The organism is Arthrobacter sp. StoSoilA2, from assembly GCF_019977195.1.
In the GTDB taxonomy this organism is placed as follows: Bacteria; Actinomycetota; Actinomycetes; order Actinomycetales; family Micrococcaceae; genus Arthrobacter.
Genome location: NZ_AP024643.1, coordinates 1,895,390 through 2,126,075, shown reverse-complemented (window position 1 = coordinate 2,126,075; position 230,686 = coordinate 1,895,390). Strand labels below are relative to the sequence as shown.

The following is a 230,686-nucleotide window of genomic DNA, read 5'->3' as shown; positions in this document are numbered from 1 at the left end:
CTTCGAAGCGCTCACCGGACAGACCGTGGCTGCCTTCCAAGCCCGATTTTCCTGGCTGGTTCACGACGGCGACGTGTTCCTATCGCCGCGTGCGGCGCTGGCTCGAGAAAAATCCAAACAGGGCGGAACAATTGAAAACTGGGAAACCCGAGAACCGTTAACGACTTCAGCCGAGTTTGAATACGACTATTACCTGCGCCGCCAAAAGCCCGTTCATGAGATCCTCCGCCAATGGTGCGGTTACGGCTCGGTGACGGCCCATGAACGGCTCTTGGCTGCAGAAGCGGAAGTCAATCGCCTCGACGTCCTCCTGACATGGGCTGTGGACCACATCCGCACGACTGACAAGGGCACCGCAGAAATGATCGAGAGGGAGCACGAGGAGGACCGCATTACCCCTTACACCATCCGCCCGGTTCCCCAACGTCCGCTGAAACCGCACGAAATCCCGCGGATAGAAGTACCCACCCGCCGCGGCTGGTACCGCTGACACCTACCCACCGGCTCAAGACCTCAGGTCCAACGCCTCCGCGACATAAGCCACCTCTCGCACACTGTCACGCATACTCGGTTAACGACATACCCCCGGCACTGGAGCGTTGTCTGGGAGAGCTTCTCCAGTTTCGCCGGATTGCGGAGCAGGATCTCCGCCGGACGCCAGGGGTCGAACTTGCCGTCCAACGCCTCCAGCCTGACGATCAGCCGATCGGGACCTCCATCACTTGACTAGCTCTGGCACACCTCCCCGAAGGTCCCACAACATCGGACATGCAGCCGTGCTACGCGGAGGAGCATGTCGCTGATCGTCGCCTAGCTCGACGGCAGGCCGAGCCTATCGAAGAACGCCCTGTTCCGCTCTGTGGCCGCATTGACGAGACCGTCGAAGCTGATGACTTCGACGTAGGCCTTGTAGGGCTCGATGTAGCCGAAGTACCCGAGCCCGTCATGTGTTTTGGTCAGGGTCGACAGCTTGCACATGCGCTCCATCGTCGGCGTCAGGTCGGCGATGACGTAGCAGAAAGCCGGCGGCTCCTGCGCGCTCGACGGGATCGGTCGCCCAGTTGCAGTCGCCGCCTTGCCCTCACGGACGCGCGCGACGTAGTCGAGGCACTGTGCGATGGGGTTCTTATCCTCCGTCGTCGCATCATTGCGCATGGGTCGCTTGAGCTCGACGACGACGATCGACTGTAGCGGCAGCTTCTGCCCTTCGGACGCGAGCACGGGCAAGTCCGGCTCGAGCACGCGGGTTGCCAGAATGTCTGGTCTGTTCGTCGAGGCATCGTCCGTGACGGGCATATTCTTGAACGTCTTGTCGGACGCGAGGTAGTCGTGGAAGACGAGCCGCTCGTCGAGGATCCACAGGTTTGACGCGTCGACCCCGACCTCGTTCGAGTCCTGCCGCATCGGGAACAGCAGCTCATGGATACGGTCCTCGCGGGCGTACTTGCCGTTGCCGTCCGACTCGATGAGTTTCGCGAGGATGTCGAGGGTCGTTCGTCGTCGGGCGACGTAGTTCGCCAGGTCGGACTGGTTGAAATCCTTCACTGTCACGAGGTACTTGGCGAGGCGCTCGTCGTAATCTTCGGGCTTGTCGCCGCTCGAATCCGCGAATACGGCCTGGCCCTCTGCCAGTAAATCGGTTTCGATCCTCTGGGCATGCTTGTGCAGCTCCATTTCGAGGTCGGTGTCCTTCATCGACGGGTCCACGACGATCCCGGCTGATTCGATGCGCTTTATGAGCGGGCGGTACTTCGGCCCCTTGGTGCTCACGTATTGGTGGATCCGCTCCTTGCTCGCGACCCGCGCCGATGCCAGCGGCTCGGTCAGCGCCTTCGAGACCTCCTGCAGGACGCCTGTACGGATGTCGTCGAGCGTCGGCTCGTCGATCAGGGCGTCGCCCGCCATGCGCTCCGGCAGGTCGAAGTCCGTGCGGTCGGCCCTGACGTGGTCGTTGAGGTAGGTCGAGGACAGGTAGCAGACGTAGGTGAACTCGGTTGAGGTGCCGTCTTTCATGCGCGCGTAGAGGCCCGGCAGCTTCCCCGCGATGCTCTCGTCTTTGACGACCCGGTTCGCGGCGCACCAGTGCAGGCGCGGCGTCGCGTTGCGGGCCGAGGTCTTGAGGCGCAGGTTGAGCATCTCGAACGTCTGGCCCTTGACCTCGAACGACGCTGCAGTCTCGGAGTGCCCGAGCTCTTCGACAAAGTCCTTGAGCGAGAACGTCTCATCGTCGTCAGACACGAACACGTCGGGAGCGCCGCCGTCTCGGAGGAAGTACCAGATACAGTGCTCGAAGATTTCGCGCGCGATGGCCTCAACCGTCTTCGCCGCGCTCTGCTGGTACGGCTTTTTGAAGCCTTCCAGACACACAGAGCTGCCCGCATCGGTCAGTCCGTCGGGCGCGTCGTCGCGCACGACGTCCTGACTGACCGAGAACCTGAACTGACGTCCCGCAAGGGTCCCACCCTCGTAGTAGGCGCTGCGCACCTCGACGCGATCGAACGCCACCAGCCAGAGCAGCCGGCCCACGCCGCGGCAACCCATACCGGCCTTGTAGTCGCTGTCGAGCGTCTCGAAGGACGTCATGTTGTCGGGCGTGAACCCGATGCCGTTGTCCTCGACGCTGAAGCCGGTGATGATCTTGAGCGGTGCGCGGCCAGGAGAGCCCGCGCTAAGGTCGAACGCGCCCTGCCGCTCCCGGTGAATCCGGACAGTGAGACGCCCTCGGCCAGCGGCATCGTCGGGGAACCGCGCGTCGATCGCCTGGATGCCGTTGACGACCGCCTCGTGCAGCGGGAGCAGCGCATGGGTTTTCGGCAGTGTCGTGTTCCGCACCCGCCCTGCCAGCGACGTCTTCAGCGCCATGGCACCTCCTCCATTCGTTCAATGTTATGGACATTAGCCGCGACCACTGACGTTGAAACTGATCATGCCTCGTTCCAGTCTGACTCAACCACTCGGCCGGCAAAATATGAATGTCAATGGGAAGAGCAGTCGAGCACGGCCACGTCCGCATCCCCAACGTGACTGGTCGCGCGCCCTTGGATCACCATATGCTCATCGGTCTCCGCTGACGCTCAAGCTAGCGATTTCGCTGGCAAACCGGGCAAAAGTGGCTGGAGCGGTTCATGAACTTTTCGCGTACGATCGGCCTTTCACATCGCTTGCAGGGGTGCCCAGCGAGCCCATAGACACTTAGACTTCGGGAAAACCAAACCCAACTTCCCACGTTAAGGGGGCAGCGCTGGCGCGATGAGCACCATGTGCGAGTGGAGGAAATTCCTGTCATTACAGGGAACACATCACGCGCATACTTAAGGACATGTCCCCGGGGGTCTATGTAAGGTGCATGTTTTACGCTTATAGACGAGGAGAAAAGATCCCTGCTAAATCAGCACAAACAGGCCCATCTCGGTGCGATTACCACATACACACTGGTTGGCGAGCTCAGTTCCCGCGATGGAAAACGAGAGGAGATGCCTGACGCCTTTGGCATCTCCTCTCGTACGGAAAGGGCGCCAGATGGGCATGGACAGACTTACCGCACCCGTCTGCGGCGGCCGCGCGGCCACAACCAGAACAAGCGGCACGCCGAAATCGCCAGCGCAGTCGACGGCACGCTTCCATCGCCAGCGCCAGCCGCAGGGGCTGCAATCGCAGCCGTTTTCCACAAACACCACGGCTCCCCTATGGGCAGCCGGGCCGCCGATGATGCACTGGAGCCATGCTCAGCTACGAAGACATCATCCTGCTCGGAGAGGAACGAGTCCTCGTCAACCAGGAACACCAGGACGGCCGCTGCTGGTGCGGCCAGAGCTGGGATTGACCAGTACCGGTAGAGGCGCCGGCAAGCTCGACATCGTAGAGTGATACGTGCAATGGTCGCGGCCGGGTGACGGCGTTGTCCTGGATCGCGAACCTCTCCCCCGCGATGCATGGGCTGCCTTGCCCCAGGTCGGCACAGCCGGAAACTCAGCGTGACAGAAGCAGGGCCTCGCCCTGGCCGCCTCCGCCGCACAGGGCAACTGCGGCTTTTCCTGTGCCACGGCGCATGAGTTCGTAAACGGCCGAGACGACAACGCGTGCGCCGGAGGCACCGATGGGGTGGCCAAGGGCAATCGCTCCCCCGTTGACATTGACTTTATCCATGCTGATGCCGAGTTGGGCCGCCGAATGCAGGGCCACTGAAGCGAACGCCTCATTGATCTCCACGAAATCTAGGTCCCTTGCAGTCCAGCCAGCTGTCTTGAGAGCCTTTGCGATGGCGCGGGCGGGCTTGTCCGGCAGCGACGTATCCGGACCAGCCACCTGCCCGGGAGCACCTAGGACGGCCAGGACCTTGAGGCCATGGGCCTTCGCATAACTGCGGGTAGTCAGGACGACTGCCGCAGCGCCGTCGTTCAGCGGGGAAGCGTTTCCAGCAGTAACGGTGCCGGCCGGAGAGAAGGCTGGCCTGAGCCTTCCGAGCGTCTCCTCGGTGCTGTCCTGACGCACGCCCTCATCGGTTCCGATGATGTCGGCCTCGCCGCGGCGCCGCGGGGCCTTGACGGGGACAATCTCGGCGTCGAAGAGTCCGGCGGCTTGGGCGTCCGCGGCACGCCGATGGGAGTCGGCAGCGGCTTTGTCCTGATCGGCGCGAAGGATGCCCAGGGTATCGTTGGCTCGGTCTGTCGCCAGTCCCATGGTCTCTTGGTGGAAGGCGTCGGTCAGGCCATCGTGGGCGGCGGAGTCAGTCAGCGCAGCGTCACCGTAGAGGTGCCCGGCCCGGGAACCCTGCAGAAGATGCGGGGCGTTGCTCATGGATTCCTGTCCGCCGGCGACCACCACCGTGGCTTCTCCCAGCCGCAGCAGGCGGCTTGCTTCGATGATTGCGGTGAGTCCGGACAGGCAAACCTTGTTGACGGTGGCGGCGTGAGCGCTCAGCGGGATGCCTCCGGCAACGGCAGCCTGCCGGGCAGGATTCTGTCCCGACCCAGCCTGGAGGACGTGTCCCATGATGACGGCCTCCACAGCATCAGGCTGGATCTTCGCCCTGTCCAGCGCCCCGGCAATCGCCGAACCACCCAGCTCAACGGCGGACAAGGGAGCAAGTTGGCCCATCAATCTGCCCTGCGGTGTACGTGCGGCTCCCACAATGACGATATCTCCACTGGTATTCATTTTTCTCCTTGGAGGCTGACGGGACGGAACCTTGTAGGCCGCGTGGTGTTGGCAGAGCTGGGGCGGTCGGAAGGTGGCAAGGAATACATGCAGTTTCAGCTGGAATGCGATATCTGCTTTGTGTCCAGCAATGGCGGAAGACCGCCTGTTTGGAAGGGTTAGTAGACAACTCACGGCTAAGTCCTCGTAAGGAACAGGCAGAAGATGCCACCGGGCGTGCAAGAGGATGACGGGGTGAGCTACTTAGCGTCGCCCATCGCGTAAACCCTGCCCCTTGCCGGCTCTGACCGCTACCACTTGGTTTATCCGGGCCTCCAGCATCGTCGTTGCGGGCGTCACCGCCTGTCTACCTTCCGGAGGAAAACGCGAACGACTTCGTTGAATTCGCGGGGGTTTTCTATCATCGGATAGTGTCCGGTGCCCGCCAATCGTGCGATCTGGCTGCCGGCAATGCGGGAGCGGGTCTGCTCGACCTGCTCGTCGGTGACGAGCCAGTCGTCCTCACCGCGCAGGAGGAGTACCGGCGCTGTGATGTTGCCCATCGCTGCTCGTTCGTCGAACGTGCCGTAGGCGGTGAGGTCGGCCTTCATCACGTCGGTGGTGCTGCGGCTGATCTGCCAGACCACCTCGCTGAGCCGGGTTTCGGGAGTACGCTGACCCGACAGGGATCGCGCCCAGCCGTTTAGCAGCTGGTGCCCGTCGGTGGCGAACATGTCCAGTATGAAATCGGGGAAACGGGGTGTGTAGTCGGCGCCTTCGGCCGAGACGATCGCGGGATACGCTCCGGGGTTGCGTGCGGCGAGGAGGAGCACCTCGTTGCCTGCGAATGAGCAACCGAGCAGTGCCGGCGCCTCGAGCCCGAGGGTGCGGATGAACGCCTCGGTGAAATCGGCCTGCTGGTTGGTGTTGGTGAATAGCCCCTCCGCCGGCGGTGATGACTTGCCATGCCCTGGGGCATCGAAGGCGATCACCCGGAATTCGTCGGAGAGTTCGTTGAGAACATGCCGATACATCAGGGTGTCCTGGGCAGCTGCGTGCAGGCACAGGAGTATGGGCCCGTCACCGGCTTCCTCGTAGTAGGTGCGGATGCCGTTGACTACTGCGTAGCGGCCGACGATGTCCGCCGTCATCTCGAGGGGTTCGGGAGATCGCGGCGCGTCGTCACTCCGCGAGCCGCGTGGCGCCTCGCTCAATGCCTCGAACAGTAGCCAGAAGGTGTTCGAGTTGCGCATCGCCGTCACCACATCGCCTGAGATGACGAGCTCGCCTAACCCCGGAGTGGTCGCCCTGAACCAGTCTGTGCGACCGTCGATGAGCGCCTCCCATTCCGATCGCGGGCCCGCGACGGTCACAGTGTCGCCGCGCGGACCCGCAGAGCCGACCGTAACGATCCGACCGCCGCGAGCTTCGAAGACGATGGCCTCGGTCTCCCATTCGAACCGGATGCGCCCGTCGAAGTACCTTGAGGCCAGACGCCAGCGGGGGTCGGCATTAACGCGGTCGGCGAGTGCCGCCCACCACTCGTCACTAAGCGGGACTGCTGGCGGTGTGGATGTTGCGATCATCGCGGATCCAGGAACTGCAGCACCAGCGGAACGACCAGCTCGGGCAGCTCGAGGATGGGGCTGTGGCCGTGCTTGTGACGCAGCAGGCGTGCATCCGGAATCCCGTCGAAAAGCTCGTCGGACCATGCCGGGGGGCGCCCGAGATCTTCGGTGCCGGACACGATGAGTGCTGGGGCCTTGATCGACGGCAGCAGATCGACGCAGCCCTCTCGCTCGAACACGCCGCGTACAGCATGCACAAGATCAGGCGAGAGCTCGGCGATCCTGCTTCGCCATGTTTCGCGGATGTCGAGACGGTCGCTGTCCGCGAGCGTGCTGGTGCCAAACATGATGGTCATCACGATGTCGACGATTTCGGGTGTGAACCCCTCGCGCTGGATTCTGTCCGGAAGCGTTGCGAACTCGCCGAGGTCCTCCTGCGACTGCGCCCGGGCCGAGGAGCCAAGGAGCACGATCTTCTCGACCGCCGCGGGGCGGCGGGCAGCGATGCGAATGGCCACGTCACCGCCCATCGACTGGCCGACCAGAGAAAAGCGCTCGAGCCCGAGCTCATCGATCGCCCCGAGGACGTCATCAGTCACCTGGTCCATCGTCACCGTCTGGCTCACATCGTGCACCCGTGACACCTGGCCGAGCAGCTCGGGGGCGATTACTTCGATACGCCCCTCGCCAGCTGAGGCGAGGCCGTCGAACATACGCGGGTCGAGAAAGAGCGAGTGGAGACAGACAACAGGTGCAGGCGTGGGGTTTGTCATCGAAAAACGTCCTTGTCATTCGTAGTTGTGAGTCCCGGACGGGGCTGCGATTCGACAGTAGTCACTGAAATCATCAATGTCAATATTTGACTTTCCTTTCAAATAATGAACTGCATACGGTACCTGCGGCACGCATGGGGAGATAAGTTGCGGATCCCCTGAAGTTCGCCCTCGCGCCTGAAACCCGGCTGCTTAGGTGTATTGACCACGGACGTTGATGACGCTCGGCGTGGTTTGGTGACATGAAGAAGACCTCCGGGTGGAGTGGGGCTTGTCTAGAGTCCAATTCCACGCACGGAGGTCTTCATGTCCCACCCTAACGCTCTTCTGACGCCTCGTGGCAGGCTGCGGCTCGCGCAATGTGTCGTTGATCAGTGCTGGAGTCTGCGCCGGGCCGCGGAACGGTTCCAGGTCTCGGTTCCGACCGCCGCGCGGTGGGCGCGGCGCTACCGCGAGCACGGCCCGGCTGGGATGGAGGACCGCTCCAGCCGCCCGCATTCTTCTCCACGGCGGACGGCAACGCGTATCGAGCGGCGGATCATCGCCCTGCGCGTCAACCGCCGGTGGGGGCCTGCCAGGATCGGTTATCTGCTGGGCATCCACCCGTCCACTGTGCACCGCGTGCTGTCCCGTTACCGGCTGGCGAAGCTGGCCTGGCTCGACCGCGGCACCGGAAGGGTGATCCGCCGCTACGAACACGACAGGCCCGGGGACCTGGTCCATGTCGACATCAAGAAACTCGGCCGGATCCCGGACGGCGGTGGACACCGGGTTCTGAGCAGGGCCGCCGGACGCCGAAACAAAGCCGGGACGCCGTCCAACCGCCGGCCCGGCTACCACTACCTCCACAACGCAGTCGATGACCACTCCCGCCTGGCCTACGCCGAAATCCTCGCGGACGAGACAAAGGAAACAGCAGCAGCCTTTTGGCAGCGGGCCAATGTCTGGTTCCAAGCCCAAGGGATCACTATCCAGCGGGTCCTGACGGACAACGGGAACTGCTACCGGTCCAAGGCCTTCGCTCAGGCCCTGGGCCCGGACATCAAGCACAAACGCACCCGCCCCTATCGCCCGCAGACCAACGGCAAGGTCGAACGGTTCAACCGCACGATGCTGGAGGAATGGGCCTACATCCGGCCCTACCGCTCCGAGGCCGAGCGTGTCGCAGCTTTCCCCGAGTGGCTCCATGCCTACAATCACCACCGAGCCCACACTGCCCTCAAGGGTCAGACACCGGCCAGCCGCGTCACCAACCTCTCAGGTCAATACACTTAGGCCGCCGAACGCCACGGCGGATTCGCTCGGTCAACGGACGTGGGCGAACACGACAAAAAGACGCTTTACCGTCGGGCTCCATTGAGGCATCCAGCATCCGGGGGCGGCATGGGACAGTAATCGATGAGCTACAGGGGCCGGTCCGGTGACCGGAATGCCACCGTGAACCAGCGTCGGCATCCGATCCGCGCTCCACGGGGATCGATGACCTGAATGAAGTTCAGCACCCCGGTTGGCAAGCCCGCCACCGGGATGGCAGCGATGGCCGGGAGATCGATGGGGTGAGCTTCGCTCGCTCCAGTGCTTGCAGCCGGCAGCAACCACAGGGACAATGTTGCGGGTCGCAATCGCCAGCGAGTTCGCCTGCCCCTGACCAGGAATTCGAAGGCGGTCCGTGAAGAGCAGCGACCACTTCCTCCGGCCGCAGGGACCATGGTCTCCTGTTTCGCGGGGTCGCGCACGGCGAAGCTTGCATCCACGAGGACGCTCGCCGGCTCCCAACGATGAATAGCCCGGTCTCTATTGCTCGAGCGGGCCGGCGGGACGACTCGGTATCAGGTTGTCGGAGCGGTGGTAAGGAGAGCGGTCGCATCAGCTGCTACAGCCCGCACGCACTCAACGTAGTGGTCCTGCAGTCGCTCCATGCGTGTCGTCGGGGTCACGACCCCAATCGCTCCGTAGATTCGCCCTCGGGAATCGAAGATCGGGCCGCCGATGCTTGAGATCCCGATGTCCGATCCCTGTTCATCCATGGACCAGCCGCGCTTGCGGGTTTGGTCGAGCTCGTGGCCGAGGCGATCCAGCAGCGATTCCGTCTCCGAGGCTGACATGCCGTCGACAACGTCCGCCAGCATCGCCGCTCGAGCTTCGTCGTCCAAATGGGCGAGCACTGCCTTGCCCGATGAGCGAAGATGCTCGTTGCCGGACTGCCCGACGAACAGCCCGCTCACCCGCAGTTGCTGTGACCCCTCGACGAGCACTTTTAGGACGACGCGGTTGCCGTCCAGCACCGAAAGGTACGCGGTCTCAGAGGTCTTCGACGCCAGTGTGTCCACCATTCCCTTCAGACTCTCGTCGATGTCCATCTTTTGCTGATAAGTGCGAAAGAGCACCCCCACTTGCTCGCCTAGCGAGAGGGTGAGGTTGTCATGGCGCTTGATGTAGCCACGCGCGACCAGGGTGCGAAGCAGGTGATAGCAGGTGGTGATGTTCAGGTCCAGCGCATCCGCCACCCTCTGCACTGTGGGCGGCTCGGGGCTCGACGCGACGAACTCGAGAAACGAGAGCGAGCGCTCCACCGTTTGAAGGGTAGGTTGCTTTGAGGAGTTCGAAACAGGTTTCACAGTTTGAAATTACCATGAGAGCCCGGCATTGGTGAGATTTGGAGGTTGACGGGTCGGCGCCTTCGCCCCAAGCCTTCATCGCAGCGCAAATCTTTCAGGCAAGCAAGATGCGCCTGGCCCGCCTCGACACTCCCATGAATAGGACTGGTCGAGCCCTGAGGCTTCCGGGGCGGCGGCCATGGAGCCGCGAAGAGTGTGGTCCTATGGCGTTCTAGGCGGTGACCACACAGATCCCTACGACACTGGAAGACTGTCAACCGTCAGCCGGACGCGCTCTCGATGGCTTAAGCCTGGCGGACTCCGATCCGCTTACCACCAGCATCAGCGCCCTCGCGGAGGGTCACACTCATGCCAGACCTGATGCTGTCGGGCCTCCGGATTTGAGCGAGCAGCCGGACCTCCGCCGCGAACTCCGCTGCTTGCGTCGATCCCGGCTTACCGAAATTAGATCAATTATTGAAATGCATTGCAGTATTTGATACCTTGATCACCTAGCGAGCCACGGGCGCCTTTCTTGCCGCAGTGATCTGCATCGCTAATCTGCACACTCACAGGAGGCAACAAAGATGTTTTCTCGAAAGAAGCTCGTGGCAGCCGCGGTAGTCGCCGGTGCCCTGGCCCTCGCCGGCTGTAGCAGCAGCTCTCCGGCTAATGAAGCCTCGAAAGATGGCGCGTATTCGATCGGGTTGGTCTCTTTCTCGCAGGCCAACTCGACGAGCAACAACATTTTGGTGGGTTTCCAGGAAGTCGCCGATAAAAAGGGTTGGAAGACGACACTGGTCGACGCGCAGGGTGCCCCGGACAAGGCCATCGCGGCCATTCAGAACCTTGTCGCGAAGAAGGTCGATGCCATCTTCTACACAGTGTTCCCGGCCAATGCGATGGCGGCCGGCGTCTTGTCGGCTAAGGCTGCGGGCATCCCGGTCCTGACGGCGGGCGGAGGACTCTCGGGTGGAGTACAGGCGACCTGGGACTTCGGCTACGCCGAGGGAGTGGCCAGCGCTAAGGAAGTTCTGAAGGATCTGCAGTCGGGAGGCAACCTGCTCGCGCTCGGCTACGACCTGGGCGGACCATGCGGCGGCCGCGATCAGGCAATGAAGGAGGCGACAGCAAACACGGACGTCGATGTAACTTTCCAACAGGTCACGATTCCGGGCCAGGTACAGAGCGGCCAGCAATATGCCCAGGCTTGGTTGGCGGCACACCCGGCCAACTCGGGACCGAATGTCATCTGGTCTTGTTTTGATGAGCCTGCACAAGGAGTGATCGCGGCTGTGAAAGCGGCGGGCCGCACAGATGTCACGATTCACGGCCTTGACGGTCCAGCGGTGAATCTGAGGGCAGTGCAGGACGGCAGCCAGACCAGCACCGTTTGGATTGACGCAACCGGGGCGGGACGAATCGCTGCAGAGGCGATTCCCGAGGCTCTGGAGAACGGGGTCGACGGCGTCAAGACCATAGATAAAGTCGCACCGTTCACCGTGGTCACCAAGGACAACATCAAGGCGTTCCTGTCCCAGCATCCGGAAGCCCTTAAGGACTAAACACGAGCGGCGGCGCCGCCTCAGCCCCCGGCACATCTTGGCGGCGTCGCTGGATCTTCAACAGATCCAGTGTCTGACCGATGTCATCCTGCCCGGCGCCGGGGCCAGGAAATCGAATGTCCCCGATCTGGGGCGAACTCCGAGCACGGCGATTGCAGCACCGGAAGGTATGCCCGTCGCGGTGCAGACCCACGCGCATTGGAGAGGCCGGACCCCCATGCAGTTCGGGCGTTCCCAGCACGGGTTTTGAACCGGTGATCGTCGACTTGCACCCAACGATGAAGGCTTGCGGAGTATGGGCCCTGCTGAATGAAAAGGTTGAAATGGAACTTGCACTTAGAACCGCGCGTGGCGTCCCTGCTACGCTCCCCGTCATCGCGGCGAGGGGAATTGCGAAAAGTTATGCAGGTGTGCCCGCACTAAGCGGAGCAAGCCTGGAACTGCAGGCTGGCACTGTGCATGCACTTGTTGGCGCGAATGGCGCGGGAAAGTCCACCTTCGTCAAAATCCTCGCAGGCCTTGTGCATCCTGACGCCGGTGAGATTCAAATTGATGGCGACGTGGTTTCCATTGATTCACCGTCAGTGTCCACAAGTCTCGGCCTCAGCTTTATCCACCAGGAGCTCAATCTTGTACCGGGCTTCACCGTCCTGCAGAACATGGCGATGGGTTATTCCTTGCCGACGACTGCGGGGCTCGTTCGCTGGTCCTCCGTACGTCGGCGGGCGACCGAAGTGCTGGACCGCTTCGGGGCCCGTCTTCCGATGGACACCGACGTTAGCCAACTCTCTGTCAGCGATCGGTGGATGGTCTCGCTGGGACGTTCGCTGATGCGGGACGCCAGGGTTATCGCAATGGACGAACCCACCGCATCGTTCACGGCCGCCGAGGCAGAAAAACTGTATGAGGTTATCCACGCGCTGACCGGCAGCGGAGTCGCAGTCCTCTATATCTCGCATCGACTGGATGAAGTGCTCGCGCTATCGGACGAGATAACGGTCTTCCGCAACGGAAGTGTCGTTGGCAGACACGAGAAGGGGGATGTGAACCGCGCCGAGCTTACTGAATCCATCGTCGGCCGCGAGGTGCTCGCTATGCACACCTTCCGACGTCCGTCGGCCGCTCCAGAGGACGTGTCCGTGCCTGTCCTCGCGCTTCACGACCTTAAGGTTGGAAGCCGGGTTGCGGGTGCCTCCCTGGAGATTCGTCAGGGCGAGATCCTCGGTCTCGCCGGGCTTGTTGGTTCCGGCCGGACAGAGCTGGCTCGCGCAATCGCGGGAGCTGACGGGATTTCCGGGGGAAATATGGAGCTGGACGGGCATCCATACTCGCCTCGATCACCTCGCCACTCCATCCAGCAAGGGGTTGTGCTCGTTCCTGAAGAGCGACGGTCCGAGGCGCTCTTTCTCGAGGAATCCATCGACTTCAACATTAATCTCGCAACCCTCGACGAGAACAGACTGGTGCCCTGGCTTCCGATTCTTAGCGCTTCCCGGGCCCGCGATGCGGCGAACACATATACACAGGACCTGTCGATCAAAAGCTCCTCCACCCGCCAGAACGTAGCCCACCTGAGCGGCGGAAACCAGCAAAAAGTAATCCTCGCAAGATTCCTGCGCACCAGGCCCCGCCTTCTCATCCTCGACGAACCGACCGTTGGCGTCGACGTCGGAGCCCGGGCTGAGATTTACGAACTAGTCCGCGTCCTCACTCAAAACGGAACGTCCGTCCTGATGATTTCAAGTGACTTCGAAGAACTCGAGATCTGCGACCGCGTGGCCGTCATGCGTGAAGGTCGAATAGTGACCGTCGTCGACGGCGAAAAAGCCACCGTCGATACCCTAACAACACTTTGCTACAGCCCGGAGGAATGACATGACCACCGCCACAACATCGAACAAAGAGTTTGCCGTGACCAAACTCGATATATGGCAAATTTTTGCAAGATACGGCGCGATCGCGCTCCTGATCGTCCTTATCATCGCGTTCTCGTTGACGCTGCCTGCGTTCGCGACATGGAGTAACGCGATCAATGTGCTGGACCAGATCGCGCTTCCGGCCATTGTCGCCATGGGGCTGACAGTCGTTCTCGCAGCCGGAGAATTCGATCTCAGCATCGGATACCAGACCAGTCTTGCCGGCGTTCTCTGCGTTGGACTCATGCAGAAACAGGGGCTCGGCATCCCGCTCGCATTCCTGATCACGGTCGCGGCAATTGCGACTATCGGCCTCTTGAACGGCGTTCTTGTCGCACACTTCAAGATCAATTCCCTGGTCGCCACCTTGGGCGTAGGGACGATCGTAGTTGGGTTAAACTTTGCCTACACCAAAGGGATACCGATCAATCTCAGCGACCCCACCGCCTTCGTCGGGCTCTCCCTGGGCCGCTTTCTCGGTCTACCGATCCCGATATACCTGATGGTCGGCGTCGGCGTTGCGCTTTGGATTGTCCTCAACAGAACCCCTGTCGGGCATGCAATCCAGGCTGTCGGTGGAAATGCGGAGGCGGCCCGGCTCTCCGGTATCCGAGTCAAGGGGATCCGGCTCTTCGTCTTTGTCATTGCTTCTGTCAGTTGTGCAATTGCCGGCTTTTACCTCGCATCACGAACAGGCGGCGGCTCCACCAATGCCGGCGATGGTTTCCTCCTGAGCGCATTTGCGGCGGCATTCTTCGGGTCCGCAGTTCTAAGGGACGGCAAGTTCCACATTGTCGGCACCCTCATCGGAGTGCTCACCGTCGGCGTGGCCTTCAACGCCATGTCCATCGCGGGCTCAGACACCTCCCTCCAGTACCTGTTTCAAGGTGTGCTGCTCATCGTCGGCGTCGGCGTCGGGGTCCTCGCCCGACGGCGAAGCGTCACCCGCTAACGCCGACTGCCCAGCACGCAACAACATTCCCTTGTGGTGCAGGCATGAAACAGAACATCCTCACCACGAAATACCAGGCTTCTGAATAAGGAAAACCATGGCTAGAATTTCGACCGCCGCAGGTGAGGCAGACACCTCCTCCCTCGGACGCACACTCGTGCATGAACACATCTTCGTCCTCGGGGAAGAATACCGTGAGAACTACCAGCGGGACTGGGACGAAAACGCGATGATCGCCAAGGCCGTTGCTGACCTCACCGAACTTAAAGGCCTCGGCATCGACACCATCATGGACCCCACAGTCCTCGGTCTTGGACGTTACCTGCCTCGGATCAAAACAATCGCCCAGCAGGTAGAACTGAACATCATTGTTGCGACAGGTCTCTACACCTTCAACGAAGTGCCCATGCAGTTTCACTACACCGGACCGGGCCTTCTGTTTGATGTACCTGAACCGCTCACAGAGCTCTTTGTCCGAGACATTACCGACGGGATCGCGGACACAGGAGTTCGTGCAGCATTCCTCAAATGTGCCATCGATGAGCAGGGGCTCACCCCTGGCGTGGAAAGAGTCATGCGGGCAACAGCGCGGGCCGGCGTTCAAACGGGCGCGCCAATCACCGTTCATACGAACGCCTCCACCCGATCCGGCTTGATTGCGCAGCGCGTATTGAGGGAAGAAGGCGTAGACCTCTCCAAAGTCATCATCGGCCATTCAGGCGATTCAAAAGATATCGAGTACCTCACCCGTCTCGCAGACTCCGGGTCTCTCCTTGGGATGGACCGGTTCGGCCTCGATAGTTTCCTGTCATTCGAAGACCGCGTCGACACTGTTGTCGAATTAATCAACCGCGGCTACGTGAATAACATCGTCCTTTCGCACGATGCATCATGCTTCATCGACTTCTTCGACCCTCAGCTCAAGCAACAGCTCGTCCCTAACTGGAACTACCGACACATCAGTGAGGACGTGATCCCGGCGCTACTGACAAAGGGAGTCCCCGCATCCGATATCGACCTGATGCTGGTTGCGAATCCGCGCCGGTACTTCGAATGACCGTATACCGCAACAGCCACAGACGGCCGGGGAGGCGCCACCTGCATCAAACTTTCAGGACATACCGCTGCTCCCGCACCGCCATATCAGGGAAGGCCGACAGTGAACTCCGTAAGGTTCGACCGGCTTCCAACGATTTACTCGCAATCTGTGGGCCAAACCCCGGGCGCCCCCTGCCCGGTGGACCTGCATGCAGACCCCGAGACTAAAGGAACGGACCTCCGTGATGTCTGAACAGGATGCGCGCCAACATCCTGAAAACCACAAGCGACACTCTCAGGATCGCCCCGTTGCGGTCGTGACCGGAGGACGACAGGGCCTGGGACTCGCAGCCGCCCAGGCATTGGCCGTCGAAGGTTTTGACCTGGTGATCATCGACCTGCAGCCTGACGATGATGGCGTGACGGACCTCCGGCATCGGCTGAGTAAAGCCGGAGCGGCGACCGCCTATGTGCAGGCAGATATTTCCGACATCGACTCGTTCAAGGAACTGGTCGACGTGATCTGGCAAGCGTTCGGCCGAGTCGACTGCCTCGTGGACAAAGCCGGTATCGCCGCGCGACCCCTCACCGATGTTCTCGACCTGACTGCCGAGGCCTTCGACCGCGTGATGCAAATTAATCTGCGCGGGACCTTTTTCCTAACCCAGGCAATCGCTAACCGGATGATCTCCGTGCCGGACGCCGGCAACTATCGCTCCATCATTGTAGTTACGTCCATCTCGGCAGAACTTGCCTCCCTCGAGCGCGCGCAATATTGCATTTCGAAGGCTGCGTTGTCGATGATGTCGAAGCTCTTCGCGGTGCGCCTTGCCAGCGAGAACATCTTCGTACACGAAGTCCGGCCCGGGTTCATAGAGACAGCAATGACAGCCTCTGCGGGCGCACCGGCTCTTGACCAGTGGATCACATCAGGCCGGGTTCCGGTGCCTCGCTGGGGCCAGCCCAGCGACGTGGGCCAGGCTATCGCCACGCTCGCATCCGGGCGGTTGCCTTATCTCACCGGCCAGCCGATATGGGTTTCAGGCGGCTTGAACATTCCCCTGTCCCCGTAGTTGCAGCGATCATCAAAGAAGGAAGAAACATGTCTAGTCAGCTGCCCCCCATTCCGAACGTCCCGCCCGATGAGCGCGGGCGCGAACTCATTCAACTGTGCTTCGTCGTGAAAGATTTAGCCGAGGCGATGACCTTCTTCTCCTCAACCTTTGGCGCTGGACCGTGGTTCCTGGGGCCCGAACCTTCTGATCAGCCGGAGCATTTTGTGTATAGGGGCAAACCGACGCCTCTCGGTGCGCGCATCGCCCTGGGCTATGCAGGAGAAATGATGTACGAACTCGTCTGCCCTCAGCCCGGTTCCCGGTCGATCTTTGCAGAATGGGCCGCCGAGCGTGGGTATGGACTGCACCACTTTGGATTCGCGGCACGCGACTTTGATGCCACAGTCCAAGCGCTCCACAAAGCAGGACGGGAAGTGCTGTTCAGCGGAGAAACTCCCCGCGGCGCCCGAATACTCATGGTGGGCGGCACGGAGCCGCTCGGTGCGCTCGAGGAGTTCATCGAAATCACTCCGGCCGGCGAGTTCTTCTATTCCTTCATGAAAAGCCAGGCCGCTTCCTGGAACCACTCAGAACTTGTATACACCGGCCCCCTTCCATTGCAGGGGAACGAATCGGCCACAGCCCATACAGTACACACCAACAAAGGAGTTGTGATGGACCTCGAACCGCTCTTCAACACTACCGAGAGCCGTGCCCGATGAACGGCCTCGCGGACCTTCTTCCGGCGCTCGCTCTCCGGTTTCCGGACAAGCTCGCGCTAGTCACTAAGACCAGGGAGCTCTCTTTCCGGGAACTCGATACAGCATCGACCAATCTGGCGGCCGCCCTGCGTGATGGCGGAGTTGCCGCGGGAGACCGGGTAATGCTGTTCTCGGAGAATCGCTGGGAATGGGTGGTGTCCTACCACGCAATCCTCAAAGCGGGGGCTGTTGTCAACCCGGTCAGCGTGATGCTGACGCGCTCGGAGGTGGCATTCATCATGAGGGACGCCGGCGTCAGTGCGCTGGTAGCCTCGGGAGACCGTCTTCTGTCGCTCGGCGATCTGCCGGACTCAATCCCGTCTCTGGGACTGGTGCTGTCCTTCGACGGCGAAAACGACAACGCGGCAAGTTTTCACGAACTAATCGAACAACCTGCAAAGCATTTCGAACAGGCTACGGTCGACCCTGAGAGCCTTGCCTGCATTGCTTATACCTCCGGCACCACCGGCCATCCCAAGGGCGCCATGCAGTCTCAGCGTTCCCTCTTGCTGAACTGTTCATACACGGCTTCGATGCACGTACGCTCAAGCGCCGACACAGTCGTCACTGCTCTGCCCTGCCCGCATGTCTATGGCAATGTCGCCATCAATGCGACCTTGCTGGCCGGCGGTACCGTCGTGCTCATGGAACGCTTCGATGCTGCCGAGGCGCTACGGCTCATCGGCACGTGGAACGCCACCATGTTTGAGGGTGTTCCGACGGTGTACGCGATGTTCCTGACTACACCCGAGCTCCCTGCAGCCGACCTCAGTTCACTGACCCGCTGCACGGTCGGAGGACAGACCATATCCACCGCGGTGATCGATACCTGGGAAGCATTGAGCGGCGCTCCTCTGATCGAGTTGTGGGGGATGACGGAAATCGCAGGACTAGGTACCACACACGCACTTTACGCACCCAATGAGCGAGGCTCGATCGGGGTAGCGCTGCCCGGCACGGAGCTAAGGGTTGCGAACCTGGAGGATCCAAGTGTGACGGTGCCGGACGGGCAGGCGGGCGAACTGATGATCAGGGGACCTCTTCTCATGCAGGGATACTTCAACAATCCCAAAGCCACCGCCGAGGCGATCGACGCCGACGGCTGGCTGCATACAGGGGACGTTGCCACCCGCAACGCGGTCGGTCACTTCTTCGTGATCGACCGGCTGAAGGATATGATCCTCACCGGCGGCTACAACGTCTACCCTGCCGAGATCGAGCGCGTCATGATCGAACACGACTCCGTGGGTCTGGTCGCGGTCGGCAGCGTACCCGATGCGATCAAGGGCGAAGTAGCACACGCCTACATCGTTCTCGCCCCAGGTCACAGGGGTGATGCCCAGCAACTTCTTGACTTCGCAAGGGGACGACTCGCAGCGTACAAAGTGCCGCGGGCAATTCATTTCGTTGATACGCTACCAACGACATCAAGCGGCAAGCTTACGCGCCGCAATCTCCGTGAGCTCCGGCCAAACGAATCCTCGCCGGCCGGCGCTTGATGCTGTGCAGTGGGATGACAAGCATGAGGTCCTCCGGGACCCTATTGCACAGTCCTGGCGGCGAGCCTCACAAAACGGACTGAATCCGGGCTCGGTCATTAACGAAGGACCGCAAACGCCGATCGACCCGCACAGCAGGCTGGTCCGCGCCGCCCGCCCGGTGCTCGACGCGGTAACCGATCAGCTCCTAGGAGAGCGATTCAGCATCCTTTTGGCGAACCGGGATTCGGTGATAGTCGATCGACGGCTCGGGCAATCTCAACTCGGGGCCAGGCTGGACACGATCTTTGCTGTGCCAGGGTTCAGGTATGACGAAGACCGGACTGGAACGAACTCCCTTGCCACCGTGTTCGAGATCGGTCAGGGCATCGCCGTTGATGGACGTGAACACTTCCTTGAGATTTTGAAGGATTTGAGCTGTTACGGGCACCCGATCATCCATCCCGTCACCAAGCGCCTTGAAGGTGTGCTGGACATAACCTGCTTTGCAAGCGATTCAACCTCCCTAATGATGCCCTTGCTTGCACGCGCGGCGCACGACGTCGAGCTGCGGCTGCTTGCTGGCAGCCCGACCTCGCAGCAGCGAATCCTTGCAGCCTTCCAGGCCAGGTCGGCGCGGGTGCGAGCCCCCCTCATCGCTCTGGGCAACGGACTTACCCTCGCTAACGATGCCGCGACCCAGCTCTTTACCCCCGAGCTCCAGCGGACAGTACGCGAGCTGCATGCTGAACACGGAGCCTCAATCGAGACGGAGCTGCGACTGGAAAGTGGCGAGCAACGGGAACTGAAAGTCCACTGCACTGTGGTGCCCGGTACGGATGGCGCACTGCTGGTCGAAGTAAGAGACGGGGACCGGACGCGGCCTGCCATACCTCGGCGGGGCGCTCCTGGATTGGTCATGGAAAAGACCGTGGAACGCCTTCGCGCCCTCCAATCGCCGGTTCTGATCCGAGGCGAGCAAGGCTCCGGACGGAGCCATCTGGCGAAGCGTCTGGCCGGTGACCGGCCGACGCGCATTCTCGACCCGAGGGAGTTGAGCGATTCCGAGACCAGCGGATTTCACAAAGGGTTCAGGTCCGTATCCGATGAACTCATAATCATCGAGGACATCGATCTATTGGACTCGTGGACGGCCAGACGGCTCGGTCGCCACCTGGACGAGGCGGAAGGCTGGTTCGTGATGACCTGCGGTCCCGATGACAATTTGGGGCGTGAGCATCTCGGCATTTCGTCAAGATGCCTCGAACGCATTGACCTGCCACCGCTGCGTCATCGTCGAGACGAGATCGGCGTCATCGCCCGGGAGGTTGTACGCGATCTCCAGCCTCAGGCGTGGCTGAGCTCGGAGACTCTGCATGTCCTGGAACGGCACCGCTGGCCAGGCAACGTGGCCGAGCTAGTATCCGTGCTCCGGCACGCAGTCGCCCAGTGCGCAAAAGGAGCCATCGGGGTGCAGGCCCTACCTCAGAGATATCGGACCGCCCCCAGCCGAAGACGGTTCACCCCCATGGAACAGGCCGAAATCGATACGATTATGCGCGCTCTTGCCGATTGTCTCGGCAACAAGGTGCACGCGGCTGCCGCACTGGGCATTGGCCGTACCACGCTGTACCGCAGGATGAATGCCCTCGGTATCCAAGGCTAGCGCCAGTGCATCAAGCCGAAGGCAAGCTATGACAGCGGCCTGAAAAACAGTGGCCCAACTCATTCAGCTGAGGTGAAGCTGAGGCTATCCAGGCTGCGGCGGGTTATGGGGCGTCGAAGCCGAAGCTGTCTGAATTTCAGGATGGCGTTGTTTTGCTTTCATCGAATCCTGGCGCGTGAATTGGTCCGCACCGATCTGCGTAGCATTCGCCGTAGGTGAGCATATGCGAAACCGCAGTGAGGATGGACGTGTTCGAGGGCGGCGATTGCTTCATCGGACCCTGCCGGGCGGAAATGCGCCGCTACTTGGCTCCCAGATGCTGCCCCTGCCCTGGGACGCGGAGAGGCCACGGCGCCCGGGGATTCCTTTGGGGTTGAGTGCAGGATGCGCAAGCTCCGATCCCACCACGGGACAGGCCCCGGACCAGGACACGAGCCGGCCCCGGGTTTCGAACACAGCCATGTCGGCGCCGGTTTCAGACGTCATCACCTGGGCGACTTTGAGGGATTCTTCGGGGATAGCCGGCCAGCACTTCCTTCTCGACACGAAAGGGCGTTCACCGTTCCTCCATTCGCACTGGTGAGAGTCGCGCGGACGGCCGTGTGGGCGTCGATCTGGTCAGGTGCAGGCGGGCCGTGAACGCTTGGTGGCCCCTCAGCCGGCCGGCAGAGGGTCTGTGAGTGGCGGCATCGTGGCGCGGCGTTCCTTGGCGAAGCCGGCCAGGGCTTCCGGGTTGCGTTTCCTGCCGATGGCTAAGACTGAACGCGAGGAGGGAACAAACTGTCTCACAATTTCGCTCGGCGGCTTTGAGCCGCTAGCCCCGTCGATGAGCCAATCTCAGCGGTCGCGACATCCGGATCAACAGTTCGCCGTTGCGGTTGTTCCGATCTGAAACAGTTGGCCTTTTGACGGCGAACTACTGTGAAGAGACCCACGCTGTGGGTTTCATCGAACATGACAACCAATGGAGGTTGATATGAACTCTGTCGTCTCAGAGTTGAGCCCGGGCCTGCTGGACAGTAGCTACGCAATGACAATCAACGGTAAGTCGGCGGTGTCGCAACTGACCCTGCCCGTCTACAACCCGGCAAAACGCGAAGCGTTTGCGGAGGTCCCCGTGGCAACACGAGCCCAGCTCGACGAGGCCATCAGTGCCGGACGTGCGGCATTCCCGGCGTGGTCGAATTCACCGGTCGAGGTACGCCAGGCTGCTGTTACGGCACTGGCTGACCGTCTTGAGGAGCGCGCTGAAGAGTTCATGGCGCTCCTGACGCGCGAGCAGGGGAAGCCGCGTGCCGGCGCCGAGTGGGAAGTCGGAGGGTCGATCCATTGGCTGCGGGAAATCGCCAAGCAGCGACTTCCCGAAGAGGTCATCGAGGACACTAAGCTTCGCCGCGTCGTCACCCGGTACACACCGCTCGGTGTTGTCGGCGCGATCACGCCCTGGAACTTCCCCATCCTGCTGGCCATCTGGAAGATCGCGCCCGCACTGATGGCCGGCAACACTATCGTAGTCAAGCCGTCGCCGTTTACTCCCCTGACAACTCTGCGGCTGGGTGAACTTGCTCAGGGCATTTTGCCGGACGGCGTGCTCAACGTCGTGTCCGGCGACGACGACTTGGGTCGCTGGATGACCTCGCACCCGGGACTCGACAAGATCTCGTTTACCGGCAGCACAGAAACGGGTCGTCACGTCATGCGTTCTGCCGCGGACAACATCAAGCGGATCACGCTGGAGCTTGGCGGAAACGACCCTGCGATCGTTCTGCCGGACGTCGACCCCGAGACGGTGGCGCCGCAGTTGTTCTGGGCCGCATTCCAGAACAACGCACAGTTCTGCCAGGCCACCAAGCGGCTGTTCATCCATGAGGATGTCTACGACTCCGTCCGGGATGCGCTGGTTGCCTACGCCCGTACCGTCAAAGTGGGTGACGGGGCCGAGGAAGATACCCAGATCGGCCCGATCCAGAACCTGCAGCAGTACGAAAAGGTCAAGGAGTTCTTCGAGGATTCACGCGTACAAGGTCACACCTTCGCACTCGGGGGACAGATTGATGAGAACGCCTCAGGCTGGATCGTTCCCGTGACCTTGGTCGACAACCCGCCGGAATCCTCGAAGCTGGTGGTCGAGGAGCCATTCGGCCCGATCCTGCCGCTGTTGAAATGGAAAGACGAGGCGGACGTGATCGCCCGGGCCAACGACACGATCTGGGGCCTCGGCGCGACCGTCTGGAGCAAAGACCTTGAGGCCGCCCAACGTATCGGCAGCCAGATCGAGGCGGGCACTGTCTGGATCAACGAGGTGCATCAGTACTCGCCGGACCAGGCCTTTGGAGGCCACAAGCAGTCCGGTATCGGCTGCGAGAACTCCCTGCACGGACTGATGGAATACACAAACTGGCAGACCATCACCCTCAATAAGGTTCCCAACGCCGTCTGATAAGAATTGGGGCGTCCCGCCGTTGGAGCTCAAGGCCCTGCGGCGGGACGCAACATTCTTTTGCTGGGTGCGCTTTGCAAAAAATGTTCCAACCCGCCCACTTGTGCTGAAGTTGCCAGTCGAGAGCATGACCTGCCCACTTTCCCTCGTTGACAAGTCCATTCCCTCGCACAGTTCCAGAGAACCGAAGCGTGACCGTCGGCCACTTCGCGGTAGGTGCGGCCGCCCCGTGCCGCTCAACCGCCGTCGCTCATGCCACGGTCGGATGCACAAACCTGAAGCGACCATCTGCCCGGAACATTGCAATATCGCGTGCCGGGATTCCGACTGGAGCGCAGGCTTGGCAAGTCCCAAAGCCTCTATGCAGTCAGGAGAGTCCAGGCGGCGGGTGATCCATCCCATGCCGGAGGGTAGAGTGACGTTCCGCCGAAGGATACGTAGCTGTGTTGCCGCCGGCATTTGTTCGGCCCGCGAAGACCACCTCCGGGATGAATGTTCGTGGGAAAACATGGCGCCGCATCGCCCCAGTTTGGGCTGTAAGGAATGATGATCAGGCATGGACTACAGATGGCGGACCGCAAGCCTGGAATCATCGGGGTAAAGCCCAGCCTTGGACTTCCTGTTATCGACAGCATTCATTCAGTGAGTTTCCGAATGATCGGATGAACGCATCAGTCCCGAGTTCTCGAATCCGTCCACGACGGTCTCCTCACAAACGCAGCGTGTTCACCCCCAGCTTTCTTCTCTCAAAATCCTCCGGTAGAGGTCTTGATCCTCGTATACGAGAAGTTTCTTGGGTGCCGGCCGTGTTGACAGTCGGTTCCGAGGTTCCGGAACCTTTCAACGCTGTTGTAGTTGGCGAGGGCGCCACATATTGTCGCCCCGTTACATTATCTTGAGCTTCGCCAGGTCCGCTTCCAAATACTCGCCGCCAACGTTGAGGAAGGAAAACTCGATGCCGTCAGGAGCGGCGGCCCGGAACTGCTCCCCGGCAGGGTCGACTCTTAGATAAGGGCCTCATCGAAACCCTGCGCCCTCTCAATAGCCCTGTTTTGGCTGCGGAAGCGGCCACGCCAATAGCCCGTAGAGGTCCTTTCTTGGCGAGCGATATGCCCCCAGCAGTACCAGCGTGGACTCGAGTACCGTGACGCCTTTGATACCGGTAAATCCGCTGGAGGCCGGCAGAGGCCGCGTTTGTCATCCCCAAGATACCCAGATACAGCTATAGTCAGCAGCCGGTATCGCAGGCACTATTGCGAGGGCAGAGCCATCGCAATGGGCAACATGCGAGCCATAGTCATGGCACACCAAGTCACCCCGTTACCCAGTGGTCGGAAGATGCCACCCAGGTTCGAATGGGTCGATCACACATTTGACACCATTCATCTGACCGCACATACAGGGGTTTACGGATAGAACTCGCGAGCAGAACCTCCTCCGTGCCCAGGATTGGAAGCATCTTCGCAAAATGCGGAACTCCTTGCCGGCCCATCCTTCGGAGGACGTGCAAGCTGGATTTTGCGCTGGTGTCGATATGTGTGCCGGGGATTGCCTTGCCGGTTCTGGCGGCTCCCCGCTGCATGGCGTCACCCCTGTTTTTGATACTCTTCCAAGTCAGCTCGTGGTGGTAATGGCACTCGAAGGCCAGAGTGGAAGGCGGTATTGCAGCTCCGGTCCAGCATGGGCGTGAGACCGCCCGTGTGGAAGGGATAGTTTCCCCCGAGGATCATGCACAGGTCGATTTGTTCCGGGCCTGCAACCACTCCCTCACGGAGCATATGCTCAACCTCTTCAGCCAGTCCCCCTAGAATTTGGCCGCGGACCAGCTCAGGATCAGCGTGACGCGCCGGGGGGAGAAGGGCGGCTGCGTCCGGCGATATTCCTCCGTTCTCATCCAGGAAGCCCGGAAGGCCCGCCTTGACGACGGCGGTGAGTGTCCCCATATGAGGGAATCGGTCCGGATACACCGACCTCAAGCGTTCGCATATATGTAGCTGGACGGTTGGTCCGATGAACTGGAGTAGCTGCAAGGGTGTCATGGGCAGGCCAAGGGGGTCCAGTGCATGATCTATGACGGCAGGGTCCATGCCGGTGTCGATGCGGGTGAGGACTTCGCATAGGAGGCGTGTCAGGACACGGTTGACCACGAAGCCGGCAGAGTCAGTGGTTAGTACGGGGATCTTACTGAGTCGTTTCGCCAGTTCAAACGCGGTGGACAGCGCTGAGTCTCTGGTCTGCGGCGTTGTGACGATTTCAACAAGTGGCAGGACGGCGACAGGGTTGAAGAAATGGAAGCCTACGAGTCGCTCGGGATGGGCGAGCCTGGAGCCGATCTGTTCGACCGAGAGTGCGGACGTGTTCGTCAGGAGCAGCGTGTCGGACCGAACGATCGACTCGAGTTCGCCGAACACCGCACGCTTCAGTGCCAGTTCTTCGAACACGGCCTCTATGACGACATCGCACCCGCTGAAATCCGCTTTGTTCGTTGTCCCCGTGATCAAACTGCGGGTAGTCTCGGCCAGTTTGGGGTCCAATCGTCCGGACTGAACTTTTCTGTTCAGTTCGGATCCGATGGATTCAAGTGCCCTGTCCACCCGTTCCTGTGAAATGTCCGTCATCAGGACAGGGACGCCGAGCTGTTGAGCGAAGACCGACGCCAATTGACTGGCCATCAGCCCGGCGCCAATGACACCGACGGATTGGACCGGCAGGGGCGGGTCCTCCGGGCGTCCCGCGGGCCTCTTGCCCAGCGATTGTGTTAGCTGCAGGGCATATATGCTTGCTCGTGCTTCATCCGAAATTAGGAGTTCGCCGAAAGTCTTCGCAGTCGTCTCTCGCATGTCGGTGTACCGGGCCCCCGTACCGTCGACGCTGTCGGGGCGCTGTGCCTGAAGCAGATCCAAGGCCCGGTAGGGTGCTGGCGCAGATCCTTGGAGTCTGGTGTGGAGCTTCTCCCGGACTCCGTTCAGAGAGTCCCAACCATCGTTGTTGCGCTGTTCGCGGACTGGAGCGATGTCTCCTGCGAGTACAGACGCGGCAAAATTCAAGGACGAGGCCAGGAAGTCGTGGGCAGGAAGTATCGCGTCCACCAGTCCAAGCTTGTGCGCTGAGCTGGCCGAAAGGTTCTTTCCGGCGAATGAGTCAGAAATTACAATCTGTGCTGCGGCTTGCGGGCCGAGAAGTTCCAGGGTCCGGGCGAGGCCTCCCCACCCGGGAATAAGCCCTAGACGCACCTCGGGGAGCCCGATGGGGCCGGCCGTGGCGGACGCTGTGCGGTAGTCCGCATGGAGGGCGAGTTCCAGTCCACCGCCGAGTGCGAGTCCGTTGAGGAATGCAAACGTCGGGATGGGCAGTGCCGCGATTTCGGCGAAAGCTTCCGTACCCTGCCGGGCAAGGTCCGCGCCCTGCTCAGCGGTAGTTGCTTCTGTCATCTTCTTGAGGTCCGCGCCAGCGCAGAAGGCCGGCCCTGCACCGATGATGGCGAGTGCGTCGATGGTTTGGGTGTGGACCGCTCGAACGGCGCCGGTGAGTTTGGCCAGTGAAGCGGGTCCCAATGTGGGTGGCCGCCGTCCTCCCCCATCGAGAGCCAGTATGGCGAACCTGAATCGCGCATGCTCAGTGTAAGTGGTTCGTACTTCCGTCATTTGCTCGTTAGTCATTGGAGTCTCCGCGGTCTGGCTGGGAATTATTCCCGGCAGTTGGTGCGCTATCAGGAGGTTGGAGTCCGGTACCAGCTGGCCCAACCCGCGGCACCTCCCCTCGTGATCAGAGAGAAGCGTCGCCTGACAAGGATGGCTGCGAACAAATCGCTTCGAATCATGTCACCACCGGAACGGTACGCCACAGATTTGCCGCTCCCAACACTTCGTTCGCAGGTACCACAGTCGCTGGCTCTGGTGTCGGCAAGGGAGTCGGTGTGACGAGACGCCAGGCCGTCAGCTATGGCCGTCGTGAGGCGAGCAGGAGCCTGCGGCAGACGGCCTAACTGGCCTCTGTGCTGCCGCTCCTCGGAGGTCGGCGCAGGCAGTAACCGTCGTCCGAAAGGAGCATGACGCGACCATGCCCGCCGTTCATCCATATCCAAACTGTCGATCCGTCAGACATGAATGCGTCGACCGTACCGCCGCCGGTGAACTTGCCGTTGTGCATTATTTCGACCCGTTCTCCTTCGAACAGGGAATCCCACGCCAAGCATTGCAACTGCTGCCCGCCGCCGTGGAGGGATGCCGCATCCCGGCGATTGGTCTGCAGGTGAAAGTGAAGCCCGTTGAGGACTTGTGCCGGAGAAAGCCTGATGGTCATAAGGTACTGGGTCCTAACACGTGGGTGATCCATCTACGGAATCCTGTCAGTTGCCTGTGGGGCGGATATGCGGCTCGCTGGCAACTTGATCGCGTGTTCCACCGCCGCTTCATTCTGGCTCGTAGCGATCCCACATGAACGGCGCCTCCCTATGAGGATCACGCGGTCTCAAGCGCTTTGCCGAGCCTACAGCCGCTCCGCGGCTTGTGTCAATATATGCAAGTCGTTTCAAATACAGTAATCTACCTTCAGCAAAGCAATGTCAGTATTTGACATACAGTACATATAGTGAAATCGTCTTGAAGCACCAAGCAACGAATCTGGAGGAATTATGAGCACCACTGTCGCTGACATAATTGCCGCGGCCCTGCACCGGCACGGAGTAACGATGATTTTCGGGCAGAGCAACCCCACGGCCCTCATGCTCGCTGCCGAGAAGATCGGCATCAGACAAGTTTTCTACCGCACCGAGAACGCAGCGGGCGTGATGGCGGACGGCTACTCACGAATCTCCAATCAGATTGCTGTCGTCGCGGCCCAAAACGGTCCCGCTGCGACGCTCCTTGTGGCGCCGATGGCCGAAGCAATGAAAGCTTCAATTCCGATGCTGGTACTGGTGCAGGAAGTCCCGGCCTCGAATCGGGATCGCAATGCCTTCCAGGAGCTCGACCACTTCGCTTTGTTTGCGGGAGTCTCGAAATGGACTCGACGCATAGACGACCCGGCACGCGCCGAAGATAATGTCGACCTCGCCATCACCGTGGCTAACAGTGGGCGTCCCGGGCCGGTCGTGCTACTGCTCCCTAAAGATGTTCTCGACCTTGACGCGCAGCCCAGCCGCTTTCATCGATCGCGAAATCTGGGTGGATTTCCTCTGGACCGTCCACGACCGGAGGCTAGTGCCGTGGCCCATGCCGCGGAACTTCTTGCGAATGCGCGCTCCCCTCTGGTCATTGCCGGCGGCGGCGTCCATATATCTCAAGCCATCAACGAACTGACAGCCCTTCAAACCCGAGCTCACCTCCCCGTCGCAACGACAAACATGGGCAAGGGCGCCGTCGATGAAACAGCCCCGTTGTCGCTTGGTGTCGCCGCAAACGTGACGGGCGAACACGGGCCAGCATATTTTCACTTGCCCCTTATCTCACAGGCGGACGTGGTGCTCCTTGTCGGGACGCGGACCAACGAGAACGGCACGGATGGCTGGAGCCTCACTTCACCGGACGCAACGTATATCCATATCGATGTCGATGGTCTCGAAGTTGGCCGGAACTATGAGGCCATACGTCTTGTAGGAGACGCCCGTTCGGCGTTGGCCGATCTGACCGCAGCCTTTGACCACGTTGACCTGACCAAAAGAGAGTCGGCGTCGACAGAGCTAACAGCAACCATCGCGGACGGCCGACGGAAGCATGCCTCTGCCGTGGAGACTCTAGTAACCTCCGACAGCACACCGATCGCACCGGAGCGCCTCCTCGCCGAGCTTGACACCCTTCTGAACCCCGAAGACATCGTCGTCGCCGACGCCAGTTACGCCTCGATCTGGGTGACCAGTTACCTCACGGCAAAACGAGCAGGCCAGCGTTTCCTCGTTCCCCGGGGCCTCGCCGGCCTCGGATGGGGCTATCCACTCGGAATCGGCGCGAAGCTGGCAAATCCCGAGGCACGGGTCGTGTCCATCGTCGGGGACGGCGGCTTCGCCCACGTCTGGTCAGAGGTGGAAACGGCCGTCCGAGAAAATATCCCGGTCGTCGTCATCATCCTGAACAACAAGGTGCTGGCTTACCAGCGCCATGCCGAGAACTACTTCTTCGGCAAAACCACGACAGCCATCGAATTCGCCCCGGTAGACCACGCCGCCATGGCCCGCACGGTCGGCGCACACGGCGTCACCGTACAGCATGCGGACGACATCGGCCCGGCCTTGAAATCTGCGCTCGAGTCAGACACAACTACGGTCATCGACGTAATCACCGACCCGGATGCATATGCGCCCGTACGCGCCTGGGATGAGAAACCAGGTCGAATCAACGCGGATTAGCGCAACAAACCGACTGCGGCGCGCGGACGACTTCGCGCTGGCTCATAACAAACTTCGCCCAAATGAGAGGCCGACAGATGTACAAAGAACGTGAGGCAGGGCTACTGGCAACGGTCCCGACAGGCCTGCTGATCAACGGCGAGTGGCGTCCCGCCGCGTCCGGGAAGACCTTCGAGATCGAGGACCCGGCCACGGGCAAGATCCTGTTGAGTATTGCTGACGCGGGTCCCGAGGACGGCGTTGCAGCCCTGGATGCCGCCGCTGCAGCGCAGGAGTCCTGGGCGAAGGTCCCGGCCCGGGAACGCGGGGAAATCCTGCGCCGGGCGTTCGACCTGGTGACGGAGCGGGCCGAGGATTTCGCTCTGCTGATGACCCTGGAGATGGGCAAGCCGCTGGCCGAGGCCCGCGGCGAGGTCACCTACGGCGCCGAGTTCCTGCGCTGGTTCTCCGAGGAAGCCGTCCGTGCCTTTGGCCGCTACTCCGTCTCCCCGGACGGTAAGTCCCGGCTGCTGGTGACGAAGAAGCCAGTGGGTCCGTGCCTGCTGATCACCCCGTGGAACTTCCCACTCGCCATGGCCACCCGCAAGATCGCCCCCGCCGTTGCAGCCGGCTGCACCATGGTGCTGAAGTCCGCCAACCTGACCCCGCTGACCTCGCAACTGTTCGCCGCCGTCATGCAGGAAGCCGGCTTACCCGCCGGTGTCCTGAACGTCATCCCCACCTCCACGGCCGGCGCCACCACCGGCCCGCTGATCAAGGACTCCCGGCTACGGAAACTCTCCTTCACCGGCTCCACCGAAGTGGGCCGCCGGCTCCTCTCGGACGCCTCCGAAACGGTGCTCCGGACCTCGATGGAGCTCGGCGGCAACGCTCCCTTCCTCGTCTTCGAGGACGCCGACATTGACGCTGCCGTCGCCGGGGCGATGCTGGCAAAGCTGAGGAACATGGGCGAGGCCTGCACCGCGGCAAACCGGTTCATCGTCCACGAGGCAGTCGCGGACGAATTCGCGGAAAAGTTCGCCGTGAAGATGGCGGATATGACCACCGGCCGCGGCACCGAGGCACACTCCAAGGTCGGTCCGCTGATCGACGCGAAGAGCCGGGACAAAGTCCACGAACTCGTCACCGACGCCGTGGCATCAGGGGCCGTTGCAGTGGCCGGTGGCGGACCGGTGGACGGTCCGGGCTACTTCTACCAGCCCACCATCCTCACCGGCGTCACCGAGAGCAGCCGGATCCTGTCCGAGGAAATCTTCGGACCCGTCGCACCGATCACCACCTTCTCCACCGAGGACGACGCCATCCGCCTGGCCAATAACACCGAATACGGGCTGGCCGCGTACGTCTTCACCAAGGACCTGAACCGCGGCATCCGGATGGGCGAACGCCTCGAGACCGGCATGCTCGGCCTGAACGCCGGAGTGATCTCCAACGCCGCGGCACCGTTCGGGGGCGTTAAGCAGTCCGGCCTGGGCCGTGAAGGCGGCCTCGAAGGCATCGAAGAATACCTCTACGCCCAATACATCGGCATCGCCGACCCCACACACACAGGAGGCAACAAATGATGTTTTCTAGGAAGAATCTACTAACAGCCACCGTGGTCGCCGCGGCACTGGCCCTCGCCGGCTGTAGCAACAGCACTCCGACAAAGGAACCCACTAACGAAGGAGCAAAAATGCCCGTAACTTTTGTAAACCCCGAAGGACTGGTTAACATCGACGTCTACCGGCAAGTGTCAGTCGCTACCGGCTCGAAGACGGTCTCGATCGCAGGCCAAGTCGCCTGGGACCGCGATGGGAACACGATTGGCAAAGGCGACCTCGCCGCTCAAGTCGAGCAGTGCTACCTCAATATCGGCACCGCCCTGTCCGGCGTCGGCGGGTCATTCGACGATGTCAGCAAAATTACTATCTACGTCGTCGACTGGACTCCGGACAAGATGGACAAATTCCTGGAAGGACGCTCCCGCGCAATAGCAAAGCTGGGCGTAGAAGCGGTTCCACCAGCCACGCTGATAGGCGTCGCGGCACTTGATGAACCTGACCACCTTGTGGAGATCGAAGCGACTGCAGTGCTCCCCTGACGGCGCTTGGAGTGCCCTGCGCATCCGGTCCTCTGTGTTTTCGCCTCGGCTCAGGCATCCAATTGTGGGGTGTTCGAGCGATGGCTGCTGGGCTCTGTCTCAGCACGATTGGCAATGCAGCTGCCCGGTTCGGCCCAGAGAGATCTGGACGCCCACATGCCGAAACGGGCGGCCGCCGTCTGCCGACGTGCAGGCCTGCAACGGAAAAAGGTTCAGACTCCTTCATTCCACCCAACGAGGGCGCCGATGCTGAAAACTTCGCTCGGACAATGGGGTGCGCCGGCCGCCAAACCCCGTCTCATCAATGACGGGCGTTGAATCAGAAGAAGCCTCCGCGAGGGTGCGGCCTCTGGCGTCCGATGTCAAGCGAGAGTAGCGTCGGCTAGAGAATTAGCGGTGACGGCAGCCGCACGGCTTCAGGCCTGGCCCGCTGTTGCCGCCTCCGAGGAGGTTGGGATGGCTGGATGGAATGCCGACACCGCGGCCGGACCGCTCGGCGCCGGGGCCGTCACTCTTGTCGAGGGGTCGTCATTCTGCATCTCTTTGCCGAACGGGGACATCCGCGCCGAACATCCGCACGGTCTGTTCGTCGGGGATACCCGCATCCTTTCAGGTTGGAGTCTCGCCATAAATGGCGAGCTACTTGAGCCGCTGGCGGCGGAGACGCAGGAACCATATAGGGCACTTTTTGCCGGTCGCGTTTCCCGCTCGGATGGATACGCCGACAGCCCCCTGATAGTGCAACGACTGCGTGAAGTGGGGGCAGGCATCCACGAGCGGATAACCGTCCGAAACTTTTCGTTGGAACCTGTCGAATGCGTGGTTTCCGTGAGGATCGAGGCAGACTTCGCCGACGTTTTTGAGGTGAAGGAGGCACGGATCCGGCGTCGCTGGGAAGAGAGCCGCCAGGCGGACCGCAGAACGCTGACCATTCAGGCTGTCTGGAACGACATCAGGAAGGGTGTTGTAATCGAGGCATCCGGGGCGGACGTTACGCCCGAAGCCCTGACATACCGTGTGTCAATCGCGCCGCGTGGCAAGTGGAGCACGGTCGTCACAGTCATGCCCGCGACTGAGGTAGCCGATGCCGCGTCATTTGTCCACGCCGACGGAGGCGGCTTGTCCCCTCGGGACCGGCGCTGGCAGGACTGGGTGGCCAAGATTCCGATTCTCCAAATGGGCAACAAATCCATCGAACGGACTTTGCGGCGCAGCTACGACGACCTGGGTGCACTTCGCATCGAGGACCCGGACCATCCGGAGCGTGTGGTGGTGGCCGCGGGGGCGCCATGGTTCATGACCCTGTTCGGAAGGGACTCACTGTGGGCCTCACTCATGGCCCTGCCAGTGGATCCGTCCCTCGCCCTCGGAACGCTGCAGACCTTGGCAGACCGGCAAGGCAAGGTCGTGGATCCGATGAGTGAGGAGGAGCCGGGGAAGATCCTGCACGAAGTAAGGCTCGATGTCTCCAGCGGACTTTCCCTGGGCGGCAAGTCCACTTACTACGGAAGCGTCGACGCCACGCCGCTCTTCGTGGCGATAATTGGATCGGTCAGCCGCTGGGGGTTCGACAAGGACACGATTACCGCGCTGCTTCCCCATGCGGACCGTGCCCTGGGGTGGATCCGGGACTACGGGGACAAGGATGGCGACGGGTTCGTCGAGTACGAACGCCTCAACCCCAAGGGCCTGATCAACCAAGGTTGGAAGGACTCCTGGGACGGCATCAACTTCGCGGACGGAACCTTGGCCGAACCGCCGATCGCGCTGTGCGAGGTGCAGGCTTACGTCTACATCGCCTATCTATCGCGGGCATGGATGGCATACGACGCCGGTGACACGGCTTTCGGGGACGAACTCACTGACCGCGCTGCGCAGCTTAAAAAACGATTCAACGAACAGTTCTGGATCCCCGAGCGCGGCTACTACGCCATCGCCCTCGACGGCAAGAAGCGCCAGGTCGACGCCTGCGCATCCAACATGGGCCACTGCCTATGGTTCGGGCTTGTGGATGAGGACAAGGCCCCACAGGTCGCTGAACGCTTGATGTCTCCCGAGATGTTCAGCGGCTGGGGCGTGCGCACTCTGGCTAGCGACATGGGCGCCTACAACCCGGCCAGCTACCACAACGGCTCAGTATGGCCGCACGACAACGCGATCATCGTCGCCGGCCTGCTGCGGTACGGCTTCGTGGCGGAGGCACAACGGATCTCCACCGCCCTCCTGGAGGCGGCCGAGTACTCCGACGGCCGCCTCCCGGAACTGTTCTGCGGCTTCGGCCGGGACGAGTTCGCCAGACCCGTTCCCTACCCCACGGCCTGTTCACCGCAGGCCTGGGCAGCGACCACACCGATCCATCTCGTAACGAGCCTGATGCAGTATGACACCCACGTGTCCCGCGGAGGGTTCTGGATGAATCCCGTACTCCCGGAATCCTACGGCGATCTACACATCACCAACGCGCCCATGGCCGGCGGCCGAATCACCATCGACATCGCAAATTCAGTCCCAACCATCCAGGGACTGCCCGAAGGATTGGTGTTCCATCAGGGCCACCGGCCGTGGATGACAGAACTCGTGGACGAAGCCAGCCAGCGTCGAAAGACTTGACGTCCCGGACCGCGCACCCCAAAAAGCCAGCCACACCCGGGAGTAGTGCCAAACCAGTGCCGGCTCATTCTTCGTCATGCCCCGAGCCCATGCTGCTCATGGTGTTGGGCGTTCACGCTTCGCCGGGAGCATCAGCCAACACGAGCCAGCGGATGCAGCTCGGAGTCCGACTCAACATTCGGCCGGGTATGCACCATCTTGAAGAATGTGTCTGACTGGGCTGCCGTCAGATACTGGAAGCTCTGTGGGGGGCGAAGGGTCGTGCCGAGTTCCGACAGGGGGACGGGTTCAGGGAATCGGCCGGCTGTCTCGACCAGGATCCCTGTTCCGTGCTCCCGCTGGTCGTAGTACTCAAAGAACCTGCTCTTTGAAATACCACCAACTGCACGGAATGTGGACCAGAGCCTCTTCGGGGACATGGTCTTCTGCCCGCGGACGGCAAACCAACCAAGAAGGGAGCCAACAGGCATCGTGGCATATATCAGAACGTGGCTGACGTCATCGGCGACGCCGCTTACGGAACTCAACAACCTTCTCGCCGGAGAGAATCGCATTGGCAAACTCCGGCCTGATAGACATCAGTGCTACCCTTCCTGGAGCGTTCTTGCCCACTGAATTCCTTCCTCTGATTTGATTTGGGCGATGGATTGCGGGGACTCTTCCATGACTCCCAGCATTTTGAGGTTTTCGCGGGACACTGGCGCCTCCAGCACTTGGTCAAGCCTGAATTTGACCGCCAGCACTTCCTTGGCGCACATCTTCTGGAGTTCCTCGGCACGGTATACAGTGCGTGCTCCGGCGAAACTCAGCACGTCGGCCAGGACGCTGGTGCGCCGCGTTACCTCAACGACGCCGACAGCCTGCACAGCCCGCCTTTCGTGCGTCCGGAGGAAGAACAGAGTGTCGCCCGGCTCCAACGCTTTAATACCCGAGTGGCAGATGTACACCTTACGGATCGCGTTTCCATAGGTCGAAATCAAAGAAAGACTGCTGTGGTTCGGACGCAGGGAAGAGCATGCTGTGGAATACCGGAATGAAAGGGACGAGGAATGCCCTGTTCACACGCCGCTTTCCAGGGCCGTAGGGCCTGTTGTACTCAAGGGGGTGCTCAGGCGGCTCTTGGTCACCGGTGGGCTCCAGGATCTTGCCGAGCACAATTTGGCCGGACGGCCCCGGTTTGGGACCCAAATCGAAGAAGCCGAATTCCCTCAGCATCGCGAGCAAGGGCTCTTTGTCCAAGGAAGCCTCGATGAAGCAGGTGTCAGCCCGCATCGACCGGATGCGGGCTATGACAGCTTCCAGCAGTGTCTCTCCCAGTTTCTTACCCTGGTTGGCTTCGGCAATCTTGAAGGTACAGATCTTCACGCTGTTCGCGGTCAATCCGGACACTTCCGGTTCCTGACGATCGAGGACCGCCAGGCCACGGATATCCCTGCCGCCCCCTATGACCAGACAGGTCCGTCTTTCGGCAACCACTTTCTTCCACCAGCTGGAAAAGTCCCCATAATCAGCTCGAAGTGAATCAAAGAACGGTTGGACCGGATCTATGGTGTGAGGCTGGACGTCATCGACCGAATAATGAACTGGCAGCTGCCCCGACAGTGCCGTCAAAACCCTGGAGCTTCCGGTCCTCAGTTATCAGCCAGGTGGCGGCGTTACGCTGCAGTGTAAGAAGCAGCGCGGCGTCCACACCATCGTTACTGTGAGCCCCCAGATCCGCCGCATAACCTGCCTCATTCAGGAACCCTTTGGTGAGTTCAACACGTCCCAACCGCGGATACTTCTCCAACTGACGGCGCCGGCGGTCCCTTAGCTGACGATCCTGAATCCGCGAGATGTCATCAAATTGATTCTCCACGATGGAGATCTTGCCGCCGGCGTCCAGAACAAGGCGATAAACATTCGACGCCGACTGGCGGTTGACGTGATCTGCATCCTCATCACCCTCGATGGCGAGAACAATATTTGTGTCCATCAGGACGCGCAGGTCCCCCATCTGCCCCGTGCGGCTTCCCATTTTCTCCCCAAGCTCTCGAATGCGGCAGACCATCCGCGTTGTCCTTGCTGCCTACGCTACCGAGCTGACCTCACACTTGCCCTTTGCCACGGCGGCGGGGCAGAAAGTGACTGTAGAAGGGCCGACGGCCAGCGGGGCCGCCTTAGTGCCGAAGACAAGACCTACCCCCAGCCGAGCGCGACGTTCGTCTTCGAGAACTGTGTGCTGCATGGCAGGCGGTCCCAAGACCACTAATGAGCATCCAGACTCCGAGGGGAACGGCCGCTGATCACTCGGTTCCAGCACGTCCGTAGACAGCGCCAGCGCGGCGACGTTTGACGGCTACCGTGCAGGCGCTGGAACTCTGCAGGGCCGCGGGCATGGTCTCGTCGAGCCGGGTCGCGCTGGACGGGACGAAGGTGCGGGCCAACGCATCCCCGCCGCAAGGTGATGAGCTATGCCCGGTTGACCGAGAAGGAGAGGATCCTCGCAGCGGAAGTCTCCGATCTGCTCGCCGACTCCGGGGCCGGGGACAGGGCAGAGGACGCCCGGTTCGGGGCCGACAGCCGACCGGCAGTCACGGCTGGTAAAGATGGCTGCGGCCCGCAACAGCTCGAAGACGCAGCAGCCAAAGCACGCAAAGGCGGAGCAGAAAGCCCGGGATCGCGGCGATGGCGACGGGACTGCTGTGGCCAAAGGCAACGAAGCCGCGGCCAAAGCTGAACCCAATCCCACTGCCCAGCGAAACTTCACCGACCCGGACTCCCGGATCATGAAGACCGCCGACGGGTCCTACCACTACTGCCACAACGCCCAGGCCGTGGTCGACGCCGACCACCAGGTCATCGTCGCCACCCGCGCTGAACAACATCGCAGTGGACGCGCAGCAGCTGGTCCCGAAGACCGAACGCACCGCCGAGACCCTGGGCCGGATGCCCGCCCAATGTACCATCGACGCCGGATGCTGCTCGGCGGAAAACCTCGAATACATCCGGCAGATCGAGGCCTCCAGCGAGGGCGGGACGAAGTCCTTCATCGCGACCGGCCCGCAAACACGGCGAAAAGGTTCCCGACGCACCTCGGGGCAGGATTCCGGCCAACGCCACACTACGGGAACGGATGGCGAGGAAACTGAAAACCAAGAAGGGCCGGGCCGCCCGGCGCAAAGCGATCATCGAACCGGTCGTCGGCCAGATCCGTACCATCAAGGCAAACACGTCCTCCTGCTCGGGCTTGAGCAAGCCGCCCCCGAATGGGAGCTCCTGACCGGTTGCCACAACCTGCTCAAACTCTTCAAACACGGGAAAACACGGGAAAACACCCGGATCCTAGCCACCGCAGGAGCCTAAAGGAACGACGGCGGAGCCCCGGAGGCACTGACAGGACCCACGACCACCAACCAAGCTGACCGGTCCCCGCGTTCACACCGAAAACCGTCAGGAACCAAGGCCGGCACCAGCAAGCAAGGTCACGAACTGTCAAGCCACCAAACCACTACAGACCCGCGCTCCTAGCCGGCTTCATGTCCATGGCCACTTTATGAATCAAGGTTCACTAAGGCGAATCTTGGACGGCCTTCCGGAGATTTTGGCGGAATCCAAACGATCCGCAAGTGACGGCTGTGCCTCCCGATGGAACACGATGCTGTCGGGCAACCCAGTGACCGTAATCTCGTTGCCCACTACGTCGATAGTGACCCGCGATCGGCCAACAGGCACGTTCTCAGCGTGGAGGTCCCCCCAGGTGTCTGGCAGGACTGGGTCTATCCAGATGCCGCCCTGGGATAAGTGCGCATCGTAGCGGCCCAGATACCGGAGCAACATCACCGGGGCGGCTGAAGACCAAGCCTGCGGAGAGCAGGCCGTCGGGTAGGGTATCGGTTTCGGGTAGCCCGAGCGGCTGTATCCGCAGAACAGTTCGGGCAGCCGGTTCTCCGTGTACGCGGCTGCTTCCATCAGCGCTGAGGAGAGCCGCTGCGCCTCCTTTACGAAGCCGTACCGCATAAGCCCTGCAACTATGAGCGCGTTGTCGTGCGGCCAGACGGACCCGTTGTGGTAGCTGACCGGGTTGTAGGCGCCCATGTCCGTTGCCAATGTCCGCACTCCCCAGCCGCTGAACATCTCCGGCGACATGAGACGCTCGACAACCTGGGGCGCCTTGTCCTCATCCACGATGCCGGACCACAGGCAGTGCCCCATGTTGGACGCGCACGCGTCGACCGGCCGTTTGTCCCTGTCGAGCGCAATCGCGTAGTAGCCGCGGTCCGGCAACCAGAACTGCTCATTGAACTGTTTCTTCAGCCGCCGGGCACGTTCCCGGAGATCAACTGCGAGAGCCCTGTCTCCGGCGTCGTACGCCATCCACGCCCGGGCGACGTATGCGCTGTAGACATAACCTTGTACCTCGCACAATGCGATGGGTGGCTCTGCGAGGTGGCCGTCGGCAAAATTGATTCCATCCCAGGAGTCCTTCCAGCCCTGGTTGATGAGACCGTGGTCGTTGAGGCGCTCATACTCGACGAACCCGTCCCCGTCACGATCCCCGTAATCCCGGATCCAGTCCAGCGCCCGGTCCGCGTGAGGTACCAGCGCCGCGACATCATCCGCGGCGAGTACCCAACGGCTGACTTCCCCAAGCAGGGTCACGAACAAGGGAGTGGCGTCAGCAGTACCGTAGTAGGCGGATTTGCCGCCGAGTGCCAGACCCGTGCCGACCCCGAGGCGGACCTCATGGAGAATCCTTCCGGGCTGTTCCTCTGTCAGAGGATCCACCACGTTGCCTTGGCGGTCGGCCAAAGTCTGCAGTGTGCCGAGGGCCAGTGACGAGTCAAGTGTAAGAATCATGAAGGAGCTCAGCAGCGAGTCCCGCCCAAACAGCGCCATGAACCACGGCGCTCCGGCGGCAACGACCATCCGGTCCGGATGCTGCGGATCAGTTATCCGAAGGGCTCCGATGTCACCGAAACTGCGCTGTATGGTTCGTTCGACGGACCGGTTCCCCATCCGAAGTAATGGGGTCGCGGCTTCCCAGGCCTGCTGTCGGAGGTTCTGGGGTGAGATGGTATCCCTAGAAGGGGCGAGGGTCGGATGCTCCGCCAATCCGGCGAGCTCCATCCTCGGCGTCACGGTCACGCGCATGCTCCATTCCCCATGTGCGGGGATAACAGTGCGGAAGCTGAGTCCATCGGTTCCGATGTCGGCTCCAGATGCGGCCACCATGATGCCCTTCCGCACGCCCTCCCAAATCCCCTCGATGGACAGCGACCCGTTCTTGGGCCGCCGCGTCCCACTGCCGATGGATCCGCCCGTCTTTGACTTCAAATAGGTCTGCGAAGTCGACATCCACCGAGAGCGCTACTTCGCAGTCGGTTTGCTGAGGGGCATAGTTGCGGATGGTGATGTCCTCGACAATGCCGGCGTGCACCTCGCGGCTGCGCTCCACCGTCAGTGGACTATCGGCCCGGCCGTTGGCAGACGGGATCGTTCCTATGTAGGTCCCCTCATACGGTGCACCAGCCCATGCGGCCAGCGGCTCCAGCGACCGGCCGTTAACAGTCAGGCACCAGCGGGACAGGATTCTTGTGTCCTCGTGAAAAACGCCATGGGGGTGATGTGGAAAAATGTCCCCGTTCTGGAGCGAAATACAGAAGGACGAGCCTTCCACCAGAGTTAGGACCCCTGCCCCAGTCGACCCCGCCGCGTTCTCTGCATTCCATCCGGTCATCGTTGACTCCTTCGAAGGTTTCACTCAGAGCCGAATCTACGCCGTCCTACGGAGTTCCGGCCAGCGAAACCACGCCCTTCCCTGGGGCCAGAACAATCTCCGGATCACTGCGGGAGGTGGACGTATCCAGGGGCGCATTGTGGGCGATCCTGGTTGCTATCCAGTCTGCAACGAGCCGGGCGATTTCGTCAGAGTTGGCTTCAAAGATCAGTCCGTGGCCGTTCCCCTCTATCCCTTGTTCAGGCAGATGGATCCATTCCACGGAAGCGCCTGCGGTTTGGAGAAAGTCGACGACTTGCGGGGCGAAGGCTGCGAAGACAGATGCGCCCCCTGTGAGGACCGCAACGGGCGTCCCTCTCAAAGCCGGGATCTTAAGTGTTCCGGCTGCGGCGTTGAAGGCTTCCTCGGCACTTTCACGATCGGGTTCGTAGGTCATGGGGGCGGCCGTCAGTCCCCAGTCCAGCCGGCCAATTCCAGGGAACTCGGCAAAGGCCGGCCCTATCGGTTCCACCGCGACGATCGCCTTGACGAGGTCCGGGCGTTCGTTGGCAGTGAGCCAGCCCGCGGGTGCGCCGGCGGAATGCGTGACCAGGACGGCGGGGCCGGTCAGGTCCAGGAGGCGGCCCAGACGCTCGGCATCCATTCTCTGGGACTCCGCGAGGTCCTCTGGCAGGGGGCCCATCGCGGCGACCAACTGATCAACTTCGTCCGATTCACTGGTGCGGGAGTATGACCATTGGGTTTGCTCGGTGGCTGCGTCGTCGGGATAGAAGAGCGACTTGGCGACTTCGTAAGGGAACGGCGCCCCCATCTCGCCAACCACACCGGGATGATAGGGGGATCGTCCGTGGCCAGGGCGGTCAACCACGTACACAACGAAACCGGCCTCGACAAACCTGGTCGCCCAGCCTGGCCGTCCATCGGGCGTGCCGGTCCAGTCCGTTCCCTGCCCACCCCCTCCGTGGATGAGGACCAGCGGGCAGGGATGGATTACCGTCTCGGGCGCCTCCCACGATGCAAAGAGCGGCGCGCGTTGAAGGGTGCCGTATGTACCGGAGATTTTTTCGCCGGCAATCCAAATCTGACCCCGTCTTGAGGTGATGAGCGGGTTGGCGGCACGATGGGGAGCAGTTGTAGGTCCCATGGGGAAACTTCCTTAGGTCGGGTTGCTTCTAGGCGCCTTTGGGGGCAAGGACGATGTCGAAGCGCGTACGGGCCCAGGTCTGGTTGCCGAGGCCGCGGCCGTCGGGAGTGGGACTGCCGGGCGCCTGCTGTTCGAACTTCTTGATGAGGGATTCCTTTACGCCGAACACGGAGTCGCCAATCTCAATCTGGGGGTCTCCGTCCACGAAGATGTGCGTCACGATGGTCCGCAGGCCGGGGGCGGTGACCATGAAATGCAGATGGGATGCGCGCATAGGGGACCTGCCCACGGCCTCGAGCATTTTCCCCACCGGTCCGTCGTGCGGGATCGGGTAGGGGGTCGGGGTGAGTCCCCAGAACGCGTACTTGCCGTTCTCGTCGGCGAAAAGGTGGGCCCGTCCGGCGACCCTTCCGTCGGTGTACTGGACGTCGTAGAAGCCGTCGTCGTCCGCTTCCCACACTTCGATGCGCGCCCGTGGAACCGGGTTCCCGTCGGTGTCGGTGACGGTTCCCTCGACCCAGCAGGGCTGGCCTGCCGCACCGCCGGCTATGTCGCCACCAGGCGGGATTTCGGGTGCGTCGTCCACAAAGAAGGGCCCGAAAACTGTGGCTTCGGTGGCGGCGGCGACGCCGGTGTGCATGGTGTTGTTGATGGCGATGGTCTGCATCGACAGGCCCAGCACGTCCGAGAGCAGGATGAATTCCTGGCGTTTGGCATCGGTGATGTGGCCCGAGGCGGTAAGGAATTCGATCCCGGTGTTCCACTCGTCTTCGGTAAGGCGTACTTCACGGACGAAGTTATGCAGGTGCCGGGTCAGGGACTGCATGATCTCTTTGAGGCGAGGATCTTCAGTCTTGTGGAAAGAAGCGACGACGGTGTCCACGAGTTGTAGCTCGACGGCGGCCTGCTCGGAGGAGATCGGTTGTGCTGATGAGGGTGCGGTCATAGCGGGTCCTTAGAGTCCAGGTGTGGTGCCGGACCAGGCAGCGGTCAGGAGCGCTTCGAGGTTCTCGACGGTGACGGTCCGCGGGTTCGAAGCGGGTATGAAGGGCAGGATGAGTTGTGCGGCTTCGGGGATGTTCTCCTCGGCCAAGCCGTAGTCTTTCAGCGCGGTGGGCGCATCGAGAGCCGCGCGCAGGGCGCTGAGCCCCTCAACGGCGGTGTCAGAGCCGAACGCCGCTGCGATCCGCCGCTCGGCCTCCGGTGCGAAGGGTGCGTTGAAGGCGAGCACGTAGGGAAGCACGGCGGCGTGGGTGTGGGCGTGGGGCATGTTGTATGCCCCGCCCACGACGTGGCAGATCTTGTGGTGTATCCCCGATCCTGCCGAGGCGAAGGCCACGGCGGAGAGGTACGCGCCATAGAGCGTCTCCTCCCGCCCGTCGCGGTCGTGTAGATCTCGCTTGATTGTGCGCAGCCCACGGTTCAGGGCCCGGATGCCCTCCGCGGCCAGCGTCTGGTTGATGGGGTCGGCCCGGGGGGCCCACATCGAGTCAACGCAGTGCGCGAGTGCGTTCAGGCCCGAAGCCACCGACAACCCCACGGGCAGTGCCAGCGTGAGGCGAGCGTCGTAAATGACGGTGACCGGTAGAACCTTATCGTCGACGCCGGTGGTCTTCCGGGCGTCCATGGTCAGACCCCAGACGTTGGTCGCTTCGGAACCCGCATAAGTAGTTGGCACCGCGACGATGGGCAGGCCCGAGGTCATCGCGATGGCCTTGGCCAGGCCGATGGTGGATCCGCCGCCGACGCAGACCAACAGGTCGATGCCAAGCTCGGCTGCGGCGGCGCGGCCCTTCTGCGCCTTCTCAAGCGGGACATGCGGGGCCACGTCGGCGTAGTTCAGGGCAACGTCGACGTCCTTCGTGATGCTTTCCGCAACCGCGGACTGGGATGTAGATGCAATGACCATGACCCTTTGCGCCCCCAACCGCGCGATCTCGGAGGCCAGATTCTCCCCGGCCTGCCCGGTCCCGAACAGCACACGCTGCCCGAGGGTGGTGTGCTCGAACGTCAGACTCATTTCCGCTTCCTACCCAACGACCGAGGCTTCGCTCAGCGAATGCCAGGCGCGATTGTGGTAGACGAGCGGGCGGGTGCTTTCCGCATCGTGTTCGATCTGGTCCGGAACGCTAACCTGAAGCACCCGGGCGGTCACGACGGTGGAGTCCCCGGCCTCCATCCGGTTGACGATCCTGCCGCGCAGCCACGCGTTGGCGCTGTGAAGTATCGGTTCTCCCGTGACAAGTCGGGACCAGGTCGATGTGTCGGCGAAGCGGTCGATGCCGCTGGTCGCGAACGTCTGGGCCAGTTCGAGCTGCCCGGCTCCCATGAGATGGACGACGATGGTCTCCGCATCGCGGATGGCTGGTGTGGACGAGGAAAGCGTGGAGAGCGAAAAAACCAGCAAAGGGGGGTTCGCCGAAACGGAGAACACCGAGCTCGCGGTGAGCCCGACCGGCCCGTTGACGCTCTGGGTGGTGATGACCGACACGCCGGCCGGATGGTTGCGGAAGGCGGCCTTGAAGTCGTCGGCGCTGACCGTTTCCGCGAATGCCGAGGCGGGACCGGCTGCGGGCCGGACTTGGTGTGCGGATTGAGATGTCATGGTCGCTCCTGGAAAGTGTGGGGTCGGTGCGGTGTGTAGGCTCTGCGTGGGCAGGCTGGTGGCTACTTCTTGACCAGGTTGAAGTAGCTCCACTGGGAATCCTCGGCCAGGCCGGTCAAGACCTTGCCGCAGTTCTGCAGGACGACCGGACCAGATGTGACGTGCTGCGTCCCGGCGTGCATGTCCCGGAAAAAGCGCTGCAGGTCTCCCGAACGCAGGGCAGCGGTGGCCGCCCACTTGTAGACGGTCATGCAGACATCGTGCGCGGACCAGGTGGCGTTGTTCAGCGCCAGCCGCGTGAGTGTTTCCTGCTCGCGGGTGAGTTTTTCGCCGCGGCCGAGAGTGACCTCGTTGCCGGACCAGACCTCGAAAACGAACGCCCGGGCGGAGCGGAGCTTCGCCTCGGCCTGGGCATACTCCGCGTAGTACTGCTCAGTGTCCACGCCGGCGCCGGGGCTGCCGGTTTTCTTCTGCGCCAGTTCACGCATCTCATCGAGCAGGCGGCGTGCGACGCCCAGGGCCCACCCGGCGTGGTTGATGCCGGACATGTTCGCCAGCCCCATTTTGTAGAGCGCTCCGCCGTTGAGAGGTTCCATAGTGGTAGCTGTGTAGGTGAACGCCGTCGGGACGAAGACGTCCTCGCAGACGTAATCGATGCTGCCGGTGGCCTTCAATCCCATGACATCCCAGTTGTCGATGAGCGTGGCCTGCTCCTTGGGGAGGGTAAAGATGAGGGCCCCACCCGTTTCCTCCACGATTGCGGCCGTGTGGATCCAGGAGGCCTCGGGCATGCCGGAGGCGAAGCTCCACGACCCGGTGAGCCTGTAGCCGCCCTCTACCTCGGTGGCCTTGCCCATGCGAGTGCCCTGCCCGGCTATCAGCGAGTAGCCGCCGTCGGGAAAGATCGTCCCGATAGCCTCGGCGCCCAGGTACGCGGCCGTGGTTCCTGTGATCATCTGCAGCGCCATGACGACCCAGCCCGCGGAGGCGTCGGCGTAGGCCACGGTTTCAATGGCCTCGATCACCTGCCGGGGCGAGGCCTCGTAACCGCCCACGGACCGCGGGATTCCCAGCCGGAAGATGCCAGATTCGTGGAGGGCCGCGGTCACTTCGTCCGTAAGCTGGCGCCCGGCCTCGTTGGCCTCACCGTTGGCCTTGAGCACCGGGGAGATGGCGTGGAGCCGTTCGAGCAGATCGGAAAAATCGCTCATTTCGTGCAGCTGGTTTGTCTCTTCGACGAGTTCCTGCGTCATGGTATTTTCCTCACATCTGTGTGTATGGGGCGCTTCAATGAGTGTTGCAGCTCACAGTCTCGGCTGACCTGGCATGGCGCGAACCGGCAAAGTACATGGCAGAACGAGACAAGGCGGGCCGAAAACCGGGGGGCGTGCGGTCCCCCCGCGGGGGCTACGGCTGGCGTGCCCGGCCCCGCTCCCTGGCCTCGCGTGCGGTGAATCCGAACTTGTTCCTGAAGGCCCTGGAGAAATGCGCCGCCGAAACGAATCCCACGGAGGCGGCAATGTCGCCGACCTGCACGTGCCCGGAACCCGTCTCGGTCAGGAGCTGATACGCCCGCTCCAGGCGGGTGTCCATGACGAACCGGGCGACGGAGGATTCCTCCACTGCGAACACCCGGGCGAGGTGCCTGTCGCTGATGCCCACGGCGCGGGCGATGCTCGAGGTGGTGAGGTCCGGGCGGTGGAGGTTTCTGCGGATAAAGCCCTTGGCCGTCAAGAGGTAAGCCTCCTGACTCGCGGGCCCGGCGTTCGACCCGACAAGGAGCCCGAAGAGATCAAGGGCTTCATCTTCCAGCAACGGTTCGGGGGCTGACGTGGACCGAAGGGTGCCTTGAATGACCCGGGCCAATGTGCGCACGTGCTCATCGGCCGCGGCGCTCTCCCTGCCCCTGAGCACGCGGGGCCTACCCGGGCTGCTGCCTCCGGTGTTTGCCCGGAAGACCTCGCGGGGCATTTCAAGGATGAGCTGCCTCATGGGCGTGTGGAACCCATACATGAAAGGCCGGTCGGCGTCATACAGAATCGCGTCACCGGCCCCCAGGGTCTCGAACCCGTCCTGATGGTAGTAGAAGGCGTTTCCCTCGAGGAGCAGGCACAACAGGACCGAGTCCGCGGGAAGCTGCCTGATCTTGGAGGCAGCACGTTCGATGATGTGGTCGTTGCCGTAGATCTCGGTGAACCTTAGCCGGCTCAGGCTGAGGTTGTACATGGTGCTGACCACACTGTCCTTGGCCAGTGTCGACACATTCAGGCCGATCAGCGACCGCTCGTTGCGTTCCTCCCACAACCCCACCCGGTGACTCACGGGAGCCTTCCTAGTGGAGAACACACTCACCGCAGGCGGCGTTCTCGTTTTAGCTCCGGTTTCAGATGCACCGCTTTCGATCGCGAGTTTAGACATCATTGTCGGACTCCTGGAATGCTCATTAAAAATCCGAATCTAGGTCAACGTGGTTCAGTTGGTGGGATGCTTGTTGGCCCAACCTGAAGCGACCGAAGCTCGGGCCCATACTTTCGTTTATCGTTTAGGTCTCATACCACCATCCGAACCAGGCAGCTGAGAGGAGGAGACGACCTTCTGGCCCCTCCCTCTCGGCAGATAGCGGTGGGAGCAGGGGGTGCCCTGTAGTCTGCCGTCCTCGTTCGGTATGTCCGACTCCAGTTGTCTGGTCCGGTACAGGCTGGAGGGAACACGCGGCGTCTTTCATCCTGCGGGCACTAAAGGTGGAGTGATGGCACAGTCGTCCGTCAAAATCACCGGGCATCTCTGGCCCCAGTTGCAGCCAGATAGCGCGAAGCCACCTGGGGGATGAGCGCCGTGGCCTCAGCGTCATAGGGGCCAAACATTTCAAGCTCGGCCGGAATGCGCTGTTGGTTCGCTTGCGAACGCATGGCGCCGCGGGTGTTGCCTCCTCTTGAGGCATTGATTATCCGCCGAGACTTCATGGCGGTTCCTTCTTTCTTATGAGTGCTGCCTTGAGCGATGACTCAAAGGAGGCGGAATGCCTCTGTCCTTAACCGTAGGAGGAGGCCGTAGCGCGAGATGTCCTAAGATCGCAGATAGCTGTCCGGTCCTCGCCGGGTCCGTGCCTACGCGCCCATGATCGTATTTCAACTCAGGTAGACATGATCGATGGGCGGGTAGTCGTACGGCGCATCGGGGGGAATCCACGCTGTGTAACCGCATTCCTTTTGAAAGAGTGCCCTCGGTTCGACCCATCCCCGTCGTAACCACAGCATGTCGCCGGCAGGCGTGACTGCCTCGACCAATCCGATGCGAACAGGTCGGCCGTTCCTTCGAATACAAATGATGCGGCCCGCTAAACAAGTCCAGTCTTCGATGTATGCGCTCATAATTTCGGCACCCTCTGATGTTCCCCACTCTCGGGGCTCTCTCGTTGTGATGGTTTCGTTTCGTCAGCGACCGGAAAGCGCCTCGGCCGTACTCACATTGCTGTCTGCTTCTGGACGGGTGCCCGAGCGTTCCGCGCGGGCGAGGACCTTTCGGACATGCCGCAAGATTGGTTCGTCCACCATGCGTCCTTCAAAAGCGAACACGCCGCCGGTCTTCTCTGCGGCGGCAAGGATCCGCCGGGCCTGCATAACCTCACTCTGCGTGGGAAGGAACGAGCTGCGGATGATCGGCATCTGTGCGGGGTGGATTGATACTTTCGCGGCAAATCCGCTTGCCTGTGCGTCGTCGGACTCCGTCTTCAATCCCGCAAGGTCAGCGAAATTTGTGTAGACCGAGTCAAGTGCGGGCTTTCCAGCCGAACCTGCCGCTAAGAGCACCTGGGAACGGGCGTGCAGGGCAATATCGCGATACTGTCCATTAGCCATTCGGCTGGTTACGCCGCCCAGCGAAGCCACCAAGTCTTCCGCTCCCCACATGAGGGCTACGACGTTGCCTTCCTCCGCAATGCTTGGCGCATTAAGGATCCCCTTGGCTGTCTCGCACAGAGCGATCACGGAGTAGCCTGCCAGCTTGACCAGGGAGTCCGCTGTCTCGGTCTTGGCCAGCATGATGTATCGGTAGCCGGTTTGTCTAAGCGCCCGCAGATCCAGCTCGAAGTCGCCTGTGTCCACTGGATTGACCCTGACGATGGTTCTGTTGGGATCCACGGGATTGTCGATGAGACTTTGTCTGGCGCTCTGCCGTTCGAGGGGAGCCACGGCGTCTTCGAGGTCCAGGATAATCGCGTCAGCACTGTCCATTGCCTTGGCGTACCGATCTGGCCTGTTAGCGGGGCAGAAGAGGATAGCTGGGCCCATGTCAAAAGCGGTCAAGGTTCCTTCCTTTCTGCCGGCCCAGACGCTTCGTGTGCTTCCCGGGTCCACATCAGGCAGGTGCGTGTCGCTTCGGCCACGACGACGGCGTCCTGGTTGCGTCCGGTGTGCTTCATGCTGGCTATCCCCTGACCTGGCCGGGAGGAGGACATTCGGACCTCCGTGATTTCGGTTTCGGTATAGAGGGTGTCGCCATGGAACATCGGGTGGGGAAATCGGACGTCGGTCAAGCCGAGCTGGGCGACGATCGTTCCCTCAGTCAGCTGGGACACTGATTGGCCGATCATAGTTCCGAGGGTAAAGAGCGAGTTCATCAGCCTTTGCCCGAAGGGCTGGGTGGCGCTCCAGGCGGCATCCAGGTGAAGGCCCTGATTGTTCATGGTCAAGGTGGTGAAGAGGACGTTGTCGGCTTCGGTCAGGGTGCGCCCGGGGCGGTGAACGTAAACGGTCCCCTCCTTCAGTTCATCCAGGTAAAGACCGCGCTGCTCTATGCGCTGGGTGTCAGTGATGTTCATGGAGTTATGCCTTCGCTTCAGCCATGTCCTTGGACTCTTCTTCCGTGTCGTTGCCAGTCGTCTCCGCTGGGAGGGGCTCGATGGTTGCCACGATCTGTTGGGCCTTGACCGGATCGCCGACTTTTAGGTTCAGCCTGACGATCCCGGTCATCGTGGCGTTGAGTTGGTGCTCCATTTTCATTGCCTCAATGGAGAGCAACGGCTGTCCCTCCTCGACGAAATCCAGGTCTGCCACGGATACGGCCATGGTAGTGCCTGGCATCGGCGAACGGACTTCCGGACAAGCCGCTCCGGGTTCCCGCTCGAGGGAGTTCAGGCGGCGTTTCACCAGTTCTCCACGGTCGACCTTCCTGGCAACCCCGTCCCAACCGTCGGTTCCAAGCCACACCGCCCCTTCGTCCGAGACCGCCGCCGACATCCGTCGGCGGATCCCGTTCACCGAGATCAAGCCGTCGCCAATGGTCCTGACGCGGAAGAGTTCCCCGTTGACCTCAAATGATTGACCATCCGATTCCTGCCTGATGGTGATCATGTGCGTTCCGCCGTCGGCGTCCAAATGGATCACGGTCCTGGCGTTGCCGCCTACCCTCCATGCGTCCTTACTTTTCCAAGGGTCGCCAACGAGTCCTTGTCGGCTCATGAGGGCGTGGGCAGCAATGGCCAGTTCCTCGCCGCCGAACGTCCTGAATTGCATCGATGAGATCTTGCGGTCAATCATCGTGGTGTCGAGGCGCCCGGCGGTGACATCCTCGTCACCGATGAGCAGCCGCAGGTACTCGATGTTCGTCTTGACACCCAGCAGCAGCGTTTCTGACAGGGCGCGGTCGAGTCTGCGGAGCGCTGTTCGCCTGTCACCGCCCCAGCTGATGATTTTGGCGATCATCGGATCGTAGTGCGGCGATACTTCCAGACCGTCGATGAGGGAGCTGTCTACCCGGATACCGGGGCCGGAGGGCTCCCGGATTTCAAGAAAACGGCCGATGGACGGTATGAAGCCTTGGCTGGGGTCTTCCGCGTAGACGCGCGCCTCGACCGCGTGTCCCTCCAGGGTCACGTTTGATTGGGCGATATCGAGGGTCTCCCCCGCCGCGATGCGCACCTGCCATTCGACCAGATCCAACCGTGCGCCGTGAACGCGCGCCACCTCCTCTGTCACCGGGTGTTCCACCTGAAGACGGGTGTTCATTTCCATGAAGAAGAACTCATCCGGGGCTTCATCGGAGACCAGGAACTCAACAGTTCCGGCACCCACATAGCTCACGGACCGGGCCGCTTCGACGGCAGCGGCACCTATGCGTTCTCGGATCTCGGTGCCGTTTGACAGGTTCTGGAGCAGCGGGGCGGGCGCCTCTTCGATGACCTTTTGGTGGCGGCGCTGAAGGGAGCACTCGCGTTCGCCCAGGTGGATGGTGTGGCCGTAGCGGTCAGCCAGGATCTGCACTTCGATGTGCCGCGGGGATCGCACCAGCCGCTCGAGGAAGAGGGTATCGTCGCCGAAGGAACTGCGCGCCACCCGACGGGCCGTTTCCAAGGCAGAGGGCAGGTCCTCGATTCGTTCGACGACATGCATGCCCTTGCCCCCGCCGCCGGCCGAGGGCTTGATCAGAAGGGGGAAACCGACCTTTTCAGCGGCAGCCATCAGCTGTTCATTGCTCAGGCCAGGCTCCGCGATCCCCGGCACTACGGGAACGCCATGGGTAATGACATGATTCTTCGAGCGAATCTTGTCGCCCATCATGTTGATCGAGTGGACGTCCGGTCCTATGAATGTAATGCCCTCGTCCTGCAACGCCCGCGCGAATGCGACGTTCTCGGAGAGAAAGCCGTAGCCGGGATGCACGGCCTGCGCGCCGGTTCGCCGGCAGGCATCGATGATGGCTTCAATGTTCAGGTAACTCTCGGCCGCGGGCGCGGAGCCTATGCAGACAGCGAGGTCGGCCTCCCGCACATGGCGCGCGTCGGCGTCCGCTTCGGAAAACACGGCGGCGGACCTGATTCCGAGCCGCCGCAGGGTGCGAATGACACGGCAGGCGATTTCACCGCGGTTGGCGACAAGGACGGTGTGGAACGTCCTTGGCATCTCGTTGTTGCTGATTCCTGAGGGTTGATTCATCGTCGTTCTCACATCCGAAAGAGGCCGAAGGAGGTTTCCGGCAATGGCTGGCGGGAAACAATATCGAGGGCCATCCCGAGGACACGCCGAGTGTCGGCCGGGTCGATTATTCCGTCGTCCCAGAGTCGGGCGGTTGAGTAGTAGGGGCTTCCCTGGTCTTCGAATTGCTGCTTGATGGGGGCCTTGAAGGCTTCCTCCTCCTCAATGGTCCACACGTCGCCCGCGGCCTCGAATTGCTCGCGTTTGAGGGTGGCCAGGACGCTTGAGGCCTGGTTGCCTCCCATGACCGAGATCCTGGCTGCCGGCCACATCCAGAGGAACCGCGGGGAATAGGCGCGCCCGCACATGGAGTAGTTTCCCGCACCGAAGGAGCCACCGATGACCACGGTCAGTTTGGGGACACGGGCAGTGGCGACCGCGGTGACCATCTTGGCACCGTTCTTTGCTATGCCACCGTGTTCGTAGTCTTTTCCAACCATGAATCCGGACAGGTTCTGCAGGAATAGAAGGGGAATACCGCGCTGATCGCACAGTTCGATGAAGTGCGCCCCTTTGAGCGCCGATTCGCTAAAGAGCACGCCGTTGTTCGCGACGACGCCCACAGGGTGCCCGTGAATGTGGGCGAAGCCCGTGACCAGCGTCGCGCCGTAATTGGCCTTAAACTCGTGGAATTCACTGCCGTCGACTAAGCCGGCGATAACCTCCCGAACATCATAGGAGGCATTGACGTCCACAGGGACCACCCCGTACAGGTCCTCCGGTTCGGTCAACGGCGGAAGGACAGCTTCTGACACCTGCCAGGCGGGGGACGCCGACGCTGGCAGGGTCGCGACAATATCCCGAACAATTTCCAAGGCGTGTTCATCGTTTTCGGCTAAGTGGTCAGCGACCCCGGAGATTTTGGTGTGGACCTCGCCCCCGCCAAGTTCCTCTGCCGTCACCACTTCGCCGATAGCCGCCTTCACGAGCGGTGGCCCGCCCAGGAAGATAGTGCCCTGGTTACGCACAATCACTGTTTCGTCGCTCATCGCCGGCATGTAGGCTCCGCCGGCGGTGCAGGAACCCATCACCGCGGCTATCTGCGGGATTTTACTCGCGGACATTTTGGCCTGATTGAAGAAAATGCGGCCAAAGTGATCCCTATCAGGGAAAACCTCATCCTGCCTGGGAAGGTAGGCCCCGCCCGAGTCCACAAGATAGATGCATGGCAGCCCATTCTCCAGTGCAATCTCTTGGGCACGAAGGTGCTTTTTTACCGTCATCGGGTAGTAGGTTCCGCCCTTGACCGTGGCGTCATTACAGACCACCATCACGTGCCGCCCATGGACCAGGCCGATGCCCGAGACCAAACCGGCACCGGGAGCATCACCGTCATACATTCCATTGCCGGCAAGAGGCGCTATCTCCAAGAATGGGCTTCCTTCATCCAGGAGCCGGTCAACACGTTCTCGCGGCAACAGCTTCCCCCGGCTGGCATGCCGCTGCCGGGAGCTCTCCGAACCGCCCAACGCTGCCTCCGCCAAACGCCCCTTTAGATCCTCGGCTAGCAACATCTGCCCGTTAGTGGCGACTGTGAAATTTCCTTGCGGCGATTCCACGCCACTGCTCAATGCATGCACCTGTTGTCTTCTCCAATTCTCAGGCATCGAGCCCGAACGAAATGAACCGCTGGCTGCGAAGCGGTAGCGCCGCCTGCAGATTGGGGGTTCGTGGTCAACGGATCAGACCGTACTGACGGAGCGCCCACGCTTGCCCGTGGGAGATCCAAATCCGTCAGGCTGCGTATCACCGCAGTTCTGATACCTGCGCAAAGGATGGGGAACCAATCTCCTCAACGCTCTGGGGGACGGCGATTAGTTTGCGCCGCATGATCTTGCCGCTGGAGGTCTTAGGGAGGTCTTCGACGAACCGAATCATTCGGGGGCGCTTATAGGGTGCCAGATGGGCGGCACAAAATTCGATGAGGTCTTTCTCACCGACCGTCCCGCCGTTTGTTCGCACAACATACGCGCAGGCCAGCTCCCCTTTCACCGTGTCGGGTACGGGGCCCACGCCCACCAGAGCAACTTCCGGATGTGCGCTCAGTACTCGTTCAATTTCGGCTGGATAGACGTTGTAGCCGCCAGTGATGATCATGTCCTTAAGGCGGTCCACAATGAACAGGTTCCCCTGCTCGTCCATACGGGCAACGTCGCCAGTGCGTAACCAGCCCGCTTCGTCCAGTACCTCGGCAGTAGCCTCAGGTTTTCCGTGATATCCCAGCATCACAATGGAACCACGGATCAGAAGTTCTCCAGCCTCGCCCCGGGCTGCTTCCCGGGCAGGGTCGGCGAGGTCCCTGACAGTGGCCTCCATACCAGGCAATGGGACACCAATTGATCCTCGGGGCCCTTGCGTATGAAGGGCGTGCGTGGTTCCCAGACCTGCCAGTTCGGTCATGCCCCACAGCTCAATCAATGGTGCCCCGGAGCGGTTTTCCCACCGTTCAATCGTCACGATTGGCATAGTTTGACCACCGACAGTACAACGAGTTAAGGAAGTCAGATCACTTTTTTCAATAGCCGGATCGGCAAGCATCGTAGCGTACATCGCCGGCACTCCCTCGAACATCGTCGCCTTGTGCTCGCCGATTAGTTCCAAGGCGTCCGCTGGTCGGAATCGCTCCATCAGCACCACCGTGCCTCCCACGAGCCACGTCGAATTTATCGCGACGTTCCCATACACATGGGGCGCCGGTAACGCCGTCACGACAACGTCACGGTCTTCACGTCCGTGCATCGTGGCCGTGAGTCCGAAATTGGTTGCAACCGCGCGGTTACTCTGTATAGCACCTTTCGGATGCCCCGTGGTGCCTGAGGTGTATCCGATCGTGCAGGGCATCTCTGGCTCGGGGGTGAAGACCGGAACTGCATAATCTCCTGATAAAAGCTCCGAGAACGACTCTGCCCCCTCGATACTCCCTCCAAAGGAGACGATTAGGCACTCGTGGGGGAGGTTCTGCGACGCCGCGATTACTTTGGCTGCGTCATCCTCGCCGACGAAGATCATCGCGGACTCGCAGTCCTCGAGAACGAACTCCACCTCTCGGGCTGTCAGCATGACGTTGATGGGATTGACCACGGCGCCTGCTTTGAGCGCACCGTGATACGCCACAAGCCATTCCCAACGGTTTTGGGAGTACAGCGAAACTACGCGCCCTGGTTGGATTCCACGCGCTGCAATGCCGGCCGCGACCTGGTTACTTGCCTCGTGGAGGTCGTTGAAGGTCATGGTGCGTGCCGCTGTGACCAGAGCGGCCTTGTCGCCGAACCGGCCTGCCACATATGGGAGGAGTTGGCCTGGACCATTGATCATTGTCGTACTTCTCTTCCTTGGCTTGGGTTGTCGGTAGGCCGGCTCTCGGGATGCAATAACTCCCCTTGTCCACTGAGCCTTCTTCTGTTCCTTGTAGAAGGACCGGACGGCTTGCTGCTGCGACAGGCAACTGCTTGGCGACAGGTCCACGGTTGGTGCAGCCCTGCTGGTAATAAGTGCAGGGGTTCAAAACGTTCACCCGCCCACGGCCGCCATCAGGCCCAGTCGTTCCGCAACCCAAGATCCTGCTTCTGCGATCGACAGGTCCGCTGCCGAAGAGCGTCCAGCCATGAACTGAAAGACATGCTGCTGGCCAGGAACAGTGTGCAGCTCTACTTCCACGCCTGCTTCCCGGGCCCGGTATGCAAACCGCTCCGCATTGTCGAGGAGCGCCTCGTCGAGGCTCGCGGTAAGGAAGACCGGAGGGAATCCGGCAAGATCAGCATGAAGCGGATTTACCAGCGGGTCCGTTCTGGAAGTGTCCGCACTGAGGTATGCCATCACCATCTGCTGGACCAACGGTCCCCTGACGAGGACGTCCTTTGCCGCATTGGTTTCCAACGACTTGCCGTTGCATTCAAGGTCAAACCACGGCGAGAAACCAATGATGGCCGCCGGCAGCGGCAGCCCCTTGTCCCGGAGGCGTACGACGGAGGAGACTGCCAGGCAGACACCGGCTGAGTCGCCAGCGAACGCGATGCCATCAGGGTCGACACCTTGGCTGCGAAGCCAGCCGTAAGCACCCTCGACGTCGTCGATCTGCGAAGGATATTGGTGCTCGGGAGCTTGACGATAGTCCAGCAGGAGGACCCGGCATCCCGCTGCTGCGGCCAGATGTCCGGCCAGCTTTCGATGACTGTTCACACTCTGAACGACGAACCCTCCACCGTGGAAGTACAGAATCACATGCCTCTGGTCCGCACCGGCAGGAATGCACCAGATACCTGGCCTGCCTCCGGCGTCCACCTCTTCATACGTCACGTTTTTCGGCTCGGCCGAAACACGGTGGATCTGGTCCAGAAGGGCCCTGTTAAAAACCAGGTCAATGTCCGGGGCCGCTGTCAACGCTGCGCCGCTGGACTGGTAGAACTCTTTCAATGTGTCACGTTCAATAGTCATTAGTGCTCCTAGGTGGTGATGAGATGAATGGGCTGGAATTGGGCTCGAATGTCTGAAGTTTGGGCCCCAAGCGGCCCGGGATCCGAGCAGGCATCGGCCGGGATCGGCCAGGGTCGCGGGCGATGCCCCAGAATCGGCGCGTTGTCTCTTCGCTCTCCGTTCTTCCCAAGGCGGATGACGTTTCTCCTCTGCCAGATCGGATCGTGCGCGACCTGCGTAATTTCCCGGACTTCTTGGACGCCTATGTCTTCTGCTGCCAAAACGCTTGCCCAAGTGGCACATGTGCGCTGTCGGAGCGCCACTGCCAGGGCTTGGGCGAATGGTCCGTCAGCATCCCCAGCTGTCTTGGTGCTGGGACAGTCAGGGATGCCAACAGCCCTTATCAGGTCTTCTACCTGGGCAGAGTCTGCACCAAGGAACAGCCAACCGTCGGCTGCCTGATACAAACGTTGCAGTGCAGACCAGCCAACAGCATCAGTGCCCGTAGGCTCGCTCATCCGACCCGCCTCCGTTCCGTCGAACAGATAGACACCCTGGTGAATTGTCGCGGTCTGCACAAGGGACGTGCTGATGTGCTGTCCCAGCCCGGACTGCCCCAGCTCAAACAAACCCAGGGCCGCCGCCAAGGCACCCAGGATGCCCGTCCCGACGTCGGAGATCAGGTATGGCTGGTAGATGGGCCAGTCATCGGTCCCACCGTAGCGAACCGATAGTCCGGTGGCCGCCACGGCTTGGTTTTCATGGCCGCGCCGGTTCTTCCAGGGACCCTGTCGGGAGTACGCGCTCAACGAGACGTAGACGAGATCCGGTCGCTGCTCGCTCAAGGTTTCAAAGCCGAGGCCGTACCGTTCCACCGCGCCAAAGGCGTAGTTTTGCAGAAGAACGTCCGCCCCTTTAATTGCCTCCTGCAAGATGTTCAGGTCCTGGCCGCTTTGAACATTCAAGAACGCTGTGTGTTTGCCACGGTTAGTGAAGGAACCGTGGAACCCGTTGTTCCCGGAGGGGTCCGGGTTCGCTACCTTAATGACGTGGGCCCCATAGTCCGCGAGTAACCTTCCGGCGATCGGTCCGGCCACCACCTGGGACAACTCGACGACTGAGATACCTGTTAGGGGCGCTTCAGCAGGCAGCTTGTTCTGTTGACCTGAAGCGCGCCTGCCCTGGAGTCGTCCACTCACAGCTACTTCGCTGTCGCCACCTGGCAGAGACCGCCGCGATATACGCTCCGAAGTCCTGCTGAAATGGATGGCAGCACCGGCCATAGTGATTGGACCATACTCTGGATCGTCAACTGAGGTTACCGCTCCAGACTCCTGCGCGTGCTCGTTGACGAGCCATTCAGCGGGGGTCCGAACCCGGGCAAACGGTGTACCAATATCGATTGCAATCGCTTCCCATTCCGTAGAGGGGCGCGACCGCATCAACTCGGCAAATCGCAGCTCGGCATCACCGCGCCGAGCGGGGTCTGCAAACATCTCTCCCATATCTGCCAAACCCGCGGAGACCCATTCCTCCCACACACCTGCAGCGCGAAGCAGCCGTTCCACAAAACGCGGGTAGGGCACCTGGTCGACGTAGCCTCCGTCCGCACACCGAAATGAACCCAAGAAAGGCCTAGGTGCAGTATCTCCTGCCCCGACAAACCCAGGAAATTCCAGATGAAATCCGACTACCTCCAACAAGGCTTCAGACAACGGGACTTCAAGGCGGGCGCCGCGGCCGGTTTTATCCCGATCTATCAGTGCGACCACTACCTCCAAAGCACCCAGAAACGCTGCCGTGTTAGAGGCGATGGGGATTGCCGTGAACAAGGGCTTGCCGGGATCAGCGACATCAACGTGCGCACGTGCTTTCCAGTCCCAGTGCTCCTTCAGACGTCGATACCCGGCCGTGGCGCTCATCACCACTCCCTCCCAACCCGGCATGGAGGCCCGGGGATCATCGGTGGCGAATCCAGGCAGGGAACAGTAGATAAGGCGAGGGTTGGAGGAACACATCGCGTCTGGCCCAAGACCCAGCCTGCCCATGACGCCCGGACGGAAATTCTCCACCACGACATCGGCCCACGCAATCAGGTCCTGCGCCCTACGCCGGTCGCGGTCATTGTGAAGGTCAAGCGTGACCCTGCTCTTTCCGCGGTTAAGGAAGGCATCGGGCTTTCCCGAGAGCCGCGGCCCACCAGGAGGGTCGACGTGCACCACCTCGGCACCATTCTGAGCAAGCAGTTCTGCGAGCAGGGGGCCCGCAATGAAGTGGCCGAAGTCCACGACCTTGATTCCGTTTAAAGCTCCAGACACAACTGCCTCTCTTCTGCATTGAATGAGACCTAGCTCATGTGACGTGCTGTTCCAGTTACTTCAGGCCATGTCCTGGTTGAGAGGACCTTCAGTGATGAAGAGTGATCCACCAAACAAGACCAGTGTTTGATCGCTGCGGCGGTTATCTGGTCCACTCGTTTGTCATTGCCGTGTCGAGCGCATTGACGTGGTTCGCCGAATCGAGCGTCATCCGCAGCACGTTACCGGTCCACTCGGTAAGAACGTGGGCGCCGATCATTTTCCGAACCCAGCCTCTTCATATTCACCCGCCATGGAGCGGTCGAACTTACGGACACCGAAATACAGGAGTGGCGTCAAGAGCACCATGCCTAGAGCTGCCAGGACGACCACGGACACACCCGATGCGGCGCTACCGGTAACTACTTCACTCAGACCGAAAAAGTATGGGCCGACGAATCCACCGGCGAGCCCAACTGTGTTCAGGAACGCGAAGCCAGCTGCTGCTGTGCGTCCAGTAAGTCGCTTCATGATAATTGGCCAGTAAACCGGCACTGAGCCGATAACGAAGATACCGATCAAAGCCAGGAAAATGAGTTTGAAAATATTCTTGTCAACGATGCCGAAAAGGAGTGCAAAAATCAGGACCGCGCTCGAGTAGATGGCGACCATTGGGATCTCCCCCAACCGCTTGAGGATGGACGGCGTAACGAGCAGGCCCGTGACCCCTCCGAGTCCAACGAGGCCCGTGATAAGACCAATGATTTGAATGTTGGGCCCGATCATGCCCGCCACAATCGCCGGCGTGAAGAAGATGATGCCGAAGTTCGCAACCTGGCTGAAAAAGTAGATCGCAGCAAGCGCGAGAATGAACGGAGTGGATACGATCGCTGCAAGTGTACGGCGTACAGTCGGCTGGGGTTCCACTTCGCCGACGGCGCGTTCCGTGAGGACGGCAGCTTCATCGCCCGACAGCCATCTCGCGTCGGCCGGGCTGTTCGGCAGCCGAAAGAAGATCACTAGGCCAATCAGAACGGCTGGGATTCCCTCGAGCAGGAACATCCACTGCCAACCATCCAGCCACGGCCACGCTGCGGTTCCCGCGATGATCGCGCCGCCAAGCGGGTTTGCCACGACGCCGCCAATCGCAGCCGATAGTGCCACAAGAGACACAGCTCGCGATCGGTCTGAGTGCGCGAACCACGTCGCGACGACATACATGAGGGCGGGGTAAATTCCTGCCTCAGCAGCGCCGAGAAGCATGCGAAGGATGTAGAACACAGCAGGTGAGTCGACCATCAGCATCGCCGAGGAGATTATTCCCCACGTGATTGCAATCCGGCTGATCCATATCCTCGGGCCAACCCGATAGAGAACGAGGTTGCTCGGTATTTCAAGCAGGGCGTATGTGACGAAGAACAGCCCGGCCCCCAGTCCGTACGCAGCGGCGTCGATGCCGGCGGAGATCTCGAGGGAATTTTTAGCGAGCGAAACGTTCGTCCGATCAACGAAAGCTATGAAGAAGACCGCCATCAAAAGCGGTAGCAGGTGCCTGAAGGCCTTCTTCGTAGCTATCGCCTGCAAAGTGTCGTCTGGCATCGCGTCAGTGCGTGCAAGCATCGTCTACTCCTTCGTAGAGGGCTGCGCGGACCAGCCGTGCAGTTTCTAAAGCGTGTAAAAAGACGTTCTAAAGCTTTCGTCGCAGAAACTTTGGATCTCTGCCCGGTCTGAACGAGACCGACGTTGGCCCGACGACCAACGGGAGGCACCTGCCGATCGGCTTCAGTCGAGGAGAGCGACTGCTCGTGCTGTCGATTCGCCCCGCGCTAACCGGCCCATAGCTTCCCCAATGTCTTCGAACGCGATGGTCTCCACCTTCGACTTCACATCACCCGCAGCGATCATGCGAAGCACGTCCTCAACGTCCGCTGGGGTTCCGGCCAGGGATCCAAGATAAGTAAGCTGTTTCAGAACCATGGCCTGCGTGGAGATCGTGGCATGTTCGCGAGCCCCACCGACCTGAACGACGGTTCCGCCTGCACCTATGGTGTCGATAGCCTCTGCTGTGGTGGTGCCGAATCCGGCGTAGTCGACGATTACTTCGAGGTCTTTGTCGGCGTATTTCGTAATTGATGACGCAACCTGAACGTCTCCATACTCACGGACAGCGGCACGAACCTTTTCGTTGATTTCGGCAACAAATACTTTTGCACCCATTCCCAGCGCGAACTGAATGGCAAGCGAGCCGAGGCCGCCCGCACCGATGATCCCCAGGCGGGTGCCCTCCGTGACTCCTGCCTTCTTGAGGGCGCGAAGCGCCGTCATTCCCGCATCCGTTGCCGGCGATGCTTGTTCCCAGGGGACGTCATCTGGAATCGGGACAAGGAGTTCGGTTTGAACCATGACCTGCGGTGCGTACCCGCCATGAAAGCGTGTGCCAGGGCCATCGGTGTGCGCGGCGACCGCAACACGCTGGCCCGGGGTAAACTTCGAAACACCCTCGCCGACGCTTCTGATCACGCCAGCGATTTCATGACCGAGCGTGATGGGTTTGTAGCCCAGAAGGTGAGTGAGGGTACCGTCAAGGAAGCTGACGTCGGTGTGACATAGTCCGGCGGCCTTTACATCGATCACAACCTCACCAGGGCCGGCGGTTGGTGAGTCGACATCTTGGAGAGTCAGCGGCTGATGCGCATCAACCAGTTGCCATGCTTTCATCTAAAAACCGTCCTCAAGTCTGCCCAAATGAGACGCAGCTCATATCATCGGGTCTCAGCCAGTTACTCTAGGCGCGATCGAGCATCACGGATGTCCTTTCCTCGCACACGCCTATCCACTTGTCGCAAGCGGTCGCGGGGACCGGGACGTCGTCGGAAGCCTTGGTGTCGCGAGTGAATTGCCAACGCATTAGACCTTTTTAGGTATCAAGCAGTCAGTGATCAGAGACTTCGTGGAACACCTGGCCGGCGCCCCAACCCCTGACTGTCGAGATCTAAAGGCCCGGACACGCGCCCGTGGCCGGTTTGAAATAGCCCTTGCCCGCAGGGCGGCTAATGGTCCATCTGCGATGGGTGTCGCAGCTCAGGTTCCGGCAACGGACACAGTCTGTTAGCCGAGTATCGAGCTTCGTTGCTCGGCGAACGTGACCATCGCCGGATAGACCAAGCCACATCACGTCCGGCCCGTCGGGACCGGACGTGATGTGGCTTCGGTCATTGGGCTGCCTTCAGTTGCGCGGCGGACCCAATCGCGCATTCCGTAGCCGGCGATCTAGTCTTTCTTATGGGGGTTTGCAACCCCAGGTATCGCGAATTCGACGTGGGCGAAAAGGCCAGTCTCGTCATTCGTGAGCCACCCCTTGCTGCGCGCGTACGCGATCATCTTCTCCCAGCCGGCATCCCAGTCCGGGCCCCTTGCGGCCGAGGACGCCTTGGCCCGTAGGGCCGACACCTTCAACACGGCGTGATCGTCCTCGTAGGACGCCCCGATTCCTGATTTCCGGAGTGCATCACCGATGCCCTCCGCGGTCAGGCCAGTGGAAACGTGAAGTCGGCGGAAGTCATCGGCCTCCAGGATCTTTGCCTCGTGTCGGTTCAGCAGAACAATCATGCGCATCTCCCTCGTCTGACTCGCCTGGCTGGCGTTCATGGAACGGTATCCAGTGACCCGGCGGCGATCAATGGGAATGGTCAGTGGCGGTGGCGTCGTGCGTCTAGCGGATATGGTCCTGCGATTTTGGGACAACCGCGGGGATATGACGACGGTTACTTTTGTGGGGATGACACACAACACGTGTTCAACGACGAAGACGAAAGGAACGTCATGATTGAGTTTTCCTGCCTCCACAACGGCGGAACTGATTTGCCGATGACTACTAGCGCCGGGGACCGGAATGTCACTTTCCCCAGCGCGGACATGGCCGCGATCCACCGGTCCTACCAACGCGTAGCCGTCCAGCAGATCGAACAAGCCGTCCTCGCAGAAGAATTGGGATTCCACTACTTCTGGCTCACCGAGCACCATTTTCAGCCCGAGGGCGCCGAGTTCTCGCCAAATCCGCTCCAGGCCGGTGCCGCGATCGCGATGAAAACATCGAAGATCCGCATCGGACAGATGGCCAATATCCTGCAGCGGCATCACCCACTGCGCCTCGCTGAGCAAGCGGGCTACCTGGACGTACTTTCTGGAGGACGGCTGGAATTCGGCGTCGGAAGGGGAGGCGGAACCCGGGAAACAGAACCGTTCAGCCAGGCATACGGCTCCTCAGACGTGGACCGGTACCGCAGCGACGCGCTCTTCGATGAGGCCATGGAAATCATCCTCAAGGCCTGGACCGAACCGTCCTTCTCCTACCACGGGTCCTTCCTGTCGGTGCCGCCCAAGTGGCTGACATGGCCTTCACGCATCACCGAAGCCTACTTCTCCCAGCCCGGCCTGGAACGAAGCCTGGAAGACGTCATCGAAGTGCGGGATGGCCAGGCCTACCTGAAGGAACTGTCCGTTTACCCGCAGCCCCTGCAGACCCCGTACCCCCAAGTCTGGCAGACGGCATTGAGCACCGCTTCCGTGCGTTCGGCCGCGAGGCGAGGCTATAACGTATGTCACCTCGGCGCCGGAGGCGACCAGGTCAAAGAAGTGCTCGACGCCTACCACACTGAATCCGAACAGGCCGGCTGGCCTGACCGGAACAACGGTGGCGAATTCAAATTCGGCTGGGACTCGGCCAGGAAACGCGGCGTCTCCTTCCTGCGGTTCATTCACGTAGGCGATCCCACCCCCGAGAAACGTGCTGGGCTTTACCACTTCCCGAACTACATTGCCGAGTCCCTTATCAGCGGCGTCCACATCCCGGCCGGAGCGCGGATGACCGGCGAGTTCTTCGACCAGAACGGGCTGATGCTGCACGGCAGCGTGCAACAGGTTATCGATGGATTGATGGCCGATTACCAGGCCGGCTTTGAGGACTACCTCGTCCTGCCGATCTTCGAAACCCCAGGCCTGACCGGAGACGAAGTAAAAGAACAGATGCACATCTTCGCCGAAGAAATCATGCCCGTCCTCGCAAAAGAATGCGGCGGCACCGCCAACCTCGAACCCCTCATCGACATCCCCGCAACCTGACCGCCCAAACCCCTGCCCCAGCTGAATCTAATAACTCCTAATCAGAAAGTTTGGTGAGCCAGTCATGAATACAGCATTAGAGGAACGGAGTATTGACCCTCGTGCATTTCGCGACACCTTGGGGCATTACGCCTCTGGGATCACGATCATTAGCAGTATGGATGAGGCGGGGCCAGTCGGGTTCACTTGCCAGTCCTTCTATAGCGTCTCCACTGAACCGCCGCTGATTTCCTTCAGTGTGATGAAGACGTCCACCACGTACCCTCGGATTCGGGAGACCGGAAAGTTTGTCGTAAACGTACTCTCACACAGCCAGCATGCAGTATCGAACCAGTTCGCTAAGAAGGGCACCGACAAGTGGGCAGGCGTGCCGTGGAAGGCAACCGAGGCCGGCACCCCGATCATCGAAGAGACGCTGATGTGGCTCGAATGCGACATCTGGGCAGAACACGACGCCGGTGACCACCTTATCGTCTTAGGCAAGGTCAAAGAGATGAGCCCTGCGGACTGGCACATCCACGAACCCCTCCTGTTTTTCAAAGGAAAGTACCGTACTTTGCGTCCGGAAGAGGAAGTAGCCTGACGGATGTCCGGACCAGCTGTGTCCGGCCCTGAATAGGTGGGCGGCGGAGAAGGGGGCAGGGGACGCGCGGAGCATTTCTAAGGACACGAGAATGACCACTATCAATGCATCTTCCGGGCCCGGCTTCACGCCGACCGCTGCTATCGACATCCCCGCCGGCAACACAGTTATTGCCGCCGTCATCGAATGGCGAGGCAAAATCGCCCTGTTCAGAAGAAGCCGACGTCTTGGTCACGACAGCGGACTCTGGCACTGCATCACCGGGTTTGTCGAAGCGGGGGCAACGCCCGAACAGCAAGCCTTTGCAGAATTATCAGAAGAAGCCGGACTTCAAGCCAAAGACCTGGACAGCCTCCTGCAAGGACCTGCTCTCGTGATCACAGACAGCATCGGAGGCCCATGGCTCGTTTACACCTTCACCGCCATGATCTCCCGCCCCCGGCTGAGGATCGACTGGGAGCATGACACCTACCGATGGACCCCTGCGTCCAAGGCCAAGCGCTTCACCAATCGAGTCGACTGGCTGGACAAGGTGCTTGTCGCCACCGGTCACTTCCCCGCCATCGTCCCGATCCCCGATACAGTATGAACAAAATGCGACGCCAAGGCCGCTTTGTCCTGCTCAGGTGCAGCCAAATGGCAGACCGCTGGTCATGGTAGACAACACGCCCAGATATTTTGGGCCCCAACTTACCCAGCACCCTAATCGTGGAGACAAGCCCACCATTGACCGGTTTACCCTGCCCGACGCCTGCAGCCATGATGGCGATCAATGGGAATGGTCAGTGGCGGTGGCGTCGTGCGTCTAGCGGATATGGTCCTGCGATTTTGGGACAACCGCGGGGATATGACGACGGTTACTTTTGTGGGGATGACACACAACACGTGTTCAACGACGAAGACGAAAGGAACGTCATGATTGAGTTTTCCTGCCTCCACAACGGCGGAACTGATTTGCCGATGACTACTAGCGCCGGGGACCGGAATGTCACTTTCCCCAGCGCGGACATGGCCGCGATCCACCGGTCCTACCAACGCGTAGCCGTCCAGCAGATCGAACAAGCCGTCCTCGCAGAAGAATTGGGATTCCACTACTTCTGGCTCACCGAGCACCATTTTCAGCCCGAGGGCGCCGAGTTCTCGCCAAATCCGCTCCAGGCCGGTGCCGCGATCGCGATGAAAACATCGAAGATCCGCATCGGACAGATGGCCAATATCCTGCAGCGGCATCACCCACTGCGCCTCGCTGAGCAAGCGGGCTACCTGGACGTACTTTCTGGAGGACGGCTGGAATTCGGCGTCGGAAGGGGAGGCGGAACCCGGGAAACAGAACCGTTCAGCCAGGCATACGGCTCCTCAGACGTGGACCGGTACCGCAGCGACGCGCTCTTCGATGAGGCCATGGAAATCATCCTCAAGGCCTGGACCGAACCGTCCTTCTCCTACCACGGGTCCTTCCTGTCGGTGCCGCCCAAGTGGCTGACATGGCCTTCACGCATCACCGAAGCCTACTTCTCCCAGCCCGGCCTGGAACGAAGCCTGGAAGACGTCATCGAAGTGCGGGATGGCCAGGCCTACCTGAAGGAACTGTCCGTTTACCCGCAGCCCCTGCAGACCCCGTACCCCCAAGTCTGGCAGACGGCATTGAGCACCGCTTCCGTGCGTTCGGCCGCGAGGCGAGGCTATAACGTATGTCACCTCGGCGCCGGAGGCGACCAGGTCAAAGAAGTGCTCGACGCCTACCACACTGAATCCGAACAGGCCGGCTGGCCTGACCGGAACAACGGTGGCGAATTCAAATTCGGCTGGGACTCGGCCAGGAAACGCGGCGTCTCCTTCCTGCGGTTCATTCACGTAGGCGATCCCACCCCCGAGAAACGTGCTGGGCTTTACCACTTCCCGAACTACATTGCCGAGTCCCTTATCAGCGGCGTCCACATCCCGGCCGGAGCGCGGATGACCGGCGAGTTCTTCGACCAGAACGGGCTGATGCTGCACGGCAGCGTGCAACAGGTTATCGATGGATTGATGGCCGATTACCAGGCCGGCTTTGAGGACTACCTCGTCCTGCCGATCTTCGAAACCCCAGGCCTGACCGGAGACGAAGTAAAAGAACAGATGCACATCTTCGCCGAAGAAATCATGCCCGTCCTCGCAAAAGAATGCGGCGGCACCGCCAACCTCGAACCCCTCATCGACATCCCCGCAACCTGACCGCCCAAACCCCTGCCCCAGCTGAATCCAAAATGCGAATGTCCGGCTTTGAAAGCTCCCGATCCGGCAGGCTGTCCATACTCCGCTGGCTGATGGTGGCTGCAGTAGATCGTGTGGTGCCGGTGGAGGCGACCAGTCACGCATTCTTGTTTGATCTGATTTGACTAGTTCTGAGGCTGGTGACCCGGGGGCCTCGACAATTGTTGGACCGTGATTCACGGGAAGTGGTTACTGGTTCACCTCCAGCGCGGGCTTAGAACTTTTCGGCTTGGCATATTCTGCTGCGATGGTCCGGTTACCGGACCATCGTGGTATTATCCGGCCAAAGGGCGGTGGACGGGGCTCCACGCATGCTCTTGACTGTATCGGAAGGGCAAGGCAAGTGGAGGATATATCCCAGCAGCCCGGCTTGAGCTGGCTTCACCGTACGGGAGGTCGATTTTATAGCACTGTCAATCCGGACGAGGCCCAACAAGCCATCGAGAGAACCTATGCGCGTTCAACTTTGGTCGTTAAAAAGGGCCTGGTTGATTTCTCCTTCAAGCTCCGCGTGGCTGAATTACCGGGCATCAATCTGGGCCGGATCCGCTTCGGCAGCGACGTGAGCGTGACCGCACCACCGCCGTCGATATATGTCGTTTGCTTCGCACCGCATGGCGCCCTTGAGATCCGATCGGGCCGTAGTAGCCAGATTGTCACCAGCCTGAGAGGCGCCGTCATCGACCCGGAACAGATCTCGTATTTTGAGAACTGGAGTCCGGACGCTGAGTTGGTGTCGTTGCGAGTGGACCGCGCCCTGCTTGACCGAATGCTCACACAATTGACCGGTAAGGCACCGTCAACTGGGATTCGATTTCAACTAGACTTGGACCCGACTCGGACGCGAAGCTCCTCTCTAATTCGTGCTCTCCAGATGCTGCAGGCGGAGTCCCGTGACCCCGCCGGTTTGGCTGCGGAGCCGAAGACTGCATCCGTTCTGTCTGAACTTTTGGCGACTTCGCTTCTGGTATCCCAGCCCCACAACTACTCGGACGCCATCACTGACCGCGGAAAACCTGCCCCACCCACAGCGATCAGTGTAGTCAGAGAGCTCATTGACAGCGATCCTATGGCAGTCAATACCGTTGGCGACCTGGCTGCTCGCGCCCATGTCAGCGTGCGCTCCCTCGAGGACGGTTTTCAGCGGTACCTGGACATCGCACCGATGGCCTACCTGCGGAACGTGCGGCTCGCCAGGGTTCGCGCAGACCTACTAATCACGAATCCGCATGAACATACTGTGGCATCAATTGCCCGCCGATGGGGATTTCAGCACCTTGGACGCTTCGCTAACGTCTACCGACAACAATTCGGAGAACTTCCTGGTGAAACTCTCTGGAAGAACGTCCGCTCCGGCAGAGTTTGAAATGGGTCAGATCGAGACGAACTCCCGTGGCGCGTAGGCGCCGGAGCGCAACTCGGCTCGCAGGACGTTTTTCCAACTCGCTGCCTAAGAGACCAAGCGGGCCCTCCGTCTTAAGCCTGACATTGAAAGACGAACGGCAGCAGCAAGAAATGTGGCATTACTCCCCGGAGGCCTGCCAGCTCAGCCACCATAAGGGTCCACATCGGCTGCCCGCTCATCGGTTGAGCAGCACGCTGGCCATCCCCGCCCATCTGCAGAAAGCGAGACGTTGGACTGCACGAAGCGCCTCCGACCGGTTCCAGGCCCAGCACCACATCGGCACCGCTGGTGCCCAGGTAGAAGTTCAGCGCCTCGACAGCAGGAGCCGGCACGGTGTCTCGACCTTCCGCACGGCTTTCGGACGGAACGCCGGGATCGCTGTACCGGTAGGGGCCGACGGCATTCGCGACGTCGTAGGCAGACACCTGGTATAGCCTCGACCTGGTGACCCGCTGGGACTGGGGTCGTCAACCCATCTCGCCCGTGATGCATAGGCACGGCCTGAAGATCGCCAGAGCTCGCACCAACTCTCAAGTCCGGGAAGGGTGGAGACAGTTCCGTCTGAACGGCCGCTGCTAAGGCATGCGGCGCGGCAGGTCCATGACACCCATCCCCTAACTTTCGCCAGGGACACGGCGGTGGGATGCGTGTCGCTTATGTCACTCGAAGGAAAGAGCACATCGCGTCTGACCTTGAACTGGCACGGTTTCGGCCTAGCCTATTTCACTAAAAGGTCGAAATAGGCCGTACCCGGATTCCAGTCGATCGGATGCAACAAGGTTCCCGCTGAAGGGTTGAGTGCGCTGTACATCATCCCGTCACCCGCGTAGATGCCTACATGCCCCCAGTTGTAGGGACCCTGAGGGTTCTGCACTACAAGGTCCCCGATTTGTGGCCTGGCCGTCATTCGTCCAACTCGCCACTGCTCTACTCGTGGCAGTTCGATTCCAACTTGACGATAAATCCATTGCACAAAGCCGGAACAGTCCCAGGCTTTGAAAGCCGTACCACCCCAGATATAGGTGCCGCCTACACCAGCTTGGGTGAAGCGCAGAATGTCCTGTCGGATTTGAGGCAGACCCTCTGCAGAGACCGAATCTGGCCGGCCGCTCTCCACTGCCTCGCACGTCGGGGCGGGGGCAACACCCTGAAGCAGATCCACGATGGCCGCCGCCTGTGGTTCCCATCGAGCATAGAGCTCTGGGAACGCTGAGACTTGGACGGCTTGGGCAGCTTGCCCTTTGCTCATGGCCGACCAGCCTGGCACATCCAGCAAACCTCGAGGACTACCGTGATTCGGTCCAGACGGCCCTCCATAGAATGCTCGTGCGTTGTAAGAAAGATCCATCAGCTCCGCAACGGTTCCCCATCCGGCCGCTGGCCGCTGCTGTGCCGAGCCTACTGAGTCGTGGTCGCTCCCGACCCCGTCATGAGGAAACTGAAACGACGCAGGGACATTCGCGTTGGCGAGCATCCTGAGGGTCGACTCCTGAAGAGACATCATTATTGCGATCACCATCGCCCCACGAGGAAGGCCAAGTTTCTTCCCGACGGAAATGTACCCCTGGGCCACAGCAATCTGTCCTGCGGAGAGTCCAACGGCTTGGCCATCCGGCCTAGAGCCACTGTTCTCGAGGACGCTTTGTGTGACAACGCCGCCGCTTGAGACGCACCCGACAGGTGATTCCGGCTTGTCGCCCGCAAGGGCTAAAGCGACAGCACTGACGACAACACCCAGAGAAAGCACGATGACGAGAACGACGGCGGTTGCAGTCCGAACGAGCGTTCGGCGCCTGGCTACGGCCATCACCAAAGCCGGATGCGCCATCAGTAGACGATCCTGCTAGTCGATGCGTAGAAACCGACCATTTGGCATCGATCAGGCGGCGCGGTCGCTGCCGGCGGGCAATTGGCCATGACACTGACCGGCGCTGTGTATGAATTGCTGCTACTGACTGTCTGGTCAACGACCTTGAGTCGAACCGTGCAGACATGAAGCCCCAGCCACGGAGCCGGACGTTCACGAACTTTTACGAGTTCGTTGTCGCATGCGATGGATTCGAACGTTGCTACCCTGTAGGCACCTTGGCCCGCAAGCGAAGCGAAGGACCCCGCGTTTATGCCCGTTGCCTCAAACTCCTGGACCAGGACCGCCAGTGGATTTGATCCGTCAGGGAGGACGAACCACCAACCCCGAATTCGAGCGTACACATCCGAATAGGACGAACTTCGGGTGTCCCAGCTATAGATAGCCACGGCGGCCGCGGAAGCAAGCGCGCGATAATCGGCCGTGACAGGCGGAACGGACGCCGGCGCCTTAGAGAGTGGAACTGACGTCGTTGGTTTCGGCGCATTCGTCGGGGAAATGCTCGGCCGAGACGTATGCGTTTGAGGCTCTGCCGATGGGGCACCCGTCCCTTTCGTTGACGGCGACTCTCGCGGTCCAACTAGGAGAAGAAGGAGTGCGCCGAGGATTATCGCCAATGCTAGGCAAAAGATCCATCGACGAGTTGCTCGCCCTCGCAATGCAGATTCAGCCATGTTCGCCTCCTAGGCCTGTTCATGGCTCGGCATACAAATGGGCAACATGACTCAAACTGTCGAGGTCATAGAGCTGCGAATGACTCGCCATGCCGTTTGATATAGGCGACGGGCAGTACCGACTTGAACTGCCACATATCGATCAGTCACTTTGAACTCCTGGGCAACCGCGGCTATGGCAACCTGCCGTTCGACGCCGTGATGTTCGGGCAGAACGATTGCTTCTGCCACTCCCCGCAGCAGCGGACTCGGCAGACAACCAACGGCGTGCCGGCAGAGACCGGGCATGTCGTGCACAGCTTCAGGATCTACATCCAACGCTTGGCTTATTGTCTTTGCAGTCTGCCGAACCGCGGTGACCGCATTCCAGCGGCGACGGTCTTGCGGCGACGGAGGGGCGTATCGTCGCGGCTCGGTAAGGCTGCCCACTGCGAGGCGCCACACCGTAGCTGACACAGCGGCCCGAGTCAGTCCCAGAACCATGTGCGCCCATTCTTGATCGATGATCTCCTCGGCTTCTCGGCAATCACGGGACACAACCAGCACCGTTAGCTGCTGGAGAATGTCCGAGCTCTCACCGTTGCCCGGATCCAAAAGCAGCGGCAGCGTCTTGTGGCCGAGTTCCCGGCGGACGTGCGCGGCGCAGACATTCCCAGTGACGCCTTGCACCCAGGCCTCGAACGGAACTCCAGCGATCTGTCGGTAGTTTCCGCGTGTCACCCCATCCCACACGGCCACCCTGATGTCTTGCATGACATCGTCTACGTCGCATGAGCGGCCGATCCGAGCCAGGTGCGAGACGACGTACCGTCGCACGCCTTCGACTGCTCCCATCATTTGGTCGATGGGTACTGTCAGGGTGGGTGTCACCGGACTCAGCAGCGAAATGTCCACTGGGGATGGGTTTGAGTTCTTTATGTCAGCGTTGCCCGCCAGGTGTTCCAGGCTCATGGCTCTCACCGCTTCGACTAACGGATTCGAATATCTTCAGCGTCACCAGATGGGGCGACTCGACGTGGCTAGTAGCGATCTGACCACAACACAAGCTTCTAACAAATATTGTCAAAGATAATTAAAGTATCGTCAAGACTCCAGTTCTTACTTTTTCCATGTTGTTCAGCAAGAATGGAGGCATGCCACGGATCACGCAGCCTCACGACGACGCCTGGTCACCCGACGTCGAAGACGCCGTGGCGACGTTCGGAAACCGCTCGCGGAACGAGATTCTGAGGTTCTTGACGGCAAACGGTCCTGCGTCCAGGGGGGACATTGTCGCAGCTGTCAGCGCCGGCGAGCCCAGCGTCGCCAAACATCTCATCGCACTGGAGCAGGTCGGGGCGATTGAGGTCGATGTGGAAGCCGGACGGCGCCATGGCCGCTCCCCCCGTTACTCGGCCAATCCTGCCCGCATCAAGGAGTTACTGGACGCCCATCTTCGGTATGTCCTGGAGGAGTAGCTGCCGCCCGCTCGCCATTCGGATGCAAGCCGATGTCCTTATTTAGATACTCGGAGATCGCGCGCAGCGTTTCCGGTGAGACATCACCGAGCGTCCTAGCGGCGAATGACTTCACCCGCGCGGCCCTCAAAGACTTCACAAACTCCAACTGCGAATCGATGCGTTCTGGGATGTCGCCTTCGACGCCGTTCAGCAGATAGGAGGGATCGACGTCGAACATCTCGCAAATAGCGGCGAGCAGCTCCGGGTCACTAACCAGGCGCCCTGTCCCATCCTTCATGTAGAACCATCTGGCTCTGGAGATCTTGACTCCTCGAGCTCTGAGGCCGGCCTCAATCTCCCTGAAAGTGACGGGCGAACCCCTCTCGGCCACGACGACATCGAGCAGCAGGTTTAGTCGGCGGGCGAGAGTGGCCTGCGGTGACAATTCGCCGTTGCGGCTCGCGTCTCGTGCCGGCATGCTCCACCTTCCCGGCTGCCTCGTTCGATGAAAATGCTGATGCATTGCCATCAGTATTCCGCGAGCGCAGTGACTAAACAATCGACTGCGCATTGAATCTGTTCCTCTGCCTGCATGAGGCGTATCCTGATGCTGTAGACCCGTCTACAGCAAGCATCCTCCACAATCCTGAGCCGTGGTTTGAATGTCGACATCCATCTTGATGAACCGAACACGGAGCCAGATCCTTCGCTTCCTTATCAGAAGCGGACCATCCTCCCCTGGCGTGTTGGCGTCAGGACTTCAGGCTTCGCGAGCAACGGTTCGGCGTCATCTCCTCGTCCTTGAGTCGGCCGGTTACGTTCAGGCTTTGGCCGACCAGAGTTACTCCGCTGATGTCTCACTCGTCGAGTGCCAGCTCATGGACCTAGCGGCCCAGTACTCAGTACAAGTACCCCCTACGATTGCTCTGCCGCTTATTCAGGACTAGCGCAGGCCAACGGGAGACTGTGGAACCACTCCTCGACCGATCGCTCCCATTTTTCGGGGTCGACATTCCACTCCAAAGAGTGCCCGTCAGCTTCAAACTCCACCAACCTGATGAGGTCTGGCCTCAGGCTGGCAGCTTTCTTGGATGCTTCGAAGGGTGTTGTGTCGTCTTTCTCCCCATGAAGGACCAATATCGGCTTTTTCAGTTCGGCTGCTCGCGTCAGCCAGTCCAGGGAATCGAGACAGATGGGTTCACCAAGGCCGGTCACCCATCGGAGGGCCTTGGATCGAAGAATGCTGAAGCCCAAATGCACGAGCGGCCGAGGCAACCCTGCAGCCTTGGCATTCGCAGCCAGTGTGGTTCGCCAGTCGAAGACGGGCGCGTCGAGAACCATCCCGGCTATTCGTGACGAGCTCTGCGACAGGGCCGTTGCTTGAAGGGCGATGGCCGCGCCAAGTGACCATCCAAAAAGGATAATGCGTTCAGCGCCTTTGCTAATGGCGTAGTTGATGGCGGCCTCGACGTCGCGCCACTCGCCTTGGCCGAGGCTGTAGCGGCCATCGTAAGACGGCGGGGCGTCGCCGTCGTTGCGGAACGAGACTACCAGCGACGTCAGTCCCAGGCGTCTTGCGACCGGGATGCCGCGAAGAGTGCCTGCCCGCTTACCGCCCATGCCGTGGATATGGATAGCCCAGGTCGTTTGCGCCTCGTCACCGGCGGGCAGGTCAAATCTCCATGCTGGGGCGACACCGTTGTCGACTGGAATCTCAACGTCTTGGTACGGCATACCAAGTTGCTCCGGTTTCGAGTAAACGTACCCACTCCAAATACCTGCCTTGGCTTGTTTGAGGTCCACCGATTCCACTCGCTCAACCACCCGGACCACTGTGTTTCGGTCGGGGTGGGAGTCAACGACCGGTCCGAGGCAAGCGTGGCCTGTCCCCTGCTCAAACCAAAAGCTGTATCGTCCCGGTGCCCTCGTTTGTTCCGTATCGGGAAGTTCGATTTCTAGAGATCCGTCTCCGTCGGTGTGCACGGACCGAACTTGCAAACTCTCACGACGGCTGTATTTTGGCACGACGACTTGACGAGCGAAGTACGCTGCACCGGCGACGCCTGCAAGCAAAACCCCGAATACAGCAAGACCTCCTACCTCCAAAGCCCTACGACTGGTTGCTGTCGGCATCGCCGACCCCCTTGGCCCTCTTGCGTTCGTCGATCACTTGGCGGAGCTTCACCAGGGTTTCCGGAGAGATCCCCTGCAACTGACGAGCGGCGAAGTTCCGCACACGTGACTCACGCAGGGCACGAAGAAGTTCCAGCTGAGCGTCTACAACCCTTGGTATCTCACTGGCATCGTCCAAGAGGTAATCACGGTCCACTCCAAAGAACTCTGCAAGGTTACGCAGCAGCTGGGGATCGGTCGCCAATGAGCTATCCCCGCTGCGCATGTAGGCCCAGCGGGAGCGGGAAAGCGGCGTCCCACGCTGACTCATATGCCGATTGATCTCTGGGTAGGTCAACGCCTCTGACCCCGCGGCCTCATAGAGGTCAAGAAGGAGGTTGAGCTTTCGCGCCAATCTGGTCTGAGGAGTTTCGGAGGAAGTGGCATCATCCGTCATGTCGCCCGCTCCCCCTTCCGTCGACGAACTGGAACTTGGCGCACGATCGGTCCCGCCAGGTAATTCTCAGCAGCGTTCAAGACATTGAGGTCATGGATGTCCAAGGAGCTGCCTAGACCCGGCTCGACCAACAGTGCGTCCTGTACTTCAACAAGCATTCTATGGAGTCTTTGGGCCCGGTCCTGTTGGCTGATCACTTCGGTGTCTCGCACGAGCCGAACGTCTTGCCGCTTCTTTGTTGTCTTGTCCCAGATTTTCGTCAGGCCTTTTACTAGCTCCTCCTCGGTCGCGGATTGCCTGTGGCGGAGAACTCGACGTGCCACAGGCGGGATAGCGAGACCGACGCAGAGGAATGCCATTGCGGCAACGACCGCTGCATCGTAAATAGGCGAGACCGCACGCATAGCATCCAGGCGCCCTTGCAAATGCAGAATGTCCATTACCAGCACTAGCAATACAAGGAGAACGGCAAAACTACAGCCAACCCCAATGCACGTAAATGCCGTGCGAAAGTAGGGCCTTAACATGTCGCCACGAAATCGGAAACACGTAACACCGGTGACGCTAACCACGTAGCCGATATATACGAACTGGATGGACGAGTAGAGGGCGGCAGACCACTGATCACCGAAATCCAGCATGAAACGAGTCGAACTGCCCTGGGTGACGATGGCACTGAAGCTGGCTACAAGGCCCATTGTCACCACGACCAAGAGAACCATGCCAGCACTGTCTCGTTTCTCGACCGTCTCGTCCGGCGTCGCCGCGCGAATGATTGCTCTCGAGAGAAAGTAGATCCCAACGACCATCGAGACATTGGCCAAAAGGTCAACGAAATTACGACCGTCCACGAGAGAATCGATGCCAAGGTAGACCGAATCGATGTTCAGCGTCAGTGCTACCGAAATCGTGATGGCCGCCGTTAGCACGCTGTGATCACGTCGTCGCCACATTCCTGGCAGGAGGCAAACGACGAGTAACCAAATCAGTGCTGCGGCCACAATCTGGATCATTCGAAAACCCTCTCGAACGATCTTGGCTCCCTGGCGCTGTTCCTGATGGCTGCTGCGAACAGATCCGCAAGCGATTCCGCGGCCGCTTCCAAGTCATCAGTGAAGCTGCTCCGGGCCAACACACGAGACACCAGTCCCACCGGAAGGTTCGGGAACAGGACTCCTATGTAGTCCGCTGGGACGACTATTTCGTCGTGAAGACCATGTGCCCGAGTTCGTGCAGAACGAACTGTTGCCGGTGCAGCCCAGAAGGACTAATAGCATGCAAGATGATTTCAACTTCGTCCGTGGACAGCCACAAGCCGCAAATCGAACCGCCATTCAGAGCTCCGGCAGCTTCAATCTGTATCGGCCGATGTCTGACACCTTCGACCACTTCTACGAGTCGTTCCAGGTTCAGGTGGGTCGGAAGCGCCAAAGAATAGAAGGCGTTCGCGGCGCGTTCGGCCGGCGATTGTCGTGAGGGATATGGGTTGTTGTTCATGAGCATCCCCAGTGATGCGTCTCTTTCGATTCGCTGGAAGCCCAATGCAGATCAATCTTTGCTGAGCCGCTGCGAACCCTCAAAACCATTGAACTCTCATGCTCTGGACATGTCCAGAGGCGTGATCAGTTCGCGGGCCCAGATTGGAGTGAAGGCTGTAGCGCCCGTACGGGAGCACTTCGATCCCGGCCACAGCGTCGGAGAACGTGTCCGTCCCTGAACGCCCCCAGCGGCCCTCCGGAGGATTGCGTCATCACCTCAGGCCAAACCACTAAGACCGGCGGATGATTGGCCCAGCCAATTCTCGAACCACTGGCGGCTTCGATCGTGTCCCCCGCAGTGAGGCAATCCCCGGTGTCTGTGCGAATGGCGCCAAGTGCGGAGGGACACAGCCGATCTCCGTCGATCACCGTGTGTGCGCATGATTGAGTCGATGGGTGCTGAACAATGAAGCAATGATTGCTTTACGCGCTTACCAGAATCAGGCTCCACCAATTGGAGGCCTTTTTGACGACAGTGTCGCTCGTCACCTTCTCGTGGTCTTGGACGTAGACACAGTGGATCTTGGCGCGGACGACTCGGCTCTGCTGGCCGGACTCTTGGGGCATGAAGCCATCGAGGTCTATCGCTTCTCCGACGAAGGAGTGCCTGCGTCGGCGCAGACCTTAGACTCGAATTTCTGGGGCTCGGCTCCCGTGGGATGGCTGAAGGTGACCCGAGACGAGGAAACCAGCCCTTTTCGCTCGCATGGTGTTCTCCGGAGCAACGGCAAGTCCGTTCGTTCCTCTGCACTAAGCGGCGACATCGTAGCCGCCATTGCACGCGGGATTGCGGAGATGCGCAACGAGGGCCTCGCCATGGAGTACACGCCAGAAGCACTTATGGTTGCTGCAGCGGAGGAAATAGGTGCCGACATCCTTATCACCCGCCGTCAGGGGCTGCACTCACTGCGCTCTACCTTCGTGCGCGGGCTCACGATTGTCGACGTGGCGGACGCTATATCGATAGGGGGACTGTTCCTCCGCTCCCGCGGCGAGTACTCGCGGGCGATCTTTCCGCAGATCACAGTCGATTCCAACAAGACGATGTTCTACGAGTCTTCTGTCTCTCTGTTCCTTCCTCACCAAATAGAGATTCTCCGCCGGAGTCAACTCCTGGCAGCTGACCGCAAAGAGCCGGAAGCGGTTCGTCTCGCCGCTGCTGCATTTCGCCGAATGAGCCGCAGCATCGAGCGGCGAGATCAGATCTGGCAGCTGATATGCCGCCCACAGGACATTGACACTGCTGAAGACATGCTTGCACTTTACGAAGCACTTCTCACGTCACTAATGGGTGCTATCGACGCAACGGCGCGGCTCGCGAACACGATCTATCAGCTGCCTGTACCCATGTACCTGGTCGCTTGGCAAAGGAAGGACTGGGCGAAAGAGCTAAAACTCCGCGCATCCCAACTTTGGAGTGCATACTACGAACATCCCGAGCACGAGTTTGTATTGACCACGCTGCGTCTTCTCAGAAATACGATCCATGCTGAAGGTCTGGAATCCATAGCTGTGAGCGAGAGGCACCGAGTCGTAGCCACTTGGATCGAAATCCCACCTAGCGAAGGAAAGGAAATCGCAGAAACTGCCTCGCAAACAGCGGATCCAGACGAATGGTCTATTCAGACCACAGACGGTGGCCGCTTCTATGCTGACCCCGGTCCCATGATGGACCGACTGATTCTGTCCATATTGACGCTCCTAGCCGATGTGCAGTTAGTTCTTGTCGCGGATCTACGTGATCTCACAGTGACGCCTCCTTTGAAGAACGATACATTTTTGGACGCTGAAGCCGTCGACCAAGCCCACCGTTATCTCTTAGGACTTGGGCCTGTGTGAGGGCCTATTTGCCAACTTTCCCTTTCATACGTCTGAACATGATCTTCGCTAGAGGTGGCCTTTCTTCCTGGTCGGCTGCTGAACATGGAATGGGGGGTGTGGTGACCTCGGAGGGGGCCACAGTCACCGCGCAAAACATATTTTTCCGTTCCATCATGTCCGATGCCAAGAACTCTGAAATGAACTGTCACGGCCGGCAAACCGAATGGGCGGACTCACATGGACTTGGAATTCTTCGAACCTGCGGAAGCTGCAGCACTCATGCGCTGCAGCGAAGGATGGCTGCGGGACGGCGCTGCTGCTGGACGGTTCCCGCACGCTTGTTGGGGCAAGGGCAAGATTGTCTTCACATCTGAGCACATCGCAGAGATAGCAAGACTGAGCGAAATCTTGCCCAGTGGAAACCCAGCGACGGCTGCAGGCGGCGGCGCAACCGGCACCCGACTAATCGGCACAAGAGCCCGAAATCGCCTCGTCTCGTGAGCGAGCAAAAGGACCGACAGTCTTACTGCATGAACGCCGACACCGACCGCTCTGTGGCATCCGCCCCAGCCTGGAGAGCCTCCGGCATCAGGTGACCGTAAACGCCCTCTGTAGTCCGAGTCGACGCATGCCCCAACCGACGTGAAATCGTGAAGATAGGGACACCATCCTGGATCAGCCACGAAGCATGTGTGTGCCGTAAGTCGTGAATACGTGGATTCTTCCGCATGCCCCGGTTCTGGGCTGCTTTCACTGCAGGCACCCAGTAGTGGTGCCAGAACAACTTGTGCACGATCCGTTCCCCCTTCGGCGTCGTGAAAAGCAGTTCACTGCTCGGGCGCCCGGCCACCAACGGAATCAGCAGGTCAACCAGCGCGGGATTCAGCCCGATAGTCCTCTTACCGGCCCCAGTCTTTGTCGGGCCGATGTAAAACTGGTTCTGCCCATCCCGCTTCCACGCCTTGTTGATCCGAGCCGTGGCCGGTTTTCCTAACAAGTCAATGTCAGCGACAGTCAGCGCCGTGGCCTCCCCAAAGCGGGTGCCGGTCATCACCAGGAAGTTGGTGAAGTCCTTGTACCGCTCCCCCATGCCGTCCATGATCAATCCGAACTCGGCGTGGGTGAGGAACATCATCTCGTCCTCGGCCTTTTCGACGCTCGGCAGCTGCACGCCGCGGCAAGGATTGCGAGCGATGTAACCCAGCATCTCTGCTGTGTTCATCGACGCAGAGATCAGCCCATGCACATTCTTGATCGTCTTCGGTGAGCGCCCTTTGGCCATCATCGATTTCACCCAATAGGCGATCATCCGATAATCCAGCTTGTCGACGGGCACGTGGCCAATGACCTTCTTCACGTGGAGATCAAGCATCGTCTGATAGGTCTTCACGGTCCCGCTCGACGGCCGGATCAGAAGGTCGATGTGCTCCTGAATGACTTCGCCAACCGTCGGTATCTTCGCCCTGTTGTCCAGGAGGGCCTGCTGGGCGATTTCGAAAGACTGACCGTTCGCATCGAGCAAGCGTTTCAGGGTTTCAGCCTCATGCGCGGAGTCGACGGTGATGCCCTGCTGCTTCCGGACTTTGGGGTCGCGCCAGACCACCATGAAGGACGAAGTGCCGTCCTTTTTGACGCGTTTCCGGATACTAGCCACATAACAATGCTAGATCCGTGTCAACAGATTTGGGGGTTTTGTCAACAGTCAGGGGCCATATAGGCCCCTGACCTGCGACAATACAGTGCCCGAGGTGGGACTCGAACCCACACACCTTTCGATACCGCATTTTGAGTGCGGCGCGTCTGCCAATTCCGCCACTCGGGCGCGGATTACCGGGAAGTTAATTCTCGCTGACTGCCCTCATTCCTGTGAGCAACGCGATCCTTTCCCAGCACGCGAAACTACTCTACATGCAGATAGGCTAAATCAAAGAACCGGGCGCGCGAGTGCAACAAAATCATGTGCCGCAGCGGTCCACACTAAGATGGACATGAACCCGCCGAACCTTTTCAAGGAGATCCCGTGACCGAACAGACGGAGTCCACACCCGCAGCCCAGCCGGCCCGACGCGTCGTCGTAGCCGAGGATGAGACCCTCATCCGCTTGGACATTATCGAGATCCTGAAGGGCGAAGGGTACGACGTCGTCGGCGAGGCAGACAACGGCGAGAAGGCCGTGCAGCTGGCCGAAGAACTGAAGCCGGACCTCGTCCTCATGGATGTGAAGATGCCCGTCATGGATGGCATCTCTGCGGCAGAGAAGATCGTCAAGGCCCGCATCGCCCCCGTTGTCCTGTTGACTGCTTTCAGCCAGAAGGAACTCGTGGAGCGCGCCCGCGACGCCGGTGCCATGGCCTACGTTGTGAAGCCGTTTACGCCAGCTGACCTCATCCCGGCCATTGAGATCGCACTCTCCCGCCACGAGGAGATCAAGGCCCTCGAAAACGAGGTGTCCGACCTCCAGGAGCAGTTCGCCACACGCAAGCTCGTGGAGCGCGCCAAGAGCCTTCTCACCACCAAGATGGGCCTCACCGAGCCGGAGGCCTTCCGCTGGATTCAGAAGACGTCCATGGACCGTCGACTGAGCATGCGTGAGGTTGCTGAAACGATCATCAACCAGGTCAACTAGCACCAAGCAGCAAACGACGGCGGCCGGTCACCTACGCGAAAGGTGACCGGCCGCCGTCGTACCCTCTCTAAAGACAAAACAAAGTGGGCCCCGCCAACCGGCGGGGCCCACTTTCAAAACGAGGGGACTATGCCCTGGTCTTGCTCTTCTTTTCAGGCCACGGGCCCACAGGTTCCTTGCGCGACGCGTCAACCTTGGACGTGTCGGCGAGGTCGCCCACCTTGTGGACCTTCAGCGAGTTCGTGGAACCGGCCTGTCCGGGAGGGGAACCGGCAGCGATGACAACCAGGTCGCCTTCATCGACGATCTTCATGTCCAGGAGGCTGCGGTCAACCTGTGCGGTCATTTCGTCTGTGTGGCCCACGGAGGGAACCAGAACCGGCTGGATACCCCAAGTGAGGGCCAGCTGGTTCCACACGTGCTCAACCGGCGTGAACGCGAAGACCGGCTTGACCGGACGCAGACGCGACAAACGGCGTGCCGAGTCACCGGACTGGGTGAAGGTACAGATGTACTTTGCGTCCAGCTGGTCGGCGATTTCGACGGCGGCACGGGTGATGGCGCCACCACGGGTCTTGGGCTTGGTGCCCAGCGGGGGGACGCGCTCGAGGCCGTGTTCTTCGGTGGACTCGATGATCCGGGCCATGACCTTGACGGTTTCGATGGGGTACTGACCAACTGAGGTTTCGCCGGACAGCATGACAGCGTCGGCGCCGTCGAGAACAGCGTTTGCGCAGTCAGAAGCCTCGGCACGCGTCGGACGCGGGTTGTCGATCATGGATTCCAGGACCTGCGTTGCCACGATAACGGGCTTGGCCCAGCGGCGTGCCAGTTCAATGGCGCGCTTCTGGACGATCGGGACTTCTTCGAGCGGGAGCTCAACGCCGAGGTCGCCACGGGCAACCATGATGGCGTCGAACGCATCGATGATTTCGTGGAGCTGGTCCACGGCCTGGGGCTTTTCGATCTTGGCGATCACCGGAACGCGGCGGCCATCTTCGTCCATGATTTCGTGGACGCGCTTGATGTCGGAGGCGTCACGGACGAAGGACAAGGCAACCAGGTCCACGCCACGCTTGAGGGCCCAACGGAGGTCATCCTCGTCCTTTTCGCTCAGAGCGGGGACGTTGACGGCAACACCGGGCAGGTTGATGCCCTTGTTGTTGGACACCCAGCCACCGACGGTCACCGTGGCGACAACCTTGACGTCGTCAACCTCGATGGCGCGAAGGGCAACCTTGCCATCGTCGATCAGGAGGGCGTCGCCCACGTTGACGTCTTCGGTGAGGCTCTTCAGGGTGGTGGAGCAGATGTCCTTGGTGCCCGGGACGTCTTCGGTGGTGATGGTGAAGGTATCGCCGACAGACAGCTCGTGCGGACCATCGACAAAGCGGCCGAGGCGGATCTTGGGACCCTGGAGGTCAGCCATGATGGCTACGGGCTTGTGCAGTTGCGCCGCAGCCTTGCGGACATTCTCGTAGGTGTTGTCGTGCACGGAGTAGTCGCCGTGGCTCATGTTCATGCGGGCAACGTCAACGCCGGCTTCCAGCACTGCGAGAGTGTTGTCGTAGCTGGAGATTGCCGGGCCGAAAGTTGCCACAATTTTCGCGCGTCTCATATACCTACCCTAAGTAGTGTGCTGCTGATTGAGTTAAAGATCATTCCTGCCGGCGCTATAAGACCGCGATTGCCCGGTCGGTGGGGGCGACCGGTGCCGGAAGGATTGTGCTTCCCATGAGGAACTTGTCCACTGCCGCCGCGCATGCACGGCCTTCGGCGATGGCCCACACAATCAGGGACTGGCCACGTCCGGCATCACCGGCAACAAACACACCCTCGGTGTTCGTCATGTAGTAGCCGTCGCGGGCTACGTTGCCCCGACCGTCGAATTCTGCACTGACCTGCTCGGTGATACCGGACGGCTCAGCACCGGTGAAGCCGAGGCTCAGGAAGACGAGGTCAGCGGGAATGATCCGCTCGGTCCCGGCCTTCGGTAGACGCTTTCCGTCCACGAACTCCGTCTCGGCAACCTTGACGCCGGTGAGCTTGCCATTCTCGCCAACAAACTCCACGGTAGACGCCAAGTATGTACGTTCGCCACCTTCTTCGTGGGCGCTGGCGACCTCGAAGAGCGTGGGGAACGTCGGCCAGGGCTGGTGCCCTGCACGCTCAAGAGGCGGCTGCTTGCCGATCGCGAGCGTCGTAACTGAAGCAGCCTGGTGACGGTGCGCTGTACCGATGCAGTCCGCCCCGGTGTCGCCACCACCCAGAATGACCACATGCTTGCCACGGGCGTCGATGTGATTTTCCGGGCTCTCCCCCGCTACTACGCGGTTGGACGGAACCAGGTAGTCCATGGCGAAGTGGACACCTTCAAGGTCACGGCCCGGAATGGGCAGGTCGCGCGGAACCGTTGCACCGGTGGCGATCACAACGGCGTCGTAACGGCGGCGCAGCTGTTCCCAGGTCACGTCCGTACCGACTGCGACGCCGGTACGGAAGCGTGTGCCTTCGGCCTTCATCTGCTCCAGGCGGCGGTCAACCTGTTCCTTCTCCATTTTGAAGTCGGGGATGCCGTAGCGGAGCAAGCCGCCGATCTTGTCGTCACGCTCGTACACGGCAACCGTGTGACCAACGCGGGTCAGCTGCTGTGCAACGGCCAAACCTGCAGGACCGGACCCCACCACGGCAACCGTCTTGCCTGTGAGGCGCGTCGGAGGGAGGGGGTGGACCCAGTCGTTGTCGAAGGCTTCATCGATGATGGAAACCTCAACCTGCTTGATAGTCACGGCAGGCTGGTTGATGCCCAACACGCAGGACGCTTCACAGGGTGCCGGGCACAGACGGCCGGTGAACTCCGGGAAGTTGTTCGTGGCGTGGAGGCGTTCAATCGCTTCCTCACCCTTGTCCCGCCACACGAGGTCGTTCCACTCGGGAATGAGGTTGCCCAGCGGGCAGCCCTGATGGCAGAACGGTACGCCGCAGTCCATGCAGCGGCCGGCCTGGCTCTTCAGGACGCCCTTTTCCTGGGCCTCGTACACTTCCTTCCAGTCCATGATGCGGACCGGAACGGGACGGCGTGGCTGCGTTTCGCGCTGCCGGACTTTCAGAAATCCGCGTGGATCAGCCACCGGTTACCTCCAGGATTCGAGACCATACTTCTTCGCCGTCGGGGTCAAGGCCCTCTTCGATGGCGTCGAGACGGGTTTGCAGGACTGCGGCGTAGTCGCGTGGCAGTACTTTGGTGATGCGGGCGGCGGTGTCGTCGAAGTTCTCGAGCAGACGGCCGGCCAGGACGGATTCGGTTTCCTCGGCGTGCTTGGTGAGCAGGCCGTGGACGATGTCGCGGTCCTCGGCGTCAAGCTCCAGGAGCTGAAGTTCGCCGGAGTCCAGGGCATCCTTGTTGACGCGCTCATGCTGAAGGTCCAGCACGTAGGCGGTACCACCGGACATGCCTGCACCGAAGTTACGGCCGGTACGGCCAATGATCAGCGTTTGGCCACCGGTCATGTACTCGCATCCGTGATCGCCAATACCTTCGACGACGGCGGTGGCACCCGAGTTACGCACCAGGAAGCGTTCACCAACCTGGCCACGCAGGAACATCTCGCCGCTTGTTGCGCCGTAACCGATGACGTTGCCGGCAATGACGTTGCGCTCTGCCTGGAACACGTTGGTGCGGTCCGGGCGGACGATGATGCGTCCACCGGAAAGGCCCTTGCCGACGTAGTCGTTGGAGTCACCGTACATGCGCAGCGTGATGCCGGCAGGCAGGAAGGCGCCAAGTGACTGGCCGGCGGTCCCGTTGAGCGTGATGTCGATCGTGTCCGTCGCCAGCACATCGGTCCCGAACGTCTTGGTCACTACGTGGCCGAGCATCGTGCCCACGGAACGGTCCGTGTTGATGACGTCCAAGGTGATCTTGACGGGCATGCGGTCGCTGAGCGCTTCGGCGGCCATGGTGATGAGCCGCTGGTCGAAGTGCTTGTCCAGCTCGTGGTTCTGGGTGGTCATATTGCGCAGCGGCACGTCGTCGTCAAACTCGAGGCCGTGCAGGATCGGGTCCAGATCAAGGCCTTCGGCCTTCCAGTGGTCGATCGCTTCGCGGGTGTCCAGTACCTCGGCGTGGCCGATCGCCTCTTCGAGGCTGCGGAAGCCAAGCTCGGCAAGGATTTCGCGGACTTCTTCTGCGAGGAACTCGAAGAAGTTGACCACGAACTCGGGCTTGCCGTTGAACCGTGAACGCAGTTCCGGGTTCTGGGTAGCAACACCAACGGGGCAGGTGTCCAAGTGGCAGACGCGCATCATGATGCAGCCGGAAACAACCAGCGGAGCCGTTGCGAAACCGAACTCTTCGCCACCCAGGAGGGCGGCAATGACCACGTCACGGCCGGTCTTGAGCTGGCCATCCACCTGAACCACCACGCGGTCGCGGAGACCGTTGAGCATGAGGGTCTGCTGAGTCTCGGCCAGGCCGAGTTCCCACGGCACACCCGCGTGCTTCAGCGAGTTCAGCGGCGAGGCGCCGGTACCGCCGTCGTGACCTGAAACAAGCACGACGTCGGCCTTCGCCTTGGTCACGCCGGAGGCCACCGTGCCGATCCCGACCTCCGAAACCAGCTTCACATGTACACGGGCCGAAGGGTTGGCGCGCTTGGCATCGTAGATGAGCTGCGCGAGGTCTTCGATCGAGTAGATGTCGTGGTGCGGGGGCGGGGAAATGAGTCCGACGCCGGGCGTGGAGTGGCGGGTCCGGGCTACCCACGGGTAGACCTTCTGGGCCATCAACTGGCCGCCCTCGCCGGGCTTTGCGCCCTGGGCCATCTTGATTTGGATGTCGTCGGCGTTGGTCAGGTACAGGCTGGTGACACCGAAGCGGCCGGAAGCGATCTGCTTGATGGCAGAGCGGCGCTCCGGATCCAACAGACGGTCAACGTCTTCGCCGCCTTCACCCGTATTGGACTTGGCGCCCAACCGGTTCATGGCGATGGCGAGGGTCTCGTGGGCTTCCTTGGAGATGGAGCCGTAGCTCATGGCGCCGGTCGAGAAACGCTTGACGATGCTGGAGACGGGCTCCACTTCCTCCAGCGGCACGGCCGGACGGACGTCGCTCTTGAACTTGAGCAACCCACGCAGGGTCATCAGGTTCTCGGACTGATCGTCAACGCCCTTGGTGTAGGCCTTGAAGATGTCGTAGCGACGCTCACGGGTAGCGTGCTGCAGGCGGAACACGGTCTCCGGGTTGAAGAGATGCGGTTCACCGTCACGGCGCCACTGGTACTCGCCGCCACCCAGGAGCGGACGGTGCGGGTGCTCGATGCCGCCTTCGGGGTACGCCATCTGGTGCCGTGCCGAAACTTCCGCCGCAATAACGTCCAGGCCCACGCCACCTAGCTGGGAGTGCGTGCCCGAGAAGAATTCGTCAACGAGTTCCTGCGAAAGGCCCAGTGCCTCGAAAGTCTGGGCGCCGGTGTAGGAAGCAACAGTGGAGATGCCCATCTTGGACATGATCTTCAGGACACCCTTGCCGAGGCCCTTGATGAGGTTGTAAACGCCGTCTTCCGGAGTCACGCCCTCGACGTCGCCGTTGGAGATCAGCTGTTCAACCGATTCCATGGCGAGGTAGGGGTTGACTGCCGATGCGCCATAGCCAATGAGCACGGCAACATGGTGCGTCTCGCGGACGTCGCCGGCCTCAACCACGAGTGCCGTCTTGGTGCGGTTGGCACTGCGAAGCAAGTGGTGGTGGACGGCGCTGACCAGCAGGAGCGACGGAATGGGTGCCCATTGCGCGTTCGAGTCACGGTCGGACAACACAACGTACTGCACGCCACGGTTGATCGCGCCGGAAACCTGCTCACAGATCTCCGTCAGGCGGGCACGCAGTGCCGCTTCCCCACCCTCCGGACGGTAAAGGCCGCGTACCTTCATGGCGATGCGGTCGCCGTCGGCGTTTTCGATGTTCGAGATCTTGGCCAGTTGATCGTTGTTGATCACGGGGAACGGCAGGGAGATCTGCGGTTGGCGGACCTGCTTGCCATCCAAGAGGTTGCCGTTGGGGCCGATGGCGCACTTAAGTGACGTCACCAGCTCTTCGCGGATGGCGTCCAGCGGCGGGTTGGTGACCTGGGCGAAGGACTGCACGAAGTAGTCAAACAGCAGGCGCGGACGCTTGGACAGCACGGCGACCGGGGTATCGGAACCCATGGCGCCCAAGGGCTCGGCGCCTGTACGCGCCATGGGGCCGAGCAGAATCTTCAGTTCTTCGGTGGTGTAGCCGAAGGTCCGCTGCCGGATGTTCACCGATGCAGCGGTGTGGCGTACGTGCTCACGCTCGGGGAGCTCGTTGATGTCGATCAGGTTGTCCTTGAGCCATTCGGCCCACGGGTTGGCTGCTGCGACCTCGGCCTTGACCTCGGCGTCGTCGATGATGCGGCCGGCTTCGGTGTCAACCAGGAACATCTTGCCCGGGGCAACGCGACCCTTCTTGACCACGTTGGAAGGCTCGACCTCGATGACCCCCACTTCCGAGGCAAAAACAATCAAGCCGTCTTCAGTGATCCAGTAGCGTCCCGGGCGCAGGCCATTGCGGTCCAGCGTTGCGCCAACGAGGTTGCCGTCAGTGAAGGAGACAGCGGCGGGACCATCCCACGGCTCCATGAGCAGCGAGTGGTACTCGTAGAAGGCGCGGCGTGCAGGATCCATGGTGGCGTGGTTCTCCCACGCCTCCGGGATCATCATCATGATCGAGTGCGTGATCGGCCGGCCGGAGAGCCAAAGGAGCTCGGCTACTTCATCGAAGGAGGCAGAGTCCGAGGCACCCGGGGTGCAGATCGGGTACAGCTCTTCAGGGGTGTCGCCAAGCAGCGGGCTGGCCAGCTGCGACTGGCGTGCACGCATCCAGTTGCGGTTGCCCTTGACCGTGTTGATTTCGCCGTTGTGGGCGATGGTCCGGAAGGGCTGTGCCAGGGGCCACGACGGGAAGGTGTTCGTGGAAAAGCGTGAGTGGACGATGGCAAGCTTGGTCTTGAAGCGCTTGTCCGACAGGTCCGGGTAGAACGGCTCCAACTGTGCCGTCGTCAGCATGCCCTTGTACACAATGGTGCGCGAGGACAGCGACGGGAAGTACACGCCGTACTTGTTCTGGGCGCGCTTGCGGATCCGCCAGGCGCGGGAGTCAAGTTCGTTGCGCTCAAGCTGCTCGCCGGTAGCGGATGCAAAGAAGGGCTGCGAGAAGTACGGCATACATGCACGCGCCATGGCACCCACGAGGTCTGCGACCACGGGAACCTCGCGCCAGCCAAGGACCGTGAGGCCCTCGTCCGCCGCCAGCGCTTCGATACCGGCCTTGGCCGTAGCTGCTTCGCGCGATTCAGCAGGAAGGAAGGCCGTGCCCACCACGTACTGGCCCGGAGCGGGCAATTCGAATTCGGTGACGGCCCGAAAGAACTCGTCCGGAACCTGCATCAGCAGGCCCGCACCGTCGCCCGTACCTTCATCGGCGCCCACGGCGCCGCGGTGTTCGAGATTGCGGAGGGCAGTCAGAGCCGCTTCCACGATGTCGTATCCCGGTTCCCCGCGGAGCGTGGCAATAATTGCCAGGCCGCAGGCGTCCTTCTCCTTGTCCGGGTTGTAAAGACCCCGGGCCTCCGGAAGCGCAGCAAAGCGCTTGAATGGAGACATGGCACCCTGCGGTTCGATATTTTCGGACCAACCGGGGTTATGAAGATGGGTCATGGGAGACGTCCTTCCTCGTGATCGTGCGTATGGAAGGGACAACGTTGGCCCCACCTTGCATGCCCTTGTGATGGGCACAACAAAGCGCTAGTTATTGGAATTGTAGGCCAGCCAATCAAGCGCAACTAACAGTTACGCAGACCACTGGCCCCGGCTTGACCAGTGAACATCGGTATGCTGCGATCCGGTTTCCGGGGTGCCACGACGCTGTGGACTGGGCCCTACGAGCGGTGACTCTGTTGCCCCTTTGCCGGAAACGACTACTTGGTGTCGTCAGCTTCCAGCGAGGATCCGGGGGCCTTCCTTGCGGCAGTCGCAGCAGATTCGGACTCCGCCTTGGACGTGCCGTCCGTAAGGGAATCCCCTGCTGCATCCTGCGGCTCGTCAACGTGGCCCGGATCGCTTTGGTTATCTGGGAGATTACCACGGGAACCACTATCCGAGACAGATGGGTCCACATCATGACTGGTGACTCTCGTCACGGATGCCTCATCTTTGGCAGGTGTGGATTCCGGGTCGCGACCCGGCAAATAAGGGGTGTCCGGCTGTGGCCGGCCTCCCCTGCCGAGAACAACGAAGATAACCAGCGCCGCAACAAAGACGAAGATACTCGTCCATACATTCAGCCTGGTGGTGATTCCGAAGAGGCTGATTTGCTCGGCATCGTCAATCCGGAGGGCTTCGATCCACACCCGGCCAAGTGTGTAATACATCGCGTACAGCCAGAACAGGCGTCCCCGGCGGAAGTGGAACTTCCGGTCCAGCAGAAGAAGTATGGCAACGCCCAGGATGTTCCACAGGAATTCATAGAGGAACGTCGGGTGGAAAAGCGTATCCGCCGGCATGCCAGCTGGGAAGTTGGCGTTGGCGGGGTCGATCTGGAGTCCCCACGGCAACGTGGTGGGGGCGCCGAAGAGTTCCTGGTTGAACCAGTTGCCCCAACGTCCGATCGCCTGGGCAAGCAGCAGACCGGGAGCCGCGGCATCCAGGAACGCCGTGAGCTTGACGCCCGCTCGACGGCAACCAATCCAGGCACCCACGGCACCAAGCAGCACGGCACCCCAAATACCGAGGCCACCTCTCTGTATTTGCGGAATCAGGGAGAGGTCACCGGTGCCGTCGAACCCAGGACCAAAGTAGGCATCCGGGGATGAAAACACGTGGTAAAGGCGTCCACCGATGATGCCGAAGGGAATCGCCCAAATAGCGATATCCCACAGGCTTCCCTCCGGGGCTCCCCGTCGCTTCCATCGGGAAGACGTCAGCCACAGGCCGATGATGATTCCCGCCAGGATGCAGAGGGCGTAGGCGTGGATACGCAGCGTCCCCCACGGCAGCGGAATGTCGAAACCGGACCACGATGGGCTCGGGATGCTTAGTGGAACCATTGCCGCTGCGTGGAGGAGGGGCTGCATTGGGCTTCGCTGTTTCCTTTTTCCTAGGCGTCTGCAGCTGCGCGGCCCAAGCCGGCGCTGAGGTTCTTGGTGAGTTGGCCGACGGCGTCAACGCCGCCGTCGCGGAGGGCCGCCACGAGAGCGGTGCCGACGATCACGCCGTCCGCGTACTCAGCTATCTCGCGGACATGGTCCGGGTTGGAAACACCGAGGCCAACGCAAACCCGTTCTGCACCTGCAGCGTGGGCACGTGCCACGACGTCTTCGGCTGTGCTGCTGACAGACTGGCGTGTACCGGTCACGCCCATGATGGAGACGGCATACACGAAGCCGCGGCTGGCCTTGACAGTCATGTCCAGGCGTTCAGGCGTGGATGACGGAGCCACCAGGAAGACCCTGTCCAGTCCGTACTTGTCCGAAGCCTCGAACCACTCACTGGCCTCATCCGGAATAAGGTCCGGAGTAATAAGGCCGGCTCCACCGGATTCAGCCAGGCGGCGGGAGAATTCATCCACGCCCATGCGCATGACCGGGTTCCAATAGGTCATGACCAACACTGCGGCGTCAGTAGCGGCTGTGATCCCTGCAACGACGTCGAAGACATTGGCGACGCGGAAACCGTTGTTGATCGCTTCCGTGGTAGCAGCCTGGATTACAGGCCCATCCATCACGGGATCGGAGTAGGGAATGCCGATCTCAATGAGGTCCGCACCGTTCCGTGCCAGGGAAATGCCTGCATCGATGCTGTCCTGGACCGTGGGGTAGCCCGCAGGAAGGTATCCGACAAGGGCTGCCCGGCCCTCGGCCTTGGCGCGGTCGATGGCGGCAGCGGATTTGCTGGCGAATTGTTCAGTCATCAGTTCTGGTCCTCGTTTACGTCCACGGCTGCTTCGGAGGTGCGCTCTGCAGGACCCTTGGGCTTGCGGGTAGAAAGCGTGGTGCCCTTGACGTGACCTTCTTCGTCCAGCATGTTGAACCACGCGGCTGCTGTTTCGACGTCCTTATCCCCGCGTCCGGACAGGTTCACGATCACGGAGATCTCGGACGGGTCCTCTTTGCCCTCGGTGAGGCGCTTGCCCACTTTAATGGCACCGGCAAGCGCGTGCGCAGACTCGATAGCCGGGATGATGCCCTCCGTCCGGCACAGGAGGCTGAAGGCGTCCATGGCTTCGGTGTCCGTGATTGGCTCGTACGTCACGCGTCCGATGTCCGCCAGGTACGAGTGCTCGGGTCCCACGCTGGGGTAGTCAAGTCCGGCAGAGATCGAGTGGGATTCGATGGTCTGGCCGTCTTCGTCCTGCATCAGGTACGAACGTGCACCATGGAGCACACCGGGACGTCCCAGGGAGATTGCTGCGGCGTGACGCCCCGTCTCAACGCCATCGCCACCGGCTTCAAAGCCGTAGATCTTCACGGAAGCGTCGTCAAGGAAGCTGTGGAACAGGCCGATGGCGTTGGAGCCACCACCAATGCAGGCACAGATGGCGTCGGGCAGCTTGCCGGTCTGGTCCAGGATCTGGGCGCGGGCTTCCTCGCCAATCACTTCGTGGAAGAAGCGGACCATGGCAGGGAACGGGTGGGCTCCGGCAGCGGTACCCAGCAGGTAGTGGGTGGTCTCCACGTTGGAAACCCAATCCCGCAGGGCGTCGTTGATGGCGTCCTTGAGGGTCTGCGAACCGTTGGTCACGGGAACCACAGTGGCGCCGAGCAGTTGCATGCGGGCAACGTTCAAAGCCTGGCGGCGGCAGTCCTCGGCACCCATGTAGACAACGCACTCCAGGCCAAGGAGGGCGGCTGCCGTGGCGCTGGCAACGCCGTGCTGGCCTGCGCCGGTTTCAGCAATGACCCGGGTCTTGCCCATGCGCTTGGCCAGAAGGGCTTGCCCCAGGACGTTGTTGATCTTGTGGGAACCGGTGTGGTTGAGGTCTTCACGCTTGAGGAAAATCCTGGCTCCACCGGCGTGCCGGGAGAAGCGCTTGGCCTCTGTCAGCAGCGAGGGACGCCCGGAGTAGTTCTTGTTGAGGTCCTTCAACTCCGCGAGGAAATCGGGATCGGCTTTCGCTTTCTCGAACGTGTCCTGGACTTCGTCGAGTGCGGCGATAAGTGACTCGGGCATCCAACGGCCACCGTAGTTACCGAAGTACGGCCCGCTTGCGTTGCGCAGCGAATGGCCACCTTGCAGGAATGCGTCGGCCGCATTCTCTTCCGAGCTGGCTGTTGGCGCGTCCACCATCAGTCTCACCGTCCTGTTCCAGTTAGTTCATCGGGTAGTTCCACGTGCCACAAGGCAGCCGCAGGCACAAGCCCGGGCTGCCTCATGGCTATCGCCTTGCTTCAGGTACTGCCTCAGTTCCTGACGGCGATGGCGGCAGCTCCAGCTGCCTTGAATTCGGTGATGCGTTCGCGCGGGGTTGAGTCGCTGACCAGCGCCTCCCCCACCAAAATGGCGTTGGCGCCACTAGCGGCATAGTGTGTGACGTCCTCGGCCGTCCGTACGCCGGACTCCGCCACAATCACAGCCTCAGCCGGAATCAAACCGGCCAGTGAACCGAAAACTGAGCGGTCGACGCCGAGCGTCTTCAGGTTGCGGACGTTGATACCGATGATTTTGGCCTGCGCAGCGACGGCACGCTCAATTTCCTCGTCGGTATGCGTTTCCACCAGCACGTTCATGCCAAGCTCATGGCTGAGGGCGCTGAAGTCAGCCAGCTCCGAATCAGACAAGGCCGCAACGATCAACAGAATGAGGTCCGCACCATGGGCGCGGGCTTCCCAGATCTGGTACTCGTCCACCGTGAAGTCCTTGCGCAGCAAGGGAATATCGACGGCGGCACGTACGGCATCGAGATCCGCCAGCGATCCACCAAAACGTCGCTTTTCGGTAAGGACGCTGATGACCGAAGCCCCTCCATCTTCGTACTGCACAGCAAGCGAGGCAGGGTCATCAATGGGTGCAAGGTCGCCTTTGGACGGGCTTCGACGCTTGATTTCAGCGATGACCTTGAGATCGTCACGATTCGAGGAGGGACCACCCAGGGCAGCCCAGGCGTCACGCGCCGGTGCTGCGGCTGCAACGCGGTCCTTCAGCTCAACGAGGGACACAAGCCGGCGGCGGGCCTCCATGTCCTCCTTGACGCCGACGATGATGTCGTCAAGAACGGTCACGATTAGTGACCGTTGTTCTGCAGCTTGCTGCCACCCACTCCGTAGCCGGCCTTGCGCATGGCCCAACCTACGATGAGGCCGGCCACCATGACCACAACTCCACCGATGAAGATCGGGGTGCTGGCGATGACGAAAGCAATGGAGGAAATCAGGGCGCCGACCAGCATCACAATCACGCAGGTCCAGGCAGCCGGGCTGTTACCGTGGCCGATGGCATCAGCGTGGCTGGCCATGGTGGAGGTAGCTTGGTTTGCGGACACTGTGGTTTTGCTCATGTGGAATCTCCTCAGGATGAATACTGCTTACATTCTGCCATTTATTGACGGCGGCCGGGACATCGTCCGACGTCAGGACCAGCGCCGGCGCTTATGTTGCGCCAGACCGGCCCGAAAGATTGCTGGACCGCCTACGTTGGGTCTTCGCCGCGGGAAAGACTGTCCCAGCTGTCGATCTCGTCCACGGGTCCGCTACCGCGTTCCTTGACGGCAGCGGCGTCGTACTTGGTCCGGGTTTTCCAATGCCGTCCTGCCAGCGGCAAGACCACTGCACAGACGGCAAGCAGGGCACCGGCCACGATAGCCAGGACGGGGAAGACCGTTGTGGCCACGTTCGCCTGACCTCCCGAGATGCCCGTTGCCGCAGCGATGGAACCCTGGGCTGCGCCGAGAGGATCGGACAGGACCGTAGCGGCTGCCAGGATTATCCCGGCAGCGGACAGGGCAAGGAGGGCCGCGATGATCCAGCGGGCGATCCGCCCTGCGATGGAAGCCGCCAACCCACCGGCAAGCGCTACGAGCGCCAGAGCGGTAACGGCCGTGGCTGCCTTGCTGCCCTGAACGTGAAGGTCGCTGTTGGAGGCAGCTGTGGGATCAAGTCGGACCTCGATCCAGGTCTGCGTGGTGGTTCCAAAGACAGCTAGTGCCAGAAGTGCCGTTGCAAGAACAAGCGTTGACTTCCGTGCCCAACGCGGCGGTGTGGTCGCCGCGGGTCCCGGTGCTTCAGCGGTCATGAGGCGGGCGTCCCGCCGTCGACGATTCCTGCGTCCCGGACTGTCTCGGCGGAAATGTTCTGCAAAGAACCGGCCGTGTGCACGGCCCGAAGCGGCGCAGCGGCCTTGTTCACGGTTTCAAGAGCTTCCGATGGCTTGTGGGAATCGGCAACGATCCCGCCGCCGGCCTGCACGTAGGCACGGCCTTCCCGCAGCAACGCAGAACGGATGGCAATCGCCATGTCCATGTCACCGGCGAAGTCCAGGTAGCCCACCACGCCACCGTAGATACCACGGCGGTGCGGTTCGAGTTCGTCCAGGAGGCGCAACGCCCGCGGCTTCGGGGCTCCGGAAAGCGTACCCGCGGGGAAAGTTGCCTTGAGGACGTCGTAGGCCTTGGCATGCGGAGCCAACTCTCCCACCACGGTGGACACCAGGTGCATGATGTGGCTGAACCGCTCCACCTCCATGAACTGCGTGACGTCAACCGTGCCGGCCACGCACACCTTGGAGAGGTCGTTGCGTGAAAGGTCGACCAGCATAAGGTGCTCGGCGCGCTCCTTCTGGTCGGCCAGCAGTTCCGTGGCCAGGGCTTTGTCGGCTTCAACAGTCTTGCCACGGGGACGCGATCCGGCGATGGGGTGCGTAATGACTTCGCCGCCGGTTACCGTCACCAATGCCTCCGGTGAGGAACCAACGATCGAGTACTCGCGGCCGTCAGCATCCTCGAGGCTGAAGATGTACATGTAGGGGCTCGGGTTGGTGTTGCGCAGTACGCGGTAAACGTCCAGGGGGTCGGCCTCGCACTCCATTTCGAAGCGGCGTGAAATGACGACCTGGAAGACCTCGCCATCGACGATCGCCTCCTTGCCGCGATCGATGGCTTCCAGGTACTTGGCCTCGTCCCAGCGTTCCTGCACGCTCGACGCAAAATCCAGTGCGGCCGGCTCCAGCACCGAAACCGGCTGGGCGACAGGCGTGCTGACCTGGTCCAGTAGCGCTTTAACCCGCGCCACGGCGTCGTGCCAGGCGTCGTCCACACGCTCGGAACTGTTGTCGAAGTTGATCGCGTTGGCGATCAGCAGGACAGTGCCATCCACGTTGTCGTGCACTGCCATGTCGGTGACCAGGTTCAGGGCCATCTCAGGCAGCTGCAGGTCGTCTTCCGGCGGTGCCGTCAGCTTCTCCCAATGGCGCACGGCTTCCCAACCCAGGAACCCAACGAGCCCTGACGTAAAGGGCGGCAGCCCTTCAAAACGATCAGTTTGCAGGGCTGCGATGGTGTCACGGACTGCCTCCACCGGGTTGCCTGCCACGGGCACGCCGACCGGTGGCTCACCGATCCAGTGTGCCTGGCCATCCTTGGTGGTCAGGGTGGCGCGGGACTTGGCACCAATGAAGGAATAGCGGGACCAGGCCCCGCCAACGGCTGCCGACTCCAGGAGGAAAGTACCGGGCTGGCCCTTGGCGAGCTTACGGTACAGGCCGATGGGGGTCTCGGCGTCGGCCAGGACTTTGAGTCGGACAGGGATGACACGGCTGTGGACGGCGAGTTCGCGGAACTCTTCCAGGCCCGGGCTGATGATTCCAAGGTCCTGCATGGCTATTGTTCTCCGCCTTTGGTCTTAGGTGGTGCGTCAGGGAAACTAGGGGATGCCTTAATCGCGGTGGCCCGTTACAACCGAAAAGTCGCGCCCGTCGAAGCAGGTCCGGGTACCGGTGTGGCAGGCTGCGCCGATCTGGTCAACGCGGACCAGGAGGGCATCGCCGTCGCAGTCAAGGGCGACTGACTTCACGAACTGTACGTGCCCTGAAGTGTCGCCCTTGCGCCAGTATTCCTGGCGGGAGCGTGAGTAGAAGGTCACGCGTCCCGTGGTCATGGTGCGGCGAAGTGCCTCGTCATCCATCCAGCCCAGCATGAGGACCTCATGGGTATCGTGCTGCTGGATGATGGCGGCTACAAGGCCTGCGGAATCGCGCTTAAGTGCGCTGGCGATCTCCTGCGGCAGGGTGTCCGCGGGGTCGCTGGAGAGCTCCACGGCAGGAGTTGGACTGGGGGCGGACTGCTCTGACATCAGATCAAGTCTAGTGCCTTTGATGGGAGGCGTATTCTGCGGCGGTTCCACTGCGCAACCTTGCCCTGATCGTGCTAGTTTCACAAGTGATGCATTTCGTCGATCCTTCCCGAGAAGTACTGGCCGAAACCCTGCTGGCGGCCGGACCTGACTCCCCCACGCTCTGCCAAGGGTGGCTCACCCGGGATCTTGCGGCGCACCTCTACCTGCGGGAGCGCAAAGCGGCCGTGGGCATTGGCCTCCTGATCCCCAGCCTCGGCAAGGCTTCGGACAAAGCGACGGCCAAACTTGCCGCCAAGCTCAAGACCACCGACGACTACGCGGAACTCGTCAAGACGTTCCGTGCAGGACCGCCGGCCCTTTCCCCTCTGAAGATCAAGGCGCTGGACGAAACGTCGAATCTCATTGAATATTTCGTCCACACCGAGGACATCCGCCGCGCAAGTGACCGCTGGGCGCCCAGGGCCCTCGACGAAGCGTACTCGGATGCCTTGTGGGATGAACTGATCAAGCGGGCGGCTTTCCTTTACCGCGGTGTGGACCTCGGCATCGTTCTGGTGCGGCCCTCGGGCCCCCGCCACGTGGCCAAACGCGCACCGGTGTCGGTTGCGATTGTCGGCGAACCCGGCGAGTTGCTGATGCATGCCCACGGCCGCACCAGCCAGGCCCTCGTCACCTTCGAAGGCCAGCCGGACGCCGTCGCGCTTCTACAAACCGCAGACATCGGCCTTTAAAACAAGCAACGCGGGGTCACTTAGGGCCCATCATCCTTGCGGAGATGGGCCGGAAGTGACCCCGCGTTGCTTTTGGCGATAGAGCTACCTGACTTCGAAGCCAGCCTCGCGAATTGCTGCTTTGACTTGGGCGATCATGTCATCCGGACCGAAGTGGAACACCGAAGCTGCCAGCACCGCATCGGCTCCGGCTTGCACGGCTGGAGGGAAATGCGCAGGCTTCCCGGCACCACCGGAGGCGATGATCGGTATGTTGACTGCCCCACGGACAAGACGGATCAGTTCAAGGTCGAATCCGTCCTTGGTGCCGTCAGCGTCGATCGAGTTCAGTAGGATTTCTCCCACGCCCCGGTCCGCGGCTTCCTTGGCCCAGGCGATGGCGTCGATTCCCGTCCCGGTCCGGCCACCGTGGGTGGTGACTTCAAAACCGGACGACGTCGGGGCGTCGCCTTCGCGGGTCCGGCGCGCATCCACGGAGAGCACCAGGACCTGGGAGCCGAAGTGGCGCGTGATTTCATCAATGACCTCAGGCCGGGCCACAGCGGCGGTGTTGATCGATGCCTTGTCAGCGCCGAAGCGCAGGAGCTTATCCACCTCAGCCACGCCACGCACGCCGCCACCGACGGTCAGCGGAATGAAGACTTCCTCGGCCGTGCGGCGAACGACATCGAACGTGGTTTCGCGGTTGCCCGATGATGCGGTGACATCCAGGAACGTCAGTTCATCCGCACCGCCATTGTCATAACGGTGCGCCAGTTCCACCGGGTCTCCGGCGTCCCGCAAGCCCTCGAAGTTGACGCCTTTGACCACGCGGCCGGCATCGACGTCCAGGCAGGGAATGACGCGTACGGCTACAGCCATGTGCTTACTCCTAGAATTCTGCTCTGCTCGATGGTGATGCTGGATCAGATACGGCAGGCGTGGATGCTGCTGACCAGGATGGCGCGGGCGCCCAGATCGTACAGCTCGTCCATGATGCGGTTGGTTTCCTTCTTGGGGACCATCGAACGCACGGCCACCCATTCCGAATCCCGCAACGGGGAAACGGTGGGTGATTCAAGGCCAGGGGTGAGTGCGGCAGCATCCTCCACCAGATCCTTGCGGATGTCGTAGTCCATCAACACGTACTGCCGGGCCACAAGGACGCCCTGCAGACGGCGGATGAGGACGTCGATTTCCTTGGCGGTGCCATTCGCGGCACCACCGGGACCTGTGCGCCTGATGAGCACGGCCTCGGACTTAAGAATGGGATCACCGAAGATTTCCATTCCGGCTGCCTTGAGGGTGTTGCCCGTCTCGACCACGTCGGCAATGGCGTCCGCGACGCCGAGCCGGACCGATGACTCGACGGCCCCGTCCAGTCGGACCACCTTGGCGTTCACGCCGCGATCCGCCAGATAGTCGCGCAGGAGCCCGTCGTAACTGGTAGCGAGGCGCTTGCCTTCGAGCTGCTCGACGCCGGTGAAGTCACCTACGGGGCCGGCGAAACGGAAAGTAGAAGGGGCAAAGCCCAAGGGAAGGAGTTCTTCGGCTTCCACCTTTGCGTCCAGCAAGAGGTCGCGTCCGGTGATTCCGACGTCCAGGGTTCCCTGGCCCACATACACCGCGATGTCGCGGGGGCGCAGGAAGAAGAACTCAATGTCATTGTCGGGATCAACCATGACCAGTTCGCGGGTGTCGCGGCGCTGGCGGTAACCGGCCTCGGACAACATTGCAGAGGCGGCTTCTGACAGGGATCCCTTGTTGGGGACTGCTACACGGAGCATGGGGAGACTTTCTGTTTGGAATGGAGGTTTTCAGGCACTTCGGCCACGCAGCTGGCTCCGCTTATTGAAGACGGAGTGGCGTGGCTAGAGATGCTTGTAAACGTCTTCCAGGCTGAGGCCCTTGGCGAGCATGAGGACCTGCAGGTGGTACAGCAACTGGGAGATTTCCTCGGCAGCAGCTTCATCGGATTCGTACTCGGCGGCCATCCACACTTCGGCGGCCTCTTCGACCACTTTCTTACCGATGCCGTGGATTCCGGAGTCCAGTTCGGCAACCGTGCGCGAGCCTGCCGGGCGGGTCGCTGCTTTCTCACTCAGTTCTGCGAACAGCGTCTCGAAATTCTTCACGCCCTACAGACTACTTGCTTAGGGGCTGGCACCGCTTGTTGGGGCGTTGCATGACGAAGGGGATGTGAATGAAGACACACGCACATCCCCTTCAACGCCCGCTGACCAGTGTCAGCTGGACTGCTTCCGCGTCAGCTGTACTGCTTCAGCGTCACTGCCGTGGCAAGGGCCGCGGTCACTGCCTCGTGTCCCTTGTCTTCATTGGAGCCCGGGAGGCCCGCCCGGTCCAAGCCCTGCTGTTCCGTATCGCAGGTCAGTACGCCGAACCCGACCGGAACGCCGGTGCGGACGCTGACATCGGTGAGTCCCGACGTCGCGGCCTGGCATACGTACTCGAAGTGCGGCGTACCGCCGCGGATAACAACACCGAGGGCCACGACGGCGTCGAAGTGCGGTGCGAGCCGGGCCGCGGCAACCGGGAGTTCGAAGCTGCCGGGGACGCGCAGCAGGGTGGGCTCGGCGATGCCGGCTTCCTTCGCCGCGCGGAGGGCACCATCAACCAGTCCATCCATGATCTGGGTATGCCAGCTGGCTGCCACAATGGCGAGCCTGAGCTGCGAGGTTTCCTCGGGCTTGAGGGTGGTGAGGTCGATAGTGGGGGCGCCGTGTCCGCTCATTGTTTGATGGAATTCCGTTCAGTCTTGTTCGTTGTCAAAGGGGCTTCGGGACGGAGTCTTTCCGTTGCCGACAGGCTCGGTTTCGAGCGTCAGACGGTGATCCATCCGGTCTTTCTTGGTCTGCAAATAGCGAACGTTCTGTTCACGCGAAGGGACCTCGGTGGGAACCATTTCCACCACTGAGACGCCGGCCTGGGCCAGGCGGTTCTGCTTGTCCGGATTGTTGCTGAGCAAACGGACTTCATGCAGTCCCATCTCGGCCAGGATCTGACCCGCGGCACTGTAAGAGCGCGCGTCTACGGGCAATCCCAGCTGTTCGTTGGCCTCGACGGTATCGAAACCGGCTTCCTGCAGAGCGTAGGCCTTGATCTTGTTGGCCAGGCCAATGCCTCGCCCTTCCTGGCCCCGCAAGTACAGCAGCGTCCCACCTTCAGCGTGGATGAGCTCCAGGGCAAACGCCAATTGCTCGCCGCAATCGCAACGATAAGATCCGAAGACGTCGCCGGTGAGGCATTCGGAATGCAGGCGCACGAGTGGCGCCTGGCCATCCTTGGGCGCGTTGGGGGAACTCACGGCAAGGTGTTCCACACCCGTAACGTGGTCCGTCCAGGCCTGGGCTACAAAGTCACCAAAGGCGGTGGGCAGCTGGACAATCGGGCCGCCGCTCACCGGGTGGGGCGTGGGCTCGGTGTCGTCGCTGCTGCGCGTTGTCGGTGCGGTCATCGCTTCTCCTCGTCTGCCACTGAAACGTGTGCCGTCTGGGACTCTACCGCGTCAACGTATGCCACCAGATCCTCAATGGAGATGAGGGGGCATCCGTGTTCGGCGGCGAAATCGCGCAAGCTGTCCAGGCGCATCATTTCACCATCGTCATGTACCAACTCAGCGATCACGCCCACCGGAGCAAGCCCGGCAAGCCGACACAGGTCCACGGCTGCTTCCGTGTGTCCCGGACGTTCACGCACTCCCCCCTTAACCGCCCGCAGCGGGAAAATATGCCCGGGGCGTGTAATCGCCGCCGGAGTGCTCTGCGGGTCGGCGAGGATCCGGGCCGTCAATGCGCGGTCCGTGGCCGAAATACCAGTGCTCACTCCAATCGCCGCATCGCAGGAAACGGTGTAGGCGGTGCCTTTGGCGTCCTCATTGACTGCCACCATGGGCGGAAGCGCCAGGGCGTCCGCCCGTTCCGCTTCAAGCGGAACGCAAATGACGCCCGATGAATACCGGATGGTCCACCCCATGAGGGCGGGCGTGGCATGTTCGGCAGCGAAAATGATGTCGCCTTCGTTCTCGCGGTCTTCGTTGTCCACCACGATGACTGCCTGGCCGGCAGCCATCGCCGCGATCGCAGATTCCACGGGATCCAGGCCTGTACGACCCGACGCCGGCGAGACCGTCTTGGTCGGGGTGCTCATCGCGCAACCTCCTGGTTCTCGGCAGACGCGCTGGCTGTCTCCGCGCTGGCGCGGTGCGCCGGGGAGCCCTGTGGAGCAAAGGACAGGAGCCGCTCGGTGTATTTAGCGAGCACATCCACTTCCAGGTTTACCCGTGCGCCAACCGGCTTGGCCCCCAGACCTGTCTCCTCCAAGGTCGTAGGAATGAGCCCTACCTCGAACCACGGAGCCGCTTCAGCAGCGGCGCTCACTGCCGTTACGGTCAGTGAAACACCGTCGACGGCGATCGAACCTTTCTCGGCAATGTACCGTGCCAGCGGCCCAGGGACGCCAAACCGCAAACGATCCCAGTTGCCCAGCGGCTCCCGTTCCAGCAGCTCACCCACGCCGTCAACATGTCCTTGGACCACATGGCCGTCCAGGCGCCCGCCAGCAGGGACGCAGCGCTCGAGGTTCACGGTGTCGCCCGCGGCCAACTCGCCGATGGTGGTGCGGACCAGGGTCTCCCCCATGACGTCGACGCTGAAATCCTGCCCGTCAATCCGGGTTGCGGTGAGGCAGACTCCGTTGACTGCGATGGAACCTCCCAGGGCCAGGCCCTCGGTGCTGGTCGGGGCTTTCAGCCGCAACGTCGCGCTGGCATCGCCGTCGCGGTCAATACCCAGGACGGTGCCCTGTTCGGCAACGATTCCGGTAAACATCAGTGTCCTCCTGTGACGTATTCCGCAGCTTCACTGCGCGGAATGGAATTCTTGGTTGTGCTGGCCGCTGCTGTGGCGACCGCTGATCTCATTGACCGCAGATGCAGCCGAAGGTCGTTGCCGAGGGTCTGTACAGCCCCGCCACCGGCATCGTCCCAGGCCCAATGTTGGGCATCGGCCAGCGTGGTGATGCCGAGGTCGTTCAGCGCAGGCGTTCCGGATCCCAATAGGGTTGGAGCAAGATAGACGATCAGTTCGTCCACCAATCCAGCAGCAAGGAACGTACTGAGGATGCTGGAACCGCCTTCCACCATGAGGTGCCTGACGCCTTGATGGAACAGTTGGCTGAGCGCTTCCGCCGGATCCCTGGTCTGCAGGTGCACGAAACGGCCATCGGTTCCGCGTACTGCAGCGTCTTCGGGAACGTCCCGCAAACCCATGACGGCGCGGAGCGGCTGGCGCTGCGCGAGGCTGCCGTCGGATGCCCGGGCCGTCAGACGTGGATTGTCGATAAGTACCGTGCCAGTGCCCACCAGGATCGCATCGATGAGGCCCCGCAATCCGTGGTTGTCCGCGAGGGACTCAGGACTGGAGATCCATTGGCTGGTACCGTCCACTGCGGCGATGCGGCTGTCCAGCGTCTGGGCGATGTGCAAGGTGACGAACGGACGTTGGGTTGCGACGGCGTCGAACCATTCCCGATTGAGGTCAAACGCCTTGTCGGCACCGAGGCCGGATTCGACGTCGACTCCCGCGGCTTGCAGCGTGCGGGCACCGCCCGCGGCGGGATCGTGGGGATCATCGACGGCGTAAATCACCTTGGAGATCCCGGCCTCAATGATGGCCTGTGCGCAGGGACCGGTGCGGCCCACGTGGTTGCAGGGCTCCAGGGTGACCACCATGGTGGTTCCTGCAAGATCCACGCCCTGACGGCGTGCCTCAAGAATGGCATCTGCCTCGGCGTGGGCTGTGCCGGCTCCCCGATGGTAGCCAACGGCGAGCTGTTCTCCTCCGGGGCTGAGCACAACGGCGCCCACCAACGGGTTTGCTCCACGCGGCCCGCCCAAGGCAGCTGCAAGGGCCACATCCATAGCCGCAGCCTCGGCGGTATTGAAGAGTTTGGGGTTCAGAGTCACGGAGCGACTCCTACTACAGCAGGGGCCGTGACGGTCGTGGCACGTTCGCGCTTCTCTGCCCGCCACCACACGAAGAAACCGGTCAACGTAAAGAATCCGTAGAAAAGATACATGACGGCACTGGCGTAGTACCCGGCGCTGAAGAGCAACGGGACGCCGACTATGTCAACGGCCACCCAGATGAGCCAGAACTCGGTCCATCCCCGGGCCATACCGTATGTGGCCAGCAGGGAACCTGTGAAGGTCCAGGCATCAGCCCACACGGGCGGGTAGGAGCCCAGCGCGTCGAAGAGGGGTGTCAGGGCGGCCGTTCCGGCCACCATTGCCCCAAGGAGGGCGATGCGGACTTTGTTACTGGCCCAGCCCGGGACGATTGCGCGTCCCTGGTTGCTGGCCTGCCGCCCTTGCTGCCAGCGGTACCAACCGTAGACGGCCACCGCTATGAACATGATCTGCCGTGCAGCCTGTCCCCATAGGGTTGCCGGGGTGGCTGCGCCGAAAACGTTGCCGAGGAAGACCGTCAGCAGGAGGATATTTCCCAGAATGCCTACAGGCCACGCCCAGACTTTGCGGCGCATTCCGCCGAGGGCGCTGGCGAGCCCAAAGATGTTGCCAAGCACTTCGCGTAAGACAAGCGCAGATCCTCCAACGGGAATCTGTGCTTCGAAGAGCCATCGCAGAAAGTCCATGCCGTTCCTTCCCAGTAAGCCGCGATGGCTCCGGGGGTGTACGACAGCGCACTGCGCGGCGTCCCTAAGGACGCACACAGCATGACTGTACGTGCTTCTCCCATCCAGACTTTAACTGTCGGTACCGGAATTCCACCGGTTCAACCGTTTGCCAGCGGGATTCCAATGACTTGGATCCCAAGGCGCGCGGGTCGCGGACTATAACCGCCGGTTCGGACTTACACCGACCCCGGAGCACGTATGTGTGTTGCTATTCTGCCACAACTGCGGAGATGCCTGAGCTATTCCCCGCAATCTTCGTAACATCTGATGACGGTCGTCACGGTTTCGCCGAGCCGCCCGCCATTGCTGCCTTGGACCCGGCCGCTCGGAGCCGATCGATTGCCGCGGCAGGGTCTTCATCCCCGTACACAGCTGAGCCTGCCACGAAGACGTTTGCGCCTGCTTCAGCTGCGCGAAGGATGGTTTCCTCGGTGATCCCGCCATCCACCTGAATGGCCACGCCGATTCCGGATCCGTCAATGGCTGCGCGGGCGCGGCGGATCTTGGGCAAGGTGATATCCAGGAAGGACTGGCCACCAAAGCCCGGTTCAACCGTCATGATCAGGAGCATGTCCAGTTCGCTGAGCATGTCCAAATACGGCTCAACCGGAGTGGCGGGCCGCAATGCCATACCCGCTTTTGAACCACGGGCCCGCAGTTCACGGGCAAGCTTGACAGGCGCCATGGCAGCCTCGACATGGAACGTCACCGACGCGAGGCCTGCGTCCGCATAGGCAGGTGCCCACCTGTCAGCATCTGAAATCATCAGGTGTGCGTCCAAGGGAACCGGGCTGACGGCTTGGATCCGCTGTACCACCGGCAGGCCAAGCGTCAGGTTGGGAACGAAGTGGTTGTCCATGACATCCACGTGCACGGCATCGGCGTTGCCGATCCGCTGCAGCTCCGCCTCAAGGTTAACGAAGTCTGCGGACAGGATGCTCGGGTTGATACAGCACTGAGACAAGGCAGCCCCTTTGGGTCAGGTGTTTTATCGATTTGTGTTCAAGCGGGGGTGGCGGGCCAGGACTTTTGCGGAGCCAGGACTTTTGCGGAGCTAGGACTTTTGCGGAGCCAGGACTTTTGCGGAGCCAGGGCTTTTTGCGGAGCTAGGACTTTTTGCGGATGAGCGCCATGAACATGGCATCCGTGTGGTGAACGTGCGGCCAAAGCTGGGCCGTAAGCTCGTGCCCGGCCCCAAGGCTTCCGGTGAGGCTTACAGCGTCCAGTGCCTTGCCGGCGTCGAGCAGCTCAAGGTCATCACGCTTTCCGAGGACATCACCCACGACGGCTGTGGTTTCCGCCGGGTGGGGTGAACACGTCACGTAGGCCACAACGCCTCCGGGCTTGACGGCGTCGATAGCCGAAACCAGGAGTTCTCGCTGCAGCGGACCAAGGTCCGCGATGTCCTTGGGTGCACGGCGCCACCGTGATTCGGGACGCCTGCGCAAGGCACCAAGACCACTGCACGGAACGTCCACCAATACCCGGTCAAAGGAGTCGGGTTGTTCGCCGCCAACCTCCCGTCCATCACCGGTCCGCACCGTCCAGGATTCCGCAGGTACCGCAGACAGCGCCTGCTGGACCAGCTTGGCGCGGTGCGGTGCAGGCTCGTTGGCGAGCAAGGTGGCGCCATCACGGTGAGCCAGGGCGGCAAGCAATGCAGCTTTGCCTCCCGGCCCTGCGCACAAGTCCAGCCAGCGCTCTCCTTCGCGGGCAGGGGCTCCCAGATCGACGCTTGCAACTGCGCGGGCTACGAGTTGTGAGCCGACATCCTGAACGCGGGTAGTTCCCCTCCGGACCGACTCGAGCCTGCCAAGGTCGCCTCCGGCCGACAGCGCGGAGTCCTCTACCAGCTCTCCGGCCGCAGCCCCGTTTTCGAAAGCTTCCTCAAGGTTCCCCAGCCCTGGCAGAGCAACCAGATTAACCACAGGCGCCGCGTTGTCTGCCTCCAGCAGGGCTTCAATCTCGGTTTTGGATCTTCCATGGTTCACCAACGACTGTCGAAGTGCGCGGACGATCCATTCCGGGTGTGCGTGACGCAGGGCAGCAATCCTGGTCTCGTCAGTCTCCTGCTCCAGCAGGACGTCCATCCACTCGGCCATGGTGTGGGCGGTGACTTTCCGCAAGACGGCGTTGATGAGCGCAGACGGCCCGGCGCCGATGACCGCGCGGGCAAGGCCCACGGTTTGGTCCAGCGCAGCATGGGCAGGAACGCGCATGGAAAGCAGCTGATGTGCGCCGATGCGCAAGGCATCAAGGATCGCTGGGTCGAGTTGTTCGAGGGGCCGGTCCACGCAGCGGGCCAGGATGGCATCGTAGGTGCCCTGTCCCCGCAATGCACCGTAGCTCAGCTCGGTTGCAAAACCAGCGTCGCGGCGGTCCAGCCGATGTTCCCGGATTCTGGCAGGAAGGACAAGATTGGCATACGCGTCTTCCGACGCAACGGCGCGGAGGACTTCGTAAGCTACCAAACGCGCAGGATCAGCACGACGCGTGCGCTGCGACGGGGCGTTATTGGAGTAACCCCGCTGGGGCCCCCTGTTTCGTTCCCTGCCCTGGGCATTGCGCTTGCTGTCGCTACGGCCTCCACGATTGGCGTGTCCGCCACCGTCCCGGCTCCCGCTGTTGTTGGGGCCTCGCCGGCCGGACTCGCTCATTGGAATACCACTTTCTCAGGTGCAGCCAAGCCGCGGGCCCAGTCGGCCGGCGACATCATCTTTTTGCCGGCGGGTTGAATCCGCCCCAATTCCACTGCATGGGAACCAGTGCCTACCAGCACTGACTTTCCATCGACCCGGACGGCTCCGGGAGCAATGTCCTTGACGTCGGGCCGGAGCCCCACGGGTTCAAGCTTGATCCTTTGACCCTCCAACGTGGTCCACGCGCCGGGCTCAGGCGTAACGCCACGTGCCCTTCGATTCAGGGCAAGGGCTGGCTGTTGCCAGTCCAATCGTCCGTCCTCGAGCGAGAGTTTGGGGGCCAGGGAAACCTCGCCGGTCTGCGGCTGGGGCGCCGCCTGACCGGCGTCGATGGCCGACAGCGTCTGGCTGAGGAGGACGGCGCCACTCACGGAAAGGCGCTGAAGAAGATCACCAGCGGTGTCAGCCGGGCGCACGGTTTCGGTTAGCGTCCCAAACACCGGGCCGGTATCCAGCCCTTCTTCCAACTGGAAGGTAGCCGCCCCAGTGACGTCGTCACCTGCGATGATGGAGCGCTGCACCGGAGCAGCACCACGCCACGCGGGCAGGAGCGAGAAGTGGAGATTGACCCAGCCGTGCCGGGGAACGCCCAAGGCAGCGCGAGGCACGAGTCCCCCATAAGCCACGATGGCGGCGACGTCCGGAGCAATTTCAGCAATTCGGGCCGTAGTGTCAGCGTCCACCTTGGCAGCGCGAATGACCTCGATGCCAAGTTCCTCGGCCCGGGCGGCAACCGGTGACGGCGTCAGAACCCGCTTGCGTCCCAACGGTGCATCCGGGCGGGTCAGGACAGCAACGACGTCAAAGCCAGCCTTGACCAAGGCATCCAAGGATGGGACGGCGACTGCCGGAGTACCTGCAAAGAGGACCCTCACTCGGGAGCCCCGAAACTGCCGCCACCAAAGCTGGAACCAACAGAGCTTGCCCGCTTGGATGTGGTTTGCTCCGTCACAGCGTGGTAGTTGGCGTTTCGGATGGCACGCAGCGCGGCTTTTCGGTCTTCGCCCTCCAGCCTGTCCGTATAAAGGACGCCGTCCAGGTGGTCGGTCTCGTGCTGGAAGCAACGTGCCAACATACCTTCGGCCTCAACCTCTACGGGATTGCCATTGAGGTCCACACCCGTGGCGCGCGTTGCGCGGTGACGGCGCACGGGAAAACCAAGGCCGGGTATGGAGAGGCAGCCCTCGACTTCATCCGGTTGGAAATCTTCGCTGTTTTCCAGGACCGGGTTGATGATGTGTCCCTCTACACCGCCAATGCGATAGGTGAAGACCCGCTTACTAACGCCCACCTGGGGTGCGGCGAGGCCTGCGCCTTCCACGTCCTCCATGGTTTCCATCATGTCTGCTACCAGCTTGGCGAGCTCCGGACCGAATTCAGTAACGGGATCGGCTACGGTGCGCAACACCGGATCCCCAATGATTCGGATACTCAAAATTGCCATCTGCTGTCAGTCCTCACGATCGTCACACTCTGGTCCGGCTGTTGCGGAGCCTAAGCCAGTTTAGTTGAGTGCAAGCTGCTGCCGCTGTCCCTGGTCCCAGCGCCTGCAGGCACCAGCGAGGCGGACTCCGACGACGGCGACGCGGGCTCCAACGAGGGCGAGACGAACGACGGCGGCGGGACGGGCATGAGTGCCTGCCCAGCCGCAGTTACATCGGCAGACATCTCCCACACCCGCCTCAGAGCACAGAACTTCCACCAATGGTGCTTAAGGACATCCGGGTTTGCTCGTTGAGGCCTTACTTCCGTTTCTCCGATAGCCACGGCCAGCAGCATTGGATTCGCACCAAACTTCCACGGCTCCCACTCCCCCGCTACCGGGTCAACGAGGCTCTCTTCCGCCTTCATTCCCGCTACCAGTTGCATGACGACTTTGTCGTCGAGTGCCTTGACAGTGCCATCACGGGTGGTGCCCTTGGTCTTGTAATCGATCAGGCAGATGCGCCCGTTAATCCTCGCAACGAGGTCCAGCGTGCCGGCATAGCCAACAGTCTTGTTCCAGACAGTGATTTCCGGAGCCAGCGGCTCCACCCTGTACAGCTCCCACCATTCGTCAAAGCGGGCTGCAAAGGCCTGCTCACCGTGGGAGGCAAGCTCATCACGGCATTCCTGCATCCGATGCGGACGACCCAGCGCGCGCAAGGCCACCTGCTCACAGTAATTGTGGACGCGATCGCCTCTTGCCGCAGCTTGGTCCCTATAGATCTCAGCTGCCTTGGAAGCTTTGTTGACCGCCTGCCGGATCCTCGCCGGGCTGCCAAGCAAGGCTGGAAGTTCGGGATCTGCGGCCAAGCTGCTTGCCCCCATATAACTGAACCAACCGTCCAGGGAGTGCGCCTGCTGCCCTATCACCGTGGTGATGGAGGGGACAGAGAATTGCTCCGTTGTGGAGCGGGCGTACATTCGTCCGTAGTCGGTTGCGTGGGCAAGAAGTGGAGCAGTCATACAAAGACTCTGACACAGAGCACCGACAGAATTCCCCTCAGCTGCCAGGCGCGCCCGCTCTTGCTGGGCGAATTCCGCCTTCGACGGGCCGTTCCCCAAAGATCATTGCCGCCTGTTCAGCCGGCAGGCGGGCGAGCTTTGCCGCAAGGATGGGCGACGTCGTGGCCAAGTCCTTCAGGAGTGCCTCGGAGTCTTCAGGTTCTGTTGTTCCATTCATGTTGATGCTGTGCACTGGCCGGCATTTTTGTGACGCCGGAATGCTCCGTATGCACCGAATGTGGCTCGGTATCGCAGCAGTTGACCATCAACAGGGCTGCGGCGGTTTTAAAGTGCGGCAGTTGTGGAGACTGCAGAAGGGAATGCAAGTGGGGAAGAGCGCGTGGTTGGCGTTCTTCCCCACTTGGGGTTGCTGCGGGGGCCGCGGTAGCGGCGCCCTGCAGTGGGTGTTAGTTGTTGTTGGTGCGGCGGTTGCGGACGAGCATCAGGGCTGCGCCGGCGACGAGGAGGGCTCCTGCTGCGTAGAGGATGCCGGTTCCGACGCCACCGGTCAGCGGCAGTTCAAAGCCGCTGTTGGAGGGGATGTTCTTGACTTGCAGGTCGATCCCGACGCCGGTGGTGGTGCTGTTGATCAGGAAGGACACCGGCTCGGCGAGCAGTTCGTAGCCTGCCGGGGCGGTGGTTTCCACGAGGTAGTAGGTGCGGTAGTCCGGGGTTCCGGGTGCCACGGCTGCGCCGTTGGCCCAGTCCGAGTAACGCAGGCCCGAGATCGTCAAGGTGCCGTCCGCGGCGACGGTGAAGACGCTCTGGCCGTTGAGGTCTACCGGGTTCGTCCCGGCTTTCGCGTCGGCTTCGTTGGTGTAGACGGAGAACGCGGCACCGGCAAGGGCTGCACCGTTCTCGTTGACCTTCTGCAGGGTCATTTCGCCCCACTTGGTCACGACCGGGGGCGTGACGACCGGGCCGCCGGGCTGGCCCGGGGCGATGGTGAAGCTGGCAGCGTTGGGGTAAACGAGGGCTTCGTTTTCGATTTCACCGATGGTGTTGACCTTGGTGTTGACCATGACCTGCACGCGGGTGTCGGTGTGGGCTGCCAGTTTGGCCAGGCCGGCGGGGGTGAAGATGACCGAGACGGTGTTGTTCGCGGCGTCGAAGTTCACGGTGTAGTCCGTGCCCGCGGTCAGGGGTGTGCCGTCAGCGAGGGTCGCGGACGCGCCGATGTAGGTCAGTTTCTGGTCCAGGACGTCCACGATCTTGTAGCCATCGATGACGTCTTCGTTCGGGATGTCACCGGTGATGGTGAAGTCGATCTGGTCCCCGAGCTTCACGTCCGGGGCGTCCGTGACGGTCTTTTCAGCACCGGCGACGGAGTTCTTCGGGTAGACGTGGACGTCGTAGATCCAGTTGTCGTTGTTATCCGGGTCCGTCAACGGAACGGAGACCAGGAACGGGGCCGAGGGTGTCACACCGGCCGGGTAGTTCGTTTCCGTCACCAGGTACAGGCCCACCGGCAAGGCGGTGAACGCTGCGGTGCCGGCAGCGTCGGTGGTCTTCACCTGGGCAGCACCCAGGGTGTACCCGGCGCCGGTGATCGAACCGTTGGGATCGGCCGGGGCGAAGACGCTGGAGAGGTTGTGCGCGGCGTCCCAGCCGGCGTTGGTGGACAGGTCAATGGTGTTGACCTGCTCGATGGTGAACTCGATACCGGCCAACGGTGTCAGGCCGGTGGTGTCCACGGACGTGCCGTTGTTCGGCAGGCCCGTCGGGGTGGAGGGACGTTCGAACTTATGGACCGTGATGGAACCGGTCATGTCCCCGTCAACCAGGGGCGCAGCCGAAGCCGGGGCCACGGAGAAGGACATCGCCAACACCGCCCCGGCGATCGTGGCGGCGGCGGTCTTCCAAAGCCGCCCGGTGTGGTGATTACTCACAGTGTTTTCCTCTTTCATCGTGATGGTTCTTCCTACAGGTGGTACTCGGAGATGGACATGCACCGCCCCGCCCCGCAACACGCACAGGACCAGGAGGGAACTCTTCTTTAGGTAGTGACCGGCTCGTCCCGGGGGGTCGTGGATTCCTGCTGCCGGCGGTGGTTGGCGGCCAGGGCCAGGGCGAGGGCGGCCAGCAACAGGGCCGATCCTGCGGTGGTGAAGGGCCACCAGCCGATGCCGCCGGACTCGGGCAGCTCCAGGGCCGGAACGTCCCGGACCGTGAGCAGGAAGATCCCGTCACCATCGGCGTCGGTGCTGGTCACCACCCCACCCGCGGAGCCTTGACCCGTGGAGCCTTGTCCGAGGGTTACGGTGCCGTTGGTGGCGATGGTGAATTTCACCGGTTCGGCCAGGAGGTTGAAGCCGGCCGGGGCGGTGGTTTCTTCAAGCCAGTACGTTCCGGGCTGGATTCCTTCGAGTTGGAACCGGCCTGTTTGCCCCGCCACGGCCGTCACGGCGGGGCTGGCCAGCACGGCACCGGGGGTGCCGGCGTTATCGACGTGCACCGCCCAGGTGGAGCCGGCCATCGGCACCCAGGTCCCGCCGGAGGACTCGCCGATCTTCTCGATCAGGACCTTCGCCGGGGTGTGATGGGTGGTGGTGCAGTCAGGGCCGGCCGCTCCGGAAGAGGGTGCGCAGGTCTGCGGGGGTGTGGTGGTGGAGGTGCCCGTTACGACGTTGACGAGTTGTTCGTTCCACGCCCCGGCTTTGACCAGCACACTGTACGTCAGGGTGGCCGTCTGCCCGGCCGGCAGCGTAAACGCCGCCGTGGTCAGCACCGTGGAGGGTGGTACGGGGTTGGCCACCGGCACGGGTGCTCCGGTGCCGATGACCAGGGTCGCTGACCCGGACACGAACGTCGCGTCATCCAGGACCTCTGCCAGGTTGTCCTTCAGCACCACCCCGGTGATGGTGCCGCTGATACTGGACGCCGTCACCGTGTACACGATGGTCTGGCCAGGGCTCACGGACTGGTTTGCGGGAACGGACCCGTTGACCGTGGCGCTCTTCTTGATCTTCCACGCAGCCGGCGCGGTGACCTGCGCATCATCGGTTGCCGAAACAGGCAACCCCAGGGGCGGGTTCCCGGTGACCTTCGCCGTGTTGGTCACCAACCCCGTGGTCACATCCGAGGCCGTGACCACATACGTTGCGGTCGCCGTCACGGACTGCCCCGGCAAAAGGATCCCCGGAAGGCCAGGCCAGGCATACGACAAAGCCGACATCGTGCCCGTTCCGGAGAACTGGGTTTCGGTGATGACCACCGAGGTCAGCGTCACGTTGCCCGTGTTCTTCGCCACGAACGTATACGTCGCCGTTTCCCCGGCCACCAGCGTGGTCTTGTTCACCGTTTTCACCAACGTGATCGCCGGAGCAGACGAGGGAGCAACAGTGAAGACGTAATCCTCCACCTCACCGGAATCCGATGCACCGATCGGGACCTGGACCTGGGCGGTCGTGTAACCGATCCGGAACCGCGCATACGTCGTCCCCGCACCCACCCCGGCAGGGACCACCCAGGTCAGCGTCGCCGACGTCGCACCGGCCACGAACGAGGCGCAGGCCCGCTCGGTAGCGCTGTCGAAAATCCCGTTCCTGTTGAAATCAACCCACCCACACGTCATGCCCGGCTTGCCCGCCCCGCTGATCGCCACCGTCGTGGAATAACCCGTAGAACCCTGCACCATCGGAGCCAGCGTCACGCCGTCGTCCATCAGGTCCAAAGCCGCCGTCGCACCCGCATTCGGCGAAACCGTGCCGTTCGCCACCGACGCGTTGTCCTCAGTGACATTCGCCCCCAACGTCACATCCGACAGATCCGCCCGCGCAGCATTGTTTTGATCGTAAGTAGCAGGCGCATCACCAAAATCCTGCGGAACCGTCATCGCAATGACAAAGTTGTCCCTGTTGTGCAATGGGTCCGTACTGTCATTGACTGTGTAGCCCGGCAAGGCCGCAGTAGTTTGGACAAAAACAGCACTGACATTGAACGTCAACGAGGTCACAATGCCAGTGATACGGACCGAACCGCAGCCAGCGGTCGCCTGCGCGTCGATGGGATCGGGCGTGCCCGTCTGCACATTCGTATTACACGCCGTTCCGGCGTTGTCGTTGGTAGTGGTGATCGAGTTTCCAGAGACGGAAAGATTTCCACCGGAGAGCTTGGTCATGGTCAACCCCGAGGTCGCGAGGTTCAACACAGCGTGCTGCTGGGACTGCTTGTCAACGCTCCCGTTGCTGCCTACGTCATTCAAAACGTATCCGCCGAGGCCCACGATGTTGAGCACAGGATTCCGCGCCGGCTGGCTGAAAGCGATAGTGATAGTCCCCAAGCCTGTGCACGTGCCAACCGCTGGGCAGTTGTTGATCAGGTTCGATGAGAACTCCACCCCAGGAGCGGTGCTTGAAATGCCGGGTATGAAATCAGAGGCAACGTAGCCCCTGCTATCGAGCGTCGACCTGCCCACCAGATCGGTCAGTCCGGATTGATCGTACGTAGCCGTAAGGCCCGATCCCGGCATCGTCAAAACAGCGACCCCACCTGTGACGCTTGCCTGGTTGGTTGCTACTTCGTAGGCGTGAGCCGATGGACTTAGGTGGAGCACCCCCATTGAAAGTGCACCAAAAGCGACCATTAATCCGGCAACGAAGGCTGTTATTTTCCCAAGCAGATACTTCAAGGGATTCTCTCCAATGAACAGTGACCGACAGACCCCACAGCCGACGGCCAAACATATGTTGCGGAGCCTGACCGATTGCGTCCGGCAAGGTCGGGTCTCCAGTCAAAGGAGTGCGGGATTGGAAAAGTTCATGCCGCAAAAAGCGAAAACTCTTTGAGAAGCTTGGGGCTCCCCAGGGGGCGACCGGGCGGGAACTCGGACCTTCTCGCCGGATCCGGAGCTGGCCGGAAGAGGCTGTCATCTGGAACAACAGCCTGGTGGACTTTGATGCCCTCCAGCGCAGGATGGTTACTGCCAAAGCCGAACTACCGGCTCTGGCGCATCAGCTGCCGGCAACCTTCGCGGCCTTCGATGTCCCGGAGTGCTGGATGAAATCACCACCGAGGAAAGCTTTCTGAGAAAACGCGTCACTACCCTCTGCTAACGCGCACTACGTAGACGCGGGGCTCAAAGGCCACGGAATCTCTGTTAGCAAAACAGACTGTGGCTTCTGGCCCCCGTCACAAGCGCACCGCCTGCACAGTTTGTCCGGACTGAGTACGCAGGTCAGTGCGTACGCACGTTGGACAGGGGGACAACCCCCCGTCCTGGCCAACGTGCAGTGTGGCCGGTCACCTCCGGTTGGCCGGTCACACACCCCGGGCATAAGTCACCGAAGGCAACTTGGTGGAGTCCCTATTCTGTCGGTGGAACGGCGTACACTTTAATTCGAACATATATTCGAAAAAAGGTGTGTTGTGGGCGCGATAGTTGGCCCCCGTGTGATAGATGCGGGACTCTCTCTGGTAGCTGTACTGATGGCACCGGTAGCGGTTGCTGCTGGCTACCCCTCACCGGCCCAGGATTACTTCGACGGTCGCATTGACCTGAACGAGCACCTGATCAAGGACGTGACCAGTACCTTCATTGTCCGAGTCACCGGGCAGTCCATGCAGCAGGCCGGCATCAGCGACGGCGATGAGCTGATCGTCAACCGCGCACTGGAGCCCAAGGACGGATCTGTCGTTGTCGCTGTTCTTGACGGCGAGCTGACCATCAAGAGGCTGAGGATCACCGCCCACGGTGTCGTCCTGCAGGCCGACAACCCGGACTTTCCTGACATCAAGGTTCCAGCGCTCTCGGACCTGACCATCTGGGGCGTTGCGACACGGTGTTTGCACCATGTCTAAGCCCGCAATCATGCGCCGGATGCAGGAGATAGCGCATGTGGACGTGAACTGCTTCTATGCCTCAGCCGAGCGTGTCTTCAATCCCGCGCTGGAGGGTAAACCGCTCATAGTTCTCTCCAACAACGACGGCTGCGCGGTCACCCGTTCACCGGAAGCCAAGCGTCTGGGCATTGGGCTCGGCGAGCCGTGGTTCAAACTGCGCCCCCGGGCCAAGGAATGGGGCCTGGTGGCCCTGTCCAGCAACTACGAACTGTACGGGGACATTTCAGCCAGGGTCATGGAGCTGCTGGGCAGGTATTCAGCCTGGCTGGAGGTCTACTCCATCGACGAAGCATTCCTGGGCGTCAAGGGTGAACCCGATGAGCTGCTGCAGCTGGGCAGGACGATGAAAGAAGCCTGCAGGCGCCACGTTGGCGTGCCTGTCTGTGTGGGCATCGCGCCCACGAAAACGCTGGCCAAGCTGTGCAACAAATGGGCCAAGAAGAACCCCTGCTTCGATGGCGTCTGCCGCTGGGAATCTGTACCCGTCGAGCAACGGGAAGCACTCATGGCGAAGCTGTCGGTGATCGAAATCTGGGGCGTGGCCACCAGACTCACCAAGCGCCTGAACGCGATGGGAATCTTCTCGATCCTGGACCTCACCCGGGCTAATCCTGTAGCGATCCGCGACAAGTTCTCCATTGTCATGATGCGCACAGTTCTGGAGCTGCAAGGCACTCCGTGCATTCCCATGGAGGAAGAACGCATCGGCCGGGACCAGCTGATCTTCTCGCGGTCCTTCTCCACACCAATCACCACCGGTGCCGGATTGCGGCAGGTCATGAGCGTCTACGCGCAGATGGCCAGTGCCCGCTTGGCCAAACACGACCTGCAGGCGAAGGTATTGACGGCGTTCGCAGCGACGTCACACTTCAACCCAAACGAAAAGTCCTTCCCGTCGGCGTGTTTGGCGCTGCCGATGCCCACCGCTGATCCTGTGCTCCTGACCAGGGCAGCCCACGCCCTACTCCCCCAGGTCCACGAGGGAGTGAAGTACGTCCGCGCCGGGATCATGGTCACCGACCTCCGCCCGACCGGTAATCAGAAGCCCCTGGAATTGTTCGAGAACCCGCACGAAGAACGCGGCATCGGCATCCTCGTCGAAGAGGTCAGCAAACGATACGGCCGTGGCTCCATTGGACTGGGCCATGCCGGCATCAAAAACGGGCCGGACTGGTCCATGAAACGCGACATGCTCTCCCCCAGATACACCACCCACTGGGACGAACTCCCCCTCGTCAAAGCTGCCTGACCGGCAGCAACAACAGAAAGGAAACCGCAGTGGCTCTCGCACCCGAGGCCGGCACCGCGTAGCTGTCGGCGCCGGGGACGTCGCCAGCGTTGAGTACTGGCAGGTGCAGGCTCGACCATCTGGAGCCCACGCAGAGCTGCATACGTTCACGCTGCGGCGGGAGCCGCCGGCCACCGGGTGGCAGCTCTATTCCCGTTCCCGGGCAGCTGTGGGAGCGGGCCTGGCCTGCCTGAGTGCAGCGCGGAAGCTGGTTGAGGCCGATGCGAGCGCTTGGATCCAGTACGGTGGTTGCTCGCTCCAGCCGTAGGCCAGATCCACTGGGCAGGCGCACAGACCACAACAGTCTGGAGCGGCTACATGGATGGCGCCGCCCGCTCCGGCCGCCGAGCCGCCGAGCCGCCGATGAAATCCTCGAAAAACTCTCGCAACCGGCGCTCTCATCCGCCCGGACGGGGCGTGGGCTGTTCCTTCCGCCCCGGGTCAAATCCTCGGCCCGAATGGGATACTGAGCTATGGTTTTTTCGTCGGGCAGGGGCACTCCGGGTGTGGTGGTAGTGGTCGGTGCGACCGGCCGGCAGGGATCGGCCGTGGTCCGTCACCTCCTCAAAGACGGTTGGCAGGTGCGCGCCCTGACCAGAAATCCGTCCAGTGACGCTTCACAGGCCCTGCGCGCGCTCGGCGCCCAGGTTCCGCATGCGAACACCGAGGATCCCGGCTCTCTTCGGACGCCGTTCCAAGGGGCGTACGGGCTTTTCAACGTCCAGAATCCCATGACCAGTGGAATCGACGCCGAAGTCCGGCAAGGCAGCAACGTGGCGGAGGCAGCCGCTGAAGCGGGCATACGCCACGTGGTGTACGGGGCGGCAGGAGTCAGCGACCAGCCAACAGGCGTCGGTTCCTGGGACTCGAAGCTGGTTATCGCCCGGCGCTTTCGCGAACTCGGACTGCCGCTCACCGTGCTCCGGCCAATGGCGTTCATGGAACTAATGACGGACAAAGGTTACTATCCGCAGTTTTCCACCTGGCACCTGATGCCAAAGCTAATGGGCCCGACCCGGCCGGTGGGCTGGCTCTGTGTTGACGATCTGGGCGCCATCGCCGCCCGGATGTTCGCCGACCCCGAACGGTGGAGCGGCGCGGTGCTGGGACTGGCATCTGACGTGCGGTCAATAGACGAGTGCCGCACCTTGTGGCGGGAACGGACCGGACGAAAGCCCCGTGGTTTGCCGATGCCGGAGAAGCTGTTTGAACGGTTCGTGGGGAAGGACCTCACCACCATGTGGCGATGGCTGCGGACCGGGCAGTTCGACATGAGTACGCAGGCAACGCGCGAGGTCCTGCCGGAGGCCCGGACCGTTAAGGAATGGCTGATACAACGGCCAAAGTGAGCGGTACTGAGCACCGCGGAGACTGCGGGGCTGCCGCTTACCTTACCTGCCGGAGGTCGGGGCTCGAACTGCTCCTTGGTTGGAGGAAGGCACGACGCCGAAGACGCCACGGCAGCCGCTTTCCTTGAGTTATGGCGCCGTCGGGAAGGCGTCAGGCTGGTTGATGGTTCGATCCTTCCGTGGCTGTTGGTTACAACGACAAACACCGCCAGGAATCTTCAGCGATCAAAGGTCCGCCATCGAAGGCTCTTAGACGCCATTCCCAGACGCAGAGAAGCCGAAGCGGAACTGGATCCGGCCCATCCAAACCACGACTCGTCGATGAATGATGAGGTCGCAGCGGCGTTGGCTGTCTTGAAGCCCTTGGACCTCAGGCTGGTCAGCCTTGTCGTTTTCGAAGAGTTGCCCTTGCCAGCGGCAGCTGAAGCACTCGGGATTTCACCCGGGGCAGCTAAAGTCCGTCTGCACCGTGCCCGCCAGAAGCTGAAGGCCGTGCTGCCTGGATCACCTCACCATGTCCATTCGCCAGTATTGAAAGGAGACCCGTCATGAACCCCCTCGACTGCCGTTTACAGCGGCACGGCAACGATTGACCTTGGACAGGCTCCCGCTGGTGCGACGGGTGTTGAGGTGGAACTCACCTGCCTCACCGAAGGTAAGTTCGTTTTCCCGGATGGCGCCAACGTCTCCTGCTCTTCGTCCGATCTGGGAACACACGGTGCCTGGTCAAAATATGTCGTTGCTTTGGAGCCCTCAACACAAGGGGTGACCATCACAACCGATACTGGGAACAGGTGGCAGATCAGCGCCAGATACATCACACAAGCTCCTACCGAGTGGAAAATCAACGCGAAGGGCGAGAGCTATGGCGTCGAGGTGCCAGGACGCGAAGCCCCGGACCTACTCGCAGTAACCGCCACCAACGGAGCAAAGGGCTACGTGTACTCCGACCAGATGAACGGAACCGATCCGGCAAGCCCGGAAGAAGCTGCCAGGAACCTGCCTAGACACCAACGCGAAATCCCGGTTTACCTCAGCGATGGCACCACGCCTGAAAGCAAAGAAACCCCCGGAAAATCCGGGGGTTTCTGTTGGTGGGCGATACTGGGTTCGAACCAGTGACCTCTTCGGTGTGAACGAAGCGCGCTACCACTGCGCCAATCGCCCCGGTACAACGGGTAAAAGCTGCATCAACTCGCTGATGCATACAGAAGACTAGCCCACCCGGGCTGGATTGCAAAACGCGCTCAGACCACCGAATCACAACTCTGGAATTACAGCCGTGAAACTCCCCAAGAGGCCCGGAAATTCAAGGATCCAAGCCCCTTGGGAAGCAAAAGCAAGCAACCGATTTGGAGTTTGAAGCAACCTCCTATAGAGTTTTTACTCGTCGGAAAGCGACGGAATGCCTACTGGGCAGGCCGGCGTAACGGCACTGCGGACGTAGCTCAGCTGGTAGAGCACCACCTTGCCAAGGTGGATGTCGCGAGTTCGAATCTCGTCGTCCGCTCGCAAGGCACTGTCAAGGCAAGAATTCCTCGGAATCTGCTTACACGGTGGGTTGGCCGAGAGGCGAGGCAGCGGCCTGCAAAGCCGTATACACGGGTTCGAATCCCGTACCCACCTCGGTGAAAACCATGTCTTCCAGTCACGGCTGGATGCATGGGCGATTGGCGCAGCGGTAGCGCGCTTCCCTGACACGGAAGAGGTCACTGGTTCGATCCCAGTATCGCCCACCAGAACAAGGCAACTTGTTTGTTGTTGAAGGCCAGGCATTGCCGGGCAGGCAACATGTGCGGACGTAGCTCAGCTGGTAGAGCACCACCTTGCCAAGGTGGATGTCGCGAGTTCGAATCTCGTCGTCCGCTCTCCTTTCATTAGGACCCGGAAACGGGCGATTGGCGCAGCGGTAGCGCGCTTCCCTGACACGGAAGAGGTCACTGGTTCGATCCCAGTATCGCCCACCAGAACAAGGCAACTTGTTTGTTGTTGAAGGCCAGGCATTGCCGGGCAGGCAACATGTGCGGACGTAGCTCAGCTGGTAGAGCACCACCTTGCCAAGGTGGATGTCGCGAGTTCGAATCTCGTCGTCCGCTCCAACAAAAAGGCAGCTCCTCGGAGCTGCTTTTTTTATGCCCACGCGGAGCCAAATGCCATTCATCATTTGGAGTAACTGATACACCTAAGAAAAAGTCGCTTTATCTAATGTGATTCCTCTCGCACAATGTAATGCGAACTCATCACCGTTCCACGCCAACTGGCAGGAGTACCCCATGAATCAACAGACGGCTTCCCAATCCGTCATGCGGCGCAAGCCCATCGACGATATCGAGGAAGAAAGCAAGCACAGTGGACTCTTCAAGAGTCTTGGCCTCTGGCAACTGACGGCCATCGGCGTCGGCGGCATTATCGGCGTCGGCATTTTCTCGCTGGCCGGCCTTGTAGCCCATGGCGACGCCAACAATCCGGGCGTAGGCCCTGCAGTGCTCGTCTCGTTCCTTATCGCCGGGCTCGCTTCCGGCGCGGCCGCTCTGTCCTATGCCGAATTTGCCGGCATGATCCCCAGGGCCGGCTCCGCCTACACCTATGGCTATGTGGCATTGGGCGAGATCATTGGCTGGTTCATTGGCTGGGATCTCCTGCTTGAATACATCGCCATTGTTGCCGTTGTGGCAATCGGCATCTCCGGCTACTTCGATGCCTTCTTGTCCGGCATCGGAATCCACATGCCTACCTGGATGACGTCCACAGTGGATGAAGGCAAGGGCGGCATCATCAACCTTCCGGCGATCCTGGTGTGCCTCCTGGTGACCTGGATCCTCAGCAGGGGAACCAAGGCTTTCGGCCGCTTCGAATTGGTGGCTGTTGCCATCAAGGTGGTGTTGATCCTCTTCATCATCGGGTTGGGCATTTTCTATATCAACACTGAGAACTTCAATCCGTTCATGCCCAGTGGTTTCGGCCCGGTCTTTGCCGGTGCAGCCACGGTGTTCTTCGCTGTCTTTGGTTACGACGCCATGAGTACCGCCGCGGAAGAAGCCAAGGACGGCAAGAAGCACATGCCCAAGGCGATCGTCCTGTCCCTGATCATCGCCATGCTGCTCTACGTGGCAGCTACGCTCGTCCTCACCGGCATGCAGAACTACAAGGACATCGATCCCAAGGCTGGCTTCGCATCGGCCTTCACCGGGGTTGGCCTGCCTATCATCGCCACCATCATTTCGGTCTTCGCTGTCCTGTCCATCCTGACCGTGATGCTGACCTTCCTTCTGGGCGTTACCCGCGTATGGTTCTCCATGAGCCGCGACGGCCTGCTGCCGGGATGGTTCGCCCGTACCGACCGTCACGGCACACCCCAGCGGGTGACCTGGATCGCGGGCATCGCCTCAGCGTTCCTCGCCGGCGTTTTCCCGATCAAGGAAGTGGCGGACCTCACCAACATCGGCATCCTGGCAGCATTCGTTGTGGTTTGCATTTCCGTCATCGTCTTCCGCTACAAGAAGCCAAATGCCCCCCGCACCTTCCGTTTGCCGTGGATGCCCGTAGTTCCCGCCTTCGGCGTGCTGGCTTCCGCGTTCCTGATGTCCCAGCTGCATTGGGAAACCTGGCTGCGTTTTGCCGTCTGGCTCATTGTTGGCTTGATCATCTACTTCTCCTACGGCCGGAAGCACTCGCTCATGAATCCGGACAGCCCACGCCACCTTGAGCTCAGTAAGCCCTTGGCGTAGCGCCCCTGGAATCCTTGGCACGTCCAGGATCTGGTGTTAGGGTCGGACGCGGAGGAGCGAACTGGCTCCGCGAAGGAAGGGAGGTGCCCGTGGGTTTAATTGACGACCTGAAGGGTAAGGCTCAGGGTCTCATTCAGGGCAACGAAGAAGCCATTCAGAATGGCATCGAAAAGGCCGGAGACTTCGTCGACCAGAAGACAGGCGGCAAGTTCGCAGGTCAGGTTGACGCGGTTCAGAATGCCGCTTCCGACTTCGTGGCTTCAACAGACGGGAACGCCGCACAGGCTCCCGTCACGGATGAGCCTAAGCAGCTGTAGCTGCCTGAGCCCGCCGTACCAGATACGTCAAGGGGGCACCGGTCCCGCCGAGAGGCGCCACCGGTGCCCTTGGCGTTTAACCGGTCTCCAGCTTCCAGTCCGGTATTTTGGTCCTTATGCCATCAGCCTCTTCCGCAGTCCAGCGTCCCTCCCGCCAGGACACGGTGGGGCCGCCCATCTCGGCTGGCATCGTCACCGCCCTCGTCGGTTTCACGTCCTCGTTCGCTGTGGTTCTTGCCGGACTGAGGGCTGTGGGAGCCAACCAGGCGCAAGCCTCCAGCGGCCTGCTGGCCCTCACACTCACGTTCGGACTGGGCATTTTATGGCTGGCATGGCGGTCGAAAATGCCTGTCACCCTGGCGTGGTCCACGCCGGGTGCCGCGCTCCTCGCCTCTGCAGGAATGGTCGACGGCGGCTGGCCGGCAGCGGTGGGTGCGTTCGTCGTCGTCGGGGTGCTGATCGTCCTGACGGGGTTACTGCCCAGCCTTGGCAGGCTCATGACGAAGATACCCACACCGCTTGCGCAGGCGATGCTCGCAGGCGTCCTCCTCCCCCTGTGCCTGGCTCCTTTTAGATCCCTGGGAGAAGCGCCGTTGCTGATTGGCCCGGTGGCCCTTTGCTGGTTGGTAATGACGAAGTTCGCGGCCCGCTGGGCGGTCCCGGCCTCACTCGTGGTCGCCCTCGCCGTCATCGGCATCCATATCGTGGCGAACGGCGTTCAGATTCCCGGGGATGACCTGTTGCCGCGGCTCGAGTGGACCACTCCAACATTCACGGTGGAGGCAGCGGTGGGGCTTGCCCTTCCCCTGTTCATTGTCACGATGGCATCGCAGAACATTCCCGGCGTCGCCGTGCTTAAATCCTTTGGCTTCACAACACCCTGGCGGGCATCGATGGTGGTCACCGGAGCCGGAACCATTGCGGGCGCTCCATTCGGAGGCCACGCGATCAACCTTGCTGCTTTGAGCGCGGCATTGGCGGCCGGAGAGGAAGCAGGGAAAGACCACAGCAGGCGGTGGATCGCGGCATTCGTGGCTGGCCTTGCCTACCTGGTACTGGCAGCCTTCTCGGCAGCCCTTGTCACGGTGGTGGCGGCTGCACCCGCCGGCTTGCTTGAAGCTGTCGCAGGCTTGGCCTTGCTCGGCACGCTTGCCTCAGCCATCTCCTCCGCATTGGCAGTTGCCGAAGAACGCGTACCCGCGTGCATCACCTTCCTGCTTGCCGCCTCAGGGATCAGCTTCGCAGGAGTGGGGGCTGCCTTCTGGGCTTTGGCGGGAGGCATCCTGGTCCGCTGGTTGCTGAAAGACCGGGAACCGCTGACACCTTCACACAAGTAGGGCCTGAACCGGATCAGGCAGGTTCGTGGTTCTGTCCCTCGCGGGCGAGAGCCGTAAGCCTGGACACGGCACGGAAGTACTTCTTCATGTATCCCCCGGTCATCATCTCTTCGGTGAAGAGTTTGTCGAAGGGGACGCCGCTGGCAAGAATCGGCACATCTTTGTCATAGAGGCGGTCGGCGAGGACCACGAAGCGCAGCGCTACTGCCTGCTCGGTAATCGTCTCGACGTCGCGCCACACCACGGCTTCGATGCCTGAGATCAGCTGGCGGTACCGGCTGGGGTGGACGCCGGCGAGGTGGTGCACGAGAGTGCGGAAATCATCCACGGCAACTGTTTGTCCGTCGAACTCGGCGTGCATGCGGTGCTTGAGTTCTTCAGTCTTCAAAGGTGATGGAGCTGCGGGCAGGCCACGGTGGCGGAAGTCTTCGCCGTCGATCCTGACGACGTCGAACTGGTCGGCAAGGACCTGGATTTCCCGCTGGAAGTCCACGGCTGCGAAGCGGCCTTCGCCCAAGGAACCCGGCAGGGTGTTGGAGGTAGCGGCCAACTTTACGCCGGCGTCGGCCAGTTCGCGCATCAGGCGGGACATCAGCACGGTGTCGCCGGGATCATCGAGTTCAAATTCGTCAATGCAGACCAGCTTGTAGTTGCTGAGGGCTTCCACGGTCTTGCGGAACGAGAGCGCGCCCACGAGGTTGGTGTACTCAACGAATGTGCCAAAGGCCTTGGGACCAGGAGACCTGTGCCAAAGGGAGGCCAGGAGGTGGGTCTTTCCGACGCCGAAGCCTCCGTCAAGGTAAATGCCGGCCCGAGTGGCGGGGGTCTTCTTGGCGAACAACTTCTTGAACAGCCCGCCGCCGTCATCGGCGCCCACGCCATCGGCAAAAGCCGACAGCAGCTTGACCGCATTGGCCTGGCTGGGCTGGGCGGGGTCCGGGCGGTAGCTGTCGAACGATACCTCTCCGAATCGCGGAGACGGGTAGAAACCCTTGAGGAGTTCCTCCACGGAGACTGCCGGCGTGCGGGCAGCCAGTTGTTCGATCTGTACCACGGTGGTCCGTTCTTCCAGTATTTGGGTCCCCAGCAAGAATACCGGCATCGGGCGTCCCGAAAACGGCGACGTGACCAAGGCCATGTTTCACCATGTGACCAGCGGGGAAGCATTCCTCGCGGCCCGTGGTTAGTGTTGGAGCACGCCGGGCCGGCAACTGATGCAGCTTCCAGGGCCTGGCTCCGCCCGTTGTCAGTGAAAGGCCATCATCATGTCCTACCCCGTTGAACAAAACGAAAAGTTCGCTTCCTACGCGAACCCTGAACGACTCGTGTCCACGCAGTGGCTTGCCGCAGCACTTGCCGAAGGCGCCATCGCCGACGGCAAGCTGGTAGTCGTGGAGTCCGATGAGGACGTCCTCCTGTACGAAACCGGCCACATTCCGGGTGCCGTAAAGATCGACTGGCACACCGACCTGAATGATGAAGTGACCCGCGACTACGTGGACGGCGCCGCATTCGCCTCCCTGGCTGCATCCAAGGGCATCTCCCGCGACACCACTGTGGTGATCTACGGTGACAAGTCCAACTGGTGGGCAGCCTACGCCCTCTGGGTCTTCACGCTGTTCGGACACGAAGATGTGCGCCTGCTGGACGGTGGCCGCGACAAGTGGATCGCCGAAGGCCGCGAATTGACCACGGACGTACCGACGCCGGCCCCGGGAACCTACCCCGAAGTAGAGCGGAACGACGCTCCCATCCGCGCCTTCAAAGAGGACGTCCTGGCTCACCTGGGCAACCCCCTGATCGATGTGCGCTCCCCCGAGGAGTACACGGGCCAGCGCACCCACATGCCCGCGTACCCGGAAGAAGGCGCGCTGCGTGGCGGCCACATCCCCACTGCTGCTTCGATCCCGTGGGCCCGCGCTGCCGCTGAGGACGGCACCTACCGTTCCCGTGAGGAACTGGAAGCCCTCTACCTGGGCGAAGCCGGTTTGACGGCGGGCGACGACGTCGTGGCCTACTGCCGCATTGGCGAGCGGTCCAGCCACACCTGGTTCGCACTGAAGTACCTGCTGGGCTTTGAAACCGTCCGCAACTACGACGGTTCCTGGACCGAGTGGGGCAACGCGGTCCGCGTCCCCATCGTCAAGGGCGCCGAGCGCGGATCCGTGCCGGCCGCCTTGGTCCGTAACTAGCAATGCAATCAGCGCCGTTGTGCGTAAGCTGGAAGTGATGAGTACCAACACTTTGCCCGCCGCACTGGCGGAAATCGTCGATGACTTCCAGGCACTGACGGAGCCTGACCGCCTGCAACTGCTGCTCGAGTTCTCGCGTGGGCTGCCGGAGCTTCCGGAGCGCCTCAAGGACCACCCGGAGTTGCTGGAGCAGGTTGTGGAGTGCCAGTCACCTTTGTTCCTCACGATCGAATCCGAGAAAAACAAGGACAATGCCGAAGGCCCCCGCGCCTACCGGTTGTTTTTCAAAGCGCCTCCGGAGGCTCCCACCACGCGTGGATTCGCCGGGGTACTGCACGAAGGACTCGATGGGTTGACGGCCCAGGAAATTCTGGACGTTCCGGATGACATGCCGGAGTTGCTGGGATTGACCAGGGCCATCACTCCCCTGCGTATGCGCGGCATGACCGCCATGCTGGGCAGGATCAAGCGGAAAGTGGCGGCAGCAAGCCGTTTGGAACGCTAAGCCTTTCTGCAAGGCAAAGCCACTTTCTGCACAGCAAAGGTGAGAGGCGTCCTGGCACATGGCCAAGAAGATGGCATCACAGGGAACGCCGGCCACTGCAGCACTAGCTGCGGCCGGCGTTCCCTTCGTGCTGCACCCGTATTCCCATGATCCATCGGCCGCAAGTTATGGGCTGGAAGCTGCCGAAGTCCTGGGCATCGATCCCAAGCGGGTTTTCAAGACTTTGATGGTTGAAGTCGAAGGCAAACTCGCCGTCGGCATCGTCCCCGTTTCAGGAACCCTGGACCTCAAGTCCGTGGCGGCAGCCCTGGGTTCGAAGAAGGCAGCCATGGCGGACCCCAAGGCGGCCGAGCGCCGGACCGGCTACGTCTTGGGCGGAATCTCCCCTTTGGGCCAGCGCCAGCCCTCCCCTACAGTCCTGGATGATTCCGCGTTGTCCTTTGACACCATCCTGGTGTCCGGCGGGCGACGCGGTCTCGACATCGAACTTGCCCCAAAGGACCTGGTCCGGCTGACCAAGGCCGTGACCGCCCCGATCGGCGCCAAGGGCTAGCGTCACCCGACCTGCCCGTCACCCTCTGTTTGCCCGGGATTGTTCCGTGGAGCCAATTGACGCTGAAGCCACGAGCGAACCAGCCGTTCCCATTTCTCCGGGTCAACGTTCCACTCCTTCGTGTGCCGCGCTCCGTGGAACGGTTCAAACGTCACCATTTCCGGGTTCTTCTCCGCAAGGCTGGCAGAAGGCTCAAAGGGGACGTAGTCATCATCGACACTGTGGATCAGCAAGGTTGGGGTTCGTAGCTCAACGGCCCGTGCTTCCCAGTCCATCGCTTTGAAATCCACGGGAGCGGATAGCCCGGTGAGCCGGCGGCCCAGTGGATGCCCGAGCATCAGCTGTCCGTATCGGCCTACGTTGTAGGGGATCCTGTTCATCTCTGCATGGTGGGCCATCACGTTGACCCAATTAATCACTGGCGCGTCCAGCACCAATGCACGGATCAGGTGCCTGTGCCTGGACAGATCGGCTGTTTGGAGGCTGATGGCTCCACCCATGGACCAGCCGAACAGGACCACTTCCCGGGCGCCGTGTGCCATCGCATATTCGATGGCGGCTTCCACGTCGCGCCACTCCGTGGAGCCCAGGCCGTACCGCCCGTCAAGTGCCGAGGGTGCAAGTCCGTCATTGCGGTATGAAATCAGCAGGCTGTCCAGTCCCAGCTCCCGCGCGGTCCGTACAGCCCTGAGGCCTTCAAGCCTGGTGGCACCGCGGCCGTGCACCATGATCGCCCAGATGGGCGCGTGGGTAGCTGCATCCGCCCGGACCAACCACGCTGGCGCCTTTCCGACGTCGAGGTCAATCTCCACGTCCTCGGCGGCCAGGCCGATGGCAGCGGGATCCGGGTAGGTCGCGCCGCTCCACCATCCCCGGCGGGCTTCAGCCAGATTGCCGCTGTAGACCTCTTCGACCTCGCGCAGCACCGTTTGTTCAGCCGGTGAGTAGGACACGATCCTGCCAATCCTGGCATGGCCTTTACCGCCCTCGAAGAAGAGGCTGAACACGCCGTCGATGGTGGTGTCCGGGGTGGCCGCAAGGATGACCTGCAGTCCTTTGTCTCCACGGATGACGGCGAGAACCTCCTGGTCCTCGTGACGGGCAGCGGGCGTAATGACGCGCCGGGCAAAATACACTGCGAGCGCTGAAGATCCGGCACCGACGAGTCCTGCGAGTGTCCCTCCGGTGAGGATTCCTGCGATGGCCCATTTAGTGCGCAGGGACATTTTCTTCTCTGCAGCGTCGCTCGCTGACCGGGTATTCAATGCCATGGCTCCATTGTCGCCGTTCAGTGGCCGTGGTCCATGCACGTGGAGGCAGCGCGGCGGATTGGTTGCGGGAATGGGCTGGGAGAATTGAGGGCCGAAAATCTGCGTCGTGCTGTTCGGCGGGACTACGCTGTAGCCATGAGCGATCCCATCGTCATCCTGACAGAAGAGCCCCTTGGTCCCGACGACCGCGTCAACATCGCCAAATTGGTCGACGGCGGCGACGCACCTTTGGTTGTCCTGGTCCCGGCCAATACCGAGCGACATCTCCTGGTTGATTTCCTGGAGAACCTTTCCATGCTCGATATTGCCAAAGCGTTCCGGGAACTTGGTGGCCAGTCCCCCAACCCGGATGCTGAGAGGGCGGAGGCGTCGGAAACACTGGCCACTTCGTTGGCTGCGCTGGAAGGTTTGGGCGGGGGTGTCACGGGCGAGATCGTCGACGGCGGTGCCGTGGCCGGCTTGGTAGCGAAGGTCCGGGCACTGGATGCCGCGCAAGCTGTGGTGGTAACACGTCCGCACGCAATCGCGGATACTTTCCACACGGATTGGGCCAATAAGGCGCAGGACCAGTTGGGGCTTCCAGTTCTTCACTTGTATGCGGGTTCGGGATTTATCGGCGACTCGTGAGCGTTGCATAAGACATGAACACTCCTGAGAACACCAGCAAGACCACGGCCGTGCCCATGGAGAAGTCCGATGCCCAGTGGCGTGAAGAGCTGACTCCGGATGAGTACCGCGTGCTGCGCCAGGCGGGTACTGAGCGGCCTTACACCGGCGAGTACTGGGACACTCATACCGAAGGCGTTTATCAGTGCCGCGCTTGTGGCAGCCAGTTGTTCACCAGCCACGAAAAGTTTGATTCCCATTGTGGTTGGCCGTCCTTCTGGGCACCGTTGGCCGAGGGCACGGTGCGTTACCTCCATGACCGCACGATGGGGATGGACCGGGTGGAAGTCCGGTGTGCCAACTGCGACTCGCATTTGGGCCACGTGTTTGAAGGTGAGGGCTACGGCACTCCCACGGACCAGCGCTTCTGCATCAACTCGATCTCGCTGCGGCTTGTGGAGTCGAAAGAGCCGGCTGAACCCGAAAAGAAGTAGGCCCTTCCGGGGCGGTCTCGCGTGCGGTGCCCGTCCCGGAATGCGCAGCTGCTGCATCTCGGACGCTTTGAAACAACCGTTTCCACCAGAGTTTCTTATGCTCAACTGTTTTTTGGATTAGCTAAACTTTTCGGTTGCTACGCTCACATCAGAAGCATGAACGACTTCTGAAAGGACGAGCATCAATGACTATCACCGCCACCGCCGCCCTCCCGCGTGTCACTGCCGACAACGCGGAGTGGACTGCACTCAAGGCCGCTGCCACCGCACTCCAGGCTTACCAGGAGCAGGACGGTTCCATTAAGGATCCGGCTGCCCACGCTGAAGCCGCCCAACTGGTGGCAAGGATTTCGGACTCCATCAACACGCTGGCCCCTCATTTCCCCCACGACGCCCGATACCTTGAACTGTTGGTGGAAGACTTCAGCCGCTGGGTTCAGGACGGCTTTGGAGTTCCGGATTTCCTGGACTCCCTCCAGGCCTTCCAGCCGCAGGAACAGCGGGTGGATGGACTCCAGCATCTGGTGGTCTTCCCGATGTACACCCAGAACGGCAGCACCAACCGGCTGGTGGAGGCTGTCTTGATCGAGGTCATTTGGCCGGAGTTCATTGGGGGACTGGAAGCTGGCGAGTACTCCAACAAGCTGTTCGTTCCGATCCGTTTTGTGGATTTCACACCGGGCTACGACACCAACTCGGCAGTCCTCTTCCCGGAGACAGTGGCTGTCCGGGAGACGCCGACATTCACGTGGGGCGCCATCTTTGCAGACCGCGAAGCGGCCCGCTTCCGGCGCGTACTCAAGGCTGCGGCGGCCACCACGTCACTTGAGCTCCCTGCGGACGCCGCGGAGCTCCTTGAAGACCAGGATCTCACCCAGCGCACCTTCGTCATGTGGGACTTGATCCACGACCGCACGCACATGCGCGGCGACCTTCCCTTTGATCCGTTCATGATCAAGCAGCGCATGCCGTTCTTCCTCTACTCTTTGGAAGAGCTCCGATGCGACCTGACGGCCTTCCGCGAGTCCGTTCGCATCGAAAAGGACGAGAACGCCGATCCTGATGCACGCAAGCACGCCAAGCTCGTGCAGTACGCGGTGATTTTTGACCGGATCTTCCGGTTCGCCATCACAGGCAGCCGGGTCCGCAATTACGACGGCCTTGGTGGCCAGCTCCTGTTCGCGTGGATGCACCAACACCACGTGCTGCACTGGACGGACAGCAAGCTCCGCATCGACTGGGACGAAGCGGCAGATGTAGTCATCGAACTCGGTGCCAGGATCGAAGAGCTGTACTGGCGTTCCATCGACCGCCCGAAGGCTGCCCACTGGCTTGCGGCCTACGAACTCATTTCCGGTACAGTGACTCCACACCCGGCATCGATCTGGGCCAAGGGCCCTGATGCCTTGCCTTTGAACGGTGCCCCCCGCGGCCTTACCGATCAAGTCCTGGACGATGAGTTCCCGCTGTCCATGTTCTACGAAGCATTGGAGAAGAAAATGCGCCCTGTTATCGAATCCACTACCGGCATCACTGGCGCGATGGCGGCCTGATGAGCCCACTGACAGTCCTCGTGACCGGCGGCAGCAGCGCGTCCGGCGTCGCCGCGGCGCGCGCTTTGGCGGCCGCCGGTCACAGGGTTTTCACCATCGGTTCAGACGACGTCCGCATCAAGACCGCAGCTTTGGAGGCCGGAGATGGCGTGACTCCGCTGGTTTGCGACCTCGCAAGCCTTGACGCCGTCCGTGAGCTTGCAGAGACGATTCGTCAGCTCGGCATCGACCGGGTGGACGGCGTCATCCATCTTGTGGGTGGCTGGCGCAGTGCGACCGGCATCGAGGACCAGTCCGACGACGACTGGACCTCCCTTGAAGAGGGCGCGATCACCACCCTGCGTAATGTCTCCCGCGTCTTCTATCGCCAGTTGGAAGAATCACCATATGGCCGTTTTGCCATGGTCTCGTCCACTACTGCGTCTGCTCCCACAGCCGCTACCGCCAGCTATGCGGCTGCCAAGGCCGCTGCGGAAGCCTGGACACTCGCGGTAGCGGACGGTTTCCGCCAAGCGCAGGCCGGAGACGCGCAAGACCGCGCACCTCAGCAAGCCGCAGCACCGCAGCAACACAGCGCCGCTGTTATTTTCGTGGTCAAATCCCTCGTCGATGCCGGAATGCGGCGCGAGCATCCGGAGCGGCGTTTCCCCGGCTATACCGACGTCGAAGAACTGGCCGCTGCCGTCGTCGGGCTCTTCGACAAACCTGCGGCCACCATCAACGGCCAGCGCATCCTGTTGGCCAAATAGACTTGAAAGCGTGAACGAACCAGTGACGAGCACAACAGAGGCAATCCCCGGCGCCACCGCAGCATCGGGGCAACTCCATGATCCCTCGGTCCGGGGGTTTGCATCGGACAATTACTCCGGGGTCCACCCGGAGATCCTGTCTGCCCTGGCTACAGCCAACGGAGGCCACCAGGTCTCTTATGGTGAGGACGTTTACACTGCCCGGCTCCAGGAGGTCCTGGAACAGCAGTTCGGCAGTGGCATCGAAACCTTCCCTGTCTTCAATGGCACAGGGGCCAACGTCCTGTCCCTGCAGTCTCTCCTCCCCCGCTGGGGCGCCGTCATTTGCGCTTCCACGGCGCACATCAACATGGACGAGAATGGGGCGCCCGAGCGCGTGGGCGGCATCAAGCTCCTGCAGGTACCCACGGAAGACGGAAAGCTCACGCCCGCGTTGATCGACCGTGAAGCCTGGGGCTGGGGCGATGAGCACCGCGCGCAACCCTTGGTTGTCTCCATCACCCAGACCACCGAATTGGGCACCTGCTACACCCCTGAAGAAGTGCGCGCCATCGCCGATCACGCCCATGCCAAGGGCATGAAGTTGCACATGGACGGAGCACGGCTGGCAAACGCTGCAGCACACCTTGGCGTCCCCCTGCGTACGTTCACGCGCGACGCCGGTGTGGACATCCTGTCATTCGGCGGTACCAAGAACGGCCTGCTTTTTGGTGAAGTCGTGGTTGCCCTCAACCCTGAAGCAGCCGACGGCCTGAAATTCCTTCGGAAAATGAACATGCAGCTGGCTTCGAAGATGCGCTTCATTTCGGCGCAGTTCATAGCCTTGCTGGAGGACGGACTGTGGCTGCGGTCAGCGGCCCACGCCAACGCGATGGCAGCACGCCTGCGCTCGGCGATCGAAGGTATCGACGGCGTGGAGCCCACCCAGGCGACACAATCGAACGGCGTCTTTGCGATCCTGCCCGCCGGAGTCGCAGACCGCCTGCGCTCATCCTTCGCCTTTTACGATTGGGACGCTGCCCGTGGTGAAGTCAGGTGGATGTGTTCCTTCGATACCACGGAGGAAGATATCGATGCCTTCGTCGCCGCCATTAAGCGGGAGCTGGCCAGCGATTTGGCGGCCAGCTAACAAGTGAACAAGGAATTGTCCGGGGCGGCGAGCCTACAGGGATTCGCCGCCCCGGACGCATAATCTGCGATGGTGAACGCCCTCGCCCAGGTTCCCTCGGAATTTCTTTTCGCCTTGGGAACGCTACGAAAAGCACAATGCCGCAGCGAACTGCGGTTGGACGAAATCCCCGCGCCCGCCCGTCTGGCACCATATGCCGTGGCCCTTGGAGCGGAAGTCTTCAGCCCCACGGCAGCTACCCGGCAGGTACCGGTCCACGGCCCTGCAGCCAAAGCCTTCGCCGAAAAGCAGAACGCCGGCCCTCCGGATGAAGACGACGAGGAATTGGCCACGGGCCGTTTCATCCTGCTGTACGATCCCGATGGATCAGCCGTATGGGAAGGCGAATTCAGGATTGTCACCTATATCCGCGCCCAGATGGATGCCGAAATGGGAAACGACACCATGCTGGGTTCCGTCGCCTGGACCTGGCTGGTGGAAGCCCTCGAAAACCATGCTGCCCAGTACCGCGCTGCCGGAGGGACCGCCACGAGGATTCTCTCCGAGAGCTTCGGCACCCTCTCCGATCGCCCCGACACAATAGATATCGAATTGCGGGCCTCCTGGACGCCTGCCACGGCCAATGTGCAAGCACACCTGGAAGCCTGGTCTGACATGGTTTGTACGTTCGCCGGACTGCCGCCCCTTCCACCAGGCGTCACTGGACTACCCAACAGGAGGCTCAATTGAATGCCCTGAATTCGTCCGCGAGGGCCTGCAGCAGCAGGAATCGGTAAGCTTAAGCCACCATGACCCCTGAAAACCTGGATAAAACCACAACCGGCGATCCGGTTGCTGATCCCACGACCCACATCAAAGTTGAAGGCTTCGACAGCCACATCCCTGAAGTCATCGATCTCGATACCCCGCGCGAAGGCGTGCCGCTGGTCATCGATACCTTGGCAGGACTGGAGCGCTGCGCCGCGGCCATTGCCGCCGGAACAGGGCCCGCCGGTGTCGACGCTGAACGCGCTTCCGGATTCCGCTATGGCCAACGCGCTTTCCTGGTCCAAATCCGGCGCGAAGGAGCCGGCACCTGGTTGATCGACCCCGAGCCCTTTGACAACCTGGACATCGTCAATGACGCCCTACGGGGCGTCGAATGGATCCTGCATGCTGCCACCCAGGACCTGCCGTGCCTTTCCGAGCTGGGCATGTGGCCGGACAAACTCTTCGATACCGAACTCGCGGCCCGTCTCGCCGGGCTTCCCCGCGTGGGGCTCGCTGCCGTCATCGAACAACTCCTTGGGTTCGGTCTCGCCAAAGAACATTCCGCCGCAGACTGGTCCACCCGGCCGTTGCCGGAACCGTGGCTGCGCTACGCTGCCCTCGACGTCGAAGTCCTGGCCGAACTACGCGAGGAACTTATCGAACTTCTGGAGGCCGACGGCAAGCTCGGATTCGCTGAGGAAGAATTCGCGGGAATCCTGGCTGCGGGCATCGCACCCCCGCGGGTGGATCCATGGCGGAAGACATCCGGACTCCACCAGATCCGTGACCGCCGCCAGTTGGCCGCCGTCCGGGAACTGTGGCAGGAACGGGATCAACTAGCCCGCAAGCGCGATGTCGCTCCCGGGCGGCTCATCCCGGATTCCGCCCTCGTCGCAGCAGCCAAGGCTCTTCCCACCACCGTTCCGCAGCTCCTGGCCACCAAGGGCTTCCATGGCAGGTCCGCCCAGCGCGAAGCCCCCAGATGGCTGCGGTGCATAACGACCGCCCGCACGCTCACCGAACTGCCTCCCCTGCACTTGGCCACCAACGCCCCGCCCCCGCCACGCGTGTGGGTGGACCGGGATCCGGCCGCTGCGGCACGCCTCGCCACGGCCCGCCCCGCGCTCCAGGAAAAGGCCGACGAACTGAAACTTCCCATTGAGAACCTGCTCACCCCGGACTACCTGCGGCGCGTGGCGTGGCGCCCGCCGTCGGACGTTTCTTTGGAATCAGTGGCCGAAGAGCTACGCACCCTTGGTGCGCGGGAATGGCAAATCTCCTTCGCCGCACCCATCCTGACCGAGGCGTGCCTGAACCCAAAGCCACTCCCCGGCAAGGAGTCCAAGCCGAGGGAAGCACAGCAATCCAAGGACTCCGACTGAACCACTACCTTGCCTCCGGGCCCGTCACGCGAACTCCGGTTCGAGGTGGCGGGCCTTTTGCGTCCCAGGACCCCCTGGCATTCCCTTGGATATTCCAAGCCCAGCACCTTGCAGACCCAGCACCTTGCACCCTAAGTTACTGGCGAGTAACATTGCATCAATGCCAGCCGGAGATCCGCTCTGCGGGATCCGGCACCATGTCTCAACGAGGAGTTAACACATGAGTCCATCACGCAACGCCCAGAGGAGCGTCCGCGACGTCGTGTTCGTGGATGGTGTGCGGACACCCTTCGGTAAAGCCGGCGAGAAAGGTATCTATGCGGGGACGCGGGCTGATGACCTGGTAGTGAAATGCATCCGGGAACTGATGCGCCGCAATCCGTCATTGCCTGCTGACCGCATTGATGAGGTAGCCATCGCCGCGACAACCCAGACGGGCGATCAAGGGCTAACCATCGGCAGGACGGCTGCCCTCCTGGCGGGCCTTCCCCGCACGGTGCCCGGCTTCGCAATAGACCGTATGTGCGCCGGAGCCATGACGGCAGTGACGACGACGGCGAGTGGCATCGGCTTTGGCGCATACGACGTCGTCATTGCCGGCGGCGTGGAGCACATGGGCAACCACCCCATGGGCTCAGGCGCTGATCCCAATCCCCGGTTCATGTCCGAGCGGCTCGTAGATCCAGCAGCGCTGAACATGGGCAACACGGCCGAGAATTTGCACGACCGCTTCCCGGCCATCACCAAGGACCGAACGGACGCCTACGCGGCCGCGTCGCAGGCGAAACTGGCCGAAGCCTATTCCCGCCAGCAGATCCAGGACGACCTTGTCCCGGTCGCCACCATGAAGCCAGGGCAGGGTTGGGCACTTCACACCCAGGATGAGCCGCCCCGCCCAGGAACCACAGTGGAGGATCTCGCCGAACTGCGTACGCCCTTCCGGGCCCATGGGCGGGTTACGGCAGGCAACGCAGCAGGCTTGAACGACGGCGCGACGGCTGCGGTGCTCGCTTCGGCAGAAGCCGCGGCGGAATTGGGCCTACCGGTCAAGATGCGTTTGGTTTCCTATGCCTTCGCGGGAGTAGAACCTGAGGTCATGGGAATCGGTCCCGTGCCAGCCACGGAAAAGGCCCTCAAGAACGCGGGCCTCGCTATCGAAGACATCGGGTTGTTCGAGATCAACGAGGCCTTCGCAGTTCAGGTCCTGAGCTTCCTTGACCACTTCGGCATCGCGGATGACGACCCCCGGGTCAACCGGTACGGCGGGGCGATCGCCGTCGGACATCCGCTCGCTTCCTCGGGCGTTCGGTTAATGAACCAACTGGCGCGGCAATTCCAGGAAGACCCCACTGTCCGTTATGGCATCACCACCATGTGCATCGGCCTGGGCATGGGTGCCACAGTGATCTGGGAGAACCCGAACCACGCTGATTTCGAATCCTCCGTCCCGGCTTCAAGCCACGCCACCACAGAAGGAGCCGCCGCATGAGCGCCGCAGAATTCCAGGAGCTCGCCTCCCTCTTCCCTGACGAGATTGTGACGCATTCCTACGTCCAGGACATCCAGCTTCCAGGCGGTGCAGGCACCTTCGCCCTCATCACCCTGGACAACGGACTGGACCACTCCAAACCCACCACCCTGGGGCCAAACACCCTGGTGGAATTGGGACAGGTCCTGGAAGGGCTCAAGGACCGCGCCGCCAAGGGCGAGATCGTCGGCGTCGGCGTAACCGGCAAACCCTACTTCCTGGTGGCCGGCGCAGACCTGTCTGCAGTAAAGACCCTCAAGGAACGCGAACATGGGTTGTGGATGGCCCAGCTTGGACACGCGGTGTACTCCACCCTGGCCAACCTCGGCGTGCCCAGCTTCGCCTTCATCAATGGCCTGGCCCTTGGCGGAGGACTGGAGATCGCCCTGCAATCCACCTACCGGACCGTCTCCACCGGCGCCGGCGCCCTCGCACTGCCTGAGGCTTTTATTGGCCTTGTTCCGGGCTGGGGCGGCGTATACATTCTCCCCCGCTTGATCGGACCCGAAAACGCCGTCAAGGTAATGATCGAGAACCCGCTCAGCAACAACCGCACACTCACCGGCCCGGAGGCCTTTGAGCTCGGCATTGCCGATGCCCTCTTCGAGCCGGCCGACTTCGTGGAGCGGTCCCTGGCATGGGCTGCCCGTGTCATTGCCGGCGAAGAAACACCAGCACGGAAGAACGCCGTCGACCCCTCGGACGAGGACGTCGCCCGCCGCTGGGCTGCAGCGGTCTCAGCAGGCCGTGCGTTTGTGGAGGCGAAGACGTCCAATGCCTCTCCCGCGCCTGCCAAGGTGCTGGACATCATGGAAGCAAACCGCACCATGAGCCAAGGCGAATCGGCCGAACTGGAATGTGAAACCCTTGCCGGCCTGATGCAGACGGATGAGTTCCGCTCCACCGTGTACGCCTTCCTGGACCTCGTCCAGAAGCGCTCCAAGCGGCCTGCAGGCGCACCGGACCGCAAGCTGGCCCGTCCGGTCACCAAAGTGGGCGTGGTAGGTGCAGGGCTCATGGCAAGCCAGTTGGCGCTAGTTTTCGCGCGCCAACTCAAGGTGCCTGTCGTGATGACAGACATCGATCAGGCCAGGGTGGACAGGGGCGTTGCGTACGTCCACGCAGAGGTCGACAAATTGCTGGCAAAGAAGCGGATCAAGGCCGACGCCGCCAACCGGACCAAGGCGCTGGTCACCGGTTCGGTATCCAAGGAAGTCTTCGCTGATGCCGACTTCGTCATCGAGGCCGTGTTTGAAGAACTGAATATCAAGAAGCAGGTATTCGCCGAAGTCGAAGAGATCGTCTCTCCCGAGTGCATCCTCGCCACCAACACTTCCTCGCTGTCTGTTACCGCCATGGCCGAGGACCTCCGTTACCCGGAGCGGCTGGTGGGCTTCCATTTCTTCAACCCTGTTGCCGTCATGCCCCTCGTGGAAATTGTCAGGGCGCCGAAGACTGACGACGCCGTTCTTGCCACGGCTTTTGAACTCGCCAAGGGCCTGAAGAAGACCGCGGTCCTCGTTAAGGACGCGCCGGCGTTCGTCGTGAACCGCATCCTGCTCCGCCTCATGGGCGAAGTTATCGCGGCCTTCGACGAAGGCACCCCCGCCGAAGTGGCAGACACCGCTTTGCGGCCCATGGGCCTGCCGATGACTCCCTTCACCTTGAGCGCCATGGTGGGACTGCCAGTCGCACAGCATGTGCAGGAGTCCCTCCACAATGCCTTCGGAGACCGTTTCCCCGTTTCACAGAACCTGCAGAAGCTCATCGACAACGGCGTAAAGTCCCTCTGGGTCCCAGGTCCGGATGGACAGCCAATCATCCCGGCTGAGACCCTGGCCATCATGTCCTTCGGCAACACTCCCTCCACACGCGAGGACGTGCTGCGGCGAACCCAGGATGCACTGGCCGAAGAAATCGGACTGATGCTCGAAGAAGGCGTAGTTGCCGGGCCTGAGGACATCGACCTCTGCGTCATCCTGGGAGCGGGTTGGCCCATGTTCCTGGGTGGCATCACTCCATATCTGGACCGTGTTGGTGCCTCCGAACGCGTCAATGGCAAGCGTTTCCTGGCACCGGGCGTCGCCTCCGCCCCAGCCTAAATCGGCATCGGGGAGGGCAGTGGCCGGAGCGAAAGCCCCCGCCACTGCCCTTTCCTGTTTGAATCTTTTGCCGTCTAGAAGAGTGCCACTTTGGGAGCACGCGGGAAGATGTCGTCCAGTTCCTCGCGCTCCTCCTGGCTCGGGACCCAGCACACTGCTTCAGCGTTCTCACGAATCTGCTCCGGACGCGTCGCCCCGGCAATAACACTGCTGACGCCGGGTTGGGCTGCCAACCACGAGAACGCCAGCTGGAGTTCGGTGATGCCCCGCTCCTTGGCGAACTGGCCAAAGCGGCCCAGCTGCTGCCAGTCGGCGTCATGCACCAGATTGGTTCGTGTGTGGCTCAGGCGGGAGCCCTCGGGGGCATGACCTGCGGAGTACTTGCCGGTGAGCAGGCCGTTGGCCAGGGGGAAGTAAGGAAGCACGCCAAGCGAGAAGGCGCCCGCGGCAGGCAGTACTTCGAGCTCGGCGCGACGGTCCAGCAGGTTGTAGTGGTTCTGGGTTGAAATGAAGCGAACCCCTCCAGACTGCCGCCCAACGTACTCGGCCTCGGCGATCTGCCATCCGGCGAAGTTCGAGTGTCCGATGTAGCGGACCTTGCCGCTGCTGACCAGGACATCCAACGCTGCAAGGGTTTCCTCGATGGGCGTCTGTGGGTCCGGGGTGTGGAACTGGTAGAGGTCGATCCACTCCGTGCCCAGCCTGCGTAGCGAGGCTTCCACCGCTTTGAGGATGTAGCGCCTGGAACCGCGCGCGCCAAAGTCCTTGCCATTGGCCCCGCGCATATCCATACCAAACTTGGTACCGATGACGACGTCGTCGCGATGCCCCTTCAGCGCTTTGCCAAGCATGGTCTCGCTGAGGCCAGGTTCCCGGCCGTAGACATCCGCGACGTCGAAGAACGTCACCCCGGCATCGATCGCGGCGTGGACAACGGCATCCGTGCCTTCCTGCGACTCCGTGTGAGTGTTGGCGCGCCCCAGATTGTTACAACCCAGCCCCACAGCTGAGACGGTCAGTCCGGAATGGCCAAGGCGTCGATATTCAGTCATGGAACCCAGCCTATAACGCCACTCCGGGGCCCATGGCCGATGTTTAGCGCAAGCCGAAAGTGATGCCGGATTCCTCCATTGCCTCCTCGAGCTGGGCTATGGCCACCGGTCCCATGCCGTGGAGCTTGGAGGCTTTCTGTTCGCCGAACTCGGCCAGCTGTTCCAAAGTTTCGATGCCTTCGTGGGCAAGGGCGCGTTTTGCCGGCGCCGCAAGACCCTTGGGCAGCGGCGTATGTCCGGGCCAGTTGCTCTTGGACGACATGGAACATCCCTCCTGAGTGCGTTAGGTCCTACTTAGAGGGTAAAGCCCACACCTTGCTTGGGCGAGTGCTTCAGGCGGAATGCCGTGGGGTCGCTGTGCGGAGCCGCTGCAATGGAGAGCTTGGTGAAATCCAGGTCCTCATTGCGAACGCAGATCTTGATGGCATTGACGGCCTTGTTGACATCCGGGCAGAGGCAAAAGACGTTCAGGCGCGAGTTCCCAATCTCCGTGCGGTCCACGATTCCCAGTCCCCGCCAAGCCAGTTCACCAGTCAGCGCCGCCTTCGCCTTGCGCTCGAAGTGACGGTCACGTTCCGTGCCGTCCTTGGTCTTCAGAGCGAATTGTGCCACCACCCAAAATTGCTCGGACTCGGGAATCTCAGCGAACCCGTCCTCTTCACACTGGGCAGCGAAAGCCGCCATCAAACCGTCCACGGAAGAGTCGTCGTCGACCCCTGTTTCATCCGTCTTGCTTTGGTGGCCCACCACCCCGTGATTGATCACGAACTGGTGGTCGTCGTCGTCGTACCAGGCTTCACGGAAGTGAAGTACTCCCTCGTCGTCGCGCTTGTATGCGCGGATAATGCCGCTCATGTTCGTCCTTTCCTGAACCACTCTGCACTGGTGTTGCTGGTGCCCTCGACGTCGAATGGAGCCTTCATGGCGTCCACTGCTTCACGAAGGGCTGCGCACTCCGCACGCATGGTTTCCACGGTTTCTGCGGGATATCCCATGCCTACCCTGTGGTCCTCAAACTCATCCTCGTCATCGACGAACACACCGTGAAGGGTGGATCGGATGACGTCCAGGTCCATATCGATCATGTGGAACTCGGTGACGCCTGGCCTGATCGTGTTCCACCCATGGCCGGTTGCCAGGTCTACGTAGATCCGGAAGTCACCCGGGTAGGTGTCGTCATAGAACGTGGCTACGAATTCGCCGGTCCGCGGTACCAGCAGGACGGCATCCGAAGCTGTGTAGAAGGCAGCACCGGGACGCGAACAGAACTCGCCCGCGCCCTGGAAAATCCACCACCCGTGGATGTCCTCACCCAGGTAGCGGCCGGGCACAACCCAGTGGGCCTTGCCGTTCCATTTCCTGTTTCTCGCCACCACGAGGTCACCGGGCTGCAGGGAGCCCGGCTCGCGATCGGGACTCACAGCTTGGGCAGACTGCCGGTGGTGGGGTGTTCCTGACCTGGCAGGGGTCGCGCAAAGGGGACCTTTGTACCCAGGACCTGGGCTACGACGTCGTGGGCTATTTTCTGGGCCGTCAGTCCGACGCGTTCCAGGACCTGGCTCCTGGATCCGTGCACCAGGAACTCAACAGGCAAGCCCACCTCGTTCAAAGCCGTATCAACACCGGCTGCGCGCATTTCCTGGCGGATGCGCGAACCCACGCCGCCGGCCCGGACGCCGTCTTCGATGCAGATGACCAGACGATGCCTGGCGGCAAGGGCGATGATTGACCTGCGGACAGGCAGGAGCCAACGGGGATCAACCACCGTTGAGCTGATTCCCTGGGCGCCAAGCCGGCCGGCGACATCCAGGGCGAGTTCGGACATGGCGCCAACGCTGATGATGAGGACGTCGTTTTCGCTGGAACCCTCGGGACGTCGTGCGAGGATATCCACGCCATCGTGGAGCCGCTCAATAGCCTCCACTTCAGAACCGACGCTGCCCTTGGAGAAACGCACCACCGTGGGGGCGTCATTGATGGCGACCGCCTCGCGCAGTTCTTCCCTGAGCCGGGTGGCGTCGCGCGGTGCGGCCAAATGGAGTCCGGGGACAATCTGGACCATTGCCATGTCCCACATACCGTGATGGCTGGGACCGTCCGGCCCTGTAACGCCTGCACGGTCCAGGACGATCGTGACCCCTGCCTTGTGGAGTGCCACATCCATCAGGAGCTGATCGAAGGCACGGTTCAGGAAGGTTGCGTAAACCGCCACCACCGGGTGCAGGCCACCGTAGGCCATCCCCGCAGCAGACGTGAGTGCATGCTGTTCGGCGATACCGACGTCGATAACGCGTTCAGGATGGCGCTCCGCGAATTTATGCAGACCGACCGGTATCAGCATTGCCCCGGTGATACCGACAATGTCAGGACGCTCGTCAGCGATGTCGGCGATTTCCTCGGCGAAGACCGAGGTCCAGGATCTGGCACCGGGCCTTTCGGTCGGCTCACCCGTCTCTGGATCAATGATTCCCACAGCGTGGAATTGATCGGCCTCGTTGGCAAGGGCGGGGGCATAGCCGTGGCCCTTTTCGGTCATCGCATGCACGATCACGGGGCCACCGTAGGCCTTGGCCGTTGTGAGGGCGTGCTCCATGGCCTGGAGGTTGTGGCCGTCCACCGGACCGATGTACTTCATGCCCAGGTCTTCAAACATTCCCTGGGGCGCCCACCAGTCCTTGATGCCCTTCTTCATGGCGTGCAGGCTCTTGTAGGTGAACTGGCCTACGGGACCACCGTTCTGGAGCTTCTTCTTCCACCAGTCAAGCATCCGCTCATAGGCCGGCGTCGTCCGCAAAGTGTCGATGGTGGGACGCAGCGATGCCAGATAGTCGGCAAAACCGCCCACAGTAGGTGCATAGGAGCGGCCGTTGTCGTTGACAACAATCACCACGCGGCGCCGCTTATCAGCGGCAATATTATTGATTGCTTCCCAGGTCATGCCACCCGTGAGGGCACCGTCCCCTACAACCGCGACGACGAACCGGTCGCCTTCGCCGGTCAGCTGCCGGGCGCGGGAAATGCCGTCCGCCCAGGACAAAGACGACGATGCATGGGAGCTTTCGACGATGTCATGCTCGGATTCGGCGCGGTCAGGGTAACCGGAGAGGCCACCCTGCTGCCGGAGCGTACTGAAGTCCTGCCTGCCCGTGAGGAGCTTGTGGACATAGGACTGGTGCCCGGTGTCAAAGACAATGCTGTCCCGGGGAGACTCGAAGATGCGATGCACGGCAAGCGTGAGCTCGACGACGCCGAGGTTGGGACCCAGGTGTCCACCCGTAGCGGCGACGTTGGTAATCAGGAAATTCCTGATCTCGCCGGCCAGCTGTTCCAGCTCTTGGCCGGACAGTTTTGCCAGGTCCTGTGGATCCTTGATGGTTTCCAAGAGTCCCAACGGCCCTCCTTAGGGTGAATGACGTGCTTGTTAACTCTAGCGCGTGCCCGGGGCAGGCGTTTTCGCGCCTGTGGAGGATGAATAGTCATCCACAGACGCAGCAGCCCCGGCTGGTCGGGCGACCAGCCGGGGCTGCCTGCATTGGAGAATCAGCTGGAAACCAGCAGGTTCACTATGCTGCGGAGATCTGACGCAGGACGTACTGCAGGATGCCGCCGTTGCGGTAGTAGTCCGCTTCACCCGGGGTATCGATGCGCAGGACAGCGTCGAAGGACTTGGACGTGCCGTCCTCGGCCTTTGCCGTGACCTTGAGCGTCTTGGGCGTGGTGCCGTTGTTCAGCGCCGTGACGCCTTCAACCGAGAACGTCTCCGTACCGGTCAGGCCCAGGGTTGCCGCAGACTCGCCAGCGGGGAACTGCAGGGGAAGAACGCCCATGCCGATGAGGTTGGAGCGGTGGATGCGCTCGTAGCTCTCGGCAATGACGGCCTTGACACCCAGGAGGGCCGTGCCCTTGGCTGCCCAGTCACGGGATGATCCGGAACCGTATTCCTTGCCTGCAAGGACAACCAGCGGCGTTCCCGCAGCCTGGTAGTTCTGCGCAGCATCGTAAACGTACGCCTGGGGTGCACCTTCCTGGCTGAAGTCGCGGGTGAAGCCACCTTCGACGCCGTCCAGGAGCTGGTTCTTGATGCGGATGTTGGCAAACGTACCGCGGATCATGACTTCGTGGTTGCCACGGCGCGAGCCGTAGGAGTTGAAGTCCTTGCGCTCCACGCCATTGGACAGGAGGTACTGCCCTGCCGGCGTGTCGGACTTGAAGGAGCCGGCTGGCGAGATGTGGTCGGTGGTGACGGAATCGCCGAGCTTGAGCAACACGCGGGCACCCTGGATGTCCTTGACGGGGTCCGGCTGTGCCTTCATGCCCTCGAAGTATGGGGGCTTGCGGACATACGTGGAGTCCTCGGCCCAGGCGAAGGTGTCGCCTGCAGGAGTGTCCAGTGCCTTCCAGCGCTCGTCGCCGTCGAAGACGCCCTCGTAACCCTTGGCGAACATGGCCTTGTCGATGGAGGAGTCAATGACTTCCTGCACCTCGATGGGGTTGGGCCAGATGTCCTTCAGGAAGACTTCGTTGCCCTCGGAGTCCGTGCCCAGGGCATCGGTATCGAAATCGAAGTCCATGGAACCGGCCAGGGCGTAAGCGATGACCAACGGCGGGGAGGCCAGGTAGTTCATCTTGACGTCCGGGTTGATACGGCCTTCGAAGTTGCGGTTGCCCGAGAGGACAGCCGTCACGGAGAGGTCGTTGGCCTGGATGGCTTCCGAGATTTCCGGCTCCAGAGGGCCGGAGTTGCCGATGCACGTCGCGCAGCCGTAGCCAACGATGTAGAACCCCAGCTTTTCCAGGTACGGGGTCAGGCCGGACTTCTCGTAGTAGTCCGTAACGACCTTCGAACCCGGAGCCACGGAAGTCTTGACCCACGGCTTGGACGTCAGGCCCTTGTCAACGGCGTTGCGTGCAAGGAGGGCTGCAGCCAACATGACGGACGGGTTGGAGGTGTTGGTGCAGGAAGTGATCGAGGCGATCGATACTGCACCGTGGTCCAACTCAAACTCACGGCCGTCAGCGGTCTTGATGTGCACCGGAGCGGACGGGCGGCCCTGCGCGCCGTTGGCGGCGGAAGCAACGCGTGCGGTCTCCGTGGTGTGCGAATCCGCGTGCGTGAAGGAAGGAGCATCCGAAGCCGGGAACGATTCGTCCAATGCCTCGTCAACGCTGCCGTCTTCAATGGCGACGTAGTTGTGGATGTCCTTGCGGAACTGCTCCTTGGCATCGGTCAGCTCGATGCGGTCCTGGGGACGCTTCGGGCCGGAGATGGAGGGAACAACCGTTGAAAGGTCCAGCTCGAGGAACTCGGAGAAGCGCAGCTCGCGGGAAGGATCGTGCCAGAGGCCCTGTTCCTTGGTGTATGCCTCCACCAGGGCGACATTCTCTTCGGAACGGCCGGTCAGGCGCAGGTAGTCCAAGGTGACATCGTCAATCGGGAACATGGCAGCCGTGGAACCGAACTCCGGGCTCATGTTTCCGATGGTTGCACGGTTTGCCAGCGGCACAGCGGCAACGCCTTCACCGTAGAATTCGACGAACTTGCCAACAACACCGTGCTTGCGCAGCATCTCGGTGATGGTCAGCACAACGTCCGTTGCGGTGGCACCGGCCGGGATGCTGCCGTTGAGCTTGAAGCCCACCACGCGGGGAATCAGCATGGAGACGGGCTGGCCAAGCATGGCAGCCTCGGCTTCGATGCCGCCGACGCCCCAGCCCAGGATGCCCAGACCGTTGACCATGGTGGTGTGGGAGTCGGTTCCGACGCAGGTGTCCGGGTAGGCACGAAGCACGCCGTCGACCTCACGGGTCATGACTGTGCGGGCCAAGTACTCGATGTTGACCTGGTGGACAATGCCGGTTCCCGGAGGAACAACCTTGAAGTCATCGAAGGCCGTCTGGCCCCACCGCAGGAATTGGTAGCGCTCACCATTGCGCTGGTATTCGATCTCCATGTTGCGCTCCAGTGCGCCGGAGTTACCGAAGGCGTCGATCTGGACGGAGTGGTCGATGACCATTTCGGCGGGCGCCAGGGGGTTGACGCGCTTGGGGTCGCCGCCAAGTTCTTTCACGGCCTCGCGCATGGTGGCGAGGTCTACAACGCAGGGTACGCCGGTGAAGTCCTGCATGATGACCCGGGCAGGGGTGAACTGGATTTCCGTGTCGGGCTCCGCATTGGGGTCCCAACCGGCCAGGGCGCGGACGTGGTCAGCCGTTATATTGGCGCCATCCTCAGTCCGCAGGAGGTTTTCAAGCAATACCTTGAGGCTGAACGGAAGGCTGTCTGCGCCCTCTACGGAGTTCAACCGGAAAATTTCATAATCGGTGCCGGCTACATTCAGTACGCCTTTGGAACCGAAGCTGTCCACAGTGCTCATGGCAGGACTCCTCTCGCAACAGTTTCATCTTTGTCGCGTGGTTGGCCGCTAGCCAGTTAGGCGCACCTTACTTAGCCGGGCGGCACTCTCAGTTGGTCAACCCCTGCCCCCGCGCGGAACAATGCGGAGTGGGGCTGCTATGTGGGACTACTATGCCCATCGTAGTGGCTTCGATCACGTTCAAGCACCGCTGCCAGGCAGCTCCGTCAAACGCGGCAACCCACGCATCGCCCGCCATCGGTGGCGTGACGGGCGATAACCGGCCTAACCGGCGGGAACGATGAGGCTGACGGTTTCCAGGTGATGGGTGTGGGGGTACAGGTCGAAGGCCCTCAATGACTCCAAGCGCCAACCCCCTTGCTGGAAGTAACCCAGATCACGTGCAAAAGAAGCCGGATCGCAGGACACATAGGCAATTGCCCTGGGATGTGAGGCCATGAGTTGGTTTACCACTGCTTTTCCAGCACCCACGCGCGGTGGGTCCAGGACCAGGGAATCGAAGTTCCGTGGTCGCTGGTGCAATACCCGCTCCACTCGTCCCTGCACGATCTCGACATGGGATTCTCCGTGCAGGTTCTTGCGCGCATCACGGCTGGTGCCAGGTGATCCTTCAACGGACAAAACCGAACCAGTAACGCCCACCGCATCAGCCAAAGGAGCAGTAAAAAGGCCGGCACCGGCATAGAGGTCGGCCACCGCCGCACCGGGTTGGAGATACCCTCCCCCTGCGAGGTAGCCCGTCACCGCGTCCACAAGGGTATCGGGCGCGTCCTTATGAATCTGCCAGAACCCTTCGCCCGTCACACGGTATTCATGCCCTGCCGCCGATTCCTGCACCCAGGTCCTCCCCCGAAGCTGCAGCACCTGGCCCTTGCCGGGATCGAAGCTGGCTACGGAGACATCATGCGGCAACTGCGAAAGGACGCTGTGCAGCCGCTTGGGACTGGTCGTTTCCTCCGGCGCCAGCAACACCAGCGGCCTGGAGCCATTGGCAGGTGTCGCCACTTCCACGCGCGCTATCCCGCTGAGATCGAGGTCCCACAACTTGAGTTCGTTAATTCCGGGAAGTGCCAAGGGCATCTCCCGGATCGGCACCACGACGTCCGAACGGTGGGCATGCATACCCAGCCGCCCCTTGGAGGTCACGGCAAAGCTGGCGCGCGTACGCCAGCCGAGTCCGCCGTCGTCGTTGGCACCTACGCCCTCAACCTCGACCGCAAGGTCCAGGCCGGCGAGTCTCTTGAGCTGCTCCGACAACACTTCAGCCTTCAGGGCGCGCTGCCGCTGCAGGGAAATGTGGCCGAGCTCGGCACCTCCCACGGGCGGATTTCCGTGCTGCCAGGCCGCCAGCGAATCTGCCGGCTTCCAGAAGTGCGGCACGCGGTCCGGCGAGGCTTCCAGGACCTCCACGACGTCGGCACGCCAGAAGCGCGACGAGTCGCCGGAGTCGGTCAACCGGATGCGGACCCTCTCCCCCGGAATGCCGTGGCGTACGAAGATGACGCGGCCCTCATGGCGTGCGACGAAATGCCCGCCATGCGCGATGGGGCCAACGTCAACGGTCAGTTCGGTGCCGGCTGTACCTTGGCCTCCGCTGTTGTCAGTAAGGGGTGAAATGCTGTGGGAGGTCATTGGGTATCCTGCAGTGCCTTTGCTTCTTCGGAGGACTTCAGCTGCCACGGAACGCTGGCAACCATGACTCCAGGTTCAAAGTGGAGCCGCGTCTTGATTCTGAGGGCCGTCTGGTTGTGGACCAGCTGCTCCCACCATTTGCCCACGACATACTCGGGGATGTACACCACGATCAAGTCGCGGGGAGAGTCGCGTCTCATGTTCTTGATGTACTCCATGATGGGAGTCACGGTCTCACGGTAGGGGCTGGCCAGCACGGTCAGGGGTACTGGAATTTCCAGCTTCTCCCAATCCCGGACGGTATGTTCTGTCTCTTCGGAGTTGATATCCACGGTGACCGCGTCGAGTCGCGAAGGCCGCGACGCCCGGGCGTAGGCCAGGGCACGCAATACAGGCTTGCGGACGTGGGACACAAGCAAAACGGCGTGGACCCGGGTGGGCAATGCGCGTGGCGATGAATCCTCGTCAACTGCCAACTCCTTGGCAACATTGTCATAGTGCGCCCGGATACTCCACATGATGAGGAACAGCACGAACATTGCCAGGAGTGCGATCCAGGCACCTTGCTCGAACTTGGTGATGAGGACGATGACCAAGACCAACCCCGTCATGCCGAAGCCCACCATGTTGATGGTCCGGGACTTGATGATCCTGCGGCGTACCGACTTGTCCCTGGCCAGTTTCAGCTCCCGGCCCCAGTGGCGGACCATGCCGAGTTGGCTGGCGGTGAAGGAAATGAAGACACCCACGATGTAGAGCTGGATGAGCTTGGTGACGTCGGCGTTGAACGAAAGGATGAGGACCAGCGCTCCGGCAGCCAGGGCCAGCACGCCGTTGCTGAAGGCCAACCTGTCGCCGCGGGTTCGGAGCTGGCGGGGCAGGTAGCCGTCCTGCGCAAGGATGGATCCCAGCACGGGGAAGCCGTTGAAGGCGGTGTTGGAAGCGAAGACAAGGATGACGCCAGTGGCGGCCACCACCACGTAAAAGGGAATGGAACCTGCCCCAAAAATGGTGTCTGCGATCTGGCTGATGGCCGGGTTCTGGATATAGCCCTCGGGCAACGGCTTGCCGTCAAGAAGGAATTCCTTGGCGGGATCCAGAACAATGTGGACCTTGGTGGCGTTGGCGAGGTAAAGGATGCCGGCCAGCATGGCCGCCGCGATCGCGCCCAGCAACAGCAGGGTTGTGGCAGCGTTCTTGCTCTTGGGCTTCTGGAAATTGGGCACCCCGTTGCTGATTGCCTCCACACCCGTCAATGCCGCGGCGCCCGAGGAAAAGGCACGCAGCAACAGGAATGCGCCGGCAAGTCCAACGAGGCCTTCATCGAAGCCGGCCTCGGGCACGATGGTGAAGTTGGCGGATGGCGCCTGGCCAAGTTGTCCCGTCAGCGCCTGGAAGATGCCCACGAGGGTCATGCCCAGGATGGACGCCATGAAAATATAGGTGGGAACGGCGAAGACCGTGCCGGCCTCCTTGATGCCCCGCAGGTTGACCAGGGCGAGAATGATCACGCCCACAGTCGCGATCATCGCCTGTTGGCCGTGCAATGAAGGGATCGCCGTGGTGAGGTAGGCCGCTGCGGAAGACATCGATACCGCAACGGTCAGGACGTAGTCCACCAAGAGCGCGGAAGCGACGGTGAGCCCGGCATATTTGCCCAGGTTGACGTTGGCGATCTCGTAGTCGCCCCCGCCCGATGGGTAGGCGTGCACATTCTGCCGATAGGAGGCAACCACTGTGAGCAAAACCACCATCACGGCTAAGCCGACGAACGGGGAGAAGGCCACGGCGCTGACACCGGCGAGAGCCAGGGTCAGCAGGATTTCATCCGGCGCGTAGGCCACTGAAGACAGGGCGTCCGAGGCGAAGATCGGCAAAGCGATGCGTTTAGGCAAGAGGGTGTGGGATAAGCGGTCATTCCGGACTGGCCGGCCCACAACCACACGCTTCGCAGCATTCAGTATTGTCAACACTTTCGCAAAACTACTCTGAATCCCCGGCGATGTCATGACGGCGGTCGCCGCCTTACGTCCGCTGCACCGGTAAAGTCATACGCAGCGGCACGGTAAACACACATAAGGAGACACGGTGGCTCACTTCGTGATCATGGGTTGCGGCCGTGTTGGCGCAACCCTGGCACACACTTTGGAAGACGCCGGCCATTCGGTGGCCATCATCGACCAGGACGAGCGGGCGTTCCGTCGGCTTCGCAACACGTTTACCGGCCGCAAGGTCACCGGCGTAGGTTTCGACAGGGACACGCTCAAGCAGGCCGGAGTGGAAGAGGCTTACGCCTTCGCCGCAGTTTCCAGTGGTGACAATTCCAATATCCTGGCCACCCGGGTAGCACGTGAGACATTCCATGTGGCACACGTCGTGGCCCGTATTTACGATCCCGGACGCGCCGAAATTTACCAACGCCTCGGCATTCCCACCGTGGCTGCCGTGCGCTGGAGCGCCGACCAGGTCCTCAGGCGCATCCTTCCCGAACAGCATCTCGCCGGCGATTACCGGGAGCCATCAGGGCGGCTCGTCCTGGCGGAGGTGGACCTGCATGAAGGATGGATTGGCCACAGCCTGACGTCCATTGAAGCTGCCGCGGGCATTCGCATAGCCTTCCTGACGCGTTTTGGTGAAGGCCTCCTGCCCCTGCCGGGCACGGCGTACCAGGAAGGCGATACCGTCCACGCAATGTTGAGCCTGGACAGGACCTCGGAGATCAGCCGGGTCCTCGCCAAAGCACCGGCCAAGGAGTCTTAGTGAAAGTTGTCATCGTTGGCGCAGGCAGCGTCGGCTCGTCCATTGCCCGTGAGCTCCTGGCCCACAACCATCAAATCCTGCTCATCGACCTCAAACCTGAAGTCATTGGCCGCAGCGGCCTGCGGGGTGCGCGCTGGCTGGTGGGCGATGCCTGCGAACTCAGCACCCTGCAGGACGCCAAACTTGAGGATGCCGACGTCGTGGTTTCCGCGACGGGTGATGACAAAGTGAACCTGGTGGTTTCCTTGCTGGCCAAGACGGAATTCGCCGTGGGCCGCACTGTTGGGCGCGTCAACAACCCCAAGAACGACTGGATGTTCAATGACTCGTGGGGTGTGGACGTCGCCGTCAACACTCCCCAGCTCATGACTGCGCTGGTTGAGGAAGCCGTAGAAATCGGCGACATCGTCCGGCTGTTGACCTTGCAGACCGGCGTCGCCTCGATCGTGGAATTTACCGTTCCGCACGACTCCCACGTCATTGGGAGCACAGTGGGCGCCATTGAGTGGCCGGAAGACGCCACCTTGGTAGCCATCCTGCGCGATCAGGCACCCATCACCCCAAGCCGGGACGATGTCCTCGATGGTGGCGACGAACTGTTCTTCGTCACCACCATCCAGGCAGAGGACGGTCTGCGGGCACTGTTGTCGCCGGCGTCGATGGCAGGCCAGGGGCCCCGCGACGGCGATGCCGGCGTTGCGGATCAGGCCGAGGACGACGGCTTCGACGGCTGAGGTGCCGGCTTGGTCACAAGCCAGGCCACCCAAAGGCCAAGGATGTACAGCGGTGCACCCATGAGGAGCCGGGTAGTCGCCAACGCCGTCAAGCCTGGTTCACCCAGGAAGTACAGGGGCACCTGCACCACCAGCCGCAGCGCAAGCACGGCCACAACAATCCAGGTACCAAGCTGGTACGCCCGCAGGCGTTCGGGATCCTTGCGCCATTCGAGACCCTCGTTGCGGACGAATCCGAACAGCAACCCTGCAATGGGCCATTTGAGGACGATGGAAAGTACCATGCCCGCGATGTAGGCAATGTTGGTGAAGAAGCCGAGAACGTAGAAGTCCTCGGCCTTCCCTGTGGTGTTGGCCAACCAAGCAGAAATCCCGACGCCGACCACACCGGCAAGTGCCTGCGTCAACGGGCGTCGTTGGATCAGGCGGACAACAGTGAAGATTGCTGCCGTCGCCAACGCCGCGACCAGGGAAACCGTCAAGTCCCGGCTTATGGTGAAGGCCACGAGGAAAACGAGGCCCGGCAGGATACTCTCCGCGATGCCTTGCACTCCCCCGGCAGACTTCAACATGTCTACATGGCCGGCACTGTTGCGCTGAAGCCCTGCCTTTTCTGCATAGCCCGCAGCCAACTCCGCCACCCCCGGGGTTTCGGCTGCCGGGGTCTTGGCTGACCCAGTGGCCGGGGTTTCAGTCCCGCCTGGCGTCGGCTGTGCGGAATCCTTCGGCTCTGATCCGTTGGCCACGGTCATAGGTGCTCCTGACGGGAAAGTATTTCGTAGCGTGGATTGAACATCGCAGGCAAGCCGTCCAGTTGCGTCACCATGCCGTTCAGGCGCAGCTCAACTCCTGCTTCAATCCCAGGTACACGGTTCCTGCCCAACCAGATGACGCGCAACCGCGCATAGGGCCTTTTCACTCCCCCGCCACCAACCGACGGCTGGAAACTGTGCTCCAACGCGTCCACCACCACTGCTGAAAAGAAGGGTTGCTCACTTGGCGGCTGATGCGTGACGGACTCGATGAACCCAGTGCAGGTGGCCCTGCCGCGGGAAGGGAGATCACGGATAGCGACTTGCTGGGACTGCTGGCTGGACGGTCCTGTCGAGCCGGGCGTATCAGCCAATCTGGGTGATCTCCGGTCCCCGCTCCGGCTGCTGCATGGCAGGCCCGGCCTGCTGCGCATCGGGATCGGGAACCTGGGCTTGGGCTGGGGCTTGGGCGGCAGCGTCCTTGGGCAGGCGCAGCTGCAACAGTTCCCGCGGCGGCATCGGGTTGTCGCCGCGGACAACAACTACGCGCCGGAAGAGCTCCTCCAGGGCGGCGGCGGCCTCCCGGTCCAGTGCGGCTTCGCCACCGAGGACTCCCCGCAGGAACCAGCGGGGGCCGTCCACACCCATGAAGCGGGCGGCGCGGAAACCCCGGCTGCCGTCGGTAGCTTCCGCGGGAAGCTTGGCGATGAGCTCTGTGCCAAACGTTCCGGATACTTCTTCTGTCTCGCCACCCTGGCTGGCTACGGATTGGCCGATCTGCTCGCGGATCTCGTCCCACAGGCCCTCCGAACGCGGAGCGGCGAATGCCTGGAGCTGAAGGCTTGAGCCGGCCAGGTCCATGGTCACTGCCACCACGCGCTGGGTAGCTTCTTCTACTTCCAGCCGCAGCTGGAGTCCGTCGGCGGGTGCGATCAGCAGTGCGCCGAGATCCACGTATCCGTCGCGGTCCTCGATCTCATCGATGTCCCAGGGACCTTTGCCAAGCCGGAAATCACCCTTGGTACCGGATGCGCCGGTTGCAGGGGCTGTTGCCTCAACGGCGTCGTTTTCCTCGACGGTGCCAGCGGTTTCCAGCCGCTCGGCCTTGGACTTTTTGCCGCGCCCAAAAAGCATTGGGTTGTCTCCTTAGTAGTGGTCTATCCCCAAGTAAACCGCAACCCCGTGGGTTATCAGGCCACCGGTGCGTTGAATCCGCCAGTGGAACCAAAGCCGCCCGTACCGCGGGCGGAGTCGGATAGATCATCAACCATCACGAAGCGCGCGTACTCGACGCGCTGAATCACCATTTGGGCAATTCTATCGCCGCGCTTGAGCTCAATGGCGTGGTTCAGGTCAGTGTTCAACAAGGTGACCGCGATTTCGCCGCGGTAACCTGCGTCCACAGTCCCGGGTGCATTGACAACGGTGAGGCCATGTTTGGTGGCGAGCCCGGACCGCGGGTGGATCAGGGCAACAAAGCCATCCGGGAGGGCAATCGAAACGCCCGTAGGAACCAATTTCCGTTCACCCGGGGCAAGTTTCACGTCCTCGCGGGCCCGCAGGTCCGCGCCGGCATCGCCCGGGTGCGCGTAGGACGGTGCTTCCAGCCCGGCGTCGAGCATTTTCAGCTGAACGTCCAAAGTGGGCGCGCCATACGCTGCGGTGGTGTCATTACTGAATACTGCGGTCTCGTTGCTCACAGTGGACCATTCTACGTGGGGCACATCCCTGCGGGCACTCCGGGCAGTTAGCCGGCCCAAGGGCCGATAAGCTGGACCCATGCCTACGCCTGACCAGTCCGTCCCCATGCCTGCCCGGAACAGTCCCTCCGCCTCCCAGGTGCTGTTCACCGAGAAATTATGGCCGACCATCTGGATCTGGGTTGTCGTCGTGGGCCTCTCGAGCGCCGGAATCCTGATGTTCGCACCCATCAGTGCCGCCGCGGGTATCACGGCCGCCCTGGTGCTTCTGGCCGTCATGACCACCCTGCTGGTGGTTTCAACACCCACCATCACCGTTACGCGGGACAGCCTTAGGGTGGGACGGGCCACTATCGACCGTAAATTCGTCGGCAGCGTCGAGGCCTTCAAAAAAGAGGCGGCCACCGCCGAACGTGGAACCCGCCTCAATGGCCTCGCCTACATGTGCTTCCGCGGGTGGATCGATGCCGTCGTGAAAATCGAGATCACCGATCCCGCCGATCGAACACCCTACTGGCTGGTGTCTTCGCGCCGCCCGGAGGAACTCGTCGCTGCGCTGGGCGCGCGCTAGCTGCTAGCTCTCACATTCCGTGCAGTACAGGTGCCCGTTCCTCTCAGCTGCAATCTGGGAGCGGTGCTTCACAAGGAAGCAGTTGTAGCACGTGAATTCGTCAGGCTGTGGTGGCATGACTTGAATAAGGAGCTCTTCTCCGGAGAGGTCCGCTCCGGGGAGCTCGAAGCCATCGGCAAGATCGGTCTCATCGACATCCACCGCAGAGGATTGCTTCCCCGACTGGCGCGTCTTGAGTTCCTCAATCGAGTCCTCGCTGACGTCTTCCTCGGTCTTTCGAGGGGCATCGTAATCCGTGGCCATGGTCCTTCTTCGTCCTGTCGTACTTGCTCCGGGTAGGATTCCGGCCTGGCGGATTTCCTGCCCGCCGCCGGTCTAAGGGTGTAACGCCGGACGCCCCGGATTTGTGCCCGATATCGGCCAGATTGTCCTCCCCTGTCCAGCAATTGTCCAGAGGCAGCAATTTGAGCTCGGATTGCAGGGACGGAACCGGCCGGTAATCTGCCATTTTCGCCGGAATATCACGGCACGCCCTTTGTCCTAGTAGGAAAAGGGCAATGGGGGTGGCAGAGTTTCGAATGTCAGTTATGCCATGTGGTGGAGGGTGTTATGCAGGATCTACGGCTGGTAGGCGTCCACGACGACGGCGGGCATCTGCTCCTGAGCGGACCCGGCGGTGCGATGTTCCAGCTTCCGATCGACGAGGCACTTCGTGCCGCGACGAGCAGGACCCCCGCCCAGGTTGCTGCGCGGGCGTCAAACACCCCGATTGCCATGTCCCCCAGGGATATTCAGTCCAGAATCCGCAGTGGAGCGACGGCGGCCGAGGTAGCGGAGTTGTCCGGGCTGCCCCTTGCCAACGTGCAACGTTACGAGGGCCCCGTCCTGGCCGAGCGTGAGTACGTTGCGCAGCAGGCCAGGAACATTGAAGTAGCTTCCCCGGCCCCGGGCCAGGACATCTATCGTTCCGCCTTTGGCGACAATCCAGCGACACTCGGCGAAATGGTAGCCCACCGCCTGTCCGCGCACGGCATCGATTCTTCAACGGTTGAATGGGACTCGTGGCGCCGTTCGGATGGTTCCTGGACCGTCGTCGCGCGCTTTGAGGCGGTCCCCGGTACGCACGGCAGCATCGGCGAGGAGCCGCCCGCGATGTGGACGTTCAGTCCGCAGCGGAAATCCCTGCAGAACGCCAACCGCTGGGCCCAGCAGCTCAGCGAACTGGAGCCACTGGACGGGCCCGTTCCTACGCGCCGGCTTGCCGCCGTCTCGGATCGTCCTTTCGACTTTGAGACGGACGCCGAAACCGCGGCACGCGCGTCTGCGAAAGAGTCCGACAGCCTCCTGGAAATGCTCCGCTCACGCCGCGGGCAGCGCCTGGGCGTGGACGAGGACGGCGATGACGCCCTGGCCGTCCTGCTCAGCAACGTTCCTGCAGCCCACCCGCGTTCAGCCGGTGAAGATCAACACCCGGCCGAGGAACCCGCCGCAGATCAACCGGAACCGGAAGCTTCTCCCGTGGCCGAGCCTGCGCGGAAGGACGGACGCCCGTCCATGCTGTCCCGGCTTAGCCTCGCGCCCCGGAACCATGACTCAAACGACGACGACTCACTGAAGCTCCACGATGGCGTCAGCACGGAGACGCGGGAAATAACCGTTGTCGCCAGCCCACTGAGGCCCGTGACGTCCTTAAGCGACCGCAAGCCGGGGGTGGCCGGCGCTCATGATCCCAAGGATGCGGATCGAATTGATTCCGGGGCCAACCAAACGCAACGGGCAGGGTTGGACGAACTGCTTGGCGGCGCCACGACCCCGCAAACACAGTCCGATCGTGCTGTCTCGCGTACAGAGCCAGCCGCGCAGGACAAGGCAAGCGTTGAGGCCGGGGACCATAACACCCACAAGGATGCTGAGGCACCCGTAGAGCGCCAGCCCTCACGTCCAAAACGGTCAAGCATCCCCAGTTGGGACGAGATCGTCTTCGGCGCCCGCGGCGACTAGCGCCCAGCGCGGCGACCAGCATCCAGCGCGGCGACCATCACCTAGCTTGGCTTCAGGCCGGAGCCAGTGCCGGACCCCGCTCCGGGCCACAGGCAGGCATCGACGTCGAACGGCAGGGTTTGGTCTCCGCCGGCCATCAGGTTGGCCCCGTGGGCTGTCACGCGGCGCATGTAATGGCGTCGGCACAACGTCTCATAGCCAACCACCGGTTCATGGCCGGCAGCTTCCCCTGTCCGAACTTCATTGCTCATGGCCTGGGCGTCGCCGGCGGTCTGGGGAGCGACATCGCCAACCATGACCTGGTCCCCTTCCACCACCATGATGCCGTCCACGGTTCGGGCATTTTGAGTTGCCCGGCGCCCGCACCAGCACAATGCCTCGACCTGTAGCACCTGTACTTTGTCAGCGAGTTCGATCAGACGTTGGGAGCCGGGAAACAGGGTGGTTCGAAAGTCCGAGGTGATCCCGAACGCGAAGACGTCCACCTCCATCTCATCCACCAGGCGTGCCAGTTGCTCCACCTGGGCAGCGGAATAGAACTGGGCTTCATCGCAGATCAGATAGTCCACACGGAGCCCACTGGTCCGGCGTACAACCACTTCGTCCCAGAAGTCCGTGTCCGCACGGACTTCAACGGCGTCTGTCCGGAGGCCCAACCTGCTGGAAATCGTCGAATCACCTGCGCGGTCGTTGCAGCTGAAACGTACCCCGCCCCTGCCCCGCGCGCGGTGGTTGTAGTCCATTTGCAAAGCCAAGGTGGACTTACCGCAGTCCATGGTGCCCGAGAAGAAGACGAGTTCAGCCACGTTTGCCCTTTTTGCCGGCCGCCGGGAAGTAAAGGAATGGCACTTCGCGCTCCGCCTTCGTCAAGGACCCATGTTGGCCGACTACTTCCAACGATGCCGGACGGACCCTGCGGGTGTCGTAAAGGGCAAGGGTATCCCGGGCGGCGATCATGACATCGCCGATGCGCGGCGCCACCTCCGGCTGGACGTCACCGAACAACCCGGCGCCTATCGCCTGCTCACGGGTGAAAGCCCAGATGCGTTCGCCAAACCTTGCCCGCCAGGCAGAGATCAGTAGCTCGCGCTGGGTTTCAGGAAGGCCGGGCTCAAGGTAAAGATGCACCATGCGGGGCTCGCCTGCAGTGTGGCGGACCCCGGCGACGAGTGAGGCATCAGCTGAGAAGTCAATGCGCTGGGACTCGGGCACGTCCAGCATTCCGTGATCCCCGGTCAGCACGATAGTGGTTCCCGGGGGCAGCGTCGCGGACAGCCTCTTGACGGTGGAGTCGAGCTCTTCAAGTTGGTGTTCCCAGCGGTCGGACTGGCAGCCGTAGCGGTGACCGGCTTTGTCCAACTCGTTGACGTAGAAGTACATCAGGGATGGGCCGCCGCCGGACATTGCCTCTGCTGCGGCGGCTGTGCGCGCATGCAGGCTTGTGCCGCCCACGAAACGGCTGCCCCGGAGGGCTGCTTGGGTCATGGGGGAATTGCCGAACTGCGGGAGGCTCACGGTAACGACGTCGGCTTCGGCACCAATGCGTTCGAACACGGTAGCGTGCGGCTGCCAAAGCGCAGGGTCCACGTGGGCGTCCCAGTTGCCAAGCAGGTTCACTACTTTGTCCTGGGAAGGATCCAGGACGTCATAGCCCACCATGCCGTGCTGCCCGGCAGGCAGCCCCGTGCCCAGGCTGGCGAGGGAAGCCGCTGTGGTGCTGGGAAAAGCGGAATCAATCCAGTTGGGGACGCTGCCCTGTCCGCTGGACAGGATGGACCGCAGGAACGGCGTGTGCGAGGCCTTTTGTTTGAGCAGGCTGCGGCCCAGCCCATCGGCGAGGACCACACAGACACGCTGCGCGGCAGGCAGGTGAAGCTGGTTGGCAAATCCGGGGATGCCCATGCTCGCGGCCGCACTGGTGAAGACTTCGGCGATCGATCTGCTCCCAAAGAGCGGGGGCGAAGGGAGGTCCAGGGCCGGGGCCGTACCGGACGTTGGCTGCGTGTGCTCCTGTGCAGTCACCCTCAACGCTGGTGTCCGCGGCTCAAGCGGTTGCTGAAGACCCCCGAACGTGGCCGCGGCGCGGGGATGCCGGTGTGTGGGACGGGTGTGGGATTTGCCGTGTTCACGGCACGAAGGGCGCGTGCGAAGACCTTGGCATCCTGGACCGCTTGGAGGCCGTCCGCTTCGGCACTGATGCGCAGGACGATGTCCTCCTGGGCAATGGTTCCGCTGTAGCCGTGGTCCGCTTCGCACTGTGGATCACCGCAGCTTGCCGGGCCCATGTCCAGGCGCTGCCCGCCGGACCAGGCAATGGACACCGTCATTTCCCGAACGGGATCCGACGGCTTGTAGTCCTGCGGCTGCGAATACATGTAGCTGAGGACCACGGAACGGATCTGTGCCACGGGTACGGACTCCGTGGAAATCTGCGCGACGATCTGCTCCCCGGCTTCATCCAGTTGCTGATCGTCAACGTGGGTGATCACCAGCATGTCTTCGGTGAGCACCAGCACTGTGATGTGGCGGCGAACCTCGGCGCGATCGAAGTGCGTCTCAAGGTGCACCAGGTGTGACAGGCAGTCGCGGCCATCCAAGGCGTCATCCACGACGTCGGCCACCAGCCGGGGATAGAAACCAGCCTGTTGCAGCGCCTGGTCCAGGCTCTGTCCCTGCAAGCTGTGGTTATGGGCGCTGTGGTGCCCGGCGTTGGACGGACGGGACTGAGGCGTCGGAGACTGGGTGCTCATTCCCCCATTTTCACAGATCCACTGGGGACTTCCTAACTGCGTGCCCGGCCACTGGGCCTGTCGCCGGCGTGCAGGAAGCGCCTAGCCGCGCATTGCCCTGCGAGCGCTGTCGGTGCGCCTGGCCGCGTTGCCGATCCACACATCGGCACCCAGAATCGTTGCACCTTCAGGGCCTCCGAGCACAGGGTTGAACTCCACCAGGGCAATTCCGGGGTGGTCATCCTTGAGTTTGGCCAGCCTGGCGGCGATGTCCTCAAGAGCAGGAACATCCACGGCGGGGAGCCCCTGATAGCCGAACAGTTTCCTCGAAGCCCGCGGTGAGCGGATGAGGTCGTGCAGGTCTGCCGCGGACAACGGGGGTACCCGGTGTGCCCAATCGTCCAGCAGATTCACTGCGTCCCCTGCCAAGCCGAAAGAAACCACTGGACCCAGCAAGGGGTCCTCCATTGCGCGGAAGGTGCACGCTTGGCCTACCGGGGCCATTGCCTGGACTTCGAGGGACGGGGAACCGTAGGGTTCCAGTGCCCGGTTCATTTGCGCGATGTTCTGCAGCAAGGACTCTGCATCCTGGATGTCCAGCCGGACGCCGCCCAGGTCCAGGCGGTGCCTCAGGGTGGGGTCAGTGGTCTTCAGAACCACTGGCCAGCCCACGCGTTCGGCTGCTTCAACAGCTTCCTCCGGCGTCCCGAAGCCGATTGTCGGCACCACGGCGATACCGTAGCCGGCGAGTAGTTCCGCGGCAGCACCGGCGTCGAGCTTGCGGAGTTTCTCGCCCGTCACGCCGGTCAGCATCCTGGCCAGTGTTGCCTTGGTCCCTTCGACGTCGCAGCCACCGGGCTCGACGAAAAGACCTTGGTCGCGATCCAGCCATTGGGCGTAGCGGACGATCGCGGCCAGGGCACTGACTGCGGCACCTGCATTGGAATAGCAGGGCAGTAACGGACCATCGGAGCCGCCTACCATTCCTTCCACGGGGATGGAGGGGTCCAGAATGCCTGTGAATACAGCTACCACGGGCTTGCCGGCCTCCGCCGCACACTCGGCCAGGACACCGGCGAGCGCTTCTACCGTGAGTCCGCGTGCAGGCAGGAGTGCGGCCACGATGGCGTTGACGGATTCGTCCGCGAGGCTTGCCTGCAGGCTTGCCCGTAGCGCTGGAAGGGCGATTGACATGCCGGCGTCGAGGTCGACGTCCGTTACCAACCGGTTGACATCCAGCCCAAGGGGCCCGGCACTGTCAGCGACGACTTTCGCCAAGGCAACTGAATTGGAGTAGACAGCCAGGCCGGGGCCTGCGGGCAATGCCTGGGAGGAGACGATCTGGGCGATGTCCATCAATTGCTCAATGGTTCCCACCCTGATGACCCCTGCCTGCCTCATCATTGCGTCCACTGCTGCGGCGGGTGCTTGGGTGGTCCGGACTTCATGTCCGGGCGGAAGGCGGAGGCCCGTGACGTCGGATTTGGCGACGATCACCGGTTTGCTCCGGGACAACCTGCGGGCAAGCCGGGAGAATTTACGGGGATTCCCGATTGACTCCAGGTAGAGCCCTACGGCGGAAGTATCGGCGTCGTCCTCCCAGTACTGCATGGCGTCGTTGCCCGAGACATCTGCGCGGTTCCCGGCGGAGAGAAATGTGGACAGGCCCAACCGGCGCCGCCTGGCCGCGGCGTAGACGGCCACGCCCACGGCCGCTGACTGGCTGAAAAGGCCCAGGCCTCCTCGGGGCGGCATGCTCGGCGCCATGGAGGCGTTGAGGGATACGGCTGGATGGGTGTTCAGTATTCCCAGTGACTCCGGCCCGATAACCCGCATGCCATTGGCCCGGGCGCGCCGCACCAATTCGTGCTGGCGCGCGAGGCCCCTTTCGCCGTCGTCGGCAAATCCGGCGGTTGCCACCACGATGCCCTTGACGCCTGCTGCTGCGCAGTCGTCCACTACTTTGGGCACTTCCTCGTAAGGCACTGCGATGATCGCCAGTTGAACGGGCCCGGGGATTTCCGATAAGCGGGCAAAGGAGATCATGCCAGCGAGCTCGAAGGCCTCCGGGTTCACCGCATAGACCGGGCCTTCAAAGCCACCCTCAATAATGTGTTCCAGGAGTTGGTAGCCTACTGTCCCCCATTTGCGGCTGGCACCGATCACCGCCACCGACGACGGCGCCAGCAGGTCGCGCACGCTGCGGGCCTCTGCACGGTGTTCGCGGGACTCCATCACCGCCCGCGATTTTTCGGTGGGGTCGATATTGAACTCGACGCTCACAACGCCGTCGTCAAACCCGCGCTTGAGGTCATAGCCGGCATCGGCGAACACCATGAGCATCTTGCGGTTTTCGGGCAGGACCTCGGCGATGAACCGACGAATACCGTTCTCGCGGGCGGCTGCGGCTAGATGCTCCAGGAGGATTGAGCCAATGCCGCGGCCTTGATGGGCGTCTGAAATGTTGAAGGCCACCTCGGCTTCGTCGGGGTCCTCCAGCCGGTCGTAGCGGCCCACTCCCATGATTTCGCCACCGATCGTGATGACGAACGCCACCCGGTTCACATGGTCGACTTCAGTGAAGCGCCGCACTTCTTTTCCGGACAGTTTGGGCTTGAAGGAGAAAAACCGCATGTAGATGGAAGCCTGGGATTGACCGGCGTGGAAGGCCTGCAGGGCATCTGCGTCCTGGGGGCGGATGGGGCGGAGATGGGCTGTCCCGCCGTCACGCAGGACGACATCGGCCTCCCAATATTCCGGATAAATGCCGACGCCGGGCTGATCCACCATAGGCTTAGCCTAGCTAAAACATCCGCAGTACATCTTTAAGGATCCACCGACCCCATGGCCCGCAGCCAAACTCCCGCACGCAAAGGCGAGCCTCTCGGCGATTTCACCGAGAACATCGTCGACATCGACGTCACTTCCGAGATGGAGGGCTCCTTCCTGGAGTACGCCTACTCGGTGATCTATTCGCGAGCCCTTCCTGACGCACGTGATGGCCTCAAACCGGTTCAGCGCCGCATCCTCTACATGATGGCGGACATGGGCTTGCGCCCGGACCGGGGCCACGTCAAGAGTGCGCGCGTCGTGGGCGAAGTCATGGGAAAACTCCATCCGCATGGCGATGCCGCGATCTATGACGCCATGGTCCGCATGGCCCAGGACTTTTCCCTGCGCCTGCCGTTGATCGATGGCCACGGCAACTTTGGATCGCTCGACGACGGTCCTGCCGCCCCGCGTTACACCGAGGCGCGCCTGGCAGCGGCTGCGCTGACCATGACGGACCACCTCGACGAAGACGTTGTGGATTTCGTCCCCAACTACGACAACCAGTTGACCCAGCCTGACGTCCTTCCTGCAGCGTTTCCCAACCTGTTGGTCAACGGCACTACGGGCATTGCAGTCGGCATGGCAACGAACATGGCTCCGCACAACCTCGTTGAGGTCATTGCCGCCGCACGCCATCTGATCGCGAATCCGGACGCCACTCTGGATGACATCATGAAGTACGTCCCGGGCCCGGACCTTCCCACGGGTGGCCGCATCGTGGGCCTGGACGGCATCCGCGATGCCTATGCCACGGGCCGCGGTTCCTTCAAGACGCGCGCCAAGGTGGAAGTGGAGCAGCTGTCTGCCCGCCGGACCGGCCTGGTGGTGACCGAGCTGCCTTACATGGTTGGCCCGGAAAAGGTCATCGAAAAGATCAAGGACGCCGTCAACGCCAAGAAGTTGACCGGCATCAGCGACGTCGTGGACCTCACGGACCGCAACCATGGCCTGCGTCTGGTCATTGAGCTGAAGAACGGCTTCAACCCCAACGCCGTCCTTCAGCAGCTGTACCGCTATTCGCCCATGGAAGATTCGTTCGGCATCAACAATGTCACCTTGGTTGACGGCCAGCCGCAGACTCTTGGCCTGCTGCAGCTCCTGCAGGTTTACGTGGACCACCGTCTCAATGTGGTTCGACGTCGGACGGCTTTCCGGCTGGGCAAGAAGAAGGACCGCCTGCACCTGGTGGAAGGCCTGCTGATCGCGATCGTCGATATCGACGAAGTCATCCAGATCATTCGTTCCTCTGATGAAGCTTCCGCAGCCCGTGAGCGGCTGATGTCCATCTATGACCTCACCGAAATCCAGGCCAACTACATCCTGGAACTGCGCCTGCGGCAGCTGACCAAGTACTCCCGCCTTGAATTGGAGAAGGAGCAGGACGAGCTGCGCCGCGAGATCGAAGCCCTGGAGGCCATCCTTGGCTCCGACGAGCTGCTCCGCGACCTCGTTTCGGGTGAGCTGGCCGAAATCGCCACGAAGTACGGTACTCCCCGGCGCACCGTGCTCCTGGAGTCCGAGGCAGTCTCCCCCACTGTCGCCGCAGCCCTTGCCGCTGCGGTACCTGGACCCAAGGGCAAGGCCGCGGCCCTTCCGTTGGAAATCCCGGACGACCCCTGCTGGGCCCTCCTCAGCGTGTCGGGACAGATCGCACGGACAACCAACCAGGAACCGCTGGCCGAGGCTGGTCCGCGGGCGAAGCACGACGTCTTCCGTTCAGTGGTGAAGACCACGGCCCGTGGTGAGATCGGCGCCGTCACTTCCCTGGGCCGGATGTTGCGCCTGCAGGTCATGGATATGCCCGCCTTGCCCCCTGTCGGCGGCCTTCCAAACCTGGCCGGTGGAGTGCCGGCCAAGGACTTCATCACTCTGGTCAAGGGCGAGACGTTGGTTGCGTTGGTTCCGCTGGATGCCATTCTTGCCGTTGGTACCGTGCAGGGCGTAGTGAAGCGTGTTCAGCCGGAGTATCCGCTGAACCGTGAGGACTGGGAAATCATTTCGCTCAAGGACAAGGACACCGTTCTGGCCGTGGAACCCGCGCAGGAGGACGACGTCGAACTCGTCTTCGTGACAAAGCAGGCCCAATTGCTGCGGTTCAGTGCGTCCAACGTGCGTCCGCAGGGACGAACGGCGGGCGGTATGGCGGGGATCAAGCTCGCCGCTGGCGACGAGGTGATTCACTTCGGCACCGTGCGCGCCGACGATCCTGCCGCCGTCGTGGTGACCATTGCCGGTACCAACGGCGCCCTGCCAGGCACCGCGCCCGGAACCGCGAAGGTGACGGCTTTCGACGAGTATCCCGCGAAGGGCCGGGCCACCGGCGGCGTCCGCGTCCACCGGTTCCTCAAGGGTGAAGACACGCTGCTCCTTGCGTGGGCCGGGCACGGACCAGCAAAGGCGTCATCGGCTGCCGGTGTAGCCAGGGCACTGCCCCACGAGCACGGCCGCAGGGACGGCTCCGGCGTGCCGCTGTCCCAGCCGGTTGAGGCGATCGGGCCGAGCATGGCCTGGGACGAAATGGTTGTGTCCACCGAGTAGGCCACCGCCGAAAATAGCGCAGGGAACAACAGCAGGGCCGGCGGTTGCAGACCGCCGGCCCTGCCTGTTGCCCTGGCTTGGCAGGCTGCCCTGTCAGGCCATGTCCGGCTGGGTTAGCCGTTTTGGTTGATGCTCAGAATGTTTCCCTCTGAGTCCAGGAACCAGGCTGCTGCGGTTCCGTCCGGCATCGTTGCAATGCCGTTTTCAGTCTTCAGGCCTGGGAAATCGTAGTCCTCGAACTTGACACCCTTCCCGCGGAGTTCCTCCATCGTGGCGGCGACGTCACTGACCATCCAGCCCATCTGGGTATTCTTGGCGGTCCCTGCATTGGATGTTTGGTAGATGAAGAATCCGGTCCCGTCTCCGCACCTGTACTGAAGGTTGTCGTCGGCGTCTGGATTTTCTGGTTCGAGTCCGAGTTTCTCGCTGTAGTAAGCGCGGGCCCGGGCAATATCCGATGCCGGAAGAACGGCACCCACTTGCTGATCCTTGAGCATGTTTTTCTCTTTCCGACTCTCTCCCCGGAGCGAACTTTACTCCTGGGCGGCAACGAAGTCAGTGGCAAACAGACGCAGGTTTTAGCCCTTGCCTGAGATTGCCGGCGGAGACCCCTTAGACTGGCGGCATGCCGATCATCCCTGACGAAAAAGACTGGACGTGGGTGCTTTCAAAGCCCTGCCCCGAATGCGGCTTTGACGCCTCCACCGTGACGCCGTCCACGGTCCCGGGCACTGTGCTCAACATGCTTCCGAGGTGGCGCGCCGTTCTGCGCCGCGAGGACGTCGCGGTACGCCCGAATGATCACACGTGGTCGCCCTTGGAATATGCATGCCACGTGCGAGATGTCTTCAGCCTTTTCGATAAGAGGCTGAACCTGATGCTGAGTGATGACAACGCCGAATTTGCCAATTGGGACCAGGACCAAGCGGCCATCGATGGCGAATATGGACGTTCGGACCCCCGCACCGTCGCTGACGAGTTGATCGCGGAAGGGGAGCAGATCGCTGAGTCCTTCGCACGGGTGGTGCAGGATGAATGGCAGCGTACAGGGCGGCGAAGCAACGGTTCTGAATTCACCGTGCTCACGTTCTCGCAGTACTTCCTGCATGATGTTGTCCATCACCTCCACGACGTTGACGGCTAGGCGCGCCTGGCTATAGCGTCTTTTCCCACGTCATGCTCCGGTTCACCGGGCTGTATCCCATGCCGAGGTAGAGTGCCAGGGCCCCGGTCGGATTTGCAGAATCGACGTCCAGGGATGCAATGTCCATCCCGGCGGCGGTGAATCGCCGAAGGGCGTCTGCCAGCAGTGCTTGCGCTATTCCCCGGCCGCGATAGGCCCGCCGGACTCCAAGCAGCTCGGTGTAGCCCTCCTTGAAGCCGCGGACGGCTGCTGAGTCGGGATCATGGCTGGCCAGCTGATATCCAGCCACTTCACCCGTGGCGGCGTCAACCACTACGGCGCTCCAATCATGCCTTGCCGTGGGTTCCTCAACGGTGAACCGCCAGGTCTCTTCGTCGCGTGGCTCGCTTCCCCAGTGGTCCCTGAAGGCATCGTTGTGGGCCAGGCGAACAGCCTCGTGCAGGGATGGGTCAAACGTGGATAGTTCCAGTCCGGGCTCAAGCGGTGCTGCTGGAGCAGGCATGGAAGCAGGCCCTGACAACGGCCGATGCATTTCGTTGAACCAGCGCACAACGTCATAGCCCCTGGCCCGGAGCACCGCCGCCTGGTGCGGGTGTTGTTCTTCCGTTTGGATCCGGAGGCGGGGCCGCGCAGTACTGCGCCCTGCTGCGTTGTCGGCGTCAAACCTTCTCCGGGTCTGTGCTTCCTGCCACGCGAGCACAGCCGACCCCACGCCGCGGCGCTGCCAGTCCGGGTCTACGCAGCCCATGCCTGTGGCCTTGTCCCCTTCGGGGTTTTTTGTGATTCTTCCGTACGCGCGGGCAATACCATCCGCATCGAATCCCAGAAGCGTGTTGGTCCCGGGATCATTTTTGGTTGACTCCAGGACGTGGACAAGGTCGCCACGCTTTTCGAACCAGACGGGATGCTCGACGGCGGCAGTCCGGGCGATCAGTTCCGCCCAGTTGTCAAGGTCCGCAGTTGTGGCAGGCCGCCACTGCAGGCCCGTTTGGCTGGCATCGGGCTGGATCAGGGGTGGAACCTCAGAAGGCATGCCAACAGGCTACTGGGGAGTAGGCACTCTCACCAGCCCCGCCGCGCTGGGGAGCTCCAGCTTGGCATCTGCTGGATCGATGTCCTCCGGGTTGTGTGTCACCAAGACCACCGTGACGTTCCGCAAACCCCGGCGAAGGGTGGCCATCATTTCACGAGCGGCAGCAGCGTCCAGGTGCGCCGTAGGCTCATCCAGCAACAGCACCCGCGCGCCGGTCAGGAGTGTCCTGGCCATGGCGAGGCGCTGCCGCTCACCACCGCTGAGGAATGCCCCGGCTGATCCAATACGCGTGTCGAGCCCCTCGGGCAAAGTCTCCACCAACACGTCAAGCCCCACGTCGCGCAGGGCCTCATGCATTTCCTGTTCGTTGGGCTTCTTCCCTGCGGGCCTCGCCAGGAGGAGATTGCCCCGGATGGTGGAGTCGAAGAGGTGGGCTTCCTGCGGGCACCACGCCGCTGTCCCCGTGAGCAGGGCCCTGCCTTCCTTCACGGGAAGGAAGCCAAGGAGGACGGAAAGCAGCGTTGATTTGCCGGCTCCCGACGGGCCGGTGACTGCCAGCCATCGGCCTGGCACTGCCTCAGCGGTAACCCTTGAGAACACCGTGGGGCCACCGGGCCATGCAGCCGCAATTCCGTTCAACTCCAGCCCCGCCTTGCCTTCGCGGTCAGGCAAAGGGTGCGTACTGGCGTCGTGATCTGCGTTGTCCGCATCGGCGGAGGCGGACAACGCCCCGGTAGCTGCTACGCGACCCAGGATGTCTGCGAGAGCAGGGCCTTGGCGGACGGCGGAAACGGTTGCGGAAAAAGGCTCCACGAGGGCCAGTTGCATGAGCACGATCACGGCAACCAAGGCAGGAGCGGCGGAACCATCCTGAACGGATTCAGCGCCCAGGAGCGCCGCCCACAGGGCGGCGAGCGAGCAGGCGAGGACGGTGACGGCCTGGCCGAGACCTTCGGCCCAGGCAGAACGTTGCGCCGAAACAGTAGCGGCACGGTCCTTGTCGCTGAGTGCGGTCAGGATGCGTCCGGCCACGCCGTTGGCGGTTAGTTCGGCGCGGGCATCGAGGGCGGCCGCAACACCGCGGAGCACCACCGAGCGCAGCTGTTGCTCTGCCTTGGCAGCGTTCCGGTCAGCAAGTACGGCAAAGAGCGGCGCAACAATGAGTCCCACCAAGGTGGAAGAGGCAACGGCGGTCACGGCAACGGGCAACACCATGGCAGTTGCAGTGATGGCCGCAGCGCCTACGCCCAAGGCAGTTAACGGAGGGAGGGCGACCCTTGGGAGGAGGTCCCTGAGTGTGTCAACGTCGTCCACGATCGAGCCCAGGACGTTGCCGCCCTGCAAAAGCCGGCGAAGTGAGAGTGCACGGCGGCTCAGCGCGGCCCAGAGCGCCCCGCGCAGGCGTGTCATCGCAGCAAAGATGGCGTCGTGGGTCAGGAGCCGCTCGCAGTAGCGAAGGACGGCCCTGCCGATGCCGAAGAAACGCACACCAACGATCGCTCCCAGGAGGTAGAGGATGGGTGGCTGCTCGCTGGCCCGGATGATGAGCCAGCCGGACAGGCCGGAAAGGGCGACTGCGAAAAGTGCGGCGAGGACTCCGACCACGCCCGCCGCGGCGAACTTGGCCTGGACCGGCCGGAGGACCAGCGCGAGGCGTTGCACGTTGGGAAGCCATCCCTGGTTCAAGGATGTGTGGAGCGCCGCGTTCTGCGCTTCCGGATTGGGTGCGTTCGCCCCGGCTTTGACAGCAGAGGCGGACTGGTAGGCGGGGGTTGAAACAACGGCGGCGGTAGAGGCAGCACCTGGTTCCGCCACGGCGGCGGGCCGCTTCGCTGCAGGTAAGTGCTCCACCCGGACTACATGGTCGGCGAGCGCCCTGGTGCCGGAGTCGTGTGCTATCAGTATCACGGTGGCAGAGCCTCGAAGGGACGTGATGGCCGAGCGGACAACGCTGGCTGAGTAGTGGTCCAAATGTGCGGTGGGCTCGTCCAGGAGCAGCACGGTGGCACCGGACTCGAGCCGGGCAAGACCCCGCGCAAGAGCCACCCGGCGCAACTCCCCCGGGCTGAGCTCGGCAGGGTGCTTGGCGGCGAGGTGGTCAGCCGAGACTCTCCGCAGGATGTTGACTACAGTATCCGCTGTCCCTTCCCCGCCAAGGTACAGCTCCATCTCCTCCTGCACGGTGTCGGCCACCATCACAGGGTGTTGCGGTACCCAGGCCACGGTATCCGTTGATACGCCAGTTACCGTACCGGTCACGGATGCGCCGGGGCCAGGCCCGATAAGGCCCGCGAGGACACCCAGGATTGTGCTTTTTCCGGCGCCGCTGTCTCCGTCCAGCGCCGTAACGGAGCCTGCCGGGGCGGTAAAGTCCAAACGCTCGACGGCGGGTGCGGACCGTCCGGTGTAGGTCACCGTGAGGCCTGCGACCACAATGTCAGCCAGCCCGGCCCGGGAGGCCTGGTTCTCGGCAAGTAGCTCGGTATCGGTATCGATAAGACGATGGTGCGTGGGCGCCTTCAATACGGTGTTGGCAGTTTCCAAGGCTGCCCTGCCGTCATCGCTGGCATGGTGGGCGGTACCGAGTTCACGCAGGGGCAAGTAGCAGTCAGGAGCAAGGATCAGTGCCAGAAGCCCGGCTTCCAGGGCCATGTCTCCGGCAACCAGCCGCACGCCGATGAAGACCGCTACGACAGCCACCGAGATGGTTGCTATGAGTTCCAGGGCAAGGGCGGAGAGGAATGCCGTCCGGAGCGTGACCATGGTTCGGCTGCGGTATTGCTCGGAAATGTCCTCAAGTGCTGCGCGTTGCTCGCTGGCCCGTCCCAAACCCACCAGCACAGGCAGGCCCTTGGCAAGTTCAAGGATGTGCCCGGACAATCTGCGCAGCGTGGTTTGGGCGTCCCTGACGCTGTCTTCCGTGTGGCGGCCTATCAGGATCATGAACAGCGGCACCAAGGGAACGGTCAATACGATGACCACGGCGCTTACCCAGTCGGCAAACAGAATCCGGGCACCGATGAGCAGCGGAACGGTGGCGCAGTTCACCAGGGCCGGCAGGTATTGGATGTAGTAGTCATCCAGTGCGTCCAGGCCCCGTGTGGCGAGGATAGCCAGCCCGCCGTCGTTCGTGCCCTCAACCGCCGTTGTACCGCCCTCGGCCAGTGAGCGTTTGAGGAGCTGCGCCCGCAGTTCCTCCTTGACCCCCAGCGCGGCACGCCGCGACGCAACGCCCTGGCCCCAGACAGCCAGGGACCGCAGCACCGCGCCGACGGCGCCCCACACCAGCCCGCTGGCCCAATCGGACGGACTTCCGGCCAACCCGGCCAGCGCACCCGCCACAGCCTGCGCCATGAGAACCAGCGAAAGTGCCTTGAGGGCTGAGAGCAGGCCTATTCCGTAGAGGGCGGATCGAGTGGCCGGGCCGGAGGGGAACACGGGCTTCATGGCGCGGCTATGCTCCCGGGTTGGAAGGGCCGGTGTTTTCCTTGGCAACCAGCACCTTGGCGGCGATGGCCGGAAGGAAACCGTGGGCTTGGGGAATGTGCGCTGCGCTGACACGGCGCCGGAACACCCAGTATGTCCAGGCCTGGTAGGCGATAACCAAGGGAAGGCCGACCGCCGCCACGATGCTCATCAGGCCCAGCGTGTAGTCGGAGGAGGAAGCATTGGAAATAGTCAGGCTGAACGCGGGATCCATGGTTGAGGGGATAACTACCGGGAACGCGGCCCCGAAGATCGATGCCGTGGCGCACAGCACGAAAGCTCCGATCGCGGCGAACGCCCGGCCCTCGGAACCGTTGCGGGCCCACTGCCAGGCCAAAACAACTGCCGCGACTCCAGCCACCACAATGACCCAGGTCCAGGCTTTGCCGCTCAGGAACTGCACTGCAACCATCCAGGCGAGCATGGGCAGGACGGCAACCGGCACCAGCCGCACAAACCAGCGGCGGGCACGCAGCCGCACCTCGCCGTCGGTCTTCAACGCCAGGAAGGCCAGGGCATGAACCAAGGCGAAGGCGACAACACCGAAACCGCCCAGGAGAGCGTAACCGCTGAACCAGGCGAACGGTCCACCGCTTCGGTCCCCGTTGGCGTCCAGCGGCAACCCCGTGGTGGTGAGCGCCAGCGCTGCGCCGATGCCAAAGGCCGCCACGAAGGATCCAACGGCGATTGCCCAGTCCCACGTAGTGCGCCAGCGTTCAGTGTCCACCTTGCCCCGGTATTCGAAGGCAACTGCCCTGAAGATCAACGCCACCAGGACGCACAGGAGCGGTAGGTAGAGCGCCGAGAACAAGGAGGCGTACCAGAGGGGGAAAGCTGCGAACGTGGCTCCGGCTGCGGTGAGAAGCCAAACTTCGTTGCCGTCCCAGACAGGGCCGATGGTATTGAGCAGTACGCGCCTGTCCGTGTTGTTACGCGCAAACAGCTTCATGAGCATGCCTACCCCGAGATCAAAGCCCTCAAGGAAGAGATAGCCGGTCCACAGTACTGCGATGGCCACGAACCAGATGGTTGGCAACAAGTCCATTGTCTATTCCTCTGTTCTAGTAGGCGAACGCCAGGACGTCGTCGGCTTTGTCGGGGCCGGGTGCGCCGTCGTCGTTCTTGTCGCGGGGCTGCTTCTCCTGGCCGTGCGCAAGTTCGGGCATGGCTGAGGCAACACCACCACGGACGTACTTGACCAGGAGCTTGACTTCCACCACCAGCAGGACGGCGTAGATTGCGGTCAGGACAACCAGGGAGGTCATGAGCTCGCCGGCACTGACACCGGGTGAAACGGCAGCGGCGGTGAACATGAAGACCTGGTCAATGCCGTTCATGTCAGGGTTTGGGGCTACGACGAAGGGTTGCCTGCCCATCTCCGTGAAGATCCAGCCGGCGGCGTTGGCCCCGAACGGTGCCAGGATTCCGAAGACGGCAAGGCGCATGAGCCACTTTGACCCAGGGACGACGCCCTTGCGGGTGACCCACAGGGCTATCAACGCGGCCAAGGCGGCGACGCCCCCGAAGCCGATCATCATCCGGAAGCCCCAGTAGGTGACCTCCATGACGGGCACGTACTGGATTTCCTGGCCGGCGCGGTCGCCGTACAGCGGGTTGTCCGGCAAGTGCGTGCCGTACTTCTCCTTGTACTCCCCAAGCAGGCTGTTCACGCCCTTCACCTCGGTGGTGAAGTCGCCCTTGGCGAGGAAGGAAAGGATCCCGGGCACTTCGATGACCGCCACGATGTCGTCGCAGTTCTTGGCACCCAGGTTGCCGACGCTCAGTACGGAAAACCCGGTGCCATCGTGGCACGCTGCCTCCGCTGCAGCCATTTTCATGGGCTGCTGTTCGAACATGAGCTTGCCTTGCAGGTCTCCCGTGAGGGCGGTGCCGGCAAAGGAGATCATCGCCACCACGGCGCCGATCCGGAGGGAACGCATCCATACGGTGTAGTCGCCCTTGTCGCGGCCCGGGACGTCGGCCTCGCCTGCGACCAGCCGGCCGTCCGCGCCAACCACGTCAATGCCGTCATGGCGGCGGCGCCACAGGTGATACCAGGCGATGCCGAGCAGGAAAGCCCCGGCAACACCAAGGGCACCGAAGAGGGTGTGCGGTACGGCAACCAATGCAGTGTTGTTGGTGAAGACCGCCCAGGCGTCCGTCATGACGGGCCGGCCGTCCACCATCTCAACGCCCACCGGGTGCTGCATCCACGAATTGGCCACGATGATGAAGTAGGCGGAGAAGACGGAACCAATCACGGCAATCCATAGGCATGCCAGGTGGACACCGCGCTTCAGTTGCTTCCAGCCGAAGATCCAGAGCCCAAGGAAGGTGGACTCGACGAAGAAGGCGAGAAGGGCTTCGAGGGCCAGCGGTGCACCAAAGACATCGCCAACGAACCGGCTGTATTCGCTCCAGGCCATGCCGAATTGGAATTCCTGAACGATGCCGGTTGCCACACCCATGATGAAGTTGATGAGGAAGAGCTTGCCCCAGAACTTGGTCATCCGGAGATACTCCGGCTTTCCCGTGCGGTACCACAGGGTCTGGATCACGGCCACCACCAGGCCGAGGCCGATAGTAAGGGGCACCATCATGAAGTGATAGACGGTGGTGATCCCGAATTGCCAGCGTGCGATTTCCAAGGCGTCCATGGCTGTCCTTTGTCCGGCGGCCCGAAGTGCGGTGTACTTACTTCTACGTTGTGTAGAAATCTATTCTTCTACACAGTGTAGAACAAATAGCCCAGCCACATGCCCATTCTTCAAGTGGCGTTACGCACCTGCAAGGGTGAATCGGCATCCGCGGCGCGCCGATAGTTCTACCTCACGTAGAATGAAGGGCTGAAAAGCGGTAGATTTATTGTGGAATGTTGGATCATCGCTCCCGGGTTGCGGCTTATGCCACCGGGACGCGGAAGGTAGGGACGTATTGATGGCGAGTCTTGGGGAACTGGAACGGGCAGTGATGGACCTGCTCTGGGCGGGCCAAGAGGCTGCAACTGCCAACACTCTGCGTGATCTTCTCGCGCAGGACTCCGAAGCCGGCGACGGCACAGCAGGACACCAGGGCAAAGACCTGGCAGTGACCACAGTCCTGACCGTGCTCTCCAGGCTGGAGAAGAAGGGCCTGGTGGAACGCGAACGCGGAACCCGGCCGCACCGTTACCAGGCTGTTTCGAGCCGCGCTGACCATACTGCGGAACTGATGCACGAAGTCCTTGGCTCGGCTCCCGACCGCGAAGCGGTCCTGGCCCGCTTCATTGGCTCCGTCTCCGAAAGTGAAGCCGCTACCCTGCGCAAACTGCTCGGCTACAATTAGCCAGTATGTTCTGGACCTCATACTTCCTGGCGGTCCTGGCATTGATACTGGCGTGGCCGGTACCCGTTCTTCTCTCGCGTGCGCAATGGCCTGCCCGGTCCCCTTTCACGGCCATGGTCCTGTGGCAGGCGATTGCCCTCGCGGGTGGTTTGTCCATGATCGGCGCCATGCTCGTCTACGGACTGGAACCGATCGGCGACAACCTGATCGCGGGGCTCAGGAGCCTGGCGGGAATGGTTTTCAACAACGAGCCAACCACCGCGCTTGGCTTCTGGCACCTTTTTGCCCTCTCCGCGGCCGCACTCCTGACGGCGCACTTGGTGTTCACGCTGCTTTTGACTTACTACAAGATTGAACGGCAACGCAGGCGACACCGCGAACTGCTCACGCTTCTGGCATCGCCCTCCGACGACGGCCCTGGCACCGTAGTGATCAACCACGACTCCCCTGTGGCTTACTGCCTGCCCGGCGGCGCACGTTCGGTGACAGTCTTGTCCGACGGCCTCATGGCTGCACTGGAACCTGCAGAACTGCGGGCGGTGCTCATCCATGAAAACGCCCACCTGTCGCAGCGTCACGATCTCCTGCTCTGGGCGTTCGCTGCATGGCGGCAGGCACTCCCCTGGTTCCCCACCACACGGCTTGCCCAAACAGCCGTGAACTCCCTGATCGAAATGCTGGCGGACGACGTCGCGCTCAGGACCGAAAGCAAAGGCACGCTGATCAAGGCCATCGCCATAGTCTCCAGCGGGTCCTCAACGCCAGAGCCGGGCGGCCATTCACTCAGCCCGCGTGCCCTCAGCGGCGGAGGCGCCGTCGTCGAGGGCGGCAGCATCAGCGCCACCGGCGGGGCAGATTCACCGCGCACGACGGCGTCACGCGTCAGCCGCCTGCTCTCGCCACAGCCCCCACTCGCCACCGCTCTTCGCGCCCTGGTCCTGGCCACCTCAGCCTTGCTCCTCGCCGTACCCACAGGGCTCCTCATTGTCCCCGGGTTGCTCGGCTAGAATCCCTTGGCTTGGCTAAGGCCGAAAGTTGCCCGTGGAACGTGCTGATCCTTTAGGGAAGAGTGGCGTCATAGACCAAGGACGAATACTCCTCCAAGGCGGTCACGCAGCGGGCCAGGCGCTCTGAAGCTTCACTGGCTTGCGGGAGTCGTAGTACATCCCTGGATTTCAACCCGCGATACCAACGTCGCAAGCGCTCCAGGCTTTGTTCTTCCTCCTCCAACTCTGCGAACGTGAACTTCTTCCGCGCAATCTCCTTGGCTATCTCCTGCTCAAACTTCGCGCAATCCGCAATGAATTCCGCCCACTCCTCGGCGCGGGCCATCTCAAACGCCGCCCGGAAGGTGTCCGCGCCATCACGAGGCGAAGCATCTATCAAGGTCCACTTGCCCTCGCTTTTGGCAACAAGGGAACGGGCTTTGGCCAGGCCGGCGTCAAAAGCGGGGTGGGCCGGAACCAGCCATGTCCCGGGGGACAACGGAACCGCCCCGGTCCGCCGAAGCTCCCGCCACACGGCAACACGGTGCTTGGAGGGTTGGGATGGCACGTGGACCAGGATCAGCAACCATCCCAATTCGTCATCAGTCACAAGATTGAATGTAGCAGCTGTTACATTGAGAAGCGTGAACGACCACAAGTCACGCTTGAGTGCAGATATCTCCCCCAGCCGCCGATGGCCCCTCTATGCGGCCGGCTTCACCACCGCATTTGGAGCCCACGCAGTAGCCGCCGGACTTGGCGCCGAAAGTGCGGACATCGGCTTGAGCCTGCTTGGCCTGGGCATCCTGTTGGCCCTGTACGACATCGCGGAAGTCTTCCTCAAGCCCGTGTTTGGGGCTGTCAGCGACCGCATCGGGCCCAAACCCGTGATCATCGGAGGGCTCCTCGCCTTCTCCGGTGCGTCCCTGATCGGACTGTGGGCCGATGAACCCTTCATGCTGGCCGCAGCGCGTCTTGGCCAAGGCATGGCTGCCTCGGCATTCTCGCCGGCATCTTCTGTCGGCGTTGCCAGACTGGCAGGCAAACATACCGGGCGCTACTTTGGCCGTTACGGCTCATGGAAAGGTCTTGGCTACGCGATCGGTCCCCTTTTGGGAGCTGTCGCGATCATCGCAGGCGGATTCAGCCTGCTCTTCCTCATCCTCTCCTTGTTGGGCTTGGCAGTAGCCGTCTGGGCGGCCATCTCGGTGCCGCGACTGGCTCCCCTGCCCCGGCCCAGGTACACCATCGTTGATGTCTGGAAGCAAAGTACCGAGCGATCATTCCTTGGACCCACCGTGGTGCTGGCTGCGTCGACCGGCGCCTTGGGGGCGGCAGTAGGCTTCCTCCCTGCGCTGGCGGCAAGGGAAGGGCTGGGCACCGCCGGCAGTGTCGCCGTCGTAACGGTATTGGCCGTGGCGTCATCCCTCGTCCAGCCAAGGATCGGACGATTGCGGGATCGCGGAGTCCTGGCAGACCGGCCCGGCATGGTGACCGGTTTGCTGGCCATAGTCCTTGGCGTACTCATCGCGGGCCTTCTTCCCGCGGCATTGGCCATGGTCGGCGCCGTTTCCATCTATCGCGCCATGCCGATCTACTGTGCTGCCATTTTTATCGGCTTGGGAATTGGCGTTGCCACCCCACTGGCCTTCGCGCACTTGGCCGATGCGACTCCCGCCGAACGCCTCGGCCGCACGATGGGTTCAGCTGAACTTGGCCGGGAGCTCGGCGACGCCGGCGGGCCATTGTTGGTGGGCGGGGTTGCCGTAGCGGCGGGTCTCCCGTGGGGCCTGGGAGCACTGGCCCTGGCCGTAGGAGCAGCGGCCTTTGCTGCACCAGCTTCCGCGGCTTCCGGCTCCGTCACGAAGCCAGGCCGGAAACCGCGGGTCTGAACGCTATTACGCAGTCTCCTAGGCGTCGATGCGTTCCCGGTCCAGGGTCGCTGCCCCTGCGATGATGAATTCCTTACGGGGAGCGACGTCCGAGCCCATGAGGAGATCGAAAACCTCTTCGGCACGCTGGGCGCTGTCGATGCCGACCTTCCGAAGGGTACGGTGACGCGGGTCCATGGTGGTCTCGGCGAGCTGCTGTGCATCCATTTCGCCCAGGCCCTTGTAACGCTGGATGGGCTCCTTGTAGCGCCTGCCTTCCTTGGCCAGGTTGGCCAGGAGAACATGCAGTTCTGCCTCGGAGTACGTATAGATCATCTCGTTGGCCTTCTGCCCCGGGTTGATGACCTCCACGCGGTGCAGGGGCGGAACTGCCGCGAACACCCGGCCCGCCTCGACCATGGGCCGCATGTAGCGGAAGAAGAGCGTCAGCAGCAGCGTGCGGATGTGCGCGCCGTCGACGTCGGCATCCGTCATCAGGATGACCTTGCCGTAACGCGCTGCATCAAGGTCGAAACTCCGGCCTGAGCCTGCGCCGACAACCTGGATAAGTGCAGCACATTCTGCGTTGGAGAGCATGTCCCCTACCGACGCCTTCTGGACATTAAGGATCTTGCCCCGGATAGGAAGCAGGGCCTGGAAATCCGAAGACCGGGCCAGCTTGGCGGTACCGAGGGCGGAATCACCCTCAACGATGAAGAGCTCGGATCGCGCCACATCATCAGTACGGCAGTCGGCAAGCTTGGTGGGCATCGAGGAGGTTTCCAGTGCGTTCTTCCGGCGCTGGGTCTCCTTGTGCACTCTGGCCGAAATGCGCGACTTCATCTCCGCAACGATCTTTTCCAGCAACAACGCCGACTGCGCTTTGTCATTGCGGTTGGCCGAGGACAACCTGCTGGAAATTTCCTGCTCGACCACCTTTGCGACGATGGCGCGAACAGCGGACGTGCCAAGGATTTCCTTGGTCTGGCCTTCGAACTGTGGCTCGGCCAAGCGGACGGTGAGCACAGCGGTGAGGCCGGCCAGGACGTCGTCTTTCTCGATTTTGTCGTTGCCTGCCTTCAGCTTCCTGGCATTCGTTTCAACTGCCTTGCGGAAGGTTTTCAGCAGGGCTGCCTCGAAGCCCGCCTGGTGCGTGCCACCCTTGGGCGTGGCGATGATGTTGACGAAGCTGCGCATCGTGGTCTCGTAACCGATCCCCCAGCGCAAGGCGATATCGACTTCGCAATCGCGTTCAACTTCGGCGATCTTGCTGTGCCCGTTCTCGTCCAGAACCGGGACGGTTTCCTTGAACTTCCCCGAACCATGGAGACGCCACACGTCAGTGACTCCGGAGTCGGCCGCGAGGAACTCCACGAATTCCGAAATACCGCCGTCGTGGTGGAAGACTTCCTCGTGCACACCGTTCTCGCCAGGGGTGCCCGCGAGCTTGCGCTCGTCGCGGACAGTGATCTTCAACCCGGGGACCAGGAACGACGTCTGGCGTGCGCGCGAGGCGAGGTCATCGTAAGAGAATCTGGCGTCTGGCGTGAAGATCTGGCGGTCGGCCCAGTAACGCACCCTGGTGCCGGTGACCCCGCGTTTGGCCTTGCCAACCACGTCCAATACAGAGTCTTCGACGAACGGCTCGAAGGGCGCGTTGGGGCTGGGCTTGGCGCCGGCATCAATGAAACGTCCCGGCTCGCCACGGCGGAAGGACATCTGGTACGTCTTGCTGCCGCGGTCGACCTGGACATCCAGCCGGCTGGACAGCGCGTTGACCACGGAGGCGCCCACACCATGGAGGCCACCGGAGGCGGTGTAAGAACCACCGCCGAACTTGCCGCCTGCGTGCAGCTTCGTGAAGACAACCTCGACGCCGGAAAGTCCCGTCTTCGGTTCGACGTCTACAGGGATGCCCCTGCCGTCGTCATGGATTTCGACCGAATTGTCCGCATGCAGGATGACTTTGATGTCATGGCCGAAGCCCGCAAGGGCCTCATCAACAGCGTTGTCGATGATCTCCCATAGGCAGTGCATAAGGCCACGGGAGTCGGTGGAACCGATGTACATGCCCGGGCGCTTGCGAACGGCCTCCAGGCCCTCGAGGACGGATAGATGCCGGGCGTTGTATTCAGAACTCGGTGCCACTCGCGGTGTGCTCCTTCGGGGTATATCTCAAGGCAAACACTGCCCATCTTAGGCTAGTCGCGGTCCCCTATCGGCACCGGTTGCCACTCCCGGAAACCGGCATTCTACTTCGTTACGTTACGCACATGTGATACGCGGACAGCGAAAGTGATCCATCCTTGCCATGGTTCTGCTCCGAATACTGGTTATATGGATGTACAGAACTACTAAGGAGGCCGACATGACAACAGCAGTTGCAGACCGCACACTGAACGCAGCTGACCGATGCGATCGTTGCGGGGCTCAAGCATATGTCCGCGTTGTACTCGAGTCCTCCGGCGGTGAGCTGCTGTTTTGCGGCCACCACGCACGCGCAGTTGAGGCCACGCTCCGGCCCCTGACCTCCGACTGGCACGACGAGACCGAGCGCCTCAACGAGAAGGCACCTGTCCCGGTCGATTAGACAGGACTGGCGGTAAGGCCGGACACTATCCAGCCACATCACTTCGAGCAAGAACAGGGCTCCTCCCATCCGGGAGGGGCCCTGTCTAGTTTGAAGCCATTGATCCGCTTTGAGTGACAAAGTACCCGAAACAGCATTGGCCCGGTCGGATACTCCGACCGGGCCAATACCCTTGTCAGTGGACCTCTTTAGTCCACCAGGACCTCTTTTTAGTCCAGGTAGTCCCGCAGGACCTGCGAGCGGGACGGGTGCCGCAGCTTGGACATGGTCTTGGATTCGATCTGGCGGATGCGCTCACGGGTAACGCCGTAGACCTTGCCGATTTCGTCTAAAGTCTTAGGCTGGCCATCGGTCAAGCCAAAGCGCATTGCTACTACCCCGGCCTCACGCTCGGACAGGGTGTCCAGAACCGAGTGCAACTGCTCCTGGAGGAGCGTAAAGCTCACGGCATCAGCCGGAACAACAGCTTCAGAGTCCTCGATAAGGTCACCGAACTCGGAGTCGCCATCCTCACCCAGCGGCGTGTGGAGCGAAATCGGTTCACGGCCGTACTTCTGGACCTCCACGACCTTCTCAGGCGTCATGTCCAGTTCCAGCGCCAATTCTTCCGGCGTAGGTTCACGGCCCAGGTCCTGAAGCATCTGGCGCTGGACACGGGCGAGCTTGTTGATGACTTCCACCATGTGCACCGGGATGCGGATGGTGCGGGCCTGGTCAGCCATGGCGCGGGTAATGGCCTGGCGGATCCACCACGTTGCGTACGTGGAGAATTTGAAGCCCTTGGTGTAGTCGAACTTCTCCACGGCGCGGATGAGGCCCAGGTTGCCTTCCTGGATGAGGTCCAGGAAGAGCATGCCACGGCCGGTGTAGCGCTTGGCCAAGGAAACAACGAGGCGAAGGTTGGCTTCGAGCAGGTGGTTCTTGGCCCGCTTGCCATCGTGGATAACGAATTCAAGTTCACGCTTGAGCTTCGGGTCCATGGAACCGTCGTCGGCGTTGATCTTTTCTTCGGCAAACAGGCCGGCTTCGATGCGAAGCGCCAGATCGACTTCCTGTTCAGCATTCAGCAGGGCGACCTTACCGATTTGCTTCAGGTAGTCCTTCACGGGGTCAGCGGTGGCACCGGCCGACATGACCTGCTGGACAGGGGCGTCGTCGTCATCGGCGTCCGAGTAGACGAATCCGGATCCGGAGGGCGCTGCCTTGTCCTTGCCGGTTCCGGCGCCGTCCTCGACATCGTCGTCTCCGACTTCAACTTCCTCAGCTGCTGCGGGATCGAAATCTTCGTCCTCGACAACCACTTCTTCGGCGTCGGCCTCGGGGTCCGAAGACTGGTTCGCGGCTTCGGCCGCGGCCTTGGCGCCGGGCTTGGGTCCACGCTTCTTTGGTGCCGGCTTGTCAGAGGTGTCCTCTGAAGCCTTGGTGGCAACACGTGTCGCCGCACGCTTTGCCGAAGTGGCCGCCTTGTTTTCCTCAGCGGACAGTTCGGCCTGGGCGGCGGGTTCCTTCTCGACGGAAGACGGGGTCACAGAAAACCTTTCTAGCGGCGGTCTGTGGAATCACCATGCGGGCAACACCACTATGACCCTGTCAAGTCCGCGATCAATTTCAAATGCGATCGCCGTCTGCAGAGTCACTATGTACAACTGCCAACGACACCGTAATGTTCCCGGATTCCGGGCTCATTACAGGCATTCAAACGCGGACCCAACCGGGTCTCGGCATCCATTGTCTCACGGTTTTATGAATCCCACGCTTGATGAAGCGGAATGGCTACCGAAGGGATCCTTTGTAGGTTCCCCATGCGGACTCGGGACGGCTTGCCCAGGCGCAGATGCTTCCTTGCCCGAGAACCTCGTCCAGCAATTCGGCGAGCCTGTAGCCAGGGCTGGCCGAATTGGCGCGCGTCAGGCAGGCGTGTGCAACGGATCCACTGCCCTTGCACCAGGCAATCCAGCCTTGCAGGGTCAAGGCAGCAGCAGCTACGTCCCCCATTTCTCCCTGGACACACAAGTACGACAGGACGCGCTGCAGGGCATCAAGCTGCCCCCAGTCAGGAACAGCTGGTTCAACACCTAGGAGGACGTCTGCGTAGGCAAAGATGCTGAGCACCCCTTTTGCTTCATAGGCCTTGCCAGCCCCTTCCTGGGTGTCCGTCGGCGGCAATGCCAGCTCTCCGGCGTCGAAAGGAAGTGGGTCGGAATCATCGTTCCTGCTGCACAATCCGAACGCTGCTGCACCGGCCTTCGCGGAACCGATGCCAGCAGCCGCCATGATCATTACGGCGTCCCGCCATCCGGGGACGCCGAGGGTCGACCTGAGGAAACCCGCGAGTTGCGGGGTTGGCAAATCTGCCGGTTCACTGTCGGGATGGATCCGGGCGTCATCCAGCACCTGGCTCCACACCTCCAGTACGGCATCAAGGCATTTCCCACTTCGCCAGGACGTCCTCATGCGCTTGGCAAAATCCGATTCGGCTTCCGACACTGCGGGGTCCAGGGCACCGGGACGTCCGGGAACGGGTGGATTTTGCCTGCTCCTCGGAGAAGCCCCGATGGTGCTGCCTCGATAGACCATCTCTGCACTGAGCCGGCTGTTCCTGATGCGTTCTATCGGCAGGCCCGGCACGGGGCAGCACTCCTGGTCGGCGCAGAATGCGCCGCGCCAATACTCAGGACCAACCAACCACGCATCCCGGACAGGCAAGTCAGCGTGGTCAAGTGTTTCGTGAAGTTCAGCCAGCAGCGGGAGTGTTCTGTGGACAACCATGCCGTCGTCCCAACCGTCGTCGGTGTAAAGGGCAAGCACCACGCCGTCGGCAAGGGTGTCCGACGCCAGGTAACGACGTACATGCTCCGCAAAGGCAGCAAGCACGCGGCCCGAAGCCCGGGCCGGCGGGTCGACGCGGAGAGCGGCTCCGAGCGTATTCCCCTGCATCGTGATAGCCACAAGGCTGTCCTCGGGCCAATAGCCCAACAAATGCGGGATGTAACCCAGGATGTCCTCTGGTTGATGGATGCTCAGCGTCTCTTTGGTGGTCATGGTTCAAGCTTGGGCAACGCCAATGGTTGAAAACAGGGACCATCACGCTTATGTGGATAAAGGTGGCCACATCCGGGCAAACACAAAGCTGCCCCGTACCGGAGTTTGGTCCCTGCCGTTATCCCTTGTTTCCTTCATCCGGCTGTGCACGGGCGGCACGCCGGCGCTCAATCCTTTCGCGGCGCTGCCGGGCCAGGGTTGCAGCCAACGGGGGCACATGGACGCCCTGCTCGGCCATCTGCAACCGCACCTTCCGGCGGGTCAGCATAATGAGGACCGTCCCGATGCCCAGCAGGACAAACTGGACGCTGAGGGCTACACGGAAGGGATCAAGGCCGTACAAATCCCCGCCTGAGAATCCGCTCGCGTTCAGGACGTCCAGGACCAGGCCAATAAGGTAGATCGCCACCAAGGCAGCGATGAACCCGCCCACGTTGACGATCCCTGTCGCGGTACCAATACGGTGGGAAGGATTGAAGGTCCGCGCGAAGTCGAAGCCAATCATGGAGCCCGGGCCGCCAACTGCCAACACCACCACCAGGATCACGAGGAGCCACAGCGGCGCCCGGTCAGGAAGGATGAGGACTGCCGCCCAAGCCAGCGCAGTGGACGCAGTGATCAGCAGGACCATGGCTGAGCGGCGCATTGGGTGTTTGGAGACAAACCGCCCAAATCCAGGCCCCGAGACGATAGCGGTTGCCACGAACAAAGCCATCAAAGCTGAGACCGTTCCCGCATCAAGTCCCTGGGCGGAGAGAAGGAAGGGATAACCCCATGTCATCGCAAAGAGGTTGCCACTGAACTGGACGGTGAAATGGCTCCACAAGCCAAGCCGGGTGCCTGGCTGTTTCCAAGCGCGGGAAAGGGAAACTCCGGTAGCCCGAAGACCCTGCCCGGTTTCCCGCGGCGGATGACCGGGAGGCTGGTCCCGCAACAGCACGAGGACCAGGATGACAGCCAGCACGGACATCGCCGCGAGTGACATGAATGCCGGCGTCCAGCCGGCAGAGTGTAGAAGCAAGGCGAAAGGCACCACGCTGAAGAGCTGGCCCAACTGCCCGCACATTCCGGTCAGCTGGGTAACCACGGGGACCCTGGCCGGACTGAACCACAAGGGAACCAGACGGATGACGGAGATGAATGTCATAGCGTCCCCGGCTCCCACCAGGACACGCCCCAAAACACCTCCAGGGATGCTGTCGGCGAAAGCGAGCTGCAATTGCCCCAGTCCCATCAGGATGGCACCGCCGGCAATCATGACCCGTGATCCAAACCTGTCCACCAGGACGCCTACCGGAATTTGCAAGCCGGCGTAGACAAGCAACTGCAATACGGTGAAAAAGGAGATGGCCGAAGCACTGGCATGGAAGCGTTCTGTTGCTTCCAAACCCGCGACACCAAATGAGGTTCGCTGTGCTACGGCCACCAGATAGGCAAAGACGCCGATCGTCCAGATGAGCCAGGCGCGGGGAGCAGTCACTCCTCAATTATGCCCGCCAACGGTTCAAAGCTGATTTATTGAGGCGAGTCTTTACGCGCCAGGTATGCCTCCACTGCCGCCCCGATGTCCTCCGCGTTGGGCAGTTCGTCGTTCTCATCGGCGAGCAGCGAACGCCGGACGATGCCCTCGGATTTCTCGTCGTACCGGGCCTCCAGGTTGGCGACGACAGCCTGCACTTCCTCCGAGGCCTCAATCTGTTCCGCAATCTGGCGGCCTACTTCCCTGCCGGCCTCCCGGAGCCGGTCAGTGGGAAGCATCAGGGAGGTCGCCGCCCCCAGGTACTCCAGCCCCGCCACCGCCGCTGGAGGATATTCGGCCTCGGCGAGGTAGTGGGGCACGTGAATGACGTAACCAGCCACATGGCGTTCGGCCTCGGTGAGCCGGAGTTCGAGGATATGGCCAATGGCGGCCGGAACTTCGACCGTTGGCTTCCAACTCGAAATACCTTCGATAAGTTCGGGCCGGTTCCCGTGGACGGTGACTCCCACCGGCCGCGTATGTGGTACGGGCATGGGAATGGAATGAATCCACGTGACCAGGTTGACGTCGAGCTTCTCCACGATTCCGACGACGGCACGGGAGAACCGCTCCCACTGCAAGTCGGGTTCGAAACCGGCGAGCAGGAGGAACGGTTGGCCCAGCCCGTCCGAGAGCTTGTAGAGCGCCAGCTTGGGTGCCTGATAGTCCTGCAAATGGTCTTCGACGAAGCTGATGTGGGGACGCCGCGAGCGGTAGTCGATGAGCTGGTCGGCGTCGAACATGGCTACCACTTCAGCGTCGAGCTGGTCCAGGAGTTCCGCGTTGATCTGCCTGACCACATGACCGGCATCGGCAAAGCCCGTGAAACCCATGACCATATTCAGCCCCCGCAGTTCCGGGCTGTGGAATATCTCGATGTTGCTCGCGTAGAGCGCCTCGGGGTCCAGGAGGGAGCCGGATATCCGTTCAAACACGGCATGTTCCTTTCGCAGTGGCAAAGTTCGGTGCCCCCATGCGCCACTGGTCATGGCGTCGCTGACTCCATGAATGTGGTGTGGGGACTCTGTGTCTCTTTGTACAACGCTGCACCTCCAGTAGGCATTCCTGCCCTTGGTGTGCCGCAGCTCTCATTTAATTGCTGTCAGCAGCCTGCGAGAGACTACGATCGAAACGGGCCGACGTCCTTTGCGACGCTGGACCTGAAGACCAAGGCCGCCGTCGGTACAGGACGTCGGGCGCGTACCGGGGCAGGCCCGCCAAACATGCGGCCCCGCCATGCAATGCAGAGAGAAGTGAGGAAACATCCTCGTGGTCAAGACTACTGACATCATCCTCGGCGTCATCGCCAAGGACCTGAAAAAGTCACCCAGCGACGCACTTGTGATCGGAGTTGCCCAGGGCTCGGACGGGCCAGTGCTGCTGGAGAACCCGCTGAGTGCCAAGGCCGCCGAATCCGTGCAGGGATCACTGAAACTCCTTGGAGTTTCGGGTGCCCCCGACCAATCGCACCGCCTTCCGGGTCTGCCGGAAACGGGCTCGGGGATCCTGGTCCTGGCAGGGGTGGGCAAACTGTCAGAGGACGGCACTATCCCGGAAGAAGCGCTGCGCCGGGCGGCAGGGTCCGCGGTCAGGCAACTTGCCGGAGTCCCCTCAGCTACCTTGGCGTTTCCGACGGCGTCCGTCACGGACGTCGCTGCAGTCGCCGAAGGTGCGGCCATGGGCGCCTATTCCTACACCGAACACCGTTCCAGCAAGGACGGGCTCAAGGACCCGGTCGCCAAGGTTCTGATCTTCACCGGCGTTGACGCCAAAGCTGCCCAACCTGCACTTGACCGGGCATCAGTACTGGGCAGGGCCGTCAACGCAACGCGTACGCTCGTGAACCAGCCGCCCAGCCATCTGTACCCCGAGTCGTTCGCCGAATCTGCCAAGGAACTCGCAAAGGGTCTTCCCGTAAAGGTGACCGTCTGGGACGAAAAGCGCCTGGAAAAGGAAGGCTTCGGCGGCATCCTCGGCGTTGGAAAGGGTTCAACCCGCCAGCCACGCCTGGTCAAGGTCGAATATGCTCCGGCGAAGGCCACCCGGAAGATCGCGCTCGTTGGCAAGGGCATTACCTTCGACACCGGCGGTATCTCCATTAAGCCCGCCCTCGGCATGGGTGACATGAAGAGCGATATGGCGGGCGCCGCCGTCGTTCTTAATACGGTCCTTGCGATCGCCTCGCTCGGCCTGCCCATCAAGGCGACCGCGTGGCTTTGCATTGCGGAGAACATGCCCTCCGGCGCTGCCCAGCGGCCCGCCGATGTCCTCACCGTTTATGGCGGAAAGACAGTCGAAGTCCTGAACACCGATGCCGAGGGCCGCTTGGTCATGGCCGATGGCCTGGTGGCCGCGAGCCTGGAAATGCCGGACGCAATCATCGACGTCGCAACACTCACAGGTGCCCAGCTCATCGCGCTCGGATTGCGCACGGCAGGAGTGATGGGTTCCGATTCCGTGACATCAGCGTTGAAGTCCGCCGCTGACAGGGCAGGCGAGCTTGTCTGGCCGATGCCGCTGCCCGAGGAACTGCGCCCCAGCCTGGACTCCCAGGTCGCGGACCTTGCCAACATCGGCGAGCGTAACGGCGGAATGATGACGGCCGCCGTCTTCCTGCGTGAATTCGTGGGTAAGAACGGCGACGGCCAGCAGATCCCCTGGGCCCACGTCGATATTGCCGGCCCATCGTTCAACAACGGCAGCCCCTACGGGTACACCCCGAAGCAAGGAACCGGATGCACAGTCCGTACCTTGGTGGCCTACGCAGAGGATCTGTTGGCAGACTCCGCGTAAGCAACCCACTCCACTGCGGTTAAGACGGGCAGTGCGGGTAGGGCGGATGGGTCCGCGCTACCCGCACAACCCCGGAATTATGCGGTGTGTAGCGCTGTGTCACAAGTGAACGTGAGTCTGGACACAAGCGCTCCACAAACGCCCGTGGAGGGTGGAGCATGGGTAGGTGGTTCGCTAAGGTGAACTCGATAGTCACAAATGCAAGAGAACTTAGGTGCTGGCATAATCACGGCAGAACAAGTTCCAAAGACCCGATGACACGCAGTCCCGTGTCATCATTCACGCGAGGGAGCGTTTTAGTGGCCGATCAGGCAACTGCGCAAGAATTCGACATCCTGGTACTCGGTGGCGGCAGCGGCGGCTACGCCACGGCTTTGCGGGCCGTACAGCTTGGGTTCACCGTTGGCCTTGTGGAAAAGGCAAAACTCGGCGGAACCTGCCTGCACAACGGCTGTATCCCCACCAAGGCACTCCTGCACTCGGCTGAACTGGCCGATCACGCACGCGATTCCGCCAAGTATGGCGTGAACGTCACGCTCGACGGCATCGACATGTCGGCCGTGAACGCGTACAAGGACGGCATTATTGCCGGCAAGTTCAAGGGCCTCCAGGGACTCATCAAGTCCAAGGGCATCACCGTCATCGAGGGTGAAGGCAAGCTCCAGGGCAACAACACCATCGTCGTGAACGGCACCGCGTACACGGGCAAGAACATTGTCCTGGCAACCGGTTCGTACTCACGCTCCCTCCCGGGCCTGGAAATCGGCGGCAGGGTCATTACGTCTGACCAGGCCCTCACCATGGACTACATCCCCAAGAGTGCGATCGTCCTGGGCGGCGGAGTAATCGGCGTCGAATTCGCTTCCGTTTGGAAGTCCTTCGGCGTGGACGTCACCATCATCGAAGGCCTGCCCTCCCTGGTTCCCAACGAGGACGCCTCGATCGTCAAGAACCTCGAACGCGCCTTCAAGAAGCGCGGCATCAAGTTCACCACCGGCATCTTCTTCCAGGGCGTGGAACAGAACGACGACGGCGTCAAGGTCACCCTTGTGGACGGCCAGACGTTCGAAGCCGAACTCCTGCTCGTTGCAGTCGGCCGTGGTCCCGTCACCGCGAACCTTGGTTACGAAGAAGCAGGTCTGACCATCGACCGCGGCTTTGTCATTACCAACGAGCGCCTCCACACAGGCGTAGGCAACATCTATGCAGTCGGCGACATCGTACCCGGCGTCCAGCTGGCACACCGCGGCTACCAGCAGGGTATCTTCGTTGCCGAGGAAATCGCCGGCCTGAACCCCGCGATCGTCGAAGACATCAACATCCCCAAGGTCACCTACTGCGAGCCTGAAATCGCAACGGTCGGCTACACCGAAAAGGGCGCCAAGGAAAAGTTCGGGGACGACCAAGTGGAGACGCAGGAATACAACCTGGCCGGCAACGGCAAGAGCTCCATCCTCGGTACCGGTGGCATCGTCAAGCTCGTCCGCCAGAAGGATGGCCCCGTCGTCGGCATCCACATGATCGGTTCCCGCATGGGTGAGCAGATCGGTGAAGCCCAGCTCATCGTGAACTGGGAAGCCTACCCTGAGGACGTGGCCCAGCTGGTTCACGCCCACCCCACCCAGAACGAAAGCCTGGGCGAAGCCCACCTCGCCCTCGCGGGCAAGCCGCTCCACGGCTAAGTCTTTACCCAAGACAAACGGATAGGGTGCATGCGGCGGAATCTGCCGCATGCACCCTGCCCGGACCAGCAGAATTCATCCGCACAAAAGATCAATAAGGAGAACGGGGACGACATGTCTGAATCCGTTAACTTGCCCGCCCTCGGTGAGAGTGTCACCGAAGGAACCGTCACCCGCTGGCTCAAGCAGGTTGGTGACCGGGTAGAGATCGACGAGCCGTTGCTCGAGGTTTCCACCGACAAAGTAGACACCGAAATCCCTTCTCCGATCGCAGGCGTCATCGAAGAAATCCTCGTCGCTGAAGACGAGACTGCAGAGGTTGGTGCCCCACTGGTACGCATCGGCGACGGCTCCGGCTCCGCCGAACCGGCTGCTGAGGAAGCACCCGCCACTCAGGAAGCACCCGCTGCTGCCGAGCAGGCTGCCCCCGCCGAAGAGGCTCCGGCTGCGCCGGCTGCTGAGGAGGCCCCTGCTGAGGAAGCCACTGCTGAAGCTCCTGCCGCCTCCGGTGGCGAAGGCCACGAAGTAACCCTCCCGGCCTTGGGCGAGAGCGTTACCGAAGGCACCGTCACCCGCTGGCTCAAGGCTGTTGGCGACACCGTGGAGGTCGATGAGCCGCTTCTTGAGGTTTCCACTGACAAGGTCGATACCGAGATTCCTTCCCCGGTTGCAGGCACCCTGCAGGAGATCCGCGTCAACGAAGACGAAACCGCCGAAGTGGGATCGGTTCTGGCAGTTATCGGTTCCGGCGCGGCAGCCCCCGCTGCGGCTCCGGCTCCCGCCGCTCCTGCCGCTGAAGCTCCGGCCGCACCTGCCGCCGCACCGGCACCTGCCGCTGCACCCGCACCTGCCGCCGCACCGGCACCTGCCGCTGCACCCGCTCCGGCTGCTGCACCCGCTCCGGCTGCTGCCCCGGCACCAGCTGCCGCACCCGCTCCCGCCGCCGCACCGGCACCTGCTGCTGCACCGGCAGAAGCAGGCTCGTCCTCCGAGTCCGGTTACGTAACTCCCCTGGTGCGCAAGCTGGCAAACCAGCAGGGCGTGGACATCGCGTCCGTGTCCGGCACCGGCGTCGGTGGCCGCATCCGCAAGCAGGATGTCCTGGCCGCTGCCGAAGCCAAGCAGGCCGCCGCAGCAGCGCCGGCCGCGGCTCCTGCCGCAGCTCCTGCCGCCAAGTCCGCTGCACCCGTTGTTGCTTCCTCCCTGCGAGGCACCACCGAAAAGGCTCCGCGTATCCGTCAGGTCATCGCACGCCGCATGCGCGAGTCGCTGGAAGTCTCCACCCAGCTGACCCAGGTGCACGAGGTCGACATGACCAAGATCGCCAAGCTCCGCCTCAAGGCCAAGAACTCGTTCCAGGCCCAGAACGGCGTGAAGCTGACGTTCCTGCCGTTCATCGCCAAGGCTGTGGCTGAAGCACTGAAGCAGCACCCCAAGCTGAACGCTGCCTACGACGAGTCCAAGCAGGAAATCACCTACCACAACGCCGAACACCTGGCCATTGCGGTAGACACCGACAAGGGCCTGCTGGTTCCGGTCATCTCCGACGCCGGCAACCTCAACCTCGCAGGCCTCGCCGGTAAGATCGCCGACGTCGCAGGACGCACCCGCGACGGCAAGATCGGCCCGGATGAGCTGTCCGGCGGTACGTTCAGCATCACCAACATCGGTTCTGTTGGCGCACTGTTCGACACCCCGATCATCAACCAGCCGCAGGTAGGCATCCTGGGTACGGGCGCAATCGTCAAGCGCGCAGTAGTGGTGGCCGATGAAAACGGCGACGACTCGATTGCCATCCGCTCCATGATGTACCTGTCCCTCACGTACGACCACCGCCTGGTGGACGGCGCGGACGCCGGCCGTTTCCTCCAGACGCTCAAGGCCCGCCTTGAGGAAGGTGCCTTCGAAGCCGATCTTGGCCTCTAGGCCAAAGCGTTAGCAGGCGCCCTCCGTACGGAGGGCGCCCCATCAACCCAGCGGGGCAGGCTCCGGGGAAACCCGGCGGCCTGCCCCGCTTCGTTATCCGTTGTGTCAGTCGCTCTGTTTGCCCACCTAAGCGTGGCTTTGCTACGGGACGTAGAACCAACTGGATAAGCTGGGGCCATGAGTATTCTCTTCAGCATCCTGGTGTTCCTGCACATCGTCGGCGCAGCCATGATTGTGGGCTACTGGATCGCCACCATCAAGACACCTACCGTCCACCCCCGCCAGCGGGATGGCGCATTCCTTCAGCTGCTCACAGGCATTGCCATGATGGGCCTCCTGCCACTGATGCCGGATGCGGATCCCAACTACTTCAAGCTCGGCATCAAGTTCGCCATCGGCGTGGCTGTTGCTGTTCTTGCCGTGATCGGCTCCCGCAAGGTCAAGAACGGCGAACCCGTCTCCACCGGCTTGGCTCACGGTGTTGGCGGACTGGCCCTGGTGAACATCGCCATCGCAACGCTCTGGAACTGAACCTACGCAGAAGGAGTCTCCCCACCTTTGTCGGGCGGGTAGGCTGCTTTCTTCAAGGCAAGCCAGGGGTCACAATCCACTCTCAGCGGAATGACAGTGCAGCGCAGCCGGCAAATCCATAGGATTGATCCCGGTGGCACCCGGCGATGGCTGGTTGCCGACGCACAAACGACCCCAAGGAGTGGACATGGCAGCAACACGCACCGCACACACGGTTTGGAACGGCAACCTGATCGAGGGTGCTGGAAACACGACGCTGGATAGCTCAGGCCTGGGCACGTTCGATGTCACCTGGAAGGCACGTACCGAGCAGTCCGGCGGCAAGACCAGTCCGGAAGAACTGATCGCTGCAGCGCACTCCGCGTGCTTCTCCATGGCCTTCAGCAACGAGCTCGCACAGGCGGGCTTTACCCCTGAGGAAATCCAGACCAAGGCCGACGTGACCTTCGTCCCCGGCACCGGTATCACCGGCAGCCACCTGACGATGACCGCCAGGATCCCCGGCATTTCCGAAGAGGATTTCCGCCGTATCTCCGAAGCGGCAAAGACCGGTTGCCCGGTTTCCGGTGCGCTGGCCAGCATTGACATCACACTGGACGCAACGCTCGAAGCATAGCCTCGGGCTTCGCTTCACAGCACAAAAACCTCATTACAAGCAAAGGCCCCGCGGCCTCCCTTCAGGGAAGGCTGCGAGGCCTTTGCTGTTGCCGGTCTGGTGCAAAGCCAACCGGATGTAGCTGCGCGCTGCTAGCCCTCCTGCGGACGGGCGGGCAACGGCGCGGGCCGCACCTGACGATAGCCTTCACGCAGCGGCGGGCGGTCAGTAGGCAGCTCCTGGATCATCTCCTTAAGGGCACCGATGCCATACTCGAGTTGCGGATCGCTGCCTGCGGCATAGGCGTGCGGCGGGAAGAGCACCTCGATGTCCGGCTCCACACCGCGGTTTTCAACATCCCAGCCGATCCCACCGCCAAACCAAGTAGCGTAGCGGGGCTGCGTCACCCCGGTGCCGTCGGCCAGCGCAAAACGGTTGTCAATGCCCACCACGCCACCCCATGTCCGTACCCCAATGACGGGACCGATGCCCCTCAGTTTGGACACTTGGGTGATGATGTCGCCATCTGATCCGGCAAATTCGTCTGCCAGGATAATCACTGGACCCCGCGGAGCATGGTGGGGATAAGTCCGTGGCTTCTCGCCACGCGGCATACTCCACCCAGTGACCTTCCGGCCAATGAGCTCAGCCACGAGTTGCGAGGTGTGGCCCCCACGGTTACGCCGTACGTCTACGATCAACCCGTCCAAGGCCGTTTCGGTGTCGAGGTCACGATGCAACTGTGCCCAACCATTGGCCATCATGTCCGGGATGTGCAGGTAGCCGAACTTGTCGCCGGATGCCTCACGCACCGTGCGCCGGTTGGCCCGGACCCAGTCCTGGTAGCGCAACCGCTCCTCGTCCGGGATGGGGACAACGGCAACGCGGCGCTGGGCACCCGCAGCTCCGCCATGTCCTGGCCCATTCAAGAGTGTCAATTCAACAGTTCGCCCTGCTGCCCCCACCAATTGCATGGCAGGCGTCAGCGCCGCGGAAAGCTCGACGCCGTCAATCGCCAGGAGGACGTCGCCCACCTTCGCATCCGCGCCGGGACGCGTCAAGGGCGAGGTTGCGAGGGGATCGGAAGACTCTCCAGCCAGGATCCGGGTTATCTCCCAGCCTTTGCTGCCGAGCTGCAACTCAGCGCCCAGCCTGCCTTGACCATTGCGGCCAGGTTCAGCCACAGCGGCGGGCCGCACATAAGCATGCGAGGTTCCCAGTTCGCCGTGGATCTCCCACAACAGGTCCACGAGGTCGTCGTGGGACCCCAGGCGGTCCACGATCGGACGGTAGCGTTTGTAGACGGAATCCCAATCCTGGCCAGCCATGTCCGGAGCCCAGAAAAAGTCCCGCTGCAGGCGCCATGCTTCATCAAAGGCCTGGCCCCAGGCAGCCACGGGATCCAGGATCACGCGGATCCTGTTCAGGTCCACTTTGACCAGTTCCCCGGATTCCTCGTCCACCTTGCTGTCTGAGGGAACTGACATGATTTGCTTATCAAGGACGTAGACAACCCTCTTGCGATCACCCGACAAGCGGTAACTGTCTACAGCAGGAACGAGGGTGGTCTCCTTGCGCTTGGCAAGGTCAAAACGCACCAGCGACGGGGCTGTCTTCTTATCCTGCAGGGTGCCCTTTCCTTCGCCGGTGACACCGGATAGCTCAGTATCAAGCCACAGCAACGCTCCGTCGGCGGCAGCGAGCCCGGAGTAGTTTCCCTGTGGCACTGGAACCGTAATGACCCGGTGTGCAAGGCCTTCCGCGTCGACCCGCACAACTGGCGCGTCGTCGCCGTCGTGCTTTGCTGTTGTAGCCTGCGCGTCCTCAAGGGTGTCCACGGACGGCCCGAAAGGAGACGGTGTATCAGCGGCCAGAGCCAGCAGGTACGGCTTGATCGGGCTCGGGAAGGAAAGGTCGAACGAATGGCCGTCATAGACGGGGTCGAAGCTCCTGTTGGACAGGAACGCCAGGAACTTCCCGTCGGGGGTGAACCGGGGTGATTCATCGCAGAAGCGCCCGTCGGTGGCATCGATGATTCCGGCGTCGGATGCCGAGGGCCTTGCCAGGCGAAGTTTGCTGCGGGAACCGAAGGACGTCACAGGCTCAGACCAGGCAAGCCACTGCGAATCAGCGGACCACGAGAATTGATCGACGCTTCCTTCGCCAATACTGACCAAACGAGTCAATGCCCCGGAAGCGGTGTCGGCTACGAAAACGTCGCCGAAAGCCGTGCCGATGGCCAGCCAACGGCCATCGGGGCTGGCCTCCAGTGCGCTCGTCCTTGTAGGTGCGGGGAAGTCCAGCCGGAGATCGCCCGCTTGATCATCTCCGCCCGGTGCGCCAACTACGGCCGTTCCCCCCAGAGTGTCGGGTGAGGGATCTGCGTGGGCGGCTTCGTCGGAGGGTCCGGCCGCCTTGCCCGTTTCAACGGATTGGGTGGCTGGCTGGTTTGCCGGGGAACTTTCCCCCACGACGTTGGATGCAGAGACCGGCTTGGGGAGTCCGTCGGCTTCACCGGAAACAACAGCGGGTTCGGTGGCCTTCGGCACCTGAACAACTCCGGACAAGCGTGCGGCGATGCGCTTGACGTACAGAGCCTCCACTCCCCCGTGGTCGGCCACATAGGCGATCCGGCCATCCGTCAAAGGACGCGGAAGGCGGGCCCGGACGCCCGGCGTCGCTTCGACCACCCGCGATGGCCCGTCCTTATGCCGGAGCCAGTGGATAGTGCCGTGTGACTCCACGGCGCTGGCTGTTCCTGCAACGTTCGGAAATACATCGCCCAAATGCGCGGATGCTTTCAGCGGGGCGGGACGCCGCGCCGGTGATGCGGAGCCGAGCGTGATCTCCAGCTTCACCGCTTCAGCATCGGCATCAAGCGAGGGCAGAATCCAGAGTTCACCGGCGGATTCGAAGATTATCCGCTGTCCGTCCGTGCTGGCGTGCCGGACATAGAAATCCTCATGGTCCGTGTGGCGGCGCAGTCCTGACCCGTCAGGAAGAACGGAGTAGAGGTTTCCGTAGCCTTCGTGGTCTGAAAGGAAGGCGATGCGCCCCTGGATCCATAACGGGTCCGTCAGGTTGCCCTCAATGTCGGGAATCAAGCGCTCGAACTCACCGTTGCCGTCTGAGTCGATCCACAACTTGCCGCCAGTGCCACCCCGGTAACGCTTCCACCAAGCCGGCTCCCGGGAAAGGACGCTCGCCAGGACGACGGGCTTCTCGTCACCGATTTCGGGTCCAAAGGCAACGCCCTCCACCGGTCCGAAGGGAAGTTCGACGGCGGCACCTCCCTTCAGGGGGAGGCTATAGGCGTACGTGTGCCGGCTCTCGGACCGCTGGAACGCGCTGGTCACCAGGACGTTCCCCGCAGGCGTGAAACCCTTGACCCGGGTTGTGGCGTGTCCAAAGTAGCTCAGCTGCTTGTACCCGCCACCGTCGACGTCCGCGGTGACAACCTCCGGTGAGGTACCAACAACAGCAGTCCACACCAGCCGCTTGCCATCAGGAGTGAAGCGGGGGTTCCTTGCCGGCATTTGCTGGGACGAGACACGCCAGGCGCGGCCACCTGAGACGGGGGCGATCCAGATGTCGTCTTCGGCCACGAACGTGACCAGTTCGCCATGCACATGCGGGAAACGGAGGTAGCTGGAGGAGGTCATTGTTCGATCATAGTCAAGAGGCGCCGTGGCAAGAGGCACCCGCCCCGCGCTTCGCACGCCGTTTCTGCCTCATGCTTGGGTCGTGATGAGATGAGTCATGCGAATCGTAATGTCCGGAGCCTCAGGGATGATCGGGACGGCAGTGTCCGAGCATCTGAAAAGTACAGGTGACGACGTCATCCGGCTGGTGCGCCGGCCTGCAAAGACTGAGGACGAAAGGACATGGGATCCAGCCACGGGAGACTTGGACGAGGCCGTCCTCGAAGGCGCGGATGCTGTGATCAACTTGTCGGGCGCCGGAATAGGGGACCGACCCTGGACCAGGCACCGGATTGCTGTCATTCGTGACTCGCGCCTTCAGGCCACCCGGACACTGACGGCGGCCATGCGTCGCCTTGGCCAGCCGGAGTTGTCCTTCGTCAGCCAGTCAGCGTCCGGCTACTACGGCGCCTCCCGGCAAGGCCTGCTCCGTGAGGACTCGGGTCCAGGTCAAGGAGTGCTGGGCGCGCTATGTGTCGAATGGGAGCAAACCGCCAGAACCGCTCCCTCCAGCGTGAGGGTAGTGACACCCCGGACCGGAGTGGTGTTGAGCACTTCCGGCGGCGCGCTCGGACCGATGCTTCCCCTGCTCAGGCTTGGGCTTGGTGGACCCTTCGGAAATGGGCGACAATTCTGGCCGTGGATCACCCTTGCCGACGAAGCCGCTGCACTGGCCTTCCTCCTCAAGTCCGATCTGGAAAGTGCGGTTAATGTGTGCGCCCCGGAAAGCGCAGACGTCAACACCATCGTCGGGCGGCTTGCGAAAGCCTTCCACCGCCCGGCCTTCGTGCGCGTCCCCCGGCCCGCCCTCCGGCTCGTCCTTGGCCGGCTTGCTGACGAACTCGTCCTGGCGAACCAAAGAATGGAGCCGGCAAAGCTTGCCGCCGCCGGTTTTCACTGGAAACACCCCGGGCTCGATGAAGCCATGGAGTGGCTGACGGGTAACCCTTCCAGCTAAACCATTCCGAACCCAGGACGGCAACACCCACGTCAACGAACATCCTTGGCAATGCCGCTAAGCAGGACCGAGAATCTCCGAGATGCTCCACTGCCCAGCCAATCTGACAAGGACCAGGCGTAACTGCTGGGGCTCCCCGGCGGGCCGGGACTTCACCAGGCGATCCGACCGGTCGCGCTCCTCGTAGCCGGAGGTCGTGGCGGTCAGGGCAACGACGGCGCGATCAACCTCCTGTGGGCCCAGCACCGATACATTGCTCAAGCTGGTGGTGAGTCCGGCAAAGTGGATACCGTCAGCCCTTAGCTGCTCCCCCAACGTCTCATCTGCCGCTTGGGCAGGTGAGCCTGCTGCGTTAACGCTTGCGAGCAATTCAAGACGATCCAGTCCCAGCGCCATGTCGCGCACGGCCGATAACGCGTGCACGGCGATTGTCGGATCCTCGGAGCGGAGCGCATCCAAACGCGCTGCCGGAATGGGCTGGTTGGTTTGGGTGGTTTGCGTGGCCTGGGTCGTTGTCCCTGGATTTACCAAGGACGTCGAACCCGACGCGGGCTCCTGGATCCCCAGCCAGAAGGCCCACCCCACCGCACCAACCGACACCACGCCAGCCACCAGCAAGCCGACCCGGATAGTTAAACGTGGCCCTCGCTGCGGTTGCCTTCTCCGCTGCGGTTGCCCTTTTCGCTTTCGGCGTTCAGGGCGCGGTGTCATTGCTGTCCGCACGGGCCAAAGCCGCGACACAGCGTCCGTCTGTGGAATCCTGCCCAGTGAAATCCTGCTCAGTGGATTCCTCCGCTGGGGTCGGCCCCCGGCCTGCCGCCGCGTGAGCAGCTCCGGAATCACGGAGGAATGGACGGAACCAGCCAGGTCCACGGGCTGCGCCGCAGCGCTGCGATATATAGCTGTTCCCAGTTCCCGGGCGGTGGGACGCGCCCGGGGATCGGGGTCCAGTCCCGCTTCAAGGGCAGCGGCGAGCCCTTTGGGGACCTCGGGGACCAAGAGAGGCAGTGGTGGGCGGTGCTTGGCGATTTCCGGCGCCCTGCCGGTCAAGCAATACCACCCAAGTGCCGCCAGCGAATACACATCCCGTTCCGGCTGCAAGGCTTCTCTGGCACCATTACCAGGGGCGCCCCGGGCGCTGACAGACGTATCAACGAAGCCGTCCGTGCCGACGTCGAGGCTTTGATTCTTCTCACCCACGACGCCGGCCACGCCAAGGTCTGCCACAAGGGGCTTCCCTTGTGCCGTAAACAGCACGTTGCCCGGGGAAATATCCCCGTGGGCCGTTCCCTGGGCATGCAGGTAAGCCAGGACCTGGGCAACAGGGGTCAGAATCGTCACGACTTCTCCGACTCCAAGCTTGCGCCGGCCGCCCACCAGATTCGCAAGGGAACCTCCTGCGGCAAAGTCCATGACCAGGCCAACGCTGCCCGTACCCACGCCGGGCAGCTTCACGACGTCGTGAAGGCGGATAAGGTGCTCATGCTGGAGCCCGGACAGGATCCGGCCCTCACGGAAGCCATGTTCGGAATCTGGTCCCGTCGAACCACCGGAACCCTTGCCGGGACCGCCAGTGACGCATTTGATGGCGAATCGGGCGCCGTCCTTGTCCCTGCTGGCAAGCCAGACTGTCGAAGAGCAACCGCTGCCCAGTGGGCGTAATGGCGTGTATCCCGGTATGTGCGGGATCAAGGGGGCGGGAACATCCGTAGTTTCCATACCCAAGGTCTACCGGATGATCCGATTTCCCGCAGAAGTTATCCACAGGCAGGTCCAGGTTGCGGGGCAAGGGCTACGCCGACGGATGCGACTGAGAGGTTCACCACAAAATCATGGTGAGTGACTTGCTGGGTCTAAGCTTGAACCCATGACTCTTGAGTTTTCACAACTGGGTCTTGCCCCGGATTTCGTTGATTACGTGCAGGGCTGGGACCTACAGCGCGAGATCCACAACAAAGTTGTTGCCGGCGAGAAAAACAGCACCGTCCTGCTCCTTGAGCACTCCGCCGTCTACACGGCGGGCAAGCTCACTGAAGACCATGAACGCCCCTTTGACGGCACCCCCGTGGTCCCCGTGGATCGTGGTGGCAAGTTAACGTGGCACGGGCCGGGCCAACTTATCGCCTATCCGATCCTCAAACTCAAGAACCGAGCGGGAATCCGGGACTATGTCGAGCGGCTCGAAGCCACCATGATCGCCGTCATGACGGACTACGGCATCCCGGCAGTCACCGTGAAGGGCCGGGCGGGCGTATGGATCCTCGCCGATGACAAGGGCCCGGACCGCAAGATTGCCGCGATCGGCATCCGCGTCCTTGACGGCGTCACCATGCATGGTGTCGCCATCAACTGCAGCAACGACCTCGCGCCGTATGCGCAGATTATCGCGTGCGGAATCACCGACGCCAGCGTCACCACCATGTCGCTGGAGACTGGCCGGACCATCAACCCGGCAGACATCGTTGACCGCTTCGTGGAAGAGTTCCGCAAGCATGAAGAAGCACTCGTTTCCACCCCAGAAGGAGCACTCCAGTGACCCTGGCACCTGAAGGCCGTAAGTTGCTGCGCGTTGAGCAGCGCAACTCGGCTGTCCCGGTTGAACGCAAGCCCGAGTGGATCAAGGCCAAGGTCCAGATGGGGCCCGAGTTCGTCGGTCTGAAGAACCTGGTGAAGAAGGAAGGCCTGCACACCGTGTGCGAGGAGGCCGGCTGCCCGAACATTTTCGAGTGCTGGGAAGACAAGGAAGCGACGTTCCTGATCGGCGGGTCCGAATGCACCCGCCGCTGTGATTTCTGCCAGATCGACACCGGCAAACCCTCCCCGGTGGACATGTTCGAACCCACCAAGGTGGCCCGGTCCGTGCAGGCCATGCAGCTGCGCTACGCCACCGTCACCGGGGTGGCCCGTGACGACCTCGCCGACGAAGGCGTCTGGCTGTACGCCGAAACGGTCCGCAAGATCCACGAACTGAACCCCGGCACCGGGGTGGAGCTGCTCATCCCGGACTTCTCCGGCAAACCCGAACACATCAAGGCGATCTGCGATTCCAAGCCCGAGGTGTTCGCGCACAACGTCGAAACCGTGCCCAGGATCTTCAAGCGGATCCGCCCGGCGTTCCGATACGAACGCTCCCTGGATGTCATCACCCAGGGCCGGGACCTTGGCATGGTGACCAAGTCCAACCTGATCCTGGGCATGGGCGAAACCCGCGAGGAAATCTCCGAAGCGCTCCGGGACCTGCACGCCGCCGGGTGTGACCTGATCACGATCACCCAGTACCTGCGCCCGTCCGAACGTCACCTGCCCGTGGACCGCTGGGTCAAACCGCAGGAGTTCGTGGACCTCCAGCACGAGGCCGAGGAAATCGGCTTCCTCGGTGTCATGTCCGGGCCCCTGGTCCGCTCCTCCTACCGGGCCGGGCGTTTGTGGGCCACCGCGATGCGCAAGAAGGGCTGGGAAATCCCCGCCGCCCTGGCCCACATCGAGTCCTCCGGCACCACCCGCCAGGAAGCCTCCACCATCCTCGCCGCCCACGCCTAAGCCCGGGTCGGCAAACACTTCACCAGCAACACCATGAAGCAGTATCGAAGGGCCGGATGCCAAGCGTAATGGCGTCCGGTCCTTCGACGTCCATCACGTAGAATTAAGGCACTATGGCGAATTCCTCTGATTCCAGCAAATCGACCCCCTCGGCCGACGCCCCCAAGCGTGGGCTGTTCCAGCGCAAGCCCAAGGAAGCCAAGGCCAAGAAGCCGAGCCAGCTGAAGCAGATCGCTGAAGTCTTCAAGATGACGCGGCGCAATGATCCCCAGGTCGTGTGGATCATGCTGCTGGCATTCCTGGCGGTAGTTGCCGTGGCCTTCCTCATCGGCTACCTCCTGGAAAACTGGGTTACCGGTCTCATCATCGGTATTCCGTTGGGTCTCCTCGCCGCCGTTTTCATCCTCTCCCGTCGCGCAGAGAAGGCTGCCTTCGCGCAGATCGAGAACCAGCCCGGTGCGTCCGGAGCGGCCTTGGGTACTCTACGTCGCGGCTGGGTCACCCAGGACCAGCCTGTCGCGGTTAACCCCCGCACTCAGGACGCCGTGTTCATGGCAATTGGTCGTCCCGGCGTCGTTTTGGTTACCGAAGGACCCACGCATCGCGTCAAACCGTTGGTGGAAGCGGAGCGCAAGCGCCTCACGCGCATCCTGCCCAACGTCACCATCCACGTGCTGGAATCCGGTCGCGGCGAGGGCCAGGTGCCTCTGAACAAACTCGCCAAGACCATGGGCAAGATGAAGAACGAACTCACCAAGGTTGAGGTCAACGCTGTGTCCAAGCGCATCAACTCCCTTGGTACCCGCCTGCCGATCCCCAAGGGCATCGATCCCTACAAGGCCCGCCCGGACCGCAAGGCTGCACGCGGACGCTGATTGTCCGTAGGTGCTTGTTTGCCCCTACGAAAACCGCCCCTGTCTCAAAGGAGACTGGGGCGGTTTTTATTGGTGCTTGCTTGCTCTGGAGTTGGTTCCAACCGGTGAGGACTGAAGATCCTACATCCGAATGAGGATGGTGTTCATGGCTTTATCGTGAAGTCCACGCTGGTCCGGATCAAAGATGACTGCCGGGATAACCAGGCATAGGAGCAAGGTGCGCACAACAGCGGCCAGGGGGCCTGCGGGACCTCCCCCTAAGCGGACCACATGAATGCCCGCTATCCTGTGGCCGATGCTGTAGCCGAGGGTGCCGATCAGGAGAATCTGCTCAGCCGCAAAAACTGCGAGCGTTGCCCACTGGTTGCCCCCAAATGCGAAGTTGCTAATGACGAGAGAAATCGTCCAGTCGATCACGATGCCCAGAATTCGTCGCCCGGCCCGTGCCATGGAGCCTGGTCCGGATTCAGGAAGTCCGAGTCTCTCGCCCGGATATTTGGAGATGCCGGACGTGTCCGGCCCGCTCAACCAGGAGCCTATGTCTTTTCGATCAACCACTCTCCAAGCCTAACGGCTGGCGGACCGACAGTCCGACGACGATGGCCGCCTTTCGTGCCCGCCTGTGCGCCTGTATGGCGCCAAAGTGTTCGCCCACTGGACCCGCATGGACCTGACACCGGAAAGCCGACTACCGTTTACACAACAGATCATTCTGTAACCTGCCCGAAACAATACTGACACTCCCGGGAAATCCCATCTCCCTATGGTGGTATGAGTTGCCAGCCACCGCGGCAAGGGGAATTTTTTGTGTCTCCGGGCCTCCGGCATGGGCTGGCTCACGCGGCCTTCCGGGCCTGTTACTTGATATGCATAAGGAGCATAGATGTTCAAGACTGCGGACGAAGTCCTCAAGTTCATCAAAGACGAAGACGTCAAATTCGTCGATATCCGCTTCACCGACCTTCCGGGCGTCCAGCAGCACTTCAACGTGCCGGCGAAGAGCGTAGACCTCGACTTCTTCGTGAACGGTCAGCTCTTCGACGGATCTTCCATCCGCGGCTTCCAGGGCATCGCTGAGTCCGACATGCAGCTCATCCCGGATGTGACCTCGGCTTTCATCGACACATTCCGCATTGAGAAGACGCTTGCGCTGAACTTCTCCATCGTGAACCCCCGCACTGGCGACCCCTACCACCGCGACCCCCGTGGCGTAGCGGAGAAGGCTGAAGCGTACCTGGCCTCCACCGGTATCGCAGACACGGCATTCTTTGCTCCCGAGGCCGAGTTCTTCGTCTTCGACAACATCCAGTACCAGTCCTCCCCGCAGGGCAGCTTCTACAAGATCGACTCCGAAGAAGCCCACTGGAACACCGGCCGCAAGGAAGAAGGCGGAAACCTCGGCTACAAGACCCCCGTCAAGGGCGGTTACTTCCCGGTTTCCCCCACCGACAAGCAGGCTGACCTCCGCGACGCCATGTGCGTTGAACTGGACAAGGCCGGCCTCGAGGTCGAGCGCTCCCACCACGAAGTTGGCTCCGCCGGCCAGGCAGAGATCAACTACAAGTTCACCACGCTGACTGCAGCTGCTGACGACCTCCAGAAGTTCAAGTACGTCATCAAGAACACTGCAGACGCTTGGGGCAAGTCCGTAACCTTCATGCCGAAGCCCGTCTTCGGTGACAACGGCTCGGGCATGCACTGCCACCAGTCGCTGTGGAGCAACGGCGACCCGCTGTTCTACGACGAAAAGGGCTACGCTGGCCTCTCCGACACCGCCCGCTGGTACATCGGCGGCCTGCTGAAGCACTCCTCGGCAGTGCTCGCATTCACCAACCCGACGGTCAACTCGTACCGCCGTCTGGTCAAGGGCTTCGAAGCTCCGGTCAACATGGTCTACTCGCAGGGCAACCGCTCTGCTGGTATCCGCATCCCCATCACTGGCTCCAACCCGAAGGCCAAGCGCATCGAATTCCGCGCTCCGGACCCTTCGTCCAACCCGTACCTGGCCTTTGCTGCCCAGCTGATGGCCGGCATTGACGGCATCCGCAACCGCATCGAGCCCCCGGCTCCCATCGACAAGGACCTCTACGAGCTCCCGGCCGAGGAAGCCAAGGACATCCCCAAGGCTCCGGGTTCCCTGGAAGAAGCCCTCGAGGCCCTGCGCGAGGACAACGAGTTCCTGCAGGCCGGCGGTGTCTTCACCCAGGACCTGATCGATACTTGGATCGAATACAAGTACGAGAATGAGATTCGCCCGCTGTCGCTGCGCCCGAACCCGTACGAGTTCGAGCTCTACTACGGCGTCTAGCAACACCGGCGGCTAAACCACGTTTAGTCCGCACGGAACCCATCGAGGTTCCCGGTTAAGAAAGGCCGGCAACAGGTTTGTACCTGTTGCCGGCCTTCTTTTTGCTCCCGCTGCCGCCCGGGTCGGCAAGATCCCCAGGCTCTGGCCAACTGGGCCCTATTCGGATTCCTTGCCCTGATCACGGTCCCGGATGTTTTTCCCGAACTCGTCCAGCTTCTCCCTGACAGCCTTCGCGGCATCCGCAAGACCCTTTTCCGCAGTGCTCAGGGGATCGAGTTGAAGGTAGACGTGCTGATCGATCGGGAGGTCGTACTCGTCCTTCAGATGCGTGCCGCCGGAAACGCCATCGAGTGACAAATATACGAGCGCCTCAGTTCTTGCGATGCCAGCGATCGTCCCGAAGACAACCGTGAAATCATTGGGCTGAAAGCTAATGGATTGACCCACGTGGCGGCGATCCAACTCTCCGGCGGGAATAGCCTTCTCAAACGAACTTCCGTTGTATTCCATGTACTTCTCCTAAGCATCGAGAGTAGTTACGGAACCGAGTCTATAAGGCTCTTCAACGGATGAACCAGCATCTCGCCTTTGGTCTAGTGCCTGGTTTTCGGGACTTCCCCAGGTTGCTGCGGGGCTGCGCAGTGCGCACAAAACACCCGATCAGTTTCCTCACCGCAGCACTGACAGCGGTGAATCAATGCCGCTTGTTCAATCACATAGGTTGTCATAGCAGATATGGTGCCTACCGGCCGCAAGTCAGCGCACGAGTAGTGTGTACTCGTTTTTTACCCTTCCGGCACAGCAAACTACTTGGTTTCGAAAACGCCCAGCACCTCCGGGGCAGCGACCTCCCCGGCGGCAGAGCCAGAAGCAGGGGCGCCAGCAGACATGAGTGAAAGGCCCTGCGCTCCCCCGTCATCCTGCCGCCATTCGGCGTCAGCAAAAGTGGCGAAACAGCGCCGGCACGCATAGACGTCGCCACTGCCGTGCCGGGAAGCCCAGTGCGGCCCCGCCTGTTCACACCGGAAGCACGTCGCATCTGAGAAGGTCGCGCCCTCCGAATCCCGCTTGACTGTCACGCGAGAATCCTAAGGGACATCGTGCCCGAACGAACAGACCCCAAGGGATGCTCCCCAACGCTGGTCGTCGGAACTGGTCCTACTGCTTCCCGTACTTCTTATGTACCGCCTGCTTGCTGACTCCGAGGCAAAGTGCGATCGCCTCCCACGACAAACCAGCCTGTCTGGCTGCACGTACAAGGGAAGCCTCGGCCCTGCCAACTTCCTTGTGAAGTTCAGCGACGGCGTATAGCGCCTCCGCGGGCCCCATGCCGTCCATTGATCCAACAAGTGTTTTCATTCTGTCCACCTCCATGGCGTCAACCATAGTTGACGTCATGGTCATCGTCAACCTACATTGACGGCAACCCAAGAGACCTAAGTGCCCTCGAAGGCCCTGTACATAATGCGCTGCGGGCCGGAGTTCCCGCCCAGGTAGCGCCCAGTGTCCACAAAACCAGCCTTTGCATAAGCCGCAATGGCAGCGGGGTTACGCTCGTTGACGGAAAGCACGACGCCGGCCTGGCCGCCGCCCTGCCTGGCCGTCAGTTTGCGGGCTTCCCCCACTGCAGCCCTTGCCGCCAGAGCCCCGAGGCCCTGGCCTTGGGATTTCGAGTCGATGAGGAAACCCCTGAGAAGCCACGCGGAATCGTCGTCCTGCCATCCAGCCAGGCGCGCAGCTCCACTTTGCAGGGTCAGGACTCCCACACCCACCCCGTTGGCCTCGATCACATAGGGAGAGCGGGATTCCTCTTCAAGACTGATCAGCATCATGCGAAGCGGGTCGCCGACGAAGTCCGTTTGATTCGCCGCCACGGCCATTTCGGCCACCGCCCCCAAGTGGATGGCGCGCGCGTCATCGTCCAGCATCTTGAGCGGTATAAGCCAAACGCCCGCCAACGCGCGACCATCACGAGGGACGAGATTCAGCTCCAGGTCATCATCGGGCATTCCAGTCCTCAGTTGCCGTAGAACTCTTTTTCGAAGACAGCCCGGGCGCGGCGGCTCAGGCGCAAATAGTCCTCCTCGAACTGACCTGCGGCTCCCGGCGCATAGCCACACCAGCGTGCCACAGCTTCAAGGTCCCTCCGCGACGATGGAAGTACATCCGAGGCCCGGCCTGTCACGATGACGTTTGCCGAGCGGATGCGACTGGCGAGCTTCCACGCCTCCCGTAAGAGTCCGGCGTCGTCCTTGCCAAGAAGGCCAAGGTTCTCGGCCGCGGCAAGTGCCTCCAAGGTAGACGTAGTGCGCAACGCAGGCTGCTTGCCCGCATGCTGCAACTGGATGAGCTGGACAAGCCATTCGACATCGCTCAATCCACCGCGGCCAAGCTTCACGTGGCGGGCCGGATCAGCCCCACGAGGCAGCCGCTCCGATTCCACGCGGGCCTTGATGCGCCGGATTTCCCTGACATCCTGTTCGGAGAGCTCAGCCGGGTAGCGGATGGGATCAATAAGCCGAAGGAAGTCCACTGCCAAATCGTCTGAACCGGCCATGGGACGCGCCCGCAGCAGCGCCTGAGCTTCCCATATCAATGACCACCGGCGGTAGTACTCGGCATAGGACTCCAAGGACCGGACCATGGCGCCGTTCTTGCCTTCGGGCCGCAGGTCCGCATCCACCATCAACACCCGCTCGGCCATGATTGCGGGCTTGAGCGGCTGGGTAAGAAGACTGGAGACTTTGGCGACGATCGCCGTCGCCTGCTCCTGCGCTTCCTCATCACTGAATCCAGGCCGGGCGCGGTGAACGTACATGACGTCAGCGTCAGAGCCGTAGCCGATTTCGCGGCCACCCTGCCGGCCCATCGCTACCACCAGAACCTCGGTTTTCAGAGGCTCGGACTGGGTAGCTATGGCTTCTGCCACATGCAGGGCTCCGAGCACGGCCGCCCGGTCTGTTTCGGCCAACGCCAGTCCCACTGCGTCCTGGTCAAGCAAACCCGCACTATCGGCAATCGCGATCCGCAGAATCTCCCGCCGACGGATCAACCGGATCAGGCGCATGGCACTCTCCGGATCCGGATGCCGGGACAATTTGGACCGTATTTCCTGCCATTGCGCCTCAAAGGAGATGGGAGCCAGGTCCTTGTCGCTGCCAAGCCACGCCACGGACTCCGGTGAAACTTCCAGGAGGTCCGAAATGAGCCTGGAATTGGCAAGTACCTGGCAGAGGCGTTCGGCTGCCGCCTGGGAATCACGAAGCATCCCCAGATACCAGTGTGTGGTGCCCAACGCTTCGCTGACTCTTCGGAATGCAAGGAGCCCGGCATCGGGGTCCACGCCTTCGGCAAGCCAGCCAAGAAGAATGGGCAACAGTTGCCGCTGCAGCGCCGCACGTCGGCTGACACCGGCAGTCAGCGCCTCAATGTGACGCAGTGCGCCCTTGGGATCGAGGTAGCCGAGGGCGGCAAGACGGCCCTGGGCTGCTTCCGGGCTCAGTTTGGCGTCTTCGCTGCTGAGTTTGGCGGCGGTATTGAGGAGCGGCCGGTAGAAAATACGCTCGTGCAGTTCCCGAACAGACCGCTTGGTCTTCTGCCAGGTCGCCATCAGCTGGTCAGGATGGGGGCGTTCGAGCGAGAAGGGCCCCAGGACAGCCTTTGCCAACACCCGTTGGGCATCTTCCGCGGTTGGCATGAGGTGCGTCCGGCGCAACTGGAACAATTGAATTCGGTGCTCCAGAAGCCGGAGATAGCGGTACGCGTTATCGAAACCGGCGGCGTCGGCACGTCCGATGTAGCCGCCGGCGGACAATGCCTCGATGGCCGAAGTGGTGTCGCGGCAGCGAAGAGACTCGTCCGACTTGCCGTGAACCAGCTGCAACAACTGCACGGTGAATTCGACGTCGCGAAGCCCGCCGCGGCCAAGTTTGATCTGCCGCTGTTCCTCGGCGGCCGGAATGTAGTCCGTGACCCGGCGCCTCATGGCCTGGACGGACTCGACGAAGCCATCACGGCCGGCGGAAGCCCACACGAGCGGCTCAACGGCCTTTTCATAGCGCTGGCCCAGTTCCCTGTCGCCGGCAATCGTGCGGGCCTTCAGCAACGCCTGGAATTCCCAGCTCTCAGCCCATCGGGCGTAGTAGCTCAGATGCGAAGGGAGGGTCCGCACCAACGGCCCGGATTTTCCTTCAGGGCGGAGGTTCGGGTCCACTTCCCACAAACCCGGCTCGGGTGCGGAGGAGGAAATCGCCCGCGAGATGCCCGATGCCAGGGCGGTCCCGATAGTCGCTGCGCGGGCGTCGTCAAGCTCCTCTGCCTCGATGACGTAAATAACATCGACGTCGGAAATGTAGTTCAGCTCGCGGGCGCCACATTTGCCCATGCCAATGACAGCGAGTCCGACGTCGGCGACCTCCGAGGCATCGAACTGGGCCGCCGCCTCGGCCCGGGAAACGGCAAGGGCGGCTTCAATGGCCGCACCAGCGAGGTCTGCAAGCTCTGCACCCACGGCGGGCATGAAGTCTTGCGGCGACGCAGCGCAGAGGTCCTTGATGGCAAGCTCCGTCAGGCCGCGGCGGTACGCCGTCCGCAAGGCCGCGTACGCCGGAAGCCCCGTCAACCCGGCCACCGGGCGCTGCGCACCTGGCTCGGCCTTGACCGAACGAAGCAGCAGGGACCTGAGTTCTTCGCTTGATGCCGGGAGTGGCTCCGGGCTTACCCGGGCGTCGAAAACGTCCAGGTGCTCCGGCCTGCGCATGAGGAACTCACCCAGCGCCTCCGATGCCCCCAACAGCCGGTACAGGGATTCGCTCGTGTCCGGGTCAGCGCCCGCCAACTTCTTGAGGCCGGGGTTCTTCTCAATCAGCCGGACGAGTGACTGCAACGCTGTATCCGGGCTCGCCGCCAAGGAGAGCCCGGCGAACAGGGCATCCTGTTCGATGCCTTCCAGTTCGGGGGCAGCAAGAAAGCGCTCGCCCTTTTCCAGGTCGCTGAATCCGGCTGAGATGAGCCGACGTGCAAGGCTCATTGGCCCTGCCTACAGAATGCCGAGGTTGCGCTGCAGCTCGTACGGCGTGACCTGGAGACGGTAGTCCTGCCATTCCGCGCGCTTGTTGCGCAGGAAGTGTTCGAAGACCTGCTCACCCAGGATCTGGGCCACCAGCTCCGATTCCTCCATGGCACGGATGGCATCGTGGAGGCTGGCCGGCAGCGGAGCGTGGCCCATGGCTTTGCGCTCCGCGGTGGTCAGCGACCAAACGTCATCTTCGGCAGCTGCCGGAAGTTCGTAGCCTTCCTCGATACCCTTCAAACCGGCTCCCAGAAGGACGGCGTAGGCCAGGTACGGGTTGGTTGCGGAGTCGATGCCGCGGTACTCGATGCGCGCCGACTGGCCCTTGCCGGGCTTGTACAACGGCACACGCACCAACGCGGAGCGGTTGTTGTGGCCCCAGCTCAGATAGCTCGGTGCCTCACCGCCGCCCCAGAGCCGCTTATAGGAGTTCACGAACTGATTCGTAACCGCGGTGAATTCCGGTGCGTGCTTGAGGATACCGGCAATGAACTGTCGGGCAGTCTTGGACAGCTGGAACTCCGCACCGGCTTCAAAGAATGCGTTGGTGTCCCCCTCGAAGAGCGAGAAGTGTGTGTGCATTCCAGAACCGGGGTGGTCCGTGAACGGCTTGGGCATGAACGTGGCATATGTGCCCTGCTGCAGGGCCACTTCCTTGATGACAGTGCGGAAGGTCATGATGTTGTCCGCAGTCTGCAGGGCATCCGCGTAGCGCAGGTCAATTTCGTTCTGGCCTGGACCGCCCTCGTGGTGGCTGAACTCCACCGAGATACCTACGGATTCCAGCATGGTCACGGCGGTACGCCGGAAGTCCTGCGCAACACCACCCGGGACGTGGTCGAAGTAGCCGCCTTCGTCAACAGGGACCGGCGCACCGTTGGGGCCAAGCTCCTTTGACTTGAGCAGGTAGAACTCGATTTCAGGGTGCGTGTAGCAGGTGAAACCCATGTCCGCGGCCTTGGCAAGGGTCCGCTTGAGGACGTTCCGGGGGTCTGCTGCCGAGGGTTCCCCGTCCGGCGTCAGGACGTCGCAGAACATCCTGGACGTTTGTTCGGTCTCACCGCGCCAAGGCAGGATCTGGAAGGTTGAGGGGTCAGGCTGTGCCAGCATGTCGGATTCAAAAACCCGCGCAAGGCCTTCGATCGCTGAACCATCGAATCCCAGGCCCTCTTCGAAGGCACCTTCAACTTCTGCCGGCGCAAGAGCCACAGACTTCAGTGAACCCACGACGTCGGTGAACCACAAGCGTACGAAGCGCACGTCACGCTCTTCGATCGTCCGCAGAACGAACTCTTGCTGGCGGTCCATAGGGCCTCTTTTCCGGTTCGGTGTCCATGCCGCAGTTCCCATCATTGAAGCCACGGCAGCTCAGACTTCACTCTACTAAGCATTCGGTGCGAATGCCGCCGCAGTAGCTGCGCGTAACACAGCGTTTACAAACAGTGACCCTTGACACTCTGCTGGCAGGCGTCGCCGGCACGGCTTAGGCTCTATCCATGGCCCCAAGCAACCTCCCTGAGTCCACCACGCCCGCCGAAGTCCCCGCGCCCTATGGCAACGGTCCGGCGGCTGCAGTCCAGGCACCGTCAACGGGCGCCAAGAAACAGGTCAGCAGGGTGCGCATCCATCACCTTCAGCAGGCCAAGGACAACGGCGAACACTTCGCTATGCTCACCGCCTACGAGCAATACACCGCTGAGATCTTCGACCAAGCAGGGATCGAAGTCCTCCTGGTGGGTGACTCCGCGTCAAACAACGTCTTCGGCAACGAGACCAGCCTTCCCGTCACTGTGGACGAGCTGCTGCCCCTATGCCGGGCAGTAAGCCGTTCAGCCAAGCGCGCCCTGGTCCTGGCTGACCTGCCGTTTGGCAGCTACGAGGTTTCAACCGAGCAGGCAGTCGCCACCGGCGTGCGTTTCCTCAAGGAAGGATTGGCCCACGCGGTCAAAATCGAAGGCTCTGCATACTACGCGGAGACTGTGAAGGCCATGGTCCAGGCAGGCATTCCTGTCATGGCCCACATTGGATTCACTCCCCAAAGTGAACACTCCCTGGGTGGCTACCGGGTCCAAGGCAGGGGCGATGACGCCCAACGGCTGATCGAGGACGCAGTGGCGTTGCAGGACGCAGGCGCCTTCAGCGTCCTCATGGAAATGGTGCCCGCGGATACCGCTGCTGCCGTCGATGCCGCGTTGCGCGTACCGACGGTAGGCATCGGAGCCGGCAAGAGCACCACCGGCCAAGTGCTGGTCTGGCAGGACATGGCCGGACTGCGAGGGGGCAAGATGGCGAAGTTCGTCAAGCAGTATGCAGACCTTCGCACGACGCTCACGGATGCCGCCGCAGCCTTTGGAGAGGACGTCAGGTCCGGAGGATTCCCCGGACCTGAGCATTCCTTCTAAGGTGTTCCGGGCCTTCTAAGATGTCCCGGGTGCCCTAGTCATCGTCCTGGGCGTCCCAGGCATCGTTGCGTTGCTTGACCTTTTCCAGCGCGTGCTCGGCTTCTTCCCTGGTCTTGTAAGGACCAATCAGCTGTGTCCAATCGGACATGGCGTCCTCTTCGATCTCATGCGTCTTGACGTTGTACCAGTACTCCGTCACGTCTCCTCCTCGTCCCGTTTGCCCTCAAACGCGTAACGTTGGCGGAGTCACGTGGGCCCAGCCGCGCTTTGTTACTTGCGTCTCTTGTGTGCCTTATATGATCAATCTATGCCTTCTCTTGCTTCGACCGCACCCATCGGCACGCTCACTCCGGGAATCATCAGCCCCGAACGGCCCGTCCCGGCGTCGATCCCCCGCCCCGAGTACGTCGGCAAGAAGGCACCCAGCAAGTTCACCGGCTCCGAAGTGAAGTCTGCGGAGACCATCGAGAAGATCCGTATCGCCAGCAGGATTGCTGCCCAGGCCATCGTTGAAGTTGGCAAGCACATCCAGCCCGGCGTGACGACGGACCAGTTGGACAAGATTGGGCACGAGTTCCTTGTGGACCACAATGCCTACCCGTCCACGCTGGGCTACCGGGGCTTCCCGAAGTCTCTCTGCTCTTCCCTCAATGAAGTTATCTGCCACGGCATCCCCGATTCCACGGTGGTTCAGGATGGGGACATCCTGAACATTGACATCACCGCATTCATCGGTGGAGTGCATGGAGATACCAATTACACTTTCCTGGTTGGCGACGTGGACGAGGAATCCCGTTTGCTGGTTGAGCGTACGCAGGAGTCGCTCAACCGCGCCATCAAGGCCGTGGCCCCCGGCCGCGAAATCAACGTAATCGGCCGCGCGATCCAGTCCTACGCCAAGCGCTTCGGCTATGGCGTGGTACGGGATTTCACTGGCCACGGTGTTGGTGAGGCGTTCCACACGGGCCTCATCATTCCGCATTACGACGCAGCCCCGGCGTACAACACCGTGATCGAGGCAGGCATGGTCTTCACCATCGAACCCATGCTGACCCTTGGCACGATCGAATGGGATATGTGGTCCGACGACTGGACCGTCGTTACCAGGGACCACAAGCGCACGGCCCAATTCGAGCACACCCTGCTGGTCACCGAGACCGGCGCGGAAATCCTGACCCTTCCCTAGCTTTCCGGAAGGTCCATCGCAGCCCCGGGCGGCTGCGCCATGCCCACCCCTCCTGCCATGATCGGAATTGCATTGTCCAAGAAGGATGAGAAGACCCACAAGAACGCTCCGCTGATCGGAATCGACATCGGCGGCACGGGTATCAAAGGCGGCATCGTCGACCTCAAGAAGGGCAAGCTGATCGGCGAACGCTTCCGGGTTCCCACGCCGCAGCCAGCCACCCCCGAAGCAGTTGCCGAAGTTGTGGCAGAAATCGTCGAAGAACTGTCCAGCCGCCCTGACGCTCCTGCGGCGGATTCCCCTGTGGGTGTCACCTTCCCGGGCATCATCCAGCACGGTGTGGTCAACTCTGCCGCAAATGTGGACAAGTCCTGGCTGGGCACCGACATCGACAAGAAGTTTACTGAGCGACTGGGCCGACCCGTCGAAGTCATCAACGATGCCGACGCCGCCGGTCTCGCAGAGGCCCGCTACGGCGCGGGTGAGGGCGTGGACGGCACCGTCCTGGTCATCACGCTCGGAACCGGAATCGGCTCCGCCTTCATCTTCAACGGTCAATTGGTTCCCAACGCCGAGCTAGGCCACCTTGAGGTGGACGGATTCGACGCCGAAACCAAGGCATCAGCCGTGGCGCGCGAACGCGATGGCTTGAGCTGGGACGAGTACGGCGTCCTGCTTAACCGCTACCTGCAGCACGTCGAGTTCCTGTTCTCCCCCGAACTTTTCATCATCGGTGGCGGCATCTCCAAGCGTTCGGATGAATACTTCCCGCACCTGCAATTGCGCACCAACATTGTCACCGCCAAGTTGAAGAACGACGCCGGCATTGTCGGTGCCGCCCTTGAAGTCGCCTTGCACCACAAGCTGGCAAAGTAACCGGTACCCCGTGATCGACAACGACGCCGTACGTGAAACCGCAATCGTCACCGGCGCCAGCCGGGGCATTGGAGCAGCCGTAGCGCTTGCTGCCGCCCGGAAAGGGTACGGCGTCGTCGTCAACTACTCCTCGGACGCCCCCGGCGCCGATGACGTTGTGGGGAAGATCCTCGCCGAAGGGGGTCAGGCGATGGCCGTGCAGGCCGACGTCAGCCAGCCCGCCGACGTCGGGCGTTTGTTCGACGCGGCCGCCGCATGGGGTCCCGTAACAGCGGTCATCAACAACGCGGCCATCACGGGCAACCTGATTGGAACACTGGCGGAGGTCCCTGCCGCGATAGTGCAGCGCGTCATGGACGTGAACGTCTCCGGCATGATCTTCATGTGCCAGGAAGCTGTCCGCAGACTCTCTACCGACCACGGCGGTCCGGGTGGTTCCGTCATCAACATTTCATCGACAGCAACAAAGGCCGGTTCCCCCGGCACCTGGGTTCACTACGCGGCGTCGAAAGGTGCCGTGGACGTTCTGACGGTTGGCCTGGCAGCGGAAGTGGCCAAGCAGGGCATTCGCGTCAATGCCGTCGCTCCCGGCAGCACGAACACCGGACTCCACGCAGCTGCAGGAATGCCCGACCGCGTGGAGAGGCTCAATCCAACCATTCCCATGGGCCGGGGCGCTGAACCTGAAGAGGTGGCCGCGGCTGTGATGTGGTTAATGTCCGGCGAGGCCGGCTACATTACTGGGGCAGTCCTCCCAGTATCCGGCGGCCGCTAGAGCTGGCTTTTCCCGGAGCCTTTGGCTTCCTTGGCGCCGGCTTTCGCGTGGGCCTCGGCCTCATGCCGGAGCAAGGATATGGCGGATTCGAAGTCTTCGAGCGACTCGAATGCCTGATAGACGCTGGCGAACCGCAGGTACGCCACCTCATCCAGTTTCCGCAGTGGACCGAGAATGGCCAGGCCTACTTCGTGGGCGTCGATTTCGGCGGCACCCGAGGAGCGGATGTTCTCCTCGACTTCCTGCGCCAGCATGGCGAGATCGTCTTCGGTGACAGGGCGGCCCTGGCACGCTTTGCGGACGCCGCTGATGACTTTGATGCGGCTGAACGGCTCCCCGACTCCTGAACGCTTGATGACGGACAGGCTGGTGGTTTCCACCGTGGTGAAGCGTCGCCCGCATTCAGGGCATTGCCGGCGGCGCCGGATGGAAGTTCCGTCGTCAGCCATGCGGCTGTCGACGACGCGCGAGTCAGGATTCCGGCAGAACGGACAGTACACGCTGGGCCTCCCTGATCAGCTCCGGCCCACGTCCGACCGGCAGGTGCCGGAAACGCAAAGGTGCCGGAAGATTCTCTTCCGGCACCAGTTTACGTTCGATGACACCCTAATGACAAGCTTGTAATTACTACATGTAGTGGTGTTGACCCGTACATGTTGTGGTCAGGTCGCCCCGGGCACCTGCGGTCTTCGACGTCAGCTTCGACCGCTGAAGCGGATCCTGACCGCATCCCCATGGCCCGGAAGATCCTCCGCGCAGGCCAAACTCACGATGTGGCCACTGACCTGCTCCAGAGCCGCACGGCTGTAGTTGATGACCTGCACTGCGCGCAGGAAGGTGGTGACGTTCAGCCCCGAGGAGAAGGCAGCCGTACCGCTCGTGGGCAGGACGTGATTGGACCCGGCACAATAGTCGCCGAGGCTCACAGGGCTGTAGTCCCCCACGAAAATGGCGCCCGCGTTGCGGATCCGCGCCGCCACGGCCGGTGCATCCGCCGTCATGATTTCAAGGTGCTCAGCGGCATAGGCGTTGCACACCGCAATCCCCTGTTCCAGGTCATCCACCAGCACTACACCCGATTGTGGACCGGAAAGTGCCTCAAGGACACGTGCGCTGTGCTTCGTGGCCGCTGCCTGCCGTGCCAATTCACCCACGACGGCGTCCGCCAGGTCTGCGGAGTCCGTCACCAGGACAGAGGCGGCTTTGGGATCGTGCTCGGCCTGGCTGATGAGGTCGGCAGCCACCAGCGCGGGGTGGGCAGTGGAATCGGCCAGGATAGCGATCTCGGTAGTTCCTGCCTCGGAGTCGATGCCAACGACTCCCTTCACCAGCCTCTTGGCAGTGGCGACGAAGATATTGCCGGGCCCCGTGACGAGATCCACGGGCTCGATGGGAGGTACGCCCTCCGAACCGGGGATGCCGTAGGCAAACGAAATGACTGCCTGGGCACCGCCAATTGCATAGACCTCATCGATTCCCAGCAGCGCTGCCGCGGCAAGGATGGTGGGGTGCGGGAGTCCACCGAAGTCCTTTTGGGGCGGCGACGCCAGGGCGATGGATTCGACACCTGCAGCAACGGCGGGAACAACGTTCATGATCACCGAGGATGCCAGGGGCGCCAGACCACCGGGGACATACAACCCAACACGGCCCACGGGAATCCAGTTCTGGCTGACAACCGCGCCATCAGCCAAAGCGACGTCAACATTGGCTGGACGCTGCTGGTCGGCGAATTGCCTTGCCCGGCTGATCGACTCTTCCAGCGCGGCGCGGACAGTCGGATCAATGTCGGCCAGGGCCTTGGCAAGTGCCTCCGCCGGTACACGCGGGTGGGACTGTTCAACGCCGTCGAAATTCCTTGCAAGTTCCGCCAGAGCGGCAAAACCGCGGCTGCGGACGGCTCCCATGATGTCCAGGACCTTCTGCTCCGCGTCCGCCATCGTCTGATGCTTCGCCCTGGGTACCGCAGCGCGCAGCTCAGCCAGTGAGAGGTGGCGGCCGCGGAAATCGATACTGCGGAAATTCAAGGAGGCAGCGGCAGGGGCGGAAGTATCCGAAGAAGTGGTCACCCGGCTATTTTACGGGCTTCCTGGAAAGAACCCCGAACAGCGCAAGTACGAACGTCACGAAGGCGACAGCACCGGGCCACAGGAAGAGGACGGCGTAGGAACGAAGGGTGAAACCGTAGTCCGCGCCCAGGGAAGGGTCCGGAGCGGGGCCCCATAGCTGCGCCGCAACCAAGCCAACCACCCAGGCAATCGCTGCGCCGGCAGCGCCCCCTGCCAGCGCCAACGCCAACCGCCTGCCGGCCCCGCTCCCCTGGAGCTTTCCGTCGAGAATGAGGCCCGTGACACACCCGGCCACCAGCATCAGCCCGGCAAGGACCAGGTCGCGCGGCAACCACGAATCAGGGCTGGCAGGATTTGCCAGTTCGGGGTTGCCCGATACCAGGTTTCCCCCGCCCGGCGCCAGGATCCACCAGAGAACGCCTACGGCTACCCCCGCCGCCGCAGGTAGGACAAGCCACAGGGCGTCCCGCGAACGCCAGGGAGTTGCGGCGTCGGGTTGGGTTTCCGCGGGAACGTGCACAGTGGGCTGAGTCATGGAACTCACATTAACAAAGGTTCACGTGTGCTCATTAAAATGGGGAGGTGGGGCACAGGGAGGAATACCCTGAGAGAAAGACGCCCCCAACCCCAGTTCCAGGAGATTCATCAACGTGGCAAGCGAACTATCCGGCTTCGAAAAGACGTTCAGGGAAATGTTTCGCCGCCATGCCGCCGGGGTGGCCATCATCACAGCAAACCTGAATGGCAAGCCCTTCGGCTTCACCGCCACCTCCGTTGCGTCCCTGTCCGCCGAACCGCCGCGTTTCACCTTCAACATGGCCCGAAGCTCAAGCTCCTGGCCGGCCATTGCCAATGCCAGCTACATTGGCGTGCACATGCTCGGACTGGAGAACCAGGCGCTGGCAGATCGTTTCGCCAAGACGCGGGACCGCTTCGAGGGAGACCACTGGGAGCCAGGTCCGTACGAAGTCCCCATTCTCAAGGACGTCGCAGGTTGGCTGGTGGGAAAGATCCAAATGCGGTTGTCGTTTGAGAACAACGCCGTTGTGGTCGTGGAGGTCGTGGACGGCCAGGTGGGCGACGACGGCGCTCCCCTGCTCTATCACGGTGGCGGCTACAGCCAGCCGAGGCCGCTGGACTACGAAATCTAGCCTCCTCCACGATTCCGGCCATCCAGTGCGCTAATTATCCAGGCAGGCCGGACCCAACAGGACTTTCAGGTCGCCAAAGAGCGATGGGCTGGGGTTGACTCGCATATGCACGGGAAGCCCCATGACCTCAACCTTGGTGTCCCCCATGAGCTTGAGCCGGACCTCTGAGTTGCCCCGATGTGTCCGCAGCACATCCCGAAGGTCAGTAACCACCGCCTCGGTGGCCTTGAACGTCGGAATCGTGATCACCACCGGTCCGTTCACGCTCTCACTGAGGTCCGGCACCGAGAGTTCCATGCAGTTCAGCGTCACGGCGCCATCGTCCCTGCGCTGCAGGCGCCCCTTGACCACCACGATCAGGTCTTCAGCCAGGACGGAGGCGATCGGACCGTACACCTGGCCGAAGAACATGACCTCCATGGAGCCGCCCAGGTCTTCAATCTCGGCACGGGCGTAGGCGTTGCCACTGGCTTTGGCGATCCTGCGGCTCAACGAGGTGATCATGCCCGCGATGGTGACTATCGCGCCGTCGTGCGGTCCGTCCTCGGCGATGATAGAGGTAATGGACTGCTCCGCATGCTGGCTGAGGACGCCTTCCAAGCCCTGCAAGGGGTGATCCGAAACATAGAGACCGAGCATGTCGCGCTCGAAGGACAGCTTGTCCTTCTTCTCCCATTCGGGAAGGTCCGGAATTTCCGTAGTCAGCGAAGCTTCAGGTTCCTGGTCCTCGAAGCCGGCGAAGAGGTCAAACTGGCCGATTGCCTCATTGCGCTTGAGGGTGATGACGGAGTCGATGGCTTCTTCGTGGATCATGGCCAAAGCACGGCGATGGTGTCCAAGCGAGTCGAAGGCACCGGCCTTGATCAAGGATTCGATCGTGCGCTTGTTGCAGACAACGGCAGGCACCTTCATCAGGAAGTCCTTGAACGATGTGTAGCTGCCCTCCGTGGCCCGCGCAGAGACCATGGCTTCCACCACGTTCACGCCGACGTTTCGGATGGCCCCCATGCCGAAGCGGATGTCCGTTCCCACAGGGGTGAAGTTCAACGAGGATTCATTGACGTCCGGCGGAAGAACGGTAATGCCCATCCGGCGGCACTCGTTGAGATAGATCGCAGACTTGTCCTTGTCATCACCGACGGACGTCAGCAGGGCAGCCATGTACTCGGGCGCATAATGTGCCTTCAAGTAGGCAGTCCAGTAAGAAATGACCCCATAAGCGGCCGAGTGCGCTTTATTGAAGGCGTAGTCGGAGAACGGAAGCAGAATGTCCCAGAGCGTCTTGACGGCGGCCATGGAGTAGCCGTTGTCCTGCATGCCTTGGGAGAAGCCGGCGAACTGCTTGTCCAGCTCCGACTTCTTCTTCTTGCCCATGGCACGGCGCAGGATGTCGGCTTGGCCCAGCGAGTAGCCGGCAAGCTTCTGCGCCACCGCCATAACCTGTTCCTGGTACACGATCAGGCCGAATGTCCCACCCAGGATTTCCTTGAGCGGTTCTTCCAACTCCGGGTGGATGGGAATTACTTCCTGGATCCCGTTTTTACGCAGGGCGTAGTCGGTGTGGGCGTTGGCGCCCATGGGTCCAGGCCGGTACAGCGCAAGGACAGCGGAGATGTCTTCGAAGTTGTCAGGCTTCATGAGTTTGAGCAGGGACCGCATGGGCCCGCCGTCGAGCTGGAACACGCCCAAGGTGTCACCGCGCGCCAGGAGCTCGTAGGAGGCGGCGTCATCCAGTGCGAGGTTTTCCAGGTCCAGGTCGACACCGCGGTTCATCTTGATGTTTTCCAGGGCGTCGGAAATGATCGTGAGGTTCCGGAGGCCCAGGAAGTCCATCTTGATCAGGCCGAGGCCCTCGGACGTTGGGTAATCGAACTGGGTAATAACCTGGCCGTCCTGGAAACGGCGCATGATCGGAATGACATCGATGATGGGGTCCGAGGACATGATGACTCCGGCGGCATGGACACCCCATTGGCGTTTCAGGCCCTCAATGCCCAGCGCAGTCTCAAAGACCTTGGCAGCCTCGGGGTCCGTGGCGATCAGCTGGCGGAAATCTCCTGCTTCGCTGTAGCGCTTGGACTCCGGGTTCTGGATGTCGGCCAGTGGGATGTCCTTGGCCATGACGGCCGGCGGCAGGGCCTTGGTCAACTGCTCGCCCATGCTGAACGGGTAGCCAAGCACACGGGAGGAGTCCTTGAGCGCCTGCTTGGTCTTGATGGTTCCATACGTGACGATCATCGCCACGCGCTCGTCGCCGTACTTCTTCGTGACGTAGTCGATCACCTCGGAGCGGCGGCGATCATCGAAGTCGACGTCGAAGTCAGGCATCGAGACACGGTCCGGGTTGAGGAAGCGCTCGAAGATCAGGCCGTGCTGGAGCGGATCAAGGTCGGTAATACGCATGGCGTAGGCCACCATGGAGCCTGCACCGGAACCACGCCCCGGACCAACGCGGATCCCGTTGTTCTTGGCCCAGTTGATGAAGTCGGCCACCACGAGGAAGTACCCGGGGAAGCCCATCGAGGTGATGACCCCGAGTTCGTAGTCAGCCTGCTTGCGCACCTTGTCCGGCACGCCCTGCGGATAGCGGTAGGCCAGCCCCTTGTCCACTTCCTTGACCAGCCAGGAGGTTTCGTCCTCGCCCGGCGGGCAAGGAAAGCGCGGCATGTAGTTGGCGTCGGTGTTGAAGGACACCTCGCAACGTTCGGCAATGAGCAGCGTGTTATCGCAGGCATCCGGGTGATCACGGAAAAGCTCACGCATTTCCTGCGGGGATTTCAGGTAGTAGCCGCTGCCGGAGAAGGCAAACCTGGATCCGCCGTTGTCGTACGTGGGCTCAAGAAGCGTGGAACCGGACTGAATGGCCAGCAGTGCCTCGTGCGCCTTCGCATCGTGCTCGTGCGTGTAGTGGAGGTCGTTCGTGGCCACCAGGGGAAGGTTCAGGTCCTTGGCCAGGCGCAGGAGGTCCCCGGTGACGCGGCGTTCAATGTCCAGGCCATGGTCCATCAGCTCGCAGAAATAGTTCTCCGCGCCAAAGATGTCCCTGAACTCTGCCGCGGCCTCCAGCGCCTCGCGGTACTGGCCAAGCCGAAGGCGGGTCTGGACTTCGCCGGACGGGCATCCGGTAGTGGCAATAAGCCCCTCGGAGTACGTATTGAGCAATTCCCGGTCCAGGCGGGGCCACTTGCCAAAGACGGAATCCAATGAAGCAATGGACGAAGCCCGGAACAGGTTCCGCATGCCAACGTTGTTGTAGCTCAGAAGCGTCATGTGGGTGTAGGAACCACCACCGGAGACGTCGTCCTTGCGCTGGCTCTCATCCCCCCACCGGACACGTTCTTTGTCCCCCCGGGCCGTACCAGGGGTTACGTAGGCTTCTACACCGATGATCGGCTTGATGCCCTTGTCGGTGGCCTTGCGCCAAAAATCGAAGGCACCAAAGAGGTAGCCGTGATCAGTGGTGGCCAGGGCGGGCATCCCCAGGCGTTCGGTTTCATCGAACAGCTCACCCAGTCGGGCCGCTCCATCCAGCATGGAGTATTCGGTGTGGGTGTGCAGGTGGACGAACGAATCATTGCTGGAAGTCACCACGACAGTCTACCGTCCCGCCCCCGACAAAATGCGGAGCCCTTGGACCGGGCCGGCCCGGAACGGATGCCTAGGCTGAGCCCGTGGCCAGCAGGTCCAAGGCGTACTGAAGGTCCGCCGGGTAGTCGCTGGTGACTTCCACCCACTCGCCGGTCCGCGGGTGTGTGAAACCCAGTTGCCGGGCATGAAGCCACTGCCGGGTCAGTCCCAGGTTTGCTGCGAGACGGGGATCAGCACCATAGGTGAGATCGCCGGCGCAAGGGTGCCGCAATGCCGAGAAGTGGACCCTGATCTGGTGCGTGCGGCCGGTTTCCAGGTGCACCTCCACCAACGTAGCTTTACCAAAGGCTTCCAGGACCTCGTAGTGCGTCACTGAGGGCCGGCCGTCTTCGATCACCGCGAAGCGCCAGTCGTGGCCGGGGTGGCGGCCGATCGGGGCATCAATAGTGCCCTCCAGCGGATCCGGAAGTCCTTGGACAACCGCGTGGTAGACCTTGTCCACCGTGCGTTCCTTGAAAGCCCTCTTGAGGACCGTGTAGGCATGCTCGGTCTTGGCCACGACCATCACGCCGGAAGTGCCGACGTCGAGCCTGTGGACGATGCCCGCACGCTCGGGTGCTCCCGACGTCGAAATCCGGTAGCCCGCTCCAGCCAGGCCTCCGACCACCGTGGGCCCCACCCAACCAGGCGATGGATGCGCCGCCACTCCCACGGGTTTGTCGATGACAACGAATTCCTCGTCATCCAGCAGGATCTTCAGGCCTTCCACAACTTCCTCCACGACTTCCAAGGGATCCGGCCGCTCGGGAACCGTGACGTCCAGCACCGCGCCCGCAATGAGCTTTGCTGACTTGCCGAGAGCCGCACCGCCGCTGGTGACGTTTCCTTCGGCGATAAGCAGCGCCGCAGCAGAACGCGAAATGTCCAGCAACCTTGCAAGGCCGGCGTCAGCCCGCGCTCCTGCAAGGTCCTCAGGTACTACAACCGATTCACTCACCGACAGTCTCCCCGCTGGAGCCCGGAGCCGGCTTGGCTGGCTTCGCTGACTTCGGTGCGGCCACTTGCCGGGTGCCATCCATGCCCACCCCGCGCAGGGTCAGCAGGCAAATGATGACAACGCCCGACACCACAGCGGAGTCGGCGATGTTGAAGATCGCAAAGTTTGGTACCTGGATGAAATCCACTACATGGCCCATGGCGAAGGACGGTTCACGGAACAAGCGGTCGGTCAGGTTTCCCAATGCACCGCCAAGCAGCAGCCCAAGCGACAATGCCCACCAGGCGGAGCCGAGCCGTCGCAACTGCAAAAGGATGGCTACAGACACCCCGGCCATGACGATCGTGAAGATCCAAGTGACGTTCTCACCGATGGAAAAAGCTGCCCCTGAATTCCGGATGTAGTACCAGTGCAGCAGTGGTGGCAGCACTGGAATGCGCTCACCTTCTGTCATGGTGCTGGTCACCCAGAGCTTGGTGAGCTGGTCAAAGACATAGGCAAAAACCGCAAAGCCGGCAAAGAGCCAGAGCATTGCAGGACGCCATTTCCGGACGGGAAGTTCCGGCCGGGATGCGTCGTCGGTGAGGTCGTCGGTCATAGTGCTTTCGTTCGTGGAGCGTTGGGGCTGCTGTCAGGGTGTTAACAGCAAAAGCCGGTGGCAGAGGAGACCCCAGCCACCGGCTTTCAGAATACTTGCTAAACGTCAGCGGTTGCTTCGCCGACCTCAGGGGCAGCGACGGAACCACGGGCGTCGAGGTCGCGCAGCTGGCCCTCGATGTATGCCTTCAGGCGTGAGCGGTAGTCACGTTCGAAACCACGGAGCTGTTCAACCTTGCGCTCCAGGACCGAACGCTGTTGCTCAAGGGCACCAAGGATCTTACGGGACTTCTCCTGGGCGTCGTTGACCAGGCTGGAAGCCTCGATCTGCGCCTCAGCGATAATCTTTTCCTTCTGCTGCGCACCGTCGGCAACGTGCTTGTCGTGCATCTGCTGCGCCATGGCCAGCAGGCCTGCAGCGGACTCAGCGGTAGGCGTAACACCGTTGCTGGGAGCCGGTGCCTTGGCTGCGGCAGCCGCAGCGGCCTGCTCGGCTTCCTTCTTCTTGGCAGCCTCAGCAGCCTTCGCTTCGGCTTCCGCCTTGGCCTCGGCTTCCTTGTCCACCTTGGCCGGGGCAGGAACCTTCTCGACGACCGGAGCCGCAGCAGTTGCCGCGGGCACAGCCGAGCCAGCTTCGCCGAGCTTCTTGCGAAGTTCGTCGTTCTCCTGGTTCAGGCGGCGCAGCTCAACCACGATCTCGTCGAGGAAGTCATCTACCTCGTCCTGGTCGTAGCCTTCGCGGAACTTGGTCGGCTGAAAGCGCTTGTTGACAACGTCTTCTGGCGTCAAAGCCATCTGGTCACCTCGTTGGTCTAGTTAGTCAGTAGGCCTTCCGGCCGTTCAAAACTACGGTACCTAAATATCATCTGGTTCCTCCAATTCAACACCATCGTGTTGAATTGGAGAATTTGCGGCCTTCAGACCCATCGCGAGCCCCCGGTTCCGCGGTACAGCATCACTGCGCAGCTACGCCAGGCTACTGCTCACCGCCATGGCAATGCTCACGGCGATAATCAGGATCAGGAAGCCCAGGTCCAGGGAGATTCCACCCAGCTGCAGTGGAGGTATCAACCTGCGAAGCCTCCTCAGTGGCGGGTCTGTCACCGAGTAGACAACATGGGCTGTTACCAACGCCACACCGCGGGGACGCCATTGACGGGCGAACATCTGAACCCATTCGAAGATCAGCCTGATGATAAGGGCAATGAAAAACAGCAACAACACAATATAGATAAGGCCGAAAACAATGCCCACGAGTTAGCTCAGATCTCCCACTTGTTCCGGAATGCCGATCGGTCCTTACTATTGCAACACAGATGCCAGGCAGGTTGACCCGCCTGGCATCATCGTAGCGATCGTTCTTAGCTCTGGTTGAAGAAGCTGGCCTGCGTTTCGCTGGCCTTCTTGTCGTCCCCGATGACTTCAACATACGACGGCGACAACAGGAAGACCTTGTTGGTCACCCTCTCGATGCTGCCATGGAGGCCAAAGACCAAACCGGCCGAGAAATCCACCAAACGCTTGGCATCTGCCTCGCCCATATCGGTGACGTTCATGATCACGGGAATGCCATCCCGGAAGCTTTCGCCAATAATCTTGGCGTCGTTATAGGAACGCGGATGGACTGTGGTGATCTGCCTCAAACCCGAGGCATCTTCGCGGCTCGACGCCGCACGCTTAATGGGTGTCACGGGTGCGCGGTATTCCTCTTCGGCGTCAACAGTGGGCATTTCACGGACAACTTCCCGGACGGGTGCAGGCGCTCGGCGCTCTTCCCGGTCCTGTGCCTGGGGGCGTTCTTCGTCGTGGTGCGCGACGGCCTGCTCAGATTCGTAGTGTTCATCGCCGTCGGCGAGCCCAAGATAGATCATTGTCTTGCGCAGAGCGCCAGCCATGGTGCACTCCTATCGTTTCTGCAGTAGGCGGGCCGCCATGACTTGACATATTGGAACCCCGGCCCGTCATTCCAATACTTTGACGCTACCCCACGGCCGGACGCGAACCGAGAATATCGGAGCCAATTCTCAGGTGTGTCGCCCCAAACTTGATAGCGGCCTCAAGGTCCTGGCTCATCCCCGCTGATATCCCTGAAGCAGCCGGATGATTGGTCCTAAGTTCTGCGGAAACACCCGCAAGCCGCTCAAAGGCCGCTTCAGGATCTGCACCCAGCGGGGCCACAGCCATCACCCCGGCGAGCCACAGTCCTGGCGCAGAAGCGATCATTGCCGCCAGGGATTCCACTTCCGTGGGCCGCGCCCCACCACGGTGCGCCCCGGCGTCGTCATCCAAACTGACTTGGATGTAGCACTCAAGGTCATTCCGCCCTGTGGCGTCCCGTTCCCGGGCGACTGCCTTTTCAAGTGCCTCAATCACCTGGGGACGATCCACAGACTGCACCGAGTAGGCGTATTTAGCCACTGATTTCGCTTTTTTGCTCTGCAATTGGCCAATGAAATGCCATCGAACGTCCAGGTCCGTGAGTTCGGCGCTTTTGCCTGCAGCCTCCTGGTCCCGGTTCTCGCCGAAATCCCGGACACCCAGCGTGGATAGTCGCCGGACATCAGCTGCCGGGTGGAACTTGGTCACGACGATCAGCCCTGGCAGATCCACGCGTCCCGCCGCAGCCGTCGCCGCCGAAATCCGCGTCTGAACAATCTCAAGCCGCCGGGCGAGTTCAGTGGTGCGGGCATCAGAACCTGCAACGCCGGACACCGCGTTATCTTGCCCAAGGCTAGTCATGCGTCCACACCAAACCTGCGAATCGCCCGGTACGGGGATCCCGCCGGTAGGAATAAAGGGAGTCATTTTCCAGGGTGCATTCCCCTGAGTACTCAACGGTGACGCCTTCTTCGGCCAGCTGGGCGCGAACACCGGCGGGAAGGTCCAAAGCCGGCGTTCCCCACGATGTGCTCGACCAGGCGGCAGGTGCCACCCTGGCAACTTCTTCGCGAAGCTGCTCGGGAACCTCATAGCAGGAGCCGCAAATAGAGGGCCCCAGCCAGGCACTGATGTTCAGGGCACCGAGCATGCGCATCTCGTTGACGGTTGCCGGGACAACAGCGGAGGCTACGCCCGGCCGGCCTGCATGCGCAACAGCGATGACGGGACCGCGATCGCCTGCATCTCCAATGAGGACCACAGGAACACAGTCAGCCACCATGACCGACAATGGCTGGGCAGCCTGGCCAGCCGAAGGCACTGAGACCATTGCATCCGCGGTGGGACCGGGACCATAGCTCGAGATAAGCGCGACCTCATTGCCATGGACCTGGTCCATGTACTGAAAGCTACGGTTGCCCAGGCTTGCGGCATCGTCCAACCGGGAACGACGCGCACTCACATCCCCGGGGTTGTCCCCCACATGGAGGGCCAGGTTCCCGGCGCCTGTGTCCGTGAAGGCAACAGAAACGCCGGGCCGTACTTCATTGCGCCACCAAAACACGGGATATCGACTCTCGAAGCCCGCTTACTTCAGGAAATCGGGAACGTCGAGGTCATCCGAGCGGCTACCCGACAGGTCCGGCTCCACTACGGCCGGAAGGTCGACGTCGAAGCCGGAGTCCGCGGGGAGCGCCGACGGACGCTGCTGGCCCCAGTTGCTCAGGCCTGCGGCGCCGATGCCTGCAGTTGCATGCTGCGGCGCGTTTGCGTTGGAGGGAGCGGTACTCGGTGCAGCAGGACGCTCGGCGGGCACGGGGTTCTGCGCGGGACGCGACTGGTCCATGGACGGAGAGGTTGCCTTGACATCGTCGAACCCGGCGGCAATGACGGTGACGCGGGCTTCGTCGCCGAGGGCGTCGTCGATGACCGCACCGAAGATGATGTTCGCTTCCGGGTGCGCGACTTCCTGCACCAGGCGGGCTGCCTCGTTGATTTCGAACAGGCCGAGGTCTGAACCACCCTGGATGGACAGCAGCACGCCATGCGCGCCATCAATGGAGGCTTCCAGGAGTGGCGAGGCAATGGCCAGCTCGGCAGCTTTCACCGCGCGGTCTTCGCCACGTGCGGATCCGATACCCATGAGCGCGGAGCCCGCACCCTGCATGACAGATTTGACGTCGGCGAAGTCGAGGTTGATGAGGCCCGGGGTGGTGATGAGGTCCGTAATGCCCTGGACACCGGAGAGCAGTACCTGGTCAGCTGAGCGGAAAGCGTCCAGGACGGAGACGTTGCGATCGCTGATGGACAGGAGTCGGTCGTTGGGGATCACGATCAGGGTGTCAACTTCGTCACGCAGGGCATCGATACCTGCTTCGGCGGAGCCCGCACGACGGCGGCCCTCGAAAGTGAAGGGGCGGGTCACCACGCCAATGGTCAGCGCACCAAGGGAGCGGGCGATGCGCGCGACTACAGGGGCTCCACCAGTTCCGGTGCCACCACCTTCGCCGGCCGTCACGAAGACCATGTCAGCGCCGCGGAGAACTTCTTCGATCTCGTCAGCGTGGTCTTCAGCGGCCTGCTTGCCGACCTCGGGGTTGGCTCCGGCGCCGAGGCCGCGCGTAAGCTCACGACCGACGTCGAGCTTGACGTCGGCATCGCTCATGAGGAGCGCTTGCGCGTCAGTGTTGATGGCAATGAACTCGACGCCCCGGAGGCCGACCTCGATCATGCGGTTGACTGCGTTCACGCCACCGCCGCCGATGCCGACGACCTTGATGACGGCCAAGTAATTCTGCGGTGCTGCCACGTTTCGTGCCCCTTGCTTGTGTCCTATAGCGAAACTGATCGAGTCCAACTTGAATCCTTGGACCTTAACCCTCTAGTTGAAGGTTATAGTTATGTCAAGTAACTCTACTGCGACGGTATTTCCTCCGCTTCGCACATGCAATGACCGCTTGCGCGTGTCGCTTGATTGTCGCGAAATAAGGTCACCGAGGCCCGCAGGTTACGTGCTCAATGCTCTTTATTTGGTGAATGGATGCCGGGGCACGCTGACGTCGTAGACGTTCACGGGGACTTTGGGATCCGGCGGCATCTTCAGCAGTGCCTCAAGTGCCTTCGCCTTCAGTTCCTTGTCCTCGGCATTGCCCCACACTACCGTCTTTCCGTCCACCAGTTTTAGCTGGACGGCATCAGGCGACGCAGCAGATGCCGTGGACATCCTGGCCAGCACATCGGCCGGCAAAGTGTTCAGGACAGCCGCAATCGCTTTAAACAGCCCGGTGTTGGTGGCACCTGCACCGGCGTCGATCAGGGGCAGCGCCACCGCAGACTGATCCTGCGTGGCTCCCAGCTGAACACCATCCACATCCACCATCACAAACGTGTCACCCTGCTTCAACAGGGCCACCGGTACGCGCTCATTGACGTGCACCAGCAATTCCGACGGCGGCCTTGCCTCCACAGTTGCCGAACGTACCTGGACCAAGGGCTTCAGGAGCTCATTGACTTCCTGCCCGCTCACCTGCGGCAGCGGCTTGCCCTCCACGGCTGTCAAGGCCTTCTGCACGTCCTCAGGCGTCAGCAGCTTGGTTCCGTCCACCGTGATGGTCCGGACCGCGAGCACGGGTGAATAGATGGCACCCGTTATGAGCACCGCGACGAAAGCCGTAACGATGGCGAAAGTCCACAGCAGGAGCCGGCGCTTGCGTTTGCCCTTCGGCTCGGGAAAAGCAATGACATTGTCCGGGCTGTTTTTTGGAGAAGGCTCAACTGACCTCTGGGCGCTGATGACGCTTTCCGGGGAACCACCCGCCGGACGGCCCTTATTCTCCCGACCGGAATCTGCCGCGGGCCTGAAGGTTGGCTTGCGGGTGCTAGCCACCCAACGCCTCCACAATCACCGGGCCGTAGGTAGTGACATCTCCGGCTCCCACGGTCAGCACTATGTCACCCTCACAGGCGGCCGCCACAATGGCTTCCACAGCTTCGTCGCCGGAGACCAGTCGTCCCTGGGAGAGCCTGTCAGCAATCAGCGAACTGGTGACACCGGGGATGGGGTCTTCACGGGCAGGGTAGATGTCCAGGACCAACGCCGTGTCCGCAGCATCCAGCGCCGATGCAAACTCCGCAGCGAATTCCCGGGTCCGGGAAAACAAATGCGGCTGGAAGAGAACGTGGACTTTGTTGCCGCCAGCCACGGAGCGGGCTGCGGACAGGGCTGCACGCACTTCAGTTGGGTGGTGGGCGTAGTCGTCGTACACACGCACGCCCCTCCCCTGCCCCTTAAGTTCAAAGCGCCGGGACGCACCGGTGAAGTGTCCAAGTGCCGTAGCTGCCGTCTCTGGCGCTACGCCAAGCTCCAAGGCGACGGCGAATGCGGCTGCGGCGTTCAGGGCGTTGTGCCTTCCGGGGACCTGCAGGTTCAAAGTGTAGCTGGCTCCATCCACCGCTACCGACACATCACCCGGACCGCCATCGCCAAGCCGGATGTCGGCGTCGTGGCTTGTCCCGTACGTCAGCACACGCGTGGTTGCCTTGGCGGCTGTCCGCTCCGCCAACGCGCGGGCGCCGGGGTCGTCCGCACATGCCAGGAGGACTCCGTGGGGCGGCAGGAGCGCTGCGAAGTCATCGAAGGAGGCGAAAACAGCTTCCGCGGTTCCGTAGTGGTCCAGGTGGTCGGCTTCCACGTTGGTGACGACGGCGATGAGGGGACGGTAGTTGAGGAACGAGCCATCGGACTCGTCCGCTTCAGCCACGAAAATGTCCGAGGAACCGTGGGCCGCGTTGACCCCCAGCGCCGGGACGTTCGCGCCAATGGCAAACGACGGATCCAATCCTGCTTCCTTGAGCAGGACCGCAACCATGGACGTGGTGGTCGACTTGCCGTGGGTGCCGGCGATGGTAACAACCCTGTGGCCGCCCATGGTCGCAGCCAATGCCTCGGAACGATGCAGCACGGGCAATCCGGCCTCGCGGGCCGCCGACAACTCAGGATTGTCAGCACGGATTGCGGAGCCGGCAACAACAGTCTGGGCATCACCCAGATTGCCGGAGTCGTATCCCACTGCTATGCGGGCACCTGCTGCAGCCAGGTCATGCATGACCGGAAGGTCCTTGGCGTCAGTACCACTCACAGGAACACCGCGGGCCACCATGATCCGGGCGATGGCAGACATTCCCACCCCGCCGATGCCGATGAAGTGTACTCGTCCAAGGGACTCAAGTGGTGCAATCGCGTGCGTCATGCGGATACCGCTTCCAAGACAAGATCAGCCATGCGCTGATCGGCGTTTCTGATGCCAAGGGCCTCGGACCTGCGGGCCATTTCGTCCAGCCTCCCGCGATCCGATACGAGCGGAATGAGCTCTTCTTTGAGCCATTCCGGGGTGAAATCTTTGTCCTGGACCATCAGCGCTCCGCCGGCCTCCACCAGCGCGGCTGCATTAAGCGCTTGCTCACCATTGCCGATGGGCAGGGGCACGAACACCGCAGGAACCCCTACTGCTGCCACTTCGCTGACCGTTGCGGCTCCGGCACGGGCGAGCAGGATGTCGGCAGCAGCGTAGACATCCTCCATTCCGTCCACGTACTCCACCTGCCGGTACCCATCGGCGGCGAGGGTTCCGCCGTCGTTATCCAGGACTGCCTTGCCGGCACCGGTGATGTGCAGTGTTTGGATCCCCGCAGCTGCCAGCTCGGGCAGGGCGGCAGCCACAGCACGGTTGATGCTCAGGGCTCCGGAGGACCCACCAGTCACGATCAGGGCAGGACGGTCCGGATTGAGGCCCAGCGAAGCCTTGGCACCAGGCGCGGCCCCGGAGCGGTCCAGTCCCGAGATTGCCCGGCTCATGGGCATGCCCACATGGCGGGCGCCGCGAAGGCGCGTACCGGCAAACGCCACGGCAACATGGCGGCTGAACCGTGCACCTACGCGATTTGCGAGCCCAGCCTTCATGTTGGCCTCATGGATCACGATGGGCGTACCGCGCCTGCGGGCTGCCAGATACATGGGAGTGCAAACGTAGCCGCCCACGCCCACCAGGACATCTGCCTGGGCCTCATGGAGGATTCGTTCCGCTTGCTTGACGGCTCCCCGCAACCGTCCCGGAAGCTTCAGGAGATCCAGGGACGGTTTTCGTGGCAACGGGACCCGGTCAATCGTGGCGAGCTTGTACCCGGCCGCTGGGACAAGCCTGGTTTCCAGGCCCGACGGCGTGCCCACAGCCAGGATGGCAGCTTCCGGACGCTTTTCCTTGATTGCGTCCGCGATGGCCAGCAACGGACTGACATGGCCAGCCGTACCACCGCCTGCAAGCACGACGGACAAAGGCTTGGACGCGTGGGAGGAATCTGAAGTCATGAAGTGCTATTTACGCTTTCGTGCGGTCTTGGACAAACGACGCGGCAAGAGCCGGGGACGCTGTTGTGGTGGCAACTGTCCGCGGGCCAAGGACAACACTACGCCCACGCCGCACAGCGACATCACCAAGGCCGAGCCACCTGCAGAAATGAAAGGCAGCGGAACACCGATCACCGGAAGCAGCTGCGTCACCACTGCCATGTTCATGCTTGCCTGTCCCAGGAGCCACACCATGATGCCACCGGCGAGCGTGCGCTGGAACGGATCGGTCTGCCGTACAACGACACGGAAAATGGCGATGCCGAGGATGGCGAACAACACCAGGACCACCAAGGTGCCCACCAGGCCCAGTTCCTCGCCAATGATGGCAAAGATGAAGTCATTGTGGGCCTCTGGAAGCCAGTTGTACTTTTGCCGGCTCTGCCCCAGCCCAAGTCCGGTCCAACTGCCCTGGGCCAATCCGTACATGCCATTGGTGGACTGGTAGGTGAAGTCGGAATCTGCGGTGCAGGAATCCCCTGCCATGCCCAGCCAGGCCGTCACCCGGCAGATCCGGTTGGGACTGATGATTGTCATGGCTGTAGCACCAATGGCTCCGGCGACGCCGGCAATTGCCAGCATCTTTGTGGGAACCCCGGCAAAGTACAACCCTGCGGCGACGATGGCCATGACAACGATCGCGGTGCCCAGGTCATTGCCCACGAGGATCAGCCCAAGGACCAGGCCGGCCCCTGGGACCACCGGTATGATCACGTGCATCCAGCGGTGCAGGTATTTCTCCTTGCGTGCCAGGACCGCAGCGATCCAAACGCAAAGGACCAGCTTCGAAACTTCCGAGGGCTGGATGCTGATGCCGCCGATGTCGATCCAGTTCTGGTTGCCCAGGGTGCTGCGACCGAAAACCTGGACAAGTATCAGCAGGACCACAACGGCACCGAGGCCCCACCACGACAGCCTTTTCATCCAGCTGACGTTGGTCCGCGAGATCAGGTACATCGCCACCAGTCCGACGACGCCAAACATCGCCTGCTTCAATGCATCGGCGTAGGGCGACTTGCCTTCGGAGATCGCTTCCACACTGGATGCGGAGAGCACCATCATCACACCGATGGCGGTCAGGGCCAGGGCGCATCCAAGAATGAGGTAATACGTGGAGCTGTTGGGAGCTTTGCTCTTGCCCTCCAGGCCTTCCCAGAAGGAGCGAACGTGGCCCCGAAGCCGGGCGGGCTTCCTGCGGGCAGCCGACGGAGCCTGGGCTCCGACATCCCCGGAAACCTTGCCGCGGCTGCGGGTGGGCGTGCTGACCATTGTTACTCCTCGGTGGTCTTTGCCTGCCCTTCCACGAGCTCGCGTACTGCCTGGACGAAAGCGTCGCCACGGTGAGCGTAGGAAGAGAACTGATCCATGGATGCAGCCGCCGGAGCCATGAGCACGGTGTCACCTGGCTCCGCCACGCTGGCCGCTGCCCTCACAGCCTGGGCCATGATGGTCTCACCAAAAATCGGCGAGGAGGCGTTACCGTCTGCGGTCTGCACACTTTCAGTGTCGCCCTTGGGCTGGGCTATCACGGGGACATCCGGTGCGTGTCGCTGGAGCGACGCTTCCAAGGCCTCCGTGTCAGTGCCGATGAGCACAACCGACTTCAAACGGGGAGCGTGCTCCTTGACGAGGTCATCGTAATTGACGCCCTTGGAGAGTCCCCCTGCGATCCACACCACATTGTGGAAAGCCGAAAGAGCGGCCGAGGCAGCGTGTGGGTTGGTGGCCTTTGAATCATTGATCCACAGCACGGCGTCGTGTTTGGCTACGAGCTGGATACGGTGTGCACCGGGCAGATAGTTGACCAAGCCTTGCTTCACGGCGGCAGGCTCAACCCCGTAAGCACGGACGAGGGCAGCTGCGGCCAGGGCATTGGCCACCATATGGCGCGGTGCCACTGGCCCAAGATCGGAGATGGACGCGAGTTCGGCGGCTGAGTTTTTCCGCTCTTCGATAAACGCGCGGTCAACCAACAATCCATTCACGACGCCCAGCATGCTGATGCCAGGCGTGTCCGTGGTGAATCCGACCGCGCGGCAGCCTTCCACGACGTCCGCGTTCTCCACCATGCGCTCGGTTTCAATTTGATCGGCGTTGTAGATGGCAGCCTTCTGCGTGTTCTCGTAGACCTTCGCTTTGTCTGCAAGGTACGACGCATAGGAGCCATGCCAGTCCACGTGGTCTTCGGCGACGTTCAGGCATACGCTGGCCACCGGTGACAGCGAATGGCTCCAATGCAACTGGAAGCTTGAGAGTTCCACCGCAAAAGCGTCGTACTCCACCGGATCCCTGAGCGCGTCAAGGATGGGCGTGCCTACGTTGCCCACCGCAATGGCTTTGAGTCCGGCCGCCTGCAGCATGGACTCTGTCATCCCAACCGTGGTGGTCTTGCCGTTGGTGCCGGTGATGGTGAGCCAATCAGCGGTCTTCCGGCCAGCCCGTTCGCGGACGCGCCACGCCAATTCGACGTCGCCCCACACGGGAATATGCTTGCGTTTCGCGGCGGCCAGCAGGGCTTGGTCCGGGCGCCATCCCGGCGAGGTCACAATGAGCTCCGGCTTGTTGCCGTCGATGAGGGGAAGGACCTTGACGGCCTCTTCGCCCAGCAGTACATCCACCGCACCCACGATTTTCAGGGTGTCGGCCTGCGCCTCTGCTTTCGCCGTGGTCGAGGCATCCACCACCACAACTTTTGCGCCAAGTTCGATGAGGGTATCTGCAGCAGCAAAGCCGGACACGCCGATTCCTGTCACCACCACCCGCAAGCCACGCCAATCAGCATCCCAGCTGGTGAGATCCTTGAGGCGGTCGTTGGCCGACTGCGAGCTCTCCTGGTTTGCGTTCACAGCAGCACCACCCATTCAGCGTAGAAGATTCCAAGGCCTGCGGCCACGAAGAGCCCGGCAAGAATCCAGAAGCGGACAACAACCGTGACCTCTGCCCAACCCTTCAGTTCGAAGTGATGTTGCAGTGGGGCCATCTTGAAGACGCGTTTACCACCCGACAGCTTGAAGAAGCCAACCTGGATGATGACGGAAAGGGTGATCAGGACGAACAAACCACCGATGAAGGCCAGCAAAAGTTCTGTGCGGGAGAGGATTGCGAAGGCGGCAACAGCGCCTCCGATTGCCAGGGAACCAGTGTCACCCATGAAGATCTTGGCCGGTGATGTGTTCCACCAGAGGAAGCCCACCAAAGCGGCGCTCAGGATTGCCGCCAGGAGCGCCAGGTCCATGGGGTCGCGTACTTGGTAACAACCGCTGCCCGCCTCACGGGGCGAACCACAGGCCTGGTTGTTCTGCCAGATCCCCATGATCGTGTAGGCGCCGAACACCATGATGGATGCTCCCGACGCGAGGCCATCCAGGCCGTCTGTCAGGTTCACGCCATTCGTAGCCGCAGTGATAATGAGGTTGGACCAAATGACAAAGAGAATTGCGCCCAGGATGGTCCCGCCAAAGGCGAGATCCAGCCAGGGGATGTCACGGACGAGGGAAATTTGCGTGGAAGCCGGACGGAGTCCGTCCTCGTTGGGAAACTGCAGCACGAGAACGGCAAAAATGATGCCAACGGCGGCTTGCAGGATCAGCTTGGCACGGGCGTTCAGGCCCAAACTGCGCTTGTTGGAAATTTTGATGTAGTCATCCAGGAACCCAACGAAGCCCATTCCTACCATCAGGAACAGCAGAAGCAGCCCGGACGCGGAGGGCCCCTCGGACCGTGGATTCATCATCCACATGATCAAGTGGGTCACGAAGTAGCTGATCAGGACCGCCGCAACAACCACGGTCCCGCCCATGGTGGGCGTGCCTCGCTTGGTGTGGTGCGAGGTTGGGCCGTCGTCGCGGATGAACTGGCCATAGCTCTTTGCCACCAGGAATCTGATGAACAGGGGCGTCCCTATCAGGGCCACCAGAAGGGCGACGCCGGCGCCGATCAAAAGTGCAATCACAGCAGCTCGTTCCCTTCGCTTGCGGCATCTTCAGCCGCGCTTTCCCCGGTGGACTCGGCCCGTGGGGGTAATGCTATCCGATCACCCAAATGCCTCAGCCCCACCCCATTGGAGGACTTGAACAAAACCAGGTCCCCGGGTTGCAGCTCCCGTTGCAGGAGTTCGTAAGCTTCTTCGGCAGTCTCCGTGAACGAACATTCGTCCCCCCACGAACCTTCCTGGATAGCCGATATGTAAAGGGCCCGCGCTTCGCGTCCCACCACCACGAGCCTGGAGATGTTCAAGCGCACCACCTGTGTTCCCACGGCGGTGTGCTCGCGGATGGAATCCTCGCCCAGCTCCAGCATGGCCCCAAGCACGGCCCAGGTCCGTCTGCCCTGTCCAAGATCAGCGAGTGTGCGCAGTGCTGCCCGCATCGACTCAGGATTGGCGTTGTATGCGTCGTTGATGATGGTGACACCGTCAGGGCGTTCGGTTCGTTCCATGCGCC

At 61.8% G+C, this 230,686-nt stretch carries 194 protein-coding genes, 8 tRNA genes, 2 pseudogenes and 1 riboswitch (2 of these 205 cut by a window edge); of the genes and pseudogenes, 74 read left to right on the top strand and 130 right to left on the bottom strand.

What is annotated here, in order from left to right:
* On the top strand, positions 1 to 490 hold the 3' portion of the coding sequence (locus LDN82_RS09720) for a hypothetical protein (protein ID WP_224167192.1). The gene continues 242 nt to the left of window position 1, outside the view; the window shows 490 of its 732 coding nt (coding positions 243-732); its start codon lies beyond the left edge, outside the window; the stop codon is at positions 488 to 490.
* Between the two features lie 320 nt (positions 491 to 810).
* Here LDN82_RS09720 and LDN82_RS09715 read toward each other — a convergent pair whose 3' ends face one another.
* From LDN82_RS09715 to LDN82_RS09695, 5 genes and pseudogenes are all read right to left on the bottom strand, one after another.
* Positions 811 to 2,862, bottom strand: coding sequence for an ATP-binding protein (locus LDN82_RS09715; RefSeq protein WP_224167191.1), 2,052 nt, complete (start codon positions 2,860 to 2,862; stop codon positions 811 to 813).
* A 217-nt stretch (positions 2,863 to 3,079) separates the two neighbouring features.
* Positions 3,080 to 3,232: pseudogene (locus LDN82_RS09710) on the bottom strand (zinc finger domain-containing protein); the annotation flags it as partial.
* Between the two features lie 737 nt (positions 3,233 to 3,969).
* Positions 3,970 to 5,157, bottom strand: coding sequence for an acetyl-CoA C-acetyltransferase (locus LDN82_RS09705; protein ID WP_224167190.1), 1,188 nt, complete (start codon positions 5,155 to 5,157; stop codon positions 3,970 to 3,972).
* A gap of 335 nt (positions 5,158 to 5,492) precedes the next feature.
* Positions 5,493 to 6,722 carry an alpha/beta fold hydrolase gene (locus LDN82_RS09700; RefSeq protein WP_224167189.1) on the bottom strand — a complete coding sequence of 410 codons (1,230 nt, stop codon included), beginning with the start codon at positions 6,720 to 6,722 and terminating at the stop codon, positions 5,493 to 5,495.
* Complete coding sequence (locus LDN82_RS09695; protein WP_224167188.1) at positions 6,719 to 7,477, bottom strand: alpha/beta hydrolase; 759 nt, start codon at positions 7,475 to 7,477, stop codon at positions 6,719 to 6,721. Before LDN82_RS09695 ends, LDN82_RS09700 begins: the two co-directional genes overlap by 4 nt.
* A gap of 306 nt (positions 7,478 to 7,783) precedes the next feature.
* Here LDN82_RS09695 and LDN82_RS09690 point away from each other — a divergent pair, with 306 nt between their 5' ends.
* The gene (locus tag LDN82_RS09690) at positions 7,784 to 8,752 is read left to right on the top strand and encodes an IS481 family transposase (protein WP_224167187.1); all 969 of its coding nucleotides are present in this window, start codon (positions 7,784 to 7,786) and stop codon (positions 8,750 to 8,752) included.
* A gap of 128 nt (positions 8,753 to 8,880) precedes the next feature.
* On the opposite strand, the gene LDN82_RS09685 is transcribed toward LDN82_RS09690, so the two are convergent.
* Positions 8,881 to 9,213 carry a hypothetical protein gene (locus LDN82_RS09685; RefSeq protein WP_224167186.1) on the bottom strand — a complete coding sequence of 111 codons (333 nt, stop codon included), beginning with the start codon at positions 9,211 to 9,213 and terminating at the stop codon, positions 8,881 to 8,883.
* Positions 9,214 to 9,306: 93 nt separating this feature from the next.
* On the bottom strand, positions 9,307 to 10,095 hold the full coding sequence (locus LDN82_RS09680) for an IclR family transcriptional regulator (RefSeq protein ID WP_224167185.1): 789 nt from the start codon (positions 10,093 to 10,095) through the stop codon (positions 9,307 to 9,309).
* Positions 10,096 to 10,661: 566 nt separating this feature from the next.
* Between LDN82_RS09680 and LDN82_RS09675 the strand changes: the two genes are divergently transcribed.
* From LDN82_RS09675 to LDN82_RS09635, 9 genes are all read left to right on the top strand, one after another.
* Positions 10,662 to 11,639, top strand: a complete 978-nt coding sequence (locus LDN82_RS09675) for a sugar ABC transporter substrate-binding protein (protein WP_224167184.1) — start codon at positions 10,662 to 10,664, stop codon at positions 11,637 to 11,639.
* A 323-nt stretch (positions 11,640 to 11,962) separates the two neighbouring features.
* Positions 11,963 to 13,513, top strand: coding sequence for a sugar ABC transporter ATP-binding protein (locus LDN82_RS09670; RefSeq protein ID WP_224167183.1), 1,551 nt, complete (start codon positions 11,963 to 11,965; stop codon positions 13,511 to 13,513).
* Position 13,514: 1 nt separating this feature from the next.
* Positions 13,515 to 14,507, top strand: a complete 993-nt coding sequence (locus LDN82_RS09665) for an ABC transporter permease (RefSeq protein ID WP_224167182.1) — start codon at positions 13,515 to 13,517, stop codon at positions 14,505 to 14,507.
* Positions 14,508 to 14,604: 97 nt separating this feature from the next.
* Positions 14,605 to 15,564, top strand: coding sequence for a phosphotriesterase-related protein (locus tag LDN82_RS09660; RefSeq protein WP_224167181.1), 960 nt, complete (start codon positions 14,605 to 14,607; stop codon positions 15,562 to 15,564).
* A gap of 226 nt (positions 15,565 to 15,790) precedes the next feature.
* Entirely contained in the window at positions 15,791 to 16,618 is an 828-nt protein-coding gene (locus LDN82_RS09655; RefSeq protein ID WP_224167180.1) for a 3-ketoacyl-ACP reductase, read from the top strand.
* Between the two features lie 29 nt (positions 16,619 to 16,647).
* A complete protein-coding gene (locus tag LDN82_RS09650) occupies positions 16,648 to 17,322 on the top strand; it encodes a VOC family protein (protein WP_224167179.1) in 675 nt (224 codons plus the stop codon).
* Positions 17,319 to 18,860: an AMP-binding protein gene (locus LDN82_RS09645; RefSeq protein ID WP_224167178.1), complete on the top strand. Its 1,542-nt coding sequence runs from the start codon at positions 17,319 to 17,321 to the stop codon at positions 18,858 to 18,860. Before LDN82_RS09650 ends, LDN82_RS09645 begins: the two co-directional genes overlap by 4 nt.
* Positions 18,861 to 18,864: 4 nt before the next feature.
* A complete protein-coding gene (locus LDN82_RS09640; protein ID WP_224167177.1) occupies positions 18,865 to 20,505 on the top strand; it encodes a helix-turn-helix domain-containing protein in 1,641 nt (546 codons plus the stop codon).
* A 976-nt stretch (positions 20,506 to 21,481) separates the two neighbouring features.
* The gene (locus LDN82_RS09635) at positions 21,482 to 22,945 is read left to right on the top strand and encodes an aldehyde dehydrogenase family protein (RefSeq protein WP_224167176.1); all 1,464 of its coding nucleotides are present in this window, start codon (positions 21,482 to 21,484) and stop codon (positions 22,943 to 22,945) included.
* Positions 22,946 to 24,531: 1,586 nt separating this feature from the next.
* Here the strand turns inward: LDN82_RS09635 and LDN82_RS09630 are convergent.
* On the bottom strand, positions 24,532 to 26,604 hold the full coding sequence (locus LDN82_RS09630; RefSeq protein ID WP_224167175.1) for a 3-hydroxyacyl-CoA dehydrogenase NAD-binding domain-containing protein: 2,073 nt from the start codon (positions 26,602 to 26,604) through the stop codon (positions 24,532 to 24,534).
* A 322-nt stretch (positions 26,605 to 26,926) separates the two neighbouring features.
* Complete coding sequence (locus LDN82_RS09625) at positions 26,927 to 27,247, bottom strand: hypothetical protein (protein WP_224167174.1); 321 nt, start codon at positions 27,245 to 27,247, stop codon at positions 26,927 to 26,929.
* A 331-nt stretch (positions 27,248 to 27,578) separates the two neighbouring features.
* On the opposite strand from LDN82_RS09625, the gene LDN82_RS09620 reads away from it, so the two are divergent.
* From LDN82_RS09620 to LDN82_RS09605, 4 genes are all read left to right on the top strand, one after another.
* Positions 27,579 to 29,288, top strand: coding sequence for an acetolactate synthase catalytic subunit (locus LDN82_RS09620; RefSeq protein WP_224167173.1), 1,710 nt, complete (start codon positions 27,579 to 27,581; stop codon positions 29,286 to 29,288).
* 77 nt (positions 29,289 to 29,365) lie between these two features.
* Positions 29,366 to 30,853 carry an NAD-dependent succinate-semialdehyde dehydrogenase gene (locus LDN82_RS09615; RefSeq protein ID WP_224167172.1) on the top strand — a complete coding sequence of 496 codons (1,488 nt, stop codon included), beginning with the start codon at positions 29,366 to 29,368 and terminating at the stop codon, positions 30,851 to 30,853.
* A 110-nt stretch (positions 30,854 to 30,963) separates the two neighbouring features.
* Positions 30,964 to 31,371, top strand: a complete 408-nt coding sequence (locus LDN82_RS09610) for a RidA family protein (RefSeq protein WP_224167171.1) — start codon at positions 30,964 to 30,966, stop codon at positions 31,369 to 31,371.
* Between the two features lie 456 nt (positions 31,372 to 31,827).
* The gene (locus LDN82_RS09605; RefSeq protein ID WP_224167170.1) at positions 31,828 to 33,981 is read left to right on the top strand and encodes a glycogen debranching N-terminal domain-containing protein; all 2,154 of its coding nucleotides are present in this window, start codon (positions 31,828 to 31,830) and stop codon (positions 33,979 to 33,981) included.
* Between the two features lie 131 nt (positions 33,982 to 34,112).
* Here the strand turns inward: LDN82_RS09605 and LDN82_RS09600 are convergent, their stop codons facing one another.
* The 23 genes and pseudogenes from LDN82_RS09600 to LDN82_RS09490 form a co-directional block, all read right to left on the bottom strand.
* Positions 34,113 to 34,508, bottom strand: coding sequence for a hypothetical protein (locus tag LDN82_RS09600; RefSeq protein ID WP_224167169.1), 396 nt, complete (start codon positions 34,506 to 34,508; stop codon positions 34,113 to 34,115).
* A 57-nt stretch (positions 34,509 to 34,565) separates the two neighbouring features.
* Entirely contained in the window at positions 34,566 to 34,847 is a 282-nt protein-coding gene (locus LDN82_RS09595; protein ID WP_224167168.1) for a hypothetical protein, read from the bottom strand.
* 82 nt (positions 34,848 to 34,929) lie between these two features.
* A complete protein-coding gene (locus tag LDN82_RS09590; RefSeq protein ID WP_224167167.1) occupies positions 34,930 to 35,370 on the bottom strand; it encodes a hypothetical protein in 441 nt (146 codons plus the stop codon).
* 175 nt (positions 35,371 to 35,545) lie between these two features.
* Entirely contained in the window at positions 35,546 to 36,031 is a 486-nt protein-coding gene (locus LDN82_RS09585; protein WP_224167166.1) for a hypothetical protein, read from the bottom strand.
* 523 nt (positions 36,032 to 36,554) lie between these two features.
* Positions 36,555 to 37,013, bottom strand: coding sequence for a hypothetical protein (locus LDN82_RS09580; protein WP_224167165.1), 459 nt, complete (start codon positions 37,011 to 37,013; stop codon positions 36,555 to 36,557).
* A gap of 508 nt (positions 37,014 to 37,521) precedes the next feature.
* Positions 37,522 to 39,700: pseudogene (locus LDN82_RS09575) on the bottom strand (glycogen debranching N-terminal domain-containing protein).
* A 46-nt stretch (positions 39,701 to 39,746) separates the two neighbouring features.
* The gene (locus LDN82_RS09570; protein WP_224167164.1) at positions 39,747 to 40,844 is read right to left on the bottom strand and encodes an alpha/beta fold hydrolase; all 1,098 of its coding nucleotides are present in this window, start codon (positions 40,842 to 40,844) and stop codon (positions 39,747 to 39,749) included.
* Positions 40,845 to 40,872: 28 nt separating this feature from the next.
* Entirely contained in the window at positions 40,873 to 41,790 is a 918-nt protein-coding gene (locus LDN82_RS09565) for a dioxygenase (protein ID WP_224167163.1), read from the bottom strand.
* Positions 41,791 to 41,799: 9 nt separating this feature from the next.
* Entirely contained in the window at positions 41,800 to 42,864 is a 1,065-nt protein-coding gene (locus LDN82_RS09560; RefSeq protein ID WP_224167162.1) for a maleylacetate reductase, read from the bottom strand.
* A 9-nt stretch (positions 42,865 to 42,873) separates the two neighbouring features.
* Positions 42,874 to 43,449 (bottom strand): flavin reductase family protein, encoded by a 576-nt coding sequence (locus LDN82_RS09555; protein ID WP_224167161.1) that lies wholly within the window; start codon positions 43,447 to 43,449, stop codon positions 42,874 to 42,876.
* Between the two features lie 62 nt (positions 43,450 to 43,511).
* Positions 43,512 to 44,702, bottom strand: a complete 1,191-nt coding sequence (locus LDN82_RS09550; RefSeq protein ID WP_224167160.1) for an acyl-CoA dehydrogenase family protein — start codon at positions 44,700 to 44,702, stop codon at positions 43,512 to 43,514.
* 154 nt (positions 44,703 to 44,856) lie between these two features.
* The gene (locus LDN82_RS09545) at positions 44,857 to 45,771 is read right to left on the bottom strand and encodes a helix-turn-helix domain-containing protein (protein WP_224167159.1); all 915 of its coding nucleotides are present in this window, start codon (positions 45,769 to 45,771) and stop codon (positions 44,857 to 44,859) included.
* Between the two features lie 449 nt (positions 45,772 to 46,220).
* Positions 46,221 to 46,412, bottom strand: a complete 192-nt coding sequence (locus tag LDN82_RS09540) for a hypothetical protein (RefSeq protein ID WP_224167158.1) — start codon at positions 46,410 to 46,412, stop codon at positions 46,221 to 46,223.
* Positions 46,413 to 46,883: 471 nt separating this feature from the next.
* Positions 46,884 to 47,753 carry a CoA ester lyase gene (locus tag LDN82_RS09535; RefSeq protein WP_275965434.1) on the bottom strand — a complete coding sequence of 290 codons (870 nt, stop codon included), beginning with the start codon at positions 47,751 to 47,753 and terminating at the stop codon, positions 46,884 to 46,886.
* Complete coding sequence (locus tag LDN82_RS09530) at positions 47,750 to 48,268, bottom strand: MaoC family dehydratase (protein WP_224167157.1); 519 nt, start codon at positions 48,266 to 48,268, stop codon at positions 47,750 to 47,752. The genes LDN82_RS09535 and LDN82_RS09530 overlap by 4 nt, the downstream gene beginning before the upstream one ends.
* A 4-nt stretch (positions 48,269 to 48,272) precedes the next feature.
* Positions 48,273 to 50,381, bottom strand: coding sequence for a biotin carboxylase N-terminal domain-containing protein (locus LDN82_RS09525; protein WP_224167156.1), 2,109 nt, complete (start codon positions 50,379 to 50,381; stop codon positions 48,273 to 48,275).
* Between the two features lie 8 nt (positions 50,382 to 50,389).
* Complete coding sequence (locus LDN82_RS09520) at positions 50,390 to 51,934, bottom strand: carboxyl transferase domain-containing protein (protein ID WP_224167506.1); 1,545 nt, start codon at positions 51,932 to 51,934, stop codon at positions 50,390 to 50,392.
* Positions 51,935 to 52,166: 232 nt separating this feature from the next.
* On the bottom strand, positions 52,167 to 53,735 hold the full coding sequence (locus LDN82_RS09515) for an AMP-binding protein (RefSeq protein ID WP_224167155.1): 1,569 nt from the start codon (positions 53,733 to 53,735) through the stop codon (positions 52,167 to 52,169).
* Between the two features lie 195 nt (positions 53,736 to 53,930).
* Positions 53,931 to 54,854 carry an alpha/beta hydrolase gene (locus tag LDN82_RS09510; protein WP_224167154.1) on the bottom strand — a complete coding sequence of 308 codons (924 nt, stop codon included), beginning with the start codon at positions 54,852 to 54,854 and terminating at the stop codon, positions 53,931 to 53,933.
* An 8-nt stretch (positions 54,855 to 54,862) separates the two neighbouring features.
* Positions 54,863 to 57,151 carry a CoA transferase gene (locus LDN82_RS09505; RefSeq protein WP_224167153.1) on the bottom strand — a complete coding sequence of 763 codons (2,289 nt, stop codon included), beginning with the start codon at positions 57,149 to 57,151 and terminating at the stop codon, positions 54,863 to 54,865.
* Positions 57,152 to 57,406: 255 nt separating this feature from the next.
* Positions 57,407 to 58,750: an MFS transporter gene (locus tag LDN82_RS09500; protein WP_224167152.1), complete on the bottom strand. Its 1,344-nt coding sequence runs from the start codon at positions 58,748 to 58,750 to the stop codon at positions 57,407 to 57,409.
* 162 nt (positions 58,751 to 58,912) lie between these two features.
* Positions 58,913 to 59,848, bottom strand: coding sequence for a zinc-binding dehydrogenase (locus tag LDN82_RS09495; RefSeq protein WP_224167151.1), 936 nt, complete (start codon positions 59,846 to 59,848; stop codon positions 58,913 to 58,915).
* A 552-nt stretch (positions 59,849 to 60,400) separates the two neighbouring features.
* Complete coding sequence (locus tag LDN82_RS09490; protein ID WP_224167150.1) at positions 60,401 to 60,739, bottom strand: hypothetical protein; 339 nt, start codon at positions 60,737 to 60,739, stop codon at positions 60,401 to 60,403.
* Positions 60,740 to 60,952: 213 nt separating this feature from the next.
* Between LDN82_RS09490 and LDN82_RS09485 the strand changes: the two genes are divergently transcribed.
* The 5 genes from LDN82_RS09485 (at position 60,953) to LDN82_RS09465 (ending at position 66,453) form a co-directional block, all read left to right on the top strand.
* Positions 60,953 to 62,251, top strand: coding sequence for an LLM class flavin-dependent oxidoreductase (locus tag LDN82_RS09485; RefSeq protein WP_224167147.1), 1,299 nt, complete (start codon positions 60,953 to 60,955; stop codon positions 62,249 to 62,251).
* A gap of 64 nt (positions 62,252 to 62,315) precedes the next feature.
* Entirely contained in the window at positions 62,316 to 62,834 is a 519-nt protein-coding gene (locus tag LDN82_RS09480) for a flavin reductase family protein (protein WP_224167149.1), read from the top strand.
* A gap of 91 nt (positions 62,835 to 62,925) precedes the next feature.
* Positions 62,926 to 63,423 carry an NUDIX domain-containing protein gene (locus tag LDN82_RS09475; protein ID WP_224167148.1) on the top strand — a complete coding sequence of 166 codons (498 nt, stop codon included), beginning with the start codon at positions 62,926 to 62,928 and terminating at the stop codon, positions 63,421 to 63,423.
* A gap of 326 nt (positions 63,424 to 63,749) precedes the next feature.
* Complete coding sequence (locus LDN82_RS09470) at positions 63,750 to 65,048, top strand: LLM class flavin-dependent oxidoreductase (protein WP_224167147.1); 1,299 nt, start codon at positions 63,750 to 63,752, stop codon at positions 65,046 to 65,048.
* Positions 65,049 to 65,430: 382 nt separating this feature from the next.
* A complete protein-coding gene (locus LDN82_RS09465; RefSeq protein WP_224167146.1) occupies positions 65,431 to 66,453 on the top strand; it encodes an AraC family transcriptional regulator in 1,023 nt (340 codons plus the stop codon).
* Between the two features lie 110 nt (positions 66,454 to 66,563).
* On the opposite strand, the gene LDN82_RS09460 is transcribed toward LDN82_RS09465, so the two are convergent.
* The 3 genes from LDN82_RS09460 to LDN82_RS09450 form a co-directional block, all read right to left on the bottom strand.
* Complete coding sequence (locus tag LDN82_RS09460) at positions 66,564 to 66,917, bottom strand: hypothetical protein (protein ID WP_224167145.1); 354 nt, start codon at positions 66,915 to 66,917, stop codon at positions 66,564 to 66,566.
* A gap of 293 nt (positions 66,918 to 67,210) precedes the next feature.
* Positions 67,211 to 67,741: a C40 family peptidase gene (locus tag LDN82_RS09455; RefSeq protein WP_224167144.1), complete on the bottom strand. Its 531-nt coding sequence runs from the start codon at positions 67,739 to 67,741 to the stop codon at positions 67,211 to 67,213.
* A gap of 1,343 nt (positions 67,742 to 69,084) precedes the next feature.
* A complete protein-coding gene (locus tag LDN82_RS09450; protein ID WP_224167143.1) occupies positions 69,085 to 69,984 on the bottom strand; it encodes a sigma factor in 900 nt (299 codons plus the stop codon).
* Between the two features lie 182 nt (positions 69,985 to 70,166).
* Between LDN82_RS09450 and LDN82_RS09445 the strand changes: the two genes are divergently transcribed.
* On the top strand, positions 70,167 to 70,490 hold the full coding sequence (locus LDN82_RS09445) for a helix-turn-helix transcriptional regulator (RefSeq protein ID WP_091466822.1): 324 nt from the start codon (positions 70,167 to 70,169) through the stop codon (positions 70,488 to 70,490).
* Here LDN82_RS09445 and LDN82_RS09440 read toward each other — a convergent pair.
* From LDN82_RS09440 to LDN82_RS09415, 5 genes are all read right to left on the bottom strand, one after another.
* Positions 70,444 to 70,950, bottom strand: coding sequence for a hypothetical protein (locus LDN82_RS09440; RefSeq protein ID WP_224167142.1), 507 nt, complete (start codon positions 70,948 to 70,950; stop codon positions 70,444 to 70,446). The two genes, LDN82_RS09445 and LDN82_RS09440, sit on opposite strands and share 47 nt — an antisense overlap.
* Before the next feature lie 455 nt (positions 70,951 to 71,405).
* A complete protein-coding gene (locus tag LDN82_RS09430; protein ID WP_224167140.1) occupies positions 71,406 to 72,206 on the bottom strand; it encodes an alpha/beta fold hydrolase in 801 nt (266 codons plus the stop codon).
* A 376-nt stretch (positions 72,207 to 72,582) separates the two neighbouring features.
* On the bottom strand, positions 72,583 to 73,041 hold the full coding sequence (locus tag LDN82_RS09425) for a hypothetical protein (protein ID WP_224167139.1): 459 nt from the start codon (positions 73,039 to 73,041) through the stop codon (positions 72,583 to 72,585).
* On the bottom strand, positions 73,038 to 74,054 hold the full coding sequence (locus LDN82_RS09420) for a hypothetical protein (RefSeq protein ID WP_224167138.1): 1,017 nt from the start codon (positions 74,052 to 74,054) through the stop codon (positions 73,038 to 73,040). The genes LDN82_RS09425 and LDN82_RS09420 overlap by 4 nt, the downstream gene beginning before the upstream one ends.
* A gap of 184 nt (positions 74,055 to 74,238) precedes the next feature.
* Entirely contained in the window at positions 74,239 to 74,538 is a 300-nt protein-coding gene (locus LDN82_RS09415) for a hypothetical protein (RefSeq protein ID WP_224167137.1), read from the bottom strand.
* Between the two features lie 437 nt (positions 74,539 to 74,975).
* Between LDN82_RS09415 and LDN82_RS09410 the strand changes: the two genes are divergently transcribed.
* Positions 74,976 to 76,418: a hypothetical protein gene (locus LDN82_RS09410; RefSeq protein WP_224167136.1), complete on the top strand. Its 1,443-nt coding sequence runs from the start codon at positions 74,976 to 74,978 to the stop codon at positions 76,416 to 76,418.
* A gap of 505 nt (positions 76,419 to 76,923) precedes the next feature.
* Here the strand turns inward: LDN82_RS09410 and LDN82_RS09405 are convergent.
* Both LDN82_RS09405 and LDN82_RS09400 read right to left on the bottom strand, forming a co-directional pair.
* The gene (locus tag LDN82_RS09405) at positions 76,924 to 78,006 is read right to left on the bottom strand and encodes a site-specific integrase (RefSeq protein WP_224167135.1); all 1,083 of its coding nucleotides are present in this window, start codon (positions 78,004 to 78,006) and stop codon (positions 76,924 to 76,926) included.
* A 134-nt stretch (positions 78,007 to 78,140) separates the two neighbouring features.
* Positions 78,141 to 78,222, bottom strand: a tRNA-Leu gene (locus tag LDN82_RS09400).
* Between the two features lie 198 nt (positions 78,223 to 78,420).
* Between LDN82_RS09400 and LDN82_RS09395 the strand changes: the two genes are divergently transcribed.
* The gene (locus LDN82_RS09395) at positions 78,421 to 79,026 is read left to right on the top strand and encodes a response regulator (RefSeq protein WP_216923235.1); all 606 of its coding nucleotides are present in this window, start codon (positions 78,421 to 78,423) and stop codon (positions 79,024 to 79,026) included.
* Positions 79,027 to 79,153: 127 nt separating this feature from the next.
* Here LDN82_RS09395 and pyk read toward each other — a convergent pair whose 3' ends face one another.
* The 11 genes from pyk to hisI form a co-directional block, all read right to left on the bottom strand.
* Positions 79,154 to 80,644 carry a pyruvate kinase gene (gene pyk / locus LDN82_RS09390; protein ID WP_224167134.1) on the bottom strand — a complete coding sequence of 497 codons (1,491 nt, stop codon included), beginning with the start codon at positions 80,642 to 80,644 and terminating at the stop codon, positions 79,154 to 79,156.
* 55 nt (positions 80,645 to 80,699) lie between these two features.
* Positions 80,700 to 82,157 (bottom strand): glutamate synthase subunit beta, encoded by a 1,458-nt coding sequence (locus tag LDN82_RS09385; protein WP_224089680.1) that lies wholly within the window; start codon positions 82,155 to 82,157, stop codon positions 80,700 to 80,702.
* Complete coding sequence (gene gltB / locus LDN82_RS09380; protein ID WP_224167133.1) at positions 82,150 to 86,763, bottom strand: glutamate synthase large subunit; 4,614 nt, start codon at positions 86,761 to 86,763, stop codon at positions 82,150 to 82,152. Before gltB ends, LDN82_RS09385 begins: the two co-directional genes overlap by 8 nt.
* Before the next feature lie 260 nt (positions 86,764 to 87,023).
* A complete protein-coding gene (gene lgt / locus LDN82_RS09375) occupies positions 87,024 to 88,178 on the bottom strand; it encodes a prolipoprotein diacylglyceryl transferase (RefSeq protein WP_224167132.1) in 1,155 nt (384 codons plus the stop codon).
* A gap of 23 nt (positions 88,179 to 88,201) precedes the next feature.
* On the bottom strand, positions 88,202 to 89,014 hold the full coding sequence (gene trpA, locus LDN82_RS09370) for a tryptophan synthase subunit alpha (protein WP_224167131.1): 813 nt from the start codon (positions 89,012 to 89,014) through the stop codon (positions 88,202 to 88,204).
* On the bottom strand, positions 89,014 to 90,390 hold the full coding sequence (trpB, locus tag LDN82_RS09365; RefSeq protein ID WP_224167130.1) for a tryptophan synthase subunit beta: 1,377 nt from the start codon (positions 90,388 to 90,390) through the stop codon (positions 89,014 to 89,016). Before trpB ends, trpA begins: the two co-directional genes overlap by 1 nt.
* 113 nt (positions 90,391 to 90,503) lie before the next feature.
* Entirely contained in the window at positions 90,504 to 91,322 is an 819-nt protein-coding gene (gene trpC / locus LDN82_RS09360) for an indole-3-glycerol phosphate synthase TrpC (protein ID WP_224167129.1), read from the bottom strand.
* Between the two features lie 2 nt (positions 91,323 to 91,324).
* Positions 91,325 to 91,597 (bottom strand): HGxxPAAW family protein, encoded by a 273-nt coding sequence (locus tag LDN82_RS09355; RefSeq protein ID WP_216923214.1) that lies wholly within the window; start codon positions 91,595 to 91,597, stop codon positions 91,325 to 91,327.
* A gap of 131 nt (positions 91,598 to 91,728) precedes the next feature.
* Positions 91,729 to 92,331 carry a Trp biosynthesis-associated membrane protein gene (locus LDN82_RS09350; protein ID WP_224167128.1) on the bottom strand — a complete coding sequence of 201 codons (603 nt, stop codon included), beginning with the start codon at positions 92,329 to 92,331 and terminating at the stop codon, positions 91,729 to 91,731.
* Positions 92,328 to 93,911, bottom strand: a complete 1,584-nt coding sequence (locus LDN82_RS09345; protein WP_224167127.1) for an anthranilate synthase component I — start codon at positions 93,909 to 93,911, stop codon at positions 92,328 to 92,330. Before LDN82_RS09345 ends, LDN82_RS09350 begins: the two co-directional genes overlap by 4 nt.
* A 57-nt stretch (positions 93,912 to 93,968) precedes the next feature.
* The gene (gene hisI / locus LDN82_RS09340) at positions 93,969 to 94,385 is read right to left on the bottom strand and encodes a phosphoribosyl-AMP cyclohydrolase (RefSeq protein WP_224089670.1); all 417 of its coding nucleotides are present in this window, start codon (positions 94,383 to 94,385) and stop codon (positions 93,969 to 93,971) included.
* Between the two features lie 89 nt (positions 94,386 to 94,474).
* On the opposite strand from hisI, the gene LDN82_RS09335 reads away from it, so the two are divergent.
* Positions 94,475 to 95,119: a TIGR03085 family metal-binding protein gene (locus tag LDN82_RS09335; RefSeq protein WP_224090954.1), complete on the top strand. Its 645-nt coding sequence runs from the start codon at positions 94,475 to 94,477 to the stop codon at positions 95,117 to 95,119.
* Between the two features lie 84 nt (positions 95,120 to 95,203).
* On the opposite strand, the gene hisF is transcribed toward LDN82_RS09335, so the two are convergent.
* From hisF to LDN82_RS09250, 17 genes are all read right to left on the bottom strand, one after another.
* Complete coding sequence (gene hisF / locus LDN82_RS09330; RefSeq protein WP_224089668.1) at positions 95,204 to 95,980, bottom strand: imidazole glycerol phosphate synthase subunit HisF; 777 nt, start codon at positions 95,978 to 95,980, stop codon at positions 95,204 to 95,206.
* A 44-nt stretch (positions 95,981 to 96,024) separates the two neighbouring features.
* Positions 96,025 to 96,885, bottom strand: coding sequence for an ATP phosphoribosyltransferase (gene hisG / locus LDN82_RS09325; protein ID WP_224089667.1), 861 nt, complete (start codon positions 96,883 to 96,885; stop codon positions 96,025 to 96,027).
* Between the two features lie 84 nt (positions 96,886 to 96,969).
* Entirely contained in the window at positions 96,970 to 97,233 is a 264-nt protein-coding gene (locus LDN82_RS09320; RefSeq protein WP_018778638.1) for a phosphoribosyl-ATP diphosphatase, read from the bottom strand.
* A gap of 131 nt (positions 97,234 to 97,364) precedes the next feature.
* Positions 97,365 to 97,850, bottom strand: coding sequence for a 6,7-dimethyl-8-ribityllumazine synthase (gene ribH / locus LDN82_RS09315; protein WP_224167126.1), 486 nt, complete (start codon positions 97,848 to 97,850; stop codon positions 97,365 to 97,367).
* An 18-nt stretch (positions 97,851 to 97,868) separates the two neighbouring features.
* Positions 97,869 to 98,573, bottom strand: a complete 705-nt coding sequence (gene ribA / locus LDN82_RS09310) for a GTP cyclohydrolase II (protein ID WP_224167125.1) — start codon at positions 98,571 to 98,573, stop codon at positions 97,869 to 97,871.
* Complete coding sequence (gene ribB / locus LDN82_RS09305) at positions 98,570 to 99,265, bottom strand: 3,4-dihydroxy-2-butanone-4-phosphate synthase (protein ID WP_224167124.1); 696 nt, start codon at positions 99,263 to 99,265, stop codon at positions 98,570 to 98,572. Before ribB ends, ribA begins: the two co-directional genes overlap by 4 nt.
* Positions 99,262 to 99,945 carry a riboflavin synthase gene (locus LDN82_RS09300; RefSeq protein ID WP_224167123.1) on the bottom strand — a complete coding sequence of 228 codons (684 nt, stop codon included), beginning with the start codon at positions 99,943 to 99,945 and terminating at the stop codon, positions 99,262 to 99,264. Before LDN82_RS09300 ends, ribB begins: the two co-directional genes overlap by 4 nt.
* Positions 99,945 to 101,036: a bifunctional diaminohydroxyphosphoribosylaminopyrimidine deaminase/5-amino-6-(5-phosphoribosylamino)uracil reductase RibD gene (gene ribD / locus LDN82_RS09295; protein WP_224090953.1), complete on the bottom strand. Its 1,092-nt coding sequence runs from the start codon at positions 101,034 to 101,036 to the stop codon at positions 99,945 to 99,947. Before ribD ends, LDN82_RS09300 begins: the two co-directional genes overlap by 1 nt.
* Positions 101,037 to 101,077: 41 nt before the next feature.
* On the bottom strand, positions 101,078 to 101,770 hold the full coding sequence (gene pnuC / locus LDN82_RS09290) for a nicotinamide riboside transporter PnuC (protein ID WP_224167122.1): 693 nt from the start codon (positions 101,768 to 101,770) through the stop codon (positions 101,078 to 101,080).
* A gap of 87 nt (positions 101,771 to 101,857) precedes the next feature.
* A riboswitch (FMN riboswitch) is annotated at positions 101,858 to 102,012 on the bottom strand.
* Positions 102,013 to 102,089: 77 nt separating this feature from the next.
* On the bottom strand, positions 102,090 to 102,776 hold the full coding sequence (gene rpe, locus LDN82_RS09285; RefSeq protein WP_224089664.1) for a ribulose-phosphate 3-epimerase: 687 nt from the start codon (positions 102,774 to 102,776) through the stop codon (positions 102,090 to 102,092).
* A gap of 142 nt (positions 102,777 to 102,918) precedes the next feature.
* Entirely contained in the window at positions 102,919 to 104,469 is a 1,551-nt protein-coding gene (locus tag LDN82_RS09280; protein ID WP_224167121.1) for a transcription antitermination factor NusB, read from the bottom strand.
* Positions 104,466 to 105,386, bottom strand: a complete 921-nt coding sequence (fmt, locus tag LDN82_RS09275) for a methionyl-tRNA formyltransferase (protein ID WP_224167120.1) — start codon at positions 105,384 to 105,386, stop codon at positions 104,466 to 104,468. The genes LDN82_RS09280 and fmt overlap by 4 nt, the downstream gene beginning before the upstream one ends.
* On the bottom strand, positions 105,383 to 105,955 hold the full coding sequence (gene def, locus LDN82_RS09270) for a peptide deformylase (protein WP_224167119.1): 573 nt from the start codon (positions 105,953 to 105,955) through the stop codon (positions 105,383 to 105,385). The genes fmt and def overlap by 4 nt, the downstream gene beginning before the upstream one ends.
* A 50-nt stretch (positions 105,956 to 106,005) precedes the next feature.
* A complete protein-coding gene (locus LDN82_RS09265; protein ID WP_224167118.1) occupies positions 106,006 to 106,959 on the bottom strand; it encodes a cytochrome in 954 nt (317 codons plus the stop codon).
* A gap of 37 nt (positions 106,960 to 106,996) precedes the next feature.
* A complete protein-coding gene (locus LDN82_RS09260; protein ID WP_224089659.1) occupies positions 106,997 to 107,176 on the bottom strand; it encodes a hypothetical protein in 180 nt (59 codons plus the stop codon).
* A 229-nt stretch (positions 107,177 to 107,405) separates the two neighbouring features.
* Positions 107,406 to 108,887, bottom strand: coding sequence for a SpaH/EbpB family LPXTG-anchored major pilin (locus LDN82_RS09255; protein ID WP_224167117.1), 1,482 nt, complete (start codon positions 108,885 to 108,887; stop codon positions 107,406 to 107,408).
* Between the two features lie 107 nt (positions 108,888 to 108,994).
* Entirely contained in the window at positions 108,995 to 111,559 is a 2,565-nt protein-coding gene (locus LDN82_RS09250; RefSeq protein ID WP_224167116.1) for a GEVED domain-containing protein, read from the bottom strand.
* A gap of 806 nt (positions 111,560 to 112,365) precedes the next feature.
* On the opposite strand from LDN82_RS09250, the gene umuD reads away from it, so the two are divergent.
* The 4 genes from umuD (at position 112,366) to LDN82_RS09220 (ending at position 116,598) form a co-directional block, all read left to right on the top strand.
* On the top strand, positions 112,366 to 112,797 hold the full coding sequence (gene umuD, locus LDN82_RS09245) for a translesion error-prone DNA polymerase V autoproteolytic subunit (protein WP_224167115.1): 432 nt from the start codon (positions 112,366 to 112,368) through the stop codon (positions 112,795 to 112,797).
* Positions 112,790 to 114,088: a Y-family DNA polymerase gene (locus LDN82_RS09240; protein WP_224167114.1), complete on the top strand. Its 1,299-nt coding sequence runs from the start codon at positions 112,790 to 112,792 to the stop codon at positions 114,086 to 114,088. Before umuD ends, LDN82_RS09240 begins: the two co-directional genes overlap by 8 nt.
* Before the next feature lie 512 nt (positions 114,089 to 114,600).
* Positions 114,601 to 115,476 (top strand): NmrA/HSCARG family protein, encoded by an 876-nt coding sequence (locus tag LDN82_RS09230; protein ID WP_224167112.1) that lies wholly within the window; start codon positions 114,601 to 114,603, stop codon positions 115,474 to 115,476.
* A gap of 630 nt (positions 115,477 to 116,106) precedes the next feature.
* Positions 116,107 to 116,598 carry a hypothetical protein gene (locus LDN82_RS09220; RefSeq protein ID WP_224167110.1) on the top strand — a complete coding sequence of 164 codons (492 nt, stop codon included), beginning with the start codon at positions 116,107 to 116,109 and terminating at the stop codon, positions 116,596 to 116,598.
* Here the strand turns inward: LDN82_RS09220 and LDN82_RS09215 are convergent.
* Positions 116,569 to 116,643, bottom strand: a tRNA-Val gene (locus LDN82_RS09215). The two genes, LDN82_RS09220 and LDN82_RS09215, sit on opposite strands and share 30 nt — an antisense overlap.
* Positions 116,644 to 116,913: 270 nt before the next feature.
* On the opposite strand from LDN82_RS09215, the gene LDN82_RS09210 reads away from it, so the two are divergent.
* The 9 genes from LDN82_RS09210 (at position 116,914) to LDN82_RS09170 (ending at position 120,858) form a co-directional block, all read left to right on the top strand.
* Positions 116,914 to 116,986: transfer RNA gene (locus LDN82_RS09210), tRNA-Gly, on the top strand.
* Between the two features lie 45 nt (positions 116,987 to 117,031).
* A tRNA-Cys gene (locus tag LDN82_RS09205) sits at positions 117,032 to 117,102 on the top strand.
* 38 nt (positions 117,103 to 117,140) lie between these two features.
* Positions 117,141 to 117,215, top strand: a tRNA-Val gene (locus LDN82_RS09200).
* A 56-nt stretch (positions 117,216 to 117,271) separates the two neighbouring features.
* Positions 117,272 to 117,344: transfer RNA gene (locus LDN82_RS09195), tRNA-Gly, on the top strand.
* A gap of 24 nt (positions 117,345 to 117,368) precedes the next feature.
* Positions 117,369 to 117,443 (top strand) — tRNA-Val (locus tag LDN82_RS09190).
* 56 nt (positions 117,444 to 117,499) lie between these two features.
* Positions 117,500 to 117,575: transfer RNA gene (locus tag LDN82_RS09185), tRNA-Gly, on the top strand.
* A gap of 174 nt (positions 117,576 to 117,749) precedes the next feature.
* On the top strand, positions 117,750 to 119,204 hold the full coding sequence (locus LDN82_RS09180) for an amino acid permease (RefSeq protein ID WP_216923133.1): 1,455 nt from the start codon (positions 117,750 to 117,752) through the stop codon (positions 119,202 to 119,204).
* A gap of 83 nt (positions 119,205 to 119,287) precedes the next feature.
* Entirely contained in the window at positions 119,288 to 119,521 is a 234-nt protein-coding gene (locus LDN82_RS09175) for an antitoxin (protein WP_224167109.1), read from the top strand.
* A gap of 116 nt (positions 119,522 to 119,637) precedes the next feature.
* Complete coding sequence (locus LDN82_RS09170; protein WP_224167108.1) at positions 119,638 to 120,858, top strand: benzoate/H(+) symporter BenE family transporter; 1,221 nt, start codon at positions 119,638 to 119,640, stop codon at positions 120,856 to 120,858.
* A gap of 13 nt (positions 120,859 to 120,871) precedes the next feature.
* Here LDN82_RS09170 and zapE read toward each other — a convergent pair whose 3' ends face one another.
* Positions 120,872 to 121,912, bottom strand: a complete 1,041-nt coding sequence (gene zapE / locus LDN82_RS09165) for a cell division protein ZapE (protein WP_224090952.1) — start codon at positions 121,910 to 121,912, stop codon at positions 120,872 to 120,874.
* A 211-nt stretch (positions 121,913 to 122,123) separates the two neighbouring features.
* On the opposite strand from zapE, the gene LDN82_RS09160 reads away from it, so the two are divergent.
* Genes LDN82_RS09160 through ybaK form a run of 3 tightly spaced genes read left to right on the top strand, consistent with a single transcriptional unit; the run spans position 122,124 to position 124,108 of the window.
* A complete protein-coding gene (locus LDN82_RS09160; RefSeq protein WP_224089642.1) occupies positions 122,124 to 123,050 on the top strand; it encodes a sulfurtransferase in 927 nt (308 codons plus the stop codon).
* A gap of 37 nt (positions 123,051 to 123,087) precedes the next feature.
* The gene (locus LDN82_RS09155) at positions 123,088 to 123,555 is read left to right on the top strand and encodes a SufE family protein (protein WP_224167107.1); all 468 of its coding nucleotides are present in this window, start codon (positions 123,088 to 123,090) and stop codon (positions 123,553 to 123,555) included.
* 58 nt (positions 123,556 to 123,613) lie between these two features.
* On the top strand, positions 123,614 to 124,108 hold the full coding sequence (gene ybaK / locus LDN82_RS09150) for a Cys-tRNA(Pro) deacylase (RefSeq protein WP_224167106.1): 495 nt from the start codon (positions 123,614 to 123,616) through the stop codon (positions 124,106 to 124,108).
* Between the two features lie 2 nt (positions 124,109 to 124,110).
* Here the strand turns inward: ybaK and LDN82_RS09145 are convergent, their stop codons facing one another.
* Positions 124,111 to 125,379 (bottom strand): alpha/beta fold hydrolase, encoded by a 1,269-nt coding sequence (locus LDN82_RS09145; RefSeq protein WP_224167105.1) that lies wholly within the window; start codon positions 125,377 to 125,379, stop codon positions 124,111 to 124,113.
* 135 nt (positions 125,380 to 125,514) lie between these two features.
* Between LDN82_RS09145 and LDN82_RS09140 the strand changes: the two genes are divergently transcribed.
* From LDN82_RS09140 to LDN82_RS09100, 9 genes are all read left to right on the top strand, one after another.
* Entirely contained in the window at positions 125,515 to 126,006 is a 492-nt protein-coding gene (locus LDN82_RS09140; protein WP_216923124.1) for a hypothetical protein, read from the top strand.
* Between the two features lie 14 nt (positions 126,007 to 126,020).
* Positions 126,021 to 126,479 carry a peptide-methionine (R)-S-oxide reductase MsrB gene (gene msrB, locus LDN82_RS09135; protein WP_224167104.1) on the top strand — a complete coding sequence of 153 codons (459 nt, stop codon included), beginning with the start codon at positions 126,021 to 126,023 and terminating at the stop codon, positions 126,477 to 126,479.
* Positions 126,480 to 126,664: 185 nt separating this feature from the next.
* Complete coding sequence (locus LDN82_RS09130) at positions 126,665 to 128,032, top strand: DUF6421 family protein (RefSeq protein ID WP_224167103.1); 1,368 nt, start codon at positions 126,665 to 126,667, stop codon at positions 128,030 to 128,032.
* On the top strand, positions 128,032 to 128,781 hold the full coding sequence (locus LDN82_RS09125; protein ID WP_224167102.1) for an SDR family NAD(P)-dependent oxidoreductase: 750 nt from the start codon (positions 128,032 to 128,034) through the stop codon (positions 128,779 to 128,781). The genes LDN82_RS09130 and LDN82_RS09125 overlap by 1 nt, the downstream gene beginning before the upstream one ends.
* Positions 128,782 to 128,791: 10 nt before the next feature.
* Entirely contained in the window at positions 128,792 to 129,910 is a 1,119-nt protein-coding gene (locus tag LDN82_RS09120) for a low specificity L-threonine aldolase (protein WP_224167101.1), read from the top strand.
* Between the two features lie 69 nt (positions 129,911 to 129,979).
* On the top strand, positions 129,980 to 130,639 hold the full coding sequence (locus tag LDN82_RS09115) for a DUF3000 domain-containing protein (protein ID WP_224167100.1): 660 nt from the start codon (positions 129,980 to 129,982) through the stop codon (positions 130,637 to 130,639).
* A 59-nt stretch (positions 130,640 to 130,698) separates the two neighbouring features.
* Positions 130,699 to 132,042 carry an HRDC domain-containing protein gene (locus tag LDN82_RS09110; protein WP_224089632.1) on the top strand — a complete coding sequence of 448 codons (1,344 nt, stop codon included), beginning with the start codon at positions 130,699 to 130,701 and terminating at the stop codon, positions 132,040 to 132,042.
* 220 nt (positions 132,043 to 132,262) lie between these two features.
* Positions 132,263 to 133,531, top strand: coding sequence for an acetyl-CoA C-acyltransferase (locus LDN82_RS09105; RefSeq protein WP_224089631.1), 1,269 nt, complete (start codon positions 132,263 to 132,265; stop codon positions 133,529 to 133,531).
* The gene (locus LDN82_RS09100; RefSeq protein ID WP_224167099.1) at positions 133,528 to 135,672 is read left to right on the top strand and encodes a 3-hydroxyacyl-CoA dehydrogenase NAD-binding domain-containing protein; all 2,145 of its coding nucleotides are present in this window, start codon (positions 133,528 to 133,530) and stop codon (positions 135,670 to 135,672) included. The genes LDN82_RS09105 and LDN82_RS09100 overlap by 4 nt, the downstream gene beginning before the upstream one ends.
* Before the next feature lie 74 nt (positions 135,673 to 135,746).
* Here LDN82_RS09100 and LDN82_RS09095 read toward each other — a convergent pair whose 3' ends face one another.
* The 8 genes from LDN82_RS09095 to LDN82_RS09060 all read right to left on the bottom strand — a co-directional run bounded on the left by LDN82_RS09095 (position 135,747) and on the right by LDN82_RS09060 (position 146,703).
* Positions 135,747 to 136,724, bottom strand: a complete 978-nt coding sequence (locus tag LDN82_RS09095; protein WP_224167098.1) for an aldo/keto reductase — start codon at positions 136,722 to 136,724, stop codon at positions 135,747 to 135,749.
* A gap of 43 nt (positions 136,725 to 136,767) precedes the next feature.
* On the bottom strand, positions 136,768 to 136,986 hold the full coding sequence (locus tag LDN82_RS09090) for a hypothetical protein (RefSeq protein ID WP_224089628.1): 219 nt from the start codon (positions 136,984 to 136,986) through the stop codon (positions 136,768 to 136,770).
* Between the two features lie 32 nt (positions 136,987 to 137,018).
* Complete coding sequence (locus LDN82_RS09085) at positions 137,019 to 137,579, bottom strand: hypothetical protein (protein ID WP_224089626.1); 561 nt, start codon at positions 137,577 to 137,579, stop codon at positions 137,019 to 137,021.
* On the bottom strand, positions 137,576 to 138,145 hold the full coding sequence (locus LDN82_RS09080) for a DUF402 domain-containing protein (RefSeq protein WP_224167097.1): 570 nt from the start codon (positions 138,143 to 138,145) through the stop codon (positions 137,576 to 137,578). The genes LDN82_RS09085 and LDN82_RS09080 overlap by 4 nt, the downstream gene beginning before the upstream one ends.
* Positions 138,142 to 140,115, bottom strand: coding sequence for a 1-deoxy-D-xylulose-5-phosphate synthase (gene dxs / locus LDN82_RS09075; RefSeq protein ID WP_224089624.1), 1,974 nt, complete (start codon positions 140,113 to 140,115; stop codon positions 138,142 to 138,144). Before dxs ends, LDN82_RS09080 begins: the two co-directional genes overlap by 4 nt.
* 172 nt (positions 140,116 to 140,287) lie before the next feature.
* Positions 140,288 to 143,098, bottom strand: coding sequence for an aconitate hydratase AcnA (gene acnA, locus LDN82_RS09070; protein WP_224167096.1), 2,811 nt, complete (start codon positions 143,096 to 143,098; stop codon positions 140,288 to 140,290).
* 264 nt (positions 143,099 to 143,362) lie between these two features.
* The gene (locus LDN82_RS09065; RefSeq protein WP_224167095.1) at positions 143,363 to 144,730 is read right to left on the bottom strand and encodes a TRAM domain-containing protein; all 1,368 of its coding nucleotides are present in this window, start codon (positions 144,728 to 144,730) and stop codon (positions 143,363 to 143,365) included.
* Positions 144,727 to 146,703, bottom strand: a complete 1,977-nt coding sequence (locus LDN82_RS09060) for an APC family permease (RefSeq protein ID WP_224089621.1) — start codon at positions 146,701 to 146,703, stop codon at positions 144,727 to 144,729. Before LDN82_RS09060 ends, LDN82_RS09065 begins: the two co-directional genes overlap by 4 nt.
* A gap of 115 nt (positions 146,704 to 146,818) precedes the next feature.
* Between LDN82_RS09060 and LDN82_RS09055 the strand changes: the two genes are divergently transcribed.
* Both LDN82_RS09055 and LDN82_RS09050 read left to right on the top strand, forming a co-directional pair.
* A complete protein-coding gene (locus tag LDN82_RS09055) occupies positions 146,819 to 147,490 on the top strand; it encodes a TrkA family potassium uptake protein (RefSeq protein WP_224167094.1) in 672 nt (223 codons plus the stop codon).
* Positions 147,490 to 148,224, top strand: a complete 735-nt coding sequence (locus LDN82_RS09050) for an NAD-binding protein (RefSeq protein ID WP_224089620.1) — start codon at positions 147,490 to 147,492, stop codon at positions 148,222 to 148,224. Before LDN82_RS09055 ends, LDN82_RS09050 begins: the two co-directional genes overlap by 1 nt.
* Here the strand turns inward: LDN82_RS09050 and LDN82_RS09045 are convergent.
* The 4 genes from LDN82_RS09045 to dut are packed head-to-tail and all read right to left on the bottom strand — an operon-like array spanning position 148,194 to position 150,676.
* Positions 148,194 to 148,976, bottom strand: a complete 783-nt coding sequence (locus LDN82_RS09045; RefSeq protein ID WP_224167093.1) for a DUF3159 domain-containing protein — start codon at positions 148,974 to 148,976, stop codon at positions 148,194 to 148,196. The two genes, LDN82_RS09050 and LDN82_RS09045, sit on opposite strands and share 31 nt — an antisense overlap.
* Positions 148,973 to 149,350, bottom strand: coding sequence for a hypothetical protein (locus LDN82_RS09040; protein WP_224089618.1), 378 nt, complete (start codon positions 149,348 to 149,350; stop codon positions 148,973 to 148,975). Before LDN82_RS09040 ends, LDN82_RS09045 begins: the two co-directional genes overlap by 4 nt.
* Entirely contained in the window at positions 149,343 to 150,110 is a 768-nt protein-coding gene (locus LDN82_RS09035; RefSeq protein ID WP_224167092.1) for a DUF3710 domain-containing protein, read from the bottom strand. The genes LDN82_RS09040 and LDN82_RS09035 overlap by 8 nt, the downstream gene beginning before the upstream one ends.
* A 56-nt stretch (positions 150,111 to 150,166) precedes the next feature.
* The gene (gene dut / locus LDN82_RS09030) at positions 150,167 to 150,676 is read right to left on the bottom strand and encodes a dUTP diphosphatase (RefSeq protein WP_224089615.1); all 510 of its coding nucleotides are present in this window, start codon (positions 150,674 to 150,676) and stop codon (positions 150,167 to 150,169) included.
* A 106-nt stretch (positions 150,677 to 150,782) separates the two neighbouring features.
* Between dut and LDN82_RS09025 the strand changes: the two genes are divergently transcribed.
* Entirely contained in the window at positions 150,783 to 151,247 is a 465-nt protein-coding gene (locus tag LDN82_RS09025) for a DUF3093 domain-containing protein (RefSeq protein WP_224167505.1), read from the top strand.
* A gap of 3 nt (positions 151,248 to 151,250) precedes the next feature.
* Here the strand turns inward: LDN82_RS09025 and LDN82_RS09020 are convergent, their stop codons facing one another.
* Positions 151,251 to 151,550, bottom strand: coding sequence for a DUF4193 domain-containing protein (locus LDN82_RS09020; RefSeq protein WP_224089614.1), 300 nt, complete (start codon positions 151,548 to 151,550; stop codon positions 151,251 to 151,253).
* A 306-nt stretch (positions 151,551 to 151,856) separates the two neighbouring features.
* Here LDN82_RS09020 and sepH point away from each other — a divergent pair, with 306 nt between their 5' ends.
* A complete protein-coding gene (gene sepH, locus LDN82_RS09015; RefSeq protein ID WP_224167091.1) occupies positions 151,857 to 153,248 on the top strand; it encodes a septation protein SepH in 1,392 nt (463 codons plus the stop codon).
* Between the two features lie 41 nt (positions 153,249 to 153,289).
* Here sepH and LDN82_RS09010 read toward each other — a convergent pair whose 3' ends face one another.
* The 4 genes from LDN82_RS09010 to LDN82_RS08995 form a co-directional block, all read right to left on the bottom strand.
* Positions 153,290 to 154,054, bottom strand: coding sequence for a thymidine kinase (locus LDN82_RS09010; protein WP_224167090.1), 765 nt, complete (start codon positions 154,052 to 154,054; stop codon positions 153,290 to 153,292).
* Positions 154,047 to 155,270, bottom strand: coding sequence for a nucleotide pyrophosphatase/phosphodiesterase family protein (locus LDN82_RS09005; protein ID WP_224167089.1), 1,224 nt, complete (start codon positions 155,268 to 155,270; stop codon positions 154,047 to 154,049). The genes LDN82_RS09010 and LDN82_RS09005 overlap by 8 nt, the downstream gene beginning before the upstream one ends.
* Positions 155,271 to 155,272: 2 nt before the next feature.
* Entirely contained in the window at positions 155,273 to 155,998 is a 726-nt protein-coding gene (locus tag LDN82_RS09000; protein ID WP_224089611.1) for a DUF5998 family protein, read from the bottom strand.
* 81 nt (positions 155,999 to 156,079) lie between these two features.
* Positions 156,080 to 158,767, bottom strand: a complete 2,688-nt coding sequence (locus LDN82_RS08995) for a bifunctional GNAT family N-acetyltransferase/acetate--CoA ligase family protein (protein WP_224167088.1) — start codon at positions 158,765 to 158,767, stop codon at positions 156,080 to 156,082.
* 54 nt (positions 158,768 to 158,821) lie between these two features.
* On the opposite strand from LDN82_RS08995, the gene LDN82_RS08990 reads away from it, so the two are divergent.
* Positions 158,822 to 161,347, top strand: a complete 2,526-nt coding sequence (locus LDN82_RS08990) for a DNA topoisomerase IV subunit A (protein ID WP_224167087.1) — start codon at positions 158,822 to 158,824, stop codon at positions 161,345 to 161,347.
* A 113-nt stretch (positions 161,348 to 161,460) separates the two neighbouring features.
* On the opposite strand, the gene LDN82_RS08985 is transcribed toward LDN82_RS08990, so the two are convergent.
* The gene (locus tag LDN82_RS08985) at positions 161,461 to 161,844 is read right to left on the bottom strand and encodes a VOC family protein (protein WP_224089609.1); all 384 of its coding nucleotides are present in this window, start codon (positions 161,842 to 161,844) and stop codon (positions 161,461 to 161,463) included.
* Between the two features lie 128 nt (positions 161,845 to 161,972).
* On the opposite strand from LDN82_RS08985, the gene LDN82_RS08980 reads away from it, so the two are divergent.
* On the top strand, positions 161,973 to 162,491 hold the full coding sequence (locus LDN82_RS08980; protein WP_224089607.1) for a DinB family protein: 519 nt from the start codon (positions 161,973 to 161,975) through the stop codon (positions 162,489 to 162,491).
* Positions 162,492 to 162,501: 10 nt separating this feature from the next.
* Here the strand turns inward: LDN82_RS08980 and LDN82_RS08975 are convergent, their stop codons facing one another.
* The 4 genes from LDN82_RS08975 to LDN82_RS08960 are packed head-to-tail and all read right to left on the bottom strand — an operon-like array spanning position 162,502 to position 169,667.
* On the bottom strand, positions 162,502 to 163,524 hold the full coding sequence (locus LDN82_RS08975) for a GNAT family N-acetyltransferase (RefSeq protein ID WP_224167086.1): 1,023 nt from the start codon (positions 163,522 to 163,524) through the stop codon (positions 162,502 to 162,504).
* Positions 163,525 to 163,533: 9 nt separating this feature from the next.
* Complete coding sequence (gene cydD, locus LDN82_RS08970) at positions 163,534 to 166,971, bottom strand: thiol reductant ABC exporter subunit CydD (RefSeq protein ID WP_224167085.1); 3,438 nt, start codon at positions 166,969 to 166,971, stop codon at positions 163,534 to 163,536.
* Between the two features lie 7 nt (positions 166,972 to 166,978).
* Entirely contained in the window at positions 166,979 to 168,055 is a 1,077-nt protein-coding gene (cydB, locus tag LDN82_RS08965; RefSeq protein WP_224167084.1) for a cytochrome d ubiquinol oxidase subunit II, read from the bottom strand.
* Positions 168,056 to 168,071: 16 nt separating this feature from the next.
* Entirely contained in the window at positions 168,072 to 169,667 is a 1,596-nt protein-coding gene (locus LDN82_RS08960; protein ID WP_224167083.1) for a cytochrome ubiquinol oxidase subunit I, read from the bottom strand.
* Between the two features lie 280 nt (positions 169,668 to 169,947).
* On the opposite strand from LDN82_RS08960, the gene LDN82_RS08955 reads away from it, so the two are divergent.
* Positions 169,948 to 170,334 carry a BlaI/MecI/CopY family transcriptional regulator gene (locus LDN82_RS08955; RefSeq protein WP_189016115.1) on the top strand — a complete coding sequence of 129 codons (387 nt, stop codon included), beginning with the start codon at positions 169,948 to 169,950 and terminating at the stop codon, positions 170,332 to 170,334.
* Between the two features lie 5 nt (positions 170,335 to 170,339).
* Positions 170,340 to 171,341 carry a M56 family metallopeptidase gene (locus tag LDN82_RS08950; RefSeq protein ID WP_224089597.1) on the top strand — a complete coding sequence of 334 codons (1,002 nt, stop codon included), beginning with the start codon at positions 170,340 to 170,342 and terminating at the stop codon, positions 171,339 to 171,341.
* A 52-nt stretch (positions 171,342 to 171,393) separates the two neighbouring features.
* Here LDN82_RS08950 and LDN82_RS08945 read toward each other — a convergent pair whose 3' ends face one another.
* Complete coding sequence (locus LDN82_RS08945; protein ID WP_224167082.1) at positions 171,394 to 171,930, bottom strand: Chromate resistance protein ChrB; 537 nt, start codon at positions 171,928 to 171,930, stop codon at positions 171,394 to 171,396.
* Positions 171,931 to 171,964: 34 nt separating this feature from the next.
* Here LDN82_RS08945 and LDN82_RS08940 point away from each other — a divergent pair, with 34 nt between their 5' ends.
* Positions 171,965 to 173,212 (top strand): MFS transporter, encoded by a 1,248-nt coding sequence (locus LDN82_RS08940; RefSeq protein WP_224167081.1) that lies wholly within the window; start codon positions 171,965 to 171,967, stop codon positions 173,210 to 173,212.
* Positions 173,213 to 173,230: 18 nt separating this feature from the next.
* Here the strand turns inward: LDN82_RS08940 and LDN82_RS08935 are convergent, their stop codons facing one another.
* A complete protein-coding gene (locus LDN82_RS08935; RefSeq protein ID WP_224167080.1) occupies positions 173,231 to 175,339 on the bottom strand; it encodes a DNA topoisomerase IV subunit B in 2,109 nt (702 codons plus the stop codon).
* A 220-nt stretch (positions 175,340 to 175,559) separates the two neighbouring features.
* On the opposite strand from LDN82_RS08935, the gene LDN82_RS08930 reads away from it, so the two are divergent.
* Positions 175,560 to 175,781: a hypothetical protein gene (locus LDN82_RS08930; RefSeq protein WP_021473125.1), complete on the top strand. Its 222-nt coding sequence runs from the start codon at positions 175,560 to 175,562 to the stop codon at positions 175,779 to 175,781.
* 209 nt (positions 175,782 to 175,990) lie between these two features.
* Here LDN82_RS08930 and LDN82_RS08925 read toward each other — a convergent pair whose 3' ends face one another.
* The 4 genes from LDN82_RS08925 to LDN82_RS08910 form a co-directional block, all read right to left on the bottom strand.
* The gene (locus tag LDN82_RS08925; RefSeq protein WP_224167079.1) at positions 175,991 to 177,310 is read right to left on the bottom strand and encodes an RNA polymerase sigma factor; all 1,320 of its coding nucleotides are present in this window, start codon (positions 177,308 to 177,310) and stop codon (positions 175,991 to 175,993) included.
* A gap of 244 nt (positions 177,311 to 177,554) precedes the next feature.
* Complete coding sequence (locus LDN82_RS08920) at positions 177,555 to 178,823, bottom strand: DUF4192 domain-containing protein (RefSeq protein WP_224167078.1); 1,269 nt, start codon at positions 178,821 to 178,823, stop codon at positions 177,555 to 177,557.
* Between the two features lie 118 nt (positions 178,824 to 178,941).
* A complete protein-coding gene (locus tag LDN82_RS08915) occupies positions 178,942 to 180,303 on the bottom strand; it encodes an MFS transporter (protein WP_224167077.1) in 1,362 nt (453 codons plus the stop codon).
* Positions 180,304 to 180,338: 35 nt separating this feature from the next.
* Positions 180,339 to 181,277 carry a PAC2 family protein gene (locus LDN82_RS08910; protein ID WP_224167076.1) on the bottom strand — a complete coding sequence of 313 codons (939 nt, stop codon included), beginning with the start codon at positions 181,275 to 181,277 and terminating at the stop codon, positions 180,339 to 180,341.
* Between the two features lie 334 nt (positions 181,278 to 181,611).
* Between LDN82_RS08910 and LDN82_RS08905 the strand changes: the two genes are divergently transcribed.
* From LDN82_RS08905 to LDN82_RS08885, 5 genes are all read left to right on the top strand, one after another.
* Positions 181,612 to 183,135 carry a leucyl aminopeptidase gene (locus LDN82_RS08905; RefSeq protein WP_224167075.1) on the top strand — a complete coding sequence of 508 codons (1,524 nt, stop codon included), beginning with the start codon at positions 181,612 to 181,614 and terminating at the stop codon, positions 183,133 to 183,135.
* Positions 183,136 to 183,434: 299 nt separating this feature from the next.
* Positions 183,435 to 184,817 (top strand): dihydrolipoyl dehydrogenase, encoded by a 1,383-nt coding sequence (gene lpdA, locus LDN82_RS08900; RefSeq protein WP_224089588.1) that lies wholly within the window; start codon positions 183,435 to 183,437, stop codon positions 184,815 to 184,817.
* A 114-nt stretch (positions 184,818 to 184,931) separates the two neighbouring features.
* Complete coding sequence (gene sucB, locus LDN82_RS08895) at positions 184,932 to 186,743, top strand: 2-oxoglutarate dehydrogenase, E2 component, dihydrolipoamide succinyltransferase (RefSeq protein WP_224167074.1); 1,812 nt, start codon at positions 184,932 to 184,934, stop codon at positions 186,741 to 186,743.
* A 177-nt stretch (positions 186,744 to 186,920) separates the two neighbouring features.
* On the top strand, positions 186,921 to 187,274 hold the full coding sequence (locus tag LDN82_RS08890; protein WP_224089587.1) for a hypothetical protein: 354 nt from the start codon (positions 186,921 to 186,923) through the stop codon (positions 187,272 to 187,274).
* Positions 187,275 to 187,461: 187 nt separating this feature from the next.
* Positions 187,462 to 187,890: an OsmC family protein gene (locus LDN82_RS08885; RefSeq protein WP_224167073.1), complete on the top strand. Its 429-nt coding sequence runs from the start codon at positions 187,462 to 187,464 to the stop codon at positions 187,888 to 187,890.
* Between the two features lie 131 nt (positions 187,891 to 188,021).
* On the opposite strand, the gene LDN82_RS08880 is transcribed toward LDN82_RS08885, so the two are convergent.
* On the bottom strand, positions 188,022 to 191,531 hold the full coding sequence (locus tag LDN82_RS08880; RefSeq protein WP_224167072.1) for a S41 family peptidase: 3,510 nt from the start codon (positions 191,529 to 191,531) through the stop codon (positions 188,022 to 188,024).
* Positions 191,532 to 191,628: 97 nt separating this feature from the next.
* Between LDN82_RS08880 and LDN82_RS08875 the strand changes: the two genes are divergently transcribed.
* Positions 191,629 to 192,528, top strand: a complete 900-nt coding sequence (locus LDN82_RS08875; protein ID WP_224167071.1) for a TIGR01777 family oxidoreductase — start codon at positions 191,629 to 191,631, stop codon at positions 192,526 to 192,528.
* Positions 192,529 to 192,585: 57 nt separating this feature from the next.
* Here LDN82_RS08875 and LDN82_RS08870 read toward each other — a convergent pair whose 3' ends face one another.
* Positions 192,586 to 194,247: a serine/threonine-protein kinase gene (locus LDN82_RS08870; protein ID WP_224167070.1), complete on the bottom strand. Its 1,662-nt coding sequence runs from the start codon at positions 194,245 to 194,247 to the stop codon at positions 192,586 to 192,588.
* A gap of 148 nt (positions 194,248 to 194,395) precedes the next feature.
* Here LDN82_RS08870 and lipB point away from each other — a divergent pair, with 148 nt between their 5' ends.
* The 3 genes from lipB (at position 194,396) to LDN82_RS08855 (ending at position 196,943) form a co-directional block, all read left to right on the top strand.
* On the top strand, positions 194,396 to 195,064 hold the full coding sequence (lipB, locus tag LDN82_RS08865; protein ID WP_224089582.1) for a lipoyl(octanoyl) transferase LipB: 669 nt from the start codon (positions 194,396 to 194,398) through the stop codon (positions 195,062 to 195,064).
* Positions 195,061 to 196,068: a lipoyl synthase gene (lipA, locus tag LDN82_RS08860; protein ID WP_223936751.1), complete on the top strand. Its 1,008-nt coding sequence runs from the start codon at positions 195,061 to 195,063 to the stop codon at positions 196,066 to 196,068. Before lipB ends, lipA begins: the two co-directional genes overlap by 4 nt.
* 113 nt (positions 196,069 to 196,181) lie before the next feature.
* Entirely contained in the window at positions 196,182 to 196,943 is a 762-nt protein-coding gene (locus LDN82_RS08855) for a DUF4191 domain-containing protein (protein WP_224089580.1), read from the top strand.
* A 120-nt stretch (positions 196,944 to 197,063) separates the two neighbouring features.
* Here the strand turns inward: LDN82_RS08855 and LDN82_RS08850 are convergent, their stop codons facing one another.
* Positions 197,064 to 197,501: an RDD family protein gene (locus tag LDN82_RS08850; protein ID WP_224167069.1), complete on the bottom strand. Its 438-nt coding sequence runs from the start codon at positions 197,499 to 197,501 to the stop codon at positions 197,064 to 197,066.
* A gap of 325 nt (positions 197,502 to 197,826) precedes the next feature.
* On the opposite strand from LDN82_RS08850, the gene glnA reads away from it, so the two are divergent.
* On the top strand, positions 197,827 to 199,251 hold the full coding sequence (gene glnA / locus LDN82_RS08845; protein WP_216923010.1) for a type I glutamate--ammonia ligase: 1,425 nt from the start codon (positions 197,827 to 197,829) through the stop codon (positions 199,249 to 199,251).
* Positions 199,252 to 199,407: 156 nt separating this feature from the next.
* Here glnA and LDN82_RS08840 read toward each other — a convergent pair whose 3' ends face one another.
* The 6 genes from LDN82_RS08840 to LDN82_RS08815 form a co-directional block, all read right to left on the bottom strand.
* On the bottom strand, positions 199,408 to 199,761 hold the full coding sequence (locus LDN82_RS08840; protein WP_224089577.1) for a hypothetical protein: 354 nt from the start codon (positions 199,759 to 199,761) through the stop codon (positions 199,408 to 199,410).
* Between the two features lie 296 nt (positions 199,762 to 200,057).
* Positions 200,058 to 200,330, bottom strand: a complete 273-nt coding sequence (locus tag LDN82_RS08835) for a hypothetical protein (RefSeq protein WP_224167068.1) — start codon at positions 200,328 to 200,330, stop codon at positions 200,058 to 200,060.
* Positions 200,331 to 200,409: 79 nt separating this feature from the next.
* Positions 200,410 to 200,625 carry an AsnC family protein gene (locus LDN82_RS08830; protein ID WP_224167504.1) on the bottom strand — a complete coding sequence of 72 codons (216 nt, stop codon included), beginning with the start codon at positions 200,623 to 200,625 and terminating at the stop codon, positions 200,410 to 200,412.
* 62 nt (positions 200,626 to 200,687) lie between these two features.
* Positions 200,688 to 201,260, bottom strand: a complete 573-nt coding sequence (locus tag LDN82_RS08825; protein ID WP_224167067.1) for a GNAT family N-acetyltransferase — start codon at positions 201,258 to 201,260, stop codon at positions 200,688 to 200,690.
* A gap of 8 nt (positions 201,261 to 201,268) precedes the next feature.
* On the bottom strand, positions 201,269 to 204,280 hold the full coding sequence (locus tag LDN82_RS08820; protein WP_224167066.1) for a bifunctional [glutamine synthetase] adenylyltransferase/[glutamine synthetase]-adenylyl-L-tyrosine phosphorylase: 3,012 nt from the start codon (positions 204,278 to 204,280) through the stop codon (positions 201,269 to 201,271).
* A 9-nt stretch (positions 204,281 to 204,289) separates the two neighbouring features.
* Positions 204,290 to 205,630 carry a glutamine synthetase family protein gene (locus LDN82_RS08815; RefSeq protein WP_224089573.1) on the bottom strand — a complete coding sequence of 447 codons (1,341 nt, stop codon included), beginning with the start codon at positions 205,628 to 205,630 and terminating at the stop codon, positions 204,290 to 204,292.
* 188 nt (positions 205,631 to 205,818) lie between these two features.
* Between LDN82_RS08815 and panB the strand changes: the two genes are divergently transcribed.
* On the top strand, positions 205,819 to 206,724 hold the full coding sequence (panB, locus tag LDN82_RS08810; RefSeq protein ID WP_224089572.1) for a 3-methyl-2-oxobutanoate hydroxymethyltransferase: 906 nt from the start codon (positions 205,819 to 205,821) through the stop codon (positions 206,722 to 206,724).
* A 34-nt stretch (positions 206,725 to 206,758) separates the two neighbouring features.
* Here the strand turns inward: panB and LDN82_RS08805 are convergent, their stop codons facing one another.
* On the bottom strand, positions 206,759 to 206,923 hold the full coding sequence (locus LDN82_RS08805) for an SPOR domain-containing protein (protein ID WP_216922998.1): 165 nt from the start codon (positions 206,921 to 206,923) through the stop codon (positions 206,759 to 206,761).
* Between the two features lie 108 nt (positions 206,924 to 207,031).
* On the opposite strand from LDN82_RS08805, the gene map reads away from it, so the two are divergent.
* The 3 genes from map to LDN82_RS08790 all read left to right on the top strand — a co-directional run bounded on the left by map (position 207,032) and on the right by LDN82_RS08790 (position 209,561).
* On the top strand, positions 207,032 to 207,910 hold the full coding sequence (gene map / locus LDN82_RS08800) for a type I methionyl aminopeptidase (RefSeq protein ID WP_216922995.1): 879 nt from the start codon (positions 207,032 to 207,034) through the stop codon (positions 207,908 to 207,910).
* Positions 207,911 to 207,982: 72 nt separating this feature from the next.
* Entirely contained in the window at positions 207,983 to 208,786 is an 804-nt protein-coding gene (locus LDN82_RS08795) for a polyphosphate--glucose phosphotransferase (RefSeq protein ID WP_275959816.1), read from the top strand.
* Between the two features lie 10 nt (positions 208,787 to 208,796).
* Positions 208,797 to 209,561 carry an SDR family oxidoreductase gene (locus LDN82_RS08790; protein ID WP_224167065.1) on the top strand — a complete coding sequence of 255 codons (765 nt, stop codon included), beginning with the start codon at positions 208,797 to 208,799 and terminating at the stop codon, positions 209,559 to 209,561.
* On the opposite strand, the gene nrdR is transcribed toward LDN82_RS08790, so the two are convergent.
* The 3 genes from nrdR to LDN82_RS08775 form a co-directional block, all read right to left on the bottom strand.
* The gene (gene nrdR / locus LDN82_RS08785; protein ID WP_224089570.1) at positions 209,558 to 210,061 is read right to left on the bottom strand and encodes a transcriptional regulator NrdR; all 504 of its coding nucleotides are present in this window, start codon (positions 210,059 to 210,061) and stop codon (positions 209,558 to 209,560) included. The genes LDN82_RS08790 and nrdR overlap by 4 nt on opposite strands.
* Before the next feature lie 195 nt (positions 210,062 to 210,256).
* A complete protein-coding gene (gene hisD / locus LDN82_RS08780) occupies positions 210,257 to 211,630 on the bottom strand; it encodes a histidinol dehydrogenase (protein ID WP_224167064.1) in 1,374 nt (457 codons plus the stop codon).
* Positions 211,631 to 211,634: 4 nt separating this feature from the next.
* Positions 211,635 to 212,165: a hypothetical protein gene (locus tag LDN82_RS08775; protein ID WP_224167063.1), complete on the bottom strand. Its 531-nt coding sequence runs from the start codon at positions 212,163 to 212,165 to the stop codon at positions 211,635 to 211,637.
* Positions 212,166 to 212,280: 115 nt separating this feature from the next.
* Here LDN82_RS08775 and LDN82_RS08770 point away from each other — a divergent pair, with 115 nt between their 5' ends.
* Positions 212,281 to 212,781 carry a flavin reductase family protein gene (locus tag LDN82_RS08770; protein ID WP_309930603.1) on the top strand — a complete coding sequence of 167 codons (501 nt, stop codon included), beginning with the start codon at positions 212,281 to 212,283 and terminating at the stop codon, positions 212,779 to 212,781.
* A 30-nt stretch (positions 212,782 to 212,811) separates the two neighbouring features.
* On the opposite strand, the gene dnaE is transcribed toward LDN82_RS08770, so the two are convergent.
* From dnaE to murF, 16 genes are all read right to left on the bottom strand, one after another.
* A complete protein-coding gene (gene dnaE / locus LDN82_RS08765) occupies positions 212,812 to 216,369 on the bottom strand; it encodes a DNA polymerase III subunit alpha (protein ID WP_224167062.1) in 3,558 nt (1,185 codons plus the stop codon).
* Between the two features lie 70 nt (positions 216,370 to 216,439).
* Positions 216,440 to 217,366 (bottom strand): RluA family pseudouridine synthase, encoded by a 927-nt coding sequence (locus tag LDN82_RS08760; RefSeq protein WP_224167061.1) that lies wholly within the window; start codon positions 217,364 to 217,366, stop codon positions 216,440 to 216,442.
* The gene (gene lspA, locus LDN82_RS08755) at positions 217,359 to 217,964 is read right to left on the bottom strand and encodes a signal peptidase II (RefSeq protein ID WP_224167060.1); all 606 of its coding nucleotides are present in this window, start codon (positions 217,962 to 217,964) and stop codon (positions 217,359 to 217,361) included. The genes LDN82_RS08760 and lspA overlap by 8 nt, the downstream gene beginning before the upstream one ends.
* A 98-nt stretch (positions 217,965 to 218,062) precedes the next feature.
* Positions 218,063 to 218,758, bottom strand: a complete 696-nt coding sequence (locus LDN82_RS08750) for a DivIVA domain-containing protein (protein ID WP_216922981.1) — start codon at positions 218,756 to 218,758, stop codon at positions 218,063 to 218,065.
* A 171-nt stretch (positions 218,759 to 218,929) separates the two neighbouring features.
* Positions 218,930 to 219,217, bottom strand: coding sequence for a YggT family protein (locus LDN82_RS08745; protein WP_223936713.1), 288 nt, complete (start codon positions 219,215 to 219,217; stop codon positions 218,930 to 218,932).
* Positions 219,218 to 219,324: 107 nt separating this feature from the next.
* Entirely contained in the window at positions 219,325 to 219,858 is a 534-nt protein-coding gene (gene sepF, locus LDN82_RS08740) for a cell division protein SepF (protein WP_216922977.1), read from the bottom strand.
* An 85-nt stretch (positions 219,859 to 219,943) separates the two neighbouring features.
* On the bottom strand, positions 219,944 to 220,702 hold the full coding sequence (locus LDN82_RS08735) for a YggS family pyridoxal phosphate-dependent enzyme (protein WP_224167059.1): 759 nt from the start codon (positions 220,700 to 220,702) through the stop codon (positions 219,944 to 219,946).
* The gene (locus tag LDN82_RS08730; protein WP_224167058.1) at positions 220,695 to 221,405 is read right to left on the bottom strand and encodes a polyphenol oxidase family protein; all 711 of its coding nucleotides are present in this window, start codon (positions 221,403 to 221,405) and stop codon (positions 220,695 to 220,697) included. The genes LDN82_RS08735 and LDN82_RS08730 overlap by 8 nt, the downstream gene beginning before the upstream one ends.
* 24 nt (positions 221,406 to 221,429) lie before the next feature.
* Positions 221,430 to 222,650 carry a cell division protein FtsZ gene (ftsZ, locus tag LDN82_RS08725; protein ID WP_216922971.1) on the bottom strand — a complete coding sequence of 407 codons (1,221 nt, stop codon included), beginning with the start codon at positions 222,648 to 222,650 and terminating at the stop codon, positions 221,430 to 221,432.
* A 216-nt stretch (positions 222,651 to 222,866) separates the two neighbouring features.
* Positions 222,867 to 223,727, bottom strand: a complete 861-nt coding sequence (locus LDN82_RS08720; RefSeq protein ID WP_224167057.1) for an FtsQ-type POTRA domain-containing protein — start codon at positions 223,725 to 223,727, stop codon at positions 222,867 to 222,869.
* A complete protein-coding gene (gene murC, locus LDN82_RS08715) occupies positions 223,720 to 225,090 on the bottom strand; it encodes a UDP-N-acetylmuramate--L-alanine ligase (protein ID WP_224167056.1) in 1,371 nt (456 codons plus the stop codon). The genes LDN82_RS08720 and murC overlap by 8 nt, the downstream gene beginning before the upstream one ends.
* Complete coding sequence (gene murG, locus LDN82_RS08710; RefSeq protein ID WP_224167055.1) at positions 225,087 to 226,205, bottom strand: undecaprenyldiphospho-muramoylpentapeptide beta-N-acetylglucosaminyltransferase; 1,119 nt, start codon at positions 226,203 to 226,205, stop codon at positions 225,087 to 225,089. Before murG ends, murC begins: the two co-directional genes overlap by 4 nt.
* Positions 226,206 to 226,211: 6 nt before the next feature.
* Complete coding sequence (gene ftsW / locus LDN82_RS08705; protein WP_224167054.1) at positions 226,212 to 227,513, bottom strand: putative lipid II flippase FtsW; 1,302 nt, start codon at positions 227,511 to 227,513, stop codon at positions 226,212 to 226,214.
* 2 nt (positions 227,514 to 227,515) lie between these two features.
* Positions 227,516 to 229,105 (bottom strand): UDP-N-acetylmuramoyl-L-alanine--D-glutamate ligase, encoded by a 1,590-nt coding sequence (gene murD, locus LDN82_RS08700; RefSeq protein ID WP_224167053.1) that lies wholly within the window; start codon positions 229,103 to 229,105, stop codon positions 227,516 to 227,518.
* Positions 229,087 to 230,196 carry a phospho-N-acetylmuramoyl-pentapeptide-transferase gene (mraY, locus tag LDN82_RS08695; protein WP_224089553.1) on the bottom strand — a complete coding sequence of 370 codons (1,110 nt, stop codon included), beginning with the start codon at positions 230,194 to 230,196 and terminating at the stop codon, positions 229,087 to 229,089. The genes murD and mraY overlap by 19 nt, the downstream gene beginning before the upstream one ends.
* Positions 230,193 to 230,686, bottom strand: partial view of a UDP-N-acetylmuramoyl-tripeptide--D-alanyl-D-alanine ligase gene (murF, locus tag LDN82_RS08690; protein ID WP_224167052.1) — the 3' portion only. 997 nt of this gene lie beyond the right edge of the window; 494 of the gene's 1,491 nt are visible here — the last part of the coding sequence; the start codon falls outside the window, past its right edge — the gene reads right to left on this strand; it ends in the stop codon at positions 230,193 to 230,195. The genes mraY and murF overlap by 4 nt, the downstream gene beginning before the upstream one ends.

Excerpts from the sequence above, each read along its gene's own strand:
- LDN82_RS09495 (WP_224167151.1), bottom strand. The coding sequence starts at position 59,848 with ATGAAAGCATGGCAACTGGTTGATGCGCATCAGCCGCTGACTCTCCAA.
- ribD (WP_224090953.1), bottom strand. The coding sequence starts at position 101,036 with ATGGATGTGGCCCTTGCAGCTGCCTTGGGCGGGCCGCGTGGAGCAAAC.
- LDN82_RS08960 (WP_224167083.1), bottom strand. The coding sequence starts at position 169,667 with ATGGACGCCTTGGAAATCGCACGCTGGCAATTCGGGATCACCACCGTC.
- hisI (WP_224089670.1), bottom strand. The coding sequence starts at position 94,385 with ATGTCAGAGCAGTCCGCCCCCAGTCCAACTCCTGCCGTGGAGCTCTCC.
- LDN82_RS09240 (WP_224167114.1), top strand. The coding sequence starts at position 112,790 with ATGTCTAAGCCCGCAATCATGCGCCGGATGCAGGAGATAGCGCATGTG.
- LDN82_RS09510 (WP_224167154.1), bottom strand. The coding sequence starts at position 54,854 with ATGACTATTGAACGTGACACATTGAAAGAGTTCTACCAGTCCAGCGGC.
- LDN82_RS08990 (WP_224167087.1), top strand. The coding sequence starts at position 158,822 with ATGGCCCGCAGCCAAACTCCCGCACGCAAAGGCGAGCCTCTCGGCGAT.
- LDN82_RS09670 (WP_224167183.1), top strand. The coding sequence starts at position 11,963 with ATGGAACTTGCACTTAGAACCGCGCGTGGCGTCCCTGCTACGCTCCCC.
- LDN82_RS09180 (WP_216923133.1), top strand. The coding sequence starts at position 117,750 with ATGAATCAACAGACGGCTTCCCAATCCGTCATGCGGCGCAAGCCCATC.
- LDN82_RS09585 (WP_224167166.1), bottom strand. The coding sequence starts at position 36,031 with ATGGTCTGCCGCATTCGAGAGCTTGGGGAGAAAATGGGAAGCCGCACG.
- LDN82_RS09415 (WP_224167137.1), bottom strand. The coding sequence starts at position 74,538 with ATGAACAACAACCCATATCCCTCACGACAATCGCCGGCCGAACGCGCC.
- trpA (WP_224167131.1), bottom strand. The coding sequence starts at position 89,014 with ATGACTGAACAATTCGCCAGCAAATCCGCTGCCGCCATCGACCGCGCC.
- LDN82_RS09700 (WP_224167189.1), bottom strand. The coding sequence starts at position 6,722 with ATGATCGCAACATCCACACCGCCAGCAGTCCCGCTTAGTGACGAGTGG.
- LDN82_RS08775 (WP_224167063.1), bottom strand. The coding sequence starts at position 212,165 with ATGACTCAGCCCACTGTGCACGTTCCCGCGGAAACCCAACCCGACGCC.
- LDN82_RS09565 (WP_224167163.1), bottom strand. The coding sequence starts at position 41,790 with ATGACCGCACCCTCATCAGCACAACCGATCTCCTCCGAGCAGGCCGCC.
- LDN82_RS09480 (WP_224167149.1), top strand. The coding sequence starts at position 62,316 with ATGAATACAGCATTAGAGGAACGGAGTATTGACCCTCGTGCATTTCGC.
- LDN82_RS09550 (WP_224167160.1), bottom strand. The coding sequence starts at position 44,702 with ATGACGCAGGAACTCGTCGAAGAGACAAACCAGCTGCACGAAATGAGC.
- glnA (WP_216923010.1), top strand. The coding sequence starts at position 197,827 with ATGTTCAAGACTGCGGACGAAGTCCTCAAGTTCATCAAAGACGAAGAC.
- LDN82_RS08950 (WP_224089597.1), top strand. The coding sequence starts at position 170,340 with ATGTTCTGGACCTCATACTTCCTGGCGGTCCTGGCATTGATACTGGCG.
- LDN82_RS09580 (WP_224167165.1), bottom strand. The coding sequence starts at position 37,013 with ATGAAGGACTTCGTCCCGCCCTCGCTGGAGGCCTCGATCTGCCGGATG.
- LDN82_RS09045 (WP_224167093.1), bottom strand. The coding sequence starts at position 148,976 with ATGACCGTGGCCAACGGATCAGAGCCGAAGGATTCCGCACAGCCGACG.
- ybaK (WP_224167106.1), top strand. The coding sequence starts at position 123,614 with ATGGCCAAGAAGATGGCATCACAGGGAACGCCGGCCACTGCAGCACTA.
- ribB (WP_224167124.1), bottom strand. The coding sequence starts at position 99,265 with ATGAGCACCCCGACCAAGACGGTCTCGCCGGCGTCGGGTCGTACAGGC.
- LDN82_RS09540 (WP_224167158.1), bottom strand. The coding sequence starts at position 46,412 with ATGAAGTCTCGGCGGATAATCAATGCCTCAAGAGGAGGCAACACCCGC.
- LDN82_RS08855 (WP_224089580.1), top strand. The coding sequence starts at position 196,182 with ATGGCGAATTCCTCTGATTCCAGCAAATCGACCCCCTCGGCCGACGCC.
- LDN82_RS08995 (WP_224167088.1), bottom strand. The coding sequence starts at position 158,767 with ATGGTGGATCAGCCCGGCGTCGGCATTTATCCGGAATATTGGGAGGCC.
- LDN82_RS09475 (WP_224167148.1), top strand. The coding sequence starts at position 62,926 with ATGACCACTATCAATGCATCTTCCGGGCCCGGCTTCACGCCGACCGCT.
- sepH (WP_224167091.1), top strand. The coding sequence starts at position 151,857 with ATGCAGGATCTACGGCTGGTAGGCGTCCACGACGACGGCGGGCATCTG.
- LDN82_RS09145 (WP_224167105.1), bottom strand. The coding sequence starts at position 125,379 with ATGGCATTGAATACCCGGTCAGCGAGCGACGCTGCAGAGAAGAAAATG.
- murD (WP_224167053.1), bottom strand. The coding sequence starts at position 229,105 with ATGGGTGGTGCTGCTGTGAACGCAAACCAGGAGAGCTCGCAGTCGGCC.
- map (WP_216922995.1), top strand. The coding sequence starts at position 207,032 with ATGCCTTCTCTTGCTTCGACCGCACCCATCGGCACGCTCACTCCGGGA.
- LDN82_RS08735 (WP_224167059.1), bottom strand. The coding sequence starts at position 220,702 with ATGACTAGCCTTGGGCAAGATAACGCGGTGTCCGGCGTTGCAGGTTCT.
- LDN82_RS09000 (WP_224089611.1), bottom strand. The coding sequence starts at position 155,998 with ATGAGCACCCAGTCTCCGACGCCTCAGTCCCGTCCGTCCAACGCCGGG.
- pyk (WP_224167134.1), bottom strand. The coding sequence starts at position 80,644 with ATGAGACGCGCGAAAATTGTGGCAACTTTCGGCCCGGCAATCTCCAGC.
- LDN82_RS09085 (WP_224089626.1), bottom strand. The coding sequence starts at position 137,579 with ATGAGCGGCATTATCCGCGCATACAAGCGCGACGACGAGGGAGTACTT.
- LDN82_RS08750 (WP_216922981.1), bottom strand. The coding sequence starts at position 218,758 with ATGGCTTTGACGCCAGAAGACGTTGTCAACAAGCGCTTTCAGCCGACC.
- LDN82_RS09525 (WP_224167156.1), bottom strand. The coding sequence starts at position 50,381 with ATGAATCAACCCTCAGGAATCAGCAACAACGAGATGCCAAGGACGTTC.
- pnuC (WP_224167122.1), bottom strand. The coding sequence starts at position 101,770 with ATGGACTTTCTGCGATGGCTCTTCGAAGCACAGATTCCCGTTGGAGGA.
- LDN82_RS08930 (WP_021473125.1), top strand. The coding sequence starts at position 175,560 with ATGACAACAGCAGTTGCAGACCGCACACTGAACGCAGCTGACCGATGC.
- LDN82_RS08880 (WP_224167072.1), bottom strand. The coding sequence starts at position 191,531 with ATGACCTCCTCCAGCTACCTCCGTTTCCCGCATGTGCATGGCGAACTG.
- LDN82_RS09115 (WP_224167100.1), top strand. The coding sequence starts at position 129,980 with ATGGTGAACGCCCTCGCCCAGGTTCCCTCGGAATTTCTTTTCGCCTTG.
- LDN82_RS09430 (WP_224167140.1), bottom strand. The coding sequence starts at position 72,206 with ATGCCGTACCAAGACGTTGAGATTCCAGTCGACAACGGTGTCGCCCCA.
- LDN82_RS09695 (WP_224167188.1), bottom strand. The coding sequence starts at position 7,477 with ATGACAAACCCCACGCCTGCACCTGTTGTCTGTCTCCACTCGCTCTTT.
- LDN82_RS09445 (WP_091466822.1), top strand. The coding sequence starts at position 70,167 with ATGCCACGGATCACGCAGCCTCACGACGACGCCTGGTCACCCGACGTC.
- LDN82_RS08980 (WP_224089607.1), top strand. The coding sequence starts at position 161,973 with ATGCCGATCATCCCTGACGAAAAAGACTGGACGTGGGTGCTTTCAAAG.
- ribH (WP_224167126.1), bottom strand. The coding sequence starts at position 97,850 with ATGAGCGGACACGGCGCCCCCACTATCGACCTCACCACCCTCAAGCCC.
- lgt (WP_224167132.1), bottom strand. The coding sequence starts at position 88,178 with ATGCAGCCCCTCCTCCACGCAGCGGCAATGGTTCCACTAAGCATCCCG.
- LDN82_RS09490 (WP_224167150.1), bottom strand. The coding sequence starts at position 60,739 with ATGATTGTTCTGCTGAACCGACACGAGGCAAAGATCCTGGAGGCCGAT.
- sucB (WP_224167074.1), top strand. The coding sequence starts at position 184,932 with ATGTCTGAATCCGTTAACTTGCCCGCCCTCGGTGAGAGTGTCACCGAA.
- LDN82_RS09620 (WP_224167173.1), top strand. The coding sequence starts at position 27,579 with ATGAGCACCACTGTCGCTGACATAATTGCCGCGGCCCTGCACCGGCAC.
- LDN82_RS09280 (WP_224167121.1), bottom strand. The coding sequence starts at position 104,469 with ATGAGCGAGTCCGGCCGGCGAGGCCCCAACAACAGCGGGAGCCGGGAC.
- LDN82_RS09125 (WP_224167102.1), top strand. The coding sequence starts at position 128,032 with ATGAGCCCACTGACAGTCCTCGTGACCGGCGGCAGCAGCGCGTCCGGC.
- LDN82_RS09500 (WP_224167152.1), bottom strand. The coding sequence starts at position 58,750 with ATGCTTGCACGCACTGACGCGATGCCAGACGACACTTTGCAGGCGATA.
- LDN82_RS09520 (WP_224167506.1), bottom strand. The coding sequence starts at position 51,934 with ATGTTGCTAGCCGAGGATCTAAAGGGGCGTTTGGCGGAGGCAGCGTTG.
- LDN82_RS09645 (WP_224167178.1), top strand. The coding sequence starts at position 17,319 with ATGAACGGCCTCGCGGACCTTCTTCCGGCGCTCGCTCTCCGGTTTCCG.
- acnA (WP_224167096.1), bottom strand. The coding sequence starts at position 143,098 with ATGAGCACTGTGGACAGCTTCGGTTCCAAAGGCGTACTGAATGTAGCC.
- LDN82_RS09625 (WP_224167174.1), bottom strand. The coding sequence starts at position 27,247 with ATGACCATCAGGCTTTCTCCGGCACAAGTCCTCAACGGGCTTCACTTT.
- LDN82_RS09440 (WP_224167142.1), bottom strand. The coding sequence starts at position 70,950 with ATGCCGGCACGAGACGCGAGCCGCAACGGCGAATTGTCACCGCAGGCC.
- LDN82_RS09260 (WP_224089659.1), bottom strand. The coding sequence starts at position 107,176 with ATGAATGGAACAACAGAACCTGAAGACTCCGAGGCACTCCTGAAGGAC.
- LDN82_RS09335 (WP_224090954.1), top strand. The coding sequence starts at position 94,475 with ATGCATTTCGTCGATCCTTCCCGAGAAGTACTGGCCGAAACCCTGCTG.
- LDN82_RS09140 (WP_216923124.1), top strand. The coding sequence starts at position 125,515 with ATGAGCGATCCCATCGTCATCCTGACAGAAGAGCCCCTTGGTCCCGAC.
- LDN82_RS09110 (WP_224089632.1), top strand. The coding sequence starts at position 130,699 with ATGACCCCTGAAAACCTGGATAAAACCACAACCGGCGATCCGGTTGCT.
- lspA (WP_224167060.1), bottom strand. The coding sequence starts at position 217,964 with ATGACCGACGACCTCACCGACGACGCATCCCGGCCGGAACTTCCCGTC.
- LDN82_RS09250 (WP_224167116.1), bottom strand. The coding sequence starts at position 111,559 with ATGGGGGTGCTCCACCTAAGTCCATCGGCTCACGCCTACGAAGTAGCA.
- LDN82_RS09515 (WP_224167155.1), bottom strand. The coding sequence starts at position 53,735 with ATGATCAATGGTCCAGGCCAACTCCTCCCATATGTGGCAGGCCGGTTC.
- LDN82_RS09650 (WP_224167179.1), top strand. The coding sequence starts at position 16,648 with ATGTCTAGTCAGCTGCCCCCCATTCCGAACGTCCCGCCCGATGAGCGC.
- LDN82_RS09095 (WP_224167098.1), bottom strand. The coding sequence starts at position 136,724 with ATGACTGAATATCGACGCCTTGGCCATTCCGGACTGACCGTCTCAGCT.
- trpB (WP_224167130.1), bottom strand. The coding sequence starts at position 90,390 with ATGGTGGACGCGCCAACAGCCAGCTCGGAAGAGAATGCGGCCGACGCA.
- LDN82_RS09690 (WP_224167187.1), top strand. The coding sequence starts at position 7,784 with ATGTCCCACCCTAACGCTCTTCTGACGCCTCGTGGCAGGCTGCGGCTC.
- LDN82_RS09350 (WP_224167128.1), bottom strand. The coding sequence starts at position 92,331 with ATGACCGCTGAAGCACCGGGACCCGCGGCGACCACACCGCCGCGTTGG.
- LDN82_RS09230 (WP_224167112.1), top strand. The coding sequence starts at position 114,601 with ATGGTTTTTTCGTCGGGCAGGGGCACTCCGGGTGTGGTGGTAGTGGTC.
- LDN82_RS09530 (WP_224167157.1), bottom strand. The coding sequence starts at position 48,268 with ATGAACATCACTGACACCCAGCGCATAGAGCAGCGCGGTCTTTACCTG.
- LDN82_RS09425 (WP_224167139.1), bottom strand. The coding sequence starts at position 73,041 with ATGACGGATGATGCCACTTCCTCCGAAACTCCTCAGACCAGATTGGCG.
- def (WP_224167119.1), bottom strand. The coding sequence starts at position 105,955 with ATGGCAATTTTGAGTATCCGAATCATTGGGGATCCGGTGTTGCGCACC.
- LDN82_RS09065 (WP_224167095.1), bottom strand. The coding sequence starts at position 144,730 with ATGACCTCCCACAGCATTTCACCCCTTACTGACAACAGCGGAGGCCAA.
- LDN82_RS09020 (WP_224089614.1), bottom strand. The coding sequence starts at position 151,550 with ATGGCCACGGATTACGATGCCCCTCGAAAGACCGAGGAAGACGTCAGC.
- LDN82_RS08840 (WP_224089577.1), bottom strand. The coding sequence starts at position 199,761 with ATGGAATACAACGGAAGTTCGTTTGAGAAGGCTATTCCCGCCGGAGAG.
- LDN82_RS08875 (WP_224167071.1), top strand. The coding sequence starts at position 191,629 with ATGCGAATCGTAATGTCCGGAGCCTCAGGGATGATCGGGACGGCAGTG.
- LDN82_RS09675 (WP_224167184.1), top strand. The coding sequence starts at position 10,662 with ATGTTTTCTCGAAAGAAGCTCGTGGCAGCCGCGGTAGTCGCCGGTGCC.
- cydB (WP_224167084.1), bottom strand. The coding sequence starts at position 168,055 with ATGGACTTGTTGCCAACCATCTGGTTCGTGGCCATCGCAGTACTGTGG.
- LDN82_RS08825 (WP_224167067.1), bottom strand. The coding sequence starts at position 201,260 with ATGCCCGATGATGACCTGGAGCTGAATCTCGTCCCTCGTGATGGTCGC.
- hisG (WP_224089667.1), bottom strand. The coding sequence starts at position 96,885 with ATGCTCCGTGTAGCAGTCCCCAACAAGGGATCCCTGTCAGAAGCCGCC.
- LDN82_RS09160 (WP_224089642.1), top strand. The coding sequence starts at position 122,124 with ATGTCCTACCCCGTTGAACAAAACGAAAAGTTCGCTTCCTACGCGAAC.
- LDN82_RS09155 (WP_224167107.1), top strand. The coding sequence starts at position 123,088 with ATGAGTACCAACACTTTGCCCGCCGCACTGGCGGAAATCGTCGATGAC.
- gltB (WP_224167133.1), bottom strand. The coding sequence starts at position 86,763 with ATGACCCATCTTCATAACCCCGGTTGGTCCGAAAATATCGAACCGCAG.
- murC (WP_224167056.1), bottom strand. The coding sequence starts at position 225,090 with ATGACGCACGCGATTGCACCACTTGAGTCCCTTGGACGAGTACACTTC.
- LDN82_RS08815 (WP_224089573.1), bottom strand. The coding sequence starts at position 205,630 with ATGGACCGCCAGCAAGAGTTCGTTCTGCGGACGATCGAAGAGCGTGAC.
- LDN82_RS09560 (WP_224167162.1), bottom strand. The coding sequence starts at position 42,864 with ATGAGTCTGACGTTCGAGCACACCACCCTCGGGCAGCGTGTGCTGTTC.
- LDN82_RS08975 (WP_224167086.1), bottom strand. The coding sequence starts at position 163,524 with ATGCCTTCTGAGGTTCCACCCCTGATCCAGCCCGATGCCAGCCAAACG.
- LDN82_RS08830 (WP_224167504.1), bottom strand. The coding sequence starts at position 200,625 with ATGGAGGTGGACAGAATGAAAACACTTGTTGGATCAATGGACGGCATG.
- LDN82_RS09660 (WP_224167181.1), top strand. The coding sequence starts at position 14,605 with ATGGCTAGAATTTCGACCGCCGCAGGTGAGGCAGACACCTCCTCCCTC.
- LDN82_RS08890 (WP_224089587.1), top strand. The coding sequence starts at position 186,921 with ATGAGTATTCTCTTCAGCATCCTGGTGTTCCTGCACATCGTCGGCGCA.
- LDN82_RS08920 (WP_224167078.1), bottom strand. The coding sequence starts at position 178,823 with ATGACCACCAAAGAGACGCTGAGCATCCATCAACCAGAGGACATCCTG.
- LDN82_RS09450 (WP_224167143.1), bottom strand. The coding sequence starts at position 69,984 with ATGAGCCTGGAACACCTGGCGGGCAACGCTGACATAAAGAACTCAAAC.
- LDN82_RS09610 (WP_224167171.1), top strand. The coding sequence starts at position 30,964 with ATGCCCGTAACTTTTGTAAACCCCGAAGGACTGGTTAACATCGACGTC.
- murG (WP_224167055.1), bottom strand. The coding sequence starts at position 226,205 with ATGACTTCAGATTCCTCCCACGCGTCCAAGCCTTTGTCCGTCGTGCTT.
- LDN82_RS09265 (WP_224167118.1), bottom strand. The coding sequence starts at position 106,959 with ATGACTGCTCCACTTCTTGCCCACGCAACCGACTACGGACGAATGTAC.
- LDN82_RS09555 (WP_224167161.1), bottom strand. The coding sequence starts at position 43,449 with ATGACATCTCAATCCGCACACCAAGTCCGGCCCGCAGCCGGTCCCGCC.
- LDN82_RS08870 (WP_224167070.1), bottom strand. The coding sequence starts at position 194,247 with ATGGAAACTACGGATGTTCCCGCCCCCTTGATCCCGCACATACCGGGA.
- sepF (WP_216922977.1), bottom strand. The coding sequence starts at position 219,858 with ATGGCTGGCGCTCTGCGCAAGACAATGATCTATCTTGGGCTCGCCGAC.
- LDN82_RS09170 (WP_224167108.1), top strand. The coding sequence starts at position 119,638 with ATGCCATCAGCCTCTTCCGCAGTCCAGCGTCCCTCCCGCCAGGACACG.
- ftsW (WP_224167054.1), bottom strand. The coding sequence starts at position 227,513 with ATGGTCAGCACGCCCACCCGCAGCCGCGGCAAGGTTTCCGGGGATGTC.
- LDN82_RS09420 (WP_224167138.1), bottom strand. The coding sequence starts at position 74,054 with ATGATCCAGATTGTGGCCGCAGCACTGATTTGGTTACTCGTCGTTTGC.
- LDN82_RS09090 (WP_224089628.1), bottom strand. The coding sequence starts at position 136,986 with ATGTCGTCCAAGAGCAACTGGCCCGGACATACGCCGCTGCCCAAGGGT.
- lipB (WP_224089582.1), top strand. The coding sequence starts at position 194,396 with ATGACTCTTGAGTTTTCACAACTGGGTCTTGCCCCGGATTTCGTTGAT.
- LDN82_RS09105 (WP_224089631.1), top strand. The coding sequence starts at position 132,263 with ATGAGTCCATCACGCAACGCCCAGAGGAGCGTCCGCGACGTCGTGTTC.
- LDN82_RS09300 (WP_224167123.1), bottom strand. The coding sequence starts at position 99,945 with ATGTTTACCGGAATCGTTGCCGAACAGGGCACCGTCCTGGGTATTGAC.
- LDN82_RS09405 (WP_224167135.1), bottom strand. The coding sequence starts at position 78,006 with ATGGTGGTCTGGCGCGACCCCAAAGTCCGGAAGCAGCAGGGCATCACC.
- LDN82_RS09485 (WP_224167147.1), top strand. The coding sequence starts at position 60,953 with ATGATTGAGTTTTCCTGCCTCCACAACGGCGGAACTGATTTGCCGATG.
- LDN82_RS09615 (WP_224167172.1), top strand. The coding sequence starts at position 29,366 with ATGTACAAAGAACGTGAGGCAGGGCTACTGGCAACGGTCCCGACAGGC.
- LDN82_RS08955 (WP_189016115.1), top strand. The coding sequence starts at position 169,948 with ATGGCGAGTCTTGGGGAACTGGAACGGGCAGTGATGGACCTGCTCTGG.
- msrB (WP_224167104.1), top strand. The coding sequence starts at position 126,021 with ATGAACACTCCTGAGAACACCAGCAAGACCACGGCCGTGCCCATGGAG.
- LDN82_RS09035 (WP_224167092.1), bottom strand. The coding sequence starts at position 150,110 with ATGCTTTTTGGGCGCGGCAAAAAGTCCAAGGCCGAGCGGCTGGAAACC.
- LDN82_RS09470 (WP_224167147.1), top strand. The coding sequence starts at position 63,750 with ATGATTGAGTTTTCCTGCCTCCACAACGGCGGAACTGATTTGCCGATG.
- hisF (WP_224089668.1), bottom strand. The coding sequence starts at position 95,980 with ATGGCTGTAGCCGTACGCGTCATTCCCTGCCTGGACGTCGATGCCGGC.
- LDN82_RS09605 (WP_224167170.1), top strand. The coding sequence starts at position 31,828 with ATGGCTGGATGGAATGCCGACACCGCGGCCGGACCGCTCGGCGCCGGG.
- LDN82_RS09455 (WP_224167144.1), bottom strand. The coding sequence starts at position 67,741 with ATGAGCAAAGGGCAAGCTGCCCAAGCCGTCCAAGTCTCAGCGTTCCCA.
- LDN82_RS09705 (WP_224167190.1), bottom strand. The coding sequence starts at position 5,157 with ATGAATACCAGTGGAGATATCGTCATTGTGGGAGCCGCACGTACACCG.
- LDN82_RS09655 (WP_224167180.1), top strand. The coding sequence starts at position 15,791 with ATGTCTGAACAGGATGCGCGCCAACATCCTGAAAACCACAAGCGACAC.
- LDN82_RS09025 (WP_224167505.1), top strand. The coding sequence starts at position 150,783 with ATGCCTGCCCGGAACAGTCCCTCCGCCTCCCAGGTGCTGTTCACCGAG.
- LDN82_RS08885 (WP_224167073.1), top strand. The coding sequence starts at position 187,462 with ATGGCAGCAACACGCACCGCACACACGGTTTGGAACGGCAACCTGATC.
- LDN82_RS09630 (WP_224167175.1), bottom strand. The coding sequence starts at position 26,604 with ATGACTAACGAGCAAATGACGGAAGTACGAACCACTTACACTGAGCAT.
- panB (WP_224089572.1), top strand. The coding sequence starts at position 205,819 with ATGGCCCCAAGCAACCTCCCTGAGTCCACCACGCCCGCCGAAGTCCCC.
- LDN82_RS09665 (WP_224167182.1), top strand. The coding sequence starts at position 13,515 with ATGACCACCGCCACAACATCGAACAAAGAGTTTGCCGTGACCAAACTC.
- LDN82_RS09635 (WP_224167176.1), top strand. The coding sequence starts at position 21,482 with ATGAACTCTGTCGTCTCAGAGTTGAGCCCGGGCCTGCTGGACAGTAGC.
- cydD (WP_224167085.1), bottom strand. The coding sequence starts at position 166,971 with ATGAAGCCCGTGTTCCCCTCCGGCCCGGCCACTCGATCCGCCCTCTAC.
- LDN82_RS09345 (WP_224167127.1), bottom strand. The coding sequence starts at position 93,911 with ATGCAGGACCTTGGAATCATCAGCCCGGGCCTGGAAGAGTTCCGCGAA.
- LDN82_RS08820 (WP_224167066.1), bottom strand. The coding sequence starts at position 204,280 with ATGAGCCTTGCACGTCGGCTCATCTCAGCCGGATTCAGCGACCTGGAA.
- LDN82_RS09130 (WP_224167103.1), top strand. The coding sequence starts at position 126,665 with ATGACTATCACCGCCACCGCCGCCCTCCCGCGTGTCACTGCCGACAAC.
- ribA (WP_224167125.1), bottom strand. The coding sequence starts at position 98,573 with ATGACCGCACCGACAACGCGCAGCAGCGACGACACCGAGCCCACGCCC.
- LDN82_RS09715 (WP_224167191.1), bottom strand. The coding sequence starts at position 2,862 with ATGGCGCTGAAGACGTCGCTGGCAGGGCGGGTGCGGAACACGACACTG.
- LDN82_RS09570 (WP_224167164.1), bottom strand. The coding sequence starts at position 40,844 with ATGGGACCTACAACTGCTCCCCATCGTGCCGCCAACCCGCTCATCACC.
- LDN82_RS09355 (WP_216923214.1), bottom strand. The coding sequence starts at position 91,597 with ATGAGCAAAACCACAGTGTCCGCAAACCAAGCTACCTCCACCATGGCC.
- LDN82_RS09100 (WP_224167099.1), top strand. The coding sequence starts at position 133,528 with ATGAGCGCCGCAGAATTCCAGGAGCTCGCCTCCCTCTTCCCTGACGAG.
- LDN82_RS08985 (WP_224089609.1), bottom strand. The coding sequence starts at position 161,844 with ATGCTCAAGGATCAGCAAGTGGGTGCCGTTCTTCCGGCATCGGATATT.